Origin of the sequence: Allomuricauda sp. XS_ASV26 (genome assembly GCF_041224615.1) — a bacterium.
Taxonomy (GTDB): Bacteria; Bacteroidota; Bacteroidia; order Flavobacteriales; family Flavobacteriaceae; genus Flagellimonas; species Flagellimonas alginolytica.
Map to the genome: position 1 here is coordinate 807,399 of NZ_JBGFGK010000033.1, position 217,002 is coordinate 1,024,400.

Annotated in this window: 172 protein-coding genes and 2 tRNA genes (1 of these 174 cut by a window edge); 67 read left to right on the top strand and 107 right to left on the bottom strand. The window is 41.2% G+C overall.

Going from position 1 to position 217,002, the window contains the following annotated elements; translation table 11 throughout:
• The 5 genes from AB9K32_RS15730 to AB9K32_RS15750 form a co-directional block, all read right to left on the bottom strand.
• Window positions 1-800: the start of a VCBS repeat-containing protein gene (locus AB9K32_RS15730; RefSeq protein ID WP_369885711.1), read on the bottom strand. Its footprint begins 2,440 nt before the window's first position; the window shows 800 of its 3,240 coding nt (coding positions 1-800); its start codon is at window positions 798-800; the stop codon falls past the left edge of the window.
• Window positions 793-4,140, bottom strand: a complete 3,348-nt coding sequence (locus AB9K32_RS15735; RefSeq protein ID WP_369885712.1) for a VCBS repeat-containing protein — start codon at window positions 4,138-4,140, stop codon at window positions 793-795. Before AB9K32_RS15735 ends, AB9K32_RS15730 begins: the two co-directional genes overlap by 8 nt.
• Complete coding sequence (locus tag AB9K32_RS15740; RefSeq protein ID WP_369885713.1) at window positions 4,137-7,433, bottom strand: VCBS repeat-containing protein; 3,297 nt, start codon at window positions 7,431-7,433, stop codon at window positions 4,137-4,139. Before AB9K32_RS15740 ends, AB9K32_RS15735 begins: the two co-directional genes overlap by 4 nt.
• A 174-nt stretch (window positions 7,434-7,607) precedes the next feature.
• On the bottom strand, window positions 7,608-9,242 hold the full coding sequence (locus AB9K32_RS15745) for a RagB/SusD family nutrient uptake outer membrane protein (RefSeq protein ID WP_224836295.1): 1,635 nt from the start codon (window positions 9,240-9,242) through the stop codon (window positions 7,608-7,610).
• 10 nt (window positions 9,243-9,252) lie between these two features.
• On the bottom strand, window positions 9,253-12,336 hold the full coding sequence (locus AB9K32_RS15750; RefSeq protein WP_338196916.1) for a SusC/RagA family TonB-linked outer membrane protein: 3,084 nt from the start codon (window positions 12,334-12,336) through the stop codon (window positions 9,253-9,255).
• 370 nt (window positions 12,337-12,706) lie between these two features.
• Between AB9K32_RS15750 and AB9K32_RS15755 the strand changes: the two genes are divergently transcribed.
• The 4 genes from AB9K32_RS15755 to AB9K32_RS15770 all read left to right on the top strand — a co-directional run bounded on the left by AB9K32_RS15755 (window position 12,707) and on the right by AB9K32_RS15770 (window position 17,753).
• Window positions 12,707-13,726, top strand: a complete 1,020-nt coding sequence (locus tag AB9K32_RS15755) for a LacI family DNA-binding transcriptional regulator (RefSeq protein WP_224836297.1) — start codon at window positions 12,707-12,709, stop codon at window positions 13,724-13,726.
• 29 nt (window positions 13,727-13,755) lie between these two features.
• Window positions 13,756-15,618, top strand: a complete 1,863-nt coding sequence (locus AB9K32_RS15760) for an alpha-amylase family glycosyl hydrolase (protein ID WP_369885714.1) — start codon at window positions 13,756-13,758, stop codon at window positions 15,616-15,618.
• A gap of 117 nt (window positions 15,619-15,735) precedes the next feature.
• Window positions 15,736-16,488 (top strand): glycerophosphodiester phosphodiesterase, encoded by a 753-nt coding sequence (locus AB9K32_RS15765; RefSeq protein WP_369885715.1) that lies wholly within the window; start codon window positions 15,736-15,738, stop codon window positions 16,486-16,488.
• Complete coding sequence (locus tag AB9K32_RS15770; RefSeq protein WP_369885716.1) at window positions 16,488-17,753, top strand: NAD(P)/FAD-dependent oxidoreductase; 1,266 nt, start codon at window positions 16,488-16,490, stop codon at window positions 17,751-17,753. The genes AB9K32_RS15765 and AB9K32_RS15770 overlap by 1 nt, the downstream gene beginning before the upstream one ends.
• 4 nt (window positions 17,754-17,757) lie before the next feature.
• Here the strand turns inward: AB9K32_RS15770 and AB9K32_RS15775 are convergent, their stop codons facing one another.
• Together AB9K32_RS15775 and glpK are read right to left on the bottom strand one after the other, a co-directional pair.
• Entirely contained in the window at window positions 17,758-18,486 is a 729-nt protein-coding gene (locus tag AB9K32_RS15775; protein ID WP_293298876.1) for an MIP/aquaporin family protein, read from the bottom strand.
• Window positions 18,487-18,511: 25 nt separating this feature from the next.
• The gene (gene glpK / locus AB9K32_RS15780; RefSeq protein WP_369885717.1) at window positions 18,512-20,008 is read right to left on the bottom strand and encodes a glycerol kinase GlpK; all 1,497 of its coding nucleotides are present in this window, start codon (window positions 20,006-20,008) and stop codon (window positions 18,512-18,514) included.
• 59 nt (window positions 20,009-20,067) lie between these two features.
• On the opposite strand from glpK, the gene AB9K32_RS15785 reads away from it, so the two are divergent.
• Window positions 20,068-20,607 (top strand): DUF1697 domain-containing protein, encoded by a 540-nt coding sequence (locus tag AB9K32_RS15785; protein WP_286037773.1) that lies wholly within the window; start codon window positions 20,068-20,070, stop codon window positions 20,605-20,607.
• Here the strand turns inward: AB9K32_RS15785 and AB9K32_RS15790 are convergent.
• Window positions 20,604-21,080 carry a TspO/MBR family protein gene (locus AB9K32_RS15790; RefSeq protein ID WP_224836304.1) on the bottom strand — a complete coding sequence of 159 codons (477 nt, stop codon included), beginning with the start codon at window positions 21,078-21,080 and terminating at the stop codon, window positions 20,604-20,606. The two genes, AB9K32_RS15785 and AB9K32_RS15790, sit on opposite strands and share 4 nt — an antisense overlap.
• A 93-nt stretch (window positions 21,081-21,173) precedes the next feature.
• Between AB9K32_RS15790 and AB9K32_RS15795 the strand changes: the two genes are divergently transcribed.
• From AB9K32_RS15795 to AB9K32_RS15810, 4 genes are all read left to right on the top strand, one after another.
• Window positions 21,174-22,256 (top strand): diphosphomevalonate/mevalonate 3,5-bisphosphate decarboxylase family protein, encoded by a 1,083-nt coding sequence (locus AB9K32_RS15795; protein ID WP_224836305.1) that lies wholly within the window; start codon window positions 21,174-21,176, stop codon window positions 22,254-22,256.
• A 142-nt stretch (window positions 22,257-22,398) separates the two neighbouring features.
• Complete coding sequence (locus AB9K32_RS15800) at window positions 22,399-23,337, top strand: mevalonate kinase (protein WP_252080719.1); 939 nt, start codon at window positions 22,399-22,401, stop codon at window positions 23,335-23,337.
• A 10-nt stretch (window positions 23,338-23,347) separates the two neighbouring features.
• Entirely contained in the window at window positions 23,348-24,253 is a 906-nt protein-coding gene (locus tag AB9K32_RS15805; protein ID WP_369885718.1) for a geranylgeranylglycerol-phosphate geranylgeranyltransferase, read from the top strand.
• Window positions 24,254-24,314: 61 nt separating this feature from the next.
• The gene (locus tag AB9K32_RS15810; protein ID WP_252080717.1) at window positions 24,315-25,154 is read left to right on the top strand and encodes a pseudouridine synthase; all 840 of its coding nucleotides are present in this window, start codon (window positions 24,315-24,317) and stop codon (window positions 25,152-25,154) included.
• 61 nt (window positions 25,155-25,215) lie between these two features.
• Here AB9K32_RS15810 and AB9K32_RS15815 read toward each other — a convergent pair whose 3' ends face one another.
• The 21 genes from AB9K32_RS15815 to AB9K32_RS15915 form a co-directional block, all read right to left on the bottom strand.
• The gene (locus AB9K32_RS15815; protein WP_338196902.1) at window positions 25,216-25,659 is read right to left on the bottom strand and encodes a hypothetical protein; all 444 of its coding nucleotides are present in this window, start codon (window positions 25,657-25,659) and stop codon (window positions 25,216-25,218) included.
• 187 nt (window positions 25,660-25,846) lie between these two features.
• The gene (locus AB9K32_RS15820) at window positions 25,847-26,617 is read right to left on the bottom strand and encodes a class I SAM-dependent methyltransferase (RefSeq protein WP_224836310.1); all 771 of its coding nucleotides are present in this window, start codon (window positions 26,615-26,617) and stop codon (window positions 25,847-25,849) included.
• Between the two features lie 274 nt (window positions 26,618-26,891).
• Window positions 26,892-29,081: a DUF5916 domain-containing protein gene (locus tag AB9K32_RS15825; RefSeq protein WP_369885719.1), complete on the bottom strand. Its 2,190-nt coding sequence runs from the start codon at window positions 29,079-29,081 to the stop codon at window positions 26,892-26,894.
• A gap of 111 nt (window positions 29,082-29,192) precedes the next feature.
• Window positions 29,193-30,032 (bottom strand): DUF5694 domain-containing protein, encoded by an 840-nt coding sequence (locus tag AB9K32_RS15830; protein WP_369885720.1) that lies wholly within the window; start codon window positions 30,030-30,032, stop codon window positions 29,193-29,195.
• Between the two features lie 145 nt (window positions 30,033-30,177).
• Window positions 30,178-30,711 (bottom strand): dihydrofolate reductase family protein, encoded by a 534-nt coding sequence (locus AB9K32_RS15835; RefSeq protein WP_369885721.1) that lies wholly within the window; start codon window positions 30,709-30,711, stop codon window positions 30,178-30,180.
• A 164-nt stretch (window positions 30,712-30,875) separates the two neighbouring features.
• Window positions 30,876-34,379: an AAA domain-containing protein gene (locus AB9K32_RS15840; RefSeq protein ID WP_369885722.1), complete on the bottom strand. Its 3,504-nt coding sequence runs from the start codon at window positions 34,377-34,379 to the stop codon at window positions 30,876-30,878.
• Window positions 34,380-34,726: 347 nt separating this feature from the next.
• A complete protein-coding gene (locus AB9K32_RS15845; protein WP_369885723.1) occupies window positions 34,727-35,557 on the bottom strand; it encodes a DUF5694 domain-containing protein in 831 nt (276 codons plus the stop codon).
• A gap of 176 nt (window positions 35,558-35,733) precedes the next feature.
• On the bottom strand, window positions 35,734-37,014 hold the full coding sequence (argH, locus tag AB9K32_RS15850; RefSeq protein ID WP_369885724.1) for an argininosuccinate lyase: 1,281 nt from the start codon (window positions 37,012-37,014) through the stop codon (window positions 35,734-35,736).
• Window positions 37,015-37,082: 68 nt separating this feature from the next.
• Entirely contained in the window at window positions 37,083-38,153 is a 1,071-nt protein-coding gene (locus AB9K32_RS15855; RefSeq protein ID WP_369885726.1) for a M20 family metallo-hydrolase, read from the bottom strand.
• Window positions 38,150-38,929: an acetylglutamate kinase gene (gene argB, locus AB9K32_RS15860; protein WP_224836318.1), complete on the bottom strand. Its 780-nt coding sequence runs from the start codon at window positions 38,927-38,929 to the stop codon at window positions 38,150-38,152. The genes AB9K32_RS15855 and argB overlap by 4 nt, the downstream gene beginning before the upstream one ends.
• A 77-nt stretch (window positions 38,930-39,006) precedes the next feature.
• Window positions 39,007-39,945 carry an acetylornithine carbamoyltransferase gene (locus AB9K32_RS15865; RefSeq protein WP_369885728.1) on the bottom strand — a complete coding sequence of 313 codons (939 nt, stop codon included), beginning with the start codon at window positions 39,943-39,945 and terminating at the stop codon, window positions 39,007-39,009.
• A complete protein-coding gene (locus AB9K32_RS15870; RefSeq protein WP_369885729.1) occupies window positions 39,945-41,090 on the bottom strand; it encodes an aspartate aminotransferase family protein in 1,146 nt (381 codons plus the stop codon). The genes AB9K32_RS15865 and AB9K32_RS15870 overlap by 1 nt, the downstream gene beginning before the upstream one ends.
• Window positions 41,091-41,092: 2 nt before the next feature.
• Complete coding sequence (proC, locus tag AB9K32_RS15875) at window positions 41,093-41,887, bottom strand: pyrroline-5-carboxylate reductase (protein WP_224836321.1); 795 nt, start codon at window positions 41,885-41,887, stop codon at window positions 41,093-41,095.
• An 80-nt stretch (window positions 41,888-41,967) separates the two neighbouring features.
• Window positions 41,968-42,942, bottom strand: a complete 975-nt coding sequence (gene argC, locus AB9K32_RS15880; protein WP_369885731.1) for an N-acetyl-gamma-glutamyl-phosphate reductase — start codon at window positions 42,940-42,942, stop codon at window positions 41,968-41,970.
• Complete coding sequence (gene argG, locus AB9K32_RS15885) at window positions 42,939-44,126, bottom strand: argininosuccinate synthase (RefSeq protein ID WP_369885733.1); 1,188 nt, start codon at window positions 44,124-44,126, stop codon at window positions 42,939-42,941. Before argG ends, argC begins: the two co-directional genes overlap by 4 nt.
• An 81-nt stretch (window positions 44,127-44,207) precedes the next feature.
• Window positions 44,208-44,822 (bottom strand): GNAT family N-acetyltransferase, encoded by a 615-nt coding sequence (locus tag AB9K32_RS15890; protein WP_224836324.1) that lies wholly within the window; start codon window positions 44,820-44,822, stop codon window positions 44,208-44,210.
• A gap of 221 nt (window positions 44,823-45,043) precedes the next feature.
• Window positions 45,044-46,396: a mannosyltransferase gene (locus AB9K32_RS15895; RefSeq protein ID WP_369885735.1), complete on the bottom strand. Its 1,353-nt coding sequence runs from the start codon at window positions 46,394-46,396 to the stop codon at window positions 45,044-45,046.
• Window positions 46,397-46,405: 9 nt separating this feature from the next.
• Window positions 46,406-47,890, bottom strand: a complete 1,485-nt coding sequence (locus AB9K32_RS15900) for a cellulose synthase family protein (protein WP_224836326.1) — start codon at window positions 47,888-47,890, stop codon at window positions 46,406-46,408.
• A complete protein-coding gene (locus AB9K32_RS15905; RefSeq protein WP_293298935.1) occupies window positions 47,890-48,579 on the bottom strand; it encodes a glycosyltransferase family 2 protein in 690 nt (229 codons plus the stop codon). The genes AB9K32_RS15900 and AB9K32_RS15905 overlap by 1 nt, the downstream gene beginning before the upstream one ends.
• An 89-nt stretch (window positions 48,580-48,668) precedes the next feature.
• A complete protein-coding gene (locus AB9K32_RS15910; protein ID WP_369885738.1) occupies window positions 48,669-50,273 on the bottom strand; it encodes a 4Fe-4S binding protein in 1,605 nt (534 codons plus the stop codon).
• A 9-nt stretch (window positions 50,274-50,282) separates the two neighbouring features.
• Window positions 50,283-51,632, bottom strand: a complete 1,350-nt coding sequence (locus AB9K32_RS15915) for an NAD(P)/FAD-dependent oxidoreductase (protein WP_369885740.1) — start codon at window positions 51,630-51,632, stop codon at window positions 50,283-50,285.
• Between the two features lie 126 nt (window positions 51,633-51,758).
• Between AB9K32_RS15915 and AB9K32_RS15920 the strand changes: the two genes are divergently transcribed.
• Both AB9K32_RS15920 and AB9K32_RS15925 read left to right on the top strand, forming a co-directional pair.
• Window positions 51,759-52,772, top strand: coding sequence for a glycoside hydrolase (locus AB9K32_RS15920; RefSeq protein ID WP_369885741.1), 1,014 nt, complete (start codon window positions 51,759-51,761; stop codon window positions 52,770-52,772).
• A gap of 101 nt (window positions 52,773-52,873) precedes the next feature.
• Window positions 52,874-53,791 (top strand): hypothetical protein, encoded by a 918-nt coding sequence (locus AB9K32_RS15925; protein ID WP_369885743.1) that lies wholly within the window; start codon window positions 52,874-52,876, stop codon window positions 53,789-53,791.
• A gap of 108 nt (window positions 53,792-53,899) precedes the next feature.
• Here the strand turns inward: AB9K32_RS15925 and AB9K32_RS15930 are convergent, their stop codons facing one another.
• Window positions 53,900-54,715, bottom strand: coding sequence for a purine-nucleoside phosphorylase (locus AB9K32_RS15930; protein ID WP_224836332.1), 816 nt, complete (start codon window positions 54,713-54,715; stop codon window positions 53,900-53,902).
• Entirely contained in the window at window positions 54,712-55,326 is a 615-nt protein-coding gene (locus AB9K32_RS15935; RefSeq protein WP_369885906.1) for a TIGR04282 family arsenosugar biosynthesis glycosyltransferase, read from the bottom strand. Before AB9K32_RS15935 ends, AB9K32_RS15930 begins: the two co-directional genes overlap by 4 nt.
• 264 nt (window positions 55,327-55,590) lie before the next feature.
• Here AB9K32_RS15935 and AB9K32_RS15940 point away from each other — a divergent pair, with 264 nt between their 5' ends.
• Window positions 55,591-57,120 (top strand): pyruvate kinase, encoded by a 1,530-nt coding sequence (locus AB9K32_RS15940; RefSeq protein ID WP_369885746.1) that lies wholly within the window; start codon window positions 55,591-55,593, stop codon window positions 57,118-57,120.
• Window positions 57,121-57,583: 463 nt separating this feature from the next.
• On the opposite strand, the gene AB9K32_RS15945 is transcribed toward AB9K32_RS15940, so the two are convergent.
• The gene (locus AB9K32_RS15945) at window positions 57,584-57,814 is read right to left on the bottom strand and encodes a hypothetical protein (protein ID WP_224836334.1); all 231 of its coding nucleotides are present in this window, start codon (window positions 57,812-57,814) and stop codon (window positions 57,584-57,586) included.
• Between the two features lie 299 nt (window positions 57,815-58,113).
• Here AB9K32_RS15945 and AB9K32_RS15950 point away from each other — a divergent pair, with 299 nt between their 5' ends.
• Complete coding sequence (locus tag AB9K32_RS15950; RefSeq protein WP_369885748.1) at window positions 58,114-58,410, top strand: hypothetical protein; 297 nt, start codon at window positions 58,114-58,116, stop codon at window positions 58,408-58,410.
• 84 nt (window positions 58,411-58,494) lie between these two features.
• The gene (locus tag AB9K32_RS15955) at window positions 58,495-60,018 is read left to right on the top strand and encodes a GH3 auxin-responsive promoter family protein (RefSeq protein ID WP_369885751.1); all 1,524 of its coding nucleotides are present in this window, start codon (window positions 58,495-58,497) and stop codon (window positions 60,016-60,018) included.
• On the opposite strand, the gene AB9K32_RS15960 is transcribed toward AB9K32_RS15955, so the two are convergent.
• From AB9K32_RS15960 to AB9K32_RS15985, 6 genes are all read right to left on the bottom strand, one after another.
• Window positions 60,013-60,648, bottom strand: a complete 636-nt coding sequence (locus AB9K32_RS15960; protein ID WP_252080698.1) for a hypothetical protein — start codon at window positions 60,646-60,648, stop codon at window positions 60,013-60,015. The two genes, AB9K32_RS15955 and AB9K32_RS15960, sit on opposite strands and share 6 nt — an antisense overlap.
• Before the next feature lie 64 nt (window positions 60,649-60,712).
• The gene (locus AB9K32_RS15965; RefSeq protein WP_224836338.1) at window positions 60,713-61,177 is read right to left on the bottom strand and encodes a hypothetical protein; all 465 of its coding nucleotides are present in this window, start codon (window positions 61,175-61,177) and stop codon (window positions 60,713-60,715) included.
• Between the two features lie 92 nt (window positions 61,178-61,269).
• Window positions 61,270-62,691, bottom strand: coding sequence for a cardiolipin synthase (gene cls / locus AB9K32_RS15970; RefSeq protein WP_252080697.1), 1,422 nt, complete (start codon window positions 62,689-62,691; stop codon window positions 61,270-61,272).
• Window positions 62,692-62,825: 134 nt separating this feature from the next.
• A complete protein-coding gene (locus AB9K32_RS15975; RefSeq protein ID WP_224836340.1) occupies window positions 62,826-63,035 on the bottom strand; it encodes a hypothetical protein in 210 nt (69 codons plus the stop codon).
• Between the two features lie 47 nt (window positions 63,036-63,082).
• Window positions 63,083-63,244, bottom strand: coding sequence for a DUF1328 family protein (locus AB9K32_RS15980; protein WP_224836341.1), 162 nt, complete (start codon window positions 63,242-63,244; stop codon window positions 63,083-63,085).
• Between the two features lie 135 nt (window positions 63,245-63,379).
• Entirely contained in the window at window positions 63,380-64,057 is a 678-nt protein-coding gene (locus tag AB9K32_RS15985; RefSeq protein WP_252080696.1) for an SOS response-associated peptidase family protein, read from the bottom strand.
• 194 nt (window positions 64,058-64,251) lie between these two features.
• Here AB9K32_RS15985 and AB9K32_RS15990 point away from each other — a divergent pair, with 194 nt between their 5' ends.
• Window positions 64,252-65,292 carry an AraC family transcriptional regulator gene (locus tag AB9K32_RS15990; RefSeq protein ID WP_252080695.1) on the top strand — a complete coding sequence of 347 codons (1,041 nt, stop codon included), beginning with the start codon at window positions 64,252-64,254 and terminating at the stop codon, window positions 65,290-65,292.
• A gap of 55 nt (window positions 65,293-65,347) precedes the next feature.
• On the opposite strand, the gene AB9K32_RS15995 is transcribed toward AB9K32_RS15990, so the two are convergent.
• Window positions 65,348-65,420 (bottom strand) — tRNA-Phe (locus AB9K32_RS15995).
• A gap of 100 nt (window positions 65,421-65,520) precedes the next feature.
• On the opposite strand from AB9K32_RS15995, the gene AB9K32_RS16000 reads away from it, so the two are divergent.
• The 7 genes from AB9K32_RS16000 to AB9K32_RS16030 all read left to right on the top strand — a co-directional run bounded on the left by AB9K32_RS16000 (window position 65,521) and on the right by AB9K32_RS16030 (window position 73,295).
• On the top strand, window positions 65,521-66,249 hold the full coding sequence (locus tag AB9K32_RS16000; protein ID WP_369885758.1) for a type III pantothenate kinase: 729 nt from the start codon (window positions 65,521-65,523) through the stop codon (window positions 66,247-66,249).
• Window positions 66,250-67,515, top strand: coding sequence for a hypothetical protein (locus AB9K32_RS16005; protein ID WP_369885759.1), 1,266 nt, complete (start codon window positions 66,250-66,252; stop codon window positions 67,513-67,515).
• A 102-nt stretch (window positions 67,516-67,617) separates the two neighbouring features.
• Window positions 67,618-68,988 carry a tetratricopeptide repeat protein gene (locus AB9K32_RS16010; protein WP_252080683.1) on the top strand — a complete coding sequence of 457 codons (1,371 nt, stop codon included), beginning with the start codon at window positions 67,618-67,620 and terminating at the stop codon, window positions 68,986-68,988.
• Window position 68,989: 1 nt separating this feature from the next.
• Window positions 68,990-69,592: an LPS export ABC transporter periplasmic protein LptC gene (gene lptC / locus AB9K32_RS16015; protein WP_224836347.1), complete on the top strand. Its 603-nt coding sequence runs from the start codon at window positions 68,990-68,992 to the stop codon at window positions 69,590-69,592.
• Between the two features lies 1 nt (window position 69,593).
• Window positions 69,594-69,797 (top strand): hypothetical protein, encoded by a 204-nt coding sequence (locus tag AB9K32_RS16020; RefSeq protein WP_224836348.1) that lies wholly within the window; start codon window positions 69,594-69,596, stop codon window positions 69,795-69,797.
• A 2-nt stretch (window positions 69,798-69,799) separates the two neighbouring features.
• Window positions 69,800-71,089 (top strand): hemolysin family protein, encoded by a 1,290-nt coding sequence (locus AB9K32_RS16025; RefSeq protein ID WP_293298988.1) that lies wholly within the window; start codon window positions 69,800-69,802, stop codon window positions 71,087-71,089.
• 85 nt (window positions 71,090-71,174) lie between these two features.
• Window positions 71,175-73,295, top strand: coding sequence for a peptidylprolyl isomerase (locus tag AB9K32_RS16030; RefSeq protein ID WP_293298991.1), 2,121 nt, complete (start codon window positions 71,175-71,177; stop codon window positions 73,293-73,295).
• Window positions 73,296-73,361: 66 nt separating this feature from the next.
• Here AB9K32_RS16030 and AB9K32_RS16035 read toward each other — a convergent pair whose 3' ends face one another.
• The 3 genes from AB9K32_RS16035 to AB9K32_RS16045 form a co-directional block, all read right to left on the bottom strand.
• Window positions 73,362-73,943 carry a hypothetical protein gene (locus AB9K32_RS16035; protein WP_369885762.1) on the bottom strand — a complete coding sequence of 194 codons (582 nt, stop codon included), beginning with the start codon at window positions 73,941-73,943 and terminating at the stop codon, window positions 73,362-73,364.
• A gap of 135 nt (window positions 73,944-74,078) precedes the next feature.
• Window positions 74,079-74,987, bottom strand: coding sequence for a GYDIA family GHMP kinase (locus tag AB9K32_RS16040; RefSeq protein ID WP_369885764.1), 909 nt, complete (start codon window positions 74,985-74,987; stop codon window positions 74,079-74,081).
• Window positions 74,987-76,303, bottom strand: coding sequence for a hydroxymethylglutaryl-CoA reductase, degradative (locus tag AB9K32_RS16045; protein ID WP_224836353.1), 1,317 nt, complete (start codon window positions 76,301-76,303; stop codon window positions 74,987-74,989). The genes AB9K32_RS16040 and AB9K32_RS16045 overlap by 1 nt, the downstream gene beginning before the upstream one ends.
• A 177-nt stretch (window positions 76,304-76,480) precedes the next feature.
• Between AB9K32_RS16045 and AB9K32_RS16050 the strand changes: the two genes are divergently transcribed.
• Complete coding sequence (locus AB9K32_RS16050) at window positions 76,481-78,640, top strand: S9 family peptidase (protein ID WP_369885766.1); 2,160 nt, start codon at window positions 76,481-76,483, stop codon at window positions 78,638-78,640.
• 22 nt (window positions 78,641-78,662) lie between these two features.
• Window positions 78,663-80,198, top strand: coding sequence for a peptide MFS transporter (locus tag AB9K32_RS16055; protein ID WP_369885768.1), 1,536 nt, complete (start codon window positions 78,663-78,665; stop codon window positions 80,196-80,198).
• A 1-nt stretch (window position 80,199) separates the two neighbouring features.
• Here the strand turns inward: AB9K32_RS16055 and AB9K32_RS16060 are convergent, their stop codons facing one another.
• The 5 genes from AB9K32_RS16060 to surE all read right to left on the bottom strand — a co-directional run bounded on the left by AB9K32_RS16060 (window position 80,200) and on the right by surE (window position 85,056).
• Complete coding sequence (locus tag AB9K32_RS16060; protein WP_369885770.1) at window positions 80,200-82,218, bottom strand: ComEC/Rec2 family competence protein; 2,019 nt, start codon at window positions 82,216-82,218, stop codon at window positions 80,200-80,202.
• Window positions 82,219-82,764, bottom strand: coding sequence for a C40 family peptidase (locus AB9K32_RS16065; RefSeq protein WP_224836357.1), 546 nt, complete (start codon window positions 82,762-82,764; stop codon window positions 82,219-82,221).
• 33 nt (window positions 82,765-82,797) lie between these two features.
• Window positions 82,798-83,910, bottom strand: coding sequence for a lipid-A-disaccharide synthase (lpxB, locus tag AB9K32_RS16070; RefSeq protein ID WP_369885773.1), 1,113 nt, complete (start codon window positions 83,908-83,910; stop codon window positions 82,798-82,800).
• A gap of 89 nt (window positions 83,911-83,999) precedes the next feature.
• Window positions 84,000-84,287 carry a hypothetical protein gene (locus AB9K32_RS16075; protein ID WP_224836359.1) on the bottom strand — a complete coding sequence of 96 codons (288 nt, stop codon included), beginning with the start codon at window positions 84,285-84,287 and terminating at the stop codon, window positions 84,000-84,002.
• On the bottom strand, window positions 84,277-85,056 hold the full coding sequence (gene surE / locus AB9K32_RS16080) for a 5'/3'-nucleotidase SurE (RefSeq protein WP_252080667.1): 780 nt from the start codon (window positions 85,054-85,056) through the stop codon (window positions 84,277-84,279). The genes AB9K32_RS16075 and surE overlap by 11 nt, the downstream gene beginning before the upstream one ends.
• 200 nt (window positions 85,057-85,256) lie before the next feature.
• Between surE and AB9K32_RS16085 the strand changes: the two genes are divergently transcribed.
• Together AB9K32_RS16085 and AB9K32_RS16090 are read left to right on the top strand one after the other, a co-directional pair.
• On the top strand, window positions 85,257-87,428 hold the full coding sequence (locus AB9K32_RS16085) for a carboxy terminal-processing peptidase (RefSeq protein ID WP_224836361.1): 2,172 nt from the start codon (window positions 85,257-85,259) through the stop codon (window positions 87,426-87,428).
• 95 nt (window positions 87,429-87,523) lie between these two features.
• The gene (locus AB9K32_RS16090) at window positions 87,524-88,324 is read left to right on the top strand and encodes a DNA/RNA non-specific endonuclease (RefSeq protein WP_369885776.1); all 801 of its coding nucleotides are present in this window, start codon (window positions 87,524-87,526) and stop codon (window positions 88,322-88,324) included.
• Here AB9K32_RS16090 and rodA read toward each other — a convergent pair.
• The 7 genes from rodA to AB9K32_RS16125 all read right to left on the bottom strand — a co-directional run bounded on the left by rodA (window position 88,321) and on the right by AB9K32_RS16125 (window position 96,056).
• Complete coding sequence (rodA, locus tag AB9K32_RS16095) at window positions 88,321-89,604, bottom strand: rod shape-determining protein RodA (RefSeq protein ID WP_369885777.1); 1,284 nt, start codon at window positions 89,602-89,604, stop codon at window positions 88,321-88,323. The two genes, AB9K32_RS16090 and rodA, sit on opposite strands and share 4 nt — an antisense overlap.
• Window positions 89,594-91,462: a peptidoglycan D,D-transpeptidase FtsI family protein gene (locus AB9K32_RS16100; protein ID WP_369885779.1), complete on the bottom strand. Its 1,869-nt coding sequence runs from the start codon at window positions 91,460-91,462 to the stop codon at window positions 89,594-89,596. Before AB9K32_RS16100 ends, rodA begins: the two co-directional genes overlap by 11 nt.
• Before the next feature lie 54 nt (window positions 91,463-91,516).
• Window positions 91,517-92,023 (bottom strand): rod shape-determining protein MreD, encoded by a 507-nt coding sequence (locus AB9K32_RS16105; RefSeq protein ID WP_224836365.1) that lies wholly within the window; start codon window positions 92,021-92,023, stop codon window positions 91,517-91,519.
• Window positions 92,020-92,835, bottom strand: coding sequence for a rod shape-determining protein MreC (gene mreC / locus AB9K32_RS16110; RefSeq protein WP_224836366.1), 816 nt, complete (start codon window positions 92,833-92,835; stop codon window positions 92,020-92,022). The genes AB9K32_RS16105 and mreC overlap by 4 nt, the downstream gene beginning before the upstream one ends.
• 61 nt (window positions 92,836-92,896) lie before the next feature.
• The gene (locus AB9K32_RS16115) at window positions 92,897-93,925 is read right to left on the bottom strand and encodes a rod shape-determining protein (protein WP_224836367.1); all 1,029 of its coding nucleotides are present in this window, start codon (window positions 93,923-93,925) and stop codon (window positions 92,897-92,899) included.
• Between the two features lie 56 nt (window positions 93,926-93,981).
• Window positions 93,982-95,514 (bottom strand): bifunctional phosphoribosylaminoimidazolecarboxamide formyltransferase/IMP cyclohydrolase, encoded by a 1,533-nt coding sequence (gene purH, locus AB9K32_RS16120; RefSeq protein WP_369885782.1) that lies wholly within the window; start codon window positions 95,512-95,514, stop codon window positions 93,982-93,984.
• An 89-nt stretch (window positions 95,515-95,603) separates the two neighbouring features.
• A complete protein-coding gene (locus AB9K32_RS16125) occupies window positions 95,604-96,056 on the bottom strand; it encodes a GAF domain-containing protein (protein ID WP_224836369.1) in 453 nt (150 codons plus the stop codon).
• A gap of 130 nt (window positions 96,057-96,186) precedes the next feature.
• On the opposite strand from AB9K32_RS16125, the gene AB9K32_RS16130 reads away from it, so the two are divergent.
• The 4 genes from AB9K32_RS16130 (at window position 96,187) to AB9K32_RS16145 (ending at window position 100,027) form a co-directional block, all read left to right on the top strand.
• Entirely contained in the window at window positions 96,187-96,597 is a 411-nt protein-coding gene (locus AB9K32_RS16130; protein WP_369885784.1) for a hypothetical protein, read from the top strand.
• Between the two features lie 92 nt (window positions 96,598-96,689).
• A complete protein-coding gene (locus AB9K32_RS16135) occupies window positions 96,690-98,924 on the top strand; it encodes a TonB-dependent receptor domain-containing protein (protein WP_369885786.1) in 2,235 nt (744 codons plus the stop codon).
• Between the two features lie 18 nt (window positions 98,925-98,942).
• Entirely contained in the window at window positions 98,943-99,314 is a 372-nt protein-coding gene (locus AB9K32_RS16140) for a heavy-metal-associated domain-containing protein (protein ID WP_338196822.1), read from the top strand.
• Window positions 99,314-100,027 carry a heavy-metal-associated domain-containing protein gene (locus AB9K32_RS16145; protein ID WP_338196820.1) on the top strand — a complete coding sequence of 238 codons (714 nt, stop codon included), beginning with the start codon at window positions 99,314-99,316 and terminating at the stop codon, window positions 100,025-100,027. The genes AB9K32_RS16140 and AB9K32_RS16145 overlap by 1 nt, the downstream gene beginning before the upstream one ends.
• A 269-nt stretch (window positions 100,028-100,296) precedes the next feature.
• On the opposite strand, the gene groL is transcribed toward AB9K32_RS16145, so the two are convergent.
• The 7 genes from groL to miaB form a co-directional block, all read right to left on the bottom strand.
• Window positions 100,297-101,931, bottom strand: coding sequence for a chaperonin GroEL (gene groL / locus AB9K32_RS16150; protein WP_224836374.1), 1,635 nt, complete (start codon window positions 101,929-101,931; stop codon window positions 100,297-100,299).
• 22 nt (window positions 101,932-101,953) lie between these two features.
• Window positions 101,954-102,232, bottom strand: a complete 279-nt coding sequence (gene groES / locus AB9K32_RS16155) for a co-chaperone GroES (RefSeq protein ID WP_119640084.1) — start codon at window positions 102,230-102,232, stop codon at window positions 101,954-101,956.
• A 143-nt stretch (window positions 102,233-102,375) separates the two neighbouring features.
• Window positions 102,376-102,735, bottom strand: coding sequence for a preprotein translocase subunit SecG (gene secG, locus AB9K32_RS16160; RefSeq protein WP_224836376.1), 360 nt, complete (start codon window positions 102,733-102,735; stop codon window positions 102,376-102,378).
• On the bottom strand, window positions 102,732-103,625 hold the full coding sequence (locus tag AB9K32_RS16165) for a hypothetical protein (RefSeq protein WP_224836377.1): 894 nt from the start codon (window positions 103,623-103,625) through the stop codon (window positions 102,732-102,734). Before AB9K32_RS16165 ends, secG begins: the two co-directional genes overlap by 4 nt.
• A gap of 6 nt (window positions 103,626-103,631) precedes the next feature.
• A complete protein-coding gene (locus tag AB9K32_RS16170) occupies window positions 103,632-104,159 on the bottom strand; it encodes an LptE family protein (RefSeq protein WP_224836378.1) in 528 nt (175 codons plus the stop codon).
• An 18-nt stretch (window positions 104,160-104,177) separates the two neighbouring features.
• On the bottom strand, window positions 104,178-105,461 hold the full coding sequence (locus AB9K32_RS16175; RefSeq protein ID WP_369885790.1) for a sigma-54 interaction domain-containing protein: 1,284 nt from the start codon (window positions 105,459-105,461) through the stop codon (window positions 104,178-104,180).
• Window positions 105,462-105,463: 2 nt separating this feature from the next.
• Complete coding sequence (miaB, locus tag AB9K32_RS16180; protein ID WP_369885908.1) at window positions 105,464-106,909, bottom strand: tRNA (N6-isopentenyl adenosine(37)-C2)-methylthiotransferase MiaB; 1,446 nt, start codon at window positions 106,907-106,909, stop codon at window positions 105,464-105,466.
• A 148-nt stretch (window positions 106,910-107,057) separates the two neighbouring features.
• Here miaB and AB9K32_RS16185 point away from each other — a divergent pair, with 148 nt between their 5' ends.
• A complete protein-coding gene (locus AB9K32_RS16185; RefSeq protein WP_369885792.1) occupies window positions 107,058-107,786 on the top strand; it encodes a hypothetical protein in 729 nt (242 codons plus the stop codon).
• 55 nt (window positions 107,787-107,841) lie between these two features.
• Here the strand turns inward: AB9K32_RS16185 and AB9K32_RS16190 are convergent, their stop codons facing one another.
• Complete coding sequence (locus tag AB9K32_RS16190) at window positions 107,842-110,970, bottom strand: glycosyl hydrolase (RefSeq protein ID WP_369885794.1); 3,129 nt, start codon at window positions 110,968-110,970, stop codon at window positions 107,842-107,844.
• 188 nt (window positions 110,971-111,158) lie between these two features.
• On the opposite strand from AB9K32_RS16190, the gene topA reads away from it, so the two are divergent.
• The 7 genes from topA to AB9K32_RS16225 all read left to right on the top strand — a co-directional run bounded on the left by topA (window position 111,159) and on the right by AB9K32_RS16225 (window position 120,798).
• Complete coding sequence (topA, locus tag AB9K32_RS16195; protein ID WP_252080653.1) at window positions 111,159-113,645, top strand: type I DNA topoisomerase; 2,487 nt, start codon at window positions 111,159-111,161, stop codon at window positions 113,643-113,645.
• A gap of 1 nt (window position 113,646) precedes the next feature.
• A complete protein-coding gene (locus tag AB9K32_RS16200; RefSeq protein WP_224836383.1) occupies window positions 113,647-114,804 on the top strand; it encodes a formimidoylglutamase in 1,158 nt (385 codons plus the stop codon).
• A gap of 122 nt (window positions 114,805-114,926) precedes the next feature.
• Window positions 114,927-116,306, top strand: coding sequence for a gliding motility lipoprotein GldK (gene gldK, locus AB9K32_RS16205; RefSeq protein ID WP_224836384.1), 1,380 nt, complete (start codon window positions 114,927-114,929; stop codon window positions 116,304-116,306).
• Window positions 116,307-116,395: 89 nt separating this feature from the next.
• Entirely contained in the window at window positions 116,396-117,052 is a 657-nt protein-coding gene (gene gldL / locus AB9K32_RS16210; protein ID WP_224836385.1) for a gliding motility protein GldL, read from the top strand.
• 67 nt (window positions 117,053-117,119) lie between these two features.
• Window positions 117,120-118,691 (top strand): gliding motility protein GldM, encoded by a 1,572-nt coding sequence (gene gldM, locus AB9K32_RS16215; RefSeq protein WP_369885799.1) that lies wholly within the window; start codon window positions 117,120-117,122, stop codon window positions 118,689-118,691.
• Between the two features lie 26 nt (window positions 118,692-118,717).
• Complete coding sequence (gldN, locus tag AB9K32_RS16220; RefSeq protein WP_224836387.1) at window positions 118,718-119,620, top strand: gliding motility protein GldN; 903 nt, start codon at window positions 118,718-118,720, stop codon at window positions 119,618-119,620.
• 116 nt (window positions 119,621-119,736) lie between these two features.
• Window positions 119,737-120,798: an NAD(P)/FAD-dependent oxidoreductase gene (locus tag AB9K32_RS16225; protein ID WP_369885801.1), complete on the top strand. Its 1,062-nt coding sequence runs from the start codon at window positions 119,737-119,739 to the stop codon at window positions 120,796-120,798.
• Here AB9K32_RS16225 and AB9K32_RS16230 read toward each other — a convergent pair.
• A complete protein-coding gene (locus AB9K32_RS16230; protein WP_252080651.1) occupies window positions 120,780-121,178 on the bottom strand; it encodes a DUF983 domain-containing protein in 399 nt (132 codons plus the stop codon). The two genes, AB9K32_RS16225 and AB9K32_RS16230, sit on opposite strands and share 19 nt — an antisense overlap.
• A gap of 66 nt (window positions 121,179-121,244) precedes the next feature.
• Here AB9K32_RS16230 and AB9K32_RS16235 point away from each other — a divergent pair, with 66 nt between their 5' ends.
• The 6 genes from AB9K32_RS16235 to AB9K32_RS16260 all read left to right on the top strand — a co-directional run bounded on the left by AB9K32_RS16235 (window position 121,245) and on the right by AB9K32_RS16260 (window position 130,268).
• Window positions 121,245-123,158 (top strand): ABC-F family ATP-binding cassette domain-containing protein, encoded by a 1,914-nt coding sequence (locus tag AB9K32_RS16235; protein WP_369885804.1) that lies wholly within the window; start codon window positions 121,245-121,247, stop codon window positions 123,156-123,158.
• Between the two features lie 137 nt (window positions 123,159-123,295).
• Window positions 123,296-124,183, top strand: coding sequence for a leucine-rich repeat domain-containing protein (locus AB9K32_RS16240; protein ID WP_224836391.1), 888 nt, complete (start codon window positions 123,296-123,298; stop codon window positions 124,181-124,183).
• A gap of 149 nt (window positions 124,184-124,332) precedes the next feature.
• Window positions 124,333-125,454 carry an efflux RND transporter periplasmic adaptor subunit gene (locus AB9K32_RS16245; protein ID WP_369885806.1) on the top strand — a complete coding sequence of 374 codons (1,122 nt, stop codon included), beginning with the start codon at window positions 124,333-124,335 and terminating at the stop codon, window positions 125,452-125,454.
• Window positions 125,455-125,466: 12 nt separating this feature from the next.
• On the top strand, window positions 125,467-128,757 hold the full coding sequence (locus AB9K32_RS16250; RefSeq protein WP_369885808.1) for an efflux RND transporter permease subunit: 3,291 nt from the start codon (window positions 125,467-125,469) through the stop codon (window positions 128,755-128,757).
• Window positions 128,757-130,082 carry a TolC family protein gene (locus AB9K32_RS16255; RefSeq protein WP_369885810.1) on the top strand — a complete coding sequence of 442 codons (1,326 nt, stop codon included), beginning with the start codon at window positions 128,757-128,759 and terminating at the stop codon, window positions 130,080-130,082. The genes AB9K32_RS16250 and AB9K32_RS16255 overlap by 1 nt, the downstream gene beginning before the upstream one ends.
• Window positions 130,083-130,085: 3 nt before the next feature.
• Entirely contained in the window at window positions 130,086-130,268 is a 183-nt protein-coding gene (locus AB9K32_RS16260; protein ID WP_224836395.1) for a CPXCG motif-containing cysteine-rich protein, read from the top strand.
• A 24-nt stretch (window positions 130,269-130,292) separates the two neighbouring features.
• On the opposite strand, the gene AB9K32_RS16265 is transcribed toward AB9K32_RS16260, so the two are convergent.
• The 7 genes from AB9K32_RS16265 to AB9K32_RS16295 all read right to left on the bottom strand — a co-directional run bounded on the left by AB9K32_RS16265 (window position 130,293) and on the right by AB9K32_RS16295 (window position 140,366).
• Window positions 130,293-131,498 (bottom strand): MFS transporter, encoded by a 1,206-nt coding sequence (locus tag AB9K32_RS16265; RefSeq protein WP_224836396.1) that lies wholly within the window; start codon window positions 131,496-131,498, stop codon window positions 130,293-130,295.
• Between the two features lie 350 nt (window positions 131,499-131,848).
• Complete coding sequence (locus tag AB9K32_RS16270) at window positions 131,849-132,649, bottom strand: hypothetical protein (protein WP_252080646.1); 801 nt, start codon at window positions 132,647-132,649, stop codon at window positions 131,849-131,851.
• 23 nt (window positions 132,650-132,672) lie between these two features.
• Window positions 132,673-134,388: a SusD/RagB family nutrient-binding outer membrane lipoprotein gene (locus AB9K32_RS16275; RefSeq protein WP_369885813.1), complete on the bottom strand. Its 1,716-nt coding sequence runs from the start codon at window positions 134,386-134,388 to the stop codon at window positions 132,673-132,675.
• A gap of 30 nt (window positions 134,389-134,418) precedes the next feature.
• Window positions 134,419-137,661: a SusC/RagA family TonB-linked outer membrane protein gene (locus AB9K32_RS16280; RefSeq protein ID WP_224836399.1), complete on the bottom strand. Its 3,243-nt coding sequence runs from the start codon at window positions 137,659-137,661 to the stop codon at window positions 134,419-134,421.
• Between the two features lie 385 nt (window positions 137,662-138,046).
• Entirely contained in the window at window positions 138,047-138,526 is a 480-nt protein-coding gene (locus AB9K32_RS16285; RefSeq protein ID WP_224836400.1) for an AraC family transcriptional regulator, read from the bottom strand.
• Between the two features lie 74 nt (window positions 138,527-138,600).
• Window positions 138,601-140,118: a helix-turn-helix domain-containing protein gene (locus AB9K32_RS16290; RefSeq protein WP_224836401.1), complete on the bottom strand. Its 1,518-nt coding sequence runs from the start codon at window positions 140,116-140,118 to the stop codon at window positions 138,601-138,603.
• 175 nt (window positions 140,119-140,293) lie between these two features.
• Window positions 140,294-140,366, bottom strand: a tRNA-Met gene (locus AB9K32_RS16295).
• Between the two features lie 113 nt (window positions 140,367-140,479).
• On the opposite strand from AB9K32_RS16295, the gene AB9K32_RS16300 reads away from it, so the two are divergent.
• Window positions 140,480-141,844 (top strand): alanine/glycine:cation symporter family protein, encoded by a 1,365-nt coding sequence (locus AB9K32_RS16300; RefSeq protein ID WP_369885816.1) that lies wholly within the window; start codon window positions 140,480-140,482, stop codon window positions 141,842-141,844.
• Complete coding sequence (gene era / locus AB9K32_RS16305; RefSeq protein WP_338198067.1) at window positions 141,834-142,715, top strand: GTPase Era; 882 nt, start codon at window positions 141,834-141,836, stop codon at window positions 142,713-142,715. The genes AB9K32_RS16300 and era overlap by 11 nt, the downstream gene beginning before the upstream one ends.
• Here the strand turns inward: era and AB9K32_RS16310 are convergent.
• Window positions 142,712-143,227 carry a GTP-binding protein gene (locus AB9K32_RS16310; RefSeq protein ID WP_369885818.1) on the bottom strand — a complete coding sequence of 172 codons (516 nt, stop codon included), beginning with the start codon at window positions 143,225-143,227 and terminating at the stop codon, window positions 142,712-142,714. The genes era and AB9K32_RS16310 overlap by 4 nt on opposite strands.
• Before the next feature lie 76 nt (window positions 143,228-143,303).
• Between AB9K32_RS16310 and der the strand changes: the two genes are divergently transcribed.
• Complete coding sequence (der, locus tag AB9K32_RS16315; RefSeq protein ID WP_224836404.1) at window positions 143,304-144,605, top strand: ribosome biogenesis GTPase Der; 1,302 nt, start codon at window positions 143,304-143,306, stop codon at window positions 144,603-144,605.
• On the opposite strand, the gene pbpC is transcribed toward der, so the two are convergent.
• The 7 genes from pbpC to AB9K32_RS16350 all read right to left on the bottom strand — a co-directional run bounded on the left by pbpC (window position 144,606) and on the right by AB9K32_RS16350 (window position 155,862).
• Window positions 144,606-146,978 (bottom strand): penicillin-binding protein 1C, encoded by a 2,373-nt coding sequence (gene pbpC / locus AB9K32_RS16320; RefSeq protein ID WP_369885820.1) that lies wholly within the window; start codon window positions 146,976-146,978, stop codon window positions 144,606-144,608.
• 6 nt (window positions 146,979-146,984) lie between these two features.
• Window positions 146,985-152,543 carry an alpha-2-macroglobulin gene (locus tag AB9K32_RS16325; RefSeq protein WP_369885822.1) on the bottom strand — a complete coding sequence of 1,853 codons (5,559 nt, stop codon included), beginning with the start codon at window positions 152,541-152,543 and terminating at the stop codon, window positions 146,985-146,987.
• A gap of 180 nt (window positions 152,544-152,723) precedes the next feature.
• Window positions 152,724-153,515 carry a YgcG family protein gene (locus tag AB9K32_RS16330; protein ID WP_369885824.1) on the bottom strand — a complete coding sequence of 264 codons (792 nt, stop codon included), beginning with the start codon at window positions 153,513-153,515 and terminating at the stop codon, window positions 152,724-152,726.
• The gene (locus AB9K32_RS16335) at window positions 153,496-153,933 is read right to left on the bottom strand and encodes a TPM domain-containing protein (protein WP_224836408.1); all 438 of its coding nucleotides are present in this window, start codon (window positions 153,931-153,933) and stop codon (window positions 153,496-153,498) included. The genes AB9K32_RS16330 and AB9K32_RS16335 overlap by 20 nt, the downstream gene beginning before the upstream one ends.
• A gap of 3 nt (window positions 153,934-153,936) precedes the next feature.
• Complete coding sequence (locus AB9K32_RS16340; protein WP_252080623.1) at window positions 153,937-154,536, bottom strand: LemA family protein; 600 nt, start codon at window positions 154,534-154,536, stop codon at window positions 153,937-153,939.
• Between the two features lie 19 nt (window positions 154,537-154,555).
• The gene (locus AB9K32_RS16345; protein WP_224836410.1) at window positions 154,556-154,885 is read right to left on the bottom strand and encodes a MerR family transcriptional regulator; all 330 of its coding nucleotides are present in this window, start codon (window positions 154,883-154,885) and stop codon (window positions 154,556-154,558) included.
• Window positions 154,885-155,862 carry a M23 family metallopeptidase gene (locus AB9K32_RS16350; protein ID WP_224836411.1) on the bottom strand — a complete coding sequence of 326 codons (978 nt, stop codon included), beginning with the start codon at window positions 155,860-155,862 and terminating at the stop codon, window positions 154,885-154,887. The genes AB9K32_RS16345 and AB9K32_RS16350 overlap by 1 nt, the downstream gene beginning before the upstream one ends.
• A gap of 104 nt (window positions 155,863-155,966) precedes the next feature.
• On the opposite strand from AB9K32_RS16350, the gene alaS reads away from it, so the two are divergent.
• Genes alaS through AB9K32_RS16375 form a run of 5 tightly spaced genes read left to right on the top strand, consistent with a single transcriptional unit; the run spans window position 155,967 to window position 162,789 of the window.
• Window positions 155,967-158,579, top strand: a complete 2,613-nt coding sequence (alaS, locus tag AB9K32_RS16355; RefSeq protein ID WP_369885826.1) for an alanine--tRNA ligase — start codon at window positions 155,967-155,969, stop codon at window positions 158,577-158,579.
• Between the two features lie 33 nt (window positions 158,580-158,612).
• On the top strand, window positions 158,613-159,476 hold the full coding sequence (locus tag AB9K32_RS16360; RefSeq protein ID WP_224836413.1) for a tetratricopeptide repeat protein: 864 nt from the start codon (window positions 158,613-158,615) through the stop codon (window positions 159,474-159,476).
• Window positions 159,476-160,435 carry a GSCFA domain-containing protein gene (locus AB9K32_RS16365; protein ID WP_369885829.1) on the top strand — a complete coding sequence of 320 codons (960 nt, stop codon included), beginning with the start codon at window positions 159,476-159,478 and terminating at the stop codon, window positions 160,433-160,435. The genes AB9K32_RS16360 and AB9K32_RS16365 overlap by 1 nt, the downstream gene beginning before the upstream one ends.
• On the top strand, window positions 160,436-161,050 hold the full coding sequence (locus tag AB9K32_RS16370; RefSeq protein WP_338196747.1) for a DUF4230 domain-containing protein: 615 nt from the start codon (window positions 160,436-160,438) through the stop codon (window positions 161,048-161,050).
• Window positions 161,051-161,106: 56 nt separating this feature from the next.
• Window positions 161,107-162,789 carry a M1 family aminopeptidase gene (locus tag AB9K32_RS16375; RefSeq protein WP_369885831.1) on the top strand — a complete coding sequence of 561 codons (1,683 nt, stop codon included), beginning with the start codon at window positions 161,107-161,109 and terminating at the stop codon, window positions 162,787-162,789.
• Here AB9K32_RS16375 and AB9K32_RS16380 read toward each other — a convergent pair.
• The 3 genes from AB9K32_RS16380 to AB9K32_RS16390 form a co-directional block, all read right to left on the bottom strand.
• Window positions 162,786-164,537 carry an aromatic amino acid hydroxylase gene (locus AB9K32_RS16380; RefSeq protein ID WP_369885832.1) on the bottom strand — a complete coding sequence of 584 codons (1,752 nt, stop codon included), beginning with the start codon at window positions 164,535-164,537 and terminating at the stop codon, window positions 162,786-162,788. The two genes, AB9K32_RS16375 and AB9K32_RS16380, sit on opposite strands and share 4 nt — an antisense overlap.
• 102 nt (window positions 164,538-164,639) lie before the next feature.
• Window positions 164,640-165,209: a DUF4136 domain-containing protein gene (locus AB9K32_RS16385; RefSeq protein WP_369885834.1), complete on the bottom strand. Its 570-nt coding sequence runs from the start codon at window positions 165,207-165,209 to the stop codon at window positions 164,640-164,642.
• A gap of 64 nt (window positions 165,210-165,273) precedes the next feature.
• Window positions 165,274-165,432, bottom strand: coding sequence for a DUF5522 domain-containing protein (locus tag AB9K32_RS16390; RefSeq protein WP_224836419.1), 159 nt, complete (start codon window positions 165,430-165,432; stop codon window positions 165,274-165,276).
• A 173-nt stretch (window positions 165,433-165,605) separates the two neighbouring features.
• On the opposite strand from AB9K32_RS16390, the gene AB9K32_RS16395 reads away from it, so the two are divergent.
• The 3 genes from AB9K32_RS16395 to AB9K32_RS16405 are packed head-to-tail and all read left to right on the top strand — an operon-like array spanning window position 165,606 to window position 167,689.
• Entirely contained in the window at window positions 165,606-165,935 is a 330-nt protein-coding gene (locus AB9K32_RS16395) for a hypothetical protein (RefSeq protein WP_224836420.1), read from the top strand.
• A gap of 9 nt (window positions 165,936-165,944) precedes the next feature.
• Window positions 165,945-166,850: a 1-aminocyclopropane-1-carboxylate deaminase/D-cysteine desulfhydrase gene (locus AB9K32_RS16400; RefSeq protein ID WP_369885837.1), complete on the top strand. Its 906-nt coding sequence runs from the start codon at window positions 165,945-165,947 to the stop codon at window positions 166,848-166,850.
• A complete protein-coding gene (locus AB9K32_RS16405; protein ID WP_369885839.1) occupies window positions 166,847-167,689 on the top strand; it encodes a glucosaminidase domain-containing protein in 843 nt (280 codons plus the stop codon). Before AB9K32_RS16400 ends, AB9K32_RS16405 begins: the two co-directional genes overlap by 4 nt.
• A gap of 36 nt (window positions 167,690-167,725) precedes the next feature.
• Here the strand turns inward: AB9K32_RS16405 and AB9K32_RS16410 are convergent, their stop codons facing one another.
• The gene (locus tag AB9K32_RS16410; RefSeq protein ID WP_369885841.1) at window positions 167,726-167,860 is read right to left on the bottom strand and encodes a hypothetical protein; all 135 of its coding nucleotides are present in this window, start codon (window positions 167,858-167,860) and stop codon (window positions 167,726-167,728) included.
• 23 nt (window positions 167,861-167,883) lie between these two features.
• On the opposite strand from AB9K32_RS16410, the gene hemL reads away from it, so the two are divergent.
• Complete coding sequence (hemL, locus tag AB9K32_RS16415) at window positions 167,884-169,161, top strand: glutamate-1-semialdehyde 2,1-aminomutase (protein ID WP_369885843.1); 1,278 nt, start codon at window positions 167,884-167,886, stop codon at window positions 169,159-169,161.
• 130 nt (window positions 169,162-169,291) lie between these two features.
• Here the strand turns inward: hemL and AB9K32_RS16420 are convergent, their stop codons facing one another.
• From AB9K32_RS16420 to AB9K32_RS16490, 15 genes are all read right to left on the bottom strand, one after another.
• Window positions 169,292-169,663: a hypothetical protein gene (locus tag AB9K32_RS16420; protein ID WP_369885845.1), complete on the bottom strand. Its 372-nt coding sequence runs from the start codon at window positions 169,661-169,663 to the stop codon at window positions 169,292-169,294.
• 3 nt (window positions 169,664-169,666) lie between these two features.
• Window positions 169,667-171,187, bottom strand: a complete 1,521-nt coding sequence (locus AB9K32_RS16425) for a PIN domain-containing protein (protein WP_369885847.1) — start codon at window positions 171,185-171,187, stop codon at window positions 169,667-169,669.
• 337 nt (window positions 171,188-171,524) lie between these two features.
• Window positions 171,525-174,206 carry a carboxypeptidase-like regulatory domain-containing protein gene (locus tag AB9K32_RS16430; RefSeq protein WP_369885848.1) on the bottom strand — a complete coding sequence of 894 codons (2,682 nt, stop codon included), beginning with the start codon at window positions 174,204-174,206 and terminating at the stop codon, window positions 171,525-171,527.
• Entirely contained in the window at window positions 174,184-174,960 is a 777-nt protein-coding gene (locus AB9K32_RS16435; protein ID WP_369885850.1) for a GLPGLI family protein, read from the bottom strand. Before AB9K32_RS16435 ends, AB9K32_RS16430 begins: the two co-directional genes overlap by 23 nt.
• Before the next feature lie 283 nt (window positions 174,961-175,243).
• Window positions 175,244-175,507, bottom strand: a complete 264-nt coding sequence (locus tag AB9K32_RS16440) for a hypothetical protein (protein WP_224837836.1) — start codon at window positions 175,505-175,507, stop codon at window positions 175,244-175,246.
• Between the two features lie 485 nt (window positions 175,508-175,992).
• A complete protein-coding gene (locus AB9K32_RS16445; RefSeq protein ID WP_369885852.1) occupies window positions 175,993-177,102 on the bottom strand; it encodes a DUF748 domain-containing protein in 1,110 nt (369 codons plus the stop codon).
• Window positions 177,103-177,104: 2 nt separating this feature from the next.
• Window positions 177,105-178,646: a DUF748 domain-containing protein gene (locus AB9K32_RS16450; protein WP_369885854.1), complete on the bottom strand. Its 1,542-nt coding sequence runs from the start codon at window positions 178,644-178,646 to the stop codon at window positions 177,105-177,107.
• A gap of 26 nt (window positions 178,647-178,672) precedes the next feature.
• Window positions 178,673-179,083 carry an ArsC/Spx/MgsR family protein gene (locus tag AB9K32_RS16455; protein WP_293293715.1) on the bottom strand — a complete coding sequence of 137 codons (411 nt, stop codon included), beginning with the start codon at window positions 179,081-179,083 and terminating at the stop codon, window positions 178,673-178,675.
• Between the two features lie 196 nt (window positions 179,084-179,279).
• Window positions 179,280-180,788, bottom strand: coding sequence for an HmuY family protein (locus AB9K32_RS16460; protein ID WP_369885856.1), 1,509 nt, complete (start codon window positions 180,786-180,788; stop codon window positions 179,280-179,282).
• A 5-nt stretch (window positions 180,789-180,793) separates the two neighbouring features.
• On the bottom strand, window positions 180,794-182,878 hold the full coding sequence (locus tag AB9K32_RS16465; RefSeq protein ID WP_369885858.1) for a TonB-dependent receptor plug domain-containing protein: 2,085 nt from the start codon (window positions 182,876-182,878) through the stop codon (window positions 180,794-180,796).
• 278 nt (window positions 182,879-183,156) lie between these two features.
• Window positions 183,157-183,882 (bottom strand): DUF3307 domain-containing protein, encoded by a 726-nt coding sequence (locus AB9K32_RS16470; protein WP_369885859.1) that lies wholly within the window; start codon window positions 183,880-183,882, stop codon window positions 183,157-183,159.
• Window positions 183,879-184,478: a transcriptional regulator gene (locus tag AB9K32_RS16475; RefSeq protein WP_369885861.1), complete on the bottom strand. Its 600-nt coding sequence runs from the start codon at window positions 184,476-184,478 to the stop codon at window positions 183,879-183,881. The genes AB9K32_RS16470 and AB9K32_RS16475 overlap by 4 nt, the downstream gene beginning before the upstream one ends.
• A gap of 176 nt (window positions 184,479-184,654) precedes the next feature.
• The gene (locus AB9K32_RS16480) at window positions 184,655-185,104 is read right to left on the bottom strand and encodes a hypothetical protein (RefSeq protein ID WP_224837828.1); all 450 of its coding nucleotides are present in this window, start codon (window positions 185,102-185,104) and stop codon (window positions 184,655-184,657) included.
• Window positions 185,105-185,216: 112 nt separating this feature from the next.
• The gene (locus tag AB9K32_RS16485) at window positions 185,217-185,408 is read right to left on the bottom strand and encodes a hypothetical protein (protein ID WP_252080606.1); all 192 of its coding nucleotides are present in this window, start codon (window positions 185,406-185,408) and stop codon (window positions 185,217-185,219) included.
• Between the two features lie 164 nt (window positions 185,409-185,572).
• Window positions 185,573-188,074, bottom strand: a complete 2,502-nt coding sequence (locus AB9K32_RS16490; RefSeq protein WP_369885863.1) for a zinc-dependent metalloprotease — start codon at window positions 188,072-188,074, stop codon at window positions 185,573-185,575.
• 265 nt (window positions 188,075-188,339) lie between these two features.
• On the opposite strand from AB9K32_RS16490, the gene AB9K32_RS16495 reads away from it, so the two are divergent.
• On the top strand, window positions 188,340-189,062 hold the full coding sequence (locus AB9K32_RS16495; RefSeq protein WP_224837825.1) for a hypothetical protein: 723 nt from the start codon (window positions 188,340-188,342) through the stop codon (window positions 189,060-189,062).
• Between the two features lie 442 nt (window positions 189,063-189,504).
• On the opposite strand, the gene AB9K32_RS16500 is transcribed toward AB9K32_RS16495, so the two are convergent.
• From AB9K32_RS16500 to AB9K32_RS16520, 5 genes are all read right to left on the bottom strand, one after another.
• Entirely contained in the window at window positions 189,505-190,935 is a 1,431-nt protein-coding gene (locus AB9K32_RS16500; RefSeq protein WP_252080604.1) for a DASS family sodium-coupled anion symporter, read from the bottom strand.
• A gap of 98 nt (window positions 190,936-191,033) precedes the next feature.
• On the bottom strand, window positions 191,034-193,904 hold the full coding sequence (locus AB9K32_RS16505; protein WP_369885866.1) for a TonB-dependent receptor domain-containing protein: 2,871 nt from the start codon (window positions 193,902-193,904) through the stop codon (window positions 191,034-191,036).
• A 218-nt stretch (window positions 193,905-194,122) separates the two neighbouring features.
• The gene (gene lysS, locus AB9K32_RS16510; protein WP_369885868.1) at window positions 194,123-195,814 is read right to left on the bottom strand and encodes a lysine--tRNA ligase; all 1,692 of its coding nucleotides are present in this window, start codon (window positions 195,812-195,814) and stop codon (window positions 194,123-194,125) included.
• Window positions 195,815-195,879: 65 nt separating this feature from the next.
• Entirely contained in the window at window positions 195,880-196,422 is a 543-nt protein-coding gene (locus tag AB9K32_RS16515) for a thioredoxin family protein (protein WP_369885869.1), read from the bottom strand.
• Window positions 196,423-196,503: 81 nt separating this feature from the next.
• Entirely contained in the window at window positions 196,504-197,568 is a 1,065-nt protein-coding gene (locus AB9K32_RS16520) for a response regulator transcription factor (RefSeq protein WP_369885871.1), read from the bottom strand.
• A gap of 94 nt (window positions 197,569-197,662) precedes the next feature.
• Here AB9K32_RS16520 and AB9K32_RS16525 point away from each other — a divergent pair, with 94 nt between their 5' ends.
• The 6 genes from AB9K32_RS16525 (at window position 197,663) to AB9K32_RS16550 (ending at window position 202,309) form a co-directional block, all read left to right on the top strand.
• A complete protein-coding gene (locus tag AB9K32_RS16525) occupies window positions 197,663-197,818 on the top strand; it encodes a YqaE/Pmp3 family membrane protein (RefSeq protein ID WP_224837819.1) in 156 nt (51 codons plus the stop codon).
• Window positions 197,819-197,944: 126 nt separating this feature from the next.
• Window positions 197,945-198,679 (top strand): hypothetical protein, encoded by a 735-nt coding sequence (locus tag AB9K32_RS16530; protein ID WP_369885873.1) that lies wholly within the window; start codon window positions 197,945-197,947, stop codon window positions 198,677-198,679.
• A gap of 32 nt (window positions 198,680-198,711) precedes the next feature.
• On the top strand, window positions 198,712-199,428 hold the full coding sequence (gene lipB, locus AB9K32_RS16535; RefSeq protein WP_369885875.1) for a lipoyl(octanoyl) transferase LipB: 717 nt from the start codon (window positions 198,712-198,714) through the stop codon (window positions 199,426-199,428).
• A 133-nt stretch (window positions 199,429-199,561) separates the two neighbouring features.
• A complete protein-coding gene (locus tag AB9K32_RS16540) occupies window positions 199,562-200,593 on the top strand; it encodes an OmpA family protein (RefSeq protein WP_369885877.1) in 1,032 nt (343 codons plus the stop codon).
• Between the two features lie 209 nt (window positions 200,594-200,802).
• Window positions 200,803-201,477, top strand: a complete 675-nt coding sequence (locus tag AB9K32_RS16545; protein WP_224837815.1) for a hypothetical protein — start codon at window positions 200,803-200,805, stop codon at window positions 201,475-201,477.
• A gap of 223 nt (window positions 201,478-201,700) precedes the next feature.
• Window positions 201,701-202,309: a porin family protein gene (locus AB9K32_RS16550; protein WP_224837814.1), complete on the top strand. Its 609-nt coding sequence runs from the start codon at window positions 201,701-201,703 to the stop codon at window positions 202,307-202,309.
• Window positions 202,310-202,368: 59 nt separating this feature from the next.
• On the opposite strand, the gene AB9K32_RS16555 is transcribed toward AB9K32_RS16550, so the two are convergent.
• The 4 genes from AB9K32_RS16555 to AB9K32_RS16570 form a co-directional block, all read right to left on the bottom strand.
• Window positions 202,369-203,061: a hypothetical protein gene (locus tag AB9K32_RS16555; RefSeq protein ID WP_293293755.1), complete on the bottom strand. Its 693-nt coding sequence runs from the start codon at window positions 203,059-203,061 to the stop codon at window positions 202,369-202,371.
• 14 nt (window positions 203,062-203,075) lie between these two features.
• Window positions 203,076-204,392, bottom strand: coding sequence for an OmpA family protein (locus tag AB9K32_RS16560; RefSeq protein ID WP_369885880.1), 1,317 nt, complete (start codon window positions 204,390-204,392; stop codon window positions 203,076-203,078).
• A gap of 127 nt (window positions 204,393-204,519) precedes the next feature.
• Window positions 204,520-206,973, bottom strand: a complete 2,454-nt coding sequence (locus AB9K32_RS16565; RefSeq protein WP_369885882.1) for a ribonuclease HII — start codon at window positions 206,971-206,973, stop codon at window positions 204,520-204,522.
• Window positions 206,974-207,002: 29 nt separating this feature from the next.
• Window positions 207,003-207,599, bottom strand: a complete 597-nt coding sequence (locus tag AB9K32_RS16570) for a ribonuclease HII (RefSeq protein WP_252080591.1) — start codon at window positions 207,597-207,599, stop codon at window positions 207,003-207,005.
• 233 nt (window positions 207,600-207,832) lie between these two features.
• On the opposite strand from AB9K32_RS16570, the gene AB9K32_RS16575 reads away from it, so the two are divergent.
• Genes AB9K32_RS16575 through AB9K32_RS16585 form a run of 3 tightly spaced genes read left to right on the top strand, consistent with a single transcriptional unit; the run spans window position 207,833 to window position 213,184 of the window.
• Window positions 207,833-210,877, top strand: coding sequence for a SusC/RagA family TonB-linked outer membrane protein (locus AB9K32_RS16575; protein ID WP_369885884.1), 3,045 nt, complete (start codon window positions 207,833-207,835; stop codon window positions 210,875-210,877).
• Between the two features lie 14 nt (window positions 210,878-210,891).
• A complete protein-coding gene (locus tag AB9K32_RS16580; protein WP_369885886.1) occupies window positions 210,892-212,355 on the top strand; it encodes a RagB/SusD family nutrient uptake outer membrane protein in 1,464 nt (487 codons plus the stop codon).
• Window positions 212,356-212,374: 19 nt separating this feature from the next.
• Window positions 212,375-213,184, top strand: coding sequence for a hypothetical protein (locus tag AB9K32_RS16585; RefSeq protein WP_369885888.1), 810 nt, complete (start codon window positions 212,375-212,377; stop codon window positions 213,182-213,184).
• A gap of 542 nt (window positions 213,185-213,726) precedes the next feature.
• Here the strand turns inward: AB9K32_RS16585 and AB9K32_RS16590 are convergent.
• Complete coding sequence (locus AB9K32_RS16590) at window positions 213,727-214,413, bottom strand: hypothetical protein (protein ID WP_369885890.1); 687 nt, start codon at window positions 214,411-214,413, stop codon at window positions 213,727-213,729.
• Window positions 214,414-214,641: 228 nt separating this feature from the next.
• Here AB9K32_RS16590 and AB9K32_RS16595 point away from each other — a divergent pair, with 228 nt between their 5' ends.
• A complete protein-coding gene (locus AB9K32_RS16595) occupies window positions 214,642-216,678 on the top strand; it encodes a putative porin (protein ID WP_369885892.1) in 2,037 nt (678 codons plus the stop codon).
• Window positions 216,679-217,002 lie beyond the last annotated feature (324 nt).

Here is a 217,002-nt window from a genome sequence, read left to right on the forward strand (position 1 = left end):
AGGTAATAGTAGTCATCCTCATGAAAATCGTTGCCTACATAAATATCGGGATATCCATCTTGATTAAAGTCAGCAATGGCCAATCCAAGGCCATAACCGTTGATTCCTCCGTAGATTCCTGCTTCTTCGCTTACGTCGGTAAAAGTTCCATTGTCGTTTCGTAAAAGTTTGTCGCCTGTTTCGTAACGGCGTTCGTACCTTAAATCAAAACGACCAAAAGAGTTTTGGGTATGTACGGCATGGTTAAGTAGGTAAAGGTCGAGGTCGCCATCCAGGTCATAATCGAAAAAAGCTGCATTGGAACTGTAGGAATCGAAGTCCAGTCCGTATTTGGCCGCACTTTCGGTAAATGTATTGTCCCCATTATTAATGTACAGCTCGTTAAAACCGTTAAATCCATTGATGCCGACCACGGCACATACATAAATGTCCAGAAACCCGTCCCCGTTCACATCGGCCATGGTGGTCCCGGTATTCCAAGAACTGTTGCCTTCTACTCCCGCACTGACGGAAATATCTTCGAACTTAAGGTCGCCCTTGTTCAGGAATAGTTTGTTTTTCACCTGATTTCCAGTAAAGAAAATATCGGGCAGACCGTCGTTGTTTATATCTCCGACGGATACGCCTCCTCCATTATAAAAATAGAGGTAGTCCAAAATGCTCAGGTCGTTGGTAGGGGTCAGGGCATTGGTAAATGTTACCCCGGTTTTTTGTGCCTCCGGGTTGTTAAAAAGGCTGCCCTCTTTTTTGCAAGAACCCAGAACAACCAAAATAAACAATATGGATAAAAGCCTATTCATTTACAGCAAAGATCTTAGGTTTGTTGTTGTTTATGGCGGCAATCACATAAATTTTACCGCTTTTATCCTTGAACTGTTTAAGATATTTAACTTCTTCCCTGATCTTAAAACCACTGGTCTCATAATCTTGCCAATCAAAGTTTAGATTTCCGTCCCCCAGTAATAGGTTGCCTTGACTGGCATCCAATCGAGAGAATTGGGGTTTAAATTCGTAGTTGTTCCCTGCCATAATCAAATCTAAATTGCCATCATTGTTGACATCGGTACACATAATATCACAAACACAGGATAGTTGTACCCGCGGTGGCAGCTTTTTTATGGTGAATTTGCCCCCACCTTCGTTAATTGCGATCACAGAGGCTGAAGTTTCCACTCTTTTTACAATCGATTTATCCATGATCTCTTTAGGAAAAAGTTGATGAATGGTCCTTTGTGCATAGTCCGACGCCTTTAGGTTTTGTTTTTTTAGTGAAGGTAGTTGGTCGGTAAGTTCTCTTTTTTGATGAATTGGATAGTCCCCACCATTTTCTTGGATCGTCATAATCTGTTCAATGGTACCATTGTTATCGTAATCGTTGATGTATAATTTCATTGGCGAATACTCGGTTGGTTTGTAATGCAGGTTCAGACCCTGATTGCCCAAAATAAGATCTTGGTCTCCATCTCCATCTAGATCGGCCGTTTCCACGGTGTTCCACCATCCGTACAAACTGTCCAAAGGGGTGGTCATTTTAGTCAATCTTCGACCTGTGTTTTTATAGATTTTCGGGGTGTCCCATTCGGCGGTTACGATTAGGTCTTTTTTGCCATCTCCATCTAGATCTTCCCATTTGGAGTCGGTAACCATTCCGGCATTTTTTAGGTCGTACCCCAAACGTTCCGTAACATTGTTAAAAGTGCCATCTCCCATGTTTTCGAGAAGCAGATGGTCTGGTGAGATGCCGTATACTCCAACAACACTTCGAGACCCAATAAAAATATCCACATCACCATCGTTGTCGTAATCGTAAGTAGAAATTGTGGAAATATTTTTAAATGTGGAGGGTAGTTCGTTCTTGGATTTTGAAAAATTTCCTTTTCCATCGTTTACATATAGCCGTGCCTTATAAGTGCGTTCCATACTGACTACGTTGCCTCCTGAGCCAACCACTAGGTCGAGGTCTCCATCTCCATCTGCATCAAAAAATGATGCGGCCACATCCTCGAACTCCCGGTCTTCTTCAAAAGCGGTTGCCTTTTTGGCCGTAAGCTTGCCGTTTCCTTGATGAATGTACAAGGTGCCCGGCTGCCCTTTGGCGCCGCCGATATAAAAATCTTCGTTGCCATCGCCATTAACATCGGCAACGGCCAGTGATGGACCTTCTTGGGATACTTTGTGGGAGATCAATCCTTCGTAGTCAAAGTCATTGTAGTTATCTTCCTTGTGCGCCTTGACCGCATCGGAACTCAATTCCTTGAGAAAAGATTTTACAGCTTTATTTTTCGGAAGACTATAGATTTCCTTTGCATTGGTGTAATCCACGGTCAATACTTGATTTGCTTCCGTATTTTCAAATTTTTGGGTCTGGTTGTCCGGCCAAATAACCCTAATGGAATCCAGAGCTTCGGTCTTTCCAAGACCAAAGGTCATATCGTACTGTACCGAGGACTGAAAGCCTCTGGAAGGAATCAATTCCTGGTTAATTATATTTCCATCAAAATAGATTTTGGCCAAAGTTCCAATGCCAAAGGGGTTATTTTTTGGTCCCTTAAACTTTAGTTGGATGTAGTTATGGGCCAATTGAGAATCGGTATTGTTTTTATAGACAAAGGCCGGAGTGTTTACATTATTTATGACCAGGTCCAAATCCCCATCGTTGTCCAAATCTGCATATGCGGCCCCATTGGAGCGGGAGGGAAGATCAAATCCCCAATCTTTGTTTGCGTTTTTAAAGGTAATGTCCCCATTGTTTTTGTACGCATAGTTGGGCTGCGGTTTTATGGGCATTCTACTTATGATGGAATCAATCGACTCTTTTTTGCCCGTAAGTGCCATTTTTTGAACGATTTCGTTGGCAAAAAAGTCCACAAAGTCCAAATCGGTAAGATCATGATTAATGCCGTTGGTTATAAATATATCTTTGAGGCCATCATTGTCCATATCGAACATTAGACCGGCCCAACTCCAATCCGTGGCATCTACTCCGCTGTAGTACGCCACTTCCGAGAACGTGCCGTTTCCGTTGTTCAATTGTAAGGTGTTTTGAATGTATTGTTGTCCAAAATCCTTACTTTTCTTTAAATCAAAAATATTGTACCCTTCAAACTCCATAACGGATTTTACCCGAGACTCTTCCTCTGGTAGCATGTCCGTTATAAAAATATCGTTGAGACCGTCGTTATTAATGTCGGCTACATCGATACCCATTGCGGAAAGGCTTAAATGTGAAGTCCAATCTTTGATCTCTTCCGAAAATGTCCCATTTTTTTGATTAATATAGAGGTAGTCTCTCTCATAAAAGTCGTTGGATACATAAATATCGGGGTACATGTCGCCGTTGAAATCGGTGACCATTACACCAAGGCCAAAACCGATCAAGCTACCGTAGATGCCTGCCTCTTCGCTTACATCTACGAATTTTCCGTTATCGTTCCTCAACAACATATCACCAACTCCTTTAAAAATGTCCGGAACACCTTCCCAATCCTGGGCCCTGACTTCGCGTTGCTCGGCATACCCTAAACTACTCACTGGGATATTGCTATTGTTCAAAATATAGGCATCCAAATCACCATCCTTGTCATAATCAAAAAAGGAAGCGTGTGTGGTGAAGCCCGTTTTGGCAAGATTGTACTCTTCTGCTTTTTCGGTAAATGTTAGATCCCCGTTATTGATGTAGAGGTCGTTGTCGTGGTTATTGCCTTCCATATTCCCTGCGTTGCAGACATAAATATCCATTAACCCATCGTTGTTTATGTCCACCATTACCACTCCGGTGGACCAGGGTTTATTGCCCAAAACACCAGCTTTTTCCGAGATGTCCTCAAACTGCATGTTGCCCTTGTTCAGGTAAAGTCTGTTGGACACCATGTTGCCGGTTAGGTAAATATCCTGTAGGCCATCGTTGTTTATGTCCCCAATGGCCACACCTCCACCATTATAAAAATTCCGATACTTGAAAATATTGAAGTTCTTCTGGTTTTCTACTTTGTTGATAAAGGAGATACCTGTTTCCTCGGGTTCCAAAAGAGTAAATAAGGTTTCTATCTTTTGTTCTTCTTGGGGACTGTCATTCTTTTTGTTGTTACAAGATACCAGACCCAATATAAATATAATCGCAGTTGTATATTTTAGTTTCATCTATCGCTATTTTTGACCAAAAAAATGGGAGCTTCATTGTTCATCGTAATGATGAATCCAGTGTTTCCGTTTCTATTAATTCTTTTAATTTTTCTGGCAGCACCGGAAATGCCCAGACTTTGCTTCCAGGTTATATTGCCCTGCTCATTGTTCGTCAATAAAAACCCGTGCGAAGCATCCAATCTACCAAGTTGGGTGCTTATCTCAAAATTATTGCCGACCATTAATATTTCATTAATCTTTTCTTTATTGTTTTTTGCCAAGTGGATATCGTTCACGGAGGAAGATTGGACCAGTCGTGGCAGGGGCTTCAACGTAAAGTTGTTGTTGCCATCATTTTCAAAATAGGAAGTACCCAGCATGTACACCTGTCTTTTTGTGGCTTGCTGTAACTTTTCTTCACCGAACAGCTCTTCCAAAGAGGCCTTTGCAAAATCTTTATAGAAAAGGAATTTTTTGTTTAAAAATGGCATTTGTTTGGAGAGTTCGTCCTTGGATGCAAAAGCTGTTTCTCGATCATCATGGTAATGTGTTACCACCGTTTCTATGGAGCCGTTGTTATCAAAATCGTTTATGTAGAGTGTGATCGGTTTGCTGACCGATGCCGAAAATTTGGTGTTCAATCCCCAATTACCGGCAAGGATGTCCAAATCACCATCATTGTCCATATCGCCGAGTTCAATGCAGTTCCACCAACCGTTCGTATGGGCAAGGCCGTTATTTGCTTGGGGCAAAAGTTGCTTGCCGTTGTTCAGGTATATGCTTATCGGAATCCAGTGGCCTGCCACAATAAGGTCTGGGAAGCCGTTTTTGTCGATGTCCTTCCAGACAAAATCTTTTATGTTGCCCAAAGATGACAAGTTGGGTGCAAACTCAGGAGTGACATTCCTAAAATTGCCTTTGCCGTCATTTTCCAAAAGAAATTGATTGCTTTTTGCACCAAATTTTGTCGGTACTGCATTTGAGGCGATGAAAAGGTCTAGATCCCCATCGTCATCAAAGTCCACAGCATCTATTTTAGATGCATTTATTTCAATTTCATTGAATGTGTTATCCTCTTTGGAGAATTGGCCCTTTATGTTACGGTACAACCTTGGTTGAAGTGGCTTGCCATTGGTAAATTCGTTGCCTCCGCTAACAACGATTAGGTCAAGGTCTCCGTCAGCATCAATGTCGGCAAATACCTGGTCAGTGTCCTCGTTTATGGCATCCGAATCAAATAGTTCTGGTTGATATTCTTGGAATGCCCCGGTTTGATTCTGTAGGTATAATTTTGATGCTTGTTTTTTTCCCCCACATATAAAAAGATCGTCCAAACCATCGTTATTTATGTCGGCCACCGCCGTGGACGGACCTTCGTTGGAGTAGGCAAAGGGTGTGAGCGGGTTCCGGTCAAAATCCAGACTAGGGTACTCTTTGTGCTTAAAGTTTAGTTGAGTGGGAGAGGATGTGTAATCCGATGTGCCCTTGGTTTCTGTATTTTTATAATAGTTGCCTGATGCATTGGCATACGAAACCTTCAGCACTTGGTTGGCATCGACTTTGTGCAATGTTTGGAACTTGCCTTTGGGCCATACAATTTGAATGGAATCGATTATTGTATCGTTTCCGATACCAAAATTTAGGCTATTGTCCTTTGCGGACATAAACCCGCGAGTGGCAATATTTTCTTGAACGGATATCCTATTTTTGTTGTGCAAAATTACTTTTGCACCAATACCGAAGGTATTTTTGTTGCTCCCCTTAAATTTGATTTTAAGATAGTTCCCGTTTTTCAGGGTGTTTTCCATCATAAAGGCTTCTTGGTTAACGTTGTTTACGATAATTTCCAAGTCACCATCGTTATCCAAATCTGCATACACACATCCGTTACTGTACGAGGGTGAGGGCGGACTCCAAAGTTCGGTTACATTTTTAAAATTGGCGCTTCCTCCATTTTTAAAAAAATAGTTTTGAACCTTCTTTTTGGGCAAACGGTCTATAAGTTTCATGTCCTTGTCGGACAGGCCTTTTTCTATATTCTGTTGGATCTCTTTATTGGATATGTAATTTATATAATCCATATCGTTGGTTACGCCCTGTATGCCGTTGGATATGAAAAGGTCTTTATGTCCGTCGTTATCATAATCCGCAAATAGGGCTCCCCAAGACCATTCTGTGGCATCTATGCCACTTAAATTGGCTATTTCCCCGAAATTTTCACCATCCAGATTTAAATGAAGTGTATTCTGCATAAACTGTGGTGCAAATCCATTTTTTAAATATTGTTGATAAACTGGGTAGGGGTGTTCCAGTCCGGATGTTTTATAGGTTTCCAAGTCCTCGGGCAACATGTCCAAGGAGAGGATATCGGCAAGTCCATCGTTGTTCACATCGGCAATGTCATTTCCCATGGAAAAGTGGGTGGTATGCCCCAATTTTGTATTGTCTGCAGAAACAATTTCTTTAAACGTGCCGTTTTTTTGATTGATGTAGAGATAATCGTTCTCAAAAAAATCGTTGCCGATATAAATATCCGGAAAACCATCATTGTTGATATCGCTTACTGCAAGTCCCAGGCCGTAACCTATGGTGCCTTGAAAAATCCCCGCTTCTTTTGATACGTTCACAAATTTGCCATCATCATTTCTAAACAATACATCCCCGGACATGGAATCCACAATTTTACGTTTATTGCCTTTGCCGTAGGATCGATTGGGGTTTACGGAATGATTCATTAAGTACATGTCCAGATCACCATCTAGATCATAATCGAAAAATGCAGCTTGGGTGGAATACCCTATAAAATCCAGGCCATATTCCTTGGATCTTTCTTTAAAGGTTGGAATGCCATTTTCGTTATTTCCTTGATTTATGAAGAGTAAGTTTTGACCTCGGATAATCCCGTGATCGCCCACCTTGCAAATGTAAAGGTCCAAAAGGCCATCGTTGTTAATGTCGGCATGGGTTACCCCTGTGGTCCATCCGGTCTCATTGCCGAGATTGGATTCTTGGGTGACATCTTTAAAAGCAAGGTTGCCTTTGTTTAAGTATAATTTGTCCTTGCCTTGATTAGAGGTGAAGTAAAGATCGACCAGACCGTCTCCGTTAAAATCGCCGGCAGCTACACCTGCGCCATTGTAAAAATAAAGGTAGTTCAATATGTTGAGGTCCGGTGTCTGTGTAAGGGTATTGGTGAACTTTATTCCTGTATGGCTCGATTTTTTTAAAAAAAAAAGAGTGTTGTCCTTATCTCTACCACAACTTAACACGGTAAGTACAACGCCTATAATGATATAGAATGGTCCTTTCATTTCTTTTCGGTAGCAAAGGGGTAAATTAACTAATTCATGGCCAAGAAACAGCACGCTATCGATTAATCTTTTTCTAAAGAAGGATTAATAATTGATTAATAGTAGCACTAAAAAAAAGAAAAGACCACCGAGCGGTGGTCTTTCCATTTATAAAACAGCTTAAACTTTGGATTGTTAGTACCCTGGATTCTGAACCAAATTTGGGTTTAGAATAAGTTGTGCTGACGGAATTGGGAACAACTGACGGTTAGTGTCTCCCACTGCTCCAGCTTCTTTAAATTCCCAGTCCTTAGTGTATTGTCCAAAACGAATTAAATCGTTTCTTCTCCATCCTTCGGTGTACAGTTCACGTGCTCTTTCGTCCAAAAGGTCTTGTTCTGTAACCGAACCAAGTGGAGCGGCACCTCTAACTGTTCTTAGTTCATTCACCATAGAAGTTGGGTCTCCACCGCTTCTTAACATGGCCTCAGCCTTCATCAAATAGGCATCGGAATATCTAAAGAAGATTATGTGGTTGGCAAATTCTCCATCTCTCGGGTTGTATTTGATCACACGGATACCGGTTACCTCGTTGTTGTCCACTAGACTTGGTTGTCCATTAACTGCACTAACAAACTCTCTTGTGAAAGAAAGTGGCTCACCACCTCTGTCCTCTAGAGCGGCACCATTTGGTCCGTACTGTTGGCCCACTAGGAAACCAAAACCTACATTGGACCCATCAACAATACCGTCGTCATTTTCGTCTTTACCGTAAGTCCCGTCGAAAGTAATTCCTCCTTCTACCGGAACAAAACCTCTACGCTCTTCTTGACCGTCGAGTAAAGTGCCATTATTATTACCTCTGTTGTTGTCGGCATCACCCTCGAATAAATCGTAAAATTCGGCGAGTGTACTAAAGCCGTTCCAACCACCACCACCTAACTCGGTTGAGTTGTAGTGCAATGTGTTGAAAATTCTAGTACCTGCAGATGTTTGTGCGTACCAGATAGTTTCGGTATCTCCACCGGGAACGAAAATATCAAAGTAGTCAGAAGCCAATTCATATCCATCCGACTCGATAGCATCCACCAATGAAATAACTTCGGTCATGTCTGCCGAAGCAGCTGAACCGGAACCATTGTAAATGTGTCTGTTCAAAAGAACTTTGGCTTTAAGGAATCTAGCAGCTGATTTGGTTGCCCTGAAATTATCGTCGCCTGCAGAGGAAGCTGGAAGGTTAGAAATTGCAGTGTCCAGATCGCTCAAAATAAATGTGATGGCATCTTCCCCGGTAAATACGTCCGGATCGGCCAATGGATCAGCAGCTTCTGTGTCTCTATAAGGTACTTGTCCGAAATTGTCCAAAATTATGAACATGGACAAGGCTCTTAGGAAAGAAGCGTGTCCGATGGATTCGGTAGATGAGGCAGATCTTGAATCCAATACTTCACTTGCCTGTAATTGAAGACCGTTCCATTCGTTCCATACGCCTAAAATATAGGAGTGTTCCGGAGTCCAAGAATGCTGGTGCATTTGTCTCCATATACCATTATCCCCCCAGTCGGAACCTCTAGTGGGTACCAAAAGGGCATCTGTGGTAACTTCGTTCAATGCATATAAGTTGGCTTGTGTGCCAAAATACCCGTATGCATCGTTGTACATTGCGGTAATTTGACTTGAAGCCGCTTCAGCGGTTTGTATGCCTGTAAACCCATCGTCTAGTAGCGAGTCCGTTGGCTCTACCTCCAAATCCGTACAGGAAGCTAGCAGAATACCTACGCACAAGCTGAGCGAGAAATATCTGTTTGTTTGTTTAATAAAATTTTTCATTGCTTTTTTTTTAAAATTTAGCGTTGATACCCAATGTTACAGTTCTTGGTCTTGGGAATGCAGTGTAATCTATACTGGCACTCGGGATACCTGTTCCAAGGTCACCTGTAGAGGATGATACCTCTGGGTCTAGACCGCTATAGTCTGTAATCAAGAACAAGTTTTGTCCTGTAAGTGAAAGTCTCAAACTTTTAATGGCTCCTTGTCCGCTAAGCGGAACATTGTAACCGACACTTGCGTTCTGCAATCTAACAAAATCGCCATCCTCTAAATATAATGTAGAAACTTCTTGGCTAATGTTAGTGTCCAATCCTCTTTGATCAACATTTCTTGTTGTTTCAAAAGTTGGTCTGTTCAAAAAGGCGTTAGCCGTGTTGTTGTATACGGAGAAACCGAACTGACCAGTAAAGTAAGCGGATGCATCCCAATTCTTAACCCTTAGATTTAAGGAAAGACCTGCGTTCACATCTGGAAGGCCATCTTCTCCTACAAAATCTTTCTCGTCTGGGTTAAAGTTTGGATTGCCATTGCTGTCTTCCGAGTACTCAGCCATATAATAAGAGAAAAGTGACCTACCTTCTCCTAATCTTTGGGCAAAAGCGTCTGTTAGTCCAGGCCCGTTCAATGCTCCAAAGTTGGCGGTAACACCATTTAACCCTTCAACCTCGTTTTTGTTGTAAGCTATGTTAAAGGAAGAGGAGAATGTAATATCCTCTGTTTGCACAAAATCATAGTTCAAGGCGACTTCAACCCCTTGGTTGATGATTGTGCCATCTTCCAAATTTTTGAAAACAAATGGGTCTGCAGCAGGAGCAGCGGCACCTTGTCTGAACAATAGATCATTAGTTTCTTTTCGGTAAAAATCAATGGATCCACTGAAACGATCTAGGTTGAATCCAAAATCAAGACCAATGTTCATATCCAAGGTGGACTCCCATTTTAAATCTGGGTTTTGAACGGCTACGGTTTGTGCACCTGGTCTTAAGATTTCGCCACTATCACTAATACTCGGTTCGGAGAAACGAACTCTTCTTAGGAAGTTTGCATATCCCAATCCTTCCTGGTTACCGGTAACACCGGCACCAATTCTTAACTTAAGTGTTGAGATATTGTCACCTATAAAATCTTCTTCATTAATTTTCCAAGCAAAAGCACCGGAAGGGAAATATCCGTACCTGTTATCTTCACTAAACCTTGAGGAACCGTCTGCTCTTACTGTTGCTGTGAACAAAAATTTATCGTTCAAAGTGTAGTTTGCTCTTGCAAAGAAAGATTGAAGTTCATCAGTATTATCAAAGGTATCGATCCAAACCGAGGTGTATCCGCCGGAAGAAATTCCCAATGATGCAGTATCCTCGAAAGGATTAATGCTGTTTACAAAATTTCCATTTGGGGCGTATCCAGCTTGCTGGTATGGCCCGTTGATGCTTGATCTTATGTTGTTCACGTCTTCAATCAGCAACTCTCCCATTTCATTTAAGTCGGAAGTTGGAGCTTGCCATCCTTGTGAGTTGAAGCCTTCTCTTTGGAAATCTTGGAAAGAGTAACCTACAATTACGTCCAATGATGAATTGTCAAAAGTCTTTTTATAATTAAGAGTCGCTTCTAAAAGTTTACTGGTAGCATTCAACGTATTGTATGCAGTTTGTCCATTACCGGTTACCCGGTTAAAGTTATTGGCGTTGCCCGAAATTGAAGAAATAGATTCAGCATCAGAATCATCGTAACCAACGCTTACCTTACCGGTCAATTCCGGAGTAAAATCGTACTCAGCTGAAAAGTTGACCAAAGCTCTGTCTGTATGCGTAACCGACTGGAAGTTGGCAAGATAGTTTGCTGGATTTAATTGATTTCCTTCCAAAAAGAACTCGGAATTTGCAGGCCAAGTTGGGTTTGCGGAGTAAGCGGCTCCAATCAAGTTACCACTTGCTCCGGAAGTACCACTAATTGGTGGTGCATCATCGTTTACACGCGAAATGGATGCTTGTAATGTAAGTCTTAATTTGTCATCAAGAAAACGGTGACTTGCATTGATTCTACCGGTAATACGTTCTTGTGCTGATTTTTCTATTACACCAAATTGCTTTCCGTAAGAGAACGTTCCTCTAATATTGCCACTTCCATAATTTCTGGAATATGAAAGGTTTTGGTTTTGGGAAGCAACGGATCTGGTAATATAATCTTGCCAATTGGTATTGTATCCAAAATCATTTGCATCAGCAATTGCTTGACTTCTTACTGAAGCGGTCTTTGATAAAAATTCATCCCTGTCAAAAAGGTCATAGCTGTTGGCTGGAGTGGAAATACTTAAATTGGAGCTAAATTCAAAAACACCGCCTTGTCCAGATTTACCACTTTTGGTGGTAATGATAACTACCCCGTTCGCTCCCCTGGATCCATAAATGGCCGTTGCAGAAGCATCTTTAAGTATGGACATACTTTCGATGTCGTTGGGGTTAATAAAGTTCAATGGGTTTCTTGTTGCATTACTACCGTTGATTACATCACCACCTGAAGGAGTAGTGGATTCACCCGATAATGGCACGCCATCCACAACAAAGAGTGGATTGTTGTTGGAACGAATGGAGTTGGAACCCCTAATTCTTAGGTTCATTCCGGCGCCGGGCTCACCACTGGCCTGTGTAATCTGTACACCGGCGGTTTTACCCTGGATCAACTGTTCCGGGGATGCAATAACACCACCGTTAAAATCCTCCGAGGTTACGGCGGCAACTGAACCGGTCGCATCTTTAACCGTTGTTTGGCCATAACCAATAATTACAACCTCGTCCAAAGCTTGCGCGTCTTCTTCCAAGGTTACATTAATGGTAGATTGTCCATTCACCGCAATTTCTGCAGTCTTGTAACCAATGTAGCTGAAAACCAAAGTGGCGGTATCCTCTACGTTGTTTAGGGTGAAGTTACCGTCAAAATCGGTCTGCGTACCATTGGTAGTACCTTTTACCAATACGCTCGCCCCTGGTAACGGCCCGTTCGCATCCGAAACGGTACCTGATACTGTCTGAGCCTTTGCCAAACCGAAGCATAAAAATGCCCCAAGCAGCAAAAAGCTTTTTAGTAGCGTAATCTTCATAGATAATTAATTTTAAGTTTAGTTAATTTAATTCAAGTGTTAAACATATATAAAAAAAAGGTTAATGTAAATTTAACTATATTGTAATTTATCACGAAAACGGTTTCGTGTTGATAACTTTAGGAAATGTTGAATTCACAGAAATGAATATAGTGGTTTGAGTATATCTTAATTTTGTGAGCTGTGGTTAAGAATGTAGTAAGATTTACACTAATATAGTAAATTATATGCTTTTGCCAATTTTGGCCGCTAAGCCTTAATAGGATTTTATAACATGTTCGATGTAAAAAAGGTGATTTTCTTACGTCGTACAGCATCTTAATTAAGTATTTTTAGGGTTACGGAAATTGCAATCTAAATACAAGTATAGTTGAAGTCAAAAATTACCTTAAAGGATATTGCAAGGGAGCTGGAGGTTTCCATATCTACAGTTTCCAAAGCACTCAAGAACAGCGAAGAGATCAGTAGGGACACCAAAGAGAAAGTACAGGCTTTTGCCAAACTTTATAACTACAAGCCCAACAATATAGCCATTAGCTTAAAGAATAAGCGCACCAAGAATATAGGCGTGGTGATTCCGGATATTGTACATCATTTTTTTACTACCGTTATCCGAGGTATCGAGAAATATGCCAATGCCAGAGGCTATAATGTAATTGTTTGTCTTTCCGAAGAATCTTTTGATAAAGAAGTCATCAATATGGAAATGTTGGCCAATGGAAGTATAGATGGTTTTATTATGTCACTATCTTCCGAAACACAATCTAAGGGCGATTACAATCACTTAAAAGAGGTTACTGACCAAGGCATACCTGTTGTTCTTTTTGATAGGATCACCAACGAAATCGACTGTGACAAGGTAATTATCGATGACGAACTCGGAGCCTATCGTGCAACTCAAAAATTCATTGACCAAGGAAAAAACAAGATTGCCCTGATCACCACCGACGATTACCTAAGTGTAAGCAAGGCAAGAACAAAGGGATACCTAAAAGCGCTTCAGGAAAGCAATTTGGGCGTTGATGAATCGCTGATCTTAAAACTTCCATCCATGGAGATGGACGAGCAGGCCATCAAAACCTTTTTGAACGAGGTGAACCCTGATGCCGTTCTGTGCGTAAACGAAATTTTTGCGGTCTACAGCATGCGATTGGTCCAAGAAAAAGGATTGAAAATTCCCGAGGATATCGCTTTTATCGGCTTTACCGACGGCGTGCTGTCCAAATATGCCAATCCAAGTCTATCCGTGGTGGCCCAACACGGGGAAAAGATGGGCGAGGTCTCTGCAGAAATGCTTATCGATAAAGTAGAGAGCGAAGCTGAGGAAGAAAGCTATACGACCAAAATATTGGAGCCCACCTTGGTGATCAGGGATTCCATAGAACATTAATTCTACAAAGAAATATTTCTGTTTAGAACATGAGAACAACAAAAGGCCTAATCTTGATCTTGGCCATTGCGGCATTAAAATCGTGCAAAGAAAAACCAAAGCCAGCTCCGCAACCTATGAAAAAGAAAGAAGTAGTTTACCAAGTATTTACCCGTCTTTTTGGAAACACCAACACTACCAATACACCATGGGGTACCATAGAGGAAAACGGTGTGGGCAAGTTTGCCGATTTCTCCGAAAAAGCCTTGACCGAAATAAAAGCTCTCGGCGTTACCCATATTTGGTATACCGGAGTGCCCCATCATGCAGTGATCAATGATTATACAGAATACGGCATTTCCAATGATGACCCCGATGTGGTAAAAGGTAGGGCCGGTTCCCCGTACGCAGTTAAGGATTATTACAATGTTGATCCGGATTTGGCCATCGACCCATCAAAAAGATTGGAGGAATTTAAGGCACTGGTGGATCGTACGCACAACGCAGGTATGAAGGTCATTATCGATATCGTACCCAATCACGTAGCAAGAAATTATGAAGGAAAGACCAATCCGGACGGAGTCGAGGATTTTGGAAGCTCCGATGATACATCAAAAGAATATGCGGTAAACAATAATTTTTATTATATCCCCGGAGAAGCTTTTAAAGTGCCTGATTGGCAGGAAGGATACCTGCCACTTGGTGGTGAAGAAAACAATTTGGCCGACTCCAAGTTTGAAGAAAACCCCGCTAAATGGACAGGTAACGGCTCCAGACTGGCACAACCACACTACAACGATTGGTACGAAACGGTAAAAATAAACTATGGGGTACGCCCGGACGGTGCAAAAGATTTTGATGAACTGCCAGAGTCGTTCCGAGAGAAAGATTATAAAGAACATTATGAGTTCTGGAAGGACAAAACACTCCCGGATTCTTGGGGCAAGTTCAAAGACATTGCCCAATATTGGTTGGATTTTGGAGTAGACGGGTTCAGGTTTGATATGGCCGAAATGGTACCCGTGGAGTTTTGGAGCTACCTTAACTCCAATATTAAGATGAAGAACCCCGATGCCTTTTTGTTGGCAGAAGTCTATAATCCAGCCCTTTACCGAGATTATATCCACAAAGGAAAAATGGATTATTTGTATGATAAGGTCGAGCTCTACGATAGTATAAAACATATAATGAAGGGGTATGGATGGACAGATCACATCCCCGTAGTGCAGAAAGGCATGGCGGATATTGAGCACCACATGCTACATTTTTTGGAAAACCACGATGAGCAGCGTATCGCAAGTCCCGCTTTTGCAGGAAATGCACAATTGGGGAAGCCGGCCATGGTAGTGTCGGCAACGATCAGTACCTCTCCTACAATGATCTATTTTGGACAAGAAGTAGGTGAGCCCGGGGCGGAAGATGCTGGGTTTGGTGACCCGACCCGGACTTCGATTTTTGATTATGTCGGGGTGCCACATCATCAAAGGTGGGTCAACAATAAAAAGTTCGATGGAGGGCAACTTACCAAAGAAGAAAGGGAACTTAGGGATTTTTACAAACGCCTGTTAAATTTTACCATATCCAGTGAGGCGTTGATGGGCGAGTACCAGGAAATTCATTTTTACAACAAAGATCATACGGAGGATTATGATCACAGAGTACTATCGTTCGTTAGATGGACATCCAATGAAAAACTAATAGTACTTTCCAATTTTGATGCCCTAAAAAACTATTCCTTAAATCTAAAAGTACCGGAAGATGTAATCACAAAATGGGAGCTAACAGGTGGTGATTACCCGTTGTCCGAGGTCTTATATGGAGAAGTTTCCCCAAAACTTTCCGTAATAAATGGGCAAGGACAAATCCAATTGGATTTGGCTCCACTACAATCTTATATTTTTAAATTAAAGTAATAGGGCCGATCAAGTTGGCCCTATTTTTTAATTTTAGGTTAAGTTGGGTTTCTGCAAGGGGTAAGAAGAGTGTTTTTTAATTACAAATTGTATTTTTAACCCTATAACCAAACCATCATGAAAAAAAACTTACTTATTGCACTTGGAGCCATTTGGCTTTTAACGAGTTGTGAAATGACAAAATCAAAACCATTGGTAATTGGACATCGAGGAGCCATGGGGCACGAGACCGAGAACACACTGGCATCGGTACAAAAAGCTTTGGATCTGGGAGTGGATATGATCGAGATTGATGTATTCAAGATCCAAAGTGGCGAGATTGTGGTCTTTCATGATAAAAAGGTAGACCGGCTTGCCAACGCCGGCGGAAACATTGAGGAATATAATATGTTTCAATTGCGACAACTTGTATTGGACGGTGGGCATAAGATTCCCATGCTCCAAGAGATGCTGAAGCTCATAGATAACAAGGTAGCACTAAATATAGAGCTAAAAGGTGCAGGAACTACGGATAAAGTTAATCAAGCCATCAACTTTTATGTAAAAGAAAAAGGATGGAATATCGACAACTTTATTATTTCCAGCTTTAAATGGGACGAGCTCCAAGCCATGAGAGCGATCAATAAGGATGTTAAAATTGCCGTATTGACCTCCGAAGATCCGTTGCAAGCGTTGGAAGTGGCCAAAGAGTTGGATGCCGTGGCCATTAACCCAAATTATAAAACCCTTACACAAAACAATACTGCTAAAATCCAATCGGAAGGATTAAAAGTATATACCTGGACGGTTAACGAACCCGAAGACATTCAAAGAATGACAGAATTTGGGGTCGATGGTATTATCACCAATTATCCAGAACGTGTGAATTAATGTTCGACCTTATTATAGTAGGTGGTGGAGCGGCAGGTTTCTATGCGGCAATTCAAGTGGCAGAACGTGCTCCCGATCTGAAAATAGCCATTTTTGAAAGGGGCAAGACTGTTCTTTCCAAAGTAAAGATCTCAGGCGGTGGACGTTGTAATGTTACCCACGGGGAGTTTGTGCCCAAAGATTTGGCGGCCAACTATCCTCGGGGCGAGAAAGAGCTTTTGGGACCATTCCATGCCTATGCCCCAATGGACGTAATGGCTTTTTTTGAAGAACGGGGCGTACCATTGAAAGTGGAAGAGGACGGACGCGTTTTTCCAAAGAGCGATTCCTCCCAAAGTATTATTGATTGTTTGGTAGGAGAGGCGGACCGATTGGGTGTAACAGTCTTAAGAAACAGTTCCGTAAAAGATATAAATAAAGCAGAAGAGGGGTGGCAGGTGACCACGATGAACAAGCATTATCGATCAAAAAAACTATTGTTGGCCACTGGCAGTAATCCGAAAATATGGAAGCTTCTGGAAAAATTAGGACATCAGGTCGTCCCCCCCGTGCCTTCACTTTTTACCTTTAATATTTCCGATAATAGAATTAAAGGTATTCAAGGTTTGAGTACATACGCCTCGGTCGAGGTTTTGGCCAAAAAGGTATTCCATACGGATAAAAAATCGCTCAATCTTAAAAGTAAGCTAGATCAAAATACTTTTCTCTATGCAGAAGGCCCCGTTCTCATAACTCATTGGGGATTAAGTGGACCGGCAATTTTAAAATTGTCGGCTTGGGGAGCAAATATTCTTAACGATTACAATTATTCTTTTAGAATATTGGTGAATTGGTTGCCGGAATACACCACCGAATCCATGGAAGCCAGCCTAAGGGAAGTAAAGGAGGTGGAGGCAAAAAAAACCGTGATGCGGACCAATGTCACCGAACTGCCCAAACGATTATGGAAACGATTGGCGGAAGCTGCACAAATCGGGCCGGAGAAACGTTGGGGAGATATTTCGAAGATGGAGCTTCGGGCGTTGGCAGAACAATTGACGGCTTCAGCATTTAAGGTAGAGGGGAAAAGTACGTTTAAAGAAGAATTTGTGACCGCTGGGGGTGTGGATTTAAAAGAAATCAATTTTAAAACTTTTGAAAGCAAGTTGCATCCCGATCTTTACTTTGCAGGTGAGATTATAAACGTAGATGCCATTACGGGAGGATTTAATTTCCAAAATGCATGGACCGGTGCCTATATTGCAGCACAGGCCATAACTTCCTAGGGGCTCACTGTAAAAGTATAGCGGCCCAGGCGGCTAAAATTGCTCCTGCAATGGGACCGACCACAGGAATCCAACTATAACCCCAGTTATTCCCGCTTTTATTCTGCAATGGCAATAGCGCATGTACAATCCGTGGGCCTAGATCTCTGGCAGGATTAATGGCGTAACCCGTTGTTCCCCCTAAAGAAAGGCCTATGCCCCAAACAATTAAGGATACAGGTAGGGCCCCTAAAGAACCAAGGCCAATAATGGTATTATCCGTGGTCAGCATGGCATCGGTAAAAAAAAGTACCGAGAAAACGAGCACAAAAGTGCCCAAGAACTCTGAAAAAAGATTAATTGACGTATTGGGTATGGCAGGGGCAGTACAAAACACGGCTCTTTTGGTATCACCATCGCTAGTGGCACTAAAGTGATCTTTGTTCACTAGCCAAACACAAAATGCCGCCAACATGGCTCCAATAAATTGTGCTAAAATATATGCTGGAACTTGGTTCCACGGAAATTTTCCGGCCACGGCCAACCCAATACTGACAGCTGGATTGATGTGGGCACCGCTGTACGGCCCAGCCACTACTACTCCGGTGTAAACGGCAATCGCCCAACCTGTAGTGATCACAATCCAACCAGATCCATTTCCATAAGTTTTTTGAAGCGAAACGTTCGCAACTACACCGCACCCAAGGACCATTAACAAAAAAGTGCCTATAATTTCTGCTATAAAGGGAGTCATATCAATGTAATATTAGTGTTTATGGTTATGGAAGTTCCGTCCAAAATTCAAGTGCCTTTATCGCTCGGTACCATTCTTTTATGCCCTGTTCTATGGTTTCCCGTTCGTTGGTCGGTTCAAAGTGTACATCGGTTTGCCAGATTTCCTGGATCTCTTGGTGGTTTTCCCAATAACCAACGGCAAGACCTGCCAAATATGCCGCTCCCATTACTGTGGTTTCAACAATTTTTGGTCGAACGGTGATGGTATTCAGAACATCGGCCTGAAATTGCATCAGCATATCGTTGACGGTTGCACCGCCATCAACACGTAACTCTTTAATGGAAATTCCCGAATCTGCTTCCATGGCCTTAAGAATATCCATGGTCTGGTACGCAATGGACTTTAAGGCTGCCCGGGCAATATGGGCATCGGTGGTGCCCCGGGTAATACCGAATAGGGTTCCTTGGGCTTTCTGGTTCCAGTGGGGAGCGCCCAAACCTGCAAAGGCTGGAACAAATACAACTCCTTCGGTACTGTTGACCGAGCTGGCTAGTTTTTCTACCTCTTCGGAGGATTTAATGATATTTAGGCTGTCGCGTAACCATTGTACCACCGCACCGGCTATAAAAACACTGCCCTCTAGGGCATAAGTGGTTTCACCATTAATTTTCCAGGCTACCGTGGTAAGTAGATTGTTCTCGGATACAATGGGTTTGTCACCAATGTTCATCAACATAAAGCAACCTGTGCCGTAAGTATTTTTTACCATGCCCTGTTTTGTACACATTTGACCGAACAATGCGGCTTGTTGGTCACCAGCAATGCCGGCTATCGGTATTTTGGTGGCAAAAATATTGGGACTGGTATTTCCATAAACCTCGCTGGATTGTTTTATGTTGGGCAGCATACTTTTGGGAATGCCCATCAGTTCGAGTAATTCATTGTCCCAGTCCATGGTATTTATATTAAAAAGCATGGTGCGGGAGGCATTGGTCACATCGGTAATGTGCAGGGCTCCGTCCGACATTTTCCAAATAAGCCAAGTGTCAATGGTACCCATGATCAAATTGCCATTGTCCGCTTTTTGTCGTGCGCCTTCTACATTGTCCAAGATCCATTTCACCTTGGTTCCGGAAAAATAGGAATCGATTACCAATCCGGTTTTTTTTCGGATGATATCGGATTTGCCCTCTTTTTTTAGTTCATCGCAATAATCGGCAGTCCTTTTATCTTGCCAAACAATGGCATTGTACACCGGCTCACCGGTGTTTTTGTCCCATACGACCACGGTTTCCCGTTGGTTGGTGATTCCTATGGCGGCCAATTGGGTGGATTTAAGTCCTTTTTTGCTCACGGCCTCGGCAGCTACTCCTGCTTGAGTGGACCAGATTTCACTGGGGTCGTGTTCCACCCATCCTGGTCTGGGAAATATTTGAGTGAATTCTTTTTGGGCCATGGACACAATTGTGCCTTTTTTATCGAACACTACGGCACGTGAGCTTGTGGTCCCTTGATCCAAAGCAAGGATGTATTGGTTCATTTTGTTAATTTAATGCGCTTGAATTTACTAAAATTTATTCGGGTGCAGAATCAATCACTATGGGGAATACATACATTGGCTTACTTCGGGGGATAAACGTAAGTGGCCAAAAAAAGATTAAAATGGCCGAATTGAGGCGAGTTTTAGAGGAAATCGGTCTTCAAAAGGTGAAAACATATATTCAAAGTGGGAATATTGTTTTTGAGGGTGGCAACATAGAACAAAACGATTTGCAGCGATATATTTTTGATGCTATTTATCAAAATTTTGGTTTTGAGGTGCCGGTATTACTGTTCAATAAGGAAGAAATAGAGCATGTTTTGAACAAAAGTCCATTTATGGATGCCGATGGAGAGAACAGACTCTATTATGTTTGGCTAAGAACTTCGCCTGAACATGATTTGGTAGAACAATTTAATCAACATCAATTTAAGCATGAAGATTATTTTGTTACCGATAAATGTGTGTATTTACTCTGTAAAAATGGATATGGCAGGGCAAAACTCAACAATAACTACATTGAGAACAAACTAAAAGTGGAGGCTACGACCCGAAACCGAAAAACGATGCTGAAACTATTGGAAATGATAGATTCCTAAGCGTTGAGTTCCCAGATTTTGTAGTTGAGGGCAGAGGCAAAAGCGACCCAGATTACGTAGGGTACCATTAAAATTGCGGCAGGTTTGCTTATCACCTTGAACCATTTAATGGTAAGTAGGATCATGGTCAACAGGGCCAAAATTACAATTAGTCCGCCAAGAGGATTTTTAAGTCCAAAGAAAACTATGCTCCAAAGTGCGTTTAACAACAACTGAAAAACAAAGTGGTACAAGGCCGTTTTTACCCAAATGTGATGATAGCCTTTGGACCACACTATTCCAGCTGCAGTGCCCATCATAACATATAAAGCGGTCCAGACCGGGGCAAAAAGCTCGTTGGGCGGCGTAAAAGAGGGCTTGTTCAGTGTAAGGTACCAGTCGTTCACGGAACTTTGGGTGGCAATACTGGACAAAAAACCTATGACAAGGCAGACCAAAACACTAATGGCGATGTAAATAATTCTTTTTTTCATGGCTGGCTCAACTTCGACTAAATTAAGAATTTATTTGTATCCTAATTACTGTAAATTTGGCGCTCCTTATATTTGTTGAAATATCCATTGCCAATGACGGAAAAACAATTTTTGCCCGGTACGTATTTGGAATTGCCCGAAAATGGCAAGGTGACCTGGAAAGCACCCAGTAATATTGCCTTGGTAAAATATTGGGGCAAAAAACCGGTACAGATTCCCGCCAATCCGTCCATAAGTTTTACTTTGGATACCTGTGCCACCACCACATCGGTATCGTATGGAAAGAAGAACAATGGGGGCATATCCTTTGATCTATTGTTCGAGGGCAAGGCAAAAGAAGATTTTAAACCCAAAATCCATACTTTTTTTGAGCGTATTCGGGAGTATGTTCCGTTTTTGGATAAGTACCACTTTACCATTGATACCACCAATTCCTTTCCCCATAGTAGCGGAATTGCATCTTCGGCAAGTGGAATGGCCGCTTTGTCCATGTGTTTAATGGATATGGAGAAAACACTGAACCCCGCTATGTCGGATGAGCTGTTCCATGCCAAGGCATCTTATTTGGCCCGATTGGGATCGGGCAGCGCATGCCGGAGCATAAAAGGCAGTATGGTGCAATGGGGCGCCCACAAGAACATTCCCAACAGTTCCAATTTGTACGGAATCGAGTATCCGTTCGAAATTCATCCGGTTTTTAATGGTTTTTGTGATACAATTTTATTGGTCCACAAAGGACAAAAACAGGTGAGCAGCACCGTCGGCCATCAATTAATGCACGGTCACCCGTATGCCACGAATCGTTTTGAACAGGCCTTTGCCAATTTGGATACGTTAAAACCAATTTTGGCAAGTGGGGATTTGGAAGGATTCATCAAGCTAGTGGAAAGTGAGGCTTTGACCCTGCATGCCATGATGATGACCAGTATGCCCTACTTTATTTTAATGAAACCGGACACTTTGGAAATCATCAACAAAGTTTGGGAGTTCAGGCTTGATACCAAAATACCGCTATGTTTTACGCTTGATGCTGGGGCCAATGTTCATTTGCTCTACCCGTCATCAGAAAAGGAAAAGGTACAAAAGTTTATCAAAGATAACTTGGCGGACCATTGCGAGAACGGACAGTACATTAACGATGTGGTGGGGTCGGGGGCCATCAAAATAAACAGCTAAAAATGAACAGCTAAGCTGTTTTTTTACGTTATTTGCCAAAGTTTTTTACCAATTGGGAATGCTATTTTTATCGATAGAATTTATTTGTTCATCAAATTTTATCAAAAATTAAACAAAATTGTTTGTATCTTAGTACTGTAATATGAAAGGTCCATTGTTTTATTCAAAGATATTGTTGTTTGGAGAGTACGGTATTATCAAAGACTCCAAAGGATTGTCCATACCTTATAATTTCTTTAAGGGAGCATTAAAGTGGGACAAGAACAATTCGGAAATGGCCCAAGAATCCAACAAAAGTCTAAAAGCTTACGCGGCGTACCTAAAAGCGCTGGAAATTAAGGAAGAAGGCTTGGTCTCTTTTGATATCGAAGCTTTGGAAAGGGATGTGGCCGAGGGTATGTATTTTGATAGTTCGATTCCGCAAGGTTATGGAATTGGGAGCAGTGGCGCTTTGGTGGCTGCCATTTACGACCGTTACGCTACGGACAAGATTACGGTTTTGGAAAACCTGACGCGCGAAAAGTTACTACAGTTGAAAACGATTTTCGGAAAAATGGAATCTTTTTTCCATGGTAAATCTTCCGGATTGGATCCATTGAACAGTTATTTAAGTCTGCCTATTTTAATCAATTCCAAGGATAATATCGAATCTACCAGTATACCCTCCCAAAATACCGAGGGCAAAGGAGCTGTTTTTTTGTTGGATAGCGGCATTACTGGCGAAACCGCCCCGATGGTGCAGATATTCATGGAAAATATGAAGCAGGAAGGATTCCGCAATATGATCAAGGATCAGTTTATTAAACATACCGATGCTTGTGTGGAGGATTTCCTGAATGGCAACATAAAATCCTTATTTGGTAATCTAAAGCAGCTATCCAACGTGGTTTTTGACAACTTTAAGCCGATGATTCCTTCCAAGTTCCATCAGCTTTGGCAAAAAGGAATCGAGACCAACGATTATTACCTAAAACTGTGCGGATCGGGAGGAGGAGGTTATATATTGGGCTTTACCCAAGACCTCGATAAGGCAAGAAAAGCTTTAAAGGGACATACTTTGGAAGTGGTTTACAACTTCTAAATGCCAATACATGCTCAATAGAAAAAACAAACTCTTGCTTTTTAAGCTGTTGAGTCTGTTCTCTGTGGTTAGAGGGTACAATATTCTTGTGATCACCCTAGCACAGTATTTGGCTTCCATTTATATTTTGGCACCCGATATTCCTCTTGGTGAAGTGGTTTTGGACGCAAATCTATTTATGATCGTTACGGCCTCTGCACTCACAATAGCCAGTGGGTATATCATCAATAATTTCTACGATGCCGAGAAGGATTTGATCAACAAGCCCACGAAGAGTATGTTGGATCGTTTGGTAAGCCAACGTTTTAAGCTCACCACCTATTTCATACTTAATTTTTTGACCGTTTTTGCAGCAAGCTATATTTCGTTCAGAGCAGTGCTGTTTTTCTCTTCCTATATTTTTGGTATTTGGATCTACTCGCACAAGCTTAAACGCATTCCGTTTATAGGTAATTTGGTATCGTCCACATTGGCAATTGCGCCATTTTTTGTGGTTTTTGTGTATTATCGAAATTTCCAGGCGGTAATTTTTGTGCACGCTATTTTTTTGTTCCTGTTGATCTTGGCGCGTGAAATGATCAAGGATTTGGAAAATATGGCCGGCGATATGGCGCAGAATTATAGGACCATACCTATTTTGTATGGTCCCAAAACGTCCAAAACGATGATTTCCCTTTTCATTGTGCTCACCTTGATTCCTGCGCTCTTACTTATTAAAACCTTCGATGTTGGATATATGTACCTCTACTTTGCGGCATGTATTGTGCTCTTGGTGCTGTTCTTGGTATTATTGTGGAGGGCAGATGCCAAAAAACACTATGTATGGCTGCACAACATTATAAAGTTTATTATCGTGGCAGGAGTTTTTAGTATTCTTCTGATCGATGTGGACGTGGTGCTGAACCGAATATTGTAATTCTTTGTGCTTTAGATTTTTTGGAGTGTAAAAAGAGTACATTTGCAAAAAAATACGACTGATGGCGAAATCAGACAATAGAGGGAGAAGACCTTCTAAAAACTACAAGGGCGGGGACCCTAAAAAACCATTTGGCAAGGGTAATGCACCAAGGCCAAAACAGGGGACTCCCAAGAAAAAATCCAACCCGGACGAAATACGGCTGAACCGCTATATTGCCAATGCCGGTATTTGTTCCCGAAGGGAAGCCGACACCTATATAGCTGCGGGCAATGTGACGGTGAACGGGAAACCGGTAACCGAAATGGGATTCAAGGTAAAACGTTCGGATGATGTACGTTTTGATGGTAAACGTCTCAATTTGGAAAAGAAAGAGTATGTTCTGTTGAACAAACCCAAGAACTTTATTACCACAACGAGTGATGAAAAGGGGCGCCGAACGGTTATGGAGCTGGTTTCCAGCGCGTCGAACAATCGTTTGTTGCCCGTAGGTCGATTGGATAGAAACACAACTGGATTGTTGCTATTTACCAACGATGGTGATCTTACCAAAAAACTCACCCACCCTAAGCACAATGTGCGTAAAATTTACCATGTGCATTTGGATAACAATCTATCCTTGGCAGATTTCCATAAAATTGGCGAAGGGTTGGAATTGGAAGACGGACCTATTACCGTGGATAGCATTAGTTATATACAAGGTGCGCCAAAGCGGGAAATAGGAGTGGAGATCCATAGCGGGCGTAACCGGATCGTTCGCCGAATTTTTGAACATTTGGGCTACACAGTAACCAAACTGGACCGTGTAATTTTCGCTGGATTGACCAAAAAGGATTTGCCCCGTGGCCATTGGCGGTACTTAACCGAGCAAGAGGTAATCAATTTGAAGAATATTAGGTAATATTTTTAAGGGATTATTGAGGAGGTAGGACTATATAAATAGAGGTTAGCTATTGTTTGTGCTACAGCCGTTGCAACTTTTTGATCCTGACCAATGGTCCAGGACACAATGCTTTATGACAATTTAGGCAACTTACTACCATTGTATTGTAAAGACTGTCCATTTGTTTTGCTTTTGCAGACTCCAAATTTTTTATGCTTTGTAAATACAGGTCGGCAAACACTTTATACTGCCCTGAAGCTGTTTTTTCAGGTTCGGTCGCATGGGCAGTTAGCATTTTCTCATGGTCTATGTTTAATTTTACAGGTTTTCCATTGGCTATTTGCTGTTTGATCGATTCCGCTTCATCGAACATTTCTCGCATTAAAATTGCCAGTTCGCTATCGCCATTCGGATTTACCGATTGTTGAATTTTGTTCTTGCTAGTGGTTTGTTCCTTGTTTTTTTCTGTACAGGAGGTTGCAGTAATTAAAATAACAAGTGAATAAGTAAGTATGTTCTTCATTAATAATAGGCTACAATGATAATTATTGGCCGAATTTACTTTTTTGTGGCCACTCTCTCATAAAGGGACAAGTGAATTTTGTTAATCGCTTTTCTAACATAGGCAAAATATCTTAGACTTTATTAAACTGATGTACCATTTGAGAAGCGTTTTGCAAGTTTAACAATCAACTGATCAGAGTTTGTAACTACTTACGATTGTAGGGTTTTCTACAATGATAAATCTTCTCTGAGGTATCAAATCCGTATTTAAATTGCTCTTCCTTTGAGAATGTATTTACAAAGTCATCCTCCTTTACCTCAAAGCCTACGTTTGCCAACCTGTCCTTATAGTCCTTACCATACCATCTTACATGGTCTCGCCTACCAAACGCCTTCAACCGCCCTTTTTCCGTGGTTATGGAAAAATCTTCGTAGGTTGCTTCCCTGTTGTAATCAATAGGTACCTGAAATATGCCAAAACCGCCAGGCCTCATAACTCTGAACAGCTCCGACATGGCAAGTTGATCGTTGGGAATATGCTCCAATACATGGTTGCATAGAATAAAATCAAAAGAATTGTCATCAAAAGGGATTTTGGTGATATCGACTTCCATAATTTTGGTTTTTCCTTTGTAGTTATAAACGTGCGGAAATAGGTCGCATGGGAAATATTCAATCTCCAGAATATCTGAAAATAGATTGTAGAATACTTTTTCTGGGGCAAAGTGCAACAATCGCATGGGTTCGTTGATCAGTTCGTTATCTTGAATATATTTCCAAACTAACCTGTGCCTTTCCAATGAACCACAATTGTGGCATTGTGCATTTTTTCTTTTTGTATTGCCAAAGATTCCAAATTCCCGATAGTTGGAATTACAGATAGTACAATGGACTACATCCCCTTTAAATAATTTTTCCTTTCTCCATTTTCGGTACTCCCTATGCTTTTCTTTTAAAGAGAATTTGGTAAATCCCATCATATATTTTATCCTTCCATTTGGTTATAAAAAGATAAAAGTGGGGAAAGTACTCTGATTTTTCTCTTGTGAATTGACCAATGCCCGTTATGAGTTGACGAATGATGAAAACGGGGGGATACTTAAAAAAAGCAATCAAAAATACCGTGGTTGACTAATGGAGTTCGGTATTGGAATATTTTTTTTGGTAATAATGCTATTACTGGCCCGTTACCCATCCGATGGATAGATTTTATAAACTGGAAAAACTACAAGCTTGGTCCGGGTTGCAGTATTATCTATTGAACCAATATGTAAACTTAAGTGTCAACGACCATAGATTTCCTTCGAGCGGTGATAACTGTTCGTTGTTGTTAAATACCAAAAAGAGGTCGGAGGCTGGGGCATATCGCCATTGTAAACGGGAGTTGATGCCAAAGTTATTGCTCTGTTCGTTGTATTGGAAAAGCGTGTTCCAAAACAATTTGTTGGTAAAAGTAATGTCCGTCTCGGTGCCAACGAGCCAAAAATCCGTAGTGTGCCAAGGGTCTGGTAAATCTAGGTTGTTGTAGCTCAGGTTGGCGCGCAAGCTCACATAAGGCTGAAAACGATACCCTACGTCTGCATTGAAATTGGTTCGATATCCACTGGAAAAATAACGACCCAGCCTTGTGGTCAAATTATAGGTAAATAAACTTTTGGGTTTGGAATTGTACGTGATGTAAACTCCGTTCCAATGGTGTTGCGTGCCAGCGGCCAGTTGTTCTTTGCCTGTATTTGTTGGGTCAAAAGGGGCCAAAAGCCTAACATATTCGTTAAACACATCAAAACTAAAAGAACTACGATCCATAAAATCCACCCCATACCCAACAATGGAAACATAGTCAGTGGACGTCATGTTAGGATCAAAATAATAAAAACCGGTGAATTTTGGGCCATGGCTTACCACCGTTTCACTAGCCGGCAAGAATTGATACCCCAAAGAACCTTCTGTTTTTATGTAATTGTTTCGTGGAACAAAACCCACTTCGGAAGTAAAGTTTTCGGAAATATATTCCTGTTGCACTCGCCAGTTCCAATTACGGCTACTATATTCCAAATGGGCTCCCTGTGCAAAACCATCGTAGGAAGAATCGGGACCAAAGGATTTTAACATGAATATCTTTCCATTGTACTTATTATCGGCCGAGGCCAAATTATACTCCAATCCCAGATTACGGTTGAACTTGGTGTATCTAGTTTTTAGACTATCGGCCAAATTGGTATAGTCCAAAGATTCCTTGTTTACGAACATCAATCCAATATTCGAGCGTGAGAACACTTTTTGCTGTAATGAAAGCACGGCAAAGTTTTGACCAGGAAGCCCTGTTTCGTCCACATTGTCGGTTTGCATGTCCATAAGTCCCAACCTTAGGTTTCGGTTTAGATTACCGCTAACCCTTGCTCCGGCAATTATGGGTACGCCCAGACCAATTCTACGAGAAAAGAAAGGGCGTATTTCGCTATAACCGAAATTGGCAAACAGGTCTGCATTTTCAAGGAAAAATTGACGCCTTTCCGGGAAAAAGAGTTCAAAACGGGTCAAATTGGCCACTTGTCTATCTGCTTCGACCTGTGAAAAGTCGGGGTTTATGGTCAAATCTAAATTTAAAGATGAGGTGATTCCCAATTTTACATCGCCACCCACTTTAAATTCATTTTCATAGGAAATGCCATCTATACTGGAATTGCCTACTGTTCCCAAAACATAGGGGATCAATGAATAATTTAGGCCTTGTTTAGGCGGGGGATTGTCCCATACCATGGTACCGCTGTATGCCAATGATGATGTCGGGAACTGACGGGGAATGGGCACCCAACTGGATTTTTCATTGGTGCTCAGGTCCAATCTCGAAAAATTCACGCCCCATTCCTTTACACCTTTTTCATACCGGATGGATTTAAACGGGATAGCCATTTCCACAACCCATTTATCTTCGTAACTCTGGACTTCCGAAACCCATTTACTGTCCCAATTCAAGTCTATGCTCCCACCGTTGGACATGGTGCCGTCCCATTGAGCACCATAGGCATTGGCGCCAAAGCTAAATCCGGTGGTTTGGTTGTTAAAGGGATCTATAAACCACAAAAAGTTATCGTTGCCGTTAAAGGAGAAATCTCTACGTAGCGATTCCACCACGTAGGTATTTCCTGGAGTTTTGTGAAAGGTAGCCAAGAGGTATAGCTGCTTGTCGTCATAGGCCATTCGTATTTCCGATGGTTGTGTGGCTTTGCGATCGTCCATGGGCAAAACCATAAAAAAATCTTTCGCCGGTTCAGTTTTTTGCCAAGTGGCTTCGTTGCCTATACCATCAATGGTAAAGGCTTCATCAGTTTTGAACAGGTGTATTTTGTAATCTGCATTTTTCTTTTGGGCGTTGGAAAATACGCAAAAGAACATGGCAAAGGCCATGAGGACTGGGGGTAAAAAGGCTCGGTTGATCATTGTTTGTTTAGTGCCATAAAAGTAATAATTTACTTCGATAGCTGCTAATGAATCATTTTTGCCTACAGACAATTGTCAAAACACTATTTTTTTGGGAAAAGAAGGTGCTCTTTAATTTTCCAAACTGTCGAATTCCACGAATTCGTACTGAGGCGAAGCCTCCAATAATTGTCTTAGAATTGCAGCATGCCCGTTACCAAAAACAACCAAAATACGTTCCTCGGGGCTCTTGGTTATGTTAATGAGCTTTGAAAAAATACGAGCGTTCCTATTGTACCACCACATGGACAGGTGGTCTGCACCCTGACCATTGCCCGTGGCCATGGATCCCGTTAAATAAAGGCCAAAATTAAAATTGTGGGCTTCGCGAGTATTCATTGATTTGATGAAATCCAAAAGATGCAGGTCCTTCATTTTTTTGTCACGGTATTCAAAATAAGGTTCTGCATAAGCCCAATATGGGTCTTCGATATTCCAATCTACTTTGTTGAACAATTTGTTCGCATAAATCGAATCTTGTTTGTATAAATCGTTGCTAAATGCTGTGGCATCTATTCCATAAATGGAATCCAATTCTAGGTCTGCTGCGATACGCATGCCCAATTGGTAGCGTTCGTCCCTATCATCTTTGTGCATGCCGTTTTTGTACTCCTTGTACTTTTGCATGGTGTTCCAATAAGGTCTGGCCTCGATGGCAATTTTGGTGGGATTAAATTTTTTGATGTATGCTACGAGGTCTTCCAATTCTGACTTTTTGGGTTCCTGTAAAACATCTATTTTATCATCTTCGGCAGTTTTGACCTCGTCCAATCCAGGAAAATCAAAATGAAATGTACCCACGACCAAAACTTTGGTTTTTTGGGAGGGGTAAAATTCTGATGGTGATTTTAATTGATCTTGTCCAAAAGTTAGGGTGGAAACTAAAATATAAAGTGCTGAAATTGCTCGCATAGAGTATTGGTTTTCTTTAATGATGATGTAACACTGGAATTGTTACAGTTTTAAGAAAACTGGGCCAACATACTTTAATCTAGCTATAAAGACCTAAACCGAAATCGTTATCTGCTTAATAAAGATGGTCTTTGATATTGTTTTTTCAATTTTTTTTAGTGAAGGTCAATATCTGTAGCCCATCCGGAAACGATTGCTTTTCCGTAAGATCCCAATTGACACTTGACTTGGAGGTGCCAAAGATTTTAGTACCTCCTCCTAGAACAATAGGATTTAGTTTAATTTTTAGTTCATCAATTAATCCATTGTCCAATAACCAGCCAGCAAATTGTCCGCCACCACAAAGATAAATGTCGGATTTTGCATTTTGTCGAATTTCGTTTACACGTTCAACACTCAGTTTTTCTACGGTTACCATATCGGATGTATTTTCAATAGTTAAGGTGTTGGAAAAGATATGGTGTTTCATATTCGGGTAAGCGGGCTGACCGGGTTCAAGACCATATTGGTAACCAAATTCGTAGGTTTTACGCCCCATAATGACCGTTTTGAAATTAGCTAGATCGGATTTGTATTTCTCAACTCCTTCTCCATGCATCATAAACTTGCTGATATCATCATTCTCACCCGCAATGTATCCATCTATGGATGAGGCAACATAATAGACTATTTTTCTCATAATAAAATTTTTTATAGCCCGCCATCGGAATCTCTTTAATAGTTAAATGGAAAGGCCTTCAGTTCACGAGAGAAAAGTAGTAAAATTAAATTATCAAATAATAGCTAATTGATAAATGGGCTGTTTGAATTGATGGGTGGGTAGACTAATCCAGTAAATGAAAATTACTCAATTAAAGTGGATACATTTTTCAAGTATGCTTTGGCTTTTTTGATCATTATCTTAGCTGGCTCTCCTTTAACCACTATAGATGATTCATCTCTAAAATATTTGCTGCGCTCATCACGAAGTGCAGAAAACCAGTTGAACGAACCATCAATAATTATGTCATTGTCAATTATAATTGTTTTGCTATGGATGCCATTTACCAATTTCAATTTCGCACCACTTTGCATAATTATCTCACGGCCTTTCTGGGCTACAGGTTTTAGCTGATTATTTTGTAAATCAAGTGTTGAGTCCGTAATTATGGTAACCTTTATCCCTTTATTGACGGTAGTGTTCAGTTGCTCCTTTACAGAATCAATTTTAATTGAGTTCAATTGTCTTTTGTCATTGTTATCAAAGCACTTGATTGTATCACATTCTATCGCATTTGAAGAAATGAACGGGGAAACAATGATCAATTCGGATTTTGCAATCTCAAACGCTCGGTTAAGTGTGCCAACATGTGTTTTTAAGTCAGCGACGCGAATTACATCGTGATTTGTTTCTGTAGTATCAAAAACAATCTTGTTGGATAATTCACAATTTTCATCTTCTTGTAGCCATTGTTTTAAACGGCCCAGCGGATTGTTCTTTGTTGCATCAATGGCGTTTAGATTGCCAAAAGCAAGAAAACTTGATTTTGCTCTCGAAACGGCTACATTGAGCATATTTAGATTGTCGGCAAAGAATGTACTGTCGCCTGGTGTAAGTACAGTTGAAAAAATAACAATATCAATTTCAGCACCTTGCAAAGCGTGAACCGTACCAGATATCAACTTTAGATATGCTTTTTTATCAATTTTTAGCAGCTCATCCTTAATAAGAGAAGCTTGGGATTTATAGGGAGTAACTATGGCCAGTATTTCTGCAATAGGTGTATTGCCAAAAGAATTTTCAAGATTAGCTCTCTTGCTGTCAATCCATTTGGCAATGGTGATGGCATCTTGCTTGTTCTGTCTGCTGTTTACAACCTTCTCACTTGTACTCTCAATGTGCATAAATCCTTTTAAAGGAAGGTCTATGTCCACCTTTCTTTTATTCCCTTTGGTCAGAATCAGTTTGTTGTGATATACATTTTTGTTTGAATAGGAAATAATCTTGTCCGGACATCTCCTATGTTCTTTTAAAAGTGTACCTCCGTCGTCGCCATCTTTCACAAAACAGGAGCGTTGTGCCAATTTCATTAAGCTACCGGAGGAACAGAGTAATCCTGAATCTTTATAGCTATTGATTGCATCATCGGAAGTATCCTTGGCAAGAATATTGTTCATTTTAAGATTGACAATATCGAGTTTTTCCTCTACGGACCAAACAGGTTCTATCTGAAATACATCACCTACAACAATTGCTTTTTTTGCCAAGGAAAATGAAGGTATTGAAATATCTGGAGCAACTTGCCCAGCCTCATCAACAATGATCAGGTCGAACAAATCGTAATAGGCTTGTTCACCTTGGGTATTATCGTAAAAGGTGCTAAACCTTGGAATTGAGTGGAATGTGGAAATATAAATGGGTGTTACCCCCGCAAACCGCTGTAGTTTTTCTTTATAGCCAATCTTGCCCCGCTCTTTATCTTGGCTGTTCTTTTCAGACTTAGCCTCAAGGTTCAGCAAATATTCAGCTTCTCTAAAATGTATGGCATACCAAAAAGCTTCATAACGGAATGAAATATCCATTCTAACCTGCATGTCCTCCAGAGGTTGCAGGTCTTGATATTCTTTGCCGGTCATGGAGTAAAGCTTTGTTAATTGGTTACCATACTTGTTATTCCAATTATTGATACAGGATTGATAAATGGAAGTAAACTCCTCAATTTTATTTTTGGAGTCAATCGCATGGGTCAACTCCATGTTCAGCCGTTTGGCCGTGTTGGTCTTTGAAATAATTTTCTCATTGAGCAAATGAATCAAAGCACTGAAACTGCTGTAATCAGGAACTTCGCTCAAGTCAATATGTAACAGTGTTCTTTGAAATAGTGAAGCCCTTCGCTGCCTAAATTTCGGTAGAAAGAACAATGTTTTTTGGATAAACGGTTGTTGTTTTTCTGCTCGTGCCAGATTCTTTTCTGCATCCGAAATTTGTTGAATTTCAGCATTGCAGTGCTCAACCTTGATTTGAATAGCTGAAATAAGTTCTTTTAAATTATCAAGATTGGAACAGCCGCTTTTTTCCAAAAGCAGACCTATGTTTTCATAGTTTTCGGCAACTTTAAGATGCTCATTGATTTGATTTACTTTTGATTGTACTGTGCTGAATAATTGATGTTTGCACTCTTCAATCCCCTTACTTTTTTTAATATATGTTTCAAACTTTTTTAGGAAGAACTCTTTTTTATCGTCAATAGGGTGGCTTTCAAAGTCATTTATAAAACCGTTCCCAAATTCAGAAGTACAGGTCTGATACTTTTTGTTTTCATTGGTAGAGAGGTATAGCCCTAAAGAGGACAATCCGGGTAACCAACGTTGGGTCAGCATATTTTTTGAGTCAAGTACAAAACTGTCAAGTATGTTCGTGATGGCCTGATTGTTTGCGGAACATGCGACCAGCAATTCTGGTTTTTGCCGATTTACAACAGTGGAGACCACACTATTTGCAACAACGGATTGCAAAAAAGTAGTTTTACCCGTTCCTGGTGGGCCATTTACGGCCAAAATATTAGAATCCGTAAGAAGATTAAAACAGGCAATACTTTCTCTTTGCGATACGGATAGAGGGAACTCACCACTCATTTGCCCAATGTGATTTTTGTTCCGTATGATCGCGGATTTATCGGGAATCGATATGCAGTCTACTTTCCCGGCATCAATTAGGTGATTGAGCAAATTGTTTTTAGGAGGTACCTTTTCGAGCCTTTTATATAGTTTAAGGATATTTCCTGTTAGCCCGCGTAATTCACCTTTTTGTATGAATATATGTTTTTCATGTTTTGTGTTGAATTCTTCAAAGCTTTTTTCGGTTACAATGGAAAAAAAAGATTCACACTTTTTCCAGTACGACTCCCATGAATCATCTTTGAACTCAACTTTCTGTAAGGCAACATCAACCTCTTTTATGGATGCGATACTACAGGAACCTTTGTAGGTAGGGGAAAGGTATTCCCTAACAAAAAAAGGTTTGGATACACCCCTATTGGATTTTTGTGGCTCAAGTGTCCCATCTTTGTACATTATTGCTGGGATCCAAAAAGGATAGGCTATTTCTTCCTCCAGCTCCTTTGATCGCGCATGTTCAAATTCCGGTTGGATTGAACAAGGGCAAATATCTACGTTTATATATGGCGTATCTCTGTTAGCCCCAGAAATTTTCCACAAGAACTTTGCGTGTTTTTGAGGTACTTGCTGTATAAAGTAGGAATCTACGGGGATTGGGTGTGTAGAGACATCAATTCTTTTTCTGTCAACATCTAACAGAGTTTTTTTCCAATAACCCAACCAAGCTTTTATATCTGAAACCTCTACCAAAATCCTAATTTTTAATGAATCAACTCAAGAAAATGTTGAATGTTAATAGTCTATGTGTTGGGGATTGCCAATTGCGAACTTTTAAGAACTATTTCATCCAAATATGAAATTAGTCAATATAGACCAAAAAACACGCCATCATTTGATGAAAGGCCATATTGAATTGATGGATTTAGGATGAAGCGGAAGGAAGCCATTTAGGTGTTGCACTTATCGGCTTCGTGTAAGGTTGGTTGTGTGGTTTAGTATTTACCTTAACAGGTACGTACCGAACTTAATATCTGCCAGGGTTTGCAAATAGGCTTGTTTCAAGCAATTGATTCATATGTTGTAGAGCATGGTACTTTTTAATAATCAGTATATTCATTAGGATTTTCTAATTGAAATTTTGGGCTATTTTCCAGAAAAATGTCAAAATAGGCAGTGTGTGTTGCTCCTAAAAGGATAAAGACTCTGTCATTTTCGGTCATTTCTATATCATTAAAATTGCTGAACATTTTTAGATTCCGTTGGTAGAATTTAGTGATTTCATCAACTCCTTCCTGATTTCCTGTGGTATGTTGTGTCGCCAGAAAATTGTATAGGTCAAATGTTTCCATTTTATATTCTCTCGTGTTAATCGTCCTAAATTGTTCTTTAAATTTTAAAGCATTAACTCTCTTATAGTTATTCATGACTTGTGAAATGTAAAGACTGTCGGCGACTTTTTTATTAGCAATCTCCACTAAACTTGGGTAATTAAAACCTGTTTGGCTGTCTATCCCGTAAATTCGATTTGTACCACTCAACCGCGCCACTTCAAGTCCTATCGAATTTAATTCGTCCGAATAATTTAGTCTTTTAGTCTGGTCTTTAACATATTCTGAATAGGTCGAAGCTATATAGTCATTGTTCTTAGGTTCTAGTTCAAGACAAATAATGGTCGGTTTAAATTCAACGATTTTTTTAACGAGTTTTTTTAAATCAGCTTTTTCATTTGGGTCATTCAAGTCAATTTGAGAAGAATTTGCGTCTGATGTTTGGCTTAAATGAGCAGTTCCAAAATTAAGGACTCTAATTTTTCCGTTTATTTCGGTTTCAGAGTTTTGTTTGTTTTTACTGTTTTCTTTCTCATTTTTGATTTTGGTATTGCAACCAACTAAGATTAAAGTTGCCAATCCAATTAGTAGTTTGTTCATTGGTTTAATTTAGTTCTTCTTGTTTAAGCACAGCAATAAAGATATGATTCGTTTTAATGAATTATATCGACAAATATGAAGTTAGTGGTTTTCCGATTGGATTTCTAGTAGAAATTGATCTTTACCCTGTTCCAAATGACGGATTTACATAATATGTCGAAACTAGAGCTTTTGTGTTAAAAAAGCTTCTCCATTTTTTCTTGTATCTCCACTAAACACAAATTGCCCAAACTACCCTCATGGGTGTGTTCAATGTCTCGTTTAGGTTTAAAATTACCGTTTTCTATGGCTGTGCCCATAGTTTTATAGGCATCACGGAAAGGTATTCCACTTTTAACCAGTTCGTTCAAAGTATCCACACTAAAGAGATAATCGTATTTGGGGTCGTCCAAAATAGATGGGTTCACCTTGATTTCTTTAAGACTAAAGGTCATCATTTCCAAACAGGCATGCATGTCCTGTAATGCCGGGACAACTACTTCTTTAACCAATTGAAGGTCCCTATGATAACCACTGGGCAGATTGTTCGTGATCAGTATCAACTGGTTGGGCACAGCTTGAATTTTATTACATTTGGCCCTGATCAATTCAAAAACATCTGGGTTTTTCTTGTGGGGCATAATGCTACTTCCCGTGGTCAGCTCGTTCGGAAAGGAGATAAAATCGAAATTCTGGCTCATGTACAGGCAAATGTCCATCGCCATTTTGGAAAGGGTGGCAGCAACACTCGAAATTCCGAATGCAGTGGCTTTTTCCACTTTGCCACGACCCATTTGTGCAGCTACCACATTGTATTTTAGAGTGTCGAAGCCCATTTCGGCCGTGGTGAAGCTTCTGTCAATCGGGAACGAGCTACCGTAACCAGCGGCACTTCCCAATGGATTTTGGTCCGCTGCCTTGTGGGCTGCTTGCACAAAGTATAAATCATCTATTAAACTCTCGGCATAGGCAGAAAACCAAAGTCCGAACGAAGAGGGCATCGCAATTTGTAAATGGGTATATCCGGGCAGCAATACATTTTTATGTTTGTCGGCGAGTTTTAGCAATAGATCAAAAAGTGACTTTACCTGGTTTTTAATCTCGGCCAGTTCATCTTTAAGATATAATTGCATAGCCACTAAAACCTGATCGTTTCTGGAACGTGCCGAATGGATTTTTTTGCCGGTGTCGCCCAATTTTTCGGTAAGTACAAACTCTATTTTTGAGTGCATATCCTCAAAATCCTTCTCGATTGTGAACTTTCCTTTTTCAATATCCTTTGCGATGGAGTTCAATGCTGTTACAAGGTCTTTGGTCTCGTTTTGAGATATAAGACCTACCTTTCCCAGCATTTTAGCATGTGCTTTTGAAGCGATAACATCATACTTTGCCAATACCAGATCTAGTTCACGATCATCTCCTACGGTAAAATGGTCTATTTTTTTATCGGTACTGAATCCTTTGTCCCAGAGTTTCATACTATTCAATTATCAGTTGTCAATTATCAATAAACAATGGCTCACTTTAATTACTGGTTTGTCATTGTTTATTGCAAAAATCCTGTTAGTGTTTTGATGTAAATATCTATACCTTCTTTTATTTCGTCCACAAATATAAATTCGTCGGCAGAGTGCGATCTTGTACTGTCGCCCGGACCCAGCTTTACCGATTGGCACGTTAAAGCGGCCTGATCGGACAACGTAGGTGAACCATAGGTTTTTCTTCCAAGAGCCAGACCACTTTTTACCAAATCATGTTCAGGGTCAATACGAGAAGAGTTTAATCGAAGCGATCTAGGGGTCATTTTACAAGGAGCTTCCTTTTGTAATATATCGGCAATTTCTTGATTGGTGTAACGATCGTTCACGCGCACATCTATCACCAAATCCACATGGCCGGGCACTACATTGTGCTGGTTTCCGGCACTTACTTGGGTCACTGTGAGCTTGACCTTTCCAAGGGCATCGGAAACCTTGTCGAACGAGTAGTTTTTTAGCCATTGCAATACTTCTATGGTATTGTAAATTGCATTATTGTCGTTGGGGTGCGCGGCATGCGAAGGAGTGCCTTCGACTACCGCATCGAATACCACTAGTCCTTTTTCGGCAATGGCCAAGTCCATCAAAGTGGGTTCGCCCACAATGGCAACATCGATTTTAGGGAGAATGGGAAGGAGTGCGCGAATACTCTTTTCACCGGCATCCTCTTCCTCTCCGGTTGCAGCCATAATAATATTATGGCTCAGATTCTCATCTTCATAAAAATGGACGAATGTGGCCAAAAGGGAGACTAGACACCCACCTGCATCGTTACTGCCCAGTCCGTACAATTTGCCATCTTCAATATGGGCATTAAAGGGGTCTTTGGTGTATGCACTGTTGGGTTTAACGGTATCGTGGTGGGAGTTGAGCAACAAAGTGGGCTTGCTTTCATCAAAATATTTATTGAAGGCGTATATATTGTTGTGCTGTCTTTGGGTTTTTACCCCAAAACCTTGCAGAAATTCTGCAATGGCATCAGCGGTTTTATCCTCTTCTCCGGAAAACGAAGGGGTCCCGATCAGTTTTTTGAGGAGATCAATGGCTTTTTCGGTCAATAAAGTTTGTGTTGGTCTCATAGGGTCAAAGTGGTATAGTCGGTATTGTTGGCTTCGAGCATTTCGGTGTTTCCGATGCAAACCTTACCTACTTGATTTCGAAGTGCGTAAAAGCAATTATGCATTTTGGGAAGCATTCCATCGGCAATAATGCCATAGGCCAGAAGCTCATCGTAATCTTTGGAATTGATATGATGGATTACGGAGTTGTCGTCTTCTATATCTTGCAGTACTCCCTTTTTTTCAAAACAGTAATATAATGTGGTCTCGAATTGCTCGGACATGGCTATGGCCAATTCGGCAGCTATGGTGTCCGCATTGGTATTCAGCATTTGCCCTTTACCGTCGTGCGTAAGGGCACAAAAAATAGGTGTAAAACCAGCTTGAAGCAATTTAAAAATGCCATATGTGTTCACAAGGTCCACATCGCCCACAAAACCGAAATCCACATTTTTTTTAGGTCTTTTGTGAGCTCTAATGGCATCGGCATCGGCTCCGCTCATTCCAATGGCATCGGTACCCAAGGCCTGTAATTTTGCCACGATTTTTTTGCTGAACAATCCTCCGTACACCATTAGGGCAATTTCGAGAGCTTCCGCGTTCGTAATTCGTCTACCGTTCACCATTTTGGATTCTACTCCCAATTGATTGGCCAATTCGGTCGCTTTTTTGCCTCCGCCATGGACCAAAATTTTGTTTCCATCTAATTTGGAGAACAGATCTAGTACACGTTTGCACCCTTCGACATCTTCAATAAGATTGCCTCCTATTTTTACAATGGATAATTTTTGTTTCATCTGTTTTGTGTTATTTATAATGTGTCAGATGTTGTTCACATTTTAAGGTTTGGTTGTAAAGGCAATTATACTCCTTTTCATATATTTTCCAGTAATTTTTTTAATACAATTTGAGCGGAAAACACTCTATTTTTAGCTTGCTGGACCACCAAAGATTGTTTCCCGTCCAATACGGCATCTTCCACGATCATATTTCTCCTTACTGGCAGGCAGTGCATAAATTTGGCATGCCCCAATTTCTTTTCTGTAATGGTCCAATCGGTGTCCTTGCTCAGTACTTTTCCATAATCGGAGTAGCTGCTCCAGTTTTTCACATATACAAAATCGGCTCCTTCCAATGCCTTGTTTTGGTCGTATTCAATTTGGCAACCTTGGGTCATCCTTGGATTTAATTCATATCCCTTCGGATGGGTGATCACAAAATCGGCGTCCTGCATCCGCATCATTTCTACAAAAGAGTTCGCAACCGCATGCGGCAAGGCTTTGGGGTGTGGCGCCCACGAAAGCACTACTTTGGGTCTTTTCTTGATTTCATTTTCCTTTAAGGTGATGGCGTCTGCCAAAGCTTGAAGTGGGTGCCCCACCGAACTTTCCATATTAACTACAGGAATTGTGGCATAATTGGCAAAACCGGTGATTACTTCTTCGGATTCGTCCTTTTCTTTGTCCACCAATCCTGCGAATGCCCTAATGGCCACAATATCGGCATATTCGGATACCACTTGGGCGGCCTCTTTAATATGCTCCGATGTTCCTTGATCCATAATGGTGCCGTCACCATATTCCAACGCCCAGCCTTCGTTGCCAAAGTTCATGATCATTACATCCAAACCTAATTGCATGGCCGCTTTTTGTGTACTTAAACGGGTTCTAAGGCTATTGTTGAAAAATAGCAGGCAAATGGTTTTTCGTTTGCCCAGACCCTCAAACTGATAGGGGTCTTTTTTTAGGGCGATAGCTTCATCTACCCAATCGGGTAGTGATTCTATATCGCTAACGGTTAAATAATGCTTCATTATACTACTTTTTTTAGCCCATCAAAGAACAGGTCTATATCTTTTTTTGTGATGTTCAATGCGGGTAAAAATCGTAACAGCTTCTTGTTTTTGGCACTTCCAGTGAACATGTGCTGTTCCACGATCATTCTTTTTCGCAGCGGAGCAACTTCAAAATCAAACTCCAGTCCGATCATAAGTCCTCTCCCTTTTATATTTTTGATTTCTGTTATTTCCGATGCCTTTTCCCGAAAATACGCCCCTAGTTCGGCTGCGTTTGTAATCAAGTTTTCTTTTTCCAACACTTCCAGAACGGCCAAACTTGCGGCACAGGCCAGGTGGTTTCCACCAAAGGTGGTGCCCAAAAGCCCGTAAGAAGGCTTAAATGAGTTGTGAATCAATATGCCGCCCACGGGAAAACCGTTCCCCATTCCCTTGGCTATGGAAATAATGTCGGGTTGCACACTTCGACTCCGCTCAGTGTCCAAATGGTGTTGAAAGGCAAAGAACTTTCCACTTCGGCCGTAGCCCGATTGTACCTCGTCCGCAATCAGGACCACCTGGTGTTCCTTGCACTTTTTTGCAATGAATTGGAAGAATTCCGTAGTTGGTTCATCGAGTCCCCCCACACCCTGAATTGCTTCAATGATTACTGCACAATATTCATTGGATTGAATTGTTTTTTCAAAAGCATCAAAATCGTTCAGTGCCAAGAAAGTCACCTCTTGTTGTTTATTGATCGGGGCGTTGATATTTGGATTGTCCGTAGCGGCCACTGCTGCAGAGGTTCTTCCGTGAAAACTGTTGGTAAAGGCGATTACTTTGGATTTTCCAGTGTGAAACGAAGCCATTTTTAGCGCGTTTTCGTTGGCTTCTGCCCCAGAGTTGCACATAAAAAGATCATAGTCCTCGCAACCGGATAAACGGCCCAACTTTTCTGCAAGCTCCTTTTGTAATGGATTTTGAACAGAATTACTGTAAAACGCAATGTTGTCCAATTGCTCTTTTATCCGTTTTACATAGTGTGGATGTGTATGTCCAATGGAAATTACGGCATGACCTCCATAAAAATCCAGATATTTTTCCCCATTATCGTCCCAGACTTCAATGCCTTTGGCCTTGGTTGGAGTAACATCGTATAACGGATATACGTCAAATAATTTCATTTTTATCCTTTTCTTATTTCACTGATTTTCTCAAAAGATGTAACAATTCCCCTGATCAAGGAAGAACTTAATCCTTGATGCTCCATTTCGTTCAGACCTTCGATGGTACATCCTTTGGGTGTGGTTACTTTATCTATCTCTTCTTCCGGATGACTGCCCGACTCTATTAAAAGGTTGGCCGCCCCATTACAGGTATGCATGGCCAATTCTTGGGCTTCTTTTGCATCAAATCCCAATTGTATGGCACCTTGGGTGGTGGCACGGATCAGTCGCATCCAAAAGGCAACCCCACTTGCGCATATAACAGTTGCCGCCTGCATTTGCCCTTCTGGAATTTCCAGGGTATGTCCCATTCGGTTAAAAATGGCCCTTGCCAGATCCACCCTTTTTTTGCCCAATTCGTTGCTGCAGATACACGTCATGGATTTGCCTACCGAAATTGCTGTATTCGGCATACTACGGATGATGAATTTATCCGAACCGATGATCTCTTCAATTTTGGAAATACTGAATCCTGTAATGGTACTGATCACCACATGTTTTTCGGATAGAAGATCTTTGGTTTCCTCTAAAATGGATGTGAATTGCCCGGGTTGTACCGCAAAAACCAAGATGTCGGAATTTTTTACGGCTTCCTTGTTGTTGGCTGTGACCGTTACATTGCCGTATTTTTCGAACTCCTGAATGGAATCGGTGTTCCTTTTGGTCAGGTACATGGTCGTGGCGCCATTGCTGTGCAAAATCCCCTTTGCGATGGCCAGCCCTAAGTTACCCGCCCCTATAATAGCTATTTTCATAATTTTCTTTCTTTATCATTTCCGTGTAGGCGGAAATCTAGTTTTACATAATCCCTTCGACTACGCTCAGCCTTCTTGTTTTAAAATACTCCTGCTTTTAACAATAGACCTTCGGATTCTGGAAATCCGAACATCAAGTTCATGTTCTGTACCGCTTGTCCGGATGCTCCTTTCAATAAATTATCGATAGCGGACGTAACCAATAAAAGCCCATCGTGCTGGTGCAAATGAATATGGCACTGATTGGTGTTTACTACTTGTTTCAGGTGTAGTTCCCCATCCGAAAGATGGGTAAAAACAGCGTCTTTATAAAAATCGTGGTAAAGGTTTTTTGCTTCTTCCAAACTGCCGTTATAGTTGGTGTATGCAGTGGCTAGGATTCCTCGCGTAAAATTGCCCCGATTGGGCAAGAACATTAATTTACCTACAGATTTCCCGTAAGAATTGAGGCTTTCCCCAATTTCTCCCAAATGTTGGTGCGTAAACGGTTTGTACCAGGATACGTTATTGTTCCTCCAGCTAAAATGTGATGTTGGGGATAGTCCAACTCCAGCTCCGGTGCTTCCTGTAACTGCGTTGATATGTACATCTGCACCGAGCAAACCTGCTTTTGCCAATGGTAACAATGCCAATTGGATAGCTGTTGCAAAGCAACCTGGATTGGCGATGGCCTCCGCAGCTTTTATGGCAGACTTGTTCAATTCGGGAAGACCATAAACAAATCTTTGGCCATTAAAGTTAGAATCGGCCTGTAACCGGAAATCGTTGCTGAGGTCAATAATTTTTGAAGCAGAGGAAAATTTGTTTTCGTTCAAAAATGTGGTGGAATTTCCATGCCCCAAACAGAGGAAGACTACATCTATATTTGAATTTATTTTTCCAGAAAAATTCAATTCTGTTTGTCCCAACAAATCTTGATGGGCGGAGGTTATTGGTTTTCCTGCTCGGGTAGTGCTGTACACAAAATCGATTTCGGTCCGTGGATGATTGAGCAAGAGCCTTATTAGCTCACCTCCTGTATATCCTGAGCCACCTATAATTCCAGCTTTTATCATGATTCTTGGTTTACGTGGTTGGCAATTTTTCCAGAGTTAGATAGGATCTTAATGAATCCTTTGGCCTCGTCGGCGGTCCATCCTTTGTTCATTTCACCATAACTTCCAAAGGAAGCATTCATTAAATCGTGTTTGGATGTGATTCCGTTCAACTCGAATCGGTAGGGGTGCAAGGTCACAAAAACATCACCGGAAACGTGTTTTTGGGTGTCCGTTAAAAATGCTTCGATGTTCCGCATCACCTCGTCAAGATAATTGCCCTCGTGCAGCAACATTCCGTAAAAATTGCCCATTTGCTCTTTTTGGTATTGCTGCCATTTGCTCAGGGTGTGTTTTTCCAGCAAATGGTGGGCTTTTATAATGATCAAGGGTGCTGCCGCTTCGAAACCGACCCTCCCTTTGATACCGATTATGGTATCGCCAACGTGAATATCCCTGCCAATGGCATATTTTGATGCTATTGCGGATAGCTTCTCGATATTGGCCACGGGGGTGTCCGCTTCACCGTCCAAGGCCACCAATTCACCTTTTTTGAAGGTCAGTTTCAATTCTTTGGGCAGTTCTTTTTCCAATGGGCTTGGATAGGCACTTTCCGGCAAGGACAGATGGGAGGTCAAAGTTTCATCACCTCCTACCGATGTTCCCCATAGTCCTTTGTTCACCGAATACTTGGCCTTTTCCCAAGAATAATCTATGCCGTTCTGTTGCAGATATTCGATTTCTTCCTCTCTGGCGAGTTTTTTGTCCCTTATCGGGGTAATAATTTTGATTTCCGGGGCCAAGATTTGAAAAATCATATCAAACCTTACTTGGTCGTTACCGGCCCCTGTGCTTCCGTGTGCGATGTATTTAGCACCGATTTTTTTGGCATGGTTCACAATCTCGATAGCCTGAACGATTCGTTCCGCACTTACGGAAAGGGGATAGGTGTTGTTTCGTAGAACATTGCCGAAGATTAGATATTTGACCACTTTGTTATAAAAAGTGCCTATGGCATCGATGGAAGTGTAAGATGTGGCACCCAAAGCAAGTGCTTTTTCTTCAATGTCCTCGATTTCAGCTTTGCTGAATCCTCCAGTGTTTACGCTTACTGCATGTACTTCGAAGCCTTCTTCTTTGGAAAGGTATTTGGCACAGTAGGAGGTGTCCAACCCACCGCTATAAGCTATAACTAATTTTTCCATTTTGATTCTTTATGTGTTGTTTTCCAGTCGAGTACGGTCGAATGGAAATGCATCCGATCATGTTCGAACAGATTTCTATTTCTATTTATTTTTCTTTTTGAGAAAAAGTGATTCTTTAATGCTTTTCAATCTCTGAAATGCTTTTTTGTTCACTTTTTCCGGTTGTTGATTTTTTGCTTTTGGGTCGTGAAGCATCCCGGTGCAAAGGCACATTTTTCTATCGGTTCGGGTAAGGATATCAAAATTCTTGCAGGTTTGACAGCCTTTCCAGAATTCCGGGTCGTCAGTTAGTTCCGAAAATGTAACTGGTTTATAACCAAGTTCGTAGTTCATTTTCATTACGGCCAGTCCAGTGGTTATGCCAAAAATTTTGGCGTCGGGAAACTTTTTTCGGGAAAGGTCGAAAACGGCTTTTTTAATTTTTTTGGCCAGACCTTGGTTTCTGTAATCCGGATGGACTATTAAACCAGAGTTGGCCACAAAGTCCTTGTTCCCCCAGACTTCGATATAACAGAATCCAGCGAACTTATCTCCATCCAACGCAATAATTGCATTACCGTTTTGGAGACGTTTTATTATGTATTCTGGAGTTCGCATGGCAATACCTGTACCTCTGACCTTTGCGGAATCGGTTATGGTATCACTAATGATCTGCGCGTATTTATAATGTGATTCGTTAGCAACAATAATTTCCATTGCAAGCGATTAATCTGTAAAAAAGTGAAAAAAATGTATTTGGAGTTTTGCGGAAATGGACTCACCTATTTCCAATAGATATGTTGCACCCTTACGGGCGACGACGGCGGGGGGTAAATGGACTGATGGGAGCTGTGATGCTCAAAGTAGATAATATGTACTGTTGTCCTTTCATTCTGAGGCTAATGTACAAATTAATTCGAATTGTACTAAAGTTGTGATTACTTTTTGAGGAAATATAACTTTTTTGGCCTGCTTCCTATTAATTCATAAATAAAATAGCCGATTACCACGATGTATTCAATGGCCAATAACCATAGGTTCTCTTTAAAATCGGGATGTGAATAGGCGTAATAACTTAAAATTATGGTGCAGGACCATATCAGTGGGAACTTGTAATCCGTAAAAATTGCAAAACCCAAAAGGAATATCACGTACCAAGGATGAACGGTGCTGGATAGGAAATAATATAGGGCCAAGGCAATGACCATTGTGCTGAGGACATGGTCTAAACTTTGGTTTTTTCGAAGAAAGGCAAGAAGCAGGACTATTATTAACACACCTATTTTTAGATAAGAACCATAAGTGTCGATGAGTTCCCATGGTTTGGCCTCAAAATAGGTTACTGCTATCTTTTTAACCACATTGTAAACACTGGCGTTGAACTCGAAATTGGAAAACCAAAGTCCGACGGTCTCTGTATAATTATCAACAAATACAGATGAGTAGAAGGGAAGAAGGAGCATAATACAGCCAGCTATGACCAGAATGTAAAAAATAGCACTCTTTTTGAGCCCTAGGTATTTTACCAATATGGGCAGGAAGATCAAGGGGACCAATTTTACCATTATGGAAATGGCATAAACAGGACTGGCCCACAGCCATTTGTTTTTTGATAAGAGGTAAATGGCCCAAATAAAAAAGAAGAGCATGACCCCTTCAAAATGGAGATTTCCTGTGAGCTCAATTATCACCAATGGATTTAAAAAGTACCAAAATGCCAAGTGGTTGGCCCTATTGAGGTTTTGAAGAAGTTTTCGTCCAAAAAATAGCATTCCTAAGTCCGCAAGGATTATAATCAACCGTAAAACTGTCATGGATCCCACTACACTTCCGCCTCCCAATACAGCTGATAGTGCAAAAAGGATTTGGTTGATCGGTGGATAATTACTGTAATGTCGAGCATTGAGGCCCGTCATGCCGGCATAAAGTTTGTTCATACCGGTAAACACAATCTCGCCCTGTTCCATAATTTGGTCAGGGGTGTACAAATAGGGGTTGATACCGTTTTTTATGAGTTCACCGTCCCAAATAAAACGATAAAAATCTTGCGATAGATTAGGTTCGGCGAATAGAAAAACCAATCGAAATAAGATTCCTATGCCCAATAGAAACTTAAAGTTCCACTTTTCGAATTGGAGTATTTTGGAGGTAAGATAGAAAAGTGCCCCAAAAAGCATTAAGAGCTTTGTAAAATCGGTTCTGACGAGATTATATGCAAAGCTCCAATAAAACAATGTGCAAGCGACGGCAAAAAGAATGGGATATCTATGCAGTCGCCAGTAAGATTGCATGGTTTTGGTTTATGCTTTGGACGTTATGGATTTAAAGAAAACAAATCCAAAACCTAGAAACAACATTAGGTGGAATGGGAACAATCCATAATCGTTCAAAGGAATGGCACTGTACATTCCAAATAGGAAATAGATCATTAAAGCGAATTCCAAGATCATGTTCGGCGATAGCTTGTTGGTCAAATATTTATTGCCTTTCCAGCTATCGGAAAGGTTATTGATATTGAACTTAGGGGTTCTTACAAATTCACTACGCTTGCCTAAATGCCCTTCCAAAACGGCCACGGTATTGTGCAAAGAAAAGCCCAGCGCCACCGAGAAGAAGGTGAAAAAGAGTTTTATATAATCCACAAAATTGTCGAAACTGCTCCCTTGTATACTTTTATAGGTAAACCAATAGCAAACAAACAGGATTATGGTGCTGAGGATAAAAAAGCTGGTAACCTCGAACACCCATCCCAAATGGCCGTATGTGTTTTTTATGTAGAGCATGGGAATGCTCAATAAAGCCACAATGAAAACGCAAAGGAACATTGAGCTGTTCAATAAGTGCATTACACCATGAAACTTGGTTTTAAACGGTATATTTTTGGAGGTAACAACGCTCCAAACCGTTTTTCTAAAGTTTTCTGCACCTCCTTTGTTCCAACGAAATTGTTGGGAACGGGCGGCACTGATTACCACAGGAAGTTCTGCAGGGGTTTCTACGTCTTCCAAATATTTGAATTTCCAGTTTTTTAATTGGGCACGGTAGCTCAAATCCAAGTCTTCGGTAAGGGTGTCGCCTTCCCAGTTACCTGCATCCAGAATACATTGTTTTCTCCAAATACCAGCGGTACCATTAAAATTGATAAAATGTCCTTTGGAGTTTCTGCCAACTTGTTCCAGGGTAAAATGGGCATCCAAGGCAAAGGCCTGGATGCGGGTTAGGGTAGAATAATCCCTGTTGATGTGTCCCCAACGGGTCTGAACCACACCGATTTCTTGATCTTTAAAATAAGGTACGGTCTTTTTTAACCAGTCTGTTTCGGGTAGAAAATCCGCATCGAAAATGGCTATAAAATCGCCCTTGGCGATTTCCAGGCCTTCTTTAAGGGCGCCGGCTTTAAAACCTTTTCTGTTTTCCCTGCGGATATGTTGAATATCCAGTCCGGTTTCTTGGAGTTCTTGAACCCTGCGAGCGGTTTCTATCACGGAATCGTCGGTGGAGTCGTCCAGTACTTGGATTTCCAACTTGCTTTTGGGATATTCTATTTTGGCAATATTGTCCAGTAAACGCTCCATTACGTATTCCTCATTGTAGATGGGGAGTTGAATGGTAACGAATGGTATTTCTTTTGGATCTAACAGATTAAACTTGGGAGCTTCCTCGTTTCGTCTTTTGTAGCCAAGGTAGTTTATCAGAAGATTCAATTGGGCAAGGCTGTAGAAAAAAATCAAAATCAAGGCGATACTATAAATAGCAATTATGATGTAAGCAATAGCAAGTCCCATTATTTTAAACTGTATTTAAAGATCCAACCCAATATTTTTATGCCCGCAAATATAGTACCTTTTATGGTACCTGAAACTTTTGAGATGCCAATTCTTCGTTTGTAACGCACTGGTACTTCGATATATGACATTTTTTTTCTCAGAATTTTCAATTGCATTTCCACAGTCCACCCATAAGTTGTGTCCTGCATGTTCAATTCTTTGAGCTTTTCGTATTTAATTGCCCTAAATGGTCCTAAATCCGTAAATTTTGATTTAAAAAACAAACGCATTAAAAATGTGGCCAGATTGTTTCCAAACACCTGTTGAGGAGTCATGGAACCTGTTTCACGGAGCGACTTTTTTCTTGCTCCGACCACAAAATCAATATCATTTTCCAAAATAGGGGCCACTATCTTATCCAATTCTTCTGGATAATCCGAATAGTCTCCGTCGATAAATACGATAATGTCGGGTGTTTTGGATTGTTCGGAGATATATTTTAGCCCTTTTAAGCAGGCAAAGCCATAGCCCTTGCGGTTTTCCATGACCACGGTTGCCCCCGCTTTTTTTGCATTTGCCACGGTATCGTCTCCGGAACCATTGTCCACAACGATTATTTCCGAGACATGATCGGGGATTTCCGAAACCACCAGACCAATGGAATCTCCTTCGTTGATTGCAGGAATAATGACTTTTATGTCTGCCATTGGTTCAGCTTAATTGTAGTTTGTGTTTAGGTGGCAAAACTAAAATTTTCCTAGGAATGCTTATTTTATTTTTCAAAAAGAGAAAACAACTACTTCTTGTTCACTAGGGACATTAAATCTACATCGTTGCCCAATAAAACCTGATTGCTGTCAATTCTTCCTTCCAAAGGCCCATTCTCCAATTTTAGGACGCCTCTTGGGCAAACGGCGGAACAAATGCCACATCCCACACAGCTGGAGCGAACTATGTTCTCTCCTTTTTGCGCATAGGCTCTTACATCGATCCCCATTTCGCAGTAGGTTGAACAGTTACCACAAGAAATACATTGCCCTCCATTGGTTGTTATTCTAAATCGAGAAAAAAGTCGTTGCTGAAAGCCCAGTATGGCCGCCATGGGGCAACCAAACCTACACCAGACCCTGCTCCCAAAAATGGGATAGAAGCCTGTGCCGATAACTCCAGAAAAAACACTGCCTATTAAAAAGGAATAAGATTTACGAAGTGTGCCGGACTTGAATAGGAATACTTCTCCTTCACCACTAAAAAAGTGAAACCCGATCAAAGCTATTATAATTACAAAGTAACCAATGGCTCCGTAAAGGGCATCTTTTTGAAGCTGTTCTCGTTTAAAGATCATGACCCAGCCAAATACCAAGGTCAGCAAACCACCTACACTTAAAAGGAATGTGCTTTTGGTCAACCAATACTTACTGGTGTCGGTTCCCAAATAGGAATAGATTACCGCAGTGGTCATTAAAGTTACAAAAACCACTACGCTGTGCACTACCCAGCGTTCCACTTTCCAAGCAAATGTGGATTTATCACTCAATTGCCTAAACGAATCGCCGGCAGTTTCCGCAAGACCGCCACAACCACAGACCCAGGAGCAGTACCATCTTTTACCATATTTATAGGTAAGGATAGGGGTAATCACAAAAATGGAAAGGATACCAAATATCAATAAAGCAAAACCAATTTCACCTGAACTTAAAAAGGCTTTGATACGGTAACTTTCAAAGTTGTAATAGTTGAGCGGCCAAACGTTCTTTAGGTCATAATAAGGAAGGCTTCCGCCGTTCAAGATTTTGTGACCGTTCAAACGGGCCATTAATTCTGGGATGATGAAGGCAAAAGCGGTTTGAAAGAACATTACACTAATGGTACGCAGCTTTTCGTAACGGTTGTGACGGTATTTCCAGAGAAATTTTATGCCAAAAGCCAATATGGCCACCGTATATAATGTGCCGTAAACAAACCATTGACTAGCCGGATTTCCGCTCAAAAGCCTGCTCAAAGGGTCAAAAAGTGCAATTATGCCTTTATTTGCACCATCGCTGACAAGGCCAAGGTATTCGGGGTAAAAATATAATACGATATAAAATCCGGTAAGTGCAATTCCGGCCACCCAACCCCATAATCCGCGACTGGATATGGATTTGAACCAGACCCCATCGTTTTTTATACCAGGAAGTTTGTTGCTGTAGGCATCCCAAGAGAACCAAATAATACCGATCGCAATAGCTGATAGCGATATGGAAAGCCATAACCCCTTGTTCGGGAAGTTGATGTTGAACATGGCAAGTAAAAAAATGCCAAGGCCGGAAAGGCCCAACAATGTTGCCAGTTTTTGAATTGTACTTAGGCTTTTTGGGGGTTCCCCGGTCAAGGCCATGCTTTTGTCAAAAGTGCTCATAATATTCGGTTAGGCGATCTGGAAGATGCGTTTTAGGTTTTTCTTTTTCAGTCTGATGGATTTTTGAAAGTCGCTATTGTACTGGGATACAACTTCGTTTTCAAAACGTTTGTAGAACTCTGGATCAAAATTAGCGTCAACCAGGTGCTCCATTACAAAATCGATATCTCTTTTTTCGTTCAGCCAACGGTCGAAAATCTCGTGGCGCATGCGAATGCCAAAGGTGTTGATGCCCAAAAAGGCATTGGAATCTTTATCGAACGAAATCGTTAAGCAAATTTTTTCTTTGGGGTGCCGCCAATGAAAATGGGTTTCGGAATCTTTTTTTCTTCTTTCCGAAAAAACCCAACCATAGGTTTGGTACTCAATGTCCAAAAACTTGGCCGAATTGAACCAATGTCCCGGTTTGTACTCGGTGGGATTCCCGCAAATCGTTTGGGCAAGGGTCTCTCCCATCATCCGGCCGGTGTACCAAACAGCCTCAATAGGGCGACGGTTTCCAATGGCCTCATGCTGTTCGGCACAATCGCCAATGGCATAAACATCTTTAGTATTGGTTTCCAATAAACGGTTCACTTTTACCCCCCGTCCCAACTCAATACCTGAATCTTTCAGAAAATCAATATTAGGTGTGACCCCGGCGGTCAAACCAACAAGAGTGCAATCTATTATCTCGCCGGTCTCCTCGATCACCACGGACTTTACTTTTCCGTTTTCATCTGGAATTATTTCTTTTAAGGAAGTGCCCAATCGTAGGTCTATGTGGTGTTCCCGAATGTGTTCATTGATCATTTCCGATTCGCCACTTGGCAGTACCCCGTTCCAAAAACTGGTTTCGCGTACCAAAAAGGTAACAGGGATGTTTCGGGTACGCAGCATTTCTGCCAATTCAATACCGATCAATCCACCACCTACGATCACGGCACGTTTACACACTTTGTTGTTCGGGGCGTTTTCTTCCAATAACTCCAAGTCTTGTTTGGAGTAGAGCCCTTGTACCCCATCCAAATCCTGACCTGGCCAGCCAAATTTATTGGGCTTGGAGCCGGTTGCTATAATTAGTTTATCGTATTTGAGGTCGGCAGCGCCTTTAATTTTTAGAAGTTTGTTCTGGGTGTCCACCTTATCCACAAAGCCTTCCATCAAATCAATTCCGTTCTTTTTCCAAAAATGGTTTTCATAAGGTTGGGTATGTTCAAACTTCATATGCCCCATGTACACGTACATTAGGGCAGTGCGTGAAAAAAAGTATTTGGATTCGGCGGAAACAATGGTAATTTTTTTATCGGACAACTTTCGAATATGTCGGGCAGCCGTAACACCGGCAATACCATTTCCAATAATAACAATGTGTTCCATAGGTTTAGTTTGATTGTTTAATACGTCGAGTTTATAGGGCGAACTTAACAAGCGAAAGTAATTTAATAAGATTTTGGGAGTCTCACGATGTTTTAAAATTAGTAATTTAGTAGGTCTACAATCATTATGAAGAAGATCATTTTTATTTGTGCCACGGTGTTGGTGTCTTGCAGCAGCGCCAAATTCCATAAGGTCAACGGTGTTAGTTTTGTGTCTTCTGGTGAGGAAGCTTCGCAACAGCATATCGATCCGGTACTTAATGTCCAAGCCAATTATGCGGCCATTATGCCATTTGGTTTTACGAGTGATATAAATTCACCGGATTTGGTTTTTGATTCCGACAGGCAATGGTTCGGAGAGCGCAGGGAAGGGGTTGAGCAGTATATCCAAAAAATGCACCAAAATGGGGTCAGTATTATGGTAAAACCTCAAATTTGGATCAGCAGGGGAGCCTTTACGGGTAACTTGAAAATGTTGACAGAAGCGGATTGGAAACAATTCGAAGAGGCTTACGAAGCATTTATTCTGCTATATGCAACTTTAGCGGAGGAAACTCAAAGCGATATATTCTGTATAGGTACCGAGCTTAAGGTTTTTGTAAACGAACGCCCCGAATTTTGGAGCGAACTCATCACAAAGGTCAGACATGTGTATCATGGCGAAATTACTTATGCAGCCAATTGGGACGAGTATGCAAAAACACCATTTTGGTCCCGATTGGATTATATTGGGGTGAACGCCTACTTTCCCCTTTGCGAAGAGGAAAATCCATCCGTTGAAACACTTTCAAAAGGGTGGCAACCATGGAAAGCAAAATTAAAAGAGGTTTCCAAAAACAAAAAAAGACCCATTCTTTTTACGGAATTTGGGTATAGGAGCATGGATTTTACAGGGAAAAAACCATGGTTGGTGGATCGTAACCAAACCGATGTCAATCTTGAGGCACAGGCAAGGGCCACCCAGGTATTGTTCGATGAATTTTGGTCCGAAAGCTGGTTTGCCGGAGGTTTTGTCTGGAAATGGTTTATGCAACATAATGAGGTAGGTGGACATGAGGATAATAGGTTTACCCCACAAAATAAACCTGCCGAATCCGTTATTCGAAAGCAATATTCCCAAGAAAGAAAAACAAGGCTTTGACGGTTTTGGTGTATCTACTGAAATTTTTTCCCGGTCAAAACATAATCAGAACAGTTTTTTTACCATCTTTGTAGGGCATCCCACCCAAAAACATACTAAAAATGAATTTTAGATTATCCCTTCTATTTTGGGTTTGGGCCTGTACGTTTATTTTTTCCCAAGAAAACCAATATACCATTGCGATTGCAGAACAAGGAGACGGTATTTTTTCTTTGCTTCGTAAACAGGGGTTGGACCCGGTAAAGCATTATGGCGAGTTTTTAGCGTTAAATTCAGATAAAATAAAAGAAGGCAGTGCACTAAAACTGGGTACGGAATATAAAATACCAAATGCTAGCGATTCCTTTAAAAAAACAGGTATAATCGTAGCACCCAAAAATGAAGAAGAGGCGCCAATTTTTGATAAGGAACTTGCCCAAATGTCGTTAAAGAGCGAAAAATTAAAAGATGCTGTATATTACCTAATTGCGGAAAACAGGAGTGAAGGAGATAGTTTTTTAAGCGATATTTCTCAACAATTGGCGGCCGAACTTATGACGCATGGTGCCAAAGTATACATTATGGAAGAAGATTTGCCAAAGGCCAAATCGGCGAACGAAAATCCAATGGGGAACTACGTAAATGTAATCAACAAACGCTATCTACAGCACAAGGGTAAATATCAGAGGGTACTGGTTATCCGGAGCGAGAATATTTCAGGTAGCAGTGCCATGGATGTCGCTGTTTACCACTATAACAAAAGTTCACAGGGGCAACGTTTTGCACAGAGTATTCAAAAAGTGTTTAAACAAAAGAATATTTCCAATAAAACAGTAGATGAGGCCAGCCTTATTTTTGAAGACCAACACAGTCTGTATTTAGCAAAAAACATACTCCCGGCCATAAGTCTGCTTACCTTGGAAAAGACTTCTCCGCAATCTGATAGCAAAATATCGCTCAAACCGAACAAAAAGGAATTTGCCAATTTGATCAGCCATGGCATTATGAACGACTATGCCGATGTGGAATTTGAGAATTGACGGGGACTATTATTACTTTAGGGAAATCAGTTATGTAAAAAGCGGTATTTCTTCTATAAATAGAGCTAATCGACAGGTTTGTTAGGCCTTTCACCAGAGTAAAACTGCTTAAAGGTCCTTAATGAGCTCTTTAAATAGTTTGATCATTTTGGGTTCGGTTTCACCAGCTATCTTCAAAATTTCTTGAACCTTTACGGGTTGTAGGTTATCCGGGTCGCATTCGTCGGTCAATACCGAGACCGCCACAATAGGTAACCGTAGTTGATTGGCTACTATAACTTCTGGAACGGTACTCATGCCCACCGCATCGGCACCCATTATTTTCAACATGCGGTATTCTGCCTTGGTTTCCAATTGTGGACCAACGACCGAGGCATAGACGCCCTTTTTTAGGGAAATATGTTCTTTAGTGGCTATTTGCTCTATCTTTTGTCGCATTTGCAGGTCGTAGGGCTCGCTCATATCCACAAAACGATCTCCAAACTCACCCACATTCTTAAATGCCAATGGGGAGCCGCCTTGTAGGTTGATATGGTCTTCGATCAGCATAATGTCACCTTTTTTAAATTCTAGGTTAATAGCCCCTGCGGCATTGGAAACAAACAGTTTTTTTATGCCCAGTTGGTGCATTACCCGTATCGGATAGGTAATATCCAAAAAATCGTAGCCTTCGTATAAATGAAAACGCCCTTGCATTACCACTGCGGATTTGCCCTCAATGGTTCCGTAGATCAACTTGCCGGTATGGAATTCTACAGTGGCCAACGGGAAATGGGGTATATGGTTGTAATGGGCCTCAATCGGGTTTTCGATGCTGTCAATAAGTTGACCAAGCCCTGTTCCGAGTACAATGCCTATTTCAGGATTTTCAAAACCTCTTTTGTTTAAATAATCTACCGATTCGTCGATTTGATTTTGTGTCATGGCTCAATGTGTTTTAAAAATGGCTCAAAGGCCTCAATATCTTTAATGTCTTCGTAATGATCAACATCGTTTCTCTCGTCCAAAAAATAAACGGTTTTGGATCTTAAATCTTTTAGGGTATCGGACAAAACGGTATCGGTTCCCCATGCTTTGTTTTCGAACAATGCTGTTTGCAAGGATTTCATCCCCAAAAGATAATATCCACCATCTTCGGCAGGTCCCACTACGTAATCGTTGGATTGGAATTGGAGAAACGCTTTTTCCAGATCGGATTGGTCCAAATGGAACATATCGCTACCAATAACAATAATATTCTCGAATCCTGCCCTAAAACCTTCGGCAAACGCATGTGACATGCGTTCGCCCAAATCTTCCCCGACCTGCAATTTTTTTTTATAGCCAAGGTTGCTCCAAATATCGTCTTCCCAAATATTTTCAGAATACAAGACCCATTTATCTACTTGTAGATCTTGGGTAATGGAAACCGTATGGCGTAAAAGAAACTTATAAATATCCAGAGCGGCCGTATCTCCCACTTTTGCTGCCAAACGGGTTTTACATTTGCCAAGTTCCGGATTTCGTGTTAGGATAAGAAGTAGATTTTTGCTCAACGTATTTGTATTTAGTTGTTGTTGCAAATCGATGCTTAAAGATAGGTAGATTTTTAGGTTCGTTCCTTTCAAGAAAAATGAATTTTTTGCAAGAAAGTAAATGGTCGGGTATAGAGTTTTGAAGGTGCCAACATTCTTGTGAAGAACAAGGCAAAAAGTGCAGCTTCATCATCATTATAAAATATTTTGAGTAAAGTAGCACTGCCTGATGAACATCAGTTTTTTTATAAAGTTTCAAGTTCATCTTTGTAGTAAAAAGTAGGTATGGGCCTTACGGTAGATCAACTTCAAAAAATACTAGTACAAATTGACCAGGTCATAGAGCTGATTCAGGAAAAAGACCTTGAGGGCTACGAATTGGTGGAAATGGTGTCCCGAACATACAAGGAGAGTGTAAAAAATCTAATGCACTATGCGGCTTTTCGAAGTTTTGATGCAAGAAAAATGCAAAAAGGACTCAAGCAACTGGGACTGACACGTTTGGCCAATTCCGAAGGAAATATATTGGGAAGCTTACTCAAACTAAAACTTATTGTTCATAGTTTGATGGGTATGCCACCAGATTTGGCAGAGGATAGAATCTTGGGCATTGGGGCCGGGGCAAAGCTGTTAAAAAAACATACCAACAAATTGTTCGGAAAATCCAAAAGATCGCGAAGAGTTCGCATAATGGTCACCCAACCGACCGAGGCGGCAGAGAATTATGGATTGGTTTTGGAAATGGTTAAAAACGGAATGGATTGCGCTCGAATAAATTGTGCCCACGATTCCCCGGAGGTATGGTCGGCCATTATAAGGAATGTTAGAAAGGCGGCGCTGGAGTGCAACACCACGGTAAAGGTCGCCATGGATTTGTCCGGCGCCAAAGTAAGAACAGGAAAAATTGATTTGGGTTACCATAAAAAGAAGAAAAAGAAGAAAAAGAAGAGAAAAGAATTTTTGCGACTCAACAAAGGCGATGTGCTCGTGGTTACCGGCCGATCGGATGTTGCCGTAGAGGCAACGTTGGACCATGAGGGAAAGGTGGTAGTGCCAGCAGAGGTAAGTTGCGTGCCTCCTCAAATAATTCAAAGGGTGGAAACCGGAGCGCCCATTCTGTTCGACGATGGTAAGATTGAAGGCAAGGTCGTATCGGTGGGGGCAGATTCTTTTCGGGTTGAGATAACTAGAGCAGGAGAGGGAGGCTCTAAATTAAAAGGAGAAAAAGGAATTAATTTTCCGACTTTGGATCTGGGTATATCCGGATTGACCGAAAAGGATAGGCAGGATCTCAAATTTGTGGTCGAAAACGCGGACATTGTCAATTATTCCTATGTGAACAATGCAGAAGACGTTAATGAGCTTTATGTTGAATTGGAAAGATTGGGCGCAGGTGTAAATTTGGGGGTTATTTTAAAAATAGAGACCAAATTGGCGTACCAAAACCTTATCAATATTTTAATTATGGCAATGCAGCGAAAACGGATAGGGATAATGATAGCTCGAGGAGATCTTGCTCTTGAGGTGGGGTGGAAGAGCATGGGGATGGTACAAGAAGGGATACTTTCCTTTTCAAGTGCCGCCCATGTCCCGGTAGTTTGGGCCACCCAAGTTTTGGAGGGATTGGCAAAAAAGGGGATGCCATCCAGGTCGGAGATTACGGATATTACATCTTCTGTACAGGCCGAATGTGTTATGTTGAACAAAGGCCCCCATATTGGCGAGGCCATTTCTTTTTTGAACGAAGTACTGATCAATGTGGAGAGCTCTCACAATAAAAGGGAAATAATGCTCCCTAAAATGGAATGGAAATAAAAAGGCCCCTAAAAAGGAGCCTGATCAGACACATTACTAACTGAGGATATTTTGGTCGGTGTTTAGTATAGCTTAATTAAAGTAGAGATAAATACTACTTAATAGGGAGTAGACGGACAGTGCAATTACAGCATACCAGAACAAGTATCCTAACTTTGCTTCTATAGTGTTCATTTTTTGGGTGTTTTTGATTTAGTTGAGTTAAAACTACAGACCTAAATTATCTAAAACACCAATAACTCCAATGCATATTTTTATTGGTTGCGGCAAATGCAACATAAGTGGTCGTAAAAGCTATGTAGATGGGAAAACAACCTTTTTGGTAGAAGGAAATAGAAAATAAATTCCTATTTCTTATTGATAAGCAAGAGGTTAAATAATTGTGAGGAAGCTTGTTTGTAGTATTGCGAAAGGGCGTTGGTCCTAACCAACGCCCTTTCGCAATAGATTTGTATAAAATTATTTAAACCAGTGGGGTACCTTTTAGGCGCTTTTCGATTTTGCGCTTTTTGGCGGTAATGTTCTTCATAACTTCCATTAACTTGGAATCCTTGGTTTTCTTATATATCTCGTTAATGGATAGGATTAAACTTTTTGCTTCTCTCGAGGCCTCAACCCTATCACTTGTGGACATGTGGCTCATGGGTCTTTTTTCAAACTCCTCTGCCTTTTCAATTAATAGATCTTGGGTCATTTTTTATTTTTAAAATTATTCGCAATCGGCTAAATATAAGAGTTAGTTTGATATTTTTTGCCTATGGAACCATTTGATTTTCATATTTATGAAAACATTAAGAAGTCAATTTACTAAAGTCCTATCAAAATCTAAAAGAGTGAAACTCATAGGAGTTGACTATCGGTATTTATGGAATGCCTTGTCTATTCTACGTTGCGATTATAATTGATGTTCAGAGGTCAATTTGTCAACATTAAATTAATGTAAATAAATTGTTATCTAAATATTATTTAGATTATTTTTGTAAAAAATTTATTTTGAAAATAATCTGGAAATCTTTGGAAAGCGGCAAGGGTTTGGATCATTTCCAGCGCGTAGAACTGGAATATGCAGTTCGGTTACAGGTGGTAAAGATACTCATTGGTGAGGCAGAACACTTAATGGAATACCTTTCTTTGGTCGTAATGCAAATTAATCCATCCAACGGTTATGTTTTGGTGAATGAGGAAACTCCAGAACCACTTTTTTCAAAAATTAAAAACAACCTTGTGCAGCCAAAACCAAAAAAAGGGGCCAAGGTATCCTCGTACTTGCAGGTTAGCCTTAATTTTTAAGATCATTTACGTTAATTTAAATATGGATTGAGTAAAACTCTCCGAGCTCCACTGGGTACTTTTGAGTAAAACAAAAAACCCAAAATGGCGATTATAGGAAATATTATAAAAGGAGTTATCGAGGCGCGAGACGCCCTGAGCATAGAAGGTGATCCGGCAAAAGAGCAACAAAAGGTATTGGTGGACCTACTGGAAAAGGCCAAGGACACCCAATTTGGAAAAAAGTATAGTTTCGATTCCATTTTGAATTCCAAAAATATCCAAAGGACGTTTTCGGACTCCGTACCCTATTTTGATTATAACAAGATAAAATCCGAATGGTGGGACAAAACCATAAACGGGGAACCCAATGTGGCTTGGCCGGGCAGTCCGGATTTTTTCGCACTTTCTTCGGGAACCACCGGCAAAAAATCCAAACGGATACCCGTAACCACCGACATGCTCCACTCCATTACTCGAGCAGGTAGAGAACAAGTGTTCGCAATGAGCAATTTTGATATGCCAGCGGATTTTTTTGAAAAAGAGATTATGATGCTGGGCAGTTCTACCAATTTAGAGGAACGAGACGGAAAAAAGGAAGGTGAAATAAGCGGGATAAGCGCCAGCAATATTCCATTTTGGTTTAAAAAATATTACAAGCCCGGAGAAAAGATTGCTAAAATAGATGATTGGGACGAGCGGGTTTTGTCCATAGCCAAACATGCCAAAAACTGGGATATTGGTGCATTGAGCGGTATTCCTTCTTGGATGGAGTTAATGCTCAAAAAAGTATTGGAATATCATAGGGTGGACCATATTCACGAAATATGGCCCAACCTACGGGCCTATACTTCCGGGGGGGTGGCTTTTGATCCTTACGAGAAAAGCTTTAATGCTCTTTTGGGCCGTCCCATTCAGGTAATCGATACGTACCTGGCTTCCGAAGGATTTTTTGCTTGCCAAGTGCGGCCGGAGACCACTGCAATGAAGTTGATTACGGACAATGGTATTTATTTTGAATTTGTCCCTTTCGAGCCCCAATATGTCAACCAAGATGGGTCTTTAACGGAAGATGCTCCATCGCTTACATTGGACAAGGTGGAAAAGGACGTGGATTATGTGCTAATTATATCTACAGTGGCCGGTGCTTGGCGGTACATCATTGGGGATACTATTGCGTTTACGGATGTAGAGCGGGCCGAAATTAAAATTACCGGTCGCACCAAATTCTTTTTGAATACCGTTGGCTCCCAACTTTCCGTGAACAAGTTAAACGATGCGGTAAAACACCTGGAAGATGCACTGAACATAAAAGTACCGGAATTTACATTGTGCGCCAAACGTTTTGACGATGGGTTTTATCATTCGTGGTACTTGGGCTCCGATAAAAAGTTGGACAGGGATAACACCGCCCAGATTTTGGATAATTATCTACAAAACGCCAATAAAAATTATAAGGTCGCCCGTAGCAAGGCCTTGCAAGGGGTCAAGGTGCGGTTTGTACCGCAGCAAATGTTTGCGGAATGGAGTGGTGCCAACAAGAAAAAAGGTGGACAGGTAAAAATGGAAAGAGTGATGGGAGAGGAACGCTTTCAGGAATGGGAGGATTTTATATCCCAACAATTATAAAAGGTCCCTGTTGTTCGTGGAGTCTTGTTTTTTTACCATTTCCATAATTTCGTCCGGCGACAGATAATATTGTTTGATTCGTTCTTTATACCCATTGTCTATATTGGCATGGTTCAGTATAAACCGTTTAGTTTTTAAGATATAATTGGACATGCCTCTCGATACTGCAAACGAGTCGGCAGCTCGCTCCGCTTTTTTCACAAATTCTTTAAGCATTACATATCTAATTCCAAATCCCATTAAGTTTAAATTTCCTCGCTGTTGGTAATCCATTACATGTCCGAGCTCGTGCCCTATCCACCCAATGAGCACATCGCGCGGGACATCCACAGTTTTGAATTCTTCTCCCGATATTTTAAACTTTTCGCTGATAAGAATTACGTAACTCCGTTCCTTTCGGGGTTTTAACAGTCCGCTCCAAGTGGGCTGCGCGAGCATCACCGATTTTTTTATACTTGTCTTGAACTTGAAACGAATTGGAATACCATCCAGTTCGGGAAAATAGCTCAGCGCCGTTTTTACCTCTTGACGAATATTCTTGGGAACGGTGCTTTTAGGTTTTTTAAAAAATGTGATCATAATAAAGGAGCAGATAAAAAATACAAAAAGGAGCAATAGTCTTTTTTTCAAAATGAAAGGGTTAAAAAAAAGGGCAAAACTGTGTTGCCCTTTTATTTGGTTGAATGTTGCTTTTTTAGAATTGGTATCGCAGACCTAGGGCTATATCCAGATCAAGGTCATCGGAATAATCATCATTAAAACCAATTTCAGGTCTCATGTCCAGTGAGATCAATAGAGGAATATCAAAATCGTATTCAATTCCCAGGTCTCCTGCTATAAGGGCAAAGGCACCGTCGTTTTCACCGGCATCAAAGGAACCTATACCTCCACCGGCACCAACATACCAATGAAAACCACCATCAATGGGCATTACCCATTGGTAGAGTCCCACCAATTTAAAGGCCTCGACATTGTCGGAATCCCTCCAACCCAGGTCGAACTCCAATCTGTTGTTCTCTTTTAAGTATCGCTGATAGGAAACCTCGCCTCCAAAACCGTCGTTGTCACCTACTCTAATACCCAGGGCATTTTTGGAAATACTCTGAGCGCTCATGGTTGTTGCTCCAATAAAAAATAGAAATACAAGTAAATTTTTCATGATTGTTTTATTTTGAGACAAAGGTAGTCTCAACCCTGTTTTTACTTGTCTTAAATCATTTAATGATTGATGCAAACCATTAATTTATTGTGCTAAATAAGCGGTTTGAAGAATTTGAAGAGCCCTTCGAGGAATTTGAGCCAAAGGCCACGGTTTTGGAACCTTTCCAGCGTAACTTCATTTGCATTTTTGCAGATTCTGTCGAACTCCAATGTTAGTTCCTTATTTATTTCTGTATTGTAGATAAGAATATTGGTCTCGTAGTTGAGTTCAAAACTTCGAATATCAAAATTTCCCGACCCGATAGATGTGAGGTCATCATCTACGACCATAATTTTACTGTGTGAAAAATCTTCCCGTAAATAAATTTTTACGCCCACTTTCAGTAATTCCTCAAAGTGTGAAAACATGGCAAACTTTGCGGCTTTGGAATCGGATTTTTTAGGGACCAACAAGGTAATGTCCACTCCCTCGAGAGCGGTGATCTTTAAACTTTGTAAAAATGCTTCGCCGGGTACAAAGTAAGGATTGGCAATGCGAACTGTTGCTTTGGCCTGGTTCATCATACCGATATATTGTTGCATTATGGTCGGGTGCTTGGAATCGGGGCCTCCGGCAACGACCTGAGCTTCTATTTCGCCTTTGGATTTTTGTTCGAACAAATAGTCCGTTATATTGAACTCTTCCTGCTTACTGGCAAAAAAGTAATCTTTTAAAAAAACCATGTGCAAATCGTTGACAATGGGGCCTTCGAGTTTCAGGTGGGTGTCCTTCCATTTGCCTAGATCATTTTTGCGCTTAATGTATTTGTCGGAGACATTAACACCACCAGTGAATGCTATTTTATTGTCTATGACCACTATTTTGCGATGGTTCCTAAAATTGAGAGAAAACAACAGGTTCTTTAACCGAATGGGCATTATGGGGTGTATTTTGACCCCTATATCCTGAAATTTCTTTTTGGGTCGCCCACGCAGTTGGTAGCTGCCCAGTGAATCGTAGAGTATCCGGATTTCTACGCCTTCTTTAATCTTTTGTTGGAAAAGGTCCAACATCTTATCGAATAAATCGCCTTTCTCTAAAATATAATACTGCACATGAATGAATTTTTTGGCTTCTTCCATGGCGTTGAAGAGTTCGTTGAAGGTTTCTGCCCCGTCTTGTAGAACGGCTATTTTATTTCCTGTTTTTGCAGTGGTATTGGAGCTTTTGGATATGAGTCGATTGAGCCTTTCTTTTCGGATATCCTCGTTAAAATGGGACTTAAATTTGTCCTGCGCCGATATCTTGGGGTGGGTATAGGTGTTTCTTTTTTCAAATTCTTTGGAATTGAAGAATTTGAATTTTCTGCGGTTCATACCAAAAAGGTAATAGAGAACGGCGCCGAATATGGGCAGAACTATGATGGCGAATGCCCAACTAATGGAGCGCGATGGCCTTCTTCCGTGGTAGATTATGGCCCCAATGGCCCAAACGGAAACAACTAAATATACAATAATGAAAGTTGTTTTCACAAATAAAGGGTGGTGTTCGTTTCTTCTAAGTTAAGCAGGATTTACCAATAAATCGTGAGGTAAGGGGAGGATCGGTACAATAAAAAAACTCTGGCAAAACTATTGCCAGAGTTGTTCGGTCGGGAAGTAAAGGATTATTGAGGACTATCGTCCACAGCATCTTCTACTTCGTCTTCCACGTCGTCCGCGGCATCTTCAATACCGTCGCCAACATCTTCTGCTGCATCTTCTACTTCTTCAATGGCCTCTTCGGCCTTATCTTCTTTTGTTTCCCTGCAACTGGTAAAACTTAACGTTAGTGCCATTGCAATTAACATGGTGAATAAACTTATCGACTTTTTCATGGGTTCTTTATGTTTAGGGTTAATACTTTTTTTTAAGTGTGTGTGATCTATATTTTTTTTCTTCCTGTTATTAGGGAGATGATAAATAATACAATAAATATGAAGAATAGGATTTTGGCTATACTGGCTGCTCCAGCAGCAATGCCTCCAAATCCGAAAATACCGGCAATTATGGCCAATATGATAAAGGTAACTGTCCAACGTAACATAATGATTGTGTTTTTAGGTTAATGTCTGACTATCTCTTAATCAGTACAGTACAAATATCGGTCGGTTTGGAGCGGGAGTTTGTCGCTTTTGGTTTTAATCTTGACTCAAAAGCTAATCGATAGTGCACTAGCCAGTTAAATACGTTGTTCGCTGGTAAATAGGCTCTTTTCTCGTTGAAAAAATCTGCTTGGGACGGCTTCGGCTATTAGATCCAACTGTTGTGGATGGTTAATAATGTTCGATAAACCCTCCTTTGGAGATTCTTCTTGTAGCCAAGTGGGTGCATTCTCTTTGGAAACAATAACGGGTGCCAGATTGCTGATGTTGTGGTACTTGGAAATAAAAGGGTGCGTTCGGTTGACCATTAGTGCAGTGCACAAAAAACCGTCCTCTAGTCTATTATAGGTTCCTGCAAGGTAGAAAGGCTTTTTAGATGCCTGTTGTATGTGGTAACCATAAGTATTGCCATTTTCCAATAAATAGGTGTAAAAGCCGGTAACAATGATCAAACAACGTCTTTGGGTAAAGGAATCCTTCATCCAGTCAACACTGTTGAGTTCCACGGATGTTACGTTCAATGAGTTGGTGTACTCTTGGAAAATGTGCCAGTCTTCTTTAAAATTTTGGGGCATAAGTCCCCAGATAGCAAATGTGATTACTTTTGGTTCTTCCATGGTCACCACACTAAGGTTGGTTTCATGAAAACCGTTGATCATTGGGTTTGGTCTGTATAGATTTGGATACCTGAAGGAGATTCCAAACTCCTTTTCTATGGCTTCTCTCCCTGCATCATTTGAAAGCTTGTAAATCATAATCTTTAATAATGGACTCCAAGTAATCGATAAATGGGTAAAAAGTTTGACTCAAACCGTTTTAATCGTGTTGCTTTCCATTTATTTTTCTCAAAATCATTCTAAAGGCAAAATGTATGGTTGTACAAACGCCAACAAAGACTATCTTTATGGGTTAGGATCAATAGTTGAACAAAAAGCAGGGAGACCTTTTAATGATAACAATTGAGGTAAGTGCTCAGGATACCGCAGAGTCGGTCGAGCAGATCAGGCAAGTGATCGGTGGAGAGATAACGGAACGATGGGGGCAGTATTCGTTGAATGTTGCCAATGAGAGGGCAACCGGAAGCATACGTTTCATAATTTTTGAATGGGGAGTGAGCCTGTTGGAGTTCGATATTACTTTTTCTGATGAGGTATTGATGAAAGTGGACACTTCGGAGTTCAACCCTATTAATTTTTATTATTGTCTCGAAGGCTACTGCGGACATAAATTTGGATATCAGCCAGAAGACAAGATCAAGATCATGGAACAATTTCAATCGGTGATCTTAACCAATCGTGATGGTGGGGTAAGCGACAGATATTTCCCGAAAGATGTAAAGATTTCGCAAACGGTGATCCAAGTGCGCAGAAAGCCATTTTTGCGCAAAAGACTGAATCAGGGCGAAGAGTTGAACAAACAATTGTACCGCGTTTTTTTAGATACCGACCACGAAAAGATATTCGCCTATTACGGCTCCTACAACCTTAAGATTGCCGAGGTCATATCACAAATAAAAAAAGTAAAGGCAAAAGGCATGGTCCGTATTATGATGATCGAGGGATTTGTGTATCAGATCCTGTCCATGCACATTTTACAGCACAATAAAGAAGTCCAGAATAAGGGGCCGCAGACCAATTTGCTCAAACGTGAATTAAAGGCAATCCGGAAATACGCCAAAAAAATAGAAAAAAATATTGCCAAGGATTTTTCCCTTGAAGAGATTTCCGCGGAAACCGGCCTTACCCAGGCCAAGTTGCAAGAAGGTTTTAAGTTGTTGTACAATAAAACGGTAACGGAATATATTCGACATGCGCGATTGGAGCTGGCCCGTGATTATATTGCGAATACCGAAATGAATATTTCGGAAGTAGTTTATTCCATTGGTTTTACCAGTCGGAGTTATTTCTCCAAGATCTTTAAGGAGAAATATGGATTGAGTCCGAGTGAATTTAAAAATAGTAAAAGAAGCGTTGAGGTAGTGGGGCAGTAAGGACTAGTAAGAATAAAAAACAAAAAACCCACAACATTTGTTGTGGGTTTTTTTGTGGTACCTCCAGGAATCGAACCAGGGACACACGGATTTTCAGTCCGTTGCTCTACCAACTGAGCTAAGGTACCATGCCCTAAAGCGGGTGCAAATATAATTTCAAAATTAGGATATACAAACAAAAACTGGAAAAAAAGGTGCCGATTTTTTTCAATTCCCGATCTTTGTAATATGAACTTGGTCATCGACATCGGTAATACACTCATCAAATTCGCTGTTTTTGAGAACGGAAGGATTATTTTTCATCAAACAACAGAATCCGGTTTGTTTTTATCAAAAATCAAGGAACTCTTCGAAAAATATCCGCAGATCAACCAAGCTATTTTATCGTCTGTGGGTAAATTGGACCGAAAAGAGCGGGATGTGGTTGCTCTTTTCTGCAAAGTGCACGTACTTACCAATGCATCCAAAGTCCCATTTAAAAACAGTTACGCCACGCCACAGACCTTAGGGGTGGATAGAGTTGCCCTAGCTGCTGCAGCGTATCACCATAACCCAAGGGGGAATACTTTGGTTATCGATGCGGGCACGTGCCTAACGTACGATCTGGTGAACAATATTGGAGAATATGTCGGAGGAGCTATTTCCCCGGGCGTGCAAATGAGGTACAATGCCATGCACGATCAAACGGCCGGACTACCTTTGCTAAAGCCTGAGGAGTTTTTGGATATTATCGGGAATTCTACTGAATCCTGCATGCACAGTGGTGTAATCAATGGTGTAGTCCAAGAGGTAGACGGTGTTATCGATCAATATCGATCTCGTTTTCAAGATTTAACAGTTATTTTAACAGGCGGAGACTCCCATTTTTTTGACAAAAGGCTAAAAAACACCATATTTGCGAACTCCAAATTTCTCTTGGAGGGGTTAAATTGCCTACTGGAATACAACACAAACTGAATGATTAAACAAATTTTGATCGCTTTTTTCTGCGTGGCGGCCCATGGTCTGTTCGCACAAAATGGAACAATATCGCCATACTCTTACTTTGGGATCGGCGACCATCGGAACAACGGGACGGTAGATAACCAAATGATGGGCGGTGTAAGTATGTACGGAGATAGTATCCATATCAATTTGTCCAACCCGGCGGCATACTCCAAGCTAAAATTGACCACATACACGGCAGGGATTTCCCATAGGGAATACCGACTAAAAGACTTCAACGAAGAGCAGAATCTATCCGTGACCAATTTAGATTATCTGTCCATTGGTTTTCCCATAGCTGATAAATTGGGAGTCGGATTTGGGATAATGCCCTACTCCTCGGTAGGATATAGCCTTAACTCGGTGATGGACAATGCACAAGGTGCCGAAGTGACCAATATTTACGAAGGCGATGGAGGTATAAACCGATTGTACGCATCGGTCGGGTTTGAACCCATTAAAAATTTGAGTTTGGGGGTAACGGTCAACTATAACTTTGGAAACCTGGAATATCAGAGGATACAAAGTGTGGAAGATGTCCAGTTTGGGACATTGGACAATCGTGAATCCAAAATAAATGGATACGATTTTAAATATGCCTTGAATTACAACCCTACCATAAAGGATAAATACACGCTGTATACTTCGGTCTTGGTCAACATACAAGGGAATTTAGTGTCTAAAAACACACAGACCCTTGGGTCTTTTTCACTTTCCAATGGAAACAATGTTGAGGTGGTCGATGTCGATTTGGATGCTTCCAACCTTAGGAATACCGAATTAAAAATCCCTACTAGGACCACTTTGGGTCTTGGATTTGGTGAAAATAAGAAATGGTTTTTAGGAGCGGAGTACAGTTTTCAGCAAATGAGCGATTTTGAAAATAGATTTTTAGGACTCGAAAATGTAACCTATTCCGATGCGAACACCTACGCCTTTGGAGGGTATTGGGTGCCGGATTACCGGGCATTATCGGGCTACTTTAAACGCGTAACCTATCGTGCGGGCCTACGTTACGATGTAAGCGGTTTGGTAGTGAACGAAAAAGAAATAAATAATTTTGGCATAACTTTTGGACTTGGTCTACCGCTGGGGTCATCCTTCTCCAATCTTAACCTAGGATTTGAATTGGGAAGACGTGGAACAACCGATGCTAACCTTATAGAGGAAAGTTATTTCAAAGTTAATGTGGGCTTATCATTAAATGATAGATGGTTTCAGCAAAGAAAAATAAATTAAAAGCCCATTTTTTGAAAAATTAATAAATAACCACCCATAGAAAGTCCTATTGAAGGATTTTTTAATGAAAATTTGTACTTTAACAGCTTTAAAATTAGTAAGATGAAAAAGAGACACTACTTAACAATGATAATGGTCACGATGTTGGCGGGATTAAGTATGGCACAAGCACAGAACCCCGAGTGTATGACCAATCTGTCTATTTACGCAGAACACGTAAAGGTGAAAAACTACGATGCGGCTTACGAACCATGGAAAATGGTTTACGAAAGTTGCCCAGATATCAACAAAGCCAATTTCTCTTATGGAGAGCGTATCCTAAAGGCAAAAATAGATAGCTCCACAGGAGCAGAGAAAGATGCCTTTATTCAGGATTTGATGGCGTTGTACGATAACAGCCTAAAATATTTCCCTACCAAGTACAGCAAAGCAGGTGTAGCTATAGACAAAGCACTGTTGATGTACGAGAACAAAATGGCATCGGACGAGCAATTGTTCAACTTGTTGGACAAGGCCTTCCAAGAAGATCAGGCCAATTTCACCAATCCGAGAGCATTGTACCTATACTTCTCAAGTTTAGTGGATTTGCACGGGTCTGGTAAAAAAGACCTTCAGGATGTATTCAATACCTACGATGATGTCACGGGAAAAATTGAAGAAGAAAATAAAAAGTTGACCGATGTGGTAACCAAACTTCTTCCAAAAGACTCTTTGGGAACATTGACCTCCAAAGAAAAAAGAACACTTAGGGTAGCCACGGTAAACTCCGAATCATTCGGTAAGGTGGCAAGCAGTGTAGACTCCAAATTAGGTGCTCTTGCAGATTGCGATAATCTAATTCCATTGTACGAGAAAAGCTTTGATGAGAAAAAGGACGACGTAAAGTGGGTAAAGCGTGCCGTGGGTAGAATGTTCTCCAAAGAATGTACGGACGACCCAATGTTCAGAAAGTTGTTCGAGGCCCAGTTGGCTTTGGATCCATCAGCAGATGCATATATGTATGGCGGTGTATTAAAACAAAAAGCAGGTGACACAAAAGGTGCTTTGGCCGATTTCAACAAAGCTGTGGAATTGGAAACCGATGCGTACAAAAAATCTGAGATTCTTTACAAGATTGCAACAACCGTTAGAAGATCTAGTAAATCACAAGCAAGAAGCTACGCACTTAAAGCTACTGAGGCCAACCCGGCAAATGGTAAAGCATATTTGTTGATTGCCAACCTTTACGCGACCAGTGCCAACGATTGTGGTAGCACACCGTTCGAGAAAAGAGCGATGTACTGGAAAGCAGCCGAAATGGCAAGAAAGGCAGGTAGGGTTGATCCCGCATTGAGCGGACGTGCCAACCAAACAGCCGCAAGTTACAGTGCAAAGGCTCCCACCAAAGAAATGATCTTTAGTTCAGGAAAAGCCGGTCAGACCATTACCTTTAGCTGTTGGGTAGGAGGTAGTGTTAAAGTACCTAGTTTATAAGGTGAAACAAACATCCAAACATATTTTAAACAGATTTGCCACGGTTTTTACCGTGGCAATGCTTTTTATGTCCTGTGGGGACGACTACCGGAGAGTAGGGGAAGAAGCCGTAAAACCATTGTATCCGCAAGGAGTGGCCCATAATTTTACCTTGACCTATACCGAGACCAAAGAGGCCATGGGAACGCAGGATTCCGCACATTCCAAACGGATTGCCGTTTTGTCCAGTCCGTTGTCCGAGGATTTTGATAATCAAAGATTCAAGTTTAAAACCTTTCCCGAAGGACTTCAGGTGGAGTTTTACGACGACGAAAATCAAAAAAGTACAGTAGTTGCGGATTATGGAATCCAATATTCACAAACTAATTTGATAGATTTGCAAGGAAATGTGGTCATAGAGACCCACGACGGAAAAAAACTGGAAACCGACCAGTTATTTTTCGACCAAAAGAACAATTGGATATTTACAGAATCCACTTTTAAGTACACAAATCCCGAAGATGGAACCGTAATGGATGGTGAAGGGATGGATTTTAATAAGGATTTTACTTTTTTTAAGGCCCACAAAACATTTGGGCTAATGACGATTAAAGAAGAAGAATAAGATGATCAAAATTTTAAGATATACTGAATACCTTTATTTGGCCGTAGCGGTGATTTCTATTTATAAGATCGCAACACTTTGGAGCATTAATCCAAAGGAGACCTATATCTTTATCTTCTTCGCGGTAGTATCTGTGGCAATGTTCCTCTTTAGAAGAAGGTATCGGAAACGATTTGAACAGCGCAACTCGGATAATAAAAAGTAGCATTGGACCCCTCCGTCATCATTATCGTACTTTCCCTGCTGTTTTCGGCATTTTTTTCTGGAATGGAAATAGCCTTCATTTCAGCCAATAGGATTCATATTGAAATAGAGAAAAAGCAAGAAGGCTTTTTGGCCAAGGTGCTTACCTTGCTAACGGACAAGCCTTCAAAGTTTATAGCCACCATGCTTATTGGAAACAATATCGCCTTGGTGATCTATGGTCTGTTTATGGGTGACCTGTTAATGGAATGGTTCCAAGGTTTGTTGCCTACCAATTATCAGTTCCTAAATGTTTTGTTGACGGATTTTAGCCTGCTATCGCAAACGGTGATCTCTACGTTGGTGATACTCCTCACCGCCGAGTTTATGCCCAAAGTATTTTTTCAGATCTATGCAAACGCATTATTAAAGGCCTTGGCCGTACCTGCTTATTTTTTCTACCTGCTTTTTTCCATTATATCTTGGTTTGTTATTAAAGTATCCGACTTTATACTTAGAGTTTTCTTTAAAACCGATGGAGATGATATGCAACTCTCTTTTACCAAACTGGAATTGGGGGATTACATAACCGAGCAAATGGAGACTGTGGAAGAAGAGGACGATGTGGATTCCGAGATTCAGATTTTTCAGAATGCACTGGAGTTTTCAACCGTAAAGGCAAGAGAGGTCATGGTTCCCAGGACCGAGATCGTAGCAGTGGAGCAGAGCGAGACCCCTAAGAATTTGGCCAAGCTCTTTTCGGAAACGGGGTATTCAAAAATCTTGATTTTTAAAGAAAGTATAGATGAGATAATTGGCTATGTCCATTCCTATGAGCTATTTAAAAAACCCAAGACCATAAAAAGTATTCTCCTACCGGTGGAATTTGTTCCAGAGACCATGTTGATACAGGATATTCTTAACGTACTTACTAAAAAACGTAAAAGCATGGCCGTAGTTTTGGACGAATACGGTGGCACATCGGGTATTCTTACCGTAGAGGATATTATAGAGGAGTTGTTTGGCGAAATCGAGGATGAACACGATTCCACCGACCTGCACGAAGAAAAAATAAGTGAGAACGAGTTTAAGTTTTCTGCCCGTATGGAGGTAGATTACATTAACGAAAACTATAAATTGGAGCTTCCCGAGGGAGAAGAGTACGAAACATTGGGCGGATTGATCGTAAACCATACAGGCGAGATTCCCGAAAAAGATACAGAAGTAACCGTAGATAATTTCACCTTCAAAATATTGGAAGTGTCCAATACCAAAATTGATTTGGTAAGTGTGGTGGTTCAGACTGAAGATTAATATATTCCACTCCCTTTTTTAGCTTTCCTATTTGAAAAGAAAGTGGTATTTTCGCCCACTGAATTTAAAGAAAACAAGCAGTAAAATGGCAATATTAGAGAATATTAGAAAACGGACAACAGTTCTAATTCTAATAATTGGTTTGGCGTTGTTCGCATTCGTAATATCTGGAGTATTCAGCAGCGATAATTTTTCTGGAACAAAAGTGGGTTCCACGGTCGCTGAAGTTAATGGGGAAAACATTCCTATTGATGAGTTTAGAGCTCAGGTAGAAACAGCTTCTCGACGATATGGGCCAACGGTATCATCTACCCAATTGGTGAACATGGTGTACGATCAAGAAGTAAGAAAGACCATTTTGAACCAGCAATTCGAAGATTTGGGAATCGATGTGGAAAGTGATCAAATCGTTGAGTTCGTAAGAACATCCGGCTACGCTCAAATTCCGGATTTCCAAGATGAGAACGGAATCTTTAACGAAGAAGTGTTCAGAAGCGCCATTGCCGATTGGAAAGCGAACGATCCTTTGCGATATGATGCTTGGTTGCAGGACGAGGCCTCCATCATTCAAGCTGCCAAAGAACGTATGTACTTTAATTTGGTTAAAGGAGGAGTTACTGCGACCTTGACCGAAGGAAAACTGGACTACGATATGTCCAACGATAAAGTGGACCTTCAGTACGTTCGTATTCCTTTTACTTCAATACCCGATAGCACTATCAATGTATCCAAAAGTGATATACAAGCATATATCAACGACCATAAGACCAAGTTTCAGCAGGAAAAGGCACGCGACATCAGATTTGTGTATTTTGAAGAAAAGCCATCCGCAGAAGATGACAACAATGTAAAAGAAGGTATTACCGCTCTATTGGACGATTCTGTGGAATATTCAGAAGCAAAGGACGCTAACGATACCATTGCCGGATTCCGAAATACAACAGCGATGGCTGCATTTTTGGACCGCTACTCCGACACTAAATTCGATACCATCTACAAAGCCAAGAACGATTTGCCCACGGTTGTGGCCGATACACTTATGGCAATGAATGTTGGTGATATTTATGGTCCGTACAAGGATGGGGATTTTTACAAAATTTCCAAAGTAATGGACAGAAAGGCCAATGGAACCGTTAAGGCAAGCCATATTTTGATTACTTGGGAGGGTGCAGAGCGTGCCAATCCATCGATTACCAGAACAAAAGAAGAGGCCGAAACAGAAGCCAAACGACTATTGGCAGAAGCCAAAAAAGAAGGTGTCTTGTTCTCAACATTGGCAAGGGATAATTCGGATGGTCCATCGGCCCCACGTGGAGGTGACCTTGGGTATTTCCAAGAAGGTGTAATGGCAGACGAGTTCAACGATTTTTGTTTTGGAAACCCAACCGGAACCATAGGTTTGGTGGAAACACAGTTCGGATACCACGTGATCAAAGTGGACGATAAGCAAGATGTGATCCAGGTAGCAACTTTGGCGAGGGAGATAGAGCCCTCCGAGGAAACCATAAACACCTTGTTTACCGATGCCACCAAATTTGAAATGGCCGTTTTGGATGCAGAACCCGAAAATTTTGGTGATATCGCAAGAGAAAGTTCTTACACTGTTCGACCAGTGAACAAAATCAAGGAAATGGAAGAAAATCTTCCCGGACTCGGTTCACAACGTAGTATTGTACAATGGGTGTTTAACGAAGATACCAGTGTTGGTGACATCAGACGGTTTAATGTGAACAATGGATATGCTGTGGTGCAATTGACCAAAAAATACAAAAAAGGTCTTATGGCGCCCGAGGATGCTTCTGCTACCGCATTGCCTGCAATCAGAAAAGAGCGTAAGGCACAACAGATCATTTCGGCCAATCAAGGTAAGGCTATGGAAGCCATTGCATCCGACAATAATGTAAGTGTTAGCACGGCCTCTGCGGTGACTTTGTCTTCTCCTACCATTCCAGGAGCCGGTAGAGAGCCATTGGTTGTAGGAAGTGCCTTTGCCCTGGATGTAAACCAAACATCCAAATTGATCGAAGGCAACTCAGGGGTTTTTATGATCAAAGTGACCAATAAAACCGAAGCTGCAGATGTTGAAAATTACAGTACCTATGCACAAAATTTGCAAAGTAGTGCTGCTGCAAGGGTAAACGGTTCGGTTTACAATGCCTTAAAAGATAAGGCTGAGATAGAAGATAAGAGAGCTACATTCTACTAAGAGATAGCCATACAGAATATAAAAATGCCTCTCGTTCGGGAGGCATTTTTGTTTGTTCAAGATGGGTTATTTGCTTTCGGAACCGTTCCATTTCATTTTATAGCAGATATCCGTGATTCTTCCCTGAATATCAACAGTGACCTCAAACCCTTGCTTGGTGCGGAAATAGGCATCGCGTAAGAAGTACCATTTGCCATTTTTTTGAAAATATTCTCTATGGTCGGGTTTCCAATCTTCTATGGGGTAAATGTAATCCAAGAGGGATTGGAATTCGTGCGCGCTTTCTTGATCAAGAATAAAATCTTCCCGAATATAGTCGGTAAGTTCAGGCAAGTTCGTATTCGCTTGGACGCGTTCAAAACTTGCTACTTTTTGTCCAGTATCGATCACAATAAATTCATTGATGTTTTTCTTCTTTTCACCATACATGTTTTGGGTCTCCTGAACAATGTGGAAGACTTTGTATTTAAGTATGTTTTCTACTGGGGTGGAAGAAATTTCATTAAATGTGGTTGTGCAGTTTTCGCGCATAAAGCCATTGAGCCTATTCGAAACCGCTGGGTCAATTTGCGAAAAGGTCTGGGAAGCAGTTAGGAATATGGTTCCTAGGAGGAATCGATAACCTATTTTGGTAAAGATTTGGGCCATCTCTTATAAATAGTTTGATGAATAGGTATCAAACTTATTAGTAAAGTCCTACATTGAATGTTTAGATTTGACGAATGCCCGATTTGAGTTTACGAATGGGGTAAATGAATTCAGGGAATAATTATAAGAAGTGGTTTAAAGGACCATTTTGGAATATGGGATCACAGTGTTGTACCCCTTCGATTTAAAATAGGAAATGGATTTTTCGTCACCAGTAGCCAAGATAAAATCACCGCCCCAGGCGCCTAGACTTTTTATTGTTCCGTAATAATCAGGGAAAAGACGCTCTTTTACAGGAGTCATCTTCAATATTGCTGAAAGTACGGTTTCGTGCCTATCCATCAACAACTCAAAATCCGACAAGGTTGTTGCTCCGATCGTAGCTCGGGTGAGGTCGGTTATCTTTTTAACCAGCTCGGAAGTGTCGAACTGTTGCTCCCTATAATTGGCAATTGCCTTTTTGCTGCTTTGCTTTTGATTTAGATGTACAAAATATAGGGATTCTTTAAAATACGGGTCAAAGGCGATGCTTTCTACCTTGGGTTTATTGTTTTTTAGTTGGTACACCAAGGGTGAATTGGTTTGTGCACAGGCAATATCGTAACCACTGCCGCCAAATGCGTTCCATAATAGTTGGTAGGCATCTACCCGCGCCCATTGTGCCAAATTGTTTATCAGGGTAGACGAGGTTCCAAGCCCCCAGTTCCTTGGAAAAGTAAGGTGTGTTTCAATTTTAAAGCCCTCACTGTCTGTTAACAACAACGGGTTTTGTGCATTGGCCTCCAACAATAGGGTTTTTAACGTATTGGCCATGGATTTGTCCGATGTGGCAACTACATTTAAATTGGTAAGGTCGAGTTGCGCCGAGAACCAAACATTCTTGTTCAAGTCCAAGCTGGTCCAATCCAAAAAACCACTGGTGTTCGGAGTTACCTGCAACGATTGCCCATAACTGGTGGGAATGGCCAGTCCCAATGCTCCATCCAAAATGGCATACTCGCCCGAGAGCAATAACTTTCCATTACTGTAAAACTCCTTTTCCATTACTCAGCTTTAATTTTTTCAAAAGCCTCTTTGACCGCGGCATTGGTTACGGTCCGCTCTTTAAAATAAGCGACCAATTGTAGTTTTTCCGCTTCCGTTGCACCTAATTGGTTCAACATGTTCAATAAGTGCATTTTCATATGTCCCTTTTGAATACCTGTAGTGACCAAGCTGCGAACCGCGGCAAAATTCTGTGCCAATCCTGCTACCGCAACAATTTGCATCAATTTCTTGGCTGTTGGTTTTTGAAGTATTTCCAAGGCAAGCTTCACCAAAGGATGCAAAGAAGTCAAGCCGCCTACTGTGCCAAGGGCCAAGGGTACTTCTATCCAGAACTTAAAAATCCCATCTTCAATTTTGGCATGGGTGAGGCTGGAGTATTGCCCATCTTTTGCAGCATAGGCATGTACGCCTGCTTCCACTGCCCTAAAATCGTTTCCTGTGGCGAGCACCACTGCATCAATCCCGTTCATGATCCCTTTGTTATGGGTCACGGCCCGGTAGGGCTCCACTTTCGCTATATTTACCGCTTGAACAAATTTTTGCGCAAACTCTTCGGCGTCCATGTCCGAATTGTCCAGTTCTGAAACCGGACAACTTACCTCTGCCCTTACCAAACAATTGGGAACGTAATTGGATAAAATGCCCATTATTACTTCAATGTTTTTTTCGTGGTTCGAAAATTCATCAAAGGAAAGGGCCAATTCCTTGAGTGTTTTGGCAAATTGTTCCAAACAGGAGTTGATGAAGTTTGCACCCATGGCGTCCAAAGTCTCAAATGTACAATGGAGCTGATAGTACCCTTGAATTTTATCGCTTAGGTCACGTAATTCAATATCGTTGATGCCCCCACCGCGTTTTTCCATATTTTGGGTAATGGAAGCAACACTTTTTAAAAGTTCAGGTTTTGCAGCAATAAAAAATTCTTTGAGTCTTCTTTTTTCGCCCTTAAATATAAAATGGACCTGACCTACTTTTTCGGTGCCAATAATCTCTGCTTTAAAACCGCCACGATCCATCCAAAATTTGGCAGCCTTGCTTGCAGCGGCTACGACCGAACTTTCTTCTATGGCCATGGGAATGGCCAGGAACTCTCCATTTATCTTAAAGTTTGGGGCTATGGCAAACGGCAAATAATAATTGGAAATGGTATTCTCTATAAATTCATCGTGCAGTTTTTGTACTCTTGGATCGGTGTTCCAGTACTGCTCCAAGAGTTGTTTGGCAGCTTTTGGGTCCTGAGTGCAATTGGTGGCTATCCAATCAATTTTTTGGGTTTTGGATAGTTTGGAAAATCCTTCAACGGGCGTTTTCATAAAGCAGGGTTAAAGAGTTCAAAGATACGCATATTGACCGTTTGGAGGAGCCGCATCTAAATTTTGGAACCGAAGCGCATCGGCAAAGGTTAAAATTGTTGCAAACGCAACAGCAAAGTTTATTTTTCCGATAAATATTAGTAAACTTGGGAGTTTTTAATCAATTTTTTTCACTTCATGAACAAAAAATATTTTCTATTCCTATTCCTTTTGGGCGCATTTACATTTTCTACTGCACAAAAGAAAAAAATAACCCTTGAAGAAATTTGGGGCGGGGAATTCAGGACAGAATACATGGATGTTTTACGATCCATGAACAACGGTACTCAATATACCATATTAAACACAACCCGCTCTCCGCGCGCCAGTAGTTTGGATAAGTACGACTACAAGACATTGGAAAAAGTGGAAACCATAGTGGCATCATCCGATGCTGTTCCCTATTTTTCATCATATTCTTTCAGTGACGATGAATCACAAGTGCTTTTGGCCACAGAAGTGGAACCCATTTTTAGGCGTTCCCGGCTCGGAATTTACTATGTGTACGATATTGCCACCAAAAATCTGGTAAAGATTTCCGAGACCAAAATTCAAGAACCTACACTTTCGCCGGACGGTAGTAAAGTGGCCTATGTCCTGGACAATAATTTATATGTGATGGATTTGGCCGATCGGACTACTAAACAGGTTACTTCTGATGGAAGTAAAGGAACCATCATAAATGGGGTGACGGATTGGGTGTACGAAGAAGAATTTGCATTTGTCCGTGCTTTTGAGTGGAACAGCAACGGAACTAAAATCGCATTTTTAAGATTTGATGAAACCGAGGTTCCCCATTTTTCCATGGATGTTTACGGTAAGGACCTGTACCCCTATCAGCATGAATTTAAATATCCAAAGGCAGGAGAGAAAAACTCTATAGTGTCATTGCAAATGTACGATGTGGCTTCTGGGAAAATATCGAACGTTAATTTGAACGATCCATATTATATCCCAAGAATCAAATGGATGAACCACCCAGATCATTTGAGCGTTCAAACATTGAACAGGCATCAAAACGACCTAAAAATGTATGCCGTAAATGCAAAGGATAATTCATTCTCTGTTTTATTGGAGGAAACCGATGCTGCCTATGTGGACATTGATGATGACCTTACTTTTTTGGACGATGACAGTTTTATCTGGACAAGCGAAACGGATGGCTATAACCATTTGTACCTGTACGGAAGAAACGGAAAGTTGAAAAATCAGATTACGCAAGGTCCTTGGGAAGTAACAAGGTACTATGGCTACGATGAGGATAACGATCGTATTTTTTATCAGTCCGTGGAAAACGGCTCCATCAATAGGGGCGTTTACAGTATTTCGACCAATGGGAAGCGCAAAAAAGAATTATCCGTGGAAGAGGGAACAAATTCAGCAGCCTTCAGTAGCGATTATACCTATTATATAAATACATATTCCAGTGCAACAACTCCTTATAGGTTTACCTTGCACAACGCATCCAATGGGAAACTGGTAAAAGCAATCAAGGATAATTCAGCTTTGCAGAACAAACTGGAAGGCTATGAGATTTCACCTAAGGAATTTTCCACCATCAATATAAATGGGAACGATCTTAATATGTACATGATCAAACCGGCAGATTTCGATCCTAATAAAAAATATCCATTGTTCATGTTCCAATACAGTGGCCCAGGTTCGCAGCAAGTGGCCAACCAATGGATGGGCAGCAACGATTATTGGCACCAGCACTTGGCATCTCTAGGATATATCGTAGCCTGTGTAGATGGTAGGGGAACAGGTTTAAAAGGGCGCGATTTTAAAAAGGTGACCCAAAAAGAATTGGGCAAATTCGAAGTTGAAGATCAAATTGCAGCGGCTCAAAAATTGAGCGAGCGGTCTTATATTGATGCGAACAGAACCGGGATTTGGGGCTGGAGCTATGGAGGATTTATGTCCACCAATGCCTTACTGAAAGGTAACGACACCTTTGAAATGGCCATTGCTGTGGCACCAGTAACCTCTTGGCGTTTTTACGATACCATTTATACAGAACGATACATGCAGACTCCCCAGGAAAACCCAACGGGGTATGACGATAACTCTCCTTTTAACTACCCTGAATTGTTGAAAGGCAAGTATTTGTTGGTTCACGGATCTGGAGACGATAACGTACATGTGCAGAACACTATGCGTATGATAGAGGCATTGGTACAGGCCAATAAACAATTCGATTGGGCTATTTACCCAGATAAGAACCATGGTATTTATGGAGGATATACCAGATTGCACCTATATACCAAAATGACCAATTTTGTTAAAGAAAATCTTTAAATAAAACCAATACCAAACCAATATGTCAGAAGTAGTTAAGCCAGTGAACGAGAAACAAGTTTTTGGGCATCCACAGGGATTGTTCTATCTCTTTTTTGCAGAGTTGTGGGAGCGTTTCAGTTTTTATGGAATGCGAGCCTTGCTTACACTCTACATGGTAGATGTAATTTTCGCCGCCTTAATGGAACGGGATTACGCTACCGCAGCAGTATATTCCTCCTATGGATCATTAGTGTACGCATCCACGGTAATTGGTGGTCGTATTTCCGATAGTATTCTTGGAATGCGCCGATCCATATTTCTTGGAGGCATTTTAATGTCCCTTGGGCATTTTGTGCTTGCCATAGAGAACGATGTCGCCTTTTTTATGGCCCTCTCCTTGATTATTGCAGGGAATGGCTTTTTTAAACCGAATATATCAACATTTGTAGGTTCTTTATATAAGGATGGAGACCCTAAGAAAGATTCTGGCTTCACCATTTTTTACATGGGGATCAATATAGGTGGATGGGTGGCGCCATTGCTTTGTGGATATTTGGCGGCCAAATATGGGTGGCACTATGGATTTGGATTGGCAGGAATAGGGATGCTTACCGGATTGATCGTTTTTTGGAGCGGAATCAAAAAAGGTGTTTTTGGCGATAAAGGACTCCCTCCAGAGAATGGAAATATAGAGAAAAAGGTTTTGGGCCTAAAACAAGGCCTAATGGTTCCAGTTTTGGCTTTTGCCTCGGTTCCCGTAATTGCTTATTTGTTGTCCTCTTACAAAGCATTGGGAATAGAAGGTTCTTTTTTTGGAGACCAGAATATCGTAAATGTGATATTTAAACTAATTGGGTTCTCCATTTTGGTATACTTGGGCTACATTATGTACAAAGCCACATTGGAAGAGCGTAAAAAGCTATTTGTAGCAGTGCTGATAACCTTCTTTATGACCATCTTTTGGGGTTTTCATGAACTTTCCGGAAGTGTGATCACACTTTTTGCCGCTAGAAATGTGGATTTGGAGGGGATTATGACCGCTTCACAGACCAATTCCTTAAATTCCATGTGGATCATAATTTTGGCCATTCCGATTTCTTTAATGTGGCAATGGTTGTCCAAAAAGAAACTTAACCCAAGAACGCCCTATAAGTTTGGTATGGGACTTTTGTTTGCAGGGGTCAGTTTTTATGTATTGGCCATTAGTGGTGCCAGTGCAAACGACAACGGATTTGTCCCCTTTACCTATTTATTGCTAATGTATTTCTTGATTTCGGTAGGTGAATTGTTCATGTCGCCCGTGGGACTTTCAAAAATTACGGACCTTTCACCAAAAAGGATAGTGGCCTTTATGATGGGGGTTTGGTTCCTGTCGTCTGCATTTGCCTTTCAGGTAGTAGGGTTTATCGGTAAACAAATGGCGATAGAGAGCACCGATTCCGATATTAGTGGTTTTAGTACATTAAGTGTTTATACCGATGGATTTATGCTCATAGCCCAATATGCAATTGGAGCGGGAATTCTGGTTATAGTGGCTTCACCATTGATCAAAAAGTTGATGGGCAACGTGCATTAATTTAATTGAGCTTAAACGTATAAAATCCCTTTTCCCCCGTGTGGTGAAAAGGGATTTCTTTTTGTGCACAAGTCGCTTTCCATTTTTTTATCAAGCTTGGGTAGTTGCTCCCGTCCACAAATATTTTTTTGGGTTGTACAGAGTCCAGAACCCGTTCCAGGTTAATTTTTGATGATTGAGTCAACAAAAGATACTCTGGCCTTACTTTAATGGGCAGTACGGTGAGACTGTCCACCACGAACAATCTTTTAGAGCCAATTCGATAACTGTTCTTGAGCTGAACGGCACCCATTTTTTGAATCCGCTCTGCTATGGAATAATCCGTCGCTATATTTCCAATATTGAAAGTGTCCGAAGCAATAATAACGAGTGAATCTCCTAATTGATGCAGTAAAACCGTGTTTCTGGAACGATGTGCCAAGGTTATTGTTTCCTTCTGATGTAACTCGACCTGTTTATAAATGCCCCATACTTGAAAAATGATAAGCCCACTGAAAAAAACAGCTATGGTTTTCCATTTGGGTTTGGATAAAAACAACACAAGAGCAGTAATGATCAAGTATCCCCAAATGAGTTGAAAAGAATCGAAGGGAATGTTTTTGATAATAAAACTCTCTTGTTTTGCCACCCATCCGACGGTGGCATTCATCAAGCGGATGATCCAGTCAAAACCTTTGGCGATAATATTGGGCAAGAAGTCTATCAAAGCTAAAAAGATGACTAGGATACCAAAGCCCAAAATCAAACCCAGAAAAGGAACAACAAGTAAGTTGGTAACAAAAAATAAGGCCGGAAACTGATGGAAATAAAACAAACTGATAGGCAAAACACCCAATTGGGCAGCAACACTTACCGATAATAATTGCCATATTTTGCGGACCAGGATATTTTCAGGGAACCAAAACTTTTGCAATTTTGGGTAGATCCAAACAATGGAGAAAACAGCGGCATAGCTCATTTGAAAGCCTACCTGAAATAAAAACAAGGGCTTGACCAAAAGAATGAACAACATGGATAGCGCAATAATGTTAAAGGAATTGGTAGGACGATTTAGATACATCGCATACGCTACAAAAGAAAACATGGAAACAGCCCTGACAATGGAAGGAGAGAGCCCTGCAACAAAAGCATAGGACCATAGCAACAAAACTATAAGTAAAAGTTTTACGGTCTTACCTTTAGGTAAACGCTCCAAAGGCGAAAGCAAAAATTCCAATAAAAAGAGAAATATACCAACATGGAGCCCGGATACGGCCAAGATATGTACTGCTCCTGCGTTTTTGTAATTATCGTAGGTGTTCTCGGAAATGTCGTCCCGTTTTCCCAAAAGCAATGCTTGGATAACCCCCGATTCCTCTAGTCCAAAGTCGTATTTTTTTAATTTGGATATAATTTTTTCCCTAAAGTTGGCTGCTCTGCCGACCCAGGTTTTTGGAGCGTTCTCTTTTTTTATAATGGAGCTATAGTTGCTTTTGATGAAATGTACGATCCCTTGCTTTTCTAGATAGCTTTTGTAATCGAATTGATGGGGATTCAATGGAGGTCGGATTGACCTTGGTTTGGCATGGATCAAAAACTCATCATCAACCTGCAACTGCTTAGTTAGTGAGTCTACAGATAAACCGAAAAGTATGGTGCCGGTTGTTTGTTCGTTGTCCGAAGCAATGATTTGGGCGATATAATTGTGGGAAAAGATATTGGGTTTGAGCACTTCCCTTACTTTTAGGTGCCATACTTTTTCCTTCGTAACATCCTTTTTGGAGTAATGGTGGGGCATGCCCTTGCCCATTGAAATTCCAACGACCCAAATTCCTAAACAAAAAGAGGTTAAAAATGTAAGCGCCTCAAAAAACGGGAGTCCATTGCGTTTTTGCTTTGCTCTTGCCCAGAAAAGGCCAATGGGCAATACGGATAGCGCAATGAGCAATAAAAAGGAGTTTACATCAATATAAAAACCAAAAATAATACCCAGTACAACCCACAATGTGAGTTTTACGGATATAAAGTTAAGTTGTTGCACTTATAGGATGCGCATGGCCTTTACAAAGGCACTGTTCCAGTATCCCTCCCGTAACGAGGATACCAGCACGCCGCGTGAGGTTGTGGCGTGGATAAACTTAATGTCGTTGCCCTTTACATCTACCACAAGCCCAACATGGTTGATGCGCTTGCCCGTTTTACTTGTTTTAAAAAAGAGCAGATCTCCTTTTTCCACACGGGCAATTTGTATTTTTTCTCCTTCCAGGGCCATTTGATACGATGTTCTGGGAAACATAATGTCGTTTTCCTTTAAGGAAACATAGACCAAGCCAGAGCAGTCCATGCCCTTTTTGGTGGTGCCCCCGTATTTGTAACGAGTGCCCGAATATGTCAGCGCCGTGGAAATAATTCTGTTTGCCTTTGCATTTTTACGCCCCTCCTTTTTGGATTTTGGTTTAGGGGAAGTGTCGGTGTTGGACCCCTCTACCGTAACGGTTCGGGTCTTGCTGTAGGTTCTTCGTTTTTTGCCCGGGCCACAAGCCGTTATGGCAAAAAACAATAGTAAGATTATGGTTTTACGTAACATCCAAGAGTAGATTTACTTTCTTGGAATATAAAACTACACATTTTTCACAATTAATTGTGCAGCCAATTTACTGGCACCTTTACCGCCCAACTTTTCTTTTAGCAGTTTATAATCGGATAATATACGGTCGCGATCAGGTCCATCCACAATTTTTGAAAGCTCTTTTTTTAAGTTTTTTGAGGTCAGTTCATTCTGAATCAGTTCTTTGACCACTTCCTTTTTCATAATTAGGTTTACCAAAGAAATGTAATCGAGGGTAATAATACGTTTGGCAATTTGATAGGAGATCCAGTTTCCTTTGTAGCATACCACTTGAGGTATCCCAAAAAGCGCAGTTTCCAATGTAGCCGTTCCGCTCGTGACCATGGCGGCATGTGAGTGCTTTAAAAGCGTGTAGGTCTTGTTGGAAACGAACTGTACTTCGTCACCTTCTAAAAAAGGAGCGTAGAAATCGTTGGAAAGACTTGGTGCTCCCGCAATCACGAATTGATATTGATTAAAATCCTTTTTTACCGAAAGCATAACGTTCAACATTTTTTGGACCTCTTGTTTTCTGCTTCCCGGTAGCAAGGCGATTATCGGTTTTTTGGGATCTAGTCCGTTTTCTTCTCTAAACGTTTGATTGTCCTGTAACGGGGTGTTCTCAATGGCATCGATCAAAGGGTGGCCGACAAATTGTACGGGATATCCATGTTTTTTCTCGTAAAACTCTTTTTCAAAAGGAAGGATTACGTACATCTGGTCAATATCCCGCTTTATTTTTTTGATCCTACCTTCTCTAGAAGCCCAAATTTGAGGTGAAATATAGTAGTTGGTTTTATATCCTTCAGCTTTGGCCCATTTTGCTATTCGTAGGTTAAAGCCCGAGAAATCGATAAATATAATCACATCTGGATCAAAATTCTGAATATCCTCTTTACAATAGGCAATATTTTTAAAAATGGCAGGGATGTTTTTGATTACTTCCAAAAACCCCATAAAGGCCATGTCCTTGTAGTGCTTGGCCAATTCTCCACCCTCTTGTTGCATTAAATCACCTCCCCAACATCGAATCTGTGCCGAGGTATCTTCTTTTTTTAAGGCTTTTATTAAATTGGAACCATGTAGATCCCCGGATGCTTCACCAGCTATGATATAATATTTCATTGGTAAGGATCAAATTCAAAAACTAAAGGCAAAAATCAAAAATTAATATCGATTAGTTTGGGTTGTATATAAAAGAGTTCTGTGTTTACCTAGCCCATAACTTTGTACATTAATATGATCAGGGCGGTAACCAGAGTGGCCAACATTACTCCTTTGGCCCGTTGGTCCCTCTTAATGCGCAAAAAGGCAAAAAAAGCAACAAGGTTTAAAACAGCGCCCAGTGCCAACAAACTGCCAATATGGCCTTGACTTATGGCGGCATTGATGGTTTCCCCAACACTTAAATCAGAAAATAATAGAATATAGAGCAGGGTGCCAAATGTGTTTGCAATGAGCCCGACTATAAATCCGATGATGATCTCTTTTTTATTGTTCATTTAAATTCCAGTTGTTTATTTGTGGTATGGCGTGGTGCGCTGTAAGGTCGAATTGTGTTGGCACTACGGAAATATAACCCTGTGCCAAGGCCCATTCGTCGGTGTCCTCACCCTTGTCCAGGAGCTCAAATTCGCCCGTAAGCCAATAATAATCCTTGCCCGATGGACTTGTTCTTTTATCAAATTCCTCTTTCCAATTACCTCGTGCTTGTCGGCAAATCCGAATGCCTTTAGGCGGATTTTCCGATTTTGGAATGTTCACGTTCAATACAGTTCCTTTTGGAATTCCATTGGTCAATGCCTCGGAGACAATATTTTTTACACAATCGAGCGCTGGTTCAAAATTAGCGTTCCAAGAATAGTCGCACAGGGAGAAACCAATGGCCGGAATACCTTCAATACCTGCCTCAATGGCAGCACTCATTGTTCCTGAATAAATAACATTGATAGATGAATTGGATCCATGGTTGATTCCGCTCACACAAATATCGGGCTTACGGTCCAAAATTACCCGAAGCGCCAATTTTACACAGTCTGCTGGAGTCCCGCTGCAGCTGTACTCACTTGGAGCACCTTCTTTATGATCAACTACCACCTTTTTGGAAAACAGGGTGCTGTCCACGGTAATGGCATGCCCCATGCCGCTTTGAGGGCTGTCCGGGGCAACAACGACCACGTCACCAAGTTGTTTCATGGTGCGTATCAATGCCCTGAGCCCAGGCGCTGTAATTCCATCATCATTGGTTACAAGAATCAACGGTTTTTCCATATGGCATAATTAAAGGCATAAAAATACGTTTTTCATAAGGATATGAAGCTCTGGTCGTTTAACAAAAAATTAAATTCAGCAGAAAGGACTGGCACGGTTTTTTCTGTATCTTAGAGAATTCATACAAGTAGAACGAAGGAAGACATTGTGAAGATTTGGCAGTATGAGGTCAAATGGTTTCCCTCAAAAAAAACATATTTATGAAAAAGAACTTCATCTTAGCACTTTTGGTTATCCTTGTGGCAGTAGCCTCCTGTAGTTTTACCAATAAGTCTTTTGAAAATGATGATAAGGATAAATTTTTGTTGGAATTGATTTCCTATGTATTGGAAAAAGGACATTATGAGCCCAAGGACATCAACGATAATTTTAGTTCCAACGTTTTTGATGATTTTATCGACATCGTAGATCCTACCAAGAGATATTTTCTTCAGAGCGATTTGCGCGAATTTGAAAAATATCGGTTTATGATCGATGATGAGATCAGAAATACCGACATTACCTTTTTTAATGCCGTTTATCAACGGTTAATGGTTCGAATGGAAGAAGCCAAGGAAATTTACAACGAGGTGCTTTCCGAACCATTCGATTACACCATTGACGAAACCATAGAAATCGACTACGATAAACAAGAGTTTGCCTCGAGCAAAAAAGAACTCAAAGAACGTTGGAGAAAACAATTAAAGTACAACACCTTAAATATATTCGACAACAAAATAGACAACTTGATCAACGATGCCAATGATGTTGCCAGTACCGATGCAAAACCGGTGTTATCTTTCAACGACATACCAGGTACGGTGGACAAAGTAGCGGTTGAAGAAGAAGCGAGAGAAGTTACTAAGAATACTTTGGACGAGTTTTTTGATTTTGTGGATGATCTTGAGCGCAAGGACTGGTTTGTACAATATTTGAATACGATCGTAGAAGAATTTGACCCCCATACATTCTATTTTGCTCCAGAAGAAAAGGAGAAGTTCGATATAGGTATGTCCGGAAAGTTTGAAGGTATAGGGGCCAGGTTGCAGAAAAAACCCGAAGGAGCCAAAATTGTAGAGATTATTTCCGGTGGTCCGGTTTGGAGAGACCAGAGTTTGGAGGTGGGAGATCAGATCTTAAAGGTTGGTCAAAAAGGAGAAGAACCTATAGATATAGTTGGTATGCGACTGGACGATGCCATAAAATTGATAAAAGGCCCCAAAGGCACCATAGTTGAACTTACCGTAAGAAAAGTAGATGGAACTATTGAAACGGTGTCCATTACAAGAGATGTGGTAGAGTTGGAGGAGTCCTATGCAAAATCCGCCACAATTGATGCCGGCAACCAAAAGTACGGTCTAATCAATCTACCTAAATTTTATGTGGATTTCGATGACTATTCCGAACGAAATGCAGCTACCGATGTAGCCAAGGAATTGGAACGTTTAAAAGAAGCAGGTGCAGAAGGAATTATATTGGATTTACGGGACAATGGAGGTGGATCCCTAAAAACCGTTGTAGAAATGGCAGGATTGTTCATTAAAGACGGTCCAATTGTGCAAGTACGTTCCTCTGGACAAAGAAAAGAAGTGCATGAGGATAAGGACGAGCGCATTCAATGGGATGGTCCTTTAGTAATTCTGGTTAACGAACTTTCCGCATCGGCATCCGAAATATTGGCAGCGGCCATGCAGGACTACAAAAGGGCCGTGGTGATCGGCAGCAAACAAACTTTTGGTAAAGGAACTGTTCAAAACGTTATTCCTTTGGACCCAATTGTTAGAGGTAACGAACATGGTGATTTAGGTGCCATAAAATTGACCACCCAAAAATTCTATAGGATCAATGGAGGGTCTACCCAATTGGAAGGTGTAAAAAGTGACATTGTTGTTCCGGACAGATATAGCTATATCGATCTGGGCGAGCGCGATCAGCAAAATCCATTGGGCTGGGATAAAATCACACCAGCCGATTACAAGATATGGGATGGTTACATCGACTTGGACCAAGCAGTAAAGAACAGTAAAGAACGTATGGCCAAAAATGAGCAGATCAAGTTGATAGAAGAAAACGCCAAGTGGTTAAAAGAGCAACAGGATGAAAATTTGATCTCACTCAAATACGACGCTTACGTAGGGAAGGAACAAGAGGCCAAGAAACGCTCAGAACGTTTTAAAAGCTTAAAGGACTATGATTCAAAGCTGTCCTTTGGCTCTTTGCAATACGAGACAGAGTTGTTTACCCAAGACTCCGTATTACGTGAGAAAAGGGATAGATGGCACAAGGATTTGGCACGTGATATCTATGTTGAGGAAGCAGTCAATGTGCTGAAAGATCTTCATCAAAACAATATTAAAAAAGAAGAAACAAAATTGGCCAGCGTTAAAGGATAGGCCCGATCAGTTTCAAATTATTTAGAAGACCAACTCATTTGAGTTGGTTTTTTTATGCATTTTTGATGTCAAAATTTAAATCATAACTAACCTTTATGAAGGATAGAACCATATATGCCATTTTGATATCGGCATGTGTCGTAGGATTTTGGCTATTCGATAATTTTTATACCCCTGCAACATATTCCCCTCCCGATGAAACGCCAAAGATTACTTTGGAATCCGACTTATTGCCAAGTTCAACCATGGGCGAAGTGGTACAGCATGCGTATTATGCCCTTTCTTATAGTGAACCTCATGAACAAGCGGAATGGGTAGCCTATACCTTAAAAAAAGAACACCTCACCTATGATGAGAGAAAGCGGCCATATTTTATAGAGGACCCCAAAGTAACATCCAAATCTGCGGATTGGCGAAACTATAAAGGTTCTGGTTACGATAGGGGGCATTTGTGTCCGGCAGGGGACAGGCGTTTTTCTGAACAGGCCTACAACGAAACTTTTTACACGAGCAATATTAGTCCGCAGGACAAGTATTTTAATGCGGGCATATGGAACCGATTAGAGCAGAAAGTACGCTATTGGTGTAAAAAATATGGCGATTTGATGGTGATTACGGGCGGTGTTCTCCAAAATGATCTTCCCCAAATTGGGGATGAGGATGTGGATGTGCCACGTACATTTTATAAAATCGTGGTCAGGTCCAATAAAGGAAAAATGGAACCGATCGCTTTTTTGATCCCAGCCAAAGAAACCAAAAAACCACTTCAACAATTTATAGTATCCATTGATGAGATTGAAGCAAAAACCGGAATCGATTTTTTTCATGGGCAATCAAAAGATTGGCAACAAAAAATGGAAGCTACAATAGGAGATGCAGGGCAATGGAAACTTTAAATCCCGTCCTTTAAACGGTTGGAATCAAGCTTTAGAAATATGAACAGTAGCATGGTAAAAAATATTAAACCAGAACCGCCATAGCTAAAAAAGGGCAATGGTACCCCAATAGTTGGCAAAAGCCCGATGACCATACCAATATTTATAAAGTAGTGAAACACCAAAATGGAAATTACCCCATAGCCATACATCCGGCTAAAATCACTTTTTTGTCGCTCCGCAATGTAGATCAAGCGTAAAAAAAATAGGGAGAACAACAAGATAACCGCTGTAGTGCCCAAAAAACCCCATTCTTCGCCAACCGAACTAAAAATGTAATCGGTATGTTGTTCGGGAACAAAGTCGCCCTTGGTTCGGGTGCCCTCCAAAAATCCTTTTCCGGTAAAACCACCAGATTCGATGGCTTTTTCCGACTGATAGGTATTGTAGCCAATGGTCTTTCGGATTTCGTCCAGTTTGTCCTCATCTTTTTCCAAGCTCAACCATAGGGCAAATCGATCCCTGTGGCGCTGTTCAAAAACATTTTCAAAAACAAAGTTTACCGAGAGGGAAAACAATATGGAAACCGCAATAACGCCCACCACGGGCAATATTGGAATTTTTACAGATGCCTTTTTAAAGGTGTAGATGAGCAAGGTAAGTATGATCAGGCCAATGGCGACCCAAACCGTACCGAACATTAATGTAGTGGCAAAAAGCACCACGGCAAAAATTAATATACCTAAATAGTAAATTGGGAAACCTTCCCTGAACAGGACAAAGAACAGTGAAAAATAGATTAGGGAACTACCGGGGTCTGGTTGCGGCAAGATTAAAATTGCGGGCAAAAGAATAATGATCAACGCATATATTTGATGCTTGCCCGTTCGTATATCGGTCTGTATATCGCTTAAAAATTTGGCAAGGGCCAACGATGTGCCCACTTTGGCCAACTCGGACGGTTGCAGATTAAAAAAACCAAGATCGTACCAAGATGTGGCTCCGGCAATGGTTTTGCCAAATAAGAACAGTCCCAATAGCAGTACAATGCAGACGATGTAAAAAATTGAGGCAAACCGCTCAAAAAAATGTGACTCCACAAACAGTACGAATATAATGCCCAAGGCAGCAAGGCCAATAAAAAACAGTTGTTTGCCGTAAAGCGTGGAAAAATCAAAAATGGAGGTGTGCGATTCTCCGACCGATGTTGAATAAATATTGATCCATCCGATCAAGACCAAAACAGCGTAAAGAATTACGGTAACCCAATCCAAACGTCCAAATAGACCCTTACCAGACATACTCGTTTATCTTGAAAGGTTCGCCACTATATGGCTTGGCATATTCGTGTTCCAACGTTTTTTCCAACATTCTCTTTTCCAGGTCTTTTCGTGTTATCTCGCCTTTAAGGTATTTTTCTATCAGCAGCGAAGCTATGTGACCTGCGTAGCGAGAGCCATAGTAACCATTTTCGATATATACGGCCAAGGCAATTTGAGGGTTCTCCACGGGGGCAAAGGCAACAAAAACAGAGTGGTCTGTCAACTGCATTCTTTCTCCATCAACTCGTATAAAATTTTCTACGGTACCGGTTTTACCTGCTATTTCGATATCTGGAATTTTCACCCATCTTGCCGTTCCGTAATGGTAAACGTTTTTCATGCCTTCGATTACCGGCTCAAAATGTTTTCTATCTATGGTAGTGTACCGAGGTTCTGTAAATTTTGGGTCAATGGCCCCGTTGTTACCTATACGTTTGATAACATGTGGGGTGTAAAAATATCCGCGGTTGGCAATGGCGGCCGTCATGTTGGCCAACTGTAAGGGTGTTGCGGCAATTTCTCCTTGCCCAATAGAGTTGGATATAATGGTTGATGCCGCCCATCTGCCGTCACCGTACCATTTGTCGTAAAAATCTTTGTCGGGTATTCGGCCAGGCGCACCAGTAGGTAGATCGGTGCCAAGAAAATTCCCTAGTCCAAAACTTTTCATGTGTTTTTCCCAAACATCCATGCCCTCGTCGGTAGTTTGGTATTTATCGAATATTTTACGGAAAACACCGGCAAAGTATGCATTACAGGATTGATAAATGCCGGAGTTCATATCTCTTACCCCGCCACCACAATGGCATCCTCTTAAAGTATTGCCCACATAAAACCCATGATAACATCGAAATTTGGTATTGGCATCGACAACCCCTTCTTGCAACCCTACAAGGGCATTTAAGGTTTTAAATGGGGATCCAGGGGATTGTTGTGCCAATATGGAACGGTCCCAAGTTGGTTTGGATATGGTGTCGTAGTGCAGTTTGCTATAGTTTTTGGAACGCTTTCTGCCCACTAAAAGCGAGGGGTCGTAAGTGGGGCCGGAGATCATGGCCAAAATCTCACCGGATTTAGGTTCAATGGCAACAATTCCCCCTCTTTTGCCGTGCATTAATTTTTCGCCATATTCTTGTAGGACTTTGTCCAATGTAATATGGATTTCTTTGCCCTGCTCTGGCAATGTGTCCAATTTACCTTCCTTATACGGGCCAATATCACGGTTAAAACGGTCCTTTTGAATATGTTTTACTCCTTTTCTACCTCGCAATATTTCTTCGTACTGCTGTTCGATACCTGTTCTACCCTTTAATTCACCGGCAACATAATAAGGATTGTTCTTTAGGTCCCATTCGTTAACTTCGCTAATGTAACCGAGTACGTTGGCCGCACTTTTGGTATTGTAATAGCGCAGTGATCTTTTTTGGATATAGAAACCTGTGTAGTGGCGCATTTTTTCTTGGAGCCTGGCATAATCCTCTTTGGATAATTGAGGTACCAAAACAGAGGGCAATCTGGGAGAATAGATTCTTGCTTTTTCCATTTTGGACATAAATTCGGCCTTCTCAATGCCCAAAAGGCCACAAAATTCCAAAGTATCCAACGGTTTAACCTCTCGAGGGATCACCATTACATCATAAGCCGGTTGGTTTCCTACCAATAGTTTACCGTGCCGATCGTAGATATAGCCTCTTTCGGGATAATCGTACACTTTTTTGATTGCCGGGTCATCCAAGATTTGATCGGGTGAAAACCGGAATAATTGCAAATAGGAAAGCCTACCGATAAAGGTGAATCCTATTAGTACAACAACGGATGATAACAATAACTTTTTCATGAACTGCCTAATGTTTTTTGGCTCTGTATATATGCAACGAAAAAAAAGTCGGTTTTATTCGGATCTTGGACTAAAAAGTGAACTGAACAGTATACAAAGTACTAAAGTTACAACACCTGTCACAAAAACGTTCTTCAAAATTAACAGGATATGGGCAATACTTAAAATTTCAAAGAAAAAGTATATCAAATGATGGATCAGTACCACTAAAGCCATAAAGGTGATGCGTTGGATCTTGGTCGTATTTTTAAAACTGAAATTTTGAAAATCGTAGTTTACACCAAAACAAAAGCGCATAACAGGCGGCCTTAAATAGGCTACGGTGGTAGAGGCCAAAGCATTAAGGGCAAGGGTGTCAGAAAAAATATCGATTGTTAGGCCCAACAAAAACGCAGTGAGCATAAACACGGCCCTGTTCACTTTAATAGGGTACCAATAAAAGAAGATAACGTACACCATGGGGTTGATAAAGCCCAAGAAATTCAGATTGTTAAAAATGAGGACCTGTGTTAGGACCAACAATACAAATCTGAATATATTTATGATTACCGTATTGTTCATTCTATGGTTCTTGCCTCAAGTTCTTGAATCTCTTCTTTGTCCTTATTTTCGATCAGATAAACATTTTTGATGTTCGCCATGTCGCTGAAGAGTTCAACATCAATATTGTAAAAACTCTTGGAATCGTTGAGGTCATATTTTTTTATGGTACCCACAGGAACGTTCTCTGGAAAAATACTCGACATACCTCCGGTTACAATAGTGTCCCCCACAACAAGAGGGACCAATCGAGGAATATCTACCAACTGCACCACGGTATAATCTTTGGCATCCCAGATCAGTGACCCAAAGTATTCTGTTCCCTTTATTTTTGCGTTGATGTTCGATTTTGTGTTCAATACACTTTGAACTGTTGCAAATTTATTGGAAACATTTTCTACAATGCCCAATATCCCATCGGTTGTGATGACACCCATGTCCTGGTGCACCCCATCCCGAGCACCCTTGTCTATAGTTACATAGTTTCTTGGGGAAATATAACTGTTCTTTATCAATTTGGCGCTGAGCACTTCGTGTTGCATTACGGTCGAATCCAAAGATGCTGTTATGGTGTCGCTGATCGAATTGAACAACAACTTGCGCAACCGTCTGTTTTCATCTACCAGTCTGGAATTTTCGTCCTTCAGATTAAAATAGGAGGAAACATCCGAACCAGCTCCATAAATGCTGCCGGTGACCCACTTGGATGAATTGAAAAACTTGGATTGATGGTACGAATGTGATCTAATGGTCATCACCAAAGAAATAAACGCAAAAAACGCATATAAAAATGCGTTTCGATAGCGTAGTACAAAATTGATGATGCGTTGCATGCAATCGTATGTTACTCAGGTTGAATACCTTTAAAATAATGGAACTGTTTTAAAAACAGGCCTATTTTATTAAAATACTTTTGTATCGTTCAATATTTTTGAGAGCAATTCCTGTTCCTCTTACCACAGCCCTTAAGGGATCTTCGGCAATGTATACCGGTAAATCTGTTTTTTGGGACAATCTTCTATCCAGTCCTCGCAACATGGAGCCGCCACCTGCTAGATAAATTCCGGTATTGTAAATATCGGCTGCCAGTTCTGGTGGGGTCTGGGACAAGGTTTCCATTACTGCATCCTCTACCCTAAGAATACTTTTGTCCAGCGCCTTGGCGATTTCCCTATAAGAAACGTGCACTTGTTTTGGTTTACCGGTCAATAGGTCACGACCTTGAATGGATTTATCCTCTGGCGGCGACTTTAGATCCTCTGTAGCGGAACCAATTTCAATTTTTATGGCTTCTGCCGTACTTTCACCAACATATAGGTTGTGCTGGGTACGCATGTAATAAATGATGTCGTTGGTAAACACATCTCCGGCGATTTTTACCGACTTGTCACAAACTATCCCTCCAAGGGCAATAACGGCAATCTCCGTAGTACCCCCGCCTATATCCACTATCATATTTCCTTTGGGCTGCATTATGTCCAGTCCAATACCTATGGCCGCAGCCATGGGCTCGTGGATCAAGTATACCTCTTTTCCGTTTACACGTTCTGCGGATTCACGTACTGCACGCATTTCCACTTCGGTAATCCCGGAAGGTATACAGATAACCATTCGAAGAGCCGGTGGAAACCATTTTTTCTTGAGGGCCGGAATGCTTTTGATCATCATGTTCATCATCTTCTCCGAAGCGTCGAAGTCGGCAATTACCCCGTCTTTCAATGGCCGAATGGTCTTGATGTTCTCATGGGTCTTTCCCTGCATCATATTGGCTTCGCGACCAACCGCGATTATTTTTCCTGATACGCGGTCCCTAGCTACAATGGAAGGACTATCGACCACCACTTTGTCCATATGGATGATCAGGGTGTTTGCAGTACCAAGGTCAATAGCTATTTCCTCGGTCATGAAATCAAAGAATCCCATAGAAATTGTCTGTTTTTCGGATTAACGGTAAAAAATTATCGGCTAAAGTACTAAAATTAATGTTTAAAATGCCTAGTACCAGTCATCACCATCGCCAATCCGTTTTCATTGCAGTAATCAATGCTCAATTGATCCTTTATGGAGCCGCCAGGTTGAATCACACTTTTAATGCCTGCTTTGTCCGCAATCTCTACACAGTCGGGGAAAGGAAAAAATGCATCGCTGGCCATTACGGCACCATCTAGATCAAAATCAAAGGACTTTGCTTTGTGTATCGCTTGGTTCAGAGCATCCACTCTTGATGTTTGGCCCGTACCGCTGGCACATAATTGCCTGTTCTTGGCCAAAACTATGGTATTGCTCTTGGTGTGTTTGCATAATTTGGAAGCAAAGATCAAATCCTCTATTTCTTCGGAAGTGGGTTTTTTGTCGGTAACAGGATTCAGATCTTCTTTAGTATCGGTTTTGGAATCTTTATCCTGGACCAAAACGCCGTTCAAACAGGTTCTTACCAAAGTTTCAGGCAATTCAATTTCGTTTTGGATCAAAATAATCCTGTTTTTCTTGCCTTTCAAAATCTCCAAGGCCTCATCGGAATAGCTTGGGGCAATAACCACTTCGCAGAATAGCTTGTGGATTTCTTCTGCCGTTGCTGAGTCTATCTCCACATTGGAGATTAAAATTCCGCCAAAAGCTGAAACCGGGTCGCCGGCCAAGGCATCCACATAGGCCTGTTTAATGGTGTTTCTTGTGGCCAAACCACATGCATTGTTGTGCTTTAGAATGGCAAAAGTGGGGTCATCATTTTTAAATTCACCCATTAAATTTACCGCGGCATCCACGTCCAAAAGGTTATTGTAGGATAGTTCCTTGCCGTGCAACTTGGTGAACATGGCGTCAAAGTCGCCAAAGAAATATCCTTTTTGGTGGGGATTCTCGCCGTAGCGCAAAACCTGGCCTTTGGTCTCGCTAATCTTCAGTACGGTTTCTTCTTTTTCTTGGTTGAAGTAATTGAAGATAGCAGAATCATAATGCGAAGAAACATTAAAAGCTTTGGTCGCAAAGCGTTTACGGTCTTCCAAAGTGGTATTTCCCTTGCCTTCGGTGATTACATGTAAAAAGTCTTCGTAATCTTCCATGGAAGATACACAAAGTACATCTTTGAAGTTTTTGGCGGCGGCCCTGATCAAGGAAATCCCGCCTATATCGATTTTTTCGATGATGTCCTGTTCCGATGCTCCACTGGCAACGGTTTTTTCAAAAGGATAAAGGTCTACGATTACAATGTCCAATTGTGGAATGTCAAATTCCTTCATTTGTGAAACATCACTGTCGTTGTCCTGTCTGTTCAAAATACCACCGAATACCTTTGGGTGCAATGTTTTTACGCGACCTCCCAAGATTGAGGGGTAACTGGTAACATCTTCAACGGGTACCACATCGATACCGAGATCACGGATAAACTTTTCGGTTCCTCCGGTAGAATATAGGGTTACTCCCAATTCATCCAATTTTTTTACAATAGGTTCCAATCCGTCCTTATGGAATACGGAGATCAATGCAGAGGTGGCTTTTTTTGCGGTGCTCATGAGTGTCTTAAAAATCGATTTTTAAGCAAGCAAAAGTACTCGATTTAGCCTTAAAAAACAGTATGGTTTATCAACAAAATTGGGAAGTTTTACAGAATTTTGGCCACTTCGGCGTTGATGAATTCCAAAAAGTGTTCGTCCTCTGCAGTAAATGGATCCAATGTGTTGGAGTCAATATCGATCTGACCTACATTTTCCCCGTTTACAAACAAAGGAACAACTATTTCCGATTTTACGGTTATGCTACATGCAATGTAGTTGTCCTGGGCGGCTACATCGGGTACAACAAAGTTTTTGTTACTTTCTGCCACTTGTCCGCAAATACCTTTTCCAAATGGGATTGTAGTGTGGTCTGTGGGAGCACCGGCATAAGGTCCAAGTTTTAGTTCCCTCTTGTCGCCATTCTTAAAATAAAACCCTACCCAATCGTAATGGTCCACATTACTCCGTAAAAGTTCGCATATCTCCTCTAGTCGGTTATCTACGGTTTTGTCTCCGTTTTGGATAATTTCAAGCACTTTTGGCTCCAATGATGTTAGCATGATATTTTTTTTGCAAATGTATTCAATTGTGTATTGGTCCGTTAATGGAATATAAACTTACTTCTATAAAAGGGATAAACTTTTGTTAATACAACCAAGTAAAAATTAGAATTTGTATTTTTGTTGATCGATGAAAAAGGTTTTTTCACAAATAATATCTTTGGTCATGGCCGTTTTGGTTCTTGCTTCTACAGTCTCGTGGACGGTGGACAAGCACCTTTGTATGGGCCGTGTTATGGATATTTCCTTTTTTGCCCATGCGGAGGATTGTGGTATGGAATCTGCCATTGCCACTTTAGACTCAGAAGATTACCAAAACCCATGTTGTGAGGATGAATCCTTTACCATAGAAGGTCAAGATCATCTTAAATTGACGTGGAGCGACCTTGACTTGGACCATCAGGTATTTTTTGTGGCATTTGCGCAGTCTTACATCGACCTTTTTGTTCCGTTGGAGAAACTTCCTGTTCCCAACGAAAAATACCCGCCACCCATTTTGATCAGGGATATTCATGTTCTTGATCAGGTCTTTTTAATTTGATTTTTTTGAATTACCACCGTTAACCCGTCTCAATTTTGATTCGGGCGCAACATTTGTTGCTTAATTAGTTCTAATTCAATTAAATCCAATTAATGAAAAAATATTTGATCATTTTATGTTGTCTTCCATTTATGGCTAAGGCCCAAGACACTGTTCAGGGTATGGTAATGGAAGCCAATCCCGAAAACAAACATCTGGGTCTCCCAGGTGCCAATGTATACTGGCTGGGCTCTCCCATTGGGACTATGACCCTGGAGGATGGTACTTTTTCCATTCCTTATTCCAAAGAGTACAATAAGCTTGTTATCAGTTTTGTGGGCTTTCAGTCGGACACTTTGACCGTTAACGGTCCAAAAAGCATACATCACTGGTTAAAGCCTTCGAATGCACTGGACGAAGTCGTGGTAGAGCAAAAGAAGGAGGCCGTGCAGAAAACCTTCTTTTCCGCACAAAATGTAGTTACCGTAAATAGCGCGGAACTCCTAAAAGCGGCTTGCTGTAATCTTTCGGAAAGTTTCGAAACAAATCCAGCTATCGATGTCAACTTCAACGATGCGCTAACGGGTACCAAGCAGATTCAAATGTTGGGGCTAACCAGCCCCTATTTGTTGATCACACAGGAGAATATTCCTATGGTGCGCGGTGCATCCCAATCCTTTGGCCTTACGTTTACACCAGGAACCTGGGTAGAAAGTATCCAAATAACCAAAGGGGCCGGAAGTGTGGTCAACGGGTATGAAAGTATTTCGGGACAAATCAATACAGAGCTCCAAAAACCACTCACCGATGTTCCCATTTTTGTGAATGGTTACGCTAATTTAAATGGTAGGTTGGAGCTGAACACACATTTGAACACCACCTTGTCGGATAAATGGAGTACAGGATTGTACATTCATGGCAATCGCAGGGATTCCGAGGTAGATAACAACGATGATGGCTTTTTGGACAATCCCATATCCAATCAAATCAATATTATGAACCGCTGGCAGTATCAAAATTTGGAAAAGGGATGGGTTAGTTTTATCAATGTCCGATATTTGAGTGATGAAAAGAAGATAGGGCAAACGGGGTTTGATCCAGATACGGATAAATTTACCACAAATGCATGGGGAAGCGAGATTGATACAGAGCGATTTGATGGTTCTGTGAAACTTGGCTATGTGTTTCCGGAAATGCCGTTCCAGAGTTTTGGTTTCCAAGCGTCCTATAGTCATCATGCACAAGACTCTTATTATGGTTTCAATACCTACGATATTGATCATGAAAGCATCTATTCCAACCTAATGTTCAACTCCATCATAGGAAATACAAAGCATAAATTTAAAACAGGGGTTTCTTTTGCTTATGATGGTTACGATGAATTGGTGAATGGAAATGTATTTGCGCGATCCGATCGTTCTGCCGGGGCATTTTTTGAATATAGTTACACCAATTTGGCCAAATTGAGTCTTACTGCAGGAGCAAGATTTGATACGCACAATAGACTTGGAAATTTTTTCACGCCTAGGCTTCATGTGCGCTACACGCCTTGGGAAAATGGAAGTTTTCGAGGTTCCTTTGGTATTGGTAGGCGTGCCGCCAATATTTTTGCCGAGAACCAGAGAATGTTCGCTTCTTCCAGAACCATACAGTTAAATGGAAATGGTGGTGATATTTATGGTTTTGATGCTGAAAAAGCGGTTAATTATGGTTTGAGCTTTATTCAAAAGTTTAAATTGTTTGATAGGCCTGGGGATTTCAGCGTTGATTTTTACAGAACCGATTTCGACAATCAAATTGTGGTGGATTGGGAGAATCCGAGGGAAGTAACATTTACCAATCTAGATGGTGATAGCTACGCAAACAGCTTGCAAGTGGAGCTGAACCACAGGGTGTTGCCCAATGTGGAAGTGCGAACGGCGTATAAGTTCTACGATGTAAAAACGGAGTACCAAACAGGATTGCAGCAAAAGCCATTACAGGCAAGGCATCGTTTCTTTACAAATGTGGGGTACAATACCCAGCCTAAAGAAAATGGTTCACAATGGCGGTTCGATTATACCTTTAATTTATTGGGGGAACAACGTTTGCCAAGTACAGCGGCCAATCCAATGGAGTATAGATTGGGAGAGTTTGCCGATGGTTATAGTTTGATGAATGCGCAGATTACCAAAGTGTTCTCGGACAAGTTCGAAATTTATGTTGGAGGTGAGAATTTAACTAATTTTAGACAGTACAATGCCGTTTTGGGAGCAGATGACCCTTTTGGCAATTATTTTGATACCACTATAGTTTATGCCCCTATTTTTGGGCGAATGCTCTATACGGGCTTTAGATTTAAAATTTAATTCGTAACACATTATACCATGAAAAAAGAAATCACAGTATTCGTAATTATGCTCATCTCCGTTGTGGGATTTGCTCAGGACAAAAACAAGAAAATGACATTCGAGGTCGATGGAAAGTGCGAAATGTGCAAAATGCGCATCGAAAAGGCCGCTTTGGACGTATCCGGAGTAAAATATGCAACTTGGGATGTGGCCTCCCACCAATTGTCGTTGGTAATGGACGAAAGAAAAACCAATAGTATGAAAATAAAGTCCGCCATTGCTGCCGTGGGTCATGATACAAAAGAATTAAAAGCGACTCAAGAAGCTTATGATGCGGTACATCCTTGTTGTAAATACAGAGAAGATAATACGGACGACAGTTCAACCCACAAAAAACACCATCGCTAATGCAGCATACGTATTCCATAAAGGGAATGACCTGTAATGGCTGTGCATCTTCCGTACAAGAACAACTTTCTAAAGTGGAAGATGTGCAGGATGTGCAGGTGGACCTGGAGAAGGCGGAAGCAACCATTACCATGTCCCGGCATGTTTCAATGCAAAAACTTGAAGCTGCACTTTCCGATAAGTATGCCATTGGTATCAAAGAGGAAAATCATACAACAATGGATGCACCAATGGAAAAGTCCAAATGGGAACAATTAAGACCCTTGTTTTTGATTTTTGCCTATTTGTTCGCGGCGGCCATTTTGTTGAATTACCAGAATTGGAGTTTCAATAACGCCATGCTCGATTTTATGGGCTTGTTTTATATTGTATTCAGTTTTTTTAAGTTTTTGGATCTTAAAGGTTTTCCGGAAAGTTTTAGAATGTACGATCCATTGGCCAAGGCTGTGCCTTTTTATGGAAAAATGTATCCGTTTTTGGAATTGGCACTGGGACTACTTTTTTTAATGAGAGTTCAAATACCACTTGCTTTGATTTTGACCATTGTAATTTTGGGAATCACTACCTATGGGGTAACCAAATCTTTGTTGGATAAGAAAAGTATCCGCTGTGCGTGTTTGGGAACCGCGTTGAACCTGCCCATGACCGAGGCAACTTTCATAGAAAACGCTATAATGTTGGTGATGGCAGTAAGTATGTTGCTTCAATTTTAGTTAATGTTTAGCCAAATAAGATCGGCGGATTCAAAACTGAGATACATTTACTTCGGTTTTTAATTTATTGACTGATGAAACAAGCAAAGTCAAATGGAAAGTCAGCTCCAGCAAAAGCAATAAAGCCTGCTGCTAAGAAGACTGCCCAAGCTACTGGTAAAAAGAAGTAACTTGGTTTAGGCTCTCACGGAGAGCTATTTATCTGAACAAGAAAAAAACGCCCCGATTTGCATCGGGGCGTTACTATTATATTGGGATGTTTGATGATCTTACATCATGCCGGGCATACCGCCACCACCTCCCATTGGAGGCATTGCAGGGGCATCTTCCTTAATATCGGTCAATGCACACTCGGTGGTCAAGATCATTCCGGCCACAGATGCAGCGTTCTCCAAGGCAATACGGGTTACTTTTTTAGGGTCGATGATTCCTGCTTTGAGCATATCCACGTATTGATCGGATTTGGCATCATAACCGTAATCTTTTTTGCCTTCCAATACTTTGGAGATAACCACAGATCCTTCACCACCTGCGTTCTCTACAATGGTACGTAGTGGGGCTTCGATAGCTTTTGCTACAATTTGTACACCAGTGGTTTCGTCCAAAGAATCGGTTGCCAGTTTTTCGAGCACTTTTTTTGCTCTTACCAGGGCAACACCACCACCGGCAACAATTCCTTCCTCGACAGCGGCACGTGTGGCATGTAGAGCATCGTCCACACGGTCTTTTTTCTCTTTCATTTCCACTTCGGAAGCGGCACCAACGTATAGTACGGCAACACCACCGGCCAATTTGGCCAAACGTTCTTGCAATTTTTCTTTGTCGTAATCAGACGTAGTGGTCTCGATTTGGGCTTTGATCTGTCCAACTCTAGCTTTTATGTCTTCTGCGTTTCCGTTTCCGTTTACAATGGTCGTATTGTCTTTGTCAATGGTTACGGTCTCGGCAGTACCCAACATGTCCAACGAGGCATTTTCCAAAGAGAAACCTCTTTCTTCTGAGATAACCGTACCACCGGTCAAGATGGCAATATCTTCCAACATGGCCTTTCTTCTGTCTCCAAATCCGGGAGCCTTTACAGCGGCAATTTTAAGTCCACCTCTCAATTTGTTCACTACCAAAGTGGCTAGGGCTTGGCCCTCAACATCTTCGGCGATGATCAAGAGTGGTCTTCCGGATTGTGCTACGGGTTCAAGAATGGGAAGAATTTCCTGTAAGTTGGAGATTTTCTTGTCAAAAAGGAGGATGTAAGGATTCTCCAGATCAGCGATCATTTTATCGGTATCGGTAACAAAGTATGGCGATAGGTATCCTCTATCGAACTGCATACCTTCCACTACGTCCACGTAGGTATCGGTACCTTTGGCCTCCTCTACGGTGATCACACCTTCTTTGCCTACTTTGCCGAATGCTTTGGCGATCAAATCACCAATGGTATCATCGTTATTGGCAGAAATCGAAGCTACTTGCTTAATCTTGTCGGAGTTGTTGCCTACTTCTTTGGTTTGTTTTTCTAGGTCGGCCACCAAGGCTTCAACAGCTTTGTCGATACCTCTTTTCAAATCCATTGGGTTGGCACCTGCAGCAACGTTTTTTAGCCCTTCTTTTACGATAGCTTGAGCCAGAACGGTTGCAGTAGTAGTACCATCACCTGCTTGATCGTTGGTTTTGGAAGCAACTTCCTTCACCATTTGTGCACCCATGTCTTCAAGGGCGTCTTCCAATTCGATTTCTTTCGCAACGGAAACACCATCTTTGGTTACTTGGGGCGCACCAAAAGATTTACTGATGATAACGTTTCTACCTTTTGGCCCTAAGGTTACTTTTACAGCCTCGGCCAATTTATCAACGCCACGTTTAAGTCCGTCACGTGCTTCAATATCAAACTTAATATCTTTTGCCATTTCTTTCTAGTTGATTTTTTAATTAAACAATTGCCAAAATATCGCTTTCGCGCATCATCAAATAGTCGGTGCCATCGAGCTTGAGTTCGGTACCGGCATATTTTCCATAAAGAACGGTATCGCCTACCTTAACGGTAACTTTTTCGTCCTTGGTCCCGGGGCCAACTGCCACAACGGTTCCCTTTTGTGGTTTTTCCTTTGCGTTGTCCGGGATAATGATACCGGAGGCAGTTTTTGTCTCGGCCTGTAGAGGCTCGATCAAAACCCTGTCTGCCAATGGTTTGATATTTACTTTAGCCATATTTAAAATTTTAGATGTTTGTTTTAAAAATTCTGGTATCTAAAAGACAGAAATTGTGCCAATGGAAAAAAACTGACATTCTGTAAAACAAAAATGCCAGCTTGTCATTTCAAGCTGGCATTTTTTATGCTTTGTCACTTATACTATCCGATAGTGTCCGTTGGACTCGGAGTAGTTGCTGGTACTTGTTCCGGTACTTCTTCTGGAATGGTCTCGGGAATTTCGGTATCGTCCCCTTGAAGTAGTTTGGAATCTGCTTGACTATAACTTCCTTTTAAGGAAACATTGGAAAGCAATATTAAAACGATCAACAAAGTGGCCAACGTCCAAGTACTCTTGTCCAAGAAGTCGCCTGTCTTTTTTACACCACCAACAACTTGGTTGCCACTTCCGCCAAAAGAAGAGGACAAACCTCCACCTTTAGGATTCTGGACCATAATGACCAAGACCAACAAAAGGCACACGATAATAATCAGTACCAAAAAAATTGTAAACGTGCTCATTTCTTATCTTTTTCTTTCTGCAGCTTCTTCACCGCCTGAATTTGGTCTGCAAAGAAACCACTTTTTTCTGGATATTTCAAACTCAATATTTTAAAAGCTTGAATGGCCTTTTTGTACTTTTTTTGCTCCAAATAAACCTTGGCCAAAGTCTCTGTCATCAATTCATTTTTATCAATTCTTGTAGACTCTTTTATGTTGACTTTTGGGTTGGTTTCCTTGGGGACAATTTTTGGATTGTTTTCTATAAACTTGTCCAACAGCTCAAATTTTTTCTTACGCTCCAGTTCCTCCATAACATCAGCTTGGACTTCTTCGGTTTCCTCCGTATTCGACGTTAATTGGAGCCACTCGGTAAAGGAGTGTTTCTCTTTTTTGGTAAAAGTTAGGGGTTTGCCCAATTGCAAATCGGTACCGGTATCTTTTTCTGGTTCAGTGCCCTCTTTTTTCTCTTTTTGCGGCGCAACCGATTTAAAGAGTTCTGGGTTCAGGATCTGTTCGGCATCGTTTATATTCTGTGGAAGTGCTGGTTCATTGGATTCGGTCAGCATGCTAACCGTATCCGGATTGGGCTCAATCTCTTCGGAGACGGCTTCCTGGTCTTCGAGTTTGGAACCACGCCCGGCAATGGCATTGGCAATATTGTTCTGGATAAACTCTTTGGAGGTTATATAATCAAAAAGTACGTCCCTGTCCGCGGTATAGGCGGCGGTTACTTTTAATGCACTGTTATACTTGTAGCTGTCCAGATTTTTAAGCCCTTTTAAGTGCAAAGCCCGCGCTGCTTGGAAATAGGGGTATTCCTCAATAATATCCTCCAGCTCCCTGGTTTGTTTTGGGGACAGGATGGTATTCGAATTTTGAAGAATTTGTATAAAATCTGAAACGTTCATAAAGTGTTACCAATTTCCCAAAGATGCATTAAAAATATCTTGGGTTAGTCGTTCAAAAATTTCTTCGTGTGCTGCGGCCTGTACCGAGGTCAGCGAGGCTGCGGCATCAAAATCGTAAAAGAAGGAAAACCGTCTTTCAAAATCTGAATCTTCTTTGGTGGTATTGTAAAACCGGACATTAACGCTCATGGTCAATCGGTTTTGAGCTGTTAGTTGGTCAGCTGTCGCTGTCATGGGAACGACCTTGTATTCCACGATTTCGCCTTCGTACATTAGATCACCATTGCTGCCGGTAAGTGATAGACTGGTAAGATCGTTGATCATATCCTGTAGAGCCAAAGTAAAATCCCTGCCCAGTCCGGGTACGATCACCGAGCCAGGTGTTTGGTCGGCATAGTTTTGGAAAAAGTTGACCTGGAAACTTTGCGCGGTACCTATATCGGCTCCAGAAAAGTTATAGGCACCACAACTCTGCAAGAAAAATGCCAGTCCCAGCATGGCAAACTTAATTCCGTTTTTTTGCATCAATTTCATGAATTGCTCATTTGTAATTTAAAGATCGTACTGCTTTATTTTTCGGTAGAGCGTTCTTTCGGAAATACCCAGTTCGGAGGCTGCCGCTTTTCGTTTTCCTTTATTGCGCTCCAGTGATTTTTTTATCAATTCGATTTCTTTTTCCTGTAAAGATAGGGTTTCTTCTTCTTCAATTTCCTCTGCAAAATGGTACCTGTCCTCCTGTGCTTGTTGCTGTAGTGGGGTAGGGGCGGTCGAATCTACCACCGGCTCCGGAAGATGCAATAATTCTGTGGATAGGCTTTCTTCGTGTTCAATATCTTCCTCATCTTGATTGCCATAGATTTTTCGGATTAGCCCTTCGTTCTCCCGTTGAACTTTATTGGAGTCGTTGTCCTTTAATAGTTCCAAGGTCAATTTTTTAAGATCGTTTAGGTCGCCTTTCATATCAAAAAGCACTTTGTACAAAATCTCGCGTTCGTTGCTAAAATCACCTTCTTTTTTGGATTGTTCAACTACCGCGGGTAAGTTTGAACCGCTTGCATTGGGCAAATAACTGTTCAGTGTTACTGCAGAAATGTTGCGTTCTTCCTCCATCACGGATATTTGTTCCGCAATGTTCCGTAATTGACGGATGTTGCCCGGCCATCGATATTTTAATAAGAGTTGAATGGCATCTTCCTCTAAACGAATCGTAGGCATTTTGTATTTCTGGCCAAAGTCCGAAGCAAATTTTCGGAACAATAAATGGATGTCCTCGCGTCTCTCTCGAAGTGGGGGCAAATTAATTTCAACAGTGCTCAATCTGTAGTAAAGATCTTCACGGAATTTTTCTTTTTCTATGGCTTCGAACATGTTGATGTTGGTTGCCGCTACGATCCTAACGTTTGTTTTTTGAACTTGCGATGACCCAACTTTAAGAAATTCCCCATTTTCCAACACCCGAAGCAGTCTTACTTGGGTGGTCAAAGGTAGTTCTCCAACCTCGTCCAAAAATATGGTACCGCCATCGGCCACTTCAAAATAACCGCTGCGTGTTTGTGTAGCTCCTGTAAAAGCCCCTTTTTCGTGTCCGAAGAGTTCGCTGTCTATTGTGCCCTCTGGAATTGCACCGCAGTTTACCGCGATGTATTTGGCATGTTTGCGGTGCGAGAGCGAATGGATTATTTTAGGTATGGATTCTTTACCAACACCACTTTCGCCAGTTACTAGAACCGAAATGTCGGTCGGGGCAACTTGTATGGCCTTTTCGATGGCTCGATTGAGCTTAACGTCGTTGCCAATAAGCTCGAACCTTTGTTTTATGGATTGAACACTCTCCATGGTTAATTGTTCTTAGAATATTCAATAGCCTCGCCGATTAGGGTGGCAGAGGTGCATTCATTGATTTTTACGTTCACAAAATCACCGACCTTGTAATGTTCCTTTGGGAAAACTACAACGGTGTTTTGCGAGTTTCTGCCCATCCAATGGGTATCTGATTTCTTGGAGGTCCCTTCGATAAGGACTTCCTCGATTTTGCCCAAATGTTGCTGGGTTCGATAGTGGCTATGTGTTTGTTGGAGTTCAATTATTTCGGTAAGACGTCTTTTTTTGATGTATTCTGGAATATCGTCCTCCATTTTACGTTCGGCGAGTGTTCCCGGGCGCTCGGAGTAGGCGAACATAAATCCAAAATCGTATTTTACGTATTCCATTAAGCTAAGGGTATTCTTATGGTCTTCTTCCGTCTCGGTGGGGAATCCCGTGATCATATCTTGGCTAATGGCGCAGTCCGGAATAATTTTTTTGATATTATCTATCAATTCAAAATACTCCTCACGGGTATGTAAACGGTTCATCGCCTTTAAAATTCGATTGCTCCCGCTTTGAACCGGTAGGTGGATATATTTGCAGATGTTCTCGTATTTGGCCATGGTCTCGATTACATCCAGGGTCATATCCTGTGGGTTCGATGTGGAGAAGCGAATACGCATTTTTGGTTGTGCTTGGGCAACAAGCTCCAGCAGACCGGCAAAATTTACCGAAGTGGCCTTTTGCATGTCGGTCGCTTTATCAAAATCTTTTTTTAGTCCTCCACCATACCAGAGATAGCTATCTACGTTTTGACCTAATAGTGTAATTTCCTTAAAACCTTTCTCCCAAAGATCGTTCACTTCTTCCAAAATGGATTGTGGGTCACGGCTACGCTCTCTACCACGCGTAAAGGGTACTACGCAAAAAGTACACATGTTGTCGCAACCACGGGTTATGGAAACAAAGGCGGAAACCCCATTGGAGTTTAATCGGACTGGGGCAACATCGCCATAAGTCTCATCTTTGGAAAGGATTACGTTTACGGCATTTCTGCCTTCGTCAATTTCTTGGATAAGGTTGGGCAGGTCTTTGTAGGCATCCGGCCCAACGACCATATCCACAATTTTTTCTTCTTCCAAAAATTTGCTTTTCAGTCGTTCCGCCATACATCCAAGAACACCTACCTTCATATTGGGTTTGGTTCGTTTTACCGCATTAAACTTTTCCAAGCGTTTACGAACGGTCTGCTCTGCTTTTTCGCGAATGGAGCAGGTGTTTACCAAAACCAAATCGGCATCGTCCAGGTTTTGGGTGGTATTGAATCCCTCTTTGGCCAAAATGGATGCTACGATTTCGCTATCGGAAAAATTCATCTGGCAGCCATAGCTCTCTATGTACAGCTTTCGTCCGTTATTGTTGTTGTTTTCCAGTGACAAGGTGCTTCCTTGTTGGCTTTCGTCTATTATTTTTTCCACGCTCTTTTCCTCTGTCATAAATGTTTCAACAAGTTGCAAAGATAGTGCTTATTACATTTTAGTGACAATTTGGCAGTATTTTTTAATAATATATTGAGATATTCTCTGTTAGTGTTACCTTCAAACCGATAAACCAACTTGTTTACCTATGAACTATATCCATCTTACGGAAAGAATTAAGCAGAGTGCAGCCGTGGACTTTGGGAGTGTTTTGAACAATTCCGTTGACCTCTTCAAAAAGGTATGGTTGCAAGGATTTATTGTACTGATCATAACCTTTGTGAGCATACTCCCGTTTTATCTCTTGATATATTTGCCGATGATCGTTATGGGCATAAGTGACCCGAGCTCATTGGAGCAGCAAGAAATGCCTCCTGCTTTTGCGGGGTTCATGGTATTGTTTATGCCAATATTTATTCTTGGTGTGATGATGGTTGGCATCTGCTTGAACGCTGCTTTTTTAAGAATTTGTAGAAAGTACGATTTAAACGAAACAGGCAAGGACGACTATTTTTATTATTTTAAGAAGGAATATCTGGTCAAGGCTTTATTGCTTTCCCTGGTTATGTTGGGTTTATCCCTTTTAGGTGTGCTTACCTGTGGGCTTGGTATTTTTTATTTAATAGTGCCCATATCCTTGTTTCCGGCTTTTTTTGCTTTTGACAAAGAGCTTTCTGCACTGGAAATAGTAAAATCCGGATTTGCTCTTGGAAACAAAAATTGGCTAATGATTTTTTTATTGGTACTTGTCTCTGGATTGATTGCCCAACTGGGTGTTGTGCTATGTTTTGTAGGTGTGTTTTTTACAGCTATGTTCGGTAAAATCCCTATTTATTTTGTTTACAAGGACACCGTAGGAATTTCTATGGATACATAATTTAAGTAAAAAACGCCCTTAATTAAGGGCGTTTTTTTTAAAAAGGGTTTTTCGTTTATTGGGTAGAGATCATTTTTATTTGATTTTGATCCACTTTTTGATTGATCAGCTTAGCTTGTTTTTGCACCAAAGCGTTCAGAGCATTGATCTCTTGGTCGAGTTCCTTGGTCACTTCCACAAAAAACTCTTGGGCCTGTTGGGTCGGTTTTTGGTCTCCCCGCTGAGAATCTACCATTAAAAAGGCCAACCTATTATTGATTCGGATGCCATAATTCAATGGGTCTTGTCTACTTTGGTTTTTGGTCATGTGGATATTGTTTTCTATCACAGAAAGCTCGGTTTCAAAATCTTTGGCCATCTTTTGCAATTCTTTATCGTTCTTGGTTTTTTCCTTTAAGTAGGCCAAGTCCTTTTTAATACTTCGGATATTGATAATGGCCTTGTTGGCACGGGAAACTTGATCCCGCACTTTCATTACAAAATCAAATTGATCTTGAAAATCAGCTTGGCTCAATGCTATCCTTGGGTCTTTTACAATGTTGAACGGTTGCTCCATGGATTTTCCATTCACAGTAAGTTTGGCCCTATAAGTGCCAGGTACCGCTTTGGGGCCTATGTTCGGGGAAGAATAAAAGACCATTCCCTTAAATTCTTGAAAACCGGGATATCTCATATTCCAAATAAAACGATTGCCTCCCTCGGAAACATCTAATTTTTGAGTCGATGTCGGGTCCAATTTGTCCGGCTTGGCATGGTTGGAGAAGCTTTGGACAACATTGCCGTTGGATTCCAAAATCTCCATGGTAACGGTATCGGTTTCTTTTAGTGTTTTAAGGTAAAAGTTGATGATGGCACCATCAGGATGATTTTCCCCTACCAATTTAGTGTCGGGCTTTCTCCAAGCACGATTCTGGTGCATTCTATATGCCATATCCGGTTTGTAGAGGTAAAAGTCACTGTTTGCCACTTCTTCGGATAACTGTTGAAGCGGTGTTAGGTCATCTATCATCCAAAAACTTCTTCCGTGGGTTGCTGCAATCAGGTCGTTGTCCCTAACATGAAGGTCCCTAATGGAGGTAACGGGCAAATTAAGTTGGAAAGGCACCCAGTTTTTCCCATCGTTAAATGAAACATACATGCCCCACTCCGTGCCGGCGTACAATAAACCTTCGCGGACCTTATCGGAACGTATGGCCCGTGTATAATAATTCTCCTTGATGCCATTGGTGATCAATGTCCATGTTTTGCCGTAATCATCGGTTTTATATAAATAAGGAGTGTAATCGCCAAACTTGTAGGAAGTGGCGGCAACATATACGGTTCCGGGCTTGAACGGGCTAGCATCTATGCAGTTGATCATATTCAATTTTGGGGACATGGATGCCGGTGGGGTAACGTTTTCCCAGGTTGTTCCATTGTCGCGGGTTACGTGGATCAATCCGTCGTCGCTACCGGTCCAAATAACATCTTTTTCCAGGATTGATTCCGTAATCACAAAAACATTGGAGTAAAATTCTGCGCCTGTATTATCTTGTGTAATGGGTCCTCCGGATGATTCGATGGTCTCGGGAATTCCTCTGGCCAATTCTGGTGAAATGGTTTTCCAGGATTGACCTCCATCTGTAGTGGCATGCAAATAGTTGGAGCCAGCATAAAGTACATTAGGGTCGTGTCGGCTAAAAGTCAATGGGTAGTTCCAGTTGAAACGGTATTTCATTACCTCGGCCCCGGAACCAGCAGGGTTGTCTGGCCATATATTGGTGGAAATCGTTTGTCCGGTAGTATGGTCCAGACGATTCATATATCCCTTGTAAGTGCCCCCGTATACCAACTGGTTGTTCTTGGGGTCCGGGGCCAAATGCGCACTTTCGCCGCCTGCGGTAGGTTCCCAATCTGCTTGGGTGATTGCCGAACCAGCGGAGCGATGGTAAATTCGTAATGCGGTATTGTCCTGTTGTGCCCCGTATATTCTGTATGGAAAAATACTGTCCGTAGCAATTCGATAAAACTGCATTGTGGGCTGGTTATAATAAGTAGTCCAATTATTTCCGCCATCATTGGAGATTTGGGCTCCCCCGTCATCGGCAATGATCATTCTTTGATTATTGTTCGGGTCTATCCAAAGATCGTGATGATCCCCATGGGGCGCATTTTTTAGGGTAAATGTATTTCCACCGTCTGTGGAAACGCCGTAACTCACATTCATCACCCAAACCTTGTCAATGTTTTGGGTATCGGCATAAATCCTACTGTAGTACCAGGCACGTTGTCGGAGTCCTCTGTTTTCGTTTACTTTTTTCCATGTGGTTCCAGCATCATCAGAACGATAGACACCTCCATCTTCCGCTTCTATAATGGCAAAAACCCTGTCAGAATCAATTGGGGAAACCGCAATGCCCACTATTCCCCAAGGAAATCCTGGTAACCCTGAGTTTTCAGAAATATCTTTCCAAGTATCACCACCATCTGTACTTTTGAACATTCTGCTATCTGGGCCACCACTGTCCATACGGTAACCGTTTCGTTTCATTTCCCATGTGGCAGCATACAGAATTCTACTGTTGTTAGGATCCATGATCAGGTCGCCCGCACCAGCTTTATCGCTGATGTATAAAATCTTTTCCCAGTTTTTGCCTCCATCGGTGGAACGAAAAACACCTCGTGTCTCGTTTGGTTTCCAAAGATTTCCGATGGCCGCCACATACACAATGTCCGGGTTTTTTGGGTGGATGCGAATACGAGCAATGTGCTCAGAATCTTTCAGTCCTATGAATTCCCAAGTCTCCCCGGCATCCATACTTTTCCAAAGCCCGTGTCCCGAGGAAACATTTCCTCTAAGGGTCTGTTCTCCTTCGCCTACATAAATAATATTAGGGTCGGATTTCGCTACCGCTACTGCGCCAATGGAGCCTCCAAAATAACCGTCGGAAATGCACTCCCACGAGTTTCCCGCATCGGTGGTTTTCCATACACCGCCACCGGCAGTGCCCATATAATAAAGATTGGGGTCGTCGATTACACCGGCGACCGTACCGGCACGTCCACCTCGGTGGGGTCCCAGCATCCGCCATTCCATCCCACTATAAAGGGACTCATTGAATTGGGGCGTGTTTTTTTTGCGTTGCGCTTGCGAGGGATAAAAAAAGAGTACTGTCAGTACCAAAAAAAGAATGCGGTTGGTCATCAGAATAGGATTATTGAGTTAGTCCTTCTAAAAATAACAATTATTTTACCTCCATTTGCCATCACATATACATTAATATCAATAGGGTTGTTTTCTCTATGATTTTATTTGAAATTATGATGAAATCGATACCGGTAAATGTCGATGTTTAAATTTTAATATACTTTTGTTGTCACAAAACCCAGTGCATGCCAAAGAATTTAGTTATTGTAGAGTCCCCCGCAAAGGCAAAGACCATTGAACGGTTTTTGGGAAAAGATTTCCAAGTAGAGTCAAGTTTTGGTCATATCGCAGATCTTCCATCCAAGGAACTCGGTGTTGATGTTGAAAACGATTTTAAGCCAAAATATACCGTGGACAAGGAGAAGAAGGCCTTGGTGAAAAAGCTTAAGGATTTGGCAAAAAAAGCGGAGACCATATGGCTGGCCAGTGATGAGGACCGCGAAGGAGAGGCTATATCTTGGCATTTGGCAGAGGAGCTTGGTTTGGACAAAGACAAGACCAAACGGATTGTGTTTAATTCGATTACCAAATCGGCCATTCAAAAGGCAATAGAAAACCCAAGGGACATCAACTACAACTTGGTGAATGCACAACAGGCCAGAAGAGTGTTGGACCGACTGGTGGGGTATGAGCTTTCCCCGGTACTTTGGAAAAAAATAAAACCAGGACTATCTGCAGGTAGGGTACAGTCCGTGGCTGTTCGGTTGATCGTAGAGCGTGAACGTGAGATAGAGGCATTCACACCAGAAGCATCGTTCAGGATAAAGGCTGAATTTAAGACAGATGGAGGGAGCACTTTTGCTGCCAAGTTAAATAAAACCTTTCCAACAAAGACCGAAGCTGAGAGTTTTTTAAAAGAAAACATAGGGGCTGACTTTTCGGTTTCCGATCTGGCTAAAAAGCCTGCTAAAAAATCACCTGCCGCACCATTTACCACATCCACATTACAGCAGGAGGCATCACGGAAGTTATATTTTTCGGTAAGCCGAACCATGCAAGTAGCACAACGTTTGTACGAAGCAGGTCTTATTACCTACATGAGAACGGACAGCGTAAATCTGTCCAACGAAGCCATTGCCGCGGCAAAAGAGGCAATTCTGGACAATTATGGCGAAAAGTATAGCCAGACCAGAAATTTCACGGGCAAGACCAAAGGTGCACAGGAGGCCCACGAAGCCATTCGGCCAACCGATATGAAGCTACAGTCGCCGCAATTAGAGCGCGATCAGGCCAAACTATACGAGTTGATCTGGAAACGTACCTTGGCTTCTCAAATGAGCGATGCCCAATTGGAACGTACCAATGTAAAAATACAGGCAAGTACCCATAACGAAGAATTCTCCGCGAACGGCGAGGTGGTTAAGTTCGATGGTTTTCTAAAAGTTTATCTGGAGGGAACCGACGACGAAGATGGGGAAGAGCAAGAAGGAATGTTGCCTGCCATGGTTGTGGGCGAGGCATTACAAAATGTCTACATTTCCGCAACTGAAAGATTTTCGCGTCCGCCTTACCGCTATTCCGAAGCTTCTTTGGTGAAGAAATTGGAAGAATTGGGAATCGGCCGTCCATCTACCTATGCCCCAACCATATCAACCATTCAAAATAGGGGATATGTGGAAAAAGGTACCGTTGAAGGATCGGAACGCAAATATGTACAGCTTGTTCTGGAAAATGGAAAAGTGTCCGATAGCCAACTCAGTGAAATGGTAGGTTCCGAGAAAGGAAAAATAGTGCCGACCGATATAGGGATGATCGTAAACGACTTTTTGGTTACGCATTTCACCCAAATTTTGGATTATAATTTTACAGCACAGGTCGAAGAGGATTTCGATGAAATCGCATCAGGTGATGAGGATTGGCAGGAAATGATGAAAAATTTCTACAAGGATTTCCATCCCAATGTATTGGAGGTGGAAGAAAACGCCGAACGAGCGAGTGGAGAGCGAGTACTGGGTACCGACCCAAAATCGGGTAGGCAAGTATCCGTTCGTTTGGGTCGTTTTGGTCCCATGGTGCAGATCGGTACCGTGGACGACGAGGAAAAGCCGGAGTTTGCCAGTTTGCTGCCCGATCAGTCCATTGGAACCATTACTTTTGAAGAGGCGATGACGCTTTTTGAACTGCCCCGTAAACTAGGTGTTTACGAGGGTGAAGAAGTTGAGGCCAATGTAGGGCGCTACGGTCCATATGTAAGGTTCGGGAAAAAGTTCATCTCTTTGGACAAAGGCGAAAGTGCTTTCGATGTAGATATGGATAGGGCCATTGAACTGATCCAGGCAAAACAGAGAGCCGATGCCCCAATTGCCACCTACGAAGGAAAAGATGTTACCAAAGGTAAAGGTAGGTTCGGTCCTTTTATAAAATGGGACGGTATGTTCATCAATGTGAACAAGAAATACGATTTCGACAATCTTTCCGATGGCGATATTGCCGAATTGATAGAGGCCAAAAAGAAAAAGGAGGCAGAAAAACTCGTTCAAGAATGGCCCGAGGAAAAAATCAGGATAGAAAAAGCGCGTTGGGGAAGACACAATATTATAAAAGGTAGGGTAAAAGTGGAGCTCACCAAAGATGTGGACGCAACCAAAATAACATTGGAAGAAGCACAGGCGCTATTGGAAAAGAAATCACCAAAGAAAAAAGCCAAGACAAAAGCAAAAGCTAAGAAATAATATGGCCTTCGATTTTCTGGTTCCGGTCAAGGACAAAGTATTGGCACATTCCGAATTGCTGCCAGAACAAGCATTGGGCAAAAACATTCACGTACACACCGAACAGGATGGACTTCCGGTATTTGCACATGCCGATGTTGCCATATTTGGTGTATTGGAATCCAGAAACGCATTCGAAAAAAAACCCGAGAAACTTGATCTCGACGAAGTGCGGATCCAGCTTTACCGTTTAATGATGGGCAACTGGAATTCCACCATAATCGATATTGGCGATGTGGAAGAAGGTAATACGGTAGAAGATACATACTTTGTAGTAAAGGAAATTGTAGCGGGCCTATTGGAAGAGAACATTATTCCAATTGTACTGGGGCTTACCCAAGATATTACCTTTCCGACCTACCGTGCTTTCGACAAGATCAAGAATATGGTAAACTTGGTCTCCATTGATAGTAGATTCGACTTCGGGGAGGATGACGAGTTGATTTCATCCCATTCCTACATGAGCAAGATCATTACGGACAAACCAAATAATCTTTTTAATTTTTCAAATATTGGGTATCAAAGTTATTTCAATGCCCAAGAAGAGAAAGACCTGATGGAGCGTTTGTTTTTTGATGCCTATCGCTTGGGCGAGATCGCTTCAAACATAGAATTGGCCGAACCAGTATTGCGCAGTAGCGATATTGTAAGCTTGGATCTAAGGGCGATACGGGCAAGCGAAATGGGAATGGCCCGTAATTTTTCCCCCAATGGCTTTACCGGTAGGGAGATCTGTGCCATTGCCCGTTATGCGGGTATAAGTGACAAAGTATCGCTTTTCGGTATCTACGAAGGCGAAAACTCTCATCAGGCATTTCAGATGATCGCCCAGATCATTTGGTATTTTATAGAAGGACTGAGCTATAGAATAAAGGAATATCCCAGTTCCAAGAACGAAGACTTCACAAAATTCACCGTACCTACAGATACGGAAGAACTTATCTTTTACAAAAGCCACATTACAGAAAGGTGGTGGGTAGAAGTACCAACAATTTTAGCGGAACATACTAAAACAAATTCGGTGGCGTTATTACCATGCACCGAAGAGGACTATTTGGATGCTTGCAACCAAAACATTCCCGAAAGGTGGTTCAAAGCTTACAGAAAAGGCTTGAACTAAATAAATTAATTTTTGACCATTAATTGTTTTTAACACAATAATTTATTCAAAAATCAGTTTTGAGAATAATGAACCTGTGTATAACAGTTATAAATCTTGAATCGAACAATTTAACCTAAAGTATGAGAAAGCTATTCTTGTCATCTATAGCACTTGTTTTTTTGCTTACCAGTTGTGGCTCTAAATCAAAGTCAAAAGGTGAACTAGTTGGGGTAAGGGGAAAAAAATGGCATCCAGAAAAACCCTATGGAATGGAACTGATTCCCAGAGGCGCCTTTGTAATGGGTAAAGCCGAAGAGGATCAGGCAAAAGTATTGAACGCTCCCACAAGAACGGTAACCGTACGTTCCTTTTACATGGACGATACGGAAATCACTAATAGTGAGTACCGTCAGTTCGTGGAGTGGGTCAAAGATTCCATTGTACGGACCAAATTGGCCATTTTGGCCGATGAGTTGGGCATTGGTCCAGAAGATGAAGGTATTGGAGAGTACGCTTTTAAAGATACCGATACCACGGAACTTTCGGCATACGATAAATATATGCTCGACAATTATGCGGGACTGGGAGCCACCGGTTACGAAGGCCGTGCATTGAACAAAGATGTAGACCTTGTTTGGGATACCTCCGAGTACCCCGACGAGTATTACTCCGAAGTAATGGATTCCATGTACCTTCCCGAAGAGGAAAGCTACAATGGTTTAAGGAGTATTGATGTTACCAAAATCAAGTACAAATACAGCTGGATGGACATCGAAGCTGCCGCCAGAGCTAGAACGGGCAGCAGAAAAGACTTCATAAAACAAGAAGAATTGGAAATCTATCCGGATACCACCGTTTGGATCCGAGATTTTGAATACAGCTACAACGAGCCAATGCACAACGATTACTTTTGGCACGATGCCTACAGCGACTATCCTGTGGTAGGGGTAAACTGGATGCAGGCCAAGGCTTTCTGTAACTGGAGGACCAAATTCAAGAACGACGATCAAAAAAGTCGTGGAAAGCAGTTTGTAAACCAATTTAGATTGCCAACAGAGGCCGAATGGGAATATGCTGCAAGAGGAGGTATCGAAGGGGGAACATATCCTTGGGGAGGGCCTTACGTAATAAGCGATACAGGTTGTTTTATGGCCAATTTTAAACCACAGCGAGGGGATTATGCGGCAGATGCTGCCCTGTATACCGTAGAAGCAAAATCTTTTGAGCCAAACGACTACAACCTTTACAATATGGCAGGTAATGTTTCAGAGTGGACCAATTCCAGCTTTGATCCAGGGGCCTACGAATATCTGTCCACAATGAACCCGAACATTGGTTCACAGGACAATCAAAGAAAGGTAATCCGTGGCGGGTCTTGGAAGGATGTTGCCTACTTCCTACAAGTAAGTACAAGGGATTACGAATACCAGGATTCGGCAAGAAGCTACATTGGCTTTAGAACGGTTCAGGATTATATGGGAGAGGAAGACTCCACAAGAGGTCAAGGATTACCTGACTAATTAAAATTCAACTAGGGGAACATTATATAAATAACAAGTAAAAGTAGTAACCAAATACTTATTTATATAACTTAATTAAAACTAGAATTATGGCGCAGTCAAAATCAACAAAAAAACTGTTTAACATGGCCTACGGGCTAGGAGCATCGGTAGTAATTATTGGTGCATTGTTCAAGATCCTTCACTGGGAGTTCGGACCACTTACAGGTGGACTTCTTCTTGCCGTTGGACTTATTACCGAAGCATTGATCTTTGCTATCTCTGCATTTGAACCAGTAGACGACGAGTACGATTGGTCATTGGTGTACCCAGAATTGGCTGGAGGACAACAGAGTGCTTCCAAAAAACAAGAAGCCAAAGATGCCCAAGAAGCCGAAGGTCTTCTTTCCAAGAAATTGGACAACCTACTTAAAGAAGCTAAAATCGATTCCGATCTTTTTGCCAATTTGGGTGAGAGTATCAAGAGTTTTGAAGGTGCCGCCAAGAATATCACTCCTACAACAGACGCTATTCAGCACACTAAAAAATACTCTGAGGAATTGTCTCATGCAGCAGCACAAATGGAGTCTTTGAACAGCTTGTACAAAGTACAGTTGGAAAGCGCTAGCAGACAAGCTTCCATCAATGAAGAAGTGGTACAGAACGCAGGTGCCTTGAAAGACCAAATGGAGTCTTTGGCCACTAACCTTTCATCTTTGAACGGAGTATACGGTGGTATGCTTACAGCCATGGGCGGAAAAAACTAATTAGAGGTTTTTGATCAACAAAAAACAAAACCAAATCAAATTAATTATTAAACCTAATTAGAAAAACATGGCAGGAGGAAAACAAACACCACGTCAGAAGATGATCAACCTTATGTATTTGATCTTCATCGCGATGTTGGCACTTAATATGAGCAAGGAAGTACTTGCAGCATTCGGACTTATGAACGAAAAGTTGGAAACTTCCAACACGAGCATGGATTCCAACAACGCTAGTTTCTTTGCTAGCTTGGAGACAAAAGCTTTCGAAAACGCTGAAGAGTACGGAGAATTGTACGAAGATGCCCAGAAGGTAAAAGAACTTTCAGATGACTACTACAGCTATTTGGAAGGATTGAAAAAAGAAATGACCGCAGATTTGGAAGACCCAAAAGACTATGTGGTTATGGACAAGTCGGATTACTTGGACCAAAAATTCTTTCAAGGGGACAATTTGGGCCCAGAAGGAAAGAAGTTCATGGACTACATCAACAACTATCGTGATGGCGTGATCAATGCATTGCCAGAAGGTAAGTTCGAATCCTTAAAAGCTGCTGTTAAAGCTCGTTTTGCAACAGGTGACGCAGAAGGTAAGGTTGAGAAAAGAGACGGAACCCGTCAAGATTGGATCAACTATCACTACGAAGGATTCCCATTGGTGGCTTCTTTGACCAAGATGACCCAATTGCAGGCCGACATCAAAACTACCGAGCAAGAGGTGTTAAAGACCCTATTGGAAGGTGAGTTGACAGAAGCTGTATCCTTGACCAACTTTGCAAGTTCATTGTCCGCTCCTAAAACGGCTTATTATGCAGGAGAAAAGTATGATGGTAAGATCATTGTCAGCAAAACTGATAAGACTTCCACGCCTGTAAAAGCTGAATTGACCTTGGACGGAAGACCAATGACAGAAGGAAAGGATTACGAATTGGAAGCTGGTGGAATCAAAATGTTGATCAGTGCCGGTACTCCTGGTGACCACACCATTAAAGGAACCATGACATTTATGCAGGACGGTGAAGAAGTGCCGGTAGAAGTAAACAATACGTTCGCAACTATCTCTATGCCTAATGCAGCAGTTATCTCAGCAGATAAAATGAACGTGGTATACCGTGGTGTTGCCAACCCAATGACAATTTCCATCCCAGGAATTCCAGATAACAAGGTAAATGCTTCAGCTCCTGGTTTGAGCAGAAGAAGCGGAAGCCAGTACGTTATGAACCCAGGTACAGGTAGGTCGGTAACCATTACAGCTTCTGGTACATTGCCAGATGGTAAAGGTATCTCTACCAAGTCCGAGTTCCGTATCAAGGACATTCCAAGACCAAGTGGAACCGTTCGTGGGGAGTCCGGAAGCATTAAAATGCCAAAGAACAACTTGGAAATCGCAACTGTTAGCGCTATGTTGGAAGACTTTGATTTTGATTTGAACCTTGCTGTTAGCCAGTTCAAGTTCAAAGTGCCAGGTCAGCCTACCGTAGTTGTAAATGGAAACAAATTGGATGCAAGAGCCAAATCTGCACTTAAAAGAGCAGGTAGGGGCGAATCAGTCCAGATATTCGATATCCAAGCCTACATCACAAACAACAAGAGTTACAAGTTGAAAAAAGTATCTCCTGTAGTGGTTGAGCTTACTAACTAAGAAGTATAAAAAGTATACAAGTTATCATGAATTGGAAGAACGCATTATTAATTGGATTGTTGGGTATATTGCCGGTATCGATCATGGCGCAGGCAAATATTTTGAACGCCAAGATGCCAGAGGATATAGGTAAGAAAACCCAAGCTCAGATCGAGCAGGACAACGATGAGCCTTTGGAATATGGTTATGTGGACGATAGGGATATCCTTTGGTCCAAGACCGTATGGGAAATCATTGATCTTGACGAGAGAGTTAACTTTCCATTATATTACCCGACCGATACCATAGATATCGGAAAGGACAGAAGGTCACTGTACCACGTTTTGATGAAAAATATCAGAAATGGAAATCTTACCGAGATTTATACAGACTCCTACTTTACTGAAAAAAGAAAGTTGGAAGACCTTGGAGCCACTTTGAGCAAGGTAGATACCACAGACCTTGGATACGAGCAGGTAAATGCCGGTGAGGCAGTTTCCCCCGAGTTTATAAACAAAAGGGATTTGACCGCAGCCGATATCGAGGAGTATCGCATAAAAGGAATCTGGTATTTCGATAAACGCCAAGGTGAGCTTAAGTATCGCTTATTGGGAATTGCCCCAGTTGCCCCGGACGTAAACTTTATAGATGATGAGTCTGTAGATCCGGGACAGAACAAAGTAGAGTTGTTTTGGGTATGGTACCCTGCGGCCAGGCAAATTTTGCACGAAGCCAAAGTGTACAACCAACGAAATTCGGCAAGACCCCTTTCCTTTGATATGCTGTTGAACGCGCGTCGATTCAACGGTGTTATCTACCAAGAGGAAAATGTTCACGAAGATCGTAAAATCAGCGATTACATATTCGATAATGCACTGTTCCAGCTCTTGGAAGGCCAAAGAATAAAAGAAGGCATTCGGGACAGGGAACAAGATATGTGGGCTTACTAAGCCGAATAATATTTCCAATTCAATAGAACAGGACGCCGCACTTAGTGCGGCGTTTTTTTTGTTTTATACTTGGGCATGAATTGTGGTAAGATCACCTATATGCCTAATTTTGCAGTATGCTGGATTATATAATAGTAGGTTTGGGTTTGGCGGGCATTTCTTTTTGCGAAGTATTGGAAAAGGAAGGCAAAACCTTTACCGTGATCACCGATGAGTCCCAGAGAGCATCCCAAGTTGCGGGAGGATTGTACAACCCGATAATCCTTAAACGGTTTACCATGGCATGGAAGGCAAAGCATCAACTGGAAATGGCAAAGCCATTCTATCGGGACTTGGAAGAAAAATTGGGCGTAAAACTGGATTATGAGCTTCCCGTATTGCGGAAATTTGCTTCCATTGAAGAGCAGAACCTCTGGTTTGAGGCGGCAGACCGTCCCAATTTAGGGCATTTTCTATCCAATAAGATCATTGCCAATGTCAACCCTGCCATCGATGCACCTTATGGTTTTGGAGAAGTTAAATTTACAGGTAGGATCGATACGGGTTCTTTGGTTCGCAACTATAAAGATCATCTTAAAAAATCGGATTCGCTATTGGAGGAATCTTTTGATTTTGATGAGTTGCTTGTATCGGAAGAAAGCATAAAATATAAGTCCACTTTAGCCAAAAACATTGTTTTTGCCTGCGGATATGGGCTCAAGCAAAACCCGTATTTTGGATATTTGCCCCTTAATGGCACAAAGGGGGAACTGTTGATCGTACATGCCCCTGAGTTCAAGGAGGAAAATGTGATCAAGTCTTCCGTGTTTACCATCCCAATGGATAATGATCACTATTTGGTAGGGGCTACTTATAAGTGGAAGGATAAGACCAATGCACCCACCGAGGAGTCCAAAAAAGAGCTTTTGGAAAAACTGGAAACCTTCTTAAAATGTGATTTTAAAATTGTGGATCATGTTGCGGGTATTCGCCCTACTGTTGTAGACCGCAGGCCATTGGTCGGAAGGCACCCGGAACATCAAAATATGTATGTGTTGAACGGATTTGGTTCCAGGGGAGTGCTCATCGGGCCCTATGCCTCCAATCAATTATTTGATCATATTGAAAAACAATCGGAGCTTGATCCAGAAATGGATGTGCAAAGATTTACCAAAAAATACTACTTTACCACTTCGTGATTTTTAACAGCGGTCGGGTCGTATTTTACAAAAAAGTTGATCCAAATATTTCTGGATAGCCTTAGAATAAGTGGCATAAAAACGATCAAGGTGCCAACAATGGAGATAAAGGTTGTTACCAAGGATGTACCTAAAAATAGGAAAGAAACTACAAAAGCTGCCACTGCAAAGGCAACACCGACCGCATAGCTCACGTACATGGCCCCATAAAAAAAGGAAGGCTCGATCTTGTATTTTAAACCGCAATGCGAACATCTATCGTTCATGCTAAAAATTTTGGACAATGCATAAGGGTTGGAATTCTCATACATACTTTCTTCGTGGCATCTTGGGCAGTTTCCTGTTAAAATGCTGTACATTTTGGTTCCTTTTTTTAACATTTGCAAGGCTTTTGCGCAAAAGTACACATTCACCAAATAATTAAATGTAATCAAGGTCACATATAAATGCTAAATATTCATAACCTATCTGTAGCTTTTGGAGGAGAATATCTGTTCGAGGAAATATCCTTTCGTCTTAACGGGGGCGACAGGGTTGGACTTATCGGAAAGAATGGAGCGGGGAAATCCACAATGCTAAAACTATTGGCCAAGGAAATGCCTTTGGACGAGGGCACCATTGCTACCGAGAAGGACGTGAAGATAGGTTTTTTAAAGCAGGACATCGACTTTGAAGAAGGTAGGACGGTGTTGGAAGAGTCGCATCAAGCATTTGCGGAAATCAAGTCTTTGGAACTTAGGCTGGACGAGATCAATACAGCATTGGCAGAACGTACCGATTACGAAAGCGAAAGTTACCATCAACTTATGGTGGATCTTACCGATGTTACCCATCGATATGAAATTTTGGGAGGCTATAATTACCAGGGCGATACCGAAAAGGTGCTACTCGGCTTGGGATTTAAAAGGGAGGACTTTAATAAATTAACGGACACTTTTTCCGGTGGATGGCGCATGCGTATAGAATTGGCCAAACTTTTATTGCAGAGCAACGATGTGCTGCTGCTCGATGAGCCTACCAACCACTTGGATATCGAATCCATTATTTGGTTGGAACAGTTTCTACGCAATTTTGCCGGAGCCGTCGTAATTGTTTCGCACGATAAAATGTTCTTGGACAATGTCACTAACAGGACCATTGAGATCTCTCTTGGACGAATCTACGATTACAATAAACCATACACACAATTCTTGGTGCATCGGAAAGAAATAAAAGAACAGCAGCTGAGTGCCCAAAAAAACCAAGAAAAACAAATTCAGCAGACCGAACGCTTGATCGAGAAGTTCAGGGCAAAATCCAGTAAGGCCTCTATGGCGCAATCCCTGATCAAAAAGTTGGATAAAATGGATCGTATAGAGGTGGATGAAGAGGACAACAGCGTAATGAACCTTAGATTTCCGGTTTCCGTGAACCCTGGAAAAGTTGTAGCAGAATTGGACGGAATTGGCAAAAGTTATGGCCCCAAAAAAGTATTGGAGGGAATAGATTTATTGGTAGAGCGCGGAAGTAAAACGGCCTTCGTGGGTCAAAATGGTCAAGGCAAGACCACATTGGCCAAAATTATGGTTGGCGAACTGGATTATCAAGGTCATCTAAAAATGGGTCATAATGTGCAATTGGGCTATTTTGCACAGAATCAAGCCGAATATCTGGAGGGCAATAAAACCGTACTGGACACCATGATCGATGCGGCCAATGAGACCAACCGAAGCAAGGTCCGTGATATTTTGGGCTCTTTTTTGTTCAGGGGGGATGATGTGGAGAAGTATGTTAAAGTACTTTCAGGGGGAGAACGGAACCGTTTGGCCCTGGCAAAGATGTTGCTCCAGCCCTTTAATGTGTTGGTAATGGACGAACCTACCAACCACCTGGACATTAAATCCAAAAATGTTTTAAAACAGGCACTTCAGAATTTTGAGGGTACTTTGATCTTGGTTTCCCATGACCGTGACTTTCTTCAAGGGTTAACAGATAGGGTTTACGAGTTTAAAGAAGGCAACATAAAGGAGTATCTCGGAGATATTGATTTTTATTTGGAGCAACGAAAAATGGATGATTTCCGAAGCGTTGAAAAAGGTGAAAAGAAAAAAATCGAGAAACTTCAGGAAAAACCTAAGGAAAACGATTATCAAACTCAGAAAAAACAAAAATCCCTTAAAAATAAATTGAGCGGTGTCGAAAAGAAAATCTCCCAATTGGAAAAGGAGATTGCCCATATAGACCACGAGCTGCTCATGGATTATGATGCTACCATAGCAAAGCCCAATTTTTTTGATTCGTATGAGGGTAAAAAGAAAGACCTGGAATCTTTAATGGAGGATTGGGAAAACATTTCTCACGAGCTGGAATCACTGGATTAGGGAAGTAATCCTACATTTTCACATCGTTTTTTTACTGATACACAACAATAAAGCGTGTATTCGTCGATTATATTTGTAGGGTAATTCTTCTTTTTCTTACTTTGTAAGTAAATTCGCTACAAGAAAATAAGTATTCAATGATTCGATCAGCCATTTTTTTCTTTTGTTTAATGTTTTGCTCGGCCATTTCGCTGGCCAGCGGACAAGTTTCCAAGTCCGAAAAAGCCGCTTTGGTGGATCTATATAATAGCACCAATGGAAAGGAGTGGAATGCTCCATGGGATTTAGATGCGCCTGTCGACACTTGGAAAGGTGTGGAGGTAAAGGACGGGAAGGTTGTGGGCCTGACCCTTTTCATGAACAATTTAAAAGGGGTGTTACCAGAAAGCATTGGTAAATTAAAGCACCTGCACACCTTAAATCTGGCGTTTAACCAAATTACCGGTATACTTCCATCGGATATTGTTAAACTTGAAAAACTTAAGGTTTTTCGTTTGGAAATGAATCGAATCAAGGGTGAAATTCCCTCAGAAGTAGGAAAATTCAAGGAAATGGAAGTCTTTTCCATGTTCAACAATTTTTTGAGCGGACCAATTCCAGAAGGCTTTGGTGAACTTGAAAATTTGAAAGAGCTTAATCTATCCAGTAACAATTTAAAAGGAGCCATCCCAAGATCAATTGGTCAACTTTCCAAATTAGAGGCATTGGGACTTTTCGAAAACATGTTGGAAGGTCAAATACCGGCGGAAATCGGAAATTTGGGCAAACTGAAGGAATTGGTGTTGTCCAACAATAGATTGGGAGGAGAAATCCCAGCAGAGTTTGGACAATTGGCAAGTCTTGAGATATTGCAGCTACAGAACAATCAGTTCAAATCCTTTAATGTGCTCCGAGCAATGGATACAAAACAATTCCTGGTTTTTGACACGGATGATAAAACATTGAATCCCAAATTTAACGATCTACAATTTGAGCGTACTCGAATGGCAGATACCAAGTTTGAGGATGATGACGAAAATGAGTAGTTAAATTATTACTTTAGTTTGTTTGGTTAGGGGATGCCGTTTGGGGTCCCCTTTTTGCATTTGACCGGGTTTAAATTGTATTTTATGAAATATTTAACCAATGTAAAAGATGTAGGCGATAGATTTGCAAGGCTTAAACCAACTAACACATGCGAAAGCTCATCATATCAGCAGTTGCTGGAGGCATAATTATTTTTGCTTCACTATATTTTGCAGGCCTAATTGCGGGTGGAAAAGATAATAAAAGACCACCCTCCCAAAAAGTGGTCAAAACCGTATTTGTAGATACCATAAAAAACACCACGGTACCTATCCAAGTGCCTGCCAATGGTAATCTTAAGGCAAAAAAGCGAGTGGAACTCTATTCAGAGGTGCAAGGAGTATTTAGACCAGGGAGCAAATTGTTTCGAACAGGGCAACCTTACTCTGCCGGACAGACCTTGATCAGAATAGATGCGAACGAGTACTATGCCACGGTGCAATCTGCCAAAAGTAACCTGTACAACTTGCTCACCTCCATTATGCCGGACCTTAGATTGGATTATCCTGAGATTTATCCAAAATGGCAGCAGTACTTAAATAGTTTCGATTTGGATAAAACTACGCCCGAATTGCCCAGCTTGGATTCGGAAAAGGAAAAGTTCTTTATAACCGGAAGGGAGATCATTACTACATATTATAACGTTAAGAATCTGGAACAACGTTTGTCCAAGTATACCATTACGGCACCCTTTAATGGCATTTTGACCGAAGCCTTGGTTACCGAGGGTACCTTGATAAGGTCCGGGCAAAAGTTAGGGGAGTTTATCGATACAGGATTGTATGAGCTAGAAGTATCCGTGAGCAAAACCTATGGGGATTTCCTTAAAGTGGGGAAAAAGGTAAACCTGACCAATTTGGAAAAAACCAAATCTTTTGTTGGCGAAGTAACCCGGGTTAATGGTAGGGTAGACCAAAATTCACAAACCATAACAGTGTATATCGAGGTGCGCGGGGATAATTTAAAAGAAGGTCAATATCTCGAGGCCAATTTAGAGGCCAAAGAAGAAACCGATGCCATAGAGATCGATCGGTCATTACTATTGGAAAACAATCAAATTTTTGTGGTAAAAGACTCCATCCTTGACCTTATGGATGTAAGTCCCATTTTTTTTACAGATAAGACCGTTGTGCTAAAGAACGTTCCCGATGGAGAAGTTATCGTTTCCAGACCAATGACAGGGGCTTATGCAGGCATGTTGGTAAAAGTATTCGACGAAAATAAATCCTAAACCTCCGCGGCCATGAGAAAACTGATCTCGTATTTCATAAAATACCACATGGCAGTAAATGTCTTTATTTTGGCATTTTTTGTTTTTGGGGCAGTGGGGATACTTTCGCTAAAATCTTCCTTTTTTCCACTAAACGAAGCTCGTAATATTACCATTTCCATTGCCTACCCTGGAGCATCTCCCCAAGAGGTCGAAGAAGGTATCGTACTAAAGATCGAGGATAACCTAAAAGGACTCGAGGGAGTTGAGCGCGTTACTTCCACATCAAGGGAAAACAGTGGTACCATCAATGTGGAAATCGAGAAGGAAAGGAATGTCGATTTTATGCTGTTGGAAGTAAAAAATGCTGTGGACAGGGTTCCTACCTTTCCCACCGGAATGGAACCATTGATAGTTGCCAAGCAAGAACCCGTAAGGCCCACTATCAGTTTTGCAGTGAGTGGGAAGGATATACCCCTGGCCACACTAAAGCAAATTGGTCGCCAAATAGAGAACGATCTTAGGGCAATCGATGGCATTTCCCAAATTTCAATAGCAGGTTATCCGGATGAAGAAATAGAAATCGCCGTAGATGAGAATAGTCTATTGGCCTACAACCTTTCCTTTGCCGAAGTGGCACAAGCAGTGGCCAATGCCAATATTTTGGTAACCGGGGGTAATATAAAGACCGTGACCGAAGAATATCTGATAAGGGCAAACAACAGGTCCTACTATGGAGATGAGCTTTCCAATATAGTTGTAAGGGGAGATGCGGCCGGTCGTGCAATCCGCTTAAAAGATGTCGCTATTATTCGGGATAGATTTTCCGAGACACCCAATGCATCTTATTTTAATGGGGAACTGGCGGTTAACATTACGATTACAAGTACCAATACAGAAGATTTAATGGGCTCTGCCGAAAATGTAAGGCAGTATATCCAGGATTTCAACGAAAAATACACCAATATTGAGCTTAATGTAATCGATGATAGATCCACCACATTGACACAGCGTACCCAATTGTTAACGGAAAATGCTATTGTTGGGATGCTTTTGGTCTTGGTCTTTTTGTCACTTTTCTTGAACACCAGATTGGCATTTTGGGTTGCATTCGGGCTTCCCATTGCATTTCTAGGAATGTTTGTCTTTGCACCCATGTTCAATGTTACCATCAACGTGCTCTCTTTGTTCGGGATGATCATTGTTATCGGTATCTTGGTGGATGATGGTATTGTAATCGCGGAAAATATATATCAACATTACGAAGATGGCAAATCGCCGGTAAAAGCCGCACTGGATGGAACCATGGAGGTGATACCGCCAATTATCTCGGCAATAATTACCACAATTCTGGCCTTTTCCATTTTCCTTTTCTTGGATAGTCGGATTGGGGAATTCTTTAGTGAAGTTTCCGTGATCGTTATCCTAACATTGGTAGTTTCACTTGTGGAAGCATTGATTATTCTACCTGCCCACTTAGCACATTCCAAGGCTCTCCATCGTCATAAAAAAGAACCCAAGACCGCAATTTCAAGGGTTTTTGCCAGACTTAGGGTGATCAATAAAATAGGGGACAGACTTATGAACTACATGCGGGACAATTGGTATAGCCCCGTACTCCGTTTTATGATGGACTACAAGATTTTGACCTTTGCACTGTTCTTTATGGCCCTCGTTCTAACATTGGGGTCTATTAGTGGAGGAATAATTCGAACCGCATTCTTCCCTAGAATTGCCAGTGATCAAGTCTCCATACAGTTGACCATGCCCAATGGAACCAACGAAAAGGTTACCGATTCCATTATAAGCCTAATTCAGGACAAAGCGCATATTGTAAACCAGGAATTGACCGATACATATTTACAGGGCATGGATAAAATGCTGTTCGTGAATATGATCAAAAATTTAGGCCCCGGTTCCTCATCCGCTCGATTGGAAATTAACCTTTTGCCCGGAGAAGAACGGCCAGATGGGATACGGTCAGATATGGTTACCACAAGGCTTAGAGAGTTAGTCGGCCCAGTGATCGGTGTGGAAAGCCTTATTTATGGCTCGGGAGGCAATTTTGGTGGAAATCCAGTATCCGTTTCCCTATTAGGGAACAATATCGAAGAGTTAAAAGCAGCAAAGGAAGAGCTTAAACAAGCTATGGAGAGCAACGCGAACCTAAAAGATGTTACCGACAACGACCCAGCTGGAATCAAAGAAATAAGACTGCAATTAAAAGAAAATGCCTATTTGTTGGGACTTGATCTTCGTACGGTGATGAACCAAGTAAGGGGCGGTTTCTTTGGAGCACAGGCACAACGATTTCAACGTGGTCAAGACGAGATAAGGGTTTGGGTGCGTTATGACAGGGAAAATAGATCATCGATTTCCGATTTGGACGAAATGAGGATCTTGGCGCCCAGTGGAGATCGCATCCCGTTAAAAGAAATTGCCACTTATACCATTGAGCGAGGGGATGTAGCCATCAACCATCTTGAAGGACGCAGAGAGATACAAGTATCCTCGGATCTTACCGATCCCGAGACTACCAGTGGAACAGATGCCATGTTATGGGTTAGAAATGAAGTGCTGCCAGAGATATTATCAAAGTATCCATCCATAACACCATCCTACGAAGGACAGAATAGGGAAGCCAATAAATTGATCGGATCTTTGGGCTTTGTTGGCCCCATCGTTATATTTTTGATATTTATCGTGATAGCTTTTACCTTTCGAAGTATAAGTCAACCCTTACTGTTGATTTTTATGGTACCCTTTAGCCTAACCGCAGTTGCTTGGGGACATTGGATCCATGGATTTCCGATAAATGTACTATCCATGCTCGGAATTATTGCATTGATTGGGATTATGGTCAACGATGGATTGGTGCTAATAGGTAAGTTCAATATAAACTTACGTAGTGGGATGACGTTCGACGATGCCCTCTATGAAGCAGGACGTTCCCGATTTAGGGCCATATTTTTAACATCGGTTACCACAATTGCCGGGTTGGCACCCTTGCTGCTCGAAAAAAGCCGTCAGGCCCAATTCCTAAAACCCATGGCCATTTCCATTGCATACGGTATTGCCTTTGCAACGGTACTAACGCTGTTGATGCTTCCTTTGTTACTGTCCTTCGGAAACAATGTAAAAGTATTTGCCAAAAAACTTTGGACAGGAGAAAAGGTTACCAAGGAAGAAGTGGAAAGAGCCATTCGGGAGCAGCAAGAGGAGGAGGAAATGGAAGCGGATAGTCAACCTATTAATGGCGCCGATAACCGGCAAGTTTCCCATAACGGAGAAGAAACCCAAAAAGTTACAGAAGAGACCACCTAATGAAAAGTATTTTTTATACCCTGTTCTTAACATTGTTTTTATCTGGTCCATTGGCCATGGCCCAAGATCAACTCCTTACAAAAGAAGAGGCCATTGATCTGGTCTTGGAGAACAACCTGGACATTCAGGTTGCCCGCAACACAAAGCAAATAGACGATAACAATGCGGATATTCTAAACTCTGGCTATTTGCCCAGTGTTACCGGGAATGCCAGCGGAAGTATTGATAAACAAGATTCCGAAGGTGTTCTTGCCAATGGCGATACCAGAACCGCCGAAGGAGCAGAAACCAGAAGATATAGTGCCGCCGTAAATGTAAACTATACCCTATTCGATGGCTTGGGCCGTTATTATAATTATAAAAACTTTAAGGAGCGTTCCCAGCAATCGGAGCTTGAGGTGCGCCAAACCATAGAAACAACCATTTTACAGTTGTTCACGGTGTATTATGAAGCAGCTCGCCTTACGGAGAACACCAATACCTTGGAACAAGCTCTGGAAATTTCCAAGGATAGGCTTAAAAGAGCAGAGTATCAATTTGAATTTGGACAGAATACGGGTCTGGATGTGCTCAATGCAGAAGTCGATATCAATACGGACAGTATTAACCTCTTAAATTCCAGACAGCAGCTAAGAAATACCATGAGGGATTTAAACTTGATACTAAATCGTGAGCTTTCCTCAAATTTTTCTGCGGACACAACGGTGAATTTTGTACCCGAACTACAAATGGAAAGTATGTTCAACGAGGCCCAGCTAAACAACGTGAGGCTACAGATCGCGGAAAAAGATTTAAATATGGGACTCAATAATATTAGAGTGGCCAGAAGTGGTTATCTGCCAACGATTGGCCTTACCGGAACTTATGGCTGGAACGAGTCCAATAATAACAGTCCATTGGCTTTTGTGCTCCAAAATACTTCTACAGGAGTAACGGGAGCCATTAACCTTACCTGGAACCTGTTCGATGGTGGCAGCACCATTACAGGGATAAAAAACGCCAAAATCGCTTACAAGAACCAAGAAATTGCCAAGAAGCAGATTCAATTAGAGGTGGAAAGGGATATCCGTAATGCTTGGGATAGTTATACCAACGCCCTTTTTGTATTGCAGGTGCAAGAAAAGAGCCTACAGACCAATCAGAACAATTTTAAGCGAACGGATGAGCGCTACAAATTGGGCCAAGTTACTTCCATTGAGTTTAGACAAGCACAGCTAAATTTACTGAATGCGGAATTGGCCAAAAGCCAGGCAAAGTACAATGCCAAGTTGGCCGAGCTTCAAATGCTTCAAATTAGCGGACAATTGCTCAATGTAGATTTTTAATTTATGTACGAACACTTTTTCCAATGTCCGTACTGTTGGGAAACCATTTCTTTCTTGCTGGATAGTTCGGTAAGTGAACAAATGTACATAGAGGATTGTGAAGTATGTTGCAATCCCATAGAGGCAACAGCCAAATTCCAAAATCGGGAAATGGTATATTTTAATGCTCAAGAACTGGGGCAATAACTTGGTTTTAAGTCGATTTGGTATTTAATCCCTGATTGCTTCTTCTCTCTTTTTCTGAACCCTTTGTGTATAAATAATGGCAATACCGATAGCGGCACCCATAAAGGCCAACATACCGCCGACCAAACTGGAGTAGTTCACCTCCAGACCAAATACCATGGGCAAGCCACCAAAATAAGCCCCTGAAGCATTACCCATGTTAAAAGCACTTTGGTTCATGGACGAACCTAGGTTTTCTGCCCCCTTGGCAGCTTTTATTATGGCAATTTGGATTGGAGTGGCAATTGAAAAGGTGATTGCGCCCACAATAAAACTCAGGGTATAGATAGCGATGCTGCTTTCTGCCAAAATAGAATTCATGATCAAGGCCAGTGTCATGCAGAGCATACTTATGACCACGGATTTTACGGGATTTAAGATTTCTACCATTCTTGCACCTAGGAAATTTCCAAAGAACATTCCCACACCGGCAATGATCATTACATAGCCCACATTTGCTTCGGGCAGTTTTGTAATAGTAATTACCAAGGGTGCTATATAACTGTACCAAGCAAAGAAACCTCCAGTGCCCACGGTGGTCAACAGTATTAAAGCCCAAAGCTTTTTGTTTTTGAGTACAGGTGTTTCATTTTGATTTTCCTGAGGGCCAACCTCTTCTAAATTTTGTTTTGGCATCCAAAAATATAGACTCGCCAAGGTGGCGATCCCGGAAATCCCAACCAGTAAAAAAGAATAGCTCCAATGCCATTCCTGACCAATATATGTGCCCAATGGTACCCCTAAAATATTGGCTACCGTGAGTCCGGAAAACATTATGGCCATGGCCTGAGCCGCTTTGCCAGGTTTGGTCAAGTATCCCGATACAACGGCACCTATACCAAAAAAAGCACCGTGAGGCATACCAGAAAGGAATCTAAAAAGCATCATGGTCCAATAGTTTCCGGAAAATGCGGATAAAGTGTTAAAAACCGTAAACCACAACATTAAAAAGAGCAATGTTTTTTTGGGGTTAAGACCAGAAGTAAGCCTAGCCATAAAAGGAGCTCCGATCACCACTCCCAAAGCATAAATGGCAATAAAATGGCCAGCTTTTGGGATAGATATTTCTAGAGATCCAGCAATATTTGGCAGAATGCCCATAATAACAAATTCCGTAAGCCCAATGCCAAAACCACCAATGGCAAGAGATAAAAGTGCTTTCTTATTTGTTGGTTGTGAAGAGTTGTCCAAACTAATTTAATTAGTGGGCAAAGTTACGTGGTATTGTTTGAATTGAAAGCAAACATATTTACACAATTCTGTGTTGGATTGCCTTTATTGGGAATAAAAAACAGCCTTGAGGATTGGACTAATTCAAATACATTCAAAAAATGAAACAGATACTTTTGAAAAGATATTTTGGGTTCAAGGCTGTTCTGAAGATTACTTTTTACTTGCCCTAAACTACATTTACTTACAGTTTTTTGAGGTAATCCTCAACCACAAGTACCTATCCCGATTTAATAGAACTGTTTTTAAGTAAAACAAAAGTCCCGCTCCAAATTGGAGCGGGACTTTCTGGGTTGGATAGTATGTAAAGATCAATTGATGCATGGCAACGGATTGGGTCCAAAAGGCCCGAGCACATCACCACTTGGTGTTTCAATTGTGTAAACATGCTCTTCTTCAAAAGCACCACTTGTATAAGATATGACCAGCGAACTTGTTCCATCGGGCACTTCTACATTAAAGGTTGCGGCGTCGCCAGCGGTGAAGGTGTAATCCGTTGCTACGCCATCGATCTCGAATGTTACAAAAGCACCGTCCCAACCATCACCGAATAGATCTTGCATTTCGATTACCCAAGTTCCCGGCACTGTTGTCCCGGAAATAGGTGAACACTTTACCAGAACAATAAAATTAAAGGCCTGTAACTGCTCTGGCTGACCGGTAATCGTAGCACTATAATTGTCCACTGTGGTCACGGTGCCATCGGTGCCGGTGGACTTGCCCAAAAAGCGGATAAAATCACCTCCCGAAATATCATCTATCGTAATTCCAAGAGCACTTGCAATATCTGGGTATGGAATGGAAATGTCACTAGGAAACTCTGTAATGGTCATAAGCTGGACCGTGTCGGTGGAAACCCCACCAGATTCCAGGGTTACGCTTAGTTCCCAAGAGGCCACATTGTCGCTAGGGTCATCTACAGTGCCGGTTAACGAAGAGGAGGCAAGGTCGCCTTTGGCCACAATGGTTTCATCTAAAACTATCCGGACATAGGGCGAGGCCGAATCCTCTAGTTCAAAAACATTGAACGGGTTTTTATCGCTGTCTTCACAGGCGACAATCCCAATAGCTAAGAGTGCCAACCCGATTATATATTTAAAGTTACTTTTCATCTGTATTGTTTTTTTGTTATGAATCAATCAACGAAACCATCAGGGTTGGTATCCCAGAACACCGGTGTGCTCGGAGCGCTCTTTTGTGTAATATTGGTGTTACTGTCCGCTGCCGTCTGTGAATACCACATAGACCTTAGGAACGGTCCTGGGTCGGGAGTTGTGAAGGCCGGTGTAAGATTATCGGGCTGCCCTGTTCTTCTGTACGTGTTGTAGGCTTCAATGCCATTGCACCAAAGCGCAATAAAATATTGCTCTACAATTATGCGTAATTTGCCGGTATCATCGGCAGTATCATAACTGGTCAATATTTCCGCAACATGGTTGTCTATGGCCGTGGTCGTTGCCTCAAAACCTGTTCCGGTTGCCAAGGAGGCTCCAAAATTTGCCACGGTTCCAATAGATTGTCTTATGCCCGATTCCAGATAATCCCTAGCATTTCCAGTTGTATTTAAGGTCAATGCGGCTTCTGCCAACATAAAATAGGTGTAAGAGGACATCAGTATGGGGGAAATACCAGCGCCCACCAGTCCTTCGTTAATGGCGGCTGATCCCGATACATTTCTAAATGTATTGTCGTCAAAAGGGCCGCCCACAGGGTATGTGCCGTGCAATGTTCTAAAGGCATCATCTGGTGGAATACCGTCATCGTCCAAGTGGTTTCTGCCCCAATATCCGCTGAGCCCATTGGTGGACGGTACCAAACAATAGGGTTCCGATGGGTCCCACCAGGAAGGCAAGGATATTTCGGTAACGCACTCCTTGGTGACTACATCAGCTCCGGAATAGTCTTCCTGTTGACGGTAAAAATAATACCGGATTCTAGGGTCTGGTTCACTATACTGGTTGGCCATTAGATTCATATAATAGTTGGATGTATAAAAATCCGAACTAGGTCCGGCGCCGTCGTAATTGGCATCGAAATATGGATGTCTACTATCAGGTGAAGCATTGTTTGTGCCCCATTGAAAATAGAAATCATCGGAAGCATCTAAAATCAATTGGTTGCTATTGATCAATTCGTTGATGCGCGAGGTAGAAACCGAGGCGCCAAAACCTTCTGCGTTTGCCAAACGTGTCTGTAGATACAACTTTAGGCGCATTGTGTTGGCCACCTTTCTCCACTGCCCTTCGTTTCCGTTATAGAAAAGATCGTTCAACGGCAACGAAGTTTCGTCCTTGCCGAGGTTTGCAATGGCCTCAACCAAGAGCTGATCTGCTGCCTGATAAATGGATGCGCCGGAATCCACGGTTGGATTAAGGATGCCTTCGCCGCCCGAAACTGCTTCGGAATAGGGAACATCTCCAAAGAAATCAACCATCGACATCATTATATAGGCTTCCAAAATTTGTCCTATGGCAATGTGTGTAAATTGCCCGGCTTCTTCGGCCAAGGGATTCATGGTGCGTATGTCTATCAATGCCCGGGCATATACATTGTCCCAAACCCGGTCAAAATCCGATGGGTCGTAATTCTCGCGGTATGTGGGTCCAAAACCATGTTGCATACGGACCGGTTCCATGCCAAACTGACTTAGTCCGTTCTCTGCACGTCCTTCTTCGCCAGAATGGATTTGTGCGGTCATTAGTTGTATTTGATTCAAAAAGAAATCAACACTCGCCTGCGAGGGGTTCAATGCATTTGGGCTCTCCACAACATCTAAAGATGTGGTCTCGCAGCCCAACATGATAGTCAGTGCAGCGATTAAGAGACTTAGTATATTTGATATTTTTTTCATAATATATTTTTTGATTCTAGTTAGCTGCTTTTAAAATGATGCTCTTACGGTAAGACCATACCTTCTTGTTGAGGGCCCCGTAAAGAAATCGATCCCTTGACCATTGCCCACACCTGTACTGGAGGAGTTGGTATCGTAGCGCACATTGTCCGGAAAGTTTACTGCTTTGTACCATAAATTGGTTCCCGATAGTGTTAGCGAAAGGCTTCCGAAGGGTGTTTTGTCCAACATTTTCTTTGGAATGCTGTAGCCCAAGGAAGCTTCTTGAACACGGATAGTAGTTCCATCAAAAACATTCACTTCGTTAATGTCCCCGCCAAAGAATGTGTTGAACCCAAATTCGGTGGACGATATGGCCACGTTGTTTGGAGTACCGTCCGCAAATACGCCGGGCAACACATAATTGGTTTCCCTATCTATTGGGTCATCTGGATCTACTACTCCACGACCAATAAGCCCTGCTGTGGTCACCGAGTATACATCACCGCCATGGCGGTATTGAAGGTTTGCTGAGAGGGTGAAATTCTTATAGGTAATGGTAGGGATCAATGCTGTGGTCCAATCTGGGTTGGGGTCACCGATTTCTGTGATATTGTTGTCCACCAAATAGCGTCCGTTCGGCCCAACTACCTTATTGCCATTGTCATCTCTTTGTATGGTGCTGCCAAGCAATACACCAAATGGTCGGCCTTCTACTGCATAGTTTGCCGCCTCGCCAGCAACCGCAAAGGTCAATAGGATATTGTTGGTGCCTTCTGCCAAGTCGGTGACAGTAGTTTCGCTTGCTGTAAAATTACCAGCGATGTTAAATCCGATACCAGCTTCACTTTCCCTTAAGATATTGAAGTCATAGTCCGCTTCAATACCTTTGGTCTCTACTTCTCCGATGTTTACAAATGTGGAGCGGAAACCTGTTGAGCTATCCAAGGTGCGGTTGGTAATAAGGTCCGTAGTTGATTTTTGATATAAACTCAGATTAAAATTGAGTCTGTTGAACAATCGGGTGTCCAGACCAATTTCCAGTTCTTGTACTCTTTCTGGAGATAAATCCCGGTTACCCAGAATATCGGAAACCGTATTTCCGGAAACTACATTTCCATTAAAGTCCACAAAGGTTCTTGCGCCCAACGAGAGAACATCCCGAGTGTTAAAAGGTGTTGGGAAACCTGCAGATGAACCATAACCTACCCTAAGTTTGGCATAGTTGAGCACATTTCCTTGCAGTGATGGAAATGCAGTGGTAGGTATAAACGAAACACTGGCGCCGGGGTAGAACAATGAATTGTTTTCTCTTTCCAATGTGGAGGACCAATCATTTCTGCCCACCACGTTCAAGTACATCCAATCTTTGTAGGATAGGGTGGCGTCCAAATAAATACCGACCAGATTTTCTTCAAAATTTTGATTCAGATCGATTCCTGAAAAGGAGTTCACCGATGATGGTGTGGTGAAGTTGTAATGTTCCAATACTCCAAACACCAATTGCCCTTGACTTTCTATTCCATCTTGTGCAAAGGTGTCCCTTCTACTGTTCGCGCCCAATGTAGCGGTGAGGTTAAGGTCGTCCGATAGTCTTTTCTCTGCACTTAAAATAAGATCGTGGTTCCAAATGGAGTTTCTAACCGAACTGGTTCGTAAGATTCCCAAAGTTGGACCATCCACACCACCTCTGTTTTGTCCATAAGAGTTTAACTCTGTATAGGTGTCCAGACCTACACGATAGGTGAGGTTCATCCAATCGTTAAGGGCATAGCTCATGGAGACATTTCCTGTAAACCGGTCTGTTTCTTGAGAGGTCTTGGAGTTTGCAACGGTCCAATATGGATTTTGAATGTCGTTACCAGATCTATAGTACAAACTTCTTCCATCTACAGCTTGGAACGGTAGGTTGGTAAGATCTACACTCCGTGGTGTGTAAAGTACGTCGCCAAAGATAGCGGAACCATCAAAAGCAGCACCACTACCCGTACTTACTGCATTGGGTGGCGACTTGTATCCGGTTCTTGCAAAGTTGAACACCCCGGAAACGGTAAAGTTATTGGAAAGGGCGGCGTTGCCCCCTAAACTAAAATTGTTTCGTAATAACCGGTTCCCTGGGGTTACCCCGATATCTTCCGTTCTACCGTAATTTGCATTAAAGCTTACTTTTTCCGACCCTCCTCGAACATTTACAGAGGTACTGTACACGTAACCGGTTCTAAAAAAATCTTCGACGCCGTTGTAGGGTTTGTACAAATATTGATCATCCAATAAGTCTTCATAGCCAGCAATTAATGTAGGGTCGGCTATATAGTTAAAGGGATGCTGCAGAACAGCAACGCCATTGGGCCCTGTGCCCAGGTATTGTCCCGCCGAGGCAATTCCGTCATCATCTGTTCTATCGAATCGTGGACCCCAGTTACTAAAAAAGTATCCAAAGCCTTGGTGGAAACCACCGCCATAATTGTCCTGAAATTTAGGAAGTACCGCTTTGGACATAAATACGGATTGTGTTACGGAAACTTCGGTTTTGGTAGGGGCATCGCCTGTGGCCGCACCTTTGGTGGTGATCAGGATTACACCGTTTCTGCCACGGTTACCATATAAAACCGTTGCACTTAATCCTTTTAGGACACTTACACTTTCAATATTATTGGGGTCAAGATCCAGAAACCGGCTGGACTCGGTGTTTCCGTCCAAAAAGTTGGATTGGGTATTGGTACCTGAATCAAATGGGATTCCATCAACAATAAATAGGGGTTGGTTGGATTGGGTTGCCGATGAATACCCTCGGATGATAATGTTGGTTCCTGAACCGGACATACCGTTGTTGGAGGTAATATTTACCCCTGCTACCTTGCCGTTCAATACCCGGGCCACATCTGCTTCGGGCCTGGATTCTACCTTATCGGACTCTACCGTGGTCACTGAATAGCCCAACGAACGTTTTTCCCGAACAATACCTTGGGCGGTTACTACTACCTCTTCGAGTTGAGAGGCATCTTCTTGCATTTGTACATTGATCGTACTTGCATCGCCTACACTTCTTTCCAGTGTTCTTTGGCCCAAATACGAAAACACCAGTACATCTCCTGTACTGGCTTGTAGGGCGTAGTTGCCATCAAAATCGGATTGTGTTCCACGCACCGTACCCTTAACAACGATGTTTACACCGGGCAAGGGCACGCCATCTTGGTCGGTGACCGTTCCGGTGACCGTTTTTTCCTGGGCATGGGCAAATAGTATGGATAAACACATTGCCGCTAGTGCTCCAAACAGTTTCTTTACTTTCATACGATTAAACTTTTGTTAGTAATTTGAAATGAGTTAGGGCAACTGAGAAAGGTGGACGGCGCAAGGATATTGATAGCTAATTCAAATAATACTTCTGGGAAGTGAACAAAACTCAATGGATTTTGTTTTTTTAAGAAGTAAGGCCTCTCACCGCCCTACCTTTACAATTGCATAACAAATCAACCCAAATCGGTTTTGTAACAGGTACTTTTTAAACGGCGAGAACCTTATAAATCGAAATCCCTATGGGGAAGTACCGATTTTAACATTCTAAGAAATGTAACGGTAACTGTTTGATAATGAGTAACAAAAAAATCTCTTGAGAGAACAAGAGACTTTTTCCGTTAGGTCCAAACCATTTTTGAAGAGTAATGTTGGTAGTTAGTTAGGCCATTTGAATTTTGGTCTGTACAAAATCTGCATTGGCCAATGCCCTGTAATCGTTGGGACAGTGTCCCGTAATTTTCTTGAAGGCATTGTAGAAGCTGTTCTTACTGTTAAAACCTACTTCGTACATAACTGCTTTTACACTTAAGTTTGGATCCGTTACCAAAAGTTGCTTAGCCTCGTTGATCCTATATTCATTTAAAAATGAATAAAAGTTTTTTGCAAGGTAGGTGTTGATCACTTGGGATACTTTATACCGGTTTTCTTGGATGTGCTCGGATAGTTCGTCGAGTCCCATGGTATTGTTCCTGTAGATCTTTTCTACCTCAAAGGCATTTTGGATTTTTTCCATAATGGTAAGGGCTTCCTCATGAGTGAGTCCGGATTTCTTGTACTTTTCATGACTGTTCAATGGGCTCGGGCTCCGGTGTTCCTGCCCAATGTACTTAAAAACGAGTTGTTTTAGTAGTCGTTTCATAGGATTGATGATTTTTGATTGATGACTACTAGTTACCTATAAAATGCTAGTAAATCGGTGTTCCCGATAAGAGTTTACTGTTGTTTTATGAGAAGGAGGTACTCACTAGGGGTAAGCTGTGTATCTTTTTTAAAAGCTTTGTTGAAAGACACTTTATTGTTGTACCCAACTTCGTAAGCAACATCAATAATGTTGAGTTCCGTTTTCTCCTCCAATAATTCTTTTGCTTCTTGGATTCGGTGAGAATTTACAAACTCGCGAAAGCTCATATTAAAATGTTCGTTGATGAGTTGGGAGGTATTGTGCCTGGTGGTATCCAATTTTTCGGCCACCATGTCCAGATTGATATCGTTATGGCGATATATTTTTTCTTTCTGAAATAGATCTTTTAAGTTGGTCTTTAATTCTTGGGAGAGGCTATCGGTTAAACCCGACTTCACATATTTGGGAAACAATCGGTTGGTGTAGGAGTATAGCCCACTAAAAACATCGGGTTGTACATTGGCCGCATATCCTACATATAAAACCATGGTGGACATTAAAATTATAGGTGCGTGGAAAAATGCTCCACTCTTTATTCCTGTAGAAATATAGACACCATAAATAATATAGGCCAATACATATCCTACATGGATCAGATAGATGTTTTTTTGCCAGATACGGGTCTTCTTGTTCAAATCCGTTTTGCTCTCTTTTAACAGAGAATGGACAAAGTAGGCATACACACCTAAAGAGATCGCTTTAAGGATTACCAACAAAACCAGTTTAGTGGAATCACCAGGGTTTAATCCGTCCTCCAGTCTTTGGAGCATTTGTATCACTTTTTCTGAACCTGAAAATGCATATACGGTGAATGTAAGGTATATGGTTAACACCACCGTAGGTAACAAATGCCAGTAATCTTTTTTGTTGAGGTCCGTTGATTTTGATACTCTTTTAAAATAGAGGAAAAGGAGTGGACCATATAAGAAGGAAGACCATGTGGACATTAGGTATGTGTGCGGGAACTCAAAAACATAATTGGTTTGGTTTGCGCATATGTTTAGGATGAACAAGGAATGTATAAAAACAAAAAGTGCGATCAGGCCCCTGGCCTGAAGGTCAATTTTTTTGTTGATCAATAGAACAAAGGTCACATAAAACCCGATTAGGGAAACAAAAAAGTAGAATATGGACCACACCGTGAGCTTTGGGAGCACCGTTCCGGATAGTTTTACAAATTCGGTCTCATCTCGGATGCCGTCAAAATCTTCGTGTAAGAGGAACGTAGGGTGAAAATCTATCTCGAAATAATCGTAGATGTAAGAAATAGATTCTTGAGGGTGGTCCAATGCCGCCTCGCTCAGGGCAAGTTTTTTAAGAACATGGATTTTTTGGTCTTTATCAGGAAGTTCTAGATTCTTTTTGTATATCGGTACAGCATCCTCAAACCGGTGAATATTAAAATAATAGTCCGCCCAATCCAGCGAATCCTTAAAAGTTTCTGCTGTCGGTACGGGTATTCCGGCATAGCTGTCCAAGGCTTTGCCGTGGGCAAACATCACATTTGCACATAGAATAATGAGGACAATATATTTTGTTGATTGTCTCATTTTTGATTGATGATGAATTAGATATTAACAATTTATGAAAATAAGGCGTTAAAAACGTTAACAAACTATTAAAGTAGGTAAGCCCCGATAAAAGTTTACTATCCTAAAGGCAATGGAAGCATCAATAAAAAAGGGTATAAAAAAAGCCGAGAAAATTTTCTCGGCTTTTTTCTAGTAGCGGGGACTGGACTCGAACCAGCGACCTTCGGGTTATGAGCCCGACGAGCTACCTACTGCTCTACCCCGCGATGTGGACGGCAAATATACAACCGTTTTTCTGTCTTTTCCAAACTAAAATTAATATTCCTGTATTCAATAGGGGCAATCCGTTCAAAATCCATAAATTGGACATTTTTACTTTATGGACGCAATCAACGATTTTATCGCATCACTTTTGCCATACACCGAGTGGCCCATGTTAATATTGCTAATAGGTGGGGGATTGTTTTTGGCCTTTTACTCAAAGTTTGTACCCTTTCGGCATTTTGGCCACGCCATTGCTGTAGTATCCGGCAAATACGACGACAAGAATGCCAAGGGAGATGTAAGTTCGTTCCAAGCGTTATCGGCAGCAGTTGCAGCAACTGTGGGGCTCGGAAATATTTCCGGGGTGGCCATTGCTATACACGATGGAGGTCCGGGTGTGGTTTTTTGGATATGGATGACGGCCCTTTTGGGAATGGGCATAAAATATTATTCCGGAAGTTTGGCCATAATGTACCGCGGAACCGATTCGGATGGGAATATGCAAGGAGGCCCAATGTTCTACATTACCAAAGGGATGGGCAAATGGGCAAGGCCCATGGCCATTTTTTTTAGTATTTGTGGATTGTTCGGCTTTTTGGGCGTATTTACCGCCAATCAGTTCACCGAAGCTTTTATGGGCGTCGTGGAGCCGCACGAAACCATTTGGGCAACTAGTGAGTACAATTGGAAGTTGGGTATAGGATTCTTTTTGGCAATTGTTACATCCATCGTAATATTTGGGGGACTGAGCAAAATAGCCAAAGTAGCATCGGCCATTGTACCATTTATGGTAGGAGTATATCTTTTGGCGGTAATTTTTGTAATGGCCAGTAATGCAGGAGAAGTTTGGCCCGCCCTAAGAATGATTTTGGTAGAGGCCTGGAATTTCGATACCATGGTCACAGGTGGCTTTTGGGGATTGGTGATCGTTGGGGTGCGAAGAGCCATGTTCTCCAACGAGGCAGGTTTGGGTAGTGCGCCTATGTACCACGGACAATCCAGAAACAATGAGCCCACCAAAGAAGGATTGGTTGCCATGTTGGGTCCCTTTATCGATACAATTTTAGTATGTACCTTTACCGCGGTGGTAATTATCTTGAGCGGAGCCTACCTTGAGGATGGCAGTGGTATTGTAATGACCATGTCCGCTTTCGAAACAACACTGTATGGTATAGGCGATGTATTGTTGATGGTCATTGTGTCCGCATTCGCATTGTCGACCCTATTTACCTATTCGTACTACGGAGTTAAAAGTCTTTCATTTTTGACGAACGCCAAGATTGGAAAATGGTACAATGTATTTTTTGTGGTAATGATCGTTTTTGCTTCGATTGCATCGTTGACCTTGGTAAAAAATCTGATCGATCTCTCGTATGCACTAATGGTAATACCCAACATGATTGCAGTACTTTATCTTGCACCAAGGGTAAATGCAGCATCCAAACAATATTTTGAAAAAAGAAAAAAAGGTGGCGCATAAGTCTGGATTTGTAAATATTATCGGTAACCCCAACGTGGGTAAATCAACATTGATGAATGCCTTTGTAGGTGAAAAATTATCAATAATTACCTCAAAGGCGCAGACCACACGGCACCGTATTTTGGGAATTGTGAACGGTGATGATTTTCAGATGATTTTGTCCGACACGCCCGGTATCATCAAACCCGCCTATGAGCTGCAAACGTCTATGATGGACTTTGTAAAATCCGCTTTTGAGGACGCAGATGTATTGCTCTACATGGTTGAAATAGGGGAAAAGGCCCTTAAAGATGAGTCCTTCTTTAAAAAAATACAGAACAGTAAAATACCAGTGTTATTGCTCCTCAATAAAATTGATACATCCGACCAGCAAAAGTTGGAAGAGCAAATGCAATACTGGCAAGAGCAGCTGCCCAATGCCGAAATACATCCTATCTCCGCTTTGGAAAATTTTAATGTGACCGAAGTTTTTAACCGTATTTTGGACTTATTGCCCGAAGCACCTCCATACTATCCAAAAGATCAGATTACGGACAAACCGGAACGTTTTTTTGTTAATGAGACCATCCGTGAAAAAATCCTACTGCACTATAAAAAGGAGATACCGTATTCTGTAGAGGTAGAAACTGAAGAGTTTTTGGAGGACGAAGACATTATCCGTATCCGTTCAGTTATCATGGTGGAGAGGGATACCCAAAAAGGTATTATTATAGGTCATAAGGGGAGTGCCATCAAAAAAGTAGGTGTAGAGGCCCGAAAAGACCTCGAAAAATTCTTTGCCAAACAAGTGCACATCGAACTATATGTAAAGGTGAACAAAAACTGGCGAAGCAACTCCCAACAACTTAGGCGCTTTGGTTATAACGGTTAATCCTCGTTGCTGATTCGCTCAAAAGGAGCAATAGCATCCCTTACAAACTGTTTTAGTTGTTCCATTTGTCCTCTTCCCTTGGATTTTCCGAAGCGGCCAAAAGCATAGAGCGCGAACCAAATCACGACCAAAAAGCACATGCCCACCAACCATAGGGTAATATCTTTTCCTAAAGAATAGTTGGAATAGGCAAAAATTCCCATAATTATAAAAAGGGTTCCGACCCCAAAATGTAGGAACATAAAAAATGTCCATAACGTAGGATTGGGCCCGAACACGCCCCGTATGTTGCTCACTCCTTTTTCAAAAGAAGAAAGCTCCAAATGTAGTTGGGGGGTCCAAAAGGTGGTCTTCGGTTTTTTAAACTTGATAAAAATATGCTCATCAAGCCTTTTAATGTCAAAAGATGAATTATTTATCCCATCAAAAACCTGCTCCAACTGCTCCAATTCGGTGCGTAGGGACAGGCGAAAACGGGGCCGTAAGACAATCTCGTTGGTAAGGTCGCTCATAATCATTTGAAAATGATCAAAAAAGGTATCATTTTTTCTTCATAATAAATGGTATTTTTGCCAAAAATTAAACCTGATGGGAGCTATCGTAGCCATTGTAGGAAGACCCAATGTTGGGAAGTCCACCTTTTTTAACCGACTAATTCAACGCCGTGAAGCTATTGTGGATGCTGTTTCCGGTGTTACACGCGACCGTCATTATGGGAAAAGTGATTGGAACGGCAAAGAATTTTCTTTGATCGACACCGGAGGTTATGTGGTGGGCAGCGACGATATTTTTGAAAAAGAGATCGATAAACAGGTAGAACTGGCCATTGATGAAGCTGATGCCATTATTTTTATGGTAGATGTGGAATCGGGGGTAACAGGAATGGACGAGGATGTGGCCAAACTGCTTCGCCGGGTGGATAAGCCTACCTTTTTGGCCGTAAACAAAGTGGACAATACCCAACGTATCGCCGATGCAGTGGAATTTTATTCCTTGGGATTGGGTGAGTATTACACACTTTCAAGTATTAATGGGAGCGGTACAGGTGAATTGCTGGATGCCCTTGTGGAGGTTCTTCCAGATGATGTGGAAGAAGAAAGCGAACTGCCCCGATTTGCGGTCGTAGGTAGACCAAATGCCGGGAAATCATCCTTTATCAATGCACTGATAGGTGAGGATAGGTACATCGTTACCGATATTGCAGGGACCACCCGCGATAGTATCGATACCAAATATAATCGTTTTGGCTTTGAATTCAATTTGGTGGACACGGCAGGTATCCGTAGAAAATCCAAAGTAAAGGAAGACTTGGAGTTCTATTCCGTAATGCGATCCGTTCGTGCCATTGAACACTGCGATGTATGTATTTTAATGCTCGATGCCACCCGGGGTTTCGACGGACAGGTACAGAATATATTTTGGCTCGCGCAGCGCAATAATAAGGGAATCGTGATTTTGGTGAACAAATGGGATTTGGTGGAAAAAGAGACCAATTCGGTAAAGGAGTACACTAACAAAATAAAAGAAGTAATCTCTCCATTCGAAGATGTGCCGATTCTCTTTGTATCCGTATTGAACAAACAACGAATATTTAAGGCAATCGAGACTGCCGTAGAGGTGTTTAATAATCGTTCCAAAAAAATACCTACTCGTAAATTGAACGATATCATGTTGCCCATCATTGAAAAAACACCTCCGCCATCCACTAAAGGGAAGTATGTAAAAATCAAGTTTTGCACCCAATTGCCCACACCGTACCCGCAATTTGCATTTTTCTGCAACTTGCCGCAATATGTGAGAGATCCTTACAAGCGATTCTTGGAAAACAAGATCAGGCAAAATTTTGACTTTACCGGCGTTCCGATGACCATTTTTATGCGTAAGAAATAACTATTCGCCAGAGGCGTAGCGTACTTCCACTTCTTGCTGTATCCGGTTTCCTTGATTGTCGACTGCGGTGAGCATGTATTCACCAGGTTCGATGGGTATAACCAATTCATGGAAATTCTCTGTTTTGCCAACAAACACCTCGTCCAAATACCAATAAATAATGGTGTTGGATTGTTGGTGGGCCAATTTTAGAATGATTTCCATTCTTTTTTCGCCCAAATCCTTTGGTAATAGCACAGCTTCATAAGGTTTGGGGTAGATAAATTCCATCAAATTGTTTTCCAATGCAGAACAACCTTCCATATAAGGAGGTAAAGGCTTGTAGTTTGGATTCGAAGAAGCATAATAATATTCCAAAATGGGAGGTAGCACCAACCAATTTTTAGCTACCATGTCTTCTAACGGGTAGCACTCGGAGTTAACTCTAAAGTGTTCCGACTTATCTAAAAACACCTGCTGATGATAGGGGCAGGGGCGACTTCGTGTTCCGTGGGTAGGCACCCATTCTTTTTTGATGTCATCGCAATACATCGAAGCACGAAAGCCACTTTGGGCACATACCTCTATCTCCACAAGATCATCTAAAGGTTTTTGAAACCAACTACTTTGTGGTAGTGCGGCCAATACATCAAATAGTATGGGTGCAGCTGCTGTGATTCCGGTTAGCCCAGGTCTTCCCTCCCCATCGGCATTGCCTGCCCAAACCCCGATGGCATATTTTGGGGTGACACCAACGGCCCATGCATCCTTAAAACCAAAACTTGTTCCAGTTTTCCAAGCAACGGGTTGAGAGGAATCGAAAAACTGCCAATTTTCGTCACCCTCCGGCCGATTGACCTCATACATTGATTGGAAAGTGCTGAAAATAGATCCTGCGCCAAAAACCAAGGGGTCAAATTGTTCTTTGCCAAAATCCATTGTTTCATGTTGTAAATAAGTAGCTTCGGTAAATTCCCGACTCCTGTACGTGCTGGAATGTGTCAAAAAATAATTCAGGCTGGAGGCCATGGAGGCATAGGTGGAGGTTAATTCCCAAAGGGAGCTTTCCGCACCCCCGAGAATCAAGGACAGCCCATAATGGGAAGAAGGCCTATCCAAGGATTCCATATTCATCTTATGGAGCTTATTGTAAAATTTTTGAAGCCCATATTCCCGTAACAACCGAACAGCCGGTACATTTAAAGAGCGTGATAACGCTTTGCTCGCAGGCACCGCACCTGCATGTTTTAAATCAAAATTCTGCGGATGGTACCCATTGATTACGGTCGGGACATCTTCCACAAGCGTATGGGGCAACAATTGGCCCTCATCCAAAAGCGAAGCGAATAAAAAGGGCTTCAACGTACTGCCGGTACTTCTTTTCTTGGTGATGATGTCCACATAATTGGAGTGCTTTTCCCCGGATGGTGAGTTTCCCACATACCCGAGCACTTTCCGGGTCTCCACATCAAGGACCAAAATGGCCAGGTTATGGATCTCGTTGCTTTGCAATCGCCGATAATGTCTTTCGGCCAAAGTGTTCAGCTGCTGCTGTAGCGACCTGTCCAAGGAAGTGGTGATGCGTTGGCCGGGATGTTCATTTCGGATACGCTCGGTAAGATGAGGTGCTATATCCGGCAAAGGCACTGGTTTTTGTGGAAGTGGCTCGGCAATGGCCAGCTCGTAAGTGGTTTGGTCAATGATTTCTTTCTCCCATAGTTTTTTCAATAATCGATTTCGTTTGTCCAAAAAAGCCTGTTCGTTTCTTCCCGGGAAAATTAGGGCAGGTGCATTTGGCAAAACGGCCAAGGCGGCAGATTGCCCCCAGCTCAATTCATGGGCAGGAATTCCAAAATACCGCCAAGCCGCTGTCTCCAATCCCACTACATTACCACCATAGGGGGTGTGGGAGGCATAGAGTTTCAAAATTTCTTCCTTGGAGTACCGCAACTCCAACCGAGTGGCCATAAATACCTCGATGATTTTTTCCCAGTAGGTCCTACTTCGATTTTTTCTGCTCAAACGGATGACTTGTTGGGTAATGGTACTGCCACCCCTACGGGTCTCTTTGGTGAGATTATGTCCTATGGCCTTGATAATGGAAATGGGGTTAAACCCGGGATGCTGATAAAAGTATTCATCCTCAAATAGCAAAATACTTTGTTTAAAGCGCTCCGGGATAGAATCAATTTGTGGGAAGCGCCATTGGCCATCATCAGCAATACGTGCCCCGATAAGTGTTCCATCCGAACTATTGACTACGGTAGAGTTGGGGTCGTTAAAAAGAGTTTTGGGCAGACAAAGCACCCATAAAATCAAAATGATGAAAAATACGCCTACCTTGATCTTGTGGTTGACCAGCCTCCTTTTTAATGATGATAAAACTTTACTCATCCAACATTACCGAACTATTTTTACCCATTTTCCTTTGTTTCGGGCTTGATAGTTGTTATCGTACATCGCTTCTGCTTGGGCACCTGGCAAATAATATTCACCCAAGAAAGAGGCATTCAATTTGATGATAAAGGTTTTGGATTTTTTGGCGCCCAAGTCAAAATATAAGTGGGTTCTATCATCTCTGGTATCCACATAATCCGCTGCGGAAGTGTTTGCATTGCCTTCCCCTGCAAATGAAGTATCCACAATCTCCCAACCACTGGGCACAATATGGGTGAGTGCAATGTTGTCGATATAATCATCCGAACTATTGAAAATACTGACCTGTGCTTGGAATTCGGTTCCTTGCCTAAGTTCATCCACATTGATGGAATTACCAAGGGGATCTACATAGTTTACGCTTAACCTTAGGTTCTGTTGTTGCGCCAATTCTTCACCCACGGGCAATTTTCCTGATTGGGTCAGTGTGGCATAAATAGTATTGCCTTGGTTGTTCTTTATTTCAATTTCTTCTTTGAACTTGGTTACGGAGAGTTCCCTTTGCGCTATGGCCCTATCTGTTTTTACCGCTATACTTTTTCCGTTATTGGTAAAAGTAAGGTCAAGGGACTTCCCACCGTTTTTAGCCACCATTTTGGACATGGCCAATAGGGCAAATGCTGTTTCTTGAGTACTGTACCATTGCTGTGATGATAAATTTTTGGCCAAGGAAACAGCTAATTCCCGTTGTTGGGAGTCGTTTAAAATTACCATGGTTTCCAATGCCATTGCTCGGTTTCTGAAAACTGAACCATAGGTTCTGTAATTGTAATTATTGGGTTTAAAGTTGATGTTTGCCTTTTGTGCTAGAGCTTGGGCTACCTCTTTTTTGCCAACCAGCGCATAGGCTGCTGCCAATCTCCATTTGGCCTCGTTGCTAAGATTTACGGTTTCACGCAAGCGATTCATTGCGGCCAGTTCTGGTTGTTGCGCCAATGCCAATGTGTACAAACGATAGGCTTGCGAAACATCATCGTTATAATATGTGGCCTGATTGCTCCATTGGCGAGCGGCGTTTTTTTGATAACGTAACCAATTGCTCAAGAAAGTCAATGGGAGCTGGTAGCCCTGTTTTTTGGATTCCAACATAAAATGGCCTGCATAGGAAGTTCCCCAATCATCGGCATTCCCGTAACCGGGCCAATAACTCAATCCTCCATTCGGGATTTGAAAATCGCCTAGGCGTGTTATAGCGGCTTTTATGTTTTTTTCGATAGCCTTCCTTTTGTCAAAAGTGATGTCCAACACATCGCCCAAAAATAATTGTGGGAATGCTGCCGAAGTAGTCTGTTCTATACAGCCATGTGGGTATCGTAACAAATAATCCATACGCTTGGAGAAATCCATGGGAGGGAGCGTGGAGAATTCGATGAAGGCCTCATTTGTGCCCGATGTCCCAAAAGTCTCCATTGAAATGATCTGTGAGCCATTGGCGTCCAAGGTGTAGAGTTCACTCTTTGTGGTCACTGGATTGGGGTTCTCCACGTCAATTTCGGTTTCGTTACTGGCACGTTCGCCAGCCCCCGAAGCGGTCACTTTTATCGTCTGGAACGATGTTGCCGGGTTGACCTTAAAGTCGAAATTCACGATTTGCTCCCCAACGGCATCAAAAGTGATGTTTTTTGAAGTACCGTTGATAGGTTCCAACGCTTTTCCTGCATCGATACTGATCTTTACGTTTTTAACTTTGGATTCCATGGCAAAAACCGTAACAGGAATGGTCACGGTTTCACCAGGTGATAATTTTCGAGGAATAGAGGTCAAAACCATTAAAGGTTTACGAACGGGTGCTGTTTTTTCGGCATTGCCATAAGCGCTGTTCGGGTTTCCTGCAACCACCATGGTACGAACAGAACCCACGTAGTTCGGCATATCGATGGTGTGCGACACTTTTTCCCCTGCCTTTAAGGAAAATGGACCCAAATAGGTGACGACAGGTTTAAAACGTTGTGCTTTACGATTTTTGGCTCCTGCTCCAATACCGCCCCCACCAATGGCGTATATATTATCTGCGCTAACAGAGTACGCTCCCATGACATCATCAAAAATATCAAAGGTTTTTACACCTAAGGCTTGCCTTGAATAGAAGGAGCTATGGATATCTGGTGTAGCAAAACGGGTCAAATCCAATAGTCCTTCGTCCACTACGGCCAAGGTATAGGTCATAGGTTTTTGGTTGGCTTCGGAAATTGTGATCTTATAGGGTTTTTCAGGTGCCAGTACCTCGGGCATATCGATTTGTGGTTTCAACAAGGTGGCCGGATTTTCTACCATAACAGGAACAACCCCGAACAATCGTATGGGAAGATCGTTTTTAGCTTTGCTGTGTGGTTGTAAAAGTGATATGTTGATGTAGGCATTGGGTGCCATTTCGGCCGTAATTGGAATGGTAGCTCTAGTCTCTTTGGCTGAGGTTTCTATCCATTGTTGGGAGAGTACCTCGGTACCGTTTTCAACACTTAGTAAGGCTCGGCTTCCAGTGTCGGAGGGAAAAGTTACAGCTACTTCTTCCCCAAGGGTATATTTTTCCTTATCGGTGGAGAAAATCAAGATTTTTGAACTTTCGGTATCGGCTGTGGCAGGTCTGCGCCACCAATTTCGGTAAAAATAGGCGGTACGTCCTGTCGCATGGCCGGAGACCTCGTCAATAACACGAATCAAGTAGCGTCCACCCTCCTCGTCGGGAATATTGATGTTGAAGTTGGCTGTTCCGTTACTTCCCGTGGTTAGGCTCATTTCTTTAAATGGACGATGAACGGTAGCGTTTTCGTAGCGCGAAAGATTATCGTACCCTCGGTTCCACCACCAGCGCCATTCAATTTTAAATATTTGGACTTTTAATTTTCGGTTGCCCGATGGATTACCTTGGGCATCAACGGTCACCACATCAAAGGTGTTGTTCTCATCCGTTAAAAATGAACCGTATTGTTTTGCTTCAGGCGAACGGAGGCCCACAAAGTTTGAAAATGGAGCCAGATTTTTAGAAAACACATCAATGGAAAAATCTCCTCCTCCTTCAAAAACCTTGGTGGTAAAGGTAGCTTTCAACATGCCCGGGGCATTTCCGTTTACATTAATTTCCTTATTGATGTTGAGCACACCGTTCGCATCCAATTTGGAAGAAACCCACTGTAACTCGGTTTCATTAAAAGTGCGAGCGGGGTCTTGGAAAATAAAATCTTTATACTTGGGGAAAGCGGTTGCCGTTTGACTCAAAGTGGCGTTAATGTCGATTTTAAGATTGCGGGCCGGAGCGCCGTGCAACCATTTTACCGTGGCCTTACCTTGATTATTGGTGTTGACTTCGAGTACTTCATCATCAAAAGTAAAATCCACTTTTAAACGGTTGGGCTTTACCGTTGCCACTTTTAAGGTTTTATTGAATTGGGCACCTCCCACTATTACTTTGGCTGACCAATTTCCGGTAGGTGCCGTTGCATCTGTTGGGATGGGGAAGTAATAAAAATTCTTTTCTTTTTTGGCGTACAGATTATCGGAAACGGGAGTATTTCCTTCTTTTAAAACGTTGCGCTGTACCAGTTTTCCCCGAGCATCGGTTACTTCCAGGGTCACTGGGTGTCCTTGGGGCAATGGGTTGGCGTTATCATCCAAAGCGAATGTTAAATGGATCACATCACCTGGTCGGTGAACCCCTCTTTCGGTATAAAGAAAGCCTTTTAATCCTTTTTGAAGTTGCTCGCCGGACACGTCGAATTTACTAAGGGACAGTGCATTGCCGTCCGATAACTTGGCGTATGCAAAATTATTGTTGCTTTCGGCAACCGCAAAGGCGATACCTTTATCACTATCGTAAACAGATAGGCCGGAAGCATCTGTTGTAACCTCCCCGACAAGTTGTTGTTGGTAATTGTAGAGTTTTATTTTTGCATTGGCCACCGGCTGGGTAGTGAGCAAATTAGTTACTGCAAAATGATGAGAGCGATTATTGCCTTTTTTAACAATTAAGCCCAGATTACTGCCCAATAAATTGGTTGCAGCTATCCTATCGTAGTTGTAATAGGCCGAATGACACGGGTTATCGCGTTCTTCCCAATTATAGTCGTAGTTTCGATAATTGTATATTTCGTTGTTCCAATATTGCTCTTCCAGTGATTCATCGTCCGAACTTTGTTCCAAAGTATAATCATTGACGGATTCTTGGGTTGACGCTGCTTCGCCACAATCGTAAGTGGTGTGTTCCTTTTTGAAACTGAATTCTACGCGGTACAATGATCCCGGGTTCACGTTTATCAATTCGGATAAATCCAATCCGTGGGCTTGCCAATAACTGTTGTTTTCGTTGCCTTTCTTTGTTAAGGGAATCACTTTGTAGGCCACTCGGCGACCAACAGGTCTAAAATCCGGGCTGTAGTTTTCCGTTAGGTCGTAATTTTGAAGATACTGGAGCATATTGTCCTGATACACCTGTATTACTCGAACTTCTACTGCAGAAAGGTTTACGGTTTCAAAATAGATGGGAGTAGCGTTTGCTTTGGGTAGGATCGTACCTTTCGAAATTAAACGGACCGCTGGCTTTAATTGCTCAAAAGAGACCAGTTCCGAAAAATCGTTTTTAAGCGTAAAACCGTATTCACTCTTAATCCCTTGAAAAGCGTTTATGCGTACTTCGCCCAAAATCCTATTGGAAGGATAAACGCTCAGTACATTCCCGTTGATTTCATATCTAAGGCTTTCGGCATTTTCAATGGTTACCAGACCATTGAGGTTTTGGTCTTGTTGCAACGGCTCCGAAAAATTTAGGGTAAGTACGGCATTGGGTGCAGATGTGGTTTTTGCATCAATGATCACAAACTTGTTTTTACCCGGTATGGTGTAAGTTTCCGAACCTTTATTGTTGATATTGTATGCATCACCGGTCCAATTTATAGCGAGTTCACTGTCCTCTGTTTTTCGGGATATACTATCTATCTTAAAGCTAAAATACTGCGCGTTTTCACCGGTATTGTCCCATTTTACAGGGATGTTTTTTTCTCCCTGTTTTACGGATAGTACCGAGTTTATCTTGGATGCGTCCAATATATCCGAAGCATCCAAAGTACCGGTAAGGTATTGCCAATCTTTGTTATAGGATTGCAGATCACCCAAATTGATCCTAAAATTGGGTGCGATGGTCTTAAAACTGAAGGTATAAGTCTTGAATTCACTATCAATATCCTCAAAAAGCTTGTTGAGCTTCAAATTAAGGGTGTATTCTGTGTTTGGTTTTAAATATTCCGAAGGTTGGAATAGAAGTTCCCTACCATTTTCAATCACTAGCTTTCCATCCACTTTAGGTGAAATTTTCAAATAGTCCGATGGTAACTCTTGGGTCAATTCAAACTGATCCAATTGTTGTGCCAATACAATGGTGATTGGTTTGGAAATGCTTTGGTTCCCATTGGTATGGTAGCTGATGTAATCCTTGAACTTAAAAAGATTGTCGGTTTCGGTGCTGTTCTGTTTTTTACAGGCAGCGGCTAGGACAAATAGTGCAGCCACAAGTGTTTTAAATGACCGGGACATGTGCTGAATAGTGTTTAGTGATGAAAAATATCTAACGGCAAGATAATTAAAATTGCCCATGGGTGAGATAGAAATTGATGTATGGGCAGTTTGGGTTTATGAAATGGATAAACACAATGTCTATTGCAAATTTTGGAGAAAAAGTACGGGGTCTTTTTGCTTTTAGGTATACTCATAAACCTACCACCCCCCAGAGGCACCGCCTCCGCCAAAGCCACCCCCTCCGAAGCCACCACTGAAACCGCCTCCGCCAAAGCCTCCTCCGCTGCCAAAGCCACCTGAGGAACCTGAGCTACGACCCATATTACTGAGAATGATCATGTCCCAAATATCGAGCCCGCTACCGCGTCGGCCGCCTCTGCCGTTGCCTCCCCCTTTGTTTTTACGACTCCATAAAATAATAAGGATCACTATAAAAATGATAAAGGGAAACAGGATTTCAAAAGGAAACGGTCTTCTATTGCCAAAAGTTCTGTCCTCGGAAAATTCTCCGGTGAGCACTTTAAAAATGGCATCGGAGCCTTTGTCCAGTCCACCATAATAATCACCTTTTTTAAATTCAGGGATAATTACGGACTCTATGATGCGTTTCGACATTAGATCGGTTAAACTTCCCTCCACGCCATAACCTGTATTAATGGCAATCCTACGATCGTTTCTCGCAAGTAACACCAATATGCCATTATCCTTATCGGCCTGTCCAATACCCCATTTTTGTCCCCATTGTGCTCCTAAATAATTAATGTTCTCACCTTCTGTGGAACTTATAATGGCAACAACAATCTGGGTAGAGGTGCTATCGGAATATCGAATTAGTTTATGTTCCAAAGCAGTGCTTTGCGAATTGGACAATAAATTCACATAGTCGTAAACACTGGTTTCTTTTTGTGGTTTTTCGGGTATGTTGAATTGCCCCCAAGCAAGGGAGATAGATAAAAAAAAGAGGAAAAAACTAGCCTTTGGATATCGCATTGTTCAGTTCGTTCTCATCATTTTGTTTCCATGGAAAATGGGCTTCGAGTTCCTTGCCAGCCATAAGAACACCTTCGACGATACCTTGTTTAAAATTTCCGTTCTTAAACTGGGAGGCAATAATATCCTTGGTGGTCTCCCAAAAACCTTTTGGAACTGCCCGGTCGATACCTTCTCCTCCGTAAATAACAAATTTTTTGTCGTCCACTGCAACGTAAAGCAGAACCCCATTGCCTTCTTTGGTGTTGTCCATTTTTAGGAAATGGAATAGTTGCTGCGCCCTGCTAAAGTGGTCTATTTTGGTGGATGCTTCAATATGTACCCGTATTTCTCCCGAAGTGTTCTTTTCTGCCTCGACAATGGCATTTATAATTTCACTTTCTTCCTCTGCGGTCAAAAACTCTTCTACCTGCGACATGGTTTAATTGAATTCGAAGTTTACATCCGGAGCATTTTCTGAACCTGGATCTGCGGAATATCTTGGCATTTCCTCAAAGCCAAACCAACCGGCAAGTAATTTGCCGGGGAATTTTGAGATATGGACATCATAAATGTTCACCTTCTCGTTAAATCTATCCCGGGCAACATTGATTCGGTTTTCGGTGCCTTCCAGTTGCGATTGAAGCTCCAAAAAGTTCTGATTGGCCTTTAATTCGGGGTAACGCTCCACGGTAACGAGCAATCTCGATAGTGCAGAGGAAAGCCCTGTTTGGGCTTGTTGGAATTCCGCTAACTGTTCCGGTGTAATATTGTTGGCATCTATGTTGGTGGATGTTGCTTTGGCTCGTGCTTCGATTACATCGGTCAAAGTGCCTCTTTCAAAATCGGCGGCACCCTGAACGGTCTTTACCAAATTCCCGATCAAATCGTTTCTACGTTGGTAGGAGCTCTCCACATTGGCCCAAGCTGTTTTTGCATCTGCTTCGTATTGTACGGCCGTGTTGTTGAAACCTACTGCCCATTGGTATAGTCCAAAGACAATGACTAAGACAATAATCAAGGGGATTAACCATTTTTTCATTTTGCTATGGAATTAGTGTTTAAAGTTGATCTTTTATCTTGAGTAGTTCGGCCCTAACTTTTTGTAATTTTTGAATTACCTCGAAGTTGGACAGTACTTTTTGCTTTTCTTCTTTCAGATGGATTTTGGCTCCTTCGAGGGTAAACCCGCGTTCTTTGACCAAATGATAGATCAATTGAAGGTTCTGAATATCCTGCGGCGTGAATTTTCGATTGCCCTTGGCATTCTTTTTGGGCTGAAGTACATCGAATTCTTTCTCCCAAAAACGAATCAGGGATGTGTTCACCCCAAAGGCCTTGGCTACTTCGCCAATGCCATAGTATCGTTTTTCTGGCAGGTCTATGTGCATTAATCCAGTGATTGGTTCTCTTGGTTCGCCAACCTGAGCATGTTCTCAAATTCTTCAGCAGATAAACTTCCGTAGTAGAAGTTGATCGGGTTAATGCGTTCCCCGTCCTTGAACACTTCGTAGTGGACGTGGGGTGCTTGGGAACGTCCCGTACTGCCTACAAAGCCAATGAGGTCGCCTCTTTTTACTTTTTGGCCTACGGTAACATTGTACTTGCTCATGTGCCCGTACAAGGAAATGTAACCATACCCATGGTCTATTCTTACGTGTTTTCCATAACCGGAAGACCTATTATCCGCCCGAACCACTTTGCCATCTCCGGTCGCATAGATCGGTGTGCCCCGTGGTGCCGTAAAATCCATGCCCCAATGCATTTTTCTAGCTTTGGTAAATGGGTCGGAACGCCAACCGAACCCAGAGGCCATTCGGGTAAGGTCTTCGTTGCTCACAGGTTGAATTGCCGGAATAGAGGCCAAAAGTTTTTCTTTTTCTTCCGCTAACTTGGCAATTTCATCCAAAGATTTGGATTGGATAACCATTTCCTTTTGAATAATGTCCAATCGTTTTGTGGCATCGATGATGATCTCTGAATTATTGAAACCTTCAAGGTCCTTATATCGATTGATTCCACCAAAACCGGCCCTACGCTGTTCTTCGGGTATGGGATTGGCTTCAAAATATAATCGGTAAATATTGTTGTCCCTATCCTCGATATTGGCCAAGACCTGTTCCATTTGGTCCATCTTGCGACCAAGGATCTCAAATTGGAGCTCATAGTTGCGTACTTCGCGTTCCAAGGAAAGTTCCTTTGGGGTATTCACCCAACGCGTATTCAAAAGAATGATGAGACCAAGAAAACCGAACAAGGCAGAACCCAGCAGAAACAAGAAAACATTCCTGTAGCGCTTGGATTTTTTGGGCTCTATCTTTCGGTACGAAAGCGTGTCCGGATCGTAATAGTACTTTACTTTAGACATGAATGGATTTTATCCTATTTTTGCTCACTCATTTTAAACAGAACAAACAAATATAAAAATTGTTTTGCTTAAAGTGTTAAATTTAAGAAAACCCTAGGAATTCAATGACATCCCAAGAAGTTAGAAAACAGTTTTTAAACTTTTTTAAAGAAAAGAGCCACAAGATTGTTCCATCCGCGCCCATGGTAATGAAGGACGACCCTACTTTAATGTTCACCAATGCGGGAATGAACCAATTCAAGGAATACTTTTTGGGCAACTCCGTGCCAAAGCACAAACGTTTGACCGATACTCAAAAATGCTTGCGTGTGAGCGGAAAGCATAACGATTTGGAAGAGGTAGGGAAAGATACCTACCACCACACCATGTTCGAGATGTTGGGGAATTGGAGCGTAGGGGATTATTTTAAAAAAGAGGCCATTGCCTGGGCTTGGGAACTGCTCACAGAGGTATATAAAATTGATAAGGATCGCTTGTACGTTTCTATTTTTGAAGGTAGTGAGGATGATGGTTTGCCCTTGGATCAAGAGGCTTATGATCTATGGAAAGCGATAGTGCCCGAAAACCGAATTATAAAGGGGAACAAAAAGGACAACTTTTGGGAAATGGGCGATCAGGGGCCATGTGGACCCTGTTCCGAAATCCACGTAGATATCCGAACCAAAAAGGACAGGGATAAAGTCGATGGCGCTTCATTGGTAAACCAAGATCACCCACAAGTTGTGGAAATCTGGAACTTGGTATTTATGCAGTTCAACCGTAAGGCCAATGGAAGCTTGGAACCACTTCCAGAAAACCATATTGATACAGGAATGGGCTTTGAGCGCCTTTGTATGGTGCTCCAAGGAAAACAATCCAACTACGATACCGATGTTTTTACCCCGCTTATAAGAGAGGTGGAAATCATCACAGGAAAAAAATACGGTAAGGACGAGCAGACGGATATTGCCATCCGGGTAATCTGCGACCATGTTAGGGCAGTTGCTTTTTCCATTGCCGATGGGCAGTTGCCCAGCAACACTGGCGCCGGTTATGTAATCCGAAGGATTCTACGCCGCGCCATACGCTATGGATTCACTTTTTTGGATACCAATAAACCTTTTATATACCGTTTGGTAAAGGTGTTGAGCGAGCAAATGGGAAAGGCTTTCCCAGAGTTGAAGGAGCAATATCAATTGATAGAGAATGTGATAAAAGAAGAGGAGAGCTCTTTTTTGAGCACTTTGGAGCAAGGATTGGTATTGTTGGATTCCGTGATAAAATCATCAAAAAACAAAACTATTGCTGGCGATAAGGCCTTTGAGCTTTACGATACTTTTGGTTTCCCGATAGATTTGACCGCCCTTATTTTGGAAGAGAAAGGCTATCAATTGGATGTGGAAGGATTCGAAAAGGCCCTAAAGGCCCAAAAGGATCGATCAAGGGCAGCTTCCGAAGTTACCAAGGACGATTGGAATGTTCTATTGACAGATACCGAACAGGAATTTATCGGGTATGATAGCTTGGAAGCTACCGTAAAATTGGTTAAGTATAGGAAGGTCACCAGTAAAAAAGAAGGAGATCAATATCAAATGGTGTTTAATCTTACCCCGTTTTATGCCGAAGGTGGTGGTCAGGTAGGGGATAAGGGTTACTTGGAAGCCTCTAATGGCGATGTTACTTACATTGTGGACACCAAACGGGAGAACAACGAAATTGTTCATTTTGCCAAGTCGCTGCCCAAGGAAGTCTCGGGAACCTTCAAAGCTGTGGTGGACCAGAAACAGCGTTGGAGAACAGCTTCTAACCATACCGCAACGCACTTGCTGCATCAAGCATTGCGCGAGGTATTGGGAAGCCATGTGGAACAGAAAGGGTCCGCTGTCCATTCCAAATATTTACGATTCGATTTCTCCCATTTTTCAAAATTGACGACGGAAGAGCTTAGGGAAGTGGAAAACTTTGTAAATGCTCGAATAGATGGGCACCTTCCTTTGGAAGAAAACAGAAATGTTCCCATGAAAGAAGCTATGGAACAAGGGGCCATGGCACTTTTTGGTGAAAAATATGGTGATACGGTCCGCACCGTCCGTTTTGGTCAATCCATTGAGCTTTGCGGTGGCACTCACGTAAACAATACAGCGGATATATGGCATTTTAAAATTGTGTCCGAAGGAGCTGTGGCGGCAGGAATACGTAGAATCGAAGCTATTACTTCCGATGCGGTAAAGGAATTTTATTTTAACAACAACCGCATGTTGTTCGAGATCAAGGATTTGCTGAAAAACACCCAGGATCCGGTAAAATCCGTGGCAAGTTTGCAAGAAGAGAATGCAGCCCTTAAAAAACAAGTGGAGCAATTATTGAAGGACAAAGCCAAAGGACTCAAAAACGAACTGATTTCCGAATTGGAAGATATCAATGGGATTAAATTCCTATCCAAAAAAGTGGATTTGGATGCAGGTGGTATCAAGGACCTTGCTTTTGAAATGGGTGGACAGGTAGATGATTTATTTCTGTTCCTTGCTTCGGAAAAAGACGGAAAAGCCATATTATCTTGCTACATTTCCAAAGATTTGGTGAAAGATAAAGATTTGAATGCCGGAGCCATTGTCCGTGAATTGGGCAAATACATCCAAGGCGGCGGAGGTGGTCAGCCGTTTTTTGCCACTGCGGGGGGTAAAAACCCGGCAGGGATTCCCGAAGCCTTGGATAAAGTGAAGGAATATTTGTCCTGACAAGTTTAACAAACAACCTCTCTTATAATATGTATGAAAAAATTCTTATGTATATTTCTGATGTTTCATGCTTGTGCAGAAAATCAGAATAACCCAAAAGAGGTTGGATCTTATGAATCCGAAAGGGTTGTATTGTCAGCCAGTGACTCAATTAAAGTTTCAGAATATTGGCAAAAAGCAAATAAGCTTCCTTTGTATTCGTTGGAAAGACAGAGTTATTTGGATTCAGCTTTAATCGTTAAACCTGATTCAGCATATTTCTGGCAACAAAAAGCAATGCCCTTATATAAAGAACGCAAGTATTCTTTAGGTAAACCTTATCTGGAGAAAGCCGTTTTATACAATCCTAAAAGGTATTTGGATTATAGCGCTTTTATGAAGTGTCTTTTTTCCAAAGAGTACCAAGAATCTATTGCGGAATTTAAGTTGGTAAAGGAATTATATGGTGATGGGTATGTTATGGATCATACTTATAATTTCTACTTGGCATTGGATTATTTACAATTGAACCAATTTGAGAATGCTAAAAAATACCTTTTAAAAAGCAAGGAACAACAGTTCAAGGATTTTCCGAATGAACCACCAGAAGAGGCATGTCACTATATGGATTGGTTTTACTTGGGAGTTGTTGAATATGAGCTTGGAAATTATATTGAGGCAGTCAAGTATTTCGATTTAAGCTTAAAGGTATATACTAATTTTGCTGATGCTCTTTATTATAAGGGAATATCATTATATAAATCTGGCAAGAGCGAAGAGGCTCGGAAAACAATGGCATTAGCCCGGGAAAATAATCAAAATACCATTAATGAAGATCAAGTGTATTATGTTGTTTACCCTTATCAAGTATATCACAAGTTAAGCCCATACTCCAGAAAAACAATTGAGACCAAGTAATGGAACTACAAACCAAAATACCTTTAAGCCCTAGTGATAATCCAATAGATTATCAAAATAAATTGGTGCTTTTAGGTTCTTGTTTTGTTGAGAATATGGGTGCTAAGTTGGACTATTTCCAGTTTCAACAACTTCAGAATCCTTTTGGGATATTGTTCCATCCTTTGGCCATTGAGAATTTAATTGAAAGAGCCCTAAACGGAAGGGATTACAAGCTAGAAGAGATTTTTGAGCAGGATGGGATTTGGCGTTGTTTCGACGCGCATTCCGATTTGCGTTCCGATAATCCCGAAGCGTTGTTACAAATACTGAACCAAAGGTTAAAGGAAACCGAGACTTGGTTGGGGGTGTCATCCCATATCATCATTACTATGGGAACGGCTTGGGTCTATGAATATTTGGATTCCAACAAAATAGTGGCCAATTGCCATAAAGTGCCCCGAAAACAGTTTGCAAAAAAATTGTTGAGTATCGAGGCAATTGAATCTTGCCTGGATTCGATTGTAGACAATATAACAAAGGTAAACCCCAAGGCACAAATTATTTTCACAGTTTCTCCTGTCCGCCATTTAAAAGATGGCTTTGTGGAAAACCAGCGAAGCAAGGCGCATCTGATGGCCGCAGTCCATTCGTTATTGTTATCTCGAACGCAGTCTAGAGGCCCTGGGTATTTTCCGTCTTATGAAATTATGATGGACGAGCTTCGTGATTATCGATTTTATGGAACGGATATGGTGCATCCCAATCAGTTAGCAGTGGATTACATTTGGGAAAAGTTTAAATCGGTCTGGATTACTTCAAATTCATATGCCGTGATGGATAAGGTAGATTCTGTACAAAAAGGGTTGCTACATCGACCGTTCAACCCGGATTCTGAAGCCTATCAAAAGTTTAAAACATCGCTCCGAACAAAAATTACGTATCTTCAAGAAAGGTATCCTTTCATGAAATTCAGTTAAATGAAGAAAATCCTAGTAGGGGCGGTGATTGCGTTGGCCTCCGTGTTAATTTATAAATCGTGTACGGAAGATCGTTCCCAAAAGACCATACTGGAAGAAAACTCCATGCTGATCCAGCAAGAACTGCGCAATGTGTCCAAATTGGTGGTCACCGAAGGTCATTTTGCCGAAGTGTACAATTACAAAGACTCCAAAGAACTGTTCGGTCCATTGATAACGGCAAATAAAAAAGCTTTGGTGGTGGTCAATGCCGATGTGTCCGTGGCATACGATATGTCCAAGATCGATTACGATGTTGATCGGGAAAATAAAGTATTGACCTTAAGGTACATTCCGGAGCCGGAAATTGCCATTAATCCTGATTTTGAATATTACGATGTTACCGCAGATTACTTGAATCCATTTAATGCAGGGGATTATAATGCCATTAAACAAAATGTGAAACAGTCCTTGATGAAGAAAATAGAAGCCTCATCCTTACGATCGAACGCAGAGAACCGATTGTTGAGCGAACTTTCACGCATTTTGGTGCTGACCGATTCCATGGGATGGACGTTGGTATATAAAAACACCCCGGTGGAAAATACCGTACAATTGAAAAATATTTTGGATTGAGGTGTCACATTTCGACCATTTTTGCGTCTTTATAGATACATCAATCAATCAAAACCATGTTTAAAAGAGTACTGCTAACCGCCCTTTTAGCCATAATTTTTGTTTCCTGTCAGCAAAAACCAGAATCCGATATCAGCTACGAAATTTCTGCTGTGTTGGTAGATAGTATTCCGCAACTTAAAATAAAAATGACCTTAGAGGCCAGTTCGGACGGCACTACATTGCTTTCTTTTCCCAACGAAGCATGGGGCGAAGAAGACCTGTTTAAAACACTTGGCCGTATGGAACTTTTAAATGTAGAAGGCGTGGTGGAAAAAGATGTGGATAGTGGTCGGATTGTATTAATGCATCCGAAAGGGGTGAAAAAATTGGAGTTTGAATATTTTCTTAAACAGGATTTTGAAGGAGAAATTTCAACTCGGGAAATATACCGACCTATTATCAATTCAGATTATTTCCATGTGTTTTCCCATAATTTGTTCATGGTACCGGAAAATGCAAAGCATAGCATGGATATTGTCTTGGATTGGACATCTTTTGGGAAAGATTATGTTGTTCACAACAGTTTTGGGAGTAATAAGAAAATGCAACTATTACAAAACCAGGATATGGATTTGTTCAATAGCGCCATTTTTGTTGGAGGTGATTTTAGAATTTATGAGCGGCAAATACAAGGGAACAGGGTCAGCTTGGCCACCCGAGGCGATTGGATTCCTTTTGCGGATGAAGACGTTTTTCTGGTTTTGGAAAAGACCTTGACCTGTCAGCGAAACTTTTGGAACGATCATTCCCAAGACTATTTTACAGTTACCCTGCAACCCTTTCCGCAAGAAAACGGCAGTAGTTTTCAAGGTACTGGTCTAACCAATTCCTTTGCAACATCGGTTTCCAACAACCATCAGACCGATATTGGTCAAATGGTGTATCTTTTCAACCACGAGTTAATGCACAATTGGATCGGGCATACCATAACCAACGATAACGAGGAAGAACAATATTGGTTCAGTGAGGGGTTTACCGAATATTATACTTATAAGAATATTGCGAAAAACAAGATCAATGGGCTGGACGGTGCTTTTTTTGTTCAAGAAATCAACCGTACTATTAGAGATCTATACGCATCATCGATAAGCGAGGTACCCAATGCTGAAATCAACTACGATAACTTTTGGTCCGATTATGAGTATTCCAAACTTCCGTATTGGCGAGGGGCGATTTTTGCCTTTTACCTTGATCAGAAAATTCAACAAATAGGTGATGGCAGCCAAAGTTTGGACCATGTAATGCATCAGATCTATGCAGATGCCACCACTAAGGACCAAAAACTGACCCATGATTATTTCATTCAAGTGATGGATGGGTTTTGGGATGGTGATTTTGAATCGGTTTTCCAAAAGTATATTGAAGAAGGGCAAAAAGTGGATTTGGTAGCACTGTTTGATGCACTGGCATTGGAATACAGTGCGGAAAGTGATATTTACGAGTTGGGATTTAAATTTACCGATGACCGAAAGGAAATTGCAAGCGTAACAGACGGAAGCAAGGCTTGGGAAGCAGGTGTCCGAGAAGGTGATGAGGTATTTTCCCGAAGCATATGGCAAGGCAATATTGATCATAAAGTTGAGCTGGGCCTCCGAAGAAACGGTGAGGAGTTCAATATATCGTATTACCCGGTAACAAAAGCAGCGGTACCCCAATTGAAGCCCGCTTCAGAAAATATCGAAAAGCTTGGATTTTAGCTTACCAATGCTGTATCCAAAAGCTGTAGGCCATCATCGATCAAATGGCCTACTTTTGGATTATCCTGCTTAATGTGCTCCAAGTGTTCCATAATCTCTTTCTGAAAAGCCCGATTATTGTCCTGCTTGGCAAGTTCATACAATTCTACCGGCAGTAACCAGTCCTTTGGATGGTCCTTTTTTAAGGCTTTTAATACCTTGTTTCGGGAAATTGTGGTATTTGTTCCTTCCCTAAACTCCCTCACTTGTTTATAAAATAACTCCAGTTGTAATCTTTTTTCGCTTTTCTTGGGTTTGATGGTACTTTCTGTGATTTGATGGCTCATTAAATTAAAGCTGTTCAGGTCGGCAGGGCCGTTGTAGGCCGAAACAATATTTTGGCCAACAGCCATGTGGTACAAACCCCAGTCGGGTTGGAACAACACATTGTCGCCATGCGTAACCGTACAGTTTTCAAATGTTATCAATATGATTTTGCCCATTAGATTACGGGTTCCGGTAATAATGGTCCCCGTTACTTTAATTCCACCTTCAAATTCGAGGGTTATCTGTTCACCTTCATATATTTTGTAGGCCTTAAGGTCTCTTGGCCCCATATCTTCGATCGCGATATTGATGCCTTTCAATTTACCGATCGGTGAACCAAAACCTTCGGTATGGTGGGCTATACTGTGCCCAACAAGTTCTTTTTCTCGATAGGCCAGTGCAGTTCCGCTGTTGGTCTGTATGTAGATCGGTTTCGCGTTATTTTCGATCACATTGCTGAACTCTCCCGAGATTTGCAGACCAGTGCTCAGTTCAATAGTGCCGAGTGCTTTGGATGCTATCAATTTTTTGATCCCTGCCAGACCTCCCGTCCGCACGGCCATGGTGTTGGCAAAGTCTTCCAGTACCTGGCTCAAAAAGGCAAAATCGGGTGTTACAAAAAGCTGGGGTTGAGGTTTGGTAATGTCGAATTCGGTATGTGCCGCTTCGATGGAGTAGGGAATTTTTTTCACCTTGTCCGTCATGCACCAAGCACTTTCGCCAATAGAGGAAAGTAGTCCCGCTCCATATATTTTTGGGTTGTCCACAGTTCCGATGAGGCCATATTCCACTGTCCACCAGTGCAGGTTTCGGATAAGCGCCATTTCACTGGGCTCGCCCATATTTTTTTGTAGATGTTCAATGTGTTCTTCCGCTTCTTCTATCTCACTTTGAGGAGTTCCATGTGCCTCTTTTATTATTGAAAGATGGCGAACCGCATTATAGAGTTCGTAGTCTTTGGCACTGGAAATCGCCTTGCAGCCAATTTCCCCGAATCTACGCAAGTATTCCGCATATTCTGGATTGGCGATAATAGGGGCATGTCCGGCACCTTCGTGAATAATATCCGGGGCAGGGGTGTATTCGATGTTTTCAAGTTGTCGAATGTCCGATGCGATTACGAGTACGTTATAAGCCTGGAACTCCATAAAGGCCGAAGGAGGGATAAATCCGTCCACAGCAACGGCTGCCCAACCAATTTCTTTCAAGATTCGGTTCATGCCATACATATTGGGAATGTGGTCAATGGAAATTCCGGTCTTTTTTAGGCCATCTACATAGGATTTATGAGCCACTTTGCTCAAATAATCTACATTCTTGCGCATAACATAACGCCAAACAGCCTGGTCTATAGCCGTGTACTCTTCATAATTTTGGGGCTTTATGAATTGTTTCAGGTGTTTTGGGAGTTTGTCCAGAATTGGATTGGATTCGTAGTTCATAGGTCAATTTTTATGCGACCTAAATATACGAAATCGATATAGGATATTTTCTTAAGAATCGTTAAGCGCAATAAAAAACCGCCCTAAAGGGCGGTCTAAATTTTAGTTGGTGGCCACGGCCATTTGTGGGGGGTATTTCTCGAGAATTTGAGAAACAAATTCACGGATACGCTGTTCTTTCTTTTCAATATTGTTGGTATTGTTCAAGGTGCCTATTCCACGACCTTGCCATACCAGTTCTTTTTTATTGGCATCGATCACATCAATATATAGAGAGCCCTCGGTGCTTGTGCTTACATTGTTGCCTCCCCAGCCCCAACCCGGGCCCCAGGCCCATGCAGGACCCCAGCCCCAACCCGGGCCCCAGCCAAAGTTGTTGTTGTACACATCTACACGTTCGCGTTCTTTGGTGAATATACTGATCAGCATATCGGGCTTATCCGATTTAACAAAACCTCTTGACCCCATTTCGGCCTCAATGGCGCGCAGGATTCTTTTTTTGTCCAAATCGGAAATTTGGGCTTTATCTATTCCGGTTTTATAAAAGGCGTAACTCTTGTAATTGTTGAAGTCAGCTTTCTGATCATAATCAGAAACGACCCGAACAGAGGAACAAGAAGCTAAAAACCCGATGCAGAAGACGGCAAGTGCCAAACGTGTTAAACTTTTCATAGTACTTTTTTTAATTGTTTGAGATATCCCTAAAAAGACCACAAATATTATGCCGAAAATTAAATTATTGAGCGTTGATTTTAGGGTCGTAGCCAAACGGGCAATGTCGGCAACCACTTTCGCAACAGTATCCACGTTTTAGGTGATATTGCTCGGTAAAAACCCGATACCCATGTTCCGATAAATAATAATCCCCTTCTTCCAGTGGAATGCGTTCTTTCATCCGTAGCCCAGCTTTTACTACCTAAAAATAAGGCTTTCGCACCAAAACTGCCAAGGATTTAGGATTTTGAAAACAATGTTGTTCACCGAAATTGTTGATGGAATTATCGTAACTGTCCAATTTTGAGCGCTTTTTGCAGTTATATTTGTTGGTAACCAATTGACAGTAACCATTTGATACTCGTTTTTAAACATTTCTTTTATAAAAATTATGTTGGCCTTTCGCTTTGGCCATTCATTATTTTAAAGGAAGATTCCTTAAAAGCGGATGAGGTGCTCATCAACCACGAGCGCATCCATTTAAAACAACAAAGGGAACTGCTCATATTACCTTTTTATATTCTTTATGTTTCCGAATGGTTGTTGCGTACGGTATTGTATTTGGACAGTTACCGTGCCTACCAGAATATAAGTTTTGAACGGGAAGCCTATACCAATGAAAAGGATATGCAGTATCTTTCCAAGCGGAAAACCTTTGGGTTTTTGCAGTACCTGACCCGTTAATTTTTTAGATTGAACATACCCGATCAGTATATTGATTTGCCCCTTTTGAGAGAAAAGGGTATTCGCCTTTGCCTGAAAAGAGAAGATACGATCCATCCCTTTATATCTGGGAACAAGTACCGTAAACTTAAATATAACTTGATCGAGGCCAAAAACCAGGGCAAAAGTACCTTGCTCACCTTTGGTGGGGCCTTTTCCAACCATATAGCTGCCACTGCCTTTGCAGGGTTTGAACAAGGCATACCAACAATAGGGGTGATACGTGGCGAAGAGCTGGCGGACAAATGGCAGAGCAATCCGACTTTAAAACTTGCGCATGAACAAGGTATGCAGTTCCATTTTGTGTCGCGCAGCGATTATCGGACTAAAGAAACTCAGGCCTTTGTTGAAAAGTTAAAAGAAAAATTTGGTGATTTTTATCTGTTGCCCGAAGGTGGAACCAACACTTTGGCAGTAAAAGGCTGTGCCGAAATTTTAACGGAATCCGATGCTCAATTCGATTACATCTGTAGTGCGGTGGGTACAGGCGGTACCATGGCAGGGCTTATCAATGCATCTAGAGCGCATCAGACCGTCTTGGGATTCCCGGCCTTGATGGGTGATTTTTTAACCCACGAAATTCAAAAATATTCACATAGCGGTCAATGGCGCCTTATTATGGATTATCATTTTGGAGGGTACGCCAAATTAAATGCCGAACTGGTCGAGTTCATCAATCTTTTTAAACAAAAAACAGGCATCCCACTGGATCCCATATACACAGGTAAGATGCTTTTTGGTATTTTTGACCTTATAAAACAGGATTTTTTTACACCAGGAACCCAAATCTTGGCAATCCATACAGGGGGGCTGCAGGGCATAAAAGGCATGAACCTTGTATTGAAAAAGAAGAATTTACCGTTATTGGACGTATGATCAGGCGAATAGGTTATGTATTGATAGTGGCGCTTTTGCTTTCTAGCTGTGGTGCAAAAAAGAAACGTAGTACCCACCGTAAGGGGGCTCCGACCATTAGTAATTCCGACAGAACTCCCACGAGTTCCCCAAAGGAGAACACGGATGAAACCGGGCTATATCCCATGCCGGAAGACACCGGGCGTTTTGAGCGTTTTCCCATTTCGGATACCCAGGATTATATTGAGACTTTTGCCGAGATTGCCCAGTACGAAATGCATGCGTATGGTATACCCGCCAGTATTACCTTGGCACAGGGCATTTTGGAAAGTGGCTCCGGTCGTGGGGAGCTGACCCTAAAAACCAATAATCATTTTGGGATAAAGTGCCATGCCGGCTGGCAGGGCGAGTTCGATTTTCACGACGATGATGCCAAGGGCGAGTGTTTTAGAAAATACAACCATCCCATGTACTCCTTCCGCGATCATAGTATTTTCCTGTCCACACGTTCACGCTATGCGTTTTTGTTCAATTATAAACGGGACGATTATAAAAAATGGGCTCATGGTTTGCGGCAGGCCGGATATGCCACCGACCGCAAGTATCCCCAAAAGTTGATTGCACTTATAGAAAGGTACGATTTGCATAAGTACGATGAAGAGGTCGTTGAAAATGGGTTGTCCACGGTTAGGGATACCAAACAATATGAAGTGTTTACCCACGAAGTGAAGAAAGGGGATACACTTTACGGAATTTCCAAACGTTACGATATTTCGGTCGAGGAACTGCGCCGTCTCAATAACCTGAACGGCAATATTATTTCCATAGGTCAAATACTCAATATTCGAAGGGCGCAGTAGTTTTTATATCATTCAGGGCAGAACGAAGAATCTCTCTTATCCTGATGAATTCCGTTTCCAAGAACGAACGATCCTCATTACCTTTGCAGCACCTGCGTCAACCTGAACTCGTTTCAGGTTCTCATTGTTTTTTTGACTGACAACAATGGGATGCTGAAATAAATTCAGCATGACGGGATGAATAAAAGTATACTATGATCTACCAACGAAGCAGTGCCTTGTTTGCAGAGGCCAAAAAATACATCCCCGGAGGGGTTAATTCACCAGTAAGAGCATTCAAAGCGGTAGGGGGCGACCCTATTTTTATCAAGGAAGCCAAAGGAGCGTATTTGTACGATGCCGATGGCAACCAACTTATCGATTACATTGCTTCGTGGGGGCCGCTTATTTTGGGTCATGCCTACGAACCGGTGATCAATGCTGTTATCGAAAAGGCTAAAAAGGGCACTTCCTTTGGAACGCCCACCGAAATCGAGACCGAACTTGCCAAACTGGCGGTGTCCATGGTGCCGAACATTGATAAAATACGCTTTGTAAACAGTGGAACTGAAGCTTGTATGAGTGCGGTACGCCTCGCGCGCGGGTACACGGGCAAGGACAAGATCATCAAGTTTGCCGGTTGCTATCACGGCCATTCGGATTCCTTTTTGATACAAGCAGGAAGTGGTGCCGTTACCTTTGGTAGTCCCAACAGTCCCGGGGTTACGCAGGGCACGGCCAAGGATACCCTATTGGCGGATTACAATGATTTGGAAGGCGTAAAGGCCTTGGTGGAAGCGAATAAGGGCGAAATTGCCGCGATTATTTTAGAACCTGTAGCGGGGAATATGGGCTGTATTATTCCTAAGGATGAATTTATAAAAGGCCTACGCGAACTCTGTACACAAGAAGGTATTTTGTTGTTGTTTGATGAGGTAATGACGGGCTTTCGTCTCGGAAAAGGGGGTGCCCAGGAAACTTTGGGGATTGATGCCGACATTGTAATGTTCGGGAAAGTAATCGGTGGTGGATTGCCCGTAGGGGCGTTTGCGGCCCGTGCAGAGATTATGGCGCATCTGGCGCCCGAAGGGCCGGTGTACCAAGCAGGTACCTTGAGCGGCAACCCTTTGGCGATGAGTGCCGGACTAGCCATGCTCGCCGCGCTGAATAACCAACCTGAAATTTTTGACAGCCTTGCCGAAAAAACGGAATATTTGCACAAGGGCATTGCCGAGACCCTGACAGAAAAAGGTGTAAAGCACCAAATTAACCGATTTGGTAGTATGATCTCTGTACACTTTACGGACGAGCCTGTGGTGGATTTTGCCAGCTCCGCGAAGGGCAATAACGATACCTTTAAAAAATACTTCCACGGCATGTTGGAGAACGGGGTGTACTTACCGCCCTCTGCTTTTGAAAGCTACTTTTTAAACGATGCCCTCAGTTATGCTGATTTGGATAAGACGATTGAAGCGGTGGGGAGGGTGTTTTAACGGTATTATGTATTCGCAGTTGGAGTTTTGCACCGTGATTGCTTAATTGAACAGTGACTTTTGTTTAGATATTTACTGCTTGCTAATAACTTAAAAGCAAAGGTTTATAGCTGTTGTTGGCAACAGAGCTTTATTTTACATATGCAAATGATTGAGGTGGATGTAAATTAAAATCTGTTCTCAAACACTTTGGTTTTTTATATTTTTTTTGTTTTTTAACTTGGATTGCAAATCCTTTTTCTCTATCTGAAAAATAGTCGTAAAAAAAATCTTCCGTAATTCCTGAATGTTCTTTAGTTAAGTCCCAAAGAGTTTCAAGGTCATTATTGAAGATTTTTCCAATTTCAAATTCGCCTATTACTTTCTGGACAGGCGATGAAGCATAAACGATAACTGACTTTACGTTTCTGTTTTTAAAAATGGCTTTTCGAAACTCAAATTTTTTAGTGCCATCAAATATTTTAAAAGCAAATTCCGGTTTAATCGATAAAACTACTTTCATATATTATTTTCGGTTGTATGCAAATTTAACTAATCTGTTAAATTGCGAATTATCTATTTCTATAAATCCACGAGGCATATTCATGATGTCTGGAATTACACCAATTTGGTTTAAATCGTTTAATGTCGGTTTAGGTGTTGGAAAAGAATGGGCGTAAAGAAATTTTATCACGAATGGTCTGTATTTTGGATACCTGTTCCACCAATCTTTTTCTAAATCCTCTTTTTTAATCATAGTTCGCCTGTAACAAGCTTTGTAAAAATCATCAAACGAATTAAATCCATCAATTACTTGTTCGACTATACAAATAGAGGTTACTGTACTAGAATATTTTTTAGGTTTGGTATCTCCCATTCTGTAAATAATGATTATATCTCCCGATTGAAGATGTCTGTCTTTGGAATGAGAAATATACACTTTACCTATTCTGTTTCGATGTGGTTCATTTTCGGTATACTTTGTTTCGTCTTCACGAGTATTTATACTGTCAGGAAATAATTCTGTATGGTATTGAGGTTCTATTTTGATAATATATTTTCTTGTTTTCCATGAGAAAAACGGAAAAGAGTTTTTGGGCTTTTCAATATCAATTGGTAAAGTCTTTCCAAAAGGTCTTGTTAAGACAATTTCATCTCCGTTTTTTGTGCTTTTGATGCCGTGTTCAACGAAACCCCAATCTTTCATCATTTCAATTAATTGTCCTTGTTCTGGTCGTTTGTCGAAAACAGTAACATATATTTCGTCGACTTTATACTGTATTGCATTGTCAAAAACTATTTTTAAAAACCTTTCACCAATTTTATAACCGTTACTAATAACTTTTAGGGTTCCTATTTTTAATCGTTTTTTTTGTTCAAATGCAGGTTTTATTTCAGAGTAATTTTCTGTTTCGCCCTCAACTTTAATATAAAGAAATGCCGTCAAATTATTATCGCTATAACAGACATAGCATACTTTGTCAAATTTTGATTTGAACCAATTATCAAACTCGTTGTAATCCTCTCTGAAACTATCAAAAAAACTGTCGTTTAAGTCGACTTCTGCGAATTCCACTTTTTTAACTGCAAGTACATTGTATTGAACTAATTCAGGATTTTCAGAAGTTACTTTTTCAAGGAAGGTTTGAATTTTGAATACCTTGTCTGAAATTCCGAGTTTTTCAGCCTTAAGGTGTATTTTCTTATCTTGAGTAATTAGCAAATCTATTCTGCCCTCAAAAATTTCATTCAGTAAATGTGTGTCATTTACATCATTATCATTAGTATCAAATTCAGAGCTTATTTCTGCTACTTTTTCTGAAAACGGAATTTGATGTTTAATTCGATTGTAGCTATCTAATTTTATTGAAAACGTTTCAACAACTTGTTTGTTTTTGTAATCTTCAATTTCAGATACTGTGATTGGATGAACGTATTTTTCGTAATGTAATTTGTCTATCCAATTGAATAGTTGTCCAATGTCATGTTCAATTACTTTGTTTGCTTCTCTGTGAATAATAATATTAGTGTCTAAAAGTACTTTCATTCAATATTTGTTTTACTCGCATCGTTAGCCACAGTTTTATTCTGCTTCGTTGTTCTCATTTTGATTTTCAGCTTCTAGTAAAGTGTTTATATGGTGTAAAATATATTTTACATTTATATGCATCGAATATGGGATGCATTCACTCAATTCATCATCCTATATGCCAAGCATAACTAGTTTCTGTAAAGTATAGGGGAGGGGCTGCGGTACGCAAAATAGCAATTACCCGTAAAATTCCATTGCAGCAAAACCTTAAAAAAACTGGGGGAAAAGTGCAGTTTGCAGTAGGCAATAAATATTTGTAAGTCATAGGAGGCTATTCCCAGGGGGTAGAGAATTAAAATCGATATTCCATTTTTAAGAGAACAAACCTTGGCAAGAGTCTGTATTGGGTGGTAGCAGTTCCGATGTCACTGACCGCAAAATTTCTAAATCTTTGGGTGTTGAAAAGATTACTGCCCGAAAGGCCTAAATTCAGTTTGTTCTCAATAAGTTTATATTGAGCCTCAAAGTCTAAAAAAAAATAGGTGTTTTCGGTTTGCAGATTCCCAAAATAGTAACGTTCTGACTGTAGTTGGACATCCAACTTTTTATTGATTACAAAAGATAAATCCAAAAAACTCACATTGTCTGTAAATGAATTTTCTACCGTGGTCTGTATTTCCGTGTTCATCCATTTTGTACCAATGTGGTAGTTAAAAATACCTTTAAACCCGGAGCGCAGTTCCAATCCATAATTGTAATTTTTAGATGTAACTTCACGAAAGTCAGAACTGTTTACGATGTTCTTAAATTCGCTTTGCGTATAGCCCAAATCCAATTTTAGATTTGAGGAGATAAACTTGAAATAGTAATCGAGTTTTGAATTGATGTTGATAAACTCGCGGTCCTTAATAAGAATCTTTTGCGATTGGGCAAAATTCTGCTCAATTATGGTGTTCGTGGAAAAAAAGTCGTGGTTTTTATTATAAATTATAAACGTGTTGGCAAAAAACCTATCGCTCCAATTCCCTAATTGATGATTAAAGACCAAACTTGAAGCATCAAGTTGATTGAAACTTCCTGTGCCTTTTGAAAACGAGCGAAATCCCGTTAACACAAAATTACTGTAAACATCTAGAATTTTTGCATTGGTAGTGTTATAGGAATAGGAAGTCATAATTTTGTTCTTGTCGTTTATTTTCCAGTCAAGCCCAATACTTGGGTTGATAAAAAAAGGATTTTGATTGGACGAGATTTGATTGTCCTTTAATTGGTTGAAGAGTTGATGAAAATTCAATTTCCCTGTAAGCCCTAAGTTTTTGACTTTCAAACGGTACTTGCTTTTGAAATATAAATCATTGACTTGGTAATTTGCTCCATTTTGGTAACCATTGGGCTGAACTAAAAGAGTTTCATTTTCCAAAAGCGAAAAAGTGGTAGATAATTGGTCCTTTCGGTATTCATTGCCCAATTGAAGTTCCAACAGGTTCCCATTTTCTTTACGGTCCAGTAAATGGGCGTTGATGCCCGCAAACTGCATTTGGTTTTTGCTCAATTGCTTAACGTTGTTTGCATTTTCACTATCGGGAAACAAATTTTGGTAAAAGAATTGATTTAAACGATAGTTTTGTGGTGTTTGCTCATCAATAAAGCGACCAGTCAATAAAAAAACCTTTTTATCTTTAAACTTATTGGTGTAACTTATCTTTTGGTCAAAAAGCGTGTTTTTGTATTGTAAATTTTCTATTGTCGAATTGCTGTTGAACACTAAATTAGAACTGTCGTTAAATTCGCCATTGTTGTACTTTGTAGTGGCTTCCAACATTTTGGTTTTTGACATATTATAGATAATATCCAGTTTGCCAAAGGTTATCCGTTTTGTATTGCGCAGTTTATAATCTTCGGTATTGGTAAAATTGGTTCCATTTACATCTACCACATCGATACTGTTACGAAAAAAGGCGGTCTCGTCGGCATTGAAAAAACCCAATGTCTTTATTTTAAGTTTTTCGGTGGGATTAAAAATAGCATTGAGCGAAACTAGTTCCACATTGTTGAAATTGGTTCTACTTTGTTTAAAATTAAGTTGATTCGGCGATAGGCTTAAAATAGAATTGACGCTTTGGTTATCGCCAATGCTCGCAGGTTCGTTGATTCTAAAAGGTCTAATTAGATTTTCTATATCGCCAGTGGCATCGTAACCAATAGTATTCAGGTTGGTAAAAAAGTGGTATTTGTTTTTTTTGCCAAAGTTCATTAGGTTTCCTTTGAGTTGATAGAATTGACCATTACTCAAACCGGTTTCGAAATTCCCGAACCAAATACGTTTGGACTTTTCGTTCAATTTAAGGTTTAGGGCAACCTTGTCACTTTCCTCAACACCATTTAGTAATCTATTGTTTGAATAGTTTTTTAGGATTTCCACCTCCTCAATAGGGTAGGCGGGCATATTTTTGGAGAGTATTTTATAACCTCTTTCAAAGAGATCATCGCCATCCACCATTAATTTTTCTATTTCTTGGTTGCCTACCTTTATAGTTCCGTTATTATCTATTTGCAGTCCCGGAATTTTTTGAAGTAAATCCTCGACGGTTTGTTCTGTCCCGTTTATAAAGAATTTGGTTTTAAAATTGATAGTGTCTTTTTTTATTGAAATGGGTCTTTCTGCATGAATTATTACTTCATTCAAATTGATAACTTCATCTTCTAATCTAATAACAAGAGAAAATTCCTCATTTATTTTTTCTAAAAATATAATCTTAGACTTTTTTTTATAGCCAATACCAGTAAAGTTTATCTTATAATTTCCTGAAGGTATTTTTGAGATAAAGAACCGACCATTTTCATTTGTTGTGGTTGTTTTTATAATTTGACTAGATAAGTTCTCAATGTAAACATTTATAAATATGGCAGGTTCATCATATGTGTTGACAACTTGCCCTTTAATGCTAACTTGAGAATGAACTTGGTTAATGTATGCAAATCCTAAGATTCTTAGAAACACAAACGCTCTATTAAAATTCAATTTCAATATCATTATTTCCCTCTTGTGTCAATTCAATATTAGCTCCTCTTGGTAATTTTGATAAAACTTTCTTTTTGAAGAATTCTCTTGATCTTATTTTTGCGTTTTTTCTTATTTCAATAAACTCCCGTACAGAGATAGCGTGTTCACTATCAATTACTTCTAATTTGTTGTTTAAATAATCATATGGTATTTCAATCTTTTCTAAAAGAAAGGATACTTGATTTGTATTGTCGGTTATATTGATTATTATCCCAGGTAAGCCATGAAATTTCCATGGTCCTATTGAAATTGGAATTTCCTCGGTATACCAAGCAACATAGTTCCTGCCTCTAAATCTGGTTGTTGCTTTTTTGCATAAATATTTATCAATTTTTTTTGTTTCATTCCCAAGTTTCCATTTCACTGTTATTGGTTCAACAATACTGTATCCAGTGTATGTTTTGCCATCGTCCTCTGTGATAAAATCATAAGAGTATATTTTTTCTTGCTTAAAATTTGTTCTGATAACTGGTTGAATGCTATCGGGAGTTTCTGTGTTTAGCACTATCTCTCCAGTATATTCGTTACTTACTACTTTTTCAGGGATAATTCTTTCTATTAGTTTGAATTCAGAATCTCTATCCTTAGAAATAAGGCTATAGTATGTTGGCGAATAACCATTTTTTTCTAACAACATCTTATATACTGCCTTAAAACTATTTTGAGAAAAAAGATTTATTGACATTAATAAGAATATGATATTGATATATAGTTTGTTTTTCATATGAATAAGATTTTTTTAAAGTTAAATACCTCCAAAGACTTATTAAATAGCCTTTGGAGGAATAATAATTATTTGAACCAACTACCTACTTTAAATTTGACACAAGTCCACCATGATACATCATGTAATGTAATTGTATATGAATCACCATTAATTTTGAATTCACCTGAGCAAGTAGCGCAGACCTCGTCCGACGAATTATTTTTTTCGATTGTAGTTGCTTGAATGGATATTAGGCCACCCACAGCAATGACAAAAATTAAAAATCTCTTTTTCATAATCATTATTTCATTATTTCCTTTATCAATTCTTCACAACTTTTACCGTGGACTGTTATCGTATAACTATCGCCAGTATTGTTGTTCTTAATTGTAACAGTACAGTCAAAGGGAAATGTGCTTAAATTATGATTATTACTCTTCGTTTTCTGACCATCTATTGACAATTCAATACGATTTATAGTATTTAAATCTGAACCCTCAATTTCTGCTGCATAAGCAAACATTCCAACTAGCATAAAAGCTAAAGCAAAAAATACATTTTTCATCTTTAATTGTATTTAATGGTTAACCAACTTCATTAAAAGTTGAGTCGGGAATTAGTCCCTTTTTGGTACCCATTTTAACTTTACACGTAAATTATTACTCCGGTTTTCCTCTTTTAGTGAGTGACTTTTAGGCTGTGTTGTGTATAACTATGCACATCGGCCTCTTAATTTTAACCATTTGTATAAATGCCGTGTTTGGTCAAATGACCACCGACATTTTATCGAGCAGCAAAACATAGGGGGGAATACCAAAATCAGGTATGTCCAGTTTTGCATCGTCTTCATGCCTTGCAAAAAGACGTATCGATAAAAAATAGGGAGGTTGAAATGGCAAAATAGCAATTACCCATAAAATTCCATTGCACAAAAACCTTAAAAAAACTAGGGGAAAAGCGCAATGTTCAGTTGACAATAGGCAATTAGCAATGAACAATGGATAGTTTTATGGAGACAGGAGACAGTGGTTGGTATTTTAAGCCGGAATACTAGTCGTTGGCTTTGCTGTTCTTTTTATCGGCGGTTTTTTGCACGTCTCTATAATCAATGTCGTTATCTACAATATTTTTAAAGGCCTCGATCCATCCATTTTTAAAGATATTGATCACGGTGGGCCACGTTTTGGTTTTTACATTGTTGAGGTCGCCTTCAATGGGCACTTTGGTGGCCAAGGTGTTCTCCTTGTGATTTTTTAGAACAAACTTAAAGAAGCCAACAAAGCCTTCCCACAGAGTTTCCAAAAAAGCATCTTCCTTTCCGATCAACTTCGCATTTTTAATGATCGGTTTTAGGGAACCTTCTAAATAGCCATCGGCAATCGCCATTTCACCATAAAAGTTAAACTGGCCCTTGCTAAAATCGATGCCTGCATAATGGTCGGTAAAATTGTTCAGGGCAGTGGCATCGGCATTTTCCAAAGAGAGGGCCAAATCCATATCCGGGATTTGCTTGACCAGGTCCATTTTACCCTCCAAATGCAAGTTTCCTTCGCCAAAAGATACGGCATCGGCCACCAAGTTGGAGGGGAGTCGCTCCCCGGTGCGTACCACATTGCGCAGGTTGTTGGCGTATAGTTCTATTTGATCGAGGTGAAGATCAATATTGGGGTCGGCAGCGAGCTGCACAAAGGCCATTTTACCATCGTGGATTTCCAGTTGGTTAATGTCGATCGGAACCAAATCTGTCAACGCTTTGGTCCAATCGTCAATGTTGGCATTTGCTTCCGTTTCTTTTTGTTGGTCCTCGAACACATAAATAAGCGAGGGCCGGTACATGCTGATCTCGCTTACGATTTTGCCTTTTAACAACGAGGCCCACTCAATGGAGATGTTCGTTCGTTCAAAATTGAGGAAAGGAATCTCGGTTTCGGCATTTACTTTGTTCAAGTACAATTGATCTATGGTGTAGGACCCGGTGATCAGGGAAAGGTCAATATCCTCCACCTGGCCATAATACCCGGGGATATCGGCCAATACCTTGTTTACATAATTTTTTACAAGGTAGGGGAGCGCCAACCGAAGGCCCACCAAAAGCACAAGGATAATGACCGGAACCAGAAAGCGTTTTCTTTTGATGATATGTTTGCGAATAGTCGACATACTCAGTTTTTTTCTTTTTTGCCATTACCGGTCACTGTGTCCAACAGGCCAGCTTTTAGGTTGAGCCACAAATAATTGAAAAAGGATTTATCCTGTTCCCTTTTTACGGTAAAATCACCGTGCCTAAAACCGTCCTTATCGGTTTTGTGGCCATTTTTGGCAAAGAGATTTACCACCGCGGTGAGGAGTTTGTTAACGCCCAAACGATTTTTTTTGAGAATGGTAAACTCAAAATTGTCGTATTTCATTTTTATATCCCCATGCGATTCCAGTTCGTTGCCGTTTATGGTAAAATACATTTGCTGTACGTTGCCCTTCACCTCGGCCTGTAGGTTGGATTTTAAAAAAGGGTTAATGCTTTCGGTCTGGAAATTGGATAGTGATCCTTTTACCAAAAATGCGTTGGTCTTGTTTTGGGGGTCAAAACTCCAATCGAGTGCAAAGGGAGCATTGTCCATTAATCTGGCCTTTATGGCTACCATAACCTCCCCATGGCCATGGCTGTGTAGATTGCCCACGGTGGCCTCAATACCGGAAAAGCTCACATTTTCTGGTTCCACATCGGCCTCTATCCGTTCTTGGTAGGTTATGAGACCGTTCGAAATTTGAACAGTATCCACTTGCAAGTCCAATTGCATATCCCTTAAGGTTGCGTTGTATAGTTTTTTATGTGTGGTATCGTCTGGTAATAATTTGTCGCGGTACACTTGAAATTTTGGGGATTGCAACAGAAGTTCTGACAAATGGAAACAGGGTCTTCCACTTTTGCTGCCGAACCCCCAATTTTTTAAACCGATATGATCAATCTTTAGGTCGTAATGGTCGTGTTCCTTGGACAGTTTTTTGGAGAGTTCGGAAGGGCTGTACCTGGTGCGCCATACAAATTTTTTCAGCCCTCCTTTTTCGGAGGATAGATGTAATTGTTCAAAGGCCACATATTCCAATGGGTTGATTTGGAAGTAGCCGTCTTCGGTGCTCAATTGAAATTTATCGTAGGTGAAGGGAATCATCTCTTTTGCACTTTCCGAATCAAATTGGATGTCCGACATGGACAGATGTATGCCTTTAACCGTTGCTGTACTGTCCAATTTTGTGTTACCCATCACAAAGTTCCCGTTTTCTAAACTGAAATTTTTGATGGTATATGTATTTCGGGGTTTTTCTTTGGTGGTTGATGAAGAAGAATCCTTTTGGGTTGGATGATAGGAAAATGTAGGGGATTTTACTGTGAGATCGGTAATGGTAATGTCCGCATGTAAGAGCAGGGGAAAAAGTCTTAATCCAGAAATGGTGAAGGATTCTGCCTTAAAATCCAGGTTTTGTTTCCTATGCTTTGCATTTACCTGACCCAAGCTTATTTTTCCGAATAGTACATTGGTGCTCAATGTTTCATAAGTTACATGGACAGATGGTGGTAGTTCTTCTTCCAATATGGATTTTACCTTGCTTGTGAAGAACAGTTGTGCAGCTATCGCGATCAGCATCAAAATAGCCAAAGTAAGGACTACCAGTTTTAAAGCTCGCTTGTTTTTATGTGCGGACATATAAGTTTTGATCGGGTTGTTTTCGACTACAATTTAGAGGATTCATCATCCTTTAAAAATACCAATGCCTCCGAGGGAGTGTCTATTTGAACCGCTTTGTTGTGGTGCAATAGTATGGGCTGCGTGACGACCGCAGGGTTGTTGACCAGTATTTTTAGCCAATCTTCATCTGATTTTAGGTCTTGCGAACTGCCGTATTCCTTTTTAAAATTGGGATGTTGGGTGTTTATGAGGGCTTTGATGGACTTGCCCAACCGTTTTGCAATTTCTGTCCATTGTGTGCCGGTCACCTTGGTTTTGGACAAATCTATGTCCTGTACTTTTTTCGATGAGGATTGTAGGTAGGCCAAGGTCTGCATACCTTTTTGAGTTTCTGCGTTGTAGTACAGGGTTATTTCTCGATGGTTTGTTGCTATTACTCCCATGTCTGTTTTCATTTTAAATAAAATTTACGTTAAGCTAGCTTTTTGTGATGATGGGGCTTAACGCAATCCAATTTTTTTGTGTCGTAAAAGCGGATAAAAAAAGCGGGACAAATGCCCCGCTTTCAACACAAACTAACTCATACTAAACAATAATGGTCTACGATAACAAAAGGTAGTGCCTAGTATTGAGCATCTGAACAAATAAGTATTATAAGCGTTCGTAAACGAACTGGTAGTTTCCTCTTTCACCTTCTGCGCTGGTGTAGGCTGTAAAATCGAATTTGTAATAATTACCGTCGGCGTCCTTAACAATATAGTACACATCTTCGTTGATCACACCGCCAAAGGCATCTCTCCATCCGCTGCCCACAACTGCTCTGTTATCGTACACAAATGCAGATTCTTCCACATCGGTCCTGGTAAAGTTCGCATAGGTGGGCACATCGGCTTCAATGGTAACCTGATAAAGGCCAACACCTCCCATGGTATTGTGCAGTACATAATCGGAAAACGTTAATCCGGCAACAAGCGGGCCTTGGTTTCCATAATAGGCGAAAACACCACTTAGGTTAATGTCCCACTGTTCTTTTGTTGGTTCCACGCTAACAGTATCCCCATTGGTCAAACTAAAGGCAGTAAGGTTGTAAGCTGCATCTTTGTTCACCGTTACTTCGTTGTAGGACTCGGTTTCGGCCAAATCGGCGTATTGGAGGGTATAGCTGTTGCCATCGGTTAGGATTCTGATTTTCATGAAACCTCTTTGGTCCCCTGTATGTTTTATGCTTCCCGTTTCGGCCGGTTCCGTAGGGATTTCACTTCCTAGACTTATAATGTACACAAAATTCTCTTCTGCTGTGGTGGATACTTCGGCAATAGCGGTGTCATCCAGATTGCCTTCTGGTCTGTCCGTAAAGGAAATTCCAGCTTCCAGATCACCATATTGTTGGTAGCCGACCGGTAGTCCTTGTACCAGTTCGGCAACGGTATTTACGGTGACGGTGGTTGGTTGGAACATGGCATCCAGGGCATTGAGTTCCATGGATTCGGGCAGATTGCTTGCTTCCGTAACAGAAAGCAGGTCGGTAACACCGGTCAACTCGGCGGCCGATACCAAAAGGGAGGAATTTAGAAACACCCGGTTTTCCGTTCCGTTGTAAAATGCTATTTCCCAGTTATCCCGCTTAACTGCAGTTTGTGTGGCAGAGCTAAAGTCGAAATATACTTGGTTAGGTATATTGGAACCTCCATTTTCCGAATCCACTACGCCGCTGGTAGAAGCAATGGGGGTGTAGCTTACCAAAGTGGAGGTTGTTGTGCCTTGGGACCAATCCGTTTGATCAAATCCATCGATGGTAAATGTTACGGACTTTGTGGAACCTTCTATGGCATTGGTGAGTTTATTAAACGTAAAGGAGGCGTTTTGTGCTCCACTTGCTACGGGAACGGACAGTGTTCCTGTTTCCCCATTGGGAGACGTGGTAAAATCTGTTCCATATTCGGCATTGGTGCCAGTATAGCTTAAGGTAATCGTGCCGGCCTCGGATGCTGGCCTGGAAAAATTGAGCTGCACATCCACAGCGGTGTCCTCTTCGTTGGTGCTTACGGTCTCGCTGCTAAAATTAACGGTAAAGTCAATAAGGTCCTGGCCTTCATCATCGCTGCAAGAACTAATGAGCAAAACTAGGGCGATTGCTTTTAGAATGATAATTTTTTTCATTGGTTTTAATTGAAATTTAGATTGTATAATAGTTTTAGGTAATATGATCTTCCATTGCCGAACAAACGACTGGGAGTTCCTCCGCTGCCATGTGTGCCGCTCGGGCTGTCGGTTGCGTTTACCCGAACAATGTCGAAGAGGTTTCTTGCACCCAAAGTGAGGCTTAGATTTTTAGTGATATTGGTCCTAGCCGACGCATCCATCCATGTAAAGTCGTCTGTTTGTCCCACAACATTTCCATTAGTGCTACTCTGTACTATTTGGGTTCTTCCGGTATATTTTAGCTGTGCGGACAGGGTGGTGTTTATGGAGGGTATGGTGTAGCCTAGTGAGGATTGTAGGTTAAAGCTCCATAAATAATCGTTGTTATTGTCCTCGGATGCATCTATTTGTGTGGACTCTCCCATGTAGGTCATGCCCAGTGAAGCTTGCCAACGGTTCATGATCAGTGAGTTTTCTAAAGAGAACCCCAGGATTCTTGAACGATCTACATTATCAAAAGTGAACAGGTTTCGATCCTGTTCGTCCACATCTATAACGGAGGCTATTTTTCCATCAATATCAAAATAGTAAGATTTTAAGGCGGTTTTTAGCATCCCGGTTTCGGACAACCGGAACTTTTCCTCTATGTTCAAGAAAAGGGATATGCCATCTTCGGGATCTAGGTCGGGGTTTCCCTGTACGTTGTGGTTGGAATCTACAAAGTAGAAAAACAGTTCTTCAAAGTTCGGGGCCCGGAAAGCGGAACCGAAAACAGCTTTTATTTTAAATGTATTGCTTATGTCGTAGGTGGAACTCAGGGACCAGATCAGTTTGTTGCCGAATTGGGAGTTGTTCGTAAATCTTGCTCCGGGGAACAAGGAGAACTTATCGGTTAGGTTAAAATCGGCCACTCCAAAAAAATCATAGTTCTCCAAGGTATTCTCGACCACATCGCTCGAGTATTCACTGGTGGCAATGGCGTCGAATCCGGTTTGATGGTTAAACTCGTACCCCAATTGTAGGTTAAAAAAGCTTGATTTTGGAACTAAATTGCTCACAAAGCCCTTGGAATACCAAATTTCACTGGATTGACTCAGATCGTCGGCGATAATGGATTCGATGCCCTGTTGTAATATATTGTACACGAATTGCTTGTAGTATCTTTTCTGTTTTTGATGGGACAGGGATAGATTATAGATCGTTGGTCCTTTTAATGGTCCTGTGAGGTTAAGGTTATTGATGGTTCTTTGGGTATCAAAATTTTCGTCCAATGCGGTAGGGTTCACCATTCCTGTGTTACTGTCCACTCTCCCGTTTACAAAAGAATTGTATACGGGGACCGATTCGTCATAATATTGGATCTTATAGAAAAGGTTGTGCTTTCCGATACTGGTATTAAAGTTGCCATAGGCGGTAAGCTGTTCTTTTGGGTTCCATTCCATACCGCGTAGGCTATCGTTGACCACCGCGTTGTCTTGGATGTTTACGTAGTTTTGGCCTTGGAAGTCGTTGAAAAAACCAGCATAGTCGTTTCGCGAACCGCCAATGGAAACACTCGTTCTATCGCTGATCTGGTAGCTTACTTTGGCATTTTGTATATGTCTGCCTTTATCGAACAAAGCATATTCGCTGCCTACGCTCTCTTCTTGTACGGACAGTTGAATCTGCCATTTATAAACACCATCCGGACCTCTTTTGGTTACAATATTGATAACCCCGGCCACGGCATTATCGCCGTATAGAACACCCATGGAGCCTTCCACAATTTCGATGCGCTCCACATCTTCCAGATTTATTTGGGTAATGTCTATATTGTTCCCCATTCCGTTATCACTGGCCATGGGGATCCCATCGATCAGTACCTTTACATATTGACCGTCCAGGCCGAACATGCTTATAGTTGAGCGCCCTGTAGATGGGTCTGGGGTAACGGTTATGTTAAGGTTGTAGTTAAGAATGTCGGCCAAATTGTTTCCGGCTACTTTTGCAATATCTTTTTGGTCGATAACACCTACGGCGAACAATTTTTTACTGAGGGACATTACCTTGCTTTCTCCAGTTAGGACAACTTCGTCCAATTTTTGCATGGACATGGAATCTTGTTCCATGGTTGGGGTTTCTTGACTGATGCTGATGTTGGTGCAAAAAATTATAATTGTTAAAAAGAATAGACTATTCTTATTTAGACTCATTATTGATAAATTTGTCGCAAATATATAGTTTATTTGAAATGAATCTAAATAAAAATAAAATTAATTCCAGGAATATTGGGATTTAGGTCGGAAGCGGGAGCAACTATATGGTCTTATTGGGTAAATAAGAAGGAAGTAGAGGGTGTTTTTATCGGTGCCGTTTTCAAAATGCTATCACCAATATCCTAAAAAGTCTAGATGCTATCAACAAGATGGGCGTACAGTAAACCGGATAAAATGGCCAGGCCAAAGCTCAAAAGCGTACCAATAAGTACGTATTCGGTTAGCTTTCTATTTTTGCCTTTATTGAGGTCCCCAAACCTAAATACGGACTTTGCAGCTATCAGCAAGCCGATGGCGGCCCATTGCTGCATCAAGATAAAACCAAAAACAAAAAGACGTTCCAGCATGCCAATATAGGTGCCGGCATTTTTTAACGAACCGCCCTCATTTGGATCATCGGTTTTTGCAACTTCATTTATATAAGGTGCCAGGAGCATTCTCATAATAATTCCGGACACGAAGGTCACAAATGCCAAAAAAGTAATCAATAGCAATGTCCTTTCATCAAAAAGATGTGCGTAATCGATTGGAAACGGATGTGCCCAATATAAAATAATGCCCAAAACCAGTAGATGTAAAAATTGATCTACAACAAAGAGCCATCTGTAGTTTTTGGAATTGGTAAGGGATAATTTTCCCAGATCTATGAGATAATGTGATGCAACAATGATCAATATGGCCCCTATATTTTTAAATTGGAAAAGGAGCAAAAGTACCAATGCATGTATGCCAATATGAAAGTAAAGGTATTTGGACCGCCCTTTTTTTTCTAGTTTGTCTTCTACCCAATGTCCTGGCTGTAGTACAAAGTCGCCCATAAAATGGGCAAGAAGTAGTTTAAGGGCAAAAAGCATCATAATTGTTCGAGTTGTGTCCTGTAAAATTGAATCATTTTTTTGACTTCTTCAAATCCTGCTTTTTTTAATTCTTCGCTTATGTTTCCTTGTGATTTGTTAAGTAGATTGGCAAGTTCTTTTTGGTTCAACTTTGGGTTCTCCATGGCGTATTTTACCGTTTTGGATATGGCTGGTGTCCAACTATCCATGGTTAGCAGGGCAAGTTCCAGCAAGAGGTTGATCTGCTCGTTTACACTAGAGTTCGGAGTTTGTATGCCCAATCGTTGTTTTTTGAGTTGCTCAAAACATTGGCCGGAGTTTATAAAGGCCGAACCGTTGGATTCTGTAATTTTGGTTGCTTCATGGTTTTTATCTCCCAGGCCTATGGCTATCCGAACATCCATGCGGCGTATTTGTTTTATACATGCCTTAATGTAAATCGCCGCTTCCAGGGCCAACTCGGGAACGGTCTGTAGTTGAAAACTGTCCCCTCGGTATATTTCCCACTCGGCCGGTTCTTTGCCAAATGTGTCCAAAGCTTGTTTTAGCAGTGGAAGCCATGTGCTGGCGTTATGTTCGGAAGAGTTTTTTATGTCTCCGGTAAGTACGGCTATCATGGTTAGTAGTTTTGTTGAATATCTGTAAATTAATAGATAAAATTAAATATCTGTAAAAAAGCAGATAAACAAATATATCTGTAAAAAAGCAGATAAACAAATATTTTTACGTAAGGGACATAACAAAAGAAGCCGCGACCATGGCAGGCGCGGCTCCTTAAAATCAACAAAAAACACTATCCTCTTCTCCCTCTCTCCTCCATTTTTTTCTTGCCGTGCATAGACTTTTTATGTTTCTGCATTTTTTTCCAGGCCTCATACTGTTTTTCATCCAGTATTTTTTTCATCTTTTCTTGAACGGCGATTTGATGGTCCAACCGTTCATTTTGCATTTTAAAATGTTCTTCGGACGTTGGTTTTTTCCATTCACCATTCTCTTTCATCGATTTCATTTGATCCTGTTTCGCTTTCCTCAACTCGGCATTTTCCAAATTAATTTCATATACTTTGTCAAATTGTGCTTTTGTAAGGTCCAAGGCCAGGGTCATCCTTTTCGTGTGTAGAGTGGCCATTTCTTCTGCGCTCAAGTCCATTTTTTGACCTTTGTGCATTCCTTGTCCACCATGTTTTTGAGCGGCTATGCCAACACTGATCAGCATAACCATTATTACTGTTAACCGTTTCATATTACTGTATATTTAAGATTTGCTCCTTGGACAAGGATCCTTGACAAAGGTTTAATCCTTCTACATAGATTATGATGCTTTTAACAGTGGGAACGTTGAAAGGGTAGTTTGATTACCGGAGCTCTTCTTCGAGGTTTTTATTGGTATCATCATCAAAATCCCCGGTGTCCTGGAAATTGGTCTCGGCATACGTTTCTGATGTGATGGTTTCCTGGAATTTATCGTTTTGCTCCACTAGGTAGTAAAGGGCTGAAGCTGCCACGAAACAGATAAAGTAAACTAAGCTCTTTGTCTTGTAGGTCATGATGTTGAGATTTGGGATTACTAAGGTAAGCAAAGACAATTGAAATCTCAGTGATATGTTGTGAAACAATCTTGTTTAGATGTGAACCTTAAAAAAAACAAGGTGTAACCGGTATGAAAACCGATTACACCCTGATAGATGATTCCAAGTTCTAAAGGAGGCCCTTATTTGGTAGGTTCCAAGATTAGGTTTATGCGCTCCAAGGCATCTTGTAAATGATAGCGGCTCATGCTATCCGAAATTCTTGCCAAGCCATTTCTAATATCTCTTTTTAAGTTGTTCAGTTCGGCTCGTGCCACGGAACGGATATCGGATTGACTAGTGTTGATCGGTGTAGATTTTCTATAACCTCCAAAGTCTGGCATTTTTCGTTGACTATCGGCGGTCATTAAATACTCCAATCTGTCGATATGGGCTTTTTGAAGATTTCTTCTGTAGGTGTCGATGGATCTACCACTACGGGTCTCTGACCAAATTCCCCTGCGAAGGTCTCGCATCATTTCCAACAAGGTGTAGGCTTCGTTGCCGTTTATGGTTTCGTTTTCTATGATTCTTGCCAATTTGCCCAATTGCAACATGGTGTTCATATAGCGTTCTTGTACGGAACGGATACGCTCCACTGAACCTGAGTATTGGATTTTGTTAAAAATATTCTGATCTAACAACCATTCGGGAGTTTCAAACAATTGTTCTTGCATAAACTTCATGGCGTTTTTCTGGTGCTCTTTGCTAACATGGGTATAAACGGCACCATCTTGTTCCGCTGTTTTGTAATGTTCGTATACTCCTCCAATATTATTGGCAACATGTCCCATGTATCTGCCGTATTGAGAAACTACGTGTCCGTACATAGTTTCCAGATCATCATAGTTTTCACCCGCCTCGGTGGTCCAATCTATCAAGTTGGGTACAATTCGTTTTAAGTTGGCAATGCCGTACAAGCTGGCTTTTATGGCATCATCACCTAAATCCTCGGTTTGTGAACTCGGGTCGTGGACATCGCCCACTTGTTGGTGTCCAAAACGGTACATTGGATCTCCTGCATGCTCTAAGATCCAACTGTTAAGAATTGGTTTTTCTTCTTCGGCAGTTTTGTCCAAAATAGGCTTGTAGCCCCATTTAATGGAATATTTATCATAAACTCCAATATTGGGCATTAGGGCGACTCCTTCATCTCCGGGCTGTGCTACATAATTAAAACGGGCATAGTCCATAATGGATGGTGCGGTGCTATGTTTTTTGGTAAAGCTTGCCGAACGCAAAGAATCCACGGGGTAGGCGGCACTACTACCCATATTATGTGGTAGTCCTAAAGTATGGCCCACTTCGTGGGAAGATACAAAACGTATCAACCTTCCCATTATCTCTTTGTTGAACTCTGTTTTTTGGGCTTCGGGGTTAATGGCTGCGGTCTGTACAAAGAACCAGCCTCGTAACAAACTCATTACGTTATGGTACCAATTTATGTCCGATTCCAAAATTTCGCCGCTTCGTGGATCACTTACGTGAGGACCATTTGCGTTGGGAATAGGAGAGGCCAAATAGCGTACCACAGAATAGCGTACATCTTCTGGGGACCACTCTGGATCTTCCTCTGGAGATGGAGGGTCTTTGGCAAGAATGGCGTTTTTAAAGCCCGCTTCCTCGAAGGCAACTTGCCAATCCTCGATACCTTGTTTAATGTAAGGTATCCATTCTTTGGGAGTAGCTCTATCTATATAATATACAATGGGTTTTTTAGGCTCTACTAAATCTCCTGCTTTGAATTTTTCAATATCCTCGTCTTTTACCTCGAGCCTCCAACGATCTAGGTAAGTAAGGGTTTTACTTTCTTGGGCATCCAGTCCGTAATCCACCTGTCCTCTGGCGAACCATCCAACGCGTTCGTCAAAATAACGGCGTTTCATCGGTTCTTTAGGCAGCAAGATCATGGAATTGTTTATTTCCAACGAAATTGAACCAAGGCTGGAATTGCTTGGAGGGTTGTTGGAAAGGTACGTTTTTACATGGCGAGCCTCGATGTTCAACGGGTAGCTTTTTATGGATTCGATATAACTTCTATCGTTGTCCATTCGGGTTACCTTGAATCTTTTTCTATATCCATCAGGGAATCCAAGAGCTTTTACATCTTTGGTGAACAAAGGGTCGATTTCGATTACCGTTGATGGGTTCAGGGAATCTTTTTTGTTGATGGCCTGAATGTCAAAAGAGAATAGGACAGGTTCAAAGTTCGAGTTTACTACTGCTTCGTGGACGGGTAAGGAATCCGCAGCAACATTTTCATAAGAAGCCACTCTGACCAAAACTTTTTTGTCCTTCTTTTCCCAACGTAGCACTTGGGTGTTGATTTTTCCACCGCCAAATCCAATTCCGGTAGCGGTTTTGGAAATTCTGCTTACCATAAGCATTTCCCGGTTAAAAAGGGAATCGGGAATTTCGTAATAATGTTTGTCATCTACCGTATGCACGCTAAATAGCCCTGCATCGGTTTTCGCATCTTTGGTGATTACCTTGTCGTAAGGTTTAATGTCACCAGGTTTAGGCTTGTCTTGTTTTTTTTGTTCGGTGTTTTTCTTCTTCTTTTTAAAAAGTTGGGCCTCCGTAGTTTGGATGGTACCCAATACAATGACTGCTAGTAGTAGTCGAGGTAGTAAATATTTGATCATTATAAGTCAGTTTGGATAACTAAAACAACCAAAGAACTTAAAATTCGATCGAATTAACTGTTAAATAAATATTAACAGTCGTTTTTTTAACGCTATGCCCCAACCATTGGGAGTCCTGCGTTTTACTGGTGGTTTGGCTTGTATCGCCCCGTATTGCTGGGCTCAACGGATATCTAAATTTCGTAAAAAAATGCTAAAGACTGTAACGTTTTGGAATTTGGATAGTCTTATAAGCATATCATCAATCATAAAATTCAATCAAAAAATGAACAAGTTATTATTAATTTATGGAAGTGTATTATTAAGTAGTACCGCCATAGCCAACGACCAGCAAAATTTCAGGTCCGTCGAGCTTCAATCCGGGAGCCTGAGCAGTCTAGAGAACAGTTTAACCGTACTTAATATAGGTGCAGAGTTGAACGATTCAACTTCCGAGATGAACGATTATGCATCTTACGAGTTGAATTTGAACGAAATAGTGTATTTGGAAGAAGAGCCTGAAGTTGAATTAGGTTTTGATACCTCCGATTATCTTCCCGAGGGTTTCGATCCTTATGTAAGCTATTTTGATTTGAATTCCATTATATACCTCGAAAACAACGTTGAATCAGCATTAGGTTTTGATACCACAAAATATCTGCCCGAGAATTTTAATGCTTACACAGAGGTAGTGGATGTACACTCCATTAACTATATGGAAGAGGAGGATTTGGAACTTGGTTTTAATACCAAGGATTATTTGCCAGAGGACTTTTCTCCCTACGAAGCTTATGTGGATTTAAAATCGATCCCTTATGTAAAGGATGAAGTAGAACTGCAATTGGGAATTAACAGTGAATATTTGTTGCCCAAGGGTTTTGACCCGTACACTGATGTAATTGCGGTAACATCCATCAACTACATGGAGGAGGAAGAAATAGAGTTGGGTTTTGATACTTCCAAGTATCTCCCCGAAGGTTTTGATCCTTATGTAGGGTCAATGCAGTAAAATGTTCTTCATTTTACAACTTATTTGAGTTAGCTAAAAAAGCCCCTTGACCGAGGGGCTTTTGTTTTGAAGGTAATTTATGTTAAAGAATACTTATAAGTTGTTGGTTAACAAAAATATAACATTGAACGGAGGAAGTAAGAATTGTTAGTGAAATGGATTTTTACCTATCGATTTTTCAATAAAAAGTGTAAATCTGTACAATTGCTTTAGGAATTGATGGGGTTTGAACGAGGTACGCAATGTTTTACTGCTTTTTTGGTTCGTTAACAAAATTCTAATTACAATAATTTATCGTAAAAAGAGTTATAACTTTGTACTTAACAAATAGTTACGCACCACTTGTTTAGTGGAGAGTAGCGTTAGTTAAGTTAGTTTCTTACATTTTTTTGAGTTAGTTAGTTTGTAAAAATGCCCTTCCGCCCGGAGGGGCATTTTTAGTTTAGAACAATAGGGGAATTACAAACTGGAACACTAACACCAACAGAAGTACGGCAATAAGATTGAGAATTACCCCCACCCGGGCCATTTGAGGTATTTTAACGTAACCACTTGCAAAAACAATGGCATTGGGCGGTGTGGCCATTGGAAGCATAAACGCACAACTACTGGCAATGGTCACCGGAATCAATAAATGGAGCATTGGAATATCAAGACCTATGGCAATCCCTGCGACCACGGGCGCTAAGACTGCCACAAGGGCAACGTTGCTCATAAGCTCCGTCATAAAAAGCATCAGGAAAATTAACAGGGCAGCAGTGAACAAAATACTGATTTCACTTTGTGCAATGCTGCTTGCGACCAAATCCACAATACCGCTTGCGGACATTCCTTGGGCCAGGGCCAGTCCACCGCCAAAAAGGATCAAAATACCCCAGGCCAGTTTGGAGGTGTCTTGCCAAGTAATGATAAAATCACCCTTTTTTATGTTGTAGGGAATGGCAAACAATGCTATTGCTGCAAAAATACTGATCATGGTATCCGTGATTCCCAATTGAGGGAAGAGGTTATTGATCAAGGTTCTAAAAATCCATAGAAATACGGTTACACCGAAAATGGTGAGAACCATTTTTTCCTTGCCAGAGGTGGGGCCCAATTTATCCAATTCGGTACGGATAACATCTTTTGATGCATTAAATTTTAGGTCCCTATTGGGAAACATCCATTTAACCAATACCAAATAGCAAATTCCTACCATAATGATCGAAAATGGCAATCCAATGGTCATCCATTTTAAAAAAGATATTTCGGTATTGTACTCGTTTTCCAGTAAACCGATCAGTACAGAATTGGGAGGAGTACCGATTACCGTGGCAATGCCCCCAGCATTCGCCGAAAAGGCAATGCCAAGCATTACGCTCAGTGCGAAATTTTGATCGTTTTTGGTGAAACCGTCGGCATCGTCCACCAATAAATTGATTACCGAAAGCGCAATAGGCAACATAACTACCGTACTTGCAGTATTGCTGATCCACATACTTAAAGATGCTGTGGCGATCATAAAGCCTAAAATGACCTTGTTCGGCGTCGTTCCGGTTAGTCGGATAATGTTCAGGGCGATTCTTCGGTGTAAATTAACTTTCTCCAAAGCCAGGGCCATTACAAACCCCCCAAAGAATAGAAACACGATAGGGCTGCCGTAGTTGGCACCAACCTCAGCAATGGGCAAGATTTTTAAAATGGGCAATAAGAGCAAGGGGAGCAATGCTGTAACCGAAATGGATACCGCTTCGGTGATCCACCATATGAGCATCCATACAGCAACAGAAATAACCGGGTCACCTTTTTCCGAAACAATTTCGAAAGGTAATATATTCAAAACCAGAAAGGCTACGGGACCTAAAACCAGGCCTATTTTTTTGCTTAGTTCCATATGGGATTCTAAGCTATGCTTTTTTTGTTAAATTTTAAAAAAATAAAGAAGCCCCATTTGGGGCTTCAAAGAATATAAAATTAAGGAGTAAGAGTTCTTTATTTTAAAGCAAGGCTAATTCTCCCAAAAAGGAACCTACCGCCAATACCAAATTGCTGAGCTCTTCTGGACCAGTCAAAACGCCCATCACTTCTGTTATTTCCTCCATCGCTCAAGGTCTCAGCCGCCCTATCGGGATAAATATCCAATAAGTTGTTGGCGCCAACAGTAAAAGTAAGTGCAGGGGTTACTTTATATCCGATGGATAAATCCGTAACTATTTTGGTACTAAACACTTGTTGTCTATCTATATTGGTAGTAGCCTCTGTAACTTCCCCAAAATATACATTCCTTAAAAACACAATGAATTTATCAGAAGTTAAGCTGTTGGATAAGTTTATTTTAGTTCTAGGAACGGCCTCTTCCAAGTAAACTCTACTGTCTTCAGGAAAATAAGTCTCTACCAATCCTGCATTTTCCAAAACTTCTGAAGCATTTATATCTCCCACTTTTCTTGTTTGGGAAAAAGTACCCGCTAGGTCGGATTTTAAATTCCAATTACCACCAAACTGGGCCTTGTGCGTAATAACCACATCCAAACCTTTCGACTCGGTATCGATGGCATTGGCAAAGAAAGATGCCGCGGTAGCATTGGCCTGACTTAACAAGTTGTCTAGTTCAGTCCCATTGCCAGGTCCTTGAAATTGTCCAGTATAAACTACCCTGTCATTGATTTTAACAAAATAACCATCTACAGTTACGGTTAGATTTGCATCAGGGATTTTAGCTGTAAGACCTAAACTAACACTACCAGATGTTTCTTCCTTAAGTTGTGGAATACCCAAAAGCTGTGCAGCCCTACTATCATTGGCAAAAGTACCGACCTCTTGTGGATTTCCGTTCTGGTCAAAAATTGTTGATGTAGAATTAAAATTAATTTGATGCAAGGAAGGCGCTCGGAATCCAGTGTTTGCCGCAGCACGAATATTTATATTATCTGAAATTTTGTAACGGGTCGCCAATTTAAAATTGATGGTGGACCCAAAATCACTATAATCCTCAAATCTAGTGGCAAAACTTGCCAAGAATTCTTCGGAAAAATCAGCCTCTACATCAAAGTAACCCGCAATACTACTTCTTCCCCTGGAAAGTTCATTGTTTGGACTAAAGCCCGGAAAAACCTGTGAGCCACCTGGTCTAGCATTTCCAAAGAAATCTCGTGAGGGTTCTTGCGAAGCTAGGGTTATTACTTGGCCTTCTGCCGTATATTGCGAATAGGATGCCTCCTCACCTGCTTCTATGTTATAATTTTCTACTCTATATTCCGCTCCGAAAGCCACGTTCAGACCGGACATTACATCATCGAAAAATTGATTGATATCGAGGTTGGTGGTGTTTTGGCTAAAGGAAAACCCCCCTGCATCAAAAACAGTGGGAGAGGAGCTTTGTAGAGAAGCGTTAAAGGTGTTCCCAATGGTGTATAAGAAAGAGTTTTTTCCGTAGGTATTACTGAAATCCACATTCCAATCACCAATCATACCTTTTATACCGGCAGATAATGATTTATCTCTGATGGTAGAATTGATTTCAGGTAAAAATCCATTAATGTAGGCCGGTGTAAATGTTCTACTTTGATTTGGAAGTCTATAGAATCCTGCAGAATTCCCTGTTCTAGAGCTAATACCCGCAAAAGAGTATAGTTCAGTGCCCTTATCATCTAGGGGCAAGGAGAAGTTGGTAAAAAATCTACCGCCTCGCAAGGCAGATTGGCCTACGCGCATATTAAAATCGCTTCTTTCCTGCCCTCTTGCTGCCAATTCCGCTTCGGTATTATCTTCGGACAAAATAGGCTGAAGTTCTTCTTTGGTCGTTGCTCCGTTGAGATTGATATTGGCCTGATTTGCATATTGGATCACATCTGCAACATCATCGTCCAATAAATTGGCCAGATTATAACCATCTTGATTGGCAAAACGTTCAACCGTATTATAAAGATTAAAGACACTGCCTTCCCATTCTTTCATCCGATTATAATCTTGTCTAACATCAAAATCACCAGAAAATGTGATATATCCGCCATTATTTCCAAGTGGCAGACCATAACTAGCAGCAAAGTTTGTTGTTTCACCATCTATGCCGCCTGTTTGCCCATTTGCATTTTTGGAAAAATTGGCACCACTGGTTACGGTTGCCGTTAATTCATTTACGGTGGTATTCAAAACAATATTGATCACACCGGCAATGGCATCTGAACCGTATTGGGCAGCTGCCCCATCCCTTAGCACTTCAATACGCTTAATTGCTGCTGCGGGAATTGCGTTTAAATCGGTACCAACACTACCTCGACCAAATGTGCCATTTACATTAATTAGGGAAGAGGTATGCCGGCGTTTACCATTGATCAATACCAAAACTTGATCGGGCCCAAGCCCTCTTAAAGATGCCGGGTCTATATGGTCTGTACCATCGGAAATGGTTTGGGTGTTGGATGTAAAGGAAGGCGCTACATAATTTAATATTTGATTTAAATTTACCTGTGGCGCCATATTGTTTAGTTCCTTTATGTCTATTACATCTACAGGGACAGTACTTTCTGTAGCTGTCCTATTCGGGTTTCTGGAACCGACCACTACAACATTCTCCAACTCCAATCCTGCTTGTAGGGTTACATTTAAGGTATTGCTGGTAACTGTGACTTCTTGGGTGTTGAAACCCACATAGGAGAAGATCAAAATATCTCCGGTGTTTGCCTCAATGGTATACTTTCCATCAAAATCGGTGATTGTTCCTGTTTGAGAGCCTTTTACTTGGACCGATGCGCCCGGTAAGGGCACATTTTGGTCATCATAAACGGTTCCGGTTACCTCTTGGGCAAAGGTTGTTAATGTAGCCAAAAGGGTAAGGAAAAAGGTAAGTTGTAACTTTTTCATTTTAGTAGATTTTAGTTAGATATTGTTGTGGGGGCTGCTGAAATTCCTTTGCTTTTTGTAAGGAATTATTGGGTAAGATAATGGTTTTTTTTAAAATAATACCTGGTAATCAGTGTTTTAATGGAAAAAAAGAAGAGCCCTTAAGGGCTCTTCTTTTATGATGGATTTAATTTAATTCTGAATAAGATAGTATGTTAAAAATTATGTGTTCATTATTTCTATCCCGTATAATTTACGAGTAGGGCATCTTCCGTTTTTTCTATTTTGATGAGCCCATGCTTGGTCAAGCCTTTAGAGCTCTTGTCCCATTTTTTACCGCTTAGCCCTGCTTTTTCCTTAAGGTCGGATAAGGTCATCTGACCTTGTGGCTTAAGAATGTCCAAAATGATTTTTTCCTCTTCGGTAAGCTCTACCTGCTTTTTCTCTGGTCGCATTTGCGGGAAGAAAAGCACTTCTTGGATAGAAGAATTATTGGTCATTAACATTACCAAACGGTCTATGCCGATACCGATACCCGATGTTGGAGGCATTCCGTATTCAAGTGCACGCAAGAAATCCTGGTCTATGAACATGGCTTCGTCATCTCCTTTTTCGGAAAGTTTCAATTGGTCCTCGAAACGTTCGCGCTGATCAATGGGATCGTTGAGCTCGGAATAGGCATTGGCCAACTCCTTACCGTTTACCATCAACTCAAAACGCTCCGTCAATCGAGGATTGCTGCGGTGCTCTTTGGTCAACGGGCTCATTTCTTTTGGATAATCGATAATAAACGTGGGCTGAATGTAGTGGTGTTCACATTTTTCACCAAAAATCTCATCTATCAATTTACCTACGCCCATGGTGTCATCCACTTCAATGCCCAATTTTTTGGCGGTTTCTCGAAGTTCATCTTCGTCCATTCCAGAAACGTCAATTCCCGTATGGATTTTAATGGCCTCCAAAATGGGAACCCTTGGGTAGGGTGCCTTAAATTCTATTTCGTGATCACCCACTATTACTTTGGAACTTCCAGTTGCATCAATAGCTACTTTTTCCAATAGTTCTTCTGTAGTGTCCATCATCCAATTATAGTCCTTGTAGGCTACGTAGAGTTCCATTACGGTAAACTCCGGGTTATGGGTGCGGTCCATACCTTCGTTACGGAAATCCTTGGCAAATTCGTAAACGCCGTCAAACCCGCCAACTATCAACCTTTTAAGATAAAGCTCGTTGGCAATACGCAGGTACAATGGAATGTTGAGCGCATTGTGGTGCGTTAGGAACGGACGCGCCGCAGCTCCGCCCGGTATGGGTTGCAATATGGGTGTCTCAACCTCCAAATATCCTTTTTGGTTATAAAACTCACGGATACTGGTGGTTATCTTTGTTCTTTTTATAAAAGTGTCCTTTACGTGTGGGTTCACTACCAAATCCACATATCGCTGACGGTATCTCAGCTCTGGATCGTTAAAAGCGTCGTACACTTTACCTTCGTCATCTACCTTTGGTAGCGGCAACGGTCTTAAACTTTTGCTCAACAGTGAGAAGTTCTTCACCATCACGGTTTTTTCACCTACTTGAGTGGTGAAAAGCTCTCCTTCTATTCCAATAATGTCCCCTATGTCCAGCAATTTTTTGTAGACATCGTTGTAAAGGGTTTTGTCATCTCCCGGGCAAATTTCGTCACGGTTAAAATACACTTGAATTCTACCTTCGCTGTCTTGAAGTTCGGCAAACGAAGCTTTACCTTGAATTCTACGCGACATCAATCTACCGGAAATCACTACTTTTTTTCCTTCTTCAAAATCATTCTTGATACTCTTGGAAGTGGCATCAACAGGATACAGTGCTGCTGGGTATGGGTCAATGCCCATTTCCCTGAGTTTGGTCAATTTTTCCCTTCGAACGATCTCTTGTTCCGATAGTTGCATAGTCTTCAAAAAATTTAAAGCGCAAAATTACACTTTTGCGCTTTAATTTCCTGCCATACTACAACTTAATATGCATAATTGGGTATATAGTCCTTCCCAAAAACTATTTGGGAAATATCCTCTTCCAATGTTCCCAGCGGACTCTCAACGATTCTATTGACTTCTTTTCCGTTTTTAAAAAAGATGATGGTCGGCACCTTGATTATGTTCAACCCTTTCTCCTCTCCGGTCGGACTGGTTTTGTAGTGGCCTTTGCGATAATCCAACCCAACTATTTCCAATTGTTCCATGGGAAAATCGGCCGCTTCCAATATTTTAATGAATTTGGGACTTTCCCGTTTACTGTCTCCACACCAGGTCCCCAAGAATAGTTTGATGTTGTACCCCTTTAATTCTTTTTGAAAAAGGGATACCAAAGTTTCGTCTACTTTATAGGCGTTGTACCGAGCCTGAAACCAGTTGCTATATGGTTTGGATTGCAAACCATCCAGGTTTATTTGTCCTACTAAAAATTGTTGACCGTTTTTTGTTGTTATTTCCTTGTTGAAGTCTTGTGCCGAAACACAAACAATGCAAAGCATAAGCCATGCGGTTAAAATTTGTTTCATGATTTTACGTGATTTATGGTTTGATGGCCAAATTCACTAAAATCAATGGTTGGACGAATTTTGTTCCGTTGGAAATCGGTACTAGTCCCTGGGTTGAAATTTATTTTTTTTGAACAGAATGGACATTTCGTCCCTGGAGGCAATATCCAGTTTTTTATACAGGTTATTAATGTGGGTCTTAATGGTGCTTACACTTACAAAAAGCTCGGAGGCAATTTCTTTATTGGTTTTGTTTTCCAATATTAGATGGGCTATTTTTTGTTCTTGAGGGGTTAATTTTTCGAGTAGAAGGGAGGCATTGCTCTTTCTTTTTTTGCTCAAGAAAAAAACTACATTTCCCAATACGGATACTGCCAAAAGCGCGATTATGGTCCTATTCCATTTGCCGGACCGTGGTTTGCCAAAACTGGCCAACTCCCTGTCCGTGGTTATCTCGGCACGGTATTGCCGGGTAAAGGTCGAGTTGGGATAATCGACGGTCAATCTTTCCGCCAAATCTTCGTAATAGTTATTGGCAACTAGGTCTTCCAGATAAAATTTGAAGGTCTCATTGCTTTTGTCGGACAGAAAATCGTAAATGTAGAGTTCGCCCAAAGGTTCGTTGGTTTTTTTTCCAAAGTTATGAAGGACCTTGAACCATTTTTTTAAATTCAAATTAAGGTTGGCCTCGCTGGGATATTCGGCCAAATCGTACGCCATGTGCTCTTTTAGTTCCTCTATTTCCAGAATTAGGCCGGATTTTGGATTTGTAGAATTTATGGTGCAGAGGGATTGATCTTCAAAAGAAGTTGGAAATTGCAGGGTGTCCTTATTGTTGGCGATAAAAAGAACACTTTTGCTGTTGTTGCACAATCCTAAAAAGTGCTTGCTGCCCAAACTGTCCGAACATCCATCCAAATGGATGCGATATATGCGGTTTTGTCCACTTAGATTATCACCGGAGAAGGAAAAATGCCCCATGGAATCCACTATACCTTGTTGAACTATTTGGTCCAAATACACTCGAGAAGATTTTCGGTAGTCCTCTACCACGGATAAATAAATGGCATTTCCGGCATTTTCCAGGGCGACCTCTCCAGAAAACTGGTATTGCCCCAAAACAACAGATGAACTCACCAAGAAAGTGATAAGGAAGAAAAACCGCATATTTGGCAGATTTTTGGTTAAAAATAGTCGTTTTTCTGTAACAGAACAGGTATTTTAACTACCTATAAGTAATCATCAATCAAAAATCAAATCAATGAGTTTCTGGAGAGTTTTATTGGCCATTCTGTTTCCTCCCCTTTCCGTAATCGGGAAAGGATGTGGGTCTATTTTAATTGTTTTTTTACTTACCCTTTGCGGTTGGGTCCCGGGCGTTATCGCGGCTTTGATAATTTTGAACAACACCAATTGATCGTAGCTTATCCAAAAAAACCGTGTCTTGTTGTGCATATGTGGGGTTAATGGTATTTTTAGCGCGCTTTTGGTAATAGTTAAATCAAAAGTGATAGAACGATAAACAACTAACCATTACATAAACATGAAGAAACTTAAGTACGTTATAATTTCCATTTTGGGCCTTTTGGCATCGTGCAATTTTACCGAGGAACTCCATTTGAACGAAGACGGGTCGGGCAAGTTGTCCATAAAGTTTGATGGTTCAGAAATGATGGATATGGCAGGGAACGAAATGGCCAAGGAAAACGAAGAAGCCATAGATTCCATTATTTCGTTCAAAGATTTTTTGGAAGAGCACAAGGATAGTATTGCACAATTGCCTCAAGAGGAACAGGCAAAACTGAAAAAATTGGAGCCATTTAATATGCATATGGTTATGAATCCGGATACCAAAGAGATGAAGTTTGATCTTTTTAGCGATTTTAAGGATGTGAACCAAGTGAACGATGCATTCAATGCTTTCCATAATGCAAGTTCCATCGGGAACAAAACCAATACCCAACAAGGTCCGATACAGCCTGCAGAGCAACCTACCGAGGTAAAGTATACATTCAAAAAGAACAAGTTTAGCCGTACGGCAAAGATTTTGGACCAAGAGCTGTTTCAGCAACAATTGGATAGCATGCAGGGCGGCGAAATGTTTCTTTCGGGGTCTACGTATACCCTAAAGTATCATTTTCCCAGAAAAATAAAATCTACATCAGCAAAAGAAGCAACCTTTAGTCAAGATGGTAAGACCTTGATTTTTGAGGTTAACTTTTTGGATATGATGAACGACCCCACCATTTTGGATTTGGAGGTGGAATTGGAGAAATAGTTTTCCATAATTGAGCTTCGTATCTTTGTAACATGAATAAGAAAGTTGCGTTACAGGATCTGGGGTTTAAAGATTACAAGGAGACTTGGGATTACCAAGAATCCCTTTTTAAGGATATTGTGGATACCAAAATTCGCAACCGAAGAGAAGAAGCAGGTCTTGAAACTCCCAATCATTTTTTGTTTGTGGAACACCCTCACGTATATACACTTGGAAAAAGTGGCGATATCAATAATTTATTGGTGGACGAGAAGGCCCTGGAGGCCAAAGGAGCTACTTTTTATAAAATAAACCGTGGTGGCGATATCACGTATCACGGTCCGGGTCAAGTAGTGGGCTACCCCATTTTGGATCTGGACAATTTTTTTACCGATATACACAAGTACTTACGTTTATTGGAGGAAATGGTAATACTCACCCTGCGAGAATATGGCCTTAAGGCCGAGCGTTCCGAAGGAGAAACAGGGGTGTGGCTGGATGTAGGCACCCCTTTTGCCCGTAAAATATGTGCCATGGGCGTGCGGGCAAGTCGTTGGGTAACCATGCACGGTTTTGCCTTGAACGTAAATGCCGATCTAGGCTATTTTGATCTCATGATTCCGTGCGGCATTAAGGATAAGGCCGTGACTTCCCTTAATGTGGAACTGGGCCAAAAAGAAGTGGATATGGAAGAAGTGAAACAAAAACTTCTCAAACATTTTACCACACTTTTTGAGGCAGAGTTGATACAAGAAAAAGAAGGCGTATAGTGTCGGATTATTTGATTTATCAATCCAAACAGGGCATTGGTCAATTTATGGCATTCTGTGGATTGGAAAAGCACTAGTTTAACCGAACCTGAGGAGAAACCTTAGTGCTAAGAAAAATCAAATAAAACCAAGAATGAAAAAAAATTATCTAATTGGCTTGCTTGCCATTGTCACTGTATTGTCCTGTAAAAAAGAAAAAGGAGGAACAGTCGATCAAACTACTGTAAACCCAGTTGCCGAAGCAGAAGTGGGCAAGGTAGAAATTGAGCCCAAAAGTTCCACGGTAGCTTTTACTTGGGATAAAATTCCGTTGACCCTTAAAGATATAGGAGGGTTTCCTTACATAACAGCCCCCAGTGGAATGATTATTGACGAAAATACCAGCGCTACCGAATCCTATGATTTTCATAAACTTGAAATGTTTGATGGCAATTCATTTTTTGATATTGAAGGACGTGTGGAAAAAATGGGAATCCAGATGGATGACGATAAGGATTGGAATCAGTATTTTTTCGATAAAAGTGTTAAGGAATATTTGAAAGAAATTGGTGCCGAACTTGTTTTTGAAGGAAACATACCTGATAGCCTGATAAATGAAAAAGGTGAAACAGTGAACGATCGCCACGCTTATTTCAATAACTTTTATGTTGGCGATATAGTGAATTCTCCCATCCGAATGTATGTTCTAAAAACACCGACCAAAAAAATTGGTATTCAGGTCTATTCCGATACTGCTAGGGGGCAGATCGGTGTGGTGGAATCTAAAGATTTTGAGCAAACTATCGAAAAAATAACAGCAGATAAAATTATCGACGATATCAATTCCAAAGGTTTTGCCACCCTCCATATTAATTTTGATACAGGCAAATCCAGAATCAAATCAGAATCTTATGAAATTGTGAGCGAGATCACCAAAATGTTAAATGCCAATCCCGATTTAAAAATTAGTATTGAGGGTCACACGGATAATGTTGGGAGCGAACAGGCCAATATGAAATTATCTAAAAATAGGGCGAAATCAGTTCTTATCGCTTTGGTGGACGAAGGTGTTGATGAATCAAGATTGAAGAGTGAAGGTTATGGGCAGAGCATGCCCATTGGTGACAACGCCACAGAGGAGGGGAAAGCTCTAAATAGAAGAGTTGAGCTCCGAAAGATAGATTGAAAATTTCAAATGTTACGGAAAAAGCCTATTTGTTGTTGATAGAGTCCGTGAGCAGATTTTAAAGTTTAGTATGCCCGTTGATAGGCTTGTATCAAAATTTTTATAACTTACTGCTAGTATGCAAGTGTCTGTAATTGGGATAGTTGTTGAATTTTACTTTTCCCAAGATGCTATTTGCGGAATTAAAGTAAAAACCAATTTTCGATACAATGAAAAAAATAATTTTAGCAGTTGTACTTTCAGGAGCTCTAATTTCCTGTAAAAACAGCGATGGAAACAAAACAGAGCTAGATGATTCTGCCATTACAGAAAATTTAGAGGGGGGTTCAGGTAAAACCGAAACCAACTACGTCCCCATCGACTCCGACGAGGCCTTGGTAGCAGCATCCTTAATGGCAGCCCCGGAAGTAAGCCGAGATGGGTGTACCGTAATAGGGTACAACATGGCCGGCGAGTTTGTAACCTTTAAAGAAGGGGACAACGAGTTTATCGTGCTTGTGGATGACCCCAAAAAATCGGGATTTAATTCGGCCTGCTATCACAAAAGTTTGGAACCTTTTATGGCCCGTGGCCGAGAATTAAGGGCAGAGGGGAAATCAGGACCTGAGATCAATGAAATTCGAGAGGATGAAGCAAAATCCGGTAAACTGGCCATGGGAACACCGGGTGCTACCTTGCATATTTACTTTGGAGAGAGCGATAGGTACGACCCTGCGACCAATAAGGTCGAAGGTGCACATCACCGTTATGTAGTGTATTTGCCGTATGCCACGGCAGCTTCGACCGGGCTTCCAGAAAACCCGATCGGATCTAACCATCCTTGGATAATGAATCCGGGAACACATAGGGCGCACATTATGATCTCACCTCTACACAAGAATTGACTAGAGTAACATTTGGAAAAAAAACCGAGGCAAACGCCTCGGTTTTCTTTTTTACGATGATTTGTAGAGAGTTCGGATAAGTTTTTATTCTATGTTTTGCCATCCGTCAATCGAGAATGGGCATTCGTCAATTTACGGTATGCTATTTGGTTTATACTCGTTACTTTCCCCACCGCCGAATTAATAACAGTCATTTAACTAATTAATCATCTTACATCTAAAAATGAAAAAAGCAAACCTACTTGTTGCCCTATTAATTTGTTTTACAGCATCAGCACAATTCGATAATAACTTTGGTATTAAAGCTGGAACCAACTATTCTCAGTTTAGAACGGATTATGATATCTACAAAAGAAAAATCGGCTATTATGTTGGCGGTTTTTTCAACGTTGGAATTTCTGATAGGACAAGTATAAGGTTAGAATTGCTATTTACTAACCAAGGAACCAAAATTTCGAGAGGACTTATTGTAAATGGTATAGAGGAAGGTAAAGCAGTTAGTGTTAGAAATCAATTGATGATTTTATTGCCTGTCAATTTTAGGGTAGAATTAATAGATCGCCTTCATTTGGAATTGGGGATACAAGCAGGTTATGTTGTAAAAACACAGGAAATCCTCAAAAAGTTTCCTTACGACTCTTCAATGGAAGGTCAAAAAAACAAATACCCGCTATCTGAGTTTGACCAGTTTGATTTTGCGCTAAATGGAGGTCTAAGTTTTGACATAACGAATAGATTGGAATTGAACGCAAGATATAGTTGGGGATTGATTGAGCTGGACGATTATTATAAAACCTCCGTGATTAGCTTGGGGCTTGGATTTAAAATTTAAATAATGACCAAATAAAAACCGAGGCATTTGCCTCGGTTTTCTTTTGTAAATAATTATCTCTACTTACTATAGTTTGTCAGGACCATGCTATTGGTCAGTTTTCCACTTTTGTTATACGATTCTTGTTTTACCATGCCCACGCCTTCTGAGAACCACGTGCGTGAGGGCAAGGTTTGGTTGGTCATCATCATTTTGGTCTTGGTCTCGCTGTAGATCACGTAGCAGTCAAACGTGCCGGCAGGTGTGGTCAAACTTTCAAGCTTTTCCACCTTTCGGTTAACGGTTTCCACATTGGTGTTCATATTAATGGCTCCGCCCATTTTCATTTTAATCGAAATATTGGCGTCTGGTAATTCTTGGCCTACCGAAAGACTGTTGGGCAGTTCTATATCGGTTCCGGAAATATCCATTTCAACATCTCCCATTTGACTTAGCATTTGTTCGTTCATCAAGGATTTAAAATCAATTTTAACTATGTCACCATCGCAAACTATATCATAATCAGAGGTATAGACCTTGCCCTTTTTGTCCACTATTTCCATTTCCATTGTGGCGCTAATGTTGTTGCCACTGCCTTGTACATTGGTGACTGTATAATTAAACTTGCCGTCCTCTTTTCCTTTTTTGTTATAATTGGTGTATTGTAGTTTGGCACCATCGACCATGGGATAGTAAGTGCTGCAAGTGTTCTGTGCATGTACAATGGTTATGGCGAACGTGGCAATAAATAGTGTGGTAAATAAACGTTTCATTTTCTACGGAGATATTATTTTTTAATGAATTCAACTCTTCGGTTCTGTGCTTTGCCTTGTGCGGAGCTGTTGTCGGCAACAGGTTCCGATTCTCCTTTTCCATCGGAGGTCAAGCGGTCCGGAGATATTCCATAAACGGATACTAAAGCATTTTTTACGGCCTCTGCCCGATTTTTGGAAAGTGCCATATTGCTTTCGTCCGTACCATCGGAATCGGTATGGCCAACTATGTTGAGGCTGATGGAAGAATCCTGGTTCAACACTTGGGAAATCTGCCTTATAATTCCCATGGATTGCGGAAGTATTTCTGCGGAGCCAGAATTGAACAGAATACCATTGGTGGAAATTTTTCCTTCGGACATTAGTTTTCTTCTCAAATCAACACCGCCTTCGGCAACCTTGAGATTACTGATCAATACTTGCTCTTGATTGTTCTGGGTATCTATTCCGTTTACGTGTAGCTTTAGATGGTTTATTTTTTCTGGGTCCACTATAAATTGAGGTAGATCAACGATCTTGTTCTGGTTGATCCATAAGCGGTATCGGTTTTTATTTACGGCAATGGAGACATGGGCCACATCTTGAAATATATCCCGCAAGTCCTGTTGCATGGTATTTTGGATAGGTGACGGGTCGCTGCTAAAATTATTGTCCACCTTAACGCCAATGGGTATATATTGGCAAAATGAGAGACTGGACAATGCATTGTTTTCGTTTGTGGTCAGGTTGGCGGTCTCCGACAAATAAATGCGCATTACCGCTTGGGAACTTGTGTTCTTGGTTAGGTTTACCGCTCTTATATCGAATTCGATGGTGAAATCTTCTGGCAGGTCGGTTCCTAAGTTGGGTACGGTAAGGCTTCTATTGGCTATAGCGTACCATTTACCGGGCATATTGCCCAGGGTCACCACTTCGCCGGAACCGTTGGTGTTCCATTTAGATGGAAAATCTCCAATGAAATCATCATTAAAATCATCAAAGAACAATGGTTTGTCTCCCGGGACAAAATCGAACTTACTATATACTTGGATGGTCTGGGGTTCGGCCTTTACCGGCCCCGAGGTGTTGGAATTTTCATTGGTGCCACCAGGAATGTTTCCGGTTTCTGGATTGTTGCCTGGGGATTGTTTTCCACCAGTGCCCGGTTCCAGAATACTGTCCAGGACTTGGTCTGTTTTTTTTGAAGTTTCTCTATCTACCCGATTTTCAACGGTACGTTCGGCTGCCTGTTCGGCTTTTTTGGCCAATTTTTTAAAAAATTGGGCTTCTGCACTGGCAGCCATCAACAGTGTAATTGACAAACAGTAGAGTAGTTTGCTGGAGGTTTTCATTTTTACTAGTGTTTTTTTAGTTTGTGATATAGCAATACCGTACAAACTACTAAAATGAAAACTACACTATGATCAAATATGTGTATTTCGTTTAAACTATTGTATAGGTAGCAGTTACGAGATCTTGTTAATTGATTTTGTACACGATCAACGAGTTGTCCTGGTCCTTGGCGACCAGCTCCAGTTTTTTGTCATTGTCCATATCCGAGAGGTCGATCAGGGAACTGCCATAAACCGGAAAGTTTGGTATGGGCTTGGCCTGACTATCAAATAAATAGATTTGTTGGTTTTGGATGTCCGTTACAGCAACATAGATTTTATCGTAGATATAGAATATTTTTGGCTTGGAATAAACTCCTAGTTCCAATTCAACTTTTTTTCCTTTAATGCTTAGGATATTGTCGTCCATAAATACCAAAGTATTGCTTGTGGCATAATAACCGTGGTCCGCGTTTAAGTTAAAATTGGTGGCCACTAGTTTTCCATTTGTGTCTATTTGGTGCAAAACTCCAGCTTTGTTCGTTACCGAGAACTTATTTTTATAAAGGAACACTTCATTGTTGGAAAAATCTATTTTCTCGGTCACCTTTATACGGTCGCTGCCAACACGATGCAGTATTCTTAGGGTATTGTTATCCTGTTTAAATACCAAATAATCCTTGTTGCCCACCCTAAAATGTTTGGGAGCCCCAAGGATGTTGCTTGGAGCTTCCTTAAACGTGAAACCGTTTACAATTTTTCCTTGGTTGTTGTACATAAATACTTTTTTGCCCTGTGTGACCACAAAGCGGTAATTACGGCTGCCATCGTAATCAAAAACGGCAAGTGGGTTTAGATTGCCTCCATCAAAATCAATATTAAAAGGTGCTACTTCGTCCCCATTGCGATCTATGATCAAAAATTGATCGTTGGTGCAAAAGGCCAATTGTAGTTTTCCGTTTTTGTAGATATCAACCTGTTGGATGTCACCTTGTATCCTTCCGTCCAATTGTTTGGTCCAGAGAATTTTTCCGTCGGTGGAAATTAGATAGAGAACATTGTTCTGATCTTGCACTACAACTTCTTGTTTTTTGGTCCGGTGGTTTTTCACGAATTGTGGGTCAGTGGCCAAATCGGTGTTCAGTTCCAATGTAAATAGGGGCGATACGGTATTTTGTTCTTGTCTTTTGGCAATTTTGGACACAAGAATATTAAAATGCCCAAAGCCGTTGTCCATTACCATTTGTGAGGCAAAAACTTGATCCTTAAAATCGCTGTCTTTGATGTCGGAAACCATTTCAGTGGAAAGTTCTCGCTCTGCAAGTAAATTGATACCTGTTTCATCCGAAACAAACAGGATGCTCGATTCATTTGCCAAAGAAGCCTTTGCGGTGAGATAGCCTTGATCTTTATCCAATGAGGATGAACTTTTGTAGCTACTGACTATGGTTTGTAATGCTTCCTTGTTTTCGGAAAAAATAAAGCTATTATCAAGTAATGTGCAAAAATTGGATTCAAAATTTTGTACAAGCGGCGTAAAACTCTGCTCCACCCATCTTTTTTCTTGAAGCTCCAATATCTCGTTGCCTTGGTAGGTTTGTGAAGCTGTTTTCCTTTGATCAAGATAATCGTATAGACTTTCTGTGCCGAAAGATTTTAACAGTACAACCTTTTGGTTGTTCAAATAGATCACACCGACTTCCTCTATGGTGTTAAAAAGGGAGTCCACTTTTCTGACCCTATCCAAATAGTTGTTTTGATTTTTAGCGAATACCTGATAATCGTCAAAAGTATACGATAAAATAGCCTGGGCATTAATTGGCGCATATGTCGGCGTTTTGTTGGAAAGGGGAGAGGTGCCCTTGAACAAATTGACGAAGCTTTTTATGGAATCTGGTGCCATGGCCACTCCGTTTAGATTGACTTCGTCCGAATTGGCGGTAAAATCCAACGATATCCATGAAGAAAACGGATTGGCGATTTCATGGATCTCTTTTACCGGTAGCAGGGCGGCATTGCTGGCCGGATTTATAAACAGAGTAGCTGATTTGTTTTTGGAACTGGCCTGGTACAATTTCTCCAAAACCGGGTCTACCAAAGTGTTGTGGCCAAGCCGAACGATGTTCTCCAAAAGCATCATGGAGGAACTCATCAAAATCTCCTTGTTTTTATTGAGGCTAAAAACCTCCAGTCCATCCAGGCGGTATTTTGTAATGTTGGCACCCTCATAGCTCAAGGTTTCAACCGTTTTGTTCGCAACGCTATCTGCATTGAACAGTCCGGATTCATTTTTTGTGGCCAGTACGTAATCAAAATTGTCCTTGCCTACTTCATAAAGAGCAAGTATACAGGTCTGTTCTGTATTGAGGTGATCCAGTCCTTTTACCCTTGCCATTATTTCTTGCAAGCCGGAAAACCGCTCTACCGATTGTAGCGATGCGTTGTTCTTTAGCTCACTTTTAAAATTGGTGAGATTGGATATTTTGATAACAAGGGAAGGATCGGGCGGTAAATGTTCCAATAAAGAATCTTTGGTCTTTACTTCTTTTGTGCAGGATAGTAGGATTAAGGGGAGCAAACAAAAAAGTACCTTTGGTCTCATTCTTGAAGTTTGACACAAAGTTAGCGTTTTTAAATATCCAGTGTCAACTGATCGGGAAGTTGTCTAAAGCTTTTTCGATGGTATTTTGTTAGGCCATGTTTTAGAATGGCCTCCCTGTGTTCTTTTGTAGGGTAACCTTTGTTTTTTTTCCAATTGTACATGGGGAACTCTTCATGGATCTTGGCCATGTACTCATCTCGGTAGGTTTTTGCCAAAACAGAGGCGGCTGCAATGCTCATGTATTTTCCATCACCTTTTACGATGCATTCGTGTTCAATATTTGGATAAGGTTTAAATCGGTTTCCATCCACTATAATAAAGGAAGGGCGTGGCTCTAGTTTGTCTATGGCCCTGTGCATTGCCAAAAAGGAAGCGTTTAAAATGTTTATTTCGTCGATTTCTTCCTGAAAAACATGGCAAACGGAATAAGAGACGGCTTCTTTTTCCAAAATAGGCCTTAACCTGGCTCGTTTGTTTTCAGAAAGCTGTTTCGAGTCGTTTAGGATGTTGTTGGAAAATTTGGGCGGTAGAATTATCGCTGCAGCGGTTACGGGGCCAGCGAGGCAGCCTCTTCCGGCTTCGTCGGTGCCGGTTTCAACAACAGATCGGTAACACAACTTTAACATAAATTATCAAAATTTAACAGTGTCGCTATCAAGAAATACATTTTAATTAAAGAAAAGTTAAAAAAATTCTTACATATCACATATATAGGGATTTGTGTTGCTAATAATATGTTAAAATTATCAAAAATATTGATTATTGTTGGCTTTGTCGGTTCTGGGCAAAGGTGTTAATTTTTTTGAATATTAACTTTTTATATTGATTTTTGGGCGGACTAATTCAAAAAATGAAATAAATGAAAGCTAAGTTAGCATGGATGCTGACGCCTTTGTTGGCGTTGTGCATTTCTTTCTCTTACGCACAAGAGAAAACAGTTTCAGGAAATGTGACCGACCAAGATGGTTTGCCACTTCCTGGTGTGGCCGTAGTCGTTGTTGGAACGTCAAACGGAACACAAACGGATTTTGATGGTAATTACACAATTGCCGTAAGTACAGGTCAAGTATTGCGTTTTAGCTATATCGGCCAAAAAACAGTCGATAGAACGGTAGGTGCTTCTTCAAGTATTAATGTACAAATGGAAGAGGATGCGCAAGCTCTTGAAGAAGTGGTTGTGACAGGTTACGGTTCTAGATCCAGAGAGTTGTCGACCTCCGCGATTTCAACAGTATCAACTGAGAAAATCGAGGCATTTGTGCCTTCTACGAGTGTGGATAACATTCTTCAGGGTCAGGCTGCAGGTGTTCAGGTAACTGCTGCAAATGGTAGGCCGGGGCAAACGGCATTTGTTACTATTAGGGGTGTTGGTTCGATCAATGCTAACACTACACCTTTATATGTGGTAGATGGAACTCCAGTAAATTCTGGTTTTATAAACAATTTGAACCCTAACGATATTGAGTCGTTTTCAATTCTTAAGGATGCGGCGACTGTTTCTAAGTATGGTTCACGTGGGGCGAATGGTGTTGTATTGATCACCACAAAACAAGGTAAAACTGGAGATGCCAGGATTACTTTTAGGTCCTCGTATGGTTTTGGTGAAAGAATATCGGATCCATTTGATTTGATGGACGCTTCCCAAAAATTAGAAATCGAAAGACAATATGCCGAGTTGGGTGTAAGTGCGGCTGCTTCGTTGCCAGGTGCAACTGCAGATGACGCGGAAAGAGCTAGATTAATTGGTTTGGATACCAATTGGGAGGAAGAGTTGTTGAGAAAGTCACAAATCCAATCAAACTCATTATCTATTTCTGGAGGTGACGAAAAAATGACCTATTATCTATCTTTGGGATATGATAAGAACACCGGTATCATTGATAGAATTGATGGTTTTGAGAGAATTACGGCACGTATTAATACTACCTACCAAGCTAAGGACTGGTTGAATATAGGTACAAGTCTTTCCTTATCACGTAGTACTACGGATTTGCCAAGGGATAGGAACAATGTTCAAAACCCTTTCCGTGCTATGTACGATTACAATCCATGGGATCCGTTGTTTAGCAGAAATGCTGACGGCAGTATTGCTGTGGACGATCAGGGGAATCCAATATATAACCCTACAAGATCTGGATTTCCAATTGCAAGGGCCTTAGAAACAGAGCCAGAGGATAATAGGAACTTTTTGATTGTCGGTAGTTTGTTTGCAGATATTAAATTATCGGATAAATTTTCCAACAGATTTTCTGTGGGAGCAACAAACAATAGACAAAATAATACAAGTAGATCTCTTGCTGGTGGTGTGTTGAACTCTATTGTCGGTGATGCTAATTTTCCAGGTACTCAAAGAGATGAGTTTTTCAACACGCTTCAGTATAACGTAAACAACCTGTTCTCGTATAATGACACTTTTGGTGATTATCATAATTTCTCCGCAAGTTTCTTGTTGGAGTACAACGAGAATATCGCAACGGATCTTTTTGCTAGCAGTAGGGGATTTCCTTCTCCAGGTATTCCTTATCAAGACGTTGCGGCTGAAGCTACTGCCGCAGGTTCTGATGAAGCAAGAAGAATCTTGTTTTCACAAGGTCTTTTCCTAGATTATGATTATGACAGCAAATACATCTTGTCCGCGTCTGTAAGAAGAGATGGATCTTCAAGATTTGGACCTGATAATAAATACGGTTATTTCTACAGTGGAAGTGCTGCTTGGAACTTGTCCAAAGAAGCATTTTTGGAAGGTACATTTGTAAATGACTTAAAGCTTAGGGCTTCTTATGGTACTTCGGGTAACCAGAATATTGGAGACTTTAATTATTTGAACTTGTTGCAGTTCAATACATATAACGGTAATACAACTGCCATTCCTATTGGAGTAGGTAACCCAAATATCCAATGGGAGTCTCAAGCTATTTTGGATATTGGTGTTGAATTTGGATTGTTTAACAACAGAATCAATGGTGTGGTGGATTACTTTAAAAAGAACTCAAAAGACCTTTTGCTTAATCAACCATTGTCACAAACAATCGGTGATGAGGACAACTCAATCCTAGCGAATATTGGTGAGGTTGAAAACAGCGGTATTGAGGTTTCTCTGAATGCTGATGTGATTAGAGCGGAGAACTTTACTTGGAGAGTCGGAGGTAATATTTCCTTCTTGGACAATAAAGTAGTGAGCTTGGTTAATGGAGATGATATTATTAGTGGTGACTTTGGTTACAATATTTTAAGAGAAGGTGAGGAAATTAATTCTTATTATACAGTTAGGTATGCCGGAGTGAACCCTGCAAACGGGGAGCCTTTGTATTATGATTTGGATGGAAACATTACTAATGAGTATAGCGCAAGCTTTAATACAATACTGGAAGGTAAATCACCATATGCCAACATCGAAGGTGGATTCTTTACCTCGGTAAGGTGGGGTGGATTCGGTTTGAGAGCTGACTTTGTAGGTAAGAGCGGAAACTATATCCTGAATTTCCAGAGACAAGCTGGAATTGAAATTGGAAATATTGATAGTAACCTAAGAACAGAGGCGTTTAACTACTGGAAGCAACCTGGGGACACAAATGTTTTGCCTAGTCCATTGTATCAAGGAACTGCAGATCAAGATAGTGATAGATGGTTGGAGAAAGGTGATTATCTTCGTTTGAGAACATTGACCCTAGACTACAACTTGCCAAGTAAGTTTTTGGATAAATCAGGGATTGATAGAGTGAGAGTATTTGCTACAGGCCAAAACTTGTTCACGATTACTGAGTATAATGGTGACCCAGAAATTGGTATTGGTTCGGATGAGAGTTCCCAGGCTGGAACGCAAGGTTTTATTCCTGGAGCGTTCTCTTTGTTTAGTTACCCACAAACTCGATCTTATACTTTCGGAGTAGAAATAGGATTTTAAAAAAAGAAATTGAGATGAAAAATAAGTTATATACATATTGTTTAGCGTCCTTGTTCGCCACTTCGTTGTTGGTGTCTTGTGATGACGAACTAAATGACCTTCAGCCATTTACTGAAGGTAATCCGGAAACATTTTTTAATAGTGTGTCTAGTTTCCAAAATGGAGTAGATGGAATCTATAGCCAATTCTGGAACTATTACTCTTCAACCGGCTCAGGATTGCAGGGTTTGCCCGATATTCTTGCTGACAATGTAATATTGGCCCAAACTGGACGTAGATCTAATGAGGTTTACTATGACTACCGTTATAACCCAAATACAGGTGGTGCGATACCATTATATTGGAGCGAGGCATATGAGGCGGTAAATGCAGCAAACTTGGTTATAGGCCAGATAGATAACTTGGCCGATGGTCCTGAGAAGGATAATATTTTAGGTCAAGCATTGGCTGCACGTGCCATAGCACACTTTGATCTTGCAAGGATTTATGCAATGATACCAACACAGAGTGCCGATGCCGCAAATTCACCTGGTATTGTTTATCTGAAGGTTGAAGATGGTGATACGGCTGATCCTTTCGCTCAACCAGCAAGAGAGACCGTGGCTAGTAACTATACCGAAATAATAGGCGACTTGGAACAAGCTACCGGATTAATTGGGACTTCCAATGGTGAAGGAAGGTTGAATAGGGATGCTGTTTATGCGATGTTGTCTAGAGTGTACCTGTATAATGGAGACTATCAATTGGCAATCAATGCAGCTAACCAAGTTACTGCGGATATTGTGGATGCCAATGTCGAAGGTGCATTGTTGGATGTTTATGAAGATACTTCCAACGAAGGGGTTATTATAGAATGGTCTGTGAACACTTCTTCGGAATCCAATTTTAACAATGTTGGTGTGTTGTACAGTCAGACAACCGCACCGAACACTGTATCTGAATACGTGATTGATTACGAATTCTTTAATAGCCTTGACCCTAATGATTTAAGAAGAGAGGTGATGCAGTACGATGCTACAAATCAGGATAACAACTACAATGCTGTAAGAAAGTTCTTGGGAGAGCCTGGACAGGTTAATGGCCGGGTAGATATTAAAGTTCTAAGGGCTGCAGAGGTGTTGTTGAACAAAGCTGAAGCTCAATTTGAATTGAATCAGCCAGGAAATGCTTTGGCAACCTTGGATATACTTCGTGATGCAAGATACTCTTCTTACACTGGAGGGGAAAGTGGACAAGCACTGGAAGATGCTATTCAGTGGGAAAGAAGGGTTGAGTTAAGTTTTGAAGGACACAGGTTCTTTGATATTAAACGTAGAGGTGAGGCGGTTCAACGTTCTAACAATGGTGATATTCAAGACGGTTCTGGTACACCTCCAGAATTCTTGACCTTGCCAGCAGGTGACTTTAGGTTTCAATTGCCGATCCCTATCGATGAAATTAATGCCAACCCGAACATGGCGCAAAATCCAAATTATTAATAGCTAACAACTTAAAAAGATGAAAAATATATATAAAACATTTGGAGTTCTTTTTGTGGGCTTTATATTGGTTTTCTCCTCCTGTGAGGAGGAAGAAGTTGTTTACAATCCTGTGTCAGGACAAACAATTGCATCATTCGAAGACTCCAATATTAATTTAGGAGTTCCTACAGAGGGTTCTTCTATTGATATCAATGTAACGGCTAGTACGGAATCCGATGTAGAGCGAACAATTTCTGTGGAGGTCGATGCGTCTTCAACTGCAACCGCTGATCAGTATTCAATTAGCAATTCAGGAATTGCTGCAGGTGAATTTGCCGGTGTTGTCACTGTTGAAGGTAATTTTGAAGCTTTACCGGAGGAAGGTACCGTTGTATTGGTTCTTAACCTCACAGACGTGTCCAATTCAAATGATTTGACTTTCGGCACTGAAACGGTAACCATTTCTCTGTTCAGGCAGTGTGATATGGCTCCAACACCTGGTGTTTGGACGATTAATATGGAAGATAGCTATGGTGATGGTTGGCAAACAACCACTGCAAATGGAGGTCCTGGGATTACAGTTACATTGAGTGATGGTACTGTATTCGAAGTAGGACTTTGTACGCCATATGAGGATAATAATTATGATTGTACCAATGAAGGTTCGTCGGGATCTACAACGATTACAATTCCTGAAGGTATCGAGTCTGCGGAATGGAATTTCCCAGGTGATAATTGGGGTGAAATATCTTTTAGTATTGTGGCACCTAACGGAAATATAGTTGCTTCAGGGGCAACAGGAGCTACAGAAGCAGGTCCTATTGAAATTGATTTTTGCGCTCAGTAATTCCTTGAGTCAAAGAATAATTAAAAAGAAAGACCGGGTATGTAAATTACCTGGTCTTTTTTATTTTGTATAATTGATAGGATATTAACTCAGGTCCTACTTGTTTATATACCAATTTGTTTATTTGGTGATAGAATTAGTTGGGTGCTTTATATTTTTGATATTTGTTCGATATATTTTGGGCTTCTTATAATTTTGGATCATATCTAAGTCTTGAAATAAAAGTTTGAGAGGTTTGGTGATTCTATGCTTTGAGTTGTTTTTATCCTGATCTAAATAAAATTAAACTCCTTGCGATTGGACATTTTTATCGGGTCCTATACTTTTATATAGAGTTGCTAGCTATAGTTATATTGTTCAATATTAGATGTCCTTTCAAGAGGAGGTGAGTTTGGTGCCTCTCAGTCATTGGAGTTTTGTGTAAATCAGTAATAAAGTAAGGCTATTATTTGGTCTAAAAAAAAGAACCGGTCCGATTTAATTATCGGACCGGTTTTTATATTATCGGAAAACTTTAATCAATAGTATTATATTTCTTCATGCTATTTTGTTTGCATACTCCGATTATAAAAATGCATTAGTTTTAGAGCATCTTTTTCCTTACTTAATTTTAAATTGTTGGCTTTTACAAATTCTTTGATTTTGTCTTTGTCTAATAAGTTATAAAAAGAGCCTTTTCTCAGGTAAATCTTTTCTGCTGGATTCTCCCCTTTTTTAATATAATAAGAACTTATATCTATAAAACGGGGAGGTGTCGTTCTGTCATAGCTTGTGGTTCCTGTTCTGCCGCGGCGCAATTTTTTTTCGGGTTTATAAAGTAATTTTACTTCACCTTCGTTCAATGGAACAAAATACCCTATTCTTGTGGATTCATCATTTGAATTATCAAAATAGGGAAAAAGTTTGTAGAGTCTGTTGCTGATTCGTGCAGAAATGTAGTTGCGTTTCAAGACCGCAGTATATTCTTTTTCTCCTTTTTGAAGCTCAATTTCGCTATTCACCGCATTGTATCTAAGGTTTCCTGTGGTTTTTGGCTCACCGTTCAATAAAATTTGCCCATATTTAAATTTGTCATCAAAATAAGGTGAGCCTTCTGCCTCAACATTGGTAGGTTCAATTTGTTTTGTTTGGTAAGAAACAACGCTTCCGTGGTCTGGATTTGTAAAGTTAATTTGAGCAACTCCTGCAGTTACTGTTAAGAAAGCTAGAATATTCAACTTAGATTTCATTTGTAATTAAAAATTTCAACTGGTTTGTGTATTTATTAAAAAAATGCTATTCAGTGCAATAAGCAACATTTAATTGGACTTCATTGGATTTGTCATCTTAATATTATCATAAATTCAAAGAATTGATTTCCTTCGGTAAACAATTCATTTTTAAAGGTTTTTTGTGTTTGAACTTTTCACATTTCTTTAGAAACAAAACTTTTACCTTTGTCCAAGCAATAACGTGGAATGAGAATTTTATTTGTTACCCTATTTATCTTACTAGGACAATTCATAATGGCGCAGCAGGATTCCCTGCCGCCAACCAAAAAGGCGGATACTTTAGATCTAGATCCAAAAGAAGGTCTTCTTTTGCAATCCAAAGATTCTATAGCCAAGGATAAACCCAAGGGAAATTTAAAGAAACCAGCAAAGCCCACTGCCAAGGATTCTATTACTATCCATGATTACAGGATCATATCCTACAACAAGGATACTACAATTGTAGACACAACACTTACCATTAAAAAGGATTACATATACAATTACCTAAGAAAGGACGATTTCGAGTTAATGCCATTTGCCAACATGGGTCAGCCCTATAATCGGTTAGGTTTAAATTTGTCGGCAACCCCGTATTACCCAAGAATAGGGGCATCTGCAAAACATCCAGGGTATTTCGAGAAAGAGGACGTCAACTATTATAGTGTGCCCACTCCAATGACGGAGCTTATGTTCAAGACCACAATGGAGCAAGGGCAATATTTGGATGCATTGCTCACCTTTAATATTACCAAAAGATTTAACGCATCCATAGCATACAATGGCTTCCGGTCATTGGGCAAATATAGGTACGAAGAAGCACAAGATGGTAAATTTAGGTTTACGTTCAATTATCTTACGGAAAATGGAAGGTATGGTATTCGCGGTCATATCGCTGCCCAGGAAATGGAAAGTGAAGAAAGTGGCGGATTATTGGATAGAAATCAGTTTGAAGGAGATTTGCCGGATTTTCAGGACAGGGCTAAAATTGACCTGCTCTACACCAATGCCAATAATCGAATTTTAGGAAAACGATATTACTTTGATCAACACTATAAGCTGGTAAACAAAAAAAAAGATTCATTGGATACGGAACCTACAAGTTTGTCCTTGGGGCATGAATTTAGTTACGAGACTAAAATTTACGATTTTGGGCAATCCGAACAGAACGATGCATTTGGCACCGACCCATTTTTGATCCCCATTGAAGATCAGGCGCGGTTAAAAACCATGTATAATAAAGGGAGTGTCGAATTTTTCAACAAAACTTTGGGTAGGGTGTCCGGCAACATAGCACTGTTCAATTACAATTACTTTTTCAACAGTATTCTATTGACCGAAGAAGGTATCATACAGAATAAGTTGGATGGGAACGAGGTGTCGATTGGAGGAGCTTATGCAAATACAATAGGCCCGCTGCATTTGCAGGGAAATCTTAATTACACAGTATCTGGGAACCTAACAGGAAATAATCTTGATGCCATCGCGGCATACAGGCTCAACAAAAACAATAAGATTACAGGGGCCATACACATTTCGTCCCGTATGCCGGACTTCAATTATTTACTTTATCAAAGCGATTATCGAAATTTTAACTGGCAAAACAATAGTACATTCGAAAAAGTACAGACACAGAGCATCGAATTCGGTCTGGACTCTAAATTAGTAGGAAACATCCGAGCAGAATACAGTGCAGTGGATAACTACAGTTATTTTGCATCCACAGCTACCGAAGAAGCCATTGGATTGGGTCAGGAAACCGCTTTTGTAAGGCCATTTCAAGAATCCAGCACAATAAATCACTTAAAAGTAAAGTATGAAAAAGAGGTAAAGTGGAGAAAATGGGCGTTAATGAGCACGGTAATGTATCAAAATGTGACGCAAGAGAATCAAGTGGTCAATGTGCCCGACCTGGTTACAAGGAATACCTTATACTATTCAAGTGACGTTTTCAAAAAAGCCATGTACATTCAAACAGGAGTGACCTTTAAATATTTTACATCCTATAACATGGACGCCTACCACCCTTTATTGGGTGAATTTTATATTCAGAACAACGAAGAGTTTGGAGCATACCCTTTAATGGATGTATTTATTAATGCCAGGGTAAAACAAACACGGATATATTTAAAGGCCGAACACTTGAATTCTATTTTTTCCCAACCGAATTATTACTCCGCTCCCAATTACCCATACCGGGATTTTGTGATAAGATTTGGATTGGTTTGGAATTTCTTTTCATAAAAATGATAAAGTGTAAAATTTCTGAATACTGAAAAACAAGCACTTATATGTAAATTGATTTTTTTTCGAAAAAAACATCCAAAAACATTTTGTGGAAAGAAAATAACCTGCGTATATTTGCACCCGCTTAGCTGATAAGGCAGGGCGCTTCTGAAAAGCCGAAAGGCTAAAATTGGAAGAAAAAAACAAACAAGTTCATATACATATTGTAACGACAGCGTAAGAATTATAAAGAACCATTTTGATGCGGGGACTCGTGTTTTCGGGTGTCGGACAGACATTCAAGGAAATACAATGAAGAGTTTGATCCTGGCTCAGGATGAA

What these genes read in the sequence shown, in the direction of transcription:
- AB9K32_RS15740 (WP_369885713.1), bottom strand. Translation starts at nt 7,433, where the DNA reads ATGAAAGGACCATTCTATATCATTATAGGCGTTGTACTTACCGTGTTA.
- AB9K32_RS16175 (WP_369885790.1), bottom strand. Translation starts at nt 105,461, where the DNA reads ATGGAGAGTGTTCAATCCATAAAACAAAGGTTCGAGCTTATTGGCAAC.
- AB9K32_RS15835 (WP_369885721.1), bottom strand. Translation starts at nt 30,711, where the DNA reads ATGAGAAAAATAGTCTATTATGTTGCCTCATCCATAGATGGATACATT.
- lysS (WP_369885868.1), bottom strand. Translation starts at nt 195,814, where the DNA reads ATGCAACTATCGGAACAAGAGATCGTTCGAAGGGAAAAATTGACCAAA.
- AB9K32_RS16570 (WP_252080591.1), bottom strand. Translation starts at nt 207,599, where the DNA reads ATGTTAAAGTTGTGTTACCGATCTGTTGTTGAAACCGGCACCGACGAA.
- AB9K32_RS16090 (WP_369885776.1), top strand. Translation starts at nt 87,524, where the DNA reads ATGAAGGATAGAACCATATATGCCATTTTGATATCGGCATGTGTCGTA.
- AB9K32_RS16425 (WP_369885847.1), bottom strand. Translation starts at nt 171,187, where the DNA reads ATGAAAGTACTTTTAGACACTAATATTATTATTCACAGAGAAGCAAAC.
- rodA (WP_369885777.1), bottom strand. Translation starts at nt 89,604, where the DNA reads ATGTCTGGTAAGGGTCTATTTGGACGTTTGGATTGGGTTACCGTAATT.
- AB9K32_RS15795 (WP_224836305.1), top strand. Translation starts at nt 21,174, where the DNA reads ATGACGGAAAAACAATTTTTGCCCGGTACGTATTTGGAATTGCCCGAA.
- AB9K32_RS16010 (WP_252080683.1), top strand. Translation starts at nt 67,618, where the DNA reads ATGAAAAAGAGACACTACTTAACAATGATAATGGTCACGATGTTGGCG.
- AB9K32_RS15865 (WP_369885728.1), bottom strand. Translation starts at nt 39,945, where the DNA reads ATGAAGCATTATTTAACCGTTAGCGATATAGAATCACTACCCGATTGG.
- AB9K32_RS16470 (WP_369885859.1), bottom strand. Translation starts at nt 183,882, where the DNA reads ATGATGCTTTTTGCCCTTAAACTACTTCTTGCCCATTTTATGGGCGAC.
- AB9K32_RS16140 (WP_338196822.1), top strand. Translation starts at nt 98,943, where the DNA reads ATGAAAAAAGAAATCACAGTATTCGTAATTATGCTCATCTCCGTTGTG.
- AB9K32_RS15830 (WP_369885720.1), bottom strand. Translation starts at nt 30,032, where the DNA reads ATGCGAGCAATTTCAGCACTTTATATTTTAGTTTCCACCCTAACTTTT.
- AB9K32_RS16035 (WP_369885762.1), bottom strand. Translation starts at nt 73,943, where the DNA reads ATGGCCCAAATCTTTACCAAAATAGGTTATCGATTCCTCCTAGGAACC.
- AB9K32_RS15980 (WP_224836341.1), bottom strand. Translation starts at nt 63,244, where the DNA reads ATGTTACGTTGGACAGTTACCTTTATCATATTGGCCATAATTGCCGGT.
- AB9K32_RS15900 (WP_224836326.1), bottom strand. Translation starts at nt 47,890, where the DNA reads ATGGGACTTGCTATTGCTTACATCATAATTGCTATTTATAGTATCGCC.
- AB9K32_RS16235 (WP_369885804.1), top strand. Translation starts at nt 121,245, where the DNA reads ATGCTAAATATTCATAACCTATCTGTAGCTTTTGGAGGAGAATATCTG.
- AB9K32_RS15905 (WP_293298935.1), bottom strand. Translation starts at nt 48,579, where the DNA reads ATGGCAGACATAAAAGTCATTATTCCTGCAATCAACGAAGGAGATTCC.
- AB9K32_RS16260 (WP_224836395.1), top strand. Translation starts at nt 130,086, where the DNA reads ATGTACGAACACTTTTTCCAATGTCCGTACTGTTGGGAAACCATTTCT.
- AB9K32_RS15735 (WP_369885712.1), bottom strand. Translation starts at nt 4,140, where the DNA reads ATGAAACTAAAATATACAACTGCGATTATATTTATATTGGGTCTGGTA.
- AB9K32_RS16310 (WP_369885818.1), bottom strand. Translation starts at nt 143,227, where the DNA reads ATGAGCGACCTTACCAACGAGATTGTCTTACGGCCCCGTTTTCGCCTG.
- AB9K32_RS16565 (WP_369885882.1), bottom strand. Translation starts at nt 206,973, where the DNA reads ATGAGACCAAAGGTACTTTTTTGTTTGCTCCCCTTAATCCTACTATCC.
- glpK (WP_369885717.1), bottom strand. Translation starts at nt 20,008, where the DNA reads ATGAACCAATACATCCTTGCTTTGGATCAAGGGACCACAAGCTCACGT.
- AB9K32_RS16370 (WP_338196747.1), top strand. Translation starts at nt 160,436, where the DNA reads ATGAAGAAAATCCTAGTAGGGGCGGTGATTGCGTTGGCCTCCGTGTTA.
- AB9K32_RS16505 (WP_369885866.1), bottom strand. Translation starts at nt 193,904, where the DNA reads ATGAAAAAGTTACAACTTACCTTTTTCCTTACCCTTTTGGCTACATTA.
- AB9K32_RS15745 (WP_224836295.1), bottom strand. Translation starts at nt 9,242, where the DNA reads ATGAAAAATTTTATTAAACAAACAAACAGATATTTCTCGCTCAGCTTG.
- AB9K32_RS16185 (WP_369885792.1), top strand. Translation starts at nt 107,058, where the DNA reads ATGAACTATATCCATCTTACGGAAAGAATTAAGCAGAGTGCAGCCGTG.
- AB9K32_RS16245 (WP_369885806.1), top strand. Translation starts at nt 124,333, where the DNA reads ATGCGAAAGCTCATCATATCAGCAGTTGCTGGAGGCATAATTATTTTT.
- AB9K32_RS16590 (WP_369885890.1), bottom strand. Translation starts at nt 214,413, where the DNA reads ATGAAATCTAAGTTGAATATTCTAGCTTTCTTAACAGTAACTGCAGGA.
- AB9K32_RS16240 (WP_224836391.1), top strand. Translation starts at nt 123,296, where the DNA reads ATGATTCGATCAGCCATTTTTTTCTTTTGTTTAATGTTTTGCTCGGCC.
- AB9K32_RS16555 (WP_293293755.1), bottom strand. Translation starts at nt 203,061, where the DNA reads ATGAAACGTTTATTTACCACACTATTTATTGCCACGTTCGCCATAACC.
- AB9K32_RS16485 (WP_252080606.1), bottom strand. Translation starts at nt 185,408, where the DNA reads ATGACCTACAAGACAAAGAGCTTAGTTTACTTTATCTGTTTCGTGGCA.
- AB9K32_RS15895 (WP_369885735.1), bottom strand. Translation starts at nt 46,396, where the DNA reads ATGCAATCTTACTGGCGACTGCATAGATATCCCATTCTTTTTGCCGTC.
- AB9K32_RS16280 (WP_224836399.1), bottom strand. Translation starts at nt 137,661, where the DNA reads ATGAAAGTAAAGAAACTGTTTGGAGCACTAGCGGCAATGTGTTTATCC.
- AB9K32_RS15800 (WP_252080719.1), top strand. Translation starts at nt 22,399, where the DNA reads ATGAAAGGTCCATTGTTTTATTCAAAGATATTGTTGTTTGGAGAGTAC.
- AB9K32_RS15915 (WP_369885740.1), bottom strand. Translation starts at nt 51,632, where the DNA reads ATGGAACACATTGTTATTATTGGAAATGGTATTGCCGGTGTTACGGCT.
- AB9K32_RS16360 (WP_224836413.1), top strand. Translation starts at nt 158,613, where the DNA reads ATGAAAAAATTCTTATGTATATTTCTGATGTTTCATGCTTGTGCAGAA.
- lpxB (WP_369885773.1), bottom strand. Translation starts at nt 83,910, where the DNA reads ATGAAATATTATATCATAGCTGGTGAAGCATCCGGGGATCTACATGGT.
- AB9K32_RS16005 (WP_369885759.1), top strand. Translation starts at nt 66,250, where the DNA reads ATGATTAAACAAATTTTGATCGCTTTTTTCTGCGTGGCGGCCCATGGT.
- AB9K32_RS16045 (WP_224836353.1), bottom strand. Translation starts at nt 76,303, where the DNA reads ATGAAAACGCCCGTTGAAGGATTTTCCAAACTATCCAAAACCCAAAAA.
- AB9K32_RS16130 (WP_369885784.1), top strand. Translation starts at nt 96,187, where the DNA reads ATGAAAAAGGTTTTTTCACAAATAATATCTTTGGTCATGGCCGTTTTG.
- AB9K32_RS16275 (WP_369885813.1), bottom strand. Translation starts at nt 134,388, where the DNA reads ATGAAAAAAATATCAAATATACTAAGTCTCTTAATCGCTGCACTGACT.
- AB9K32_RS16050 (WP_369885766.1), top strand. Translation starts at nt 76,481, where the DNA reads ATGAACAAAAAATATTTTCTATTCCTATTCCTTTTGGGCGCATTTACA.
- AB9K32_RS16390 (WP_224836419.1), bottom strand. Translation starts at nt 165,432, where the DNA reads ATGAAAGAACGCATTCCACTGGAAGAAGGGGATTATTATTTATCGGAA.
- purH (WP_369885782.1), bottom strand. Translation starts at nt 95,514, where the DNA reads ATGAGCACCGCAAAAAAAGCCACCTCTGCATTGATCTCCGTATTCCAT.
- AB9K32_RS16065 (WP_224836357.1), bottom strand. Translation starts at nt 82,764, where the DNA reads ATGTTACGTAAAACCATAATCTTACTATTGTTTTTTGCCATAACGGCT.
- surE (WP_252080667.1), bottom strand. Translation starts at nt 85,056, where the DNA reads ATGGAAAAACCGTTGATTCTTGTAACCAATGATGATGGAATTACAGCG.
- AB9K32_RS16020 (WP_224836348.1), top strand. Translation starts at nt 69,594, where the DNA reads ATGATCAAAATTTTAAGATATACTGAATACCTTTATTTGGCCGTAGCG.
- AB9K32_RS15920 (WP_369885741.1), top strand. Translation starts at nt 51,759, where the DNA reads ATGAAGAAGATCATTTTTATTTGTGCCACGGTGTTGGTGTCTTGCAGC.
- pbpC (WP_369885820.1), bottom strand. Translation starts at nt 146,978, where the DNA reads ATGAGTAAAGTTTTATCATCATTAAAAAGGAGGCTGGTCAACCACAAG.
- AB9K32_RS16560 (WP_369885880.1), bottom strand. Translation starts at nt 204,392, where the DNA reads ATGAAAACCTCCAGCAAACTACTCTACTGTTTGTCAATTACACTGTTG.
- groES (WP_119640084.1), bottom strand. Translation starts at nt 102,232, where the DNA reads ATGGCTAAAGTAAATATCAAACCATTGGCAGACAGGGTTTTGATCGAG.
- AB9K32_RS16190 (WP_369885794.1), bottom strand. Translation starts at nt 110,970, where the DNA reads ATGACCAACCGCATTCTTTTTTTGGTACTGACAGTACTCTTTTTTTAT.
- AB9K32_RS16250 (WP_369885808.1), top strand. Translation starts at nt 125,467, where the DNA reads ATGAGAAAACTGATCTCGTATTTCATAAAATACCACATGGCAGTAAAT.
- AB9K32_RS15775 (WP_293298876.1), bottom strand. Translation starts at nt 18,486, where the DNA reads ATGACTCCCTTTATAGCAGAAATTATAGGCACTTTTTTGTTAATGGTC.
- AB9K32_RS16335 (WP_224836408.1), bottom strand. Translation starts at nt 153,933, where the DNA reads ATGTCGCAGGTAGAAGAGTTTTTGACCGCAGAGGAAGAAAGTGAAATT.
- AB9K32_RS16270 (WP_252080646.1), bottom strand. Translation starts at nt 132,649, where the DNA reads ATGAAAAGTAACTTTAAATATATAATCGGGTTGGCACTCTTAGCTATT.
- gldN (WP_224836387.1), top strand. Translation starts at nt 118,718, where the DNA reads ATGAATTGGAAGAACGCATTATTAATTGGATTGTTGGGTATATTGCCG.
- AB9K32_RS15940 (WP_369885746.1), top strand. Translation starts at nt 55,591, where the DNA reads ATGGGCCTTACGGTAGATCAACTTCAAAAAATACTAGTACAAATTGAC.
- AB9K32_RS16525 (WP_224837819.1), top strand. Translation starts at nt 197,663, where the DNA reads ATGAGTTTCTGGAGAGTTTTATTGGCCATTCTGTTTCCTCCCCTTTCC.
- AB9K32_RS16530 (WP_369885873.1), top strand. Translation starts at nt 197,945, where the DNA reads ATGAAGAAACTTAAGTACGTTATAATTTCCATTTTGGGCCTTTTGGCA.
- AB9K32_RS16375 (WP_369885831.1), top strand. Translation starts at nt 161,107, where the DNA reads ATGTTTAAAAGAGTACTGCTAACCGCCCTTTTAGCCATAATTTTTGTT.
- AB9K32_RS16405 (WP_369885839.1), top strand. Translation starts at nt 166,847, where the DNA reads ATGATCAGGCGAATAGGTTATGTATTGATAGTGGCGCTTTTGCTTTCT.
- AB9K32_RS15750 (WP_338196916.1), bottom strand. Translation starts at nt 12,336, where the DNA reads ATGAAGATTACGCTACTAAAAAGCTTTTTGCTGCTTGGGGCATTTTTA.
- AB9K32_RS16085 (WP_224836361.1), top strand. Translation starts at nt 85,257, where the DNA reads ATGAAAAAGAACTTCATCTTAGCACTTTTGGTTATCCTTGTGGCAGTA.
- AB9K32_RS16445 (WP_369885852.1), bottom strand. Translation starts at nt 177,102, where the DNA reads ATGTCGACTATTCGCAAACATATCATCAAAAGAAAACGCTTTCTGGTT.
- AB9K32_RS16465 (WP_369885858.1), bottom strand. Translation starts at nt 182,878, where the DNA reads ATGGAACAAGATTCCATGTCCATGCAAAAATTGGACGAAGTTGTCCTA.
- gldK (WP_224836384.1), top strand. Translation starts at nt 114,927, where the DNA reads ATGAGAAAGCTATTCTTGTCATCTATAGCACTTGTTTTTTTGCTTACC.
- secG (WP_224836376.1), bottom strand. Translation starts at nt 102,735, where the DNA reads ATGAGCACGTTTACAATTTTTTTGGTACTGATTATTATCGTGTGCCTT.
- AB9K32_RS15845 (WP_369885723.1), bottom strand. Translation starts at nt 35,557, where the DNA reads ATGAACAAACTACTAATTGGATTGGCAACTTTAATCTTAGTTGGTTGC.
- argG (WP_369885733.1), bottom strand. Translation starts at nt 44,126, where the DNA reads ATGGAAAAATTAGTTATAGCTTATAGCGGTGGGTTGGACACCTCCTAC.
- AB9K32_RS15810 (WP_252080717.1), top strand. Translation starts at nt 24,315, where the DNA reads ATGGCGAAATCAGACAATAGAGGGAGAAGACCTTCTAAAAACTACAAG.
- AB9K32_RS16545 (WP_224837815.1), top strand. Translation starts at nt 200,803, where the DNA reads ATGAAAAAAATAATTTTAGCAGTTGTACTTTCAGGAGCTCTAATTTCC.
- AB9K32_RS16230 (WP_252080651.1), bottom strand. Translation starts at nt 121,178, where the DNA reads ATGTTAAAAAAAGGAACCAAAATGTACAGCATTTTAACAGGAAACTGC.
- AB9K32_RS15925 (WP_369885743.1), top strand. Translation starts at nt 52,874, where the DNA reads ATGAATTTTAGATTATCCCTTCTATTTTGGGTTTGGGCCTGTACGTTT.
- AB9K32_RS16100 (WP_369885779.1), bottom strand. Translation starts at nt 91,462, where the DNA reads ATGAAAAAGTTATTGTTATCATCCGTTGTTGTACTAATAGGATTCACC.
- AB9K32_RS16125 (WP_224836369.1), bottom strand. Translation starts at nt 96,056, where the DNA reads ATGCTAACATCATTGGAGCCAAAAGTGCTTGAAATTATCCAAAACGGA.
- argH (WP_369885724.1), bottom strand. Translation starts at nt 37,014, where the DNA reads ATGAAACTCTGGGACAAAGGATTCAGTACCGATAAAAAAATAGACCAT.
- AB9K32_RS15870 (WP_369885729.1), bottom strand. Translation starts at nt 41,090, where the DNA reads ATGAAATTATTTGACGTATATCCGTTATACGATGTTACTCCAACCAAG.
- AB9K32_RS16480 (WP_224837828.1), bottom strand. Translation starts at nt 185,104, where the DNA reads ATGAAACGGTTAACAGTAATAATGGTTATGCTGATCAGTGTTGGCATA.
- lipB (WP_369885875.1), top strand. Translation starts at nt 198,712, where the DNA reads ATGAATAAGAAAGTTGCGTTACAGGATCTGGGGTTTAAAGATTACAAG.
- AB9K32_RS16520 (WP_369885871.1), bottom strand. Translation starts at nt 197,568, where the DNA reads ATGCGGTTTTTCTTCCTTATCACTTTCTTGGTGAGTTCATCTGTTGTT.
- AB9K32_RS16365 (WP_369885829.1), top strand. Translation starts at nt 159,476, where the DNA reads ATGGAACTACAAACCAAAATACCTTTAAGCCCTAGTGATAATCCAATA.
- AB9K32_RS16000 (WP_369885758.1), top strand. Translation starts at nt 65,521, where the DNA reads ATGAACTTGGTCATCGACATCGGTAATACACTCATCAAATTCGCTGTT.
- argB (WP_224836318.1), bottom strand. Translation starts at nt 38,929, where the DNA reads ATGAAACAAAAATTATCCATTGTAAAAATAGGAGGCAATCTTATTGAA.
- AB9K32_RS16135 (WP_369885786.1), top strand. Translation starts at nt 96,690, where the DNA reads ATGAAAAAATATTTGATCATTTTATGTTGTCTTCCATTTATGGCTAAG.
- AB9K32_RS15890 (WP_224836324.1), bottom strand. Translation starts at nt 44,822, where the DNA reads ATGGAAATTATTGTTGCTAACGAATCACATTATAAATACGCGCAGATC.
- AB9K32_RS16435 (WP_369885850.1), bottom strand. Translation starts at nt 174,960, where the DNA reads ATGAAAAACAAACTATATATCAATATCATATTCTTATTAATGTCAATA.
- AB9K32_RS16170 (WP_224836378.1), bottom strand. Translation starts at nt 104,159, where the DNA reads ATGAAATTGATGCAAAAAAACGGAATTAAGTTTGCCATGCTGGGACTG.
- AB9K32_RS16455 (WP_293293715.1), bottom strand. Translation starts at nt 179,083, where the DNA reads ATGAAAACAGACATGGGAGTAATAGCAACAAACCATCGAGAAATAACC.
- AB9K32_RS16345 (WP_224836410.1), bottom strand. Translation starts at nt 154,885, where the DNA reads ATGCACATAGACCTGCCAGAAAAACGATACTATGGCATTGGCGAAGTA.
- AB9K32_RS15945 (WP_224836334.1), bottom strand. Translation starts at nt 57,814, where the DNA reads ATGACCCAAGATCTATTAATTGAAAAGGCAGAGGAGTTTGAAAAAAGA.
- gldL (WP_224836385.1), top strand. Translation starts at nt 116,396, where the DNA reads ATGGCGCAGTCAAAATCAACAAAAAAACTGTTTAACATGGCCTACGGG.
- der (WP_224836404.1), top strand. Translation starts at nt 143,304, where the DNA reads ATGGGAGCTATCGTAGCCATTGTAGGAAGACCCAATGTTGGGAAGTCC.
- AB9K32_RS16255 (WP_369885810.1), top strand. Translation starts at nt 128,757, where the DNA reads ATGAAAAGTATTTTTTATACCCTGTTCTTAACATTGTTTTTATCTGGT.
- topA (WP_252080653.1), top strand. Translation starts at nt 111,159, where the DNA reads ATGCCAAAGAATTTAGTTATTGTAGAGTCCCCCGCAAAGGCAAAGACC.
- AB9K32_RS16105 (WP_224836365.1), bottom strand. Translation starts at nt 92,023, where the DNA reads ATGAACAATACGGTAATCATAAATATATTCAGATTTGTATTGTTGGTC.
- AB9K32_RS15975 (WP_224836340.1), bottom strand. Translation starts at nt 63,035, where the DNA reads ATGAAAAAGTCGATAAGTTTATTCACCATGTTAATTGCAATGGCACTA.
- AB9K32_RS16325 (WP_369885822.1), bottom strand. Translation starts at nt 152,543, where the DNA reads ATGTCCCGGTCATTTAAAACACTTGTGGCTGCACTATTTGTCCTAGCC.
- AB9K32_RS16580 (WP_369885886.1), top strand. Translation starts at nt 210,892, where the DNA reads ATGAAAAATAAGTTATATACATATTGTTTAGCGTCCTTGTTCGCCACT.
- AB9K32_RS15765 (WP_369885715.1), top strand. Translation starts at nt 15,736, where the DNA reads ATGAAAAAAAACTTACTTATTGCACTTGGAGCCATTTGGCTTTTAACG.
- AB9K32_RS16475 (WP_369885861.1), bottom strand. Translation starts at nt 184,478, where the DNA reads ATGATAGCCGTACTTACCGGAGACATAAAAAACTCTTCCGAACATAAC.
- argC (WP_369885731.1), bottom strand. Translation starts at nt 42,942, where the DNA reads ATGATAAAAGCTGGAATTATAGGTGGCTCAGGATATACAGGAGGTGAG.
- AB9K32_RS15820 (WP_224836310.1), bottom strand. Translation starts at nt 26,617, where the DNA reads ATGGGATTTACCAAATTCTCTTTAAAAGAAAAGCATAGGGAGTACCGA.
- AB9K32_RS16410 (WP_369885841.1), bottom strand. Translation starts at nt 167,860, where the DNA reads ATGCTGAATTTATTTCAGCATCCCATTGTTGTCAGTCAAAAAAACAAT.
- AB9K32_RS16450 (WP_369885854.1), bottom strand. Translation starts at nt 178,646, where the DNA reads ATGTCCGCACATAAAAACAAGCGAGCTTTAAAACTGGTAGTCCTTACT.
- AB9K32_RS16440 (WP_224837836.1), bottom strand. Translation starts at nt 175,507, where the DNA reads ATGAAAAATGTATTTTTTGCTTTAGCTTTTATGCTAGTTGGAATGTTT.
- AB9K32_RS16350 (WP_224836411.1), bottom strand. Translation starts at nt 155,862, where the DNA reads ATGTCTAAAGTAAAGTACTATTACGATCCGGACACGCTTTCGTACCGA.
- AB9K32_RS16340 (WP_252080623.1), bottom strand. Translation starts at nt 154,536, where the DNA reads ATGAAAAAATGGTTAATCCCCTTGATTATTGTCTTAGTCATTGTCTTT.
- AB9K32_RS15965 (WP_224836338.1), bottom strand. Translation starts at nt 61,177, where the DNA reads ATGAAAAATTTACTTGTATTTCTATTTTTTATTGGAGCAACAACCATG.
- AB9K32_RS16330 (WP_369885824.1), bottom strand. Translation starts at nt 153,515, where the DNA reads ATGCGATATCCAAAGGCTAGTTTTTTCCTCTTTTTTTTATCTATCTCC.
- AB9K32_RS16460 (WP_369885856.1), bottom strand. Translation starts at nt 180,788, where the DNA reads ATGAAAAAAATTATCATTCTAAAAGCAATCGCCCTAGTTTTGCTCATT.
- AB9K32_RS16145 (WP_338196820.1), top strand. Translation starts at nt 99,314, where the DNA reads ATGCAGCATACGTATTCCATAAAGGGAATGACCTGTAATGGCTGTGCA.
- mreC (WP_224836366.1), bottom strand. Translation starts at nt 92,835, where the DNA reads ATGCAACGCATCATCAATTTTGTACTACGCTATCGAAACGCATTTTTA.
- AB9K32_RS16575 (WP_369885884.1), top strand. Translation starts at nt 207,833, where the DNA reads ATGAAAGCTAAGTTAGCATGGATGCTGACGCCTTTGTTGGCGTTGTGC.
- gldM (WP_369885799.1), top strand. Translation starts at nt 117,120, where the DNA reads ATGGCAGGAGGAAAACAAACACCACGTCAGAAGATGATCAACCTTATG.
- AB9K32_RS15770 (WP_369885716.1), top strand. Translation starts at nt 16,488, where the DNA reads ATGTTCGACCTTATTATAGTAGGTGGTGGAGCGGCAGGTTTCTATGCG.
- proC (WP_224836321.1), bottom strand. Translation starts at nt 41,887, where the DNA reads ATGAAAATAGCTATTATAGGGGCGGGTAACTTAGGGCTGGCCATCGCA.
- AB9K32_RS16055 (WP_369885768.1), top strand. Translation starts at nt 78,663, where the DNA reads ATGTCAGAAGTAGTTAAGCCAGTGAACGAGAAACAAGTTTTTGGGCAT.
- AB9K32_RS16495 (WP_224837825.1), top strand. Translation starts at nt 188,340, where the DNA reads ATGAACAAGTTATTATTAATTTATGGAAGTGTATTATTAAGTAGTACC.
- AB9K32_RS15910 (WP_369885738.1), bottom strand. Translation starts at nt 50,273, where the DNA reads ATGAGCACTTTTGACAAAAGCATGGCCTTGACCGGGGAACCCCCAAAA.
- groL (WP_224836374.1), bottom strand. Translation starts at nt 101,931, where the DNA reads ATGGCAAAAGATATTAAGTTTGATATTGAAGCACGTGACGGACTTAAA.
- AB9K32_RS15815 (WP_338196902.1), bottom strand. Translation starts at nt 25,659, where the DNA reads ATGAAGAACATACTTACTTATTCACTTGTTATTTTAATTACTGCAACC.
- AB9K32_RS16385 (WP_369885834.1), bottom strand. Translation starts at nt 165,209, where the DNA reads ATGAAAAGTTTAACACGTTTGGCACTTGCCGTCTTCTGCATCGGGTTT.
- AB9K32_RS16550 (WP_224837814.1), top strand. Translation starts at nt 201,701, where the DNA reads ATGAAAAAAGCAAACCTACTTGTTGCCCTATTAATTTGTTTTACAGCA.
- AB9K32_RS16115 (WP_224836367.1), bottom strand. Translation starts at nt 93,925, where the DNA reads ATGGGATTCTTTGATTTCATGACCGAGGAAATAGCTATTGACCTTGGT.
- AB9K32_RS16595 (WP_369885892.1), top strand. Translation starts at nt 214,642, where the DNA reads ATGAGAATTTTATTTGTTACCCTATTTATCTTACTAGGACAATTCATA.
- AB9K32_RS16380 (WP_369885832.1), bottom strand. Translation starts at nt 164,537, where the DNA reads ATGAACTACGAATCCAATCCAATTCTGGACAAACTCCCAAAACACCTG.
- hemL (WP_369885843.1), top strand. Translation starts at nt 167,884, where the DNA reads ATGATCTACCAACGAAGCAGTGCCTTGTTTGCAGAGGCCAAAAAATAC.
- alaS (WP_369885826.1), top strand. Translation starts at nt 155,967, where the DNA reads ATGACATCCCAAGAAGTTAGAAAACAGTTTTTAAACTTTTTTAAAGAA.
- AB9K32_RS16500 (WP_252080604.1), bottom strand. Translation starts at nt 190,935, where the DNA reads ATGGAACTAAGCAAAAAAATAGGCCTGGTTTTAGGTCCCGTAGCCTTT.
- AB9K32_RS16290 (WP_224836401.1), bottom strand. Translation starts at nt 140,118, where the DNA reads ATGAGACAATCAACAAAATATATTGTCCTCATTATTCTATGTGCAAAT.
- AB9K32_RS16200 (WP_224836383.1), top strand. Translation starts at nt 113,647, where the DNA reads ATGGCCTTCGATTTTCTGGTTCCGGTCAAGGACAAAGTATTGGCACAT.
- AB9K32_RS15955 (WP_369885751.1), top strand. Translation starts at nt 58,495, where the DNA reads ATGGCGATTATAGGAAATATTATAAAAGGAGTTATCGAGGCGCGAGAC.
- AB9K32_RS15805 (WP_369885718.1), top strand. Translation starts at nt 23,348, where the DNA reads ATGCTCAATAGAAAAAACAAACTCTTGCTTTTTAAGCTGTTGAGTCTG.
- AB9K32_RS16430 (WP_369885848.1), bottom strand. Translation starts at nt 174,206, where the DNA reads ATGATATTGAAATTGAATTTTAATAGAGCGTTTGTGTTTCTAAGAATC.
- AB9K32_RS15760 (WP_369885714.1), top strand. Translation starts at nt 13,756, where the DNA reads ATGAGAACAACAAAAGGCCTAATCTTGATCTTGGCCATTGCGGCATTA.
- AB9K32_RS15990 (WP_252080695.1), top strand. Translation starts at nt 64,252, where the DNA reads ATGATAACAATTGAGGTAAGTGCTCAGGATACCGCAGAGTCGGTCGAG.
- AB9K32_RS15785 (WP_286037773.1), top strand. Translation starts at nt 20,068, where the DNA reads ATGGGGAATACATACATTGGCTTACTTCGGGGGATAAACGTAAGTGGC.
- AB9K32_RS16075 (WP_224836359.1), bottom strand. Translation starts at nt 84,287, where the DNA reads ATGAACAATAAAAAAGAGATCATCATCGGATTTATAGTCGGGCTCATT.
- AB9K32_RS16515 (WP_369885869.1), bottom strand. Translation starts at nt 196,422, where the DNA reads ATGAAACAAATTTTAACCGCATGGCTTATGCTTTGCATTGTTTGTGTT.
- AB9K32_RS16585 (WP_369885888.1), top strand. Translation starts at nt 212,375, where the DNA reads ATGAAAAATATATATAAAACATTTGGAGTTCTTTTTGTGGGCTTTATA.
- AB9K32_RS15825 (WP_369885719.1), bottom strand. Translation starts at nt 29,081, where the DNA reads ATGATCAACCGAGCCTTTTTACCCCCAGTCCTCATGGCCTTTGCCATG.
- AB9K32_RS15930 (WP_224836332.1), bottom strand. Translation starts at nt 54,715, where the DNA reads ATGACACAAAATCAAATCGACGAATCGGTAGATTATTTAAACAAAAGA.
- AB9K32_RS15790 (WP_224836304.1), bottom strand. Translation starts at nt 21,080, where the DNA reads ATGAAAAAAAGAATTATTTACATCGCCATTAGTGTTTTGGTCTGCCTT.
- AB9K32_RS16030 (WP_293298991.1), top strand. Translation starts at nt 71,175, where the DNA reads ATGGCAATATTAGAGAATATTAGAAAACGGACAACAGTTCTAATTCTA.
- AB9K32_RS15855 (WP_369885726.1), bottom strand. Translation starts at nt 38,153, where the DNA reads ATGAGACCAACACAAACTTTATTGACCGAAAAAGCCATTGATCTCCTC.
- AB9K32_RS15985 (WP_252080696.1), bottom strand. Translation starts at nt 64,057, where the DNA reads ATGATTTACAAGCTTTCAAATGATGCAGGGAGAGAAGCCATAGAAAAG.
- AB9K32_RS16420 (WP_369885845.1), bottom strand. Translation starts at nt 169,663, where the DNA reads ATGAAAGTAGTTTTATCGATTAAACCGGAATTTGCTTTTAAAATATTT.
- AB9K32_RS16165 (WP_224836377.1), bottom strand. Translation starts at nt 103,625, where the DNA reads ATGAACGTTTCAGATTTTATACAAATTCTTCAAAATTCGAATACCATC.
- AB9K32_RS16300 (WP_369885816.1), top strand. Translation starts at nt 140,480, where the DNA reads ATGGACGCAATCAACGATTTTATCGCATCACTTTTGCCATACACCGAG.
- AB9K32_RS16540 (WP_369885877.1), top strand. Translation starts at nt 199,562, where the DNA reads ATGAAAAAAAATTATCTAATTGGCTTGCTTGCCATTGTCACTGTATTG.
- AB9K32_RS16490 (WP_369885863.1), bottom strand. Translation starts at nt 188,074, where the DNA reads ATGATCAAATATTTACTACCTCGACTACTACTAGCAGTCATTGTATTG.
- AB9K32_RS16225 (WP_369885801.1), top strand. Translation starts at nt 119,737, where the DNA reads ATGCTGGATTATATAATAGTAGGTTTGGGTTTGGCGGGCATTTCTTTT.
- AB9K32_RS16040 (WP_369885764.1), bottom strand. Translation starts at nt 74,987, where the DNA reads ATGGAAAAGGAGTTTTACAGTAATGGAAAGTTATTGCTCTCGGGCGAG.
- AB9K32_RS16285 (WP_224836400.1), bottom strand. Translation starts at nt 138,526, where the DNA reads ATGAAACGACTACTAAAACAACTCGTTTTTAAGTACATTGGGCAGGAA.